The organism is Micromonospora sp. NPDC049275, from assembly GCF_043197115.1.
In the GTDB taxonomy this organism is placed as follows: Bacteria; Actinomycetota; Actinomycetes; order Mycobacteriales; family Micromonosporaceae; genus Micromonospora.
Map to the genome: position 1 here is coordinate 577564 of NZ_JBICSN010000003.1, position 230686 is coordinate 808249.

The following is a 230686-nucleotide window of genomic DNA, read 5'->3' on the forward strand; positions in this document are numbered from 1 at the left end:
TCCAGCACCGACGCCACCTTCAAGTTCGGGCATGGCCCGTCCGGCGACCGCCCGGTTGCCGGTGACTGGGACAACGACGGCAGGGACACCGTGGGTGTGTTCCGGCCGGGCACGTCGACCTGGTACCTGACGAACGGCACCACCAGCACCGACGCCACCTTCAAGTTCGGGCATGGCCCGTCCGGCGACCGCCCGGTTGCCGGTGACTGGGACAACGACGGCAGGGACACCGTGGGTACCTTCCGGCCGGGCAACTCGGCCTGGTACCTGACCAACGGCACCACCAGCACCGACGCCTCCTTCATCTTCGGGCACGGCCCGTCGGGCGACGTGCCGGTGGTGGGCGACTGGGACAACGACGGCGACTCCACAGTGGGCGTCCGCCGACCCACGAACAACACCGTCTACCTCCGCAACACCAACAACGGCGGTCCGGTGGACATCCAGTTCGTCTACGGCATCTGATCTCACCCGTACGCTGGCGGGGCCCGGAACTTCTCCGGGCCCCGCCAGCCGTGCCGTGGGTGCCGGTCAGATCCAGCCGCGCCGTGCGGCCTCCGCACCCGCCTGGAATCGGCTCCGTGCCTGCAACCGCTCCATCAGGTCCGCCGCCATCCGGCGCGCTGTCCGCAGGGACACCCCCAGCTTGCGCGAGGCCATCTCGTCGGTCTGCCCGCCGGCCAGCAGCTCCAACATCTGCCGGTTCTGCGGATCGAGACCGTTGGCGTCGACCGGGGCGGCTTCCCCGAACGGCACCGCCGACGACCAGAGCTGAGCGAAGAGAGCGAGCACGGCGGCCACCACGCCGGGGCTACGCACCTCCAGCGCGCCGCGCCGGCTGTTGCCCGGGTCGAGGGGAAGCAGCGCCACCTCACGGTCGTACACGATGGCGAGCATCGGGACGGTGGAGACGGTCCGCAGGTGGCCGCCGAGGGCGGTGAGCCAATGCGTGTAGCTCACCAGCGCCGGCTCGTTGCGGCAGCTCTCCTGATAGATGCAGCGGACCTGGACGCCCCGGGCCAGCATCTGCTCGTTCAGCCCGGCGCTGGCCGCCTTGGCGTCCGGGGTCTGTGCGTTGCGCGGGTTCAGGGAGACGCACTCCACCCGGGCACCGCGGGTCAGGTCCTCGAGCCGGGCCCGTACCGTGTCGATTCCTTCCAGGCGCACGGACTTCTCACGCTGCGACTGCCGCCCCTGCTCCATGGCGATCGCGGCGATCGCGTCCCGGGCCGCCGCGAGCTGGCGCTGACGCTCCAGCATCTCGGCTTCGGCCTGGGCGAGCAGGGCGCCGAGCCCGACAGCTGGACGGACCACGCGCACCCCGCCACCGGCATCGTCGTCGGTGAGCAGCGCCAGGTCGGCGAGCTGGTCCAAGGCGTGACGAATCTGTTTTTCGGTAACGCCGAGGCGGACCGCCAGTTCTTGCACACCGCCCGTGGGATCGGCGAGCATGGCCCGGTACACGGATTCGGCGAATCCACTTATGCCCAAGGTCGTCAACACTGAACACCCCCGTATTCGGATCCTGCGATTATGGAGAAGTGACGGGGTGTTTACAAGATTCTCAAAAGTCAATGCGAGGCGACACTTCCCGCGGTGGACGGCGGGCCGCGGCCGTCCCCGACCGACGGCAGGGCCGCGGGGGCGTGACCTGACGGTCACGCCCCCGCGGCCCTGGTGGTACCGCTCAGTTGCGCGTGCAGGTCGTCCCGTTCAGCGCGAAGCTGCTCGGGGACGAGTACGACCCGCTCAGCGTCCCCTGGTAGCCGAAGCTGGCCGTGCCCCCGGGTGCGACCGATCCGTTGTGGCTGACGTTGCGGGCGGTCACCGCCGACCCGCTCTGGCTCACCGTGGCGTTCCAGGCGTTGGTGACCTGCTGTCCGCCGGGCAGGCTGTAGGTGAGCGTCCAGCCGTTCAGCGCGCTGGACCCGGTGTTGGTGATCTGCACGTCCGCGGTGAAGCCGTTGTTCCACGCGTTCGCCGTGTACTTCACCGCGCACCGGGCGCCACCGCTCGGCGGCGGGGTGGTCGGATTGGTCGGCGGCTGCCCGCCACCGTTGACGTTCGCCGAGAACGAGGTCACCGCGAGACCCACGCCGCCCTGCCACGGCTCGAAGCCGGCCTGGATGCTGGTCAGGTACCAGGAGTTGCTGATCGCGCCCCGGTTGCGGGTGTCGTTGATGAAGTCCAGCACGCTGAAGTTCAGGCTGGAGGTCGCCGACTGCGCGACGTACGAGATGACGTTGTTGGAGCCGTTGCTGCCCCGCCAGACCTCCCAGGTGCGGCCGGCCAGGTTGGTCGTGCCGACCACCGAGCCGATGGGCTGGATCGGGCCCTGACGGTTGAGCCAGATCATGATCTCCATCTGGTTGACACCGTCCCGCTTGGGCGACGGGTCCAGCCAGATGTCGTACGACGCGTTGTAGGTGGCGCCGCCGACGTACCGGTAGGAGATGCTGCTGGTGGCGCTGCTGATCTGGCTCACCTGGATCGGCAGGTTCGTGCCGGGGGAGCAGTTGGTGTAGTGACAACCGAAGAAGATCGAGGGGTACGCCGTGGGCGCGCCGTTGGTGGGGCTGCTGCCGTTCAGGGTGGTGATCTCGAAGCCGTTGCTGGTGGCGTTGATGCACTGCTGGGCGGTGGTGCCCCAGCGGTTGTTCTGCACCACGTAGCGGCCCCCGACGACAGTCGAGCCGTACTGTTCGCAGATCTGGGTGTCGGCGGAGGCGCTGCCGCCGAGGGCCACGGCGACGAGTGAGCTGGCGACCAGCAGCCCGGCGGCGGCCAGGGCCCGAAGTTGACGTTTCATGACGCTCCTTGACTCGGCGCGTGCCGGGCGCCGGATGTGGTGGGGTGGTGCGGGAGCGCTCCCACGCTCAACGACACATTTACATGCCTGAAACTGGTGCGCAACCGCCAGCGTCAAACTGGTGAATTGTGAGGATTGCCATCCTGCCGCCGAACGGGCGTCGAAAGGCGGCCAGCTAAGCGGCGCGAACGGCCGACGAGCGGATCCGGCGGGCCGATCAGGCCCTGGTGTGCGCCGATAGCTCCGAGTAGCGTGTTGCCTCCGACGCGTGCCGCTCCCCCTCCGGAGGCGTACACCACCATGGCAGGCTCCCCCCTGCGCATCCTCATCGTCGGCGCGGGCATCGCCGGCCTGGCCGTGGCCCGGGCCCTGCGCCTGGCGGGCTTCCGGCCGGACGTCACCGACAAGCTGCCCCCGGGGGAGTCGACCGAGACCGGTCTCTACCTGCCGGGCAACGCCGCCCGCGCGTTGCACCGACTGGACCTGCACGACCCGGTCCGGCCTCTCGGGCAGGTGATCCACCGGCAGCGCTTCTTCGACGCCGCCGGGCTGCCCCTCTGCGAGGTGGACCTCGACACCCTCTGGGCCGGCGTCGGCGAGTGCCGGGCGCTGCCCCGGGCGGACCTGCACCGGGTGCTGCTCAGCGGCGCCGGCGGGGCCGTCCGACACGGCGCCGAGGTCCGCACCCTCGATCTGCTGTCGCGCGCGGTCGGCGTCACCTTCACCGACGGCACCAGCACCGAGTACGACCTGGTCATCGGCGCCGACGGGCCACGTTCGTCGGTCCGGGCCCTGGCGGCGCTCGGCGGGCCGCCCCGCCCGGCCGGGCACGTCGTCTACCGGGCCGTCCTGCGTGACGGCCCGCCCGTCACCGACTGGACCGCCCTGCTCGGGCAGCGCTCCGGCCTGTTGCTGGTGCCGATCGGGGAGGGTCGGCTGCACTGCTACGCCGACGAGGCGGGCACCGAGCCGCCCGCCGACCCTCTGGCTCGGCTGCGCGAACTCTTCGCCGACTATCGGGGCCCCGTGCCCGAGGTGCTGGAGATGCTCGACCGGGTGCACGCCGGGATCACCGACGAGGTCGAGCTGGGCCGCTGGTACCGGGGGCGGGTGCTGCTGGTCGGCGATGCCGCGCACGCCACCGCGCCGACCCTGTCCCAGGGCGCCGCGATGGCCCTGGAGGACGCCGTTGTGCTGGCCGAGTCGCTGCGCGCCGCCGGGAGCGTGGAGGCGGCCCTGGTGGCGTACGAGAGCCGTCGTCGCCCGCGTACGCGGTGGGTGGCCGACCGGACCCGCGACCGCAACCGCACCAGGGACGTGCCGCCGGCGCTGCGCGACCCGCTGCTGCGCGGACGCGGCGGACGCATCTTCGGGGAGCACTACCGGTTGCTGGTCGGCCCGCTGTAGGCCCGTAGTAGATCGTGTCACGCCACCCCACGCGGCGCTGCGACCTGCCGAGGACTATCCTCCTTGCGGATGACGGCCCGCAGATAACCGCGTGTGCCGAGCGGGACAACCGAGAACCGGAGGCCACTCGTGACCACCGTCGCACCCAAGCCGGTCGTGACCCGGCCCTGGCCGGTCCGGGAGCCGGTCAAGGGGTCGGCCATCGCGCGGCTGCTGCGTACCACGGACGCGAAGCAGATCGGGATCATGTACATGGTCACCGCGTTCGCGTTCTTCTTGATCGGCGGCCTGATGGCCCTGGTCATGCGGGCTGAGCTGGCCCGACCCGGGCTGCAGTTCCTGTCGCCCGAGCAGTACAACCAGCTCTTCACGATGCACGGCACGATCATGCTGCTGTTCTTCGCGACGCCTATCGTGTTCGCCTTCGCGAACTACATCGTGCCGATCCAGATCGGCGCGCCCGACGTTTCCTTCCCCCGCCTGAACAGCTTCGCCTACTGGCTGTACCTGTTCGGCGGCACGATTGCGACGGCAGGCTTCCTCACCCCGGGCGGCGCCGCCGACTTCGGCTGGTTCGCGTACGCGCCGCTGAGCAGCGTCGAGCACTCGCCCGGCGTCGGCGCCAACATGTGGATCATGGGTCTGGCCATCTCCGGCCTGGGCACCATCCTCGGCGCGGTGAACATGATCACCACGGTGCTCACCCTGCGTGCGCCCGGCATGACCATGTTCCGGATGCCGATCTTCACGTGGAACATCCTGGTCACCAGCCTGCTGGTGATCCTGGTCTTCCCGCTGCTGGCCGCCGCGCTGTTCGCGCTGGCCGCGGACCGCATCCTCGGCGCCCACGTGTACGACGCGGCGACCGGTGGGCCGATGCTCTGGCAGCACCTGTTCTGGTTCTTCGGGCACCCCGAGGTCTACATCGTGGCGCTGCCGTTCTTCGGCATCATCAGCGAGATCATCCCGGTCTTCTCCCGCAAGCCGATCTTCGGCTACAAGGGTCTGGTCGCCGCGACCGTCGCGATCGCCGCGCTCTCCATGAGCGTCTGGGCGCACCACATGTTCGCCACCGGCCAGGTCCTGCTGCCGTTCTTCAGCTTCCTGAGCTACCTGATCGCCGTGCCGACAGGCATGAAGTTCTTCAACTGGATCGGCACCATGTGGCGGGGCCAGATCAGCTTCGAGACGCCCATGCTGTGGGCGGTCGGCTTCCTGGTCACCTTCCTCTTCGGCGGTCTCACCGGTGTGCTGCTGGCCAGCCCGCCGCTCGACTTCCACGTGTCGGACTCGTACTTCGTGGTGGCGCACTTCCACTACGTGCTCTTCGGCACCATCGTGTTCGCGGTCTTCGCGGGCATCTACTTCTGGTTCCCGAAGATGTTCGGCCGGATGCTCGACGAGCGCCTGGGCAAGGTGCACTTCTGGCTCACCATGATCGGTTTCCACACCACCTTCCTGGTGCAGCACTGGCTCGGCGCCGAGGGCATGCCCCGCCGGTACGCCGACTACCTGCCTGGCGACGGCTTCACCACGCTGAACACGATCTCCACGATCGGCGCGTTCATCACCGGTATCTCCACGCTGCCGTTCATCTACAACTGCTGGAAGTCGTACAAGACCGGCCCCGTGGTCGAGGTGAACGACCCGTGGGGTCACGGCAACTCGCTGGAGTGGGCGACCAGCAGCCCGCCGCCGCTGCGTAACTTCGACCGGATGCCCCGTATCCGCTCCGAGCGGCCGGCGTTCGACATGAAGTTCCCGGAGCTGGCCGCCGGTCAGACCCTGGCCGGCCCGCCGGAGGGTGGCTCCAAGCCGCTCACCAGTGAGTCGGACGGCGGCGCTCGCTACAGCGAGGACACCGCCAGCGACATCGACAGGCACTGACCCGCTCAGTCGTACGACGGGCGCCGCCCCCGGGACCACCCCGGAGCGGCGCCCGTCGCCATGTCCGGCCCCGCCCACTCTCGTCTGGCGGGGTGGCTTCGCCAGGTCCGGGCACCCCGGCGGGTCGGTGGGGCTCCGGACCGTAGTGTGCTGTTGAGTGATATGACTGTGAGTCATATTCAATGACTTACAGTCATAAGTGTTCTCGGCAAGAGTGCCGCCGACCAGAGCCGCTGTGGCGGCTCCACTGATTGCGGTCGCGAGCGAGGCCGCTGCAAGCACGGCCCGGCCCGGTTCGGCCCGCTTCGGACCGGTGCGGCGTGGGCGGTTCGGCGCGGTGCGACGTCGGCCCGGCCGGCGTTTGCGATGTCCTCAGCGAGTGGCGGCGGCGAGCTCGGCCTCGGCGGGCGGCACCGACGCGAGGGCTGCGGCCTGCCGGCGGTGGCGCAACTCGACGGGGAGCACGACCAGGGTGACCAGAGCGCCGAGCGCTCCGGTCACCACGAAGCCCCACAGCGGCGCGCTGCCGTCGATCACCGCGCCGGCGAGCGGTGCGCCGACCGCGATGCCGACGGTGACCGCCGAGCCGTGCAGGCCCATCGCCTCGCCGCGTACCTCGGCGGGGGCCAGACGGCTGACGGCGTCGGAGGATGCCGCGATGGTCGGCGCGCACAGCGCGCCGGCCGGGATCAGCGCCAGGCAGAGCAACCACCAGTGCGCGCCGCCCAACCCGACCGGGATGGTGCAGAGCGCGAGCGCGGCGGTGAGGGCCAGCGGAGAGAGCGAGCGGTGCACCGCCCCGTAGGCGAAGCCGCCGACCAGGGAGGCGATCGCCCAGCCGGCCAGCACGACGCCGGTCCAGCCGACCTCGCCGCTGGCCCGCAGGACGGCCACCACCGCGACGTCGGTGCCGCCGAGCACCAGGGTGGCGGCGGCGCTGAGCGTCAGCACGGCCAGCAGTCGGGGCGTCAGCCACTCCCGGCGAGGCACGTGGCGCCGCGGGCCGGAGGGCTCGGAGGCACTGCGGGTCGGCGGGTTCACCAGCCACAGGGCGATCCCGGCTCCGACGATGCCGGCGCCGACGAGGTACATGGTGGTCTGCGCCGAGATCGCGGTGACGAGGGCCACCGCCAGCGCCGGTCCGATCATGAAGGACAGCTCGACCGACATGGAGTCCAGCGCGTACGCAGGTCGTCGTTGATCTTCCGGTACCAGCGCGGCGATCGACTGGCGAACCACCGAGAAGATGGGCAGGGCCAGCGAGCCGGCCACGAACGCGGCCGGCAGCAGCACCGGGTACGACAACGACGGCGCGGTGGTCCAGAACAGCGCCTCGGCGATGCCGGTGAGCACCAGAACCGGACGAAGGCCACGCCTGTCGACCAGGCGGCCGAGCAGTGGCCCACCGATCGCCGCGCCCACCGTGATGGCGGTGCCCACCAGGCCGGCCGCGCCGTAGCCCCGATCGAGATCGAGCACCACGTGGAAGGTCAGCGTGACCCCGGTCGCCGTGAGCGGGATGCGGGCGAGGACGGCGACCAGTAGCAGCGACCGCAGGCCGGGCAGGGCGAGGGCTGTCCGGTAAGGCTTGATGTTCACGTTGGTCCGTACCTCCGGCGCCATCCTCGACGGGCGGCGGACCGTTGGCCAACCAATTACCGCCTCATGCGGCCCTGATCACAGGCTCGCCCTGCAGGACCACCCCGGCGCCGTCCATCGCCCGCAGCGCGACGTCGGTGGTCTCCGGAGCGACCGCGGCGGTCAGCTCCAGCAGGACGGTGGTGGCGAAGCCCTCCCGGGCGGCGTCGAGCGCGGTGGCGCGGACGCAGTGGTCGGTGGCGATACCGACCACGTCGACCCGGTCCACGTCGTGCCGGCGCAGCCAGTCGGCCAGGCACTCGCCGTCGTCGGCGTGGCCCTCGAACCCGGAGTACGCCGCCGCGTGCTCACCCTTGTGGAAGATCGCCTCGACCCGCCCGGTCTCCAGCTCCGGATGGAACTCCGAGCCGCTGGTGCCGACGACGCAGTGCCGGGGCCACGACTCGACGAAGTCCGGCGGATCGCCGAAGTGCGCGCCCGGGTCGACGTGGTAATCCTTCGTGGCGACCACGTGTCGCCACCGGTCCGGCTCGGCGGCGAGCAGCCGGGAGATCCCGGCGGCCACCCCGGCGCCGCCCGGGACGGCAAGTGAGCCGCCCTCGCAGAAGTCGTTCTGCACGTCCACGATGATCAGCGCGTCGGCCATCGGGATCTGCCTCTCGTGTCGGGTTGGCGGGAGGGCTCAGGCGGCGGGTACGACGGTCACCGGCACGGCCGGGTCGCCCGCGGAGAGCTTCAGCCCCTCCCACGGGATGGAGATGAGGCACTCGCGCAGGTGCTCCCGGGACTCGTCGAGGGTGGGCAGGGCGACGGGCTCGCCGTCGATCACGTACGAGCGCTGGAGCAGCCGGTCGTTGGCCTGCCGGTCGGGCACACCCTGCGGGACGATGATCTCGTCCGTGGCGGTGCCTGTCGGCTTGTGCCGGCGGACCGCCACCTTGCGCCCACCGATGGTGGCCTTGTGCTCGGACCGCTTCACCACCGGCCGGCCCTCGACCTCGACGAGCTTGTAGACCAGCCCCGCCGTGGGTGCCCCGGAGCCGGTCACCACGGCCGTTCCCGCGCCGTACATGTCCACCGGCTCGGCGGCCAGCGAGGCGATCGAGTACTCGTCCAGATCACCCGAAACGATGATCTTCGTCTCGGTGGCGCCCAGCGAGTCCAGCAGTTCCCGGGACTGCTGCGCGATCACCGCCAGGTCACCCGAGTCGATCCGGATCGCCCGCAGCTCCGGCCCGGCCACCGCGATCGCGTTGCGGATGCCCTGGCTGATGTCGTACGTGTCGACAAGCAGCGTGGTGTCCTTGCCCAGCGTGGCCACCTGCGAGGCGAACGCCGTCCGCTCGTCGTCGTGCAGCAGGGTGAACGCGTGTGCCGCCGTGCCCGCCGTGGGAATGCCGTAGCGCTCCCCGGCGGCCAGGTTGGAGGTGAACCGGAAGCCGGCCAGGTACGCGGCTCGCGCCGCCGCCACCGCCGCCTCCTCGTGTGCCCGGCGCGATCCCATCTCGATAAGTGCCCGGCCCCGGGCGGCGGTGACCATCCGTGCCGCGGCCGCCGCCACCGCACAGTCGTGGTTGAGCACGGACAACGCCACCGTCTCCAGCACCACGCACTCGGCGAAGCCGCCGGACACGGTCAGGATCGGCGAGCCGGGGAAGAACAGCTCGCCCTCGGCGTACCCGTCGATGTCGCCCGTGAAGCGGTAGTCGGTGAGCCAGGCCGCGGCGGCTTCGTCGACCACCCCGGTGCGGCGCAGGAAGTCGACCTCCGCCGGGTCGAACCGGAAGTCACGGATCAGCTCGATGAGCCGCGCGGTGCCGGCGACGACGCCGTAGCGCCGGCCGCTGGGCAGCCGACGGCTGAACACCTCGAAGACACAGCGGCGGTCGGCGGTGCCGTCCTTGAGTGCCGCGCTGACCATGGTCAGCTCGTAGTGGTCGGTCAGCAGCGCGGGGCGGAGGGTGCTCACCGCCCCAGCCTAAGGTTCAGCCCGCGCCGCCGCCGTCGTGGCCCGGGATCGAGCGCAGCGCGGCCCACAGCTCGGACCGGCCGGTCACGCCGAGCTTGGTGTAGATCCGCTGCAGGTGGTTCTCCACGGTGCGGGCGGAGAGGTAGAGCCGCTCGGCGATGGCCTTGCTCGTCGCACCGTGCGCGGCGAGGCGAGCCACCTGCCACTCGCGTTCGGTAAGCACAGGCGCCCCGGCCCGCAGCGCCGGCGTGCGGATCAGGTCGCAACGGCCGAGCAGCCCCGCCAGACGCTCCCGCGCGTCGCCTGCCGCCACCGAGTGCTGCTGGCGCAGCCGGTGCAGGGCCTGGGCGGTGGCCTCGGCGGCGTACACGGTCAGCTCCAGCGCCGCGTAGTCGTCGGCGACCGCGAGCAGATCGGTGGCCGAGTCGGTCACCGCGGCCCGGGCGTGCCGGGCCAGCAGCGGCGGGAGTACGCCGTCCACCTGCTCGGACAGCTCCGCGAGGCGCTGCGCCACGGTGCGCCGCCCGCCGTCGGAGCAGGTGGGCCCGACCGGCGCCCCGGCCTGGTCCAACCGGACCAGATCGTGCAGAACGTGCACCTCGTGCCCGGCGAAACCGTCCGCGCGGAGCCGGTCGGTCAGGTCGTTGAGCTGCTTCACCGCGCCCGGCAGGTCACCCGACGCGGCGAGCACGGCACCCCGGGCCTGCTCCAGCCACGGGTAGAGCACCGCCATGCCCGGCGCGTGGGTGCGGTCGGCCTCGGCCATCGCCTCGCTGGCCTGCGCCGCGTCGCCGCGCAGTGCCGCCGCCTGGGCTCGCTCGGCCTGGGCCAGACCGGCGTAGACCCGGCTGGTCGCCAGCACCGCGCAGGCGCCCAACGACGTCCGCATCGCCGAGTCGCTCTGCCCGCGCAGCCGCGCGGCGTACGCCTGGAGGATGGCCAGGTATCCGGTGCCGAGCCGGAAGTCGCCGGCGCCCGCCAGATCGGCGAACTCGTCGGCCACGATCGCGTCGATCCCGACGAGGTCGCCGGTGAGCATGAGCCGGGTGCCGCGGGCCAACTCCAGTGCCAGTTGCAGGTACGGCATGTCGGTGCGCCAGCTGGCCGCGGCGGAGTGCACCTGCGCGATCGCCGCGCCGCTGCGTGTCAACTGACCCTGGACGGCCTGGACGTACGCGATCGTGCTGCGGGCCAGTTCACGGGCGGCGATGCTGGCCGCGGGCCGATCGAGCACGGTCTGACTGAGCCGTACGGCGGTGGTCGTGTCGAGCCGGTGCAGCCGCATGATCGCCTCGAAGGCGTGCACCCGGGCGCGGTCGGCCGAGTCGCCGAGCTGCTCGACCCGGCTCGCGATCTCCTCGACTGTCGACTCTCGGCTGAGGCCCCAGTAGCTGACCATGCCGCGAACGGTCAGCCACCGGCAGAGCCGGCGCTCGTCCCCGGCCTCCAGGGTCACCGCGTCGAGGACGGTGAGCGCCTCGTCGGGTCGGTCGGCGAACATCAGGATCGTGGCCAGCAGCTCTGCCGCGTCCGAGCCGCCGTCCGCGTGCAGCGCGGCCCGGGCGAGCCGGGTCGCCAGCGGTACGTCGTAGCGGGTGAACGCCTGCATCGCGGCGTCGACGAGCAGGGCGGCGTCCTGCGCGGTGCCCGAGTCGAGCCGCCAGACCGCCACCCGCAGCAGGTCGTCGCGGCGGCGCTTGCCAACCTGCTCCAGCAGTTCGGCGAGGTGCGCCTGGAGGCGCCGGGTGCGGCTGACCGGGCACCGCCGACGCATCACCTCGCCGTAGAGCGGGTGGGCCAGGCGTACGTTTGTGCGTCGATCGTGTTGGACGACTGTGATCAGCCCGCGCTCCTCGGCGAACTCCACATCGGACTGCTCGGCGGCCTGGTTGAGCAGGTGCAGGCCGAGCGGCTCGCCGAAGGCGACCAGCTCGACGACCGTGCGAACGCCGTCGGTGAGCTGCCCGACGCGGGTGTCGATCAGCTCGGTGAGGCTGGGGGCCAGCTCCAGTCGCCCGGTCCACTTCCAGATCCCGTAGGTGCGCTTCAACTCCTCGCTGCCGTTGGCGGCGTGCACGAGCTCGCGCAGCAGCAGCGGGTTGCCTGCCGACAGCCGGCCGAGCCGGTCGGCGGAGCCGGCGTCGACCGGGCCGCCCAGGATCGCCGCCAGCAGGCCGGCGGTCTCCGAGGGTGGCATGGGGGTCAGCTCGACGTGCTCGACCAGGTCGTCGGTCCAGAGTGCGCGGATCGGCAGCGGGATCTGTTCCCCGTCGCGCAGGGTGCCCACGACTGTGGCGTTGTCGGCGCGGGCGACCAGATGGACCAGCGCCGCGGAGGGCGGGTCGAGCAGGTGCGCGTCGTCGATGGCGAGCACGATCCGGCGGCCGGCGGCCTGCTGTTGCAGAACGCCCAACGCCCAGCGGAGGATGCCGGCGGGGGAGAGGCCCTGGGGCTGCTCTGCCGGGAGGACCTGCACCAGCCCGCCGAACGGCAGTGCCGCCGTGGTGGCGCTGGCCGCGATGGACCAGATCGCGTACCGGTCGGTGGGCAGGGTGCTGAGACCCTCGCGCAGCAGCCGGCTCTTGCCGATGCCCGCGCTGCCGCTGAAGAAGAGCCCCCGGCCGGCCCTGCCGGTCACCGCCGCCAGCAGGCGGTTGAGCTCATCGGTTCGGCCGACGAACTTCCATCGACTCATCCGCGCAGCATATCCATCGAATCCCGTCCGCGCCCGCACCGTCACGCACTGAAGTTGAGTAGCCACACAATTACCGGTGAGTATCCGAAGTGTTCCGCCTGGTCGGCCGGCCGAACGTACTCTTCCGACATCCGGGTGGTGTCACCGGATTTCCACGCGACCGGCGCGCCGGTCGCCTGCCCCGGGAGGCCACCCGATGCAGCAGGGCCCTCTCCCCTCGCTCGACTCGTCCGGCGACATGGCCAGCTCAGCCGATCTGCCGAGCTGTGGCCCGCTGCCCACCGAGCTCGGCGTGCCCGTTCCCCGGCCGGACGAGCCGCTCGGCGTGGTCGCCGTCGGCCCGGCCGGTGCCGACCGGCGTGCGGTCCTCGCCACCCTGGTCGGGCTCGATCCGGTGATGCTCACCGTGCCGGCGGGCAGTTGGCTGCTGGTCCGGCACGCCCAGGTGCCGACCCGGGCGGCGTTCGTCCCCGGCTACCGCCAGCCGCACTCGTACGGCGCGGATCGGGACGCCGCCGGCCCGGCGCTGGCCCGTCCACCGCGGCGGGTCGAGCTGAGCGTGCCCGAGCCGCTGCTGCGCCACTTCACACTGATCGACACCCCGGACACGGGCGCGCTCGGCGTGGCAGGCGTCCGGGTGCTGCGCGATGCCGTCGGCCGGGCCGGAGCGCTGCTGTTCGTGATCGCGGCGGATCAGGCGTTCACGGCCCAGGAGCTGAATCTGCTCGCCGAGGTGGCCGCGGCCCCGGTCGAGGTCGTGTTCGCGGTGACCCCGGGTGCGGCCGGTTGGGCGCCGGTCGCCGACGGCGTGGCGGTGACGGAGGACGCGGGGGCGTCCGTCTCGCCATCCGGCCGCCGGTCCGGGGAGGTGGATCCGGTCGCGGTGACCGTCGAGGCGCACCGGGCGGCTCTGCTGGCCGCGGTCCCCTCCCTGGCCGGCGCGCGGTGGTTCCCGGTCGACGGCGCCGATTCCGCCGACGACCTGCGCCGGGCGTTGGTGGGCTGGTCGGCGACCGAGGGGTTGCAGCGGGCCAGCGCCGATCCGCCGGTGCTGCCGGGGCAGCACGACCGGGTGGCGGTGGCCGCCGACCCGGGGGACTGGTCCGAGCGGCTCGACCGGCAGACCCGCTCCTGCGCCCAGCGGATCCGCCAGCACCTGGCCCTGGAATTGGCGAACATCCATCTGCGGGCGGTCCAGGAGATCGTCTTCGGGGTCGGCTGCGCCGGCCTGCCGGACCTGCTCGACCGGGAGATGGCGGCGCTGTCGTTGCTGGCCACCGCGCAGTGCGACCACGCGGTGCGGGGCGTCGTGGCCGACACCGCCGCCCAGGTGCTCGGCGCGACACCGGCGGAGGGCGTCCGCCGCCGGATCGCCACCGCCGTCCAGTACGGCCTGGCCGACCACCGCCCGGGGCGCGACCTGGACCGGGTCCTGCTGATCACGAGTACGGCGGGTGTGGCCGGGCTGACCGGCGCGGAGGCGATCGACGCGCTCGCCGGCTATCCGGCGGTGACCCGGGACGAGGTGCTTCCCCCGATCGCGGTGGCGCTCTCCGGCGGGTGCTGGCAGCAGTGGCGTACGCCGGGCAACGACGACCACAACGCCGCGCGGGCCTGGTCCCAGCGGGCGTTGCGGGAGGTCGAGTTGGAGCTTTCCCGGGAGATCTCGCGGCGGTTCGAGGTGATCCGCCTCTCGCTGGACGTGGTGCTCTCCGACGCTGTCGACCACGGCATCCTGCTCGCCTGACGGTTGTGGTCACCTACCGGCTCGGGTCCGCCCCGCACCTCGCGTTCGACGAGGCGCGGGGTGGTGGTGGGGTGCTCATGGCGGGTGATCCTGGTTCGCCCGGCGTTCCGGTTCCTCGGTTCCGGGAAACCGGTGGCACGATGGGGGGCATGGCGGCTCCACAGGTTGCACCGGTCGAGACGCCGGCCACTGACGACGTGCCGGCGCCCGACCGGCAATGGGTGACGATCGTGTGGGACGACCCGGTCAACCTGATGACGTACGTGACCTGGGTCTTCCAGAAGCTGTTCGGCTACAGCCGGGAGAGGGCGGAGCAGCTCATGCTGGACGTGCACCACAAGGGCCGCGCCGTGGTCTCCACGGGGGCCCGGGAGCGGATGGAGCATGACGCGTCGCAGCTGCACGCGTACGGCCTGTGGGCAACGGTGGACCGCTCGTGAGCGCGAGGAGTGAGCCGGGTTTGCGAGCCCCGCAGTCGCGAACAGGACAGGCATCGTGAGCGCGAGGAGTGAGCCGGGTTTGCGAGCCCCGCAGTCGCGAACAGGACAGGCATCGTGAGTATGTTCCGGCGGCAGGCTGGCCGCTATGTCGCCACCTTCGCGGTGGACGAGGTGCGGGTGCTGCGGAAGGTCGCCTCCGAGGTGGTCGGTCTGCTCACCGACGGTTTCGACCACACGGACCCGGTGGTGGGTCGGCTGTTCCCGGCGGTCTACCCGAAGGACGCGAGCGGCACCGCGGAGTTCCGTCGCTACACCGAGGGTGATCTGAAGACCGCCAAGATCGACCAGGCGGGGGCCATCCTGGCCGCGCTGCCCGACGAGGCCGGCGGCGAGGTGCGGTTGGACGCCGAGGCGGCCGAGGCGTGGCTGCGGGCGCTCAACGACGCGCGGCTGGCGATGGGTGTCCGGCTGGAGATCAAGGACGGCACGGATCTGGGCGAGGAGTTGGACGACGCGGTGACCGAGGATCCGGGCTCGAGCCGGGTGTTCCAGCTGTCGGTCTACGCGTATCTCGGATATCTGCAGGAGTCGCTGCTCAACGCCTTGATCGACTAGGCGTGACCGGCACCACTTCAGGGCCTGCCCGGTAGGCGTTAGGCTGGTGCACGTGCTGAGCATCGACCGGTCGATCATCGACGCGATCGTCGCCCACGCGCGGCGGGATCACCCCGACGAGGCGTGCGGCGTCGTCGCCGGCGCCGTCGGCAGCGACACCCCGACCCGGCACATCCCGATGGACAATGTCGCGCGGTCGATGACCTTCTACGAGTTCGACTCGATGGAGCATCTGCGGGTGTGGCGGGAGATGGACGACCGGGACGAGGAGCCCGTCGTCATCTACCACTCGCACACCGCCACCGAGGCGTACCCGTCTCGCACGGATGTCTCCTTCGCCGGCGAGCCGGGCGCGCACTACCTGCTCGTCTCGACCCGCGAGCCCGACTCGGAGGAGATCCGGTCGTTCCGGATCGTCGACGGCGTGGTCACCGAGGAGCCGGTCCAGATCGTGGAGGCCGGGGTCGACCCGCACGCCGTGCAGTCCTACATGTTCGGGCAGAGCCCGGCGACGGTCGACTACGAGTGTTCCGGCCGCTGACCCGTCAGCGTTCGCACCCGTTCTTCCCGTCACCGTTGGCACACCCGTTTGAGGAGCACGACATCATGGCCATCGAGATTCGCATCCCCACCATCCTGCGCAGCTACACCGGCGGCGCCAAGGTCGTCGAGGGCACCGGCGACACGCTGGGCGACCTGCTCACCGACCTGGACTCGCGGCACGCCGGGCTGCGTGGCCGTCTGGTCACCGAGGCCGGCGCGCTGCACCGTTTCGTGAACGTCTACGTCAACGACGAGGACGTCCGCTTCCTCGGCGCGCTCGACGCGAAGCTGTCCGACGGCGACAGCGTCACCATCCTGCCGGCAGTGGCCGGCGGCGCGTTCGGCTTCGCGGCGGCAGCGGCGATCAGCTCGCACAGCGCCGCGGCAGCGGCGATCAGCTCGCACAGCGCCGCGGCAGCCGTGGCCGGCTCCCGCAGCGCCGCCGTCGCGGCTCGCTGAGGGCGGCCGCCATGGCGCGGTACGACAGCCTGCTCGATGCGTGCGGGGGCACGCCGCTCGTCGGTCTGCCCCGGCTCTCTCCGACGGTGCCCGAGGGTGCCCCGCCGGTGCGGCTCTGGGCGAAGCTGGAGGACCGGAACCCGACGGGCAGCATCAAGGACCGCGCGGCGATGTTCATGGTCCGCGCTGCGGAGGAGGCCGGCCGGCTCCGGGCGGGCGACACCATCCTGGAGCCGACCAGCGGCAACACCGGCATCTCGCTGGCCATGGTGGCCAAGCTGCGCGGGTACCGGCTGGTCTGCGTGATGCCCGAGAACGTCTCCACCGAGCGGGTCCAGCTGCTCCGCATGTACGGTGCGGAGATCATCTTCTCGGAGGCGGCGGGCGGCTCCAACCAGGCCGTCGCGACGGCCAAGCAGATCGCCGCCGAGCACCCGGACTGGGTGATGCTCTACCAGTACGGCAACGAGGCCAACGCGCGGGCGCACTACGAGACGACAGGCCCGGAGTTGCTGCACGACCTGCCCACCATCACGCACTTCGTGGCCGGGCTGGGCACCACCGGCACCCTGATGGGCACCGGGCGCTACCTGCGCGAGAAGGTCGAGGGCATCCAGGTCGTGGCGGCAGAGCCGCGCTACGGCGAGCTGGTCTACGGGCTGCGCAACATCGACGAGGGGTACGTGCCGGAGCTGTACGACGCGTCGGTGCTGTCCCGGCGCTTCTCGGTGGGCACCCGGGACGCGGTGCTGCGTACCCGTCAGCTCGTCGAGGTGGAGGGCATCTTCGCCGGGTTCTCCACAGGCGCGATCCTGCACGCCGCCCTCGCGGTGGCGCACGAGGCGGTCCGCGACGGCCGGCGTGCCGACGTGGCTTTCGTGGTCTGCGACGGCGGCTGGAAATATCTGTCCACAGGCGCGTACGGCGGCACTCTCGCGGATGCCGAGGAAGCGCTGGAGGGCCAGCTCTGGGCCTGACCGCAGGGGTCTTCGCGAACGGGCCGTCGGCGTACGCGTCGGCGGCCCGTCTCGTCGCCGCCGCGCTGTGAGCAGGTGTCACGTTCGTGACAACTTCCAACGGATGATTCTTGTCGCCGGGCACCCCAGCGTAGGCTGCGCAGCGTGGCGTACGCGTCGGTAGAGATCATGGCCGGGACGACCGCCGGCATAGATGCTACTGACAGTAGCAGTGAGACAACCCGATGCGACTGACCGTCCTGGGGTGTGCCGGCAGCTTCCCCGGCCCGGAGTCACCGTGCTCCGCCTATCTCGTCGAGGCCGACGGCTTCCGCCTCCTGGTCGACTTCGGCCCGGGGTCGCTGTCCAGCCTCCAGCGCTACGTCGGGCTGCACGCCCCCGACGCGATCCTGCTGACCCACCTGCACTGTGACCACATCCTCGACGCCGCGTCGTACGTGGTGGTCCGCCGGTACGCCCCGGACGGCCCCTACCCGCCGTTGCCCGTGTACGCGCCCTCCGGCGCACCGGACCGGCTCAGCGCCGCCTACGGCGACAACGGCACCGTGGAGGACGTCTACCAGTTCTACGCGTTGCAGCCGGGCACCTTCCCGATCGGGCCGTTCACGGTCACCGTCGACCGGGTCAACCACCCCGTCGAGACGTACGGCGTGCGGTTGGAGCACGGTGGTCGTTCGCTGTGCTACTCGTCGGACACCGCCCCCTGCGACGCGTTGCTGCGCCTGGCGCAGAACGCCGACGTGTTCCTGTGCGAGGCCAGCTACCTCGATGGCGCGGACAATCCTCCGGACCTGCACCTGACCGGCCGGGAGGCCGGCGAGACGGCGACCAAGGCGGTGGTGGGCAAGCTGCTGCTCACCCACCTGGTCGCGGCCTGGGGCAGCGAGGCGCACACGTTGGAGTCGGCCGCCGCCGCGTACACCGGGCCGCTCGAGGTGGTCCGGGCCGGCGCCAGCTACGACATCTGACGCCCGTCGCGACGGTGTTGTGCCGTACTGTTCGCCGGCCGGTCAGCGGCCGGTAGCCTGGCGCACCCGTGGCACCCGCACGGTGTGGGCATGCGGATCGCCATCGTGACCGAGTCGTTCCCGCCGGACGTGAACGGCGTCGCGCACTCCGTGGTGCGTACGGCGGAGCACCTGCTGGCCCGGGGCCACGAGCCGGTCGTCATCGCGCCCGCCCCGACCGGGGCGGCGCGGCGGGACATCGAGGGGCTGCCGTACCCGGTGGTGCGTATCCCGAGCGTGCCGATGCCCCGTTACCAGGGCTTCCGGTTGGGCGTGCCGACCACCACCCGGCTGGCGGGGGCGTTGCTGTCGGCAGCGCCCGACGTGGTGCACCTGGCCAGTCCGTTCGTCCTCGGCGCCCGCGCGGCCACGCTCGCCAGCCGGTACGGGTTGCCGATGGTGGCGGTCTACCAGACCGACGTGGCGGCCTACGCCAGGGCGTACCGGGTGAGTTGGGGTGAGGCGGCCGCGTGGCGGCGGCTTCGGGAGATCCACAATCTGGCGCAGCGGACTCTCGCGCCGTCGACCCGGGCGGCTGCCGACCTGATCGCCAACGGGGTGCAGCGGATCTGGTTGTGGGGCCGGGGGGTGGACGCGGTCCGGTTCGATCCGGCCAAGCGGTGCCCGGAGCTGCGGCGGCGGTTGGCCCCCGACGGGGAGCTGCTGGTCGGCTACGTCGGCCGGCTGGCCCCGGAGAAGCGGGTGGAGCTGCTGGCGGCGACGTCCCGGCTGCCGGGCGTGCGGGTCGTGGTGGCCGGTGACGGTCCGGCCCGCCACCAACTGGCCCGGGCGCTGCCGGCCGTGGACTTCCTGGGCGTGCAGCACGGCGAGGACCTGGCCCGGCTCTACGCCAGCCTGGACGTGTTCGTGCACACCGGTCCGCACGAGACGTTCGGCCAGACTCTGCAGGAGGCGTTGGCTTCGGGGGTGCCGGTGGTCGCACCGGCGCGTGGTGGGCCCGTCGACCTGGTCGACTCGGGAACGACGGGCCTGCTGGTCCCGCCGGACGACGGGGACGCCCTGGCCGCCGCGGTGGCCGCGCTGGCCGGGGACGCGGACCGGCGGCGGGCGTACGGGGTGGCCGCCCGGTCCGCGGTTCGCCGGCGTAGTTGGGCGGCCGTCGGCGACGAGCTGGTCGGGCACTATTCGGCGGTACGTGCCCAGTCCGCCACCGTCGACCTGCGGTCCGCGTCGTGAGTGGCAGAGGCGGTGGGTTCCGCACCGCGCTGCGGCACCTGGCCCGCGGCGGTCCAGGGGTTCCTCCGGGTGCACGACGCGGACGCTGCTCGGGGCACCCCGAGCGACGGAGATCGCCGCACCGCATAGGGTGCAGGGCATGGCGCGACCTGACGGGCGAGGGCCCTCTCAACTTCGACCGGTGACCCTGACCCGGGGCTGGAGCACCCATCCGGAGGGCTCGGTGCTCGTCGAGTTCGGCGGCACCCGGGTGCTCTGCACGGCGAGCGTCACCGAGGGTGTGCCCCGCTGGCGCAAGGGTTCCGGGCTCGGCTGGGTGACCGCCGAGTACGCGATGCTGCCCCGCGCCACCAACACCCGCTCGGACCGGGAGAGCGTGAAGGGCCGCGTCGGTGGCCGTACGCACGAGATCTCCCGCCTGATCGGGCGCAGCCTGCGCGCCAGCATCGACCTCAAGGCGCTCGGCGAGAACTCGATCGTGCTCGACTGCGACGTGCTGCAGGCCGACGGCGGCACGCGTACGGCCGCGATCACCGGCGCGTACGTGGCGCTGCACGACGCGGTGGGCTGGTTGGCCGCCCGCAAGGCCCTCGCCGGCAAGCCGGAGAAGGTCATGCACCGCTCGGTCGCCGCCGTCAGCGTCGGGATCATCGCCGGCGAGGCGCGACTGGACCTCTGCTACGAGGAGGACGTGGCCGCGGAGGTGGACATGAACGTGGTGTGCACCGGCGCGGGTGACTTCGTCGAGGTGCAGGGCACCGGCGAGGCGGGCGTGTTCGCCCGTGACCAGCTCGACAGCCTGCTCGACCTGGCCATGGCCGGGTGCGCCGAGCTGGCCGAAGCCCAGCGGAAGGCACTCGCGTGAGCGCGAGGAGTGAGCTTGCGAGCCCCGCAGTCGCGAACGAAGGTGATTCAGCGTGAACAAGGTCCTGTTGGCGACGCGTAACCGTAAGAAGCTGGTCGAGCTGCAGCGGATCCTGGACGGCGCGCTCGGCGCGCACCGGATCGCCCTGCTCGGGCTTGACGACGTGCCCGAATACCCGGAGCTGCCGGAGACCGGCCTCACCTTCGGCGAGAACGCGCTGATCAAGGCGCGGGAGGGCTGCCGGCGTACCGGGTTGCCGACGATCGCCGACGACTCCGGGCTCGCCGTGGACGCGCTCAACGGGATGCCGGGGGTGTTCAGCGCCCGCTGGTCCGGCAAGCACGGCGACGACGGGGCCAACCTCCAGCTGGTGCTGGACCAGATCGGTGACGTGCCGGACGAGCACCGGGCCGCGTCCTTCGTCTGCACGGTGGCCCTGGTGCTGCCCGGCGGCAAGGAGCACCTGGTCGACGGTCGGCAGTCCGGCCGGGTGCTGCGCGCGCCGCGCGGCGACGGCGGGTTCGGCTACGACCCGATCTTCCTGGGTGACGGGCAGGACCGGACCAACGCCGAGTTGACCCCGCAGGAGAAGGACGCGGTCAGCCACCGGGGCAAGGCGCTGCGGGAGCTGGCCAAGCTGGTCGCGAAGGTGCTGCCGCCCGCCTGAGCACCACCGGGTCTATTGGCGGGGGACGGCTGTCACCAGCGCTTCGTCACGAGGTCGCCGCCCAGCTCGTCGATCGGGACGCGGTCCTCCGTGGCGAGCACCGTGAGCATTCGTTCGGCCTCGGCCACGGTGGCTATCCGGCCGGTCGAGGTGGCGCCCGCCGTGTCCAGCTCTTCGAGCCACAACCCGTCGCTCTCCCAGGTGACCTGCACGCAGCCGCCGGAGCGGCCGAAGGCGGTCAGGAAGTCGCTGCTCAACGGCCGCATCGCGCGGACCAGGAGGCAAGCCTCGGCAGCGTCCAGCGGCACGTCCTTCTGGCTGTCGTCGCGGTACTGGTAGGTCGCCTCGAGGAAATCCGGCGGAGCCGGCGGGACGGCCGCTCGCACCGACTCGCCGGTCAACCAACGGATCAGATCCATGCCGTCGTACCGGCCGACGGTGAGCTCCCGCCCGTCCTGCTCCGGATACGCGCCCACCAGGGCATCCCCCTCCCGCCGTACGACGAGGGCGGCGTCCTGGTGCGCCACCCGGATCCGCACGTCGGCAGGCAACCAGGGCAGGTGCAGACCGGCGAGCTGGGCGGCCGACAACCGTCCGTCGGACGGGGCGTACACGCCCGGCCACTGGTTCAGCAGCTCGACGTCGACGTCGAGGTCATCGTCGACAGTGGCGGGCAGCGCGGCCAGCCGGCCGACCCTGCGCCGCTGCCAGGTCAACGAGACCCTGATCCGGGTGCCGGGGTTGCCGTCCCAGTGCACCGTCAACCCTTCGGCGCGCAGCGCCGCCGCCACTTCCTCGCCGATGTCGGCCGACACCGGCTGCCCGAACAGGCCGTACGTCACGAAGACCCCGGCGCCGTCGACGCCCCGCTCGGCGTCCTGCCGGTGGTAGAAGGCGTACCCCCGGGCGGTGCGTCCCCGGGGCACCTCGTCGCCGATCTCGTCGGCCCCGCAGTTCTGGCAGCAGGTGAAGTTTTCCCGGGCCACCAGCCCAGCGGCCGAGAGCGTCCGGAAGGCCGCGGTGAGCCGATCGCTGTCGGTGACCTTCGGCCACCGCGCCTGAGCGGCGAGGTGCGCGCTCAACTCCTCGGTCACCGCTGGCCAGGCGCGGGCCTCGACCTCTGCCGGATTCGCCTCGCCGTGCAGGTATTCCACCGTCTCGGTGACGATTGCCGCAGCTGGCAACTCGGCCAGCGCCACCTGGCGGCGGACGAAATCCTGGATCTGCTCGCTGAGCCCCGGCTCTTCGACCTCCACGGCGGCGAACCTAGCAGCACCGGCCGACAGGCCGACGACGGCTGAGCGGGGTGCTGCCGCCCGCCGCCTGACCCGCGGCGGGCGACAGCGATCCGTGGAGGTCAGCCCAGCGGGCCGACCTCCCGTTCGATGGCGGCGCGCAGCTCCGGCCCGGCCAGCACCGCGCGGGCGGCCTCCAGCACAGGTGCGAGGAACACGTCCGGGCCGGGTTCACCGGCCGCCGGACCGAGCGCGGCGACGGCGGCCCGGCCGGCCGGCGACGGCACCAGCGGCGCGCGCAGTTGCAGGCCGCGTACGCCGGCCAGCAACTCGACGGCGAGCAGGCTGGTCAGGTTGTCCAGTACGGTACGCAGCTTCTTGGTGGCCGCCCAGCCCATCGAGACGTGGTCCTCCTGCATGCCGCTCGTGGGCAGCGAGTCCACCGAGGCGGGGGCGGCCAGCCGCCGGTTCTCCGCGACGATCCCGGCCGCCGTGTACTGGGCGATCATCAGGCCGGAGTTGACCCCGGCGTCGGGGGAGAGGAACGCGGGTAGTTCCCGGGAACGGGTGACGTCCAGCAGCCGGTCGACCCGCCGCTCGGCGATCGCGCCCACCTCGGCGGCGGCGATGGCGAGAAAGTCGGCGGCGAAGCCCAGCGGCGCGCCGTGGAAGTTTCCGGTGGACTCGACCCGCCCGTCGGGCAGCACCACCGGGTTGTCCACGACGGACACCAGCTCGCGGGCCGCGACCGTGCGGACGAAGTCCAGGGTGTCCCGGGCCGCGCCGGCGACCTGCGGTGCGCAGCGCATCGAGTACGCGTCCTGCACGGCGTGCGCCAGGTCGTCGCGGTGCGAGTCCATGACGCGGGAGTCCTGCAACAGCCGGTGGATGTTCGCCGCCGACGCCGCCTGGCCGGGGTGCGGTCGGATGGCGTGCAGCTCGGGCAGGAACGGCCGCTCCGAGCCGAGCATCGCCTCGATGGCCAGCGCGGCGGTCACGTCGGCCATGGCGAACAGGTGCGCCGCGTCGTGGATGGCCATCAGCAGCATGCCGAGCATGCCGTCGGTGCCGTTGATCAGCGCCAGCCCCTCCTTGGCGGCCAGCTCGATCGGCGTGAGCCCGGCGGCGTGCAGCACCTCGGCCGCGTCGCGCCGCTCGCCGGCCGGGCCGAGCACCCAGCCCTCACCGAGCAGCACGAGCGCGCAGTGCGCCAGCGGCGCCAGGTCGCCGGAGGCGCCCAACGAACCGTGCTCCGGCACCCACGGGGTGATGTCGTGGTTGAGCAGGTCGACGAGCGCCTCGGCGACCAGCGGGCGGACGCCGGAGCGGCCCAGGGCGAGCGAGCGGACCCGCAGCAGCATCATGGCCCGCACCACCTCGCGCGGCATCGGGGCGCCCACCCCGGCGGCGTGCGAGCGGATCAGCGCGTGTTGCAGCTCGGCCCGCCGCTCCGGCGCGACGAAGGTGTTGGCGAGCGCGCCGAACCCGGTCGACACGCCGTAGACGGGCCGCCCGGCGGCCTCGATGCCGTCCACGATCGCGCGGCTGGTCGCCATCGCGTCCCGGGTGGCCGGGGCGAGGGTCACCGTGGCGGTGCCGCGCGCCACCGCGAGGACGTCGTCGGCGGTGATACCGGTGGGCTGGATGGTCACGGTCGTCACTGTGGAACTCCGTTGCGTATTACCTGGTGGATCAGGGGGACACCGGGCCGGTAGGCCAGGTGCAGGTACGAGGGGGCGTCCAGGACGACCAGGTCGGCCCGCGCGCCGGGGGTGAGCACGCCGACGTCGTCGCGGCGCAGCGCCCGCGCGCCACCGGCGGTCGCCGCCCACAGCGCCTCCGCCGGGGTCATCCGCATCTCCCGGACCGCGAGGGCGATGCAGAACGGCATCGACGAGGTGTACGACGAGCCGGGGTTGCAGTCCGTCGCCAGCGCCACCGTGACTCCGGCGTCGAGCAGCCGGCGGGCGTCCGGGTACGGCGAGCGGGTGGAGAACTCGGCGCCGGGCAGCAGGGTGGCGACTGTGGTCGTGTGCGGGCCTTTGTGGCACATGCAGGCCACCGCCGTGGAGGCCAGCGCGTCCACGTCGGCGTCGGACAGGTGGGTGCAGTGGTCGACGCTTGCCGCACCCAGCTCCACCCCGAGCTGCACACCCGGCCCGGGGCCGAGCTGGTTGGCGTGCAGCCGCACACCGAGCCCGACGGCCTGCCCGCAGGCGAGGATGGCCCGGGCGTGGTCGACGTCGAAGGCGCCCCGCTCGCAGAACACGTCGATCCACTTGGCGTGCGGCGCGGCGGCGGCCAGCATCGGCCCGCAGACCAGTCCGACGTAGTCGTCCGGACGGTCGGCGTACTCGGCGGGGACCACGTGCGCGCCGAGGAAGGTGGTGTCCTCGGTGAACTCGGCGGCGATCCGCAGCGAGCGGGCCTCGTCGGCGACGCTCAGCCCGTACCCACTCTTGATCTCGATGGTCGTGGTGCCCTGGCGCAGCGCCTCCCCGCGCAGCCTGCGCACGGTGGCCCGCAGCTCGTCGTCGGTGGCGGCCCGGGTCGCGCCGACGGTGGTCCGGATGCCACCGCCGGTGTAGGGCTCGCCGGCCATCCGGGCGGCGAACTCGGCGGCCCGGTCCCCGGCGAAGACCAGGTGCGCGTGGCTGTCCACGAACCCGGGCAGCACGGCGGCCCCACCGGCGTCGATCCGCCGGTCGGCGGCCGGCGCGTACGCGGCCGGCCCGACCCACGCCACGCGGCCCTCCTCGATCAGCACTGCCGCCCTGCGGCGGATGCCCAGCGGGCCCTCGCCGACGCCGTTGGTGACCAGCTCGCCGATGTTGTCGACAAGCAGGGCGCTCATGAGGGGATCACCGCCTCGATGGACGCCGACAGTTCGGCCGGCACGTCCACGCTCAGGTGCCGGCCCTCGGCCACCACCACGCGGCCGTCCACCACCACCTGTTCGACGTCGGCCGCCCCGGCCGCGAAGAACGCCCCCACCGGCGGCACCCCGGCGGTGCGGGCGCTGTCGAGTCGTACCGTGACCAGGTCGGCGCGAGCGCCGACGGCGATCCGCCCGGCGTCGGCCCAGCCCAGCGCGGCGTGGCCGGCGGCGGTCGCCATGGTCAGCAGACCGGCCGGGGTGAAGTGGCCGCGGCGGCGGGTGCGCAGCCGTTCGTCCAGCTCCACCGCCCGGGCCTCCTCGAACAGGTCGACGACGGCGTGGCTGTCGCTGCCCAGACTCAGCCGGATCCCCGCGTCGGCCATCCGCCGGGCCGGGCCGATGCCGTCGGCGAGGTCGCGTTCGGTGGTGGGGCAGAGGCACACACCGGTCCGGCTGTCGCCGAGCAGCGTCAGGTCACCGCTTGTCGGATGGGTGGCGTGCACGGCTGTGGTGTCCGGCCCGAGCACGCCGTGCTCGGCGAGCAGGGCGGTGGGCGTACGCCCGTGCACGGTCCGGCACTCGTCGTTCTCGGCGGGCTGCTCGGAGAGGTGCACGTGCAGCGGCGCCTGCCGCTCCCGGGCCCAGTCGGCGACCGTGCCGAGTTGGTCGGCCGGGACCGCCCGCACCGAGTGCACTGCCGCGCCCACCCGGACGTGCGAGTCCGCCGGCGCGAACGCCGACACGCGCTGCGCCCAGCGGGCCGCGTCGCCGTCGCCGAAGCGCCGCTGCGGCCCGGTGAGCGGCCGGCCGTCCACCCCGGCGCTCAGGTAACAGGTGTCCAGCAGGGTGAGCCGGATGCCGGCGTGCGCGGCGGCCTCGACAAGCGCCGCCCCCATCGCGTTCGGGTCGTCGTACGCGCCGCCGTCGGGCCTGTGGTGCAGGTAGTGGAACTCGCCGACGCAGGTGATCCCCGCGAGGGCCATCTCGGCGTAGACGGCGCGGGCCAGCGCCAGGTAGGTGTCCGGGTCCAGCCGGTCGGCGACCGCGTACATCCGGTCCCGCCAGCTGAAGAAGTCGCCCCGGCCGCCGTGGGTACGCCCGCGCAGAGCCCTGTGGAAGGCGTGCGAGTGCACGTTCGCGAGGCCGGGCAGGGTCAGGCCGGGCAGCGGCACCGCGTCGGCGTACACGTCCACGCCGGCGCTCGGCCGGCCGGGAGCGGCCAACGCGGTCACACCGGTGATCACCCCACCGTCGGTCTCGATGAGCACGTCGGGCGTGGGCTGGGCGAGATCGGGCAGCCAGGCGTACTCGGCGAGCCAGCGGGTCGGTGTCACAGGCATGTCAGCTCCTCCAGCACCCGGGCCAGCGCCCGTACCCCGGCGGCGCAGTCGTCGTCCGTCGCGGCCTCGGCGGGGGAGTGGGACACCCCTGTCGGGTTGCGCACGAAGAGCATCGCGGTGGGCAGGTGCGCGGCGAGCACCCCGGCGTCGTGCCCGGCACCGGTCGGCAGCACCGGCGCGTCGAGCAGCGTCGCCAGGCGTTCGGCCAGCCCACCGTCGAAGGCGACAAGCGGGGTCACCGACTCCTCGGTGACTGTCACCTCCGTACCGTCGCGGCGGGCCCGCTCGGCGAGCTTGCCCCGGACCGCGTCGACGAGCCCGGTCAGGGTCTCCGGGTCGGCGGCGCGGGCGTCCAACCAGCCGGTCACCCTCGACGGGATGGCGTTTGTGGCGTTGGGCTCGACGGAGACCCGGCCCACTGTGGCGTGCGCCCCGCGCAGCCGGGCCTCCTTGTTGGCCGCCAGCACCGTGAACGCGTAGGTGAGCATCGGGTCGCGGCGGTCGGCCATCCGGGTCGTACCCGCGTGGTTGCCCTCGCCGACCACGTCGAAGCGCCAGCGGCCGTGCGGCCAGATCGCGCTTGCCACGCCTACGGGCGCGTCCACGTCGGCAAGCGCGCGGCCCTGCTCGACGTGCAGCTCCACGAAGGCGCCGAACCGGCCCAGCAGCTCCGGTCGGGCGCCCGCCGGTCGGTCGCCGAGCGCGTCGGCGAAGCTCACCCCGGCCGCGTCGCGCAGGCCGGCCGCGCGGTCGGCCGACAGCGCCCCGGTGAGCAGCCGCGACCCCAGACAGGGTACGCCGAAACGGGCGCCCTCCTCCTCGACGAAAGCGCCCAGCACCAGCGGCCGGACGGGGGTGACCCCGACGGCGCGCAGCTCGTCCACGGCCAGGAACGCGCTGACGATGCCGAGCGGCCCGTCGTACGCCCCGCCGTGCGGCACCGAGTCGAAGTGGCTGCCGGTCAGCACCGCGTCGGCGCCCTCGGGGTCACCCCAGTGGGCGAACAGGTTGCCGTTGCCGTCCTCGGTGACCGGCATGGCGCGGCGCTCGGCCTGCGCCCGGAACCAGGCCCGCAACTCCGTCTCCGGCTCGGTCAACGCGTAGCGCAGGTAGCCGCCGCTGCCGGCGTCCCGCCCGACCGGCGCGATCTCGTCCCACAACGCCCGGAAACGGGAGGAGAGGTCGTCGCTCACGCGGGTCCCCCCTCCGTCATGGGGACCCGGACGCCGGTGCGCTCGGCGACCTCGCGGGCGCTGTCGTAGCCGGCGTCGACGTGCCGGATGACGCCCATCGCCGGGTCGTTGGTGAGCACCCGCTCGATCTTCTGCCCGGCGAGGGCGGTGCCGTCTGCCACGCAGACCTGCCCGGCGTGGATCGACCGGCCGATGCCGACGCCACCGCCGTGGTGGATCGACACCCAGGACGCGCCGCTCGCCGTGTTGACAAGGGCGTTGAGCAGCGGCCAGTCGGCGATGGCGTCGGAGCCGTCGGCCATCCCCTCGGTCTCCCGGTACGGGCTCGCGACGCTGCCGGTGTCCAGGTGGTCCCGACCGATCACCACCGGGGCGGAGAGCTCACCGGAGGCGACCATGTCGTTGAACCGCACACCCGCCCGGTCCCGCTCACCCTGGCCGAGCCAGCAGATCCGGGCCGGCAGACCCTGGAACGCGACCCGCTCGCCGGCCAGCTTGATCCAGCGGGCCAGCGACTCGTTCTCCGGGAACAGATCCAGGATGGCCCGGTCCGTGGCCGCGATGTCGGCCGGGTCTCCGGAGAGCGCCGCCCACCGGAACGGACCCCTGCCCTCGCAGAACAACGGCCGGATGTACGCCGGCACGAAGCCCGGGAAGTCGAAGGCACGCTGGTAGCCGCCGAGCTGCGCCTCGCCCCGGATCGAGTTGCCGTAGTCGAACACCTCGGCGCCGGCGTCGAGGAAGCCCACCATGGCCTCGACGTGCTGCGCCATCGACGCGCGGGCCCGGTCGGTGAACTCGGCCGGCTTGGCCGTGGCGTAGTCGCGGGCGTCGGCCAGCTCGACCCCCACCGGCACGTACGCCAGCGGGTCGTGGGCGCTGGTCTGGTCGGTCACGATGTCGATCTCGACGCCCCGGCGGAGCAGCTCGGGGAAGACCTCGGCGGCGTTGCCGACCACGCCGACGCTCAGCGCCCGCCGGTCCCGCTTCGCGGCGAGAACCCGCTCGACGGCGTCGTCCAGGGAGTCGGCGACCTCGTCGAGGTAGCGGTCGTGCACGCGACGGTCCAGCCGGGTGCGGTCCACGTCCACGATCAGGCAGACGCCGTCGTTCATGGTGACCGCGAGGGGCTGCGCGCCGCCCATTCCGCCGCAGCCGGCGGTCAGGGTCAACGTGCCGGCGAGACTGCCGTCGAACCTCTTCGCGGCCACCGCCGCGAACGTCTCGTAGGTGCCCTGGAGGATGCCCTGGGTGCCGATGTAGATCCACGAACCGGCGGTCATCTGCCCGTACATCGTCAGGCCGAGCTGTTCGAGGCGGCGGAACTCCGGCCAGGTCGCCCAGTCACCGACCAGGTTCGAGTTGGCCAGCAGCACCCGGGGCGCCCACTCGTGGGTGCGCATGACCCCCACCGGGCGGCCCGACTGCACAAGCATCGTCTCGTCCTCGCGCAGGTCGGTAAGCGTACGGACCAACGCGTGGTACGACGGCCAGTCCCGCGCCGCCTTGCCGGTGCCGCCATAGACGACCAGGTCGTCGGGGCGTTCGGCCACCTCCGGGTCGAGGTTGTTCATCAGCATTCGCAGGGCGGCCTCCTGCTGCCACCCGCGGGTGGTGAGCTGGCTGCCCCGTGCGGCACGGATGGGCTGGGTCATCTGCGGTCTCCTCCGGTCAACCGAGGAACAACTGTCGGCGGGCCGCGGAGGCTTCGAACGCCTCCAGACGGCGTTGGGTGTCGGCCGGCGCGGCGTCGCAGATCGCCTGCAGCAGCACCATGGCCAGGGTCATCGGGGCGGTGTGCAGGTCGAAGACGAGCTGTGCGCCGACGGCGGCCGGCAGCACCACGTCGGCGTGTTCGACGGCCGGGCTGACCGGCGAGTCGGTGATCGCCACGACGGTGAGTCCGGCGGCACGCGCGTCGCGCAGCGCGTCCAGGGTCTCCCGGGGATAGCGGGGCAGCACGAAGGCCAGCACGGCGGACGCCCCGGACTCGGCGGCCTGCTCCAGGCGGTCGGTGAGCAGGCTGCCGCCGTCGTCGAGCACCCGCACGTCCGGGTGCACCTTGGCGGCGAAGTAGGCGAAGTACGCGGCCAGCGGCGCGGCGGCGCGCAGCCCGAGCACCGGCAGCGGGCGGCTGGCCGCGAGCAGTCGCCCGGTCTCGGCGATCCGGTCGGTGTCGGCGAGCTGACCGGCCAGCCGGTCCAGGTTGCCCATCTCGGCGCGTACGGCCTGCTGGAGCTCGTTGGCGGCGTCGGTAGGACCGCCCGGTGTCGTGCTGGTGAGGTCGCGCAGCCGGCGGCGCAGCGCGGGGTAGCCGTCGTGGCCGAGCGCGACGGCGAACCGGGTGACCGAGGGCTGGCTGACCCCGGCCAGCTCGGCGACCTCCGCCGCGGAGAGGTACGCCACGGCCGGGGCGTGTTGTACGAGGCAGTGCGCGATCCGACGCTGGGTCGGGGTGAGTCGAATCCCGTCGAACAACTCCAGCAGGTCGGTGGCTCCTGCACCGCTTTCATTCACGGCATGACTCTAAGCATGAGAACTTTCACCGACAAGACCGGGGCGCCGGGCTGTCGTCCGCAGGCGCGACCGGGGCCTCGCCCGGCATCAGTGCAGTCGGTGAACGGCGGCGACGTCGGTGTCCTCGGTTCCGGCCATTCGACAGCTGGACACCGCGCTGTCGCGGAGTCTGTAAGATCGCAAGGCGGCCGAGCTAGGGAGTGGCACGTTCTCTGTAGTATCCGCACGGCGGTTGAGCGGAGGAGTGCGGATGCAGCCGGATGGCCCGTACAGGTTCACCCACGTGCTGGGCGGATGTCAGGTGGGCAAGGCGTGGGCGGCCATCGACGAGCAGGGCCGGCTGGTGACCGTGGCTGTCCTGGACGCCAGCGTGGCCACGCCCGCCTGGCGGGAGGCGTTCTTCGCCACTGCCAAAGCGATGGCGCAGACGCAGGGCGGTCAGCCCTTCGTCCACGCCGACTTCGCCGCCACCGCGCCGTGGGTCGCCTACTCGGCCGAGGCGGGACCGGCTGCGGAGAGGCTCTTCCGTGCGTTGGGCATGGACTACCAACCGGTTCCGGTTGAAGCCACGTCATCCGGCACCGACGTGCCGTCGACCTTCGCCCCCGTGAGCCCGACCGCAGCGGTGCCGCAGCAGGTCTCCGGGCCGCCGCAGTCCGTCTCGGGTGTGCCGCAGCAGGTGTCCGCGCCGCCGCAGCAGGTGTCCGCGCCGCCGCAGCAGGTCTCCGGGCCGCCGCAGCAGGTCTCGGGTGTGCCGCACCAGGTCTCCGCGCCGCCCCACGCGCCCTGGGCGATGCACGGTGGTCCGATTCCCGTACAGCCGATCTCCGCCGCGCCACAACCGGTCTCCGGCGTCGGTGCGGAGGCGTCCACCGTGGACCCGGTGTTCCCGGATGGCGATCGGCCGTCCTCCGGCGACCCGTTCGCCGGCCCGGTCCGGCGGATCAAGCCGTCCGCGCCGCCCCCGCGCCGCACCGGCCTCTGGGTTGGTGTCGCCGCCGCGGCCCTGGCGGTGGCTGTGGGCGCCGGCGCCACCGTCTGGGCGGTCTCCGGCGACGAGAAGCCGACCGAGCCGCAGACCCTGCCCACGGCGTCCGGCAGCGCGGCCTTCCCCAGCGCCCCGGCGATCAACCCTGGGCTGAAGCCCTGGGCCCAGGCCGCGCCGTACAGCGTCGAGGAGCGTTCCCTCGCCATCGCCGGGCCGTCCATGGTGTTCGTCGAGGCAGTCTTCACCGGCACCCTGCGAGAGGCGAAGTCCAACGTTCCGCTGAGTGTGACGCCGGTCACCTTCAAGCGGCGGTGCAGCGGCTTCGTGGTGAACGCGGACGGCCACATCGTCACCAACGGTCAGTGCGTTCGCCCGGCCGTGGAGGCGGCCCGGGAGCGCGCCCTCTACACGCTCGGTCGGATCCTGATCGAGCAGAAGAGGCTGACCGCGCCCCAGCTCGACGGGTACGTCCGGAGCAAGCTGAACAGCAGTGTTTTCACAGGTGCCGAGCCCGGCTCGGAACCCGTCAGCCAGGTCTTCGCCCAGTTCAACGTGGCCCGCGGCGACCTCACCGCCAGCCCCGCCATCCCCGGCCAGATCGTCCGGGTCCTCGAGCCCGATGCCGGCAACCTCGCTCTGGTCAAGCTGACCCAACCCAGCCTCCCGACGGTGGAGTTGGCCGACGGCGGCGTGCCCGGACCGGGCGCCGCGCTGCTCGTGATGGGTTACCGCACCACCGACGCGGACTTCCGGGCCGCGACCTACACCGTGGAGAGCAAGCCGGCCCAGGTCGCCGGCACGGCCAGCCAGGGATCGGTGAGCGTCTCCCGCCTCAACGACGACGTCGGCATCTACTCCGCCGGTGGCGTCGCCCTGGACACCACCGGCAGGGTGGTCGGCGTGCTGGACACCGACCGTGCGGCAAGTGGCACACCCAACCGCGCGCTGGTGCCGGTGTCGGTGGTCACCGGGCTGCTCGAGGCGGGTGGCACCAGCAACGGCCGCGCCGACACCGACCGGGTGTACCGGGACGGGTTGGACGCGTTCTTCGCCGGTCGGAACGCCGATGCCATCGCCAACTTCGACCGCGTCGCCGACGCATCGCCGGTCAACCTCCTGGCACAGGCGTACCGGCAGAACGCCGTGGACCGCGCCCGGCTCGCCGGGGAGTCGGACGGCCCGCCCCGGCTCCTGCTGACGCTGCTCGCCGGGCTCGGTGGTGTGCTGCTGGTCGGGCTGATCGTGCTCGTGGTGGTGTTCCTCCGCCGGCGCCCCCGGTACTGACCGGGCCGCCCCGCACGGCAGCGGTCAGCGGGTGGAGTCGTCCCGCCCCCACCCGTCGCGCGGGTGTCGGCGGGCGCGCAGCGCCGCGGCGACCGTGATCGCCACGTAGACCGTGGCCGCCGGGACGAGCCACGGCCGGGGCAGGACGACGTCGCGCAGCCAGGAGGACGGTACCGACGCCCGGACCCCGTCGTGGCTGGCCCGCAGCATCGTGTTGCCGGCCCGCACCCGCGCCAGGGTGCGGAGCAGATCACGGGTACGGCGGGGCGCCTGCACATAGGACGTCGCATCGCCGACCTCGCGCTTCTCCTCAGACGAGAACTGCGAATCCAGGAAAAGATCGTCAGCGATCTGCTCGGGGAATTGGTCGAAGCGCCGGTGCCCGGCCTCCGAGATGCCGATGGCGCCGCGACCGAACAACGCGTCGGCGAAAATCGGCAGCCTGGTGTTGATGGCGTAGTACGCGTGCACCGCCGCCGGTCGGCCGGTTGTCACCATCTGCCGCCGCGGCATGACCGCCAGGGGCGGAGGGTCGCCCTCGGTGAGCGTCGCGGCCATCCGGCGCAGCGCTCCGGGGCTCAGGACGACGTCCGCGTCGAGGTAGATCCGGGGGAAACCGCGGGCGACGGTGTCTCCCACGTTGAGCGCGTGGGCCTTCCCCGCCTCGGCCACCTCGATGACCCGTACCTCCGGGCGCCGGGCAGCGACGAGCGCAGTGTCGTCCGTGCAGCCGTTGGCCACGACGACGATGTCCAGCTCGTCCGGGCCGGCGTCGGTGAGCAGCGCGTCGAGGCAACCACCGATGACCCGTGCCTCGTTGTGGGCGGCGATCACCACGGAGATCATCGAAGTAGCCACCATCCACAATCGAGGAAACCGGTCGCTTCGTGCTGGCGGCCGGACAGGTCGCAGGTCATGCCGGGCCGACCGGGTACGACGGTCCAGCTTGCCGGAGACGGTCGCGCCTCGCAAGACAGCCGAAAAAGCGGTCGAATTGGTCAATCCGAAATGTCCGTCCAGCCGGCTGAGATCGCAGCTCGGCAAGTGTGTCGGACCATGGCCGGGGGCCCCGGAATATCGGAGAACGCTGGTATCGTCCTCGTGATTCTGGGACCGGGCGGCGGCAGGCCACTGTGGATGTTCCGTAGCGACATTTGGTTCATCCGGTGTCTGTTGCCAGCTGCTCTCGTCCAGGGATCGATGGTCGGACGACATCGGCCGGAGCGACGGCGCGCCCACGATGCCGGCCGGCGCCCACGGCGGACACTGATGAGGAGACACGCCCGCGATGGGAACCTTGACCACTCCGGCCCCAGGACCACGGTCGGAGGTGGGGCACCGGGACGGGCCGACGCCCCGCCACGAGCAGATCGCCGGGTACCTGGCCGTCGGCGCCCTGGCTCTCATCGCGGTGAAGCCACTGCTCGACATCGGTGAGAAGGACGCCGGCGGCGGGATCGACCTCGGCGTGGTGCTCACCGCCGTCGGCGCCGCGCTGATGTTCGCCGCGTACGGGTTCGTCGCCCTCGGCGCCCGTCGGCTGCCGCCCAGGCCGCTGCTGCTGGTGGCGGGTGCGCTGGTGCTGCTCCTGGTCAGCTCGGCGGTCAGCTACCTCCTCGTGGGCGCCCGCGGCGACCTGCTCGATCTATTCGACGTGCGTCGCTATCCGATCTACGGCGCGCACCTGGAGCCCCGCTCGGCCATCCCGGCCGAGGCGTTGCGGCTGGTCGTCGGCTTCGCCCCGATCGCGCTGCTCGGCCTGCTGCTGATGCGGCGGTCCCTCGTCTCCTCGCGGCGACTCGTCCTGGTCACCGGGGTCGTGCTGGCGGGCGCCGTCGTCCACTGTGTACTCGCGTGGCTCCAGGTCGCCGGAGTCATTCCGTACTCGTTCTACTTCGAGCTGGCCAACTGGCAGAAGATCGGGCGTGCCTCGGGGGGTTACTACCACCCGATGTCGCTCGGCCGGCTGCTCATCTTCTCGGTCTTCCTGATCTACGTCCTGGGCGATCGGCTCCGCGTGCCGGCCGCCGTGCGGTACGCGCTGATCGGCCTCTTCGTCGCCACCGGCGCCGTGTCCCTGCACCGCTTCACGATCCTCTGCCTGATCGTCATCGTGGCCGCCTTCGAGGCGCGACGCGTCCGTGGCCTGATCGCGTCCCGGCGCGCCGGTGGCCGGGTCGACCGCAGGTCGGCGCTGCTGGTGGGCGGCGGGGTGGCGGCGGTCGCTGCCACTGCCGGTGGCCTGTGGGGCGGGGCCATCTGGGAGCGGGTCCGGGTCGCCCTCACGGAGGTGGGGTCGCTCGACGTCCGGTCCGACACCTTCATGCACGGCCGCGGCGCGATCTGGAACGACGTGGCGGACATCCTGGGTCGCTCGTCCGCGGACGTGTGGCTGTTCGGCTTCGGCTACGAGCCGTGGGACATGCACAACGACCTGATCCGCGTCATGATCATCTGGGGAGTCACCGGGCTCGTCCTGGTCGGCGCGATCCTCGTCGGGCTCTACCGCCTCGCCCGTGCGCAGCTCGGCCCGTCCGGTCGACTGCCGCTGCTGGTGCTCTTCGCCACGCTCCTCATCTTCGGGCTCACCCAGAAGCCCCTGGCGTACCCGTACTTCCTCTGGCTCTTCTTCCTCGGCATGCTGGCAGTGCTCGCTGTCGACGCGGAGAACGACGACGACACGCGGCCGGGGTCGTCGTTGCGGTCCGACGACAGCGGGTCGGTGGCGTCGGGCGGGCCGACATGACGAACCCCTCGGTCCCCGCATCCCTTCGTGCGGACCACCCCCACCCGCCCCGACAGGCCGACCGGGGCGAGGCGGACGCGGCCACCACACCTGTCGTCCGGCCCACCTTCACGGTCTGCATCGTCGTCCGGGACCGGGCCGCCCTGCTCGTCAACGCGGTCCGCAGCGTGCTGGCCAACACCTACCAGGATTTCGAGCTCGTCATCGTCGACGACGGCTCCGAGGTGCCGGTCGCGCAGGTGATCGCCGAGGCCGGGCTCACCACCGACCGCCGGATCAGGGTGCTGAGCCAACCGCCCACCGGCATCGCCGAGGCCCGCAACCGTGGGCTGCGCGCCGCGGTCGGGCGGTACCTGACCGTGCTCGACTCCGACGACGAGCTCACCAAGGACGCGTTGGCCCGGCTGCACCGGCTGCTCACCACCACCGGGCGGAGCTGGGTGTACGCCGACTACACCGAGATCACCCAGGGTGTGGACCGGCCCATCCGGCTGCCCGAGTACGCCTCGGCCGACCGCATGCTGCTCGGCGTCCTGACCCGTCCGCGCCTGCCGTTCAAGCATTCCGGCACCACCATCGACCGGCAGGTGCTCGACACCATCGGCGGGTACGACGAGACCTTCCGGCTCTTCGAGGACATCGAGCTGGTGCTGCGCGCGCTGCGGTCCGGTGTGCACCCCTGCCACCTGGACCACCCCATCGTGCGGTTCCAGCGCCACGACGGCAACGTCACCCGAGGCCGTCTCGGCGGCCTGGTCTTCTGGTTCCGACTGATCGACATGTACCGGCCGTGGCGGTTTCCCGGGGTGGGCCTGAGCATGAAGGCGCTGCGGGCGCTGAGCGAGACGGGCAAGTGGCTTGTCACCCGCATCCGTTGACCTCGACCCCGGCAGCCCGGTGCGCCCGGCGGCGTCGCGCGGACGGGTGACCCGGGTCCTGGGCCATCTGGGCATGCTGGGCCTGAGTCAGGTAGGCGTCACCGTCGCGGCCTTCGCCACCCAGATCGTGTTGGCCCGCAGCCTGCCCCCGGCCGCGTTCGGGACGTTCACCGCCGCCCTCGCCGTGGTGTCACTGACCGCGCCGCTGGCGGTCTTCGGTGTCTCCGAGCTCTGGTTGCAGCGGTTCGGGCAGGAGGGGGAGCGGGCCTACCGCTGGGTGCGCCCGTCGCTGCGTCTGGTGCTTATCGCCTGCGTGCTGCTCGTCGCGGGCACGCTGGCCTGGAGCGGCGCCGAGATGCACGATCCGGCCGAGGGCGGGGTGCGTGCGCTGCTGGCCAGCGTGGTCGTCGCGCAGGCGGGCCTCGCGCTCGTCGCATCGGTGCAGCAACTGCGCGGCGCGTACGCCGGCCTGTCGGCTCTGCAGGCCGCTCCGCACCTGGGCCGGGTGCTGGTGGTGCTGGCGGTGTGGCTGTTCGGGTTCTCGGTGGTGGTGGCGGCGGCCGGTTACGCCCTGGTCGCCCTGCTGACCGTGGTGGCCTGTGCCGTCGTCATGCGGCCCTTCCTCCGTGGGGACATGCCGTTGGAGGGGCACGCGGCAGCGACAGGGCCACCCGGCCCGGCGGTGCCGGTGACCGCTGTCGCCCGGGCCGCGACCCCGTTCGTGCTGGGCAACGTGTTCTACCTGCTCGGCATCTATCTGGGCACGGTGACCGTCGCCGAGGTGCGCGGTCCCGAGGCGGCCGCGGTGCTGTCCGTGCCGATGTCCGTGCTGACCGCCGTGTACCTCGTGCCCCGAGTGGTCTTCCAGCAGTACTTCCTGGCCAAGCTGCACCGCTGGTCGCAGACCGACCGGGGCGCGATCCTGATGGCGTACCGCTACGGCGGCACCGGGATGTTCGTGCTGGGTGTGGTCATCGCGGCGCTGGTGGCGCTCGGTGGGATGCCGGTGCTGCCGTTCCTGCTCGGTCCGGAGTACGCGGAGTCCGCTGCCGTCCTGGCCGTGCTCGCCCTGGCCATTCCGTTCCGGTTCGCCGGCGCGGCGGTGGCCTCGCTGCTCACCAGCGGCGGCCTGCTGCGTCGCAAGGTGGCCTATCAGGGCGTGGGCGCCCTCGTGTTCCTGGTGGCCCTCGCCGTCGCCACGCCGCTCTGGGGCATCATGGGTGCGGCGGCGGCGACCGTCGCGGCGGAGATCGTCCTCTGTGTGCTGTTCTGGACGGCGGTCCGCCGACGGGTCGTCGGGGACGCCGAGCTGCCGTCGTGGCACGATCTGCGCCAGCGACTTCCGAGGAGGGCCCCGCGTGCGTCCTGAACCGAGTGCCGCGGCTCGGCGACCCCTCGTGGTCGGGTACTACGGCATGGAGAACGTCGGGGACAACGCCTTCTGTGTCGTCCTGGACTGGGCGACCCGCAGCTACTGGGGTGCCACTCACCCGGTCTTCGCCGCTCCGCCGATGGTCGACCTGCCCAGGGCGAGCGTGGGCATGAGCCCTCGGTGGTACGGCGGCCGGGGTGCCAGGGATCGCGCGGGGGCGCTGCTGAGCAAGGCGACCCTGCTGAGCCGCTCCTCGATGCTGATCTTCGGAGGCGGCTCGGTCTTCCGGGACATGGGGCCGCTGAGCGAGAAGAGGCTGTTCAGCCTGTTCAGCCGATTCTCCGGGCATCCGATGGCAGCGGTCGGTGTCTCGATCGGCCCGTTCCTGTCCGCCGCCGCGGAGCGCCGCCTGGTCGAGGTGCTGAAGCGGATCGACGTCATCGGGGTCCGTGACGCCGCCTCCGCGGAGGTCCTGCGCCGCGCGGGCTATCCCGGTCTGCTCATCCAGGCGGGTGACCTCGCCGGCCTCCTGCCCGAGGCGCTGGGCGAGCCGATCCCACTCCGCCGGCCCCGCCCGGCGCCAGGCGCTCGGGCCCGCCTCGGGGTGACCCTGCTCGGCGTGGACTACGAGGCCGCCGCGCCGGACGTGCGACGGCGCGAGACCGCACTGGTCGAGGGCGTGCGGGCACTGGTGCGCAAGGAACCGGTGGACGTCACCGTCTTCGTCTTCAACACCCATGCCGAGCACGGCGACGAGCAGATCAGCGAGCGGCTGCGCGCGGCGGTGGCCGACGACTGCGAGGTGTGCGTGGTGACCGCGCGCGACGGCGTACGAGCCTGCTGGGACGAGATGAAGCGCTGCGACCTGGGGTTGCACATGCGGCTGCACGGCGCGGTCTTCGCGTATCTGGCCGGCGTGCCCTTCGCGTTGGTGCCCTACCAGCAGAAGTGTGACGACTTCCTCGACGACATCGACCAGCCGCCGTCCCTGCGGCTCGGGCGGGTCCCCGAGGATCCGGCCGAGGTGACGCGGGTGCTGGCCGGCATGCTCACCGACGACGCGGTGCCCGGTCTCACACGCGAGGAGTTCACCGAGCGGGCACGGTGGAACTTCACTCGGGCGCCCTGGGCGCTCGCCGCCGTGGCAGATCCGTCCGCAGGGTGACCAGCCGGGTGTCCATGCAGGAGCGCGAGCCGACCACACCAGCGCCGGCCGCGCCCCTTCCGCCTGTCGTGGCACCGGCGACGACCCCGGCCAGCCGACCGCGCCGGGCGGTGCTGGCCGTGGCCCTCGTCCTCGTGGTCGTCGCGCTTCTGGCCACCGGCCTGACGGTGGTGTACGGGATCCAGCGCACGCCCGGGGGGGCCACCGCCCCCGCTGTGCCGACCGTGCCGGCGCCGACGGCGTCCCGACCGCCGGCCCTGCGCGACCTGATGCCGCCGACGGTCCGGGTCGGCTCGGCGGCGGACGGCCGGTGGGTGAGCCTGGACGCCGATTACGTCGAGCTGCTGGGCTCGGAGTTCGACGCGATCACCCCCGAGAACGCCATGAAGTGGGCCAACCTCGAGCCGTCGCCGGACGTGTACACGTGGGCGGGTGCCGATCAGCTGGTCGGCTTCGCCGAGCAGCATGACCAGTCGGTCTACGGCCACACGCTGCTGGGGCGCAGCGACGTACCCCGGTGGGTGGACCCGCAGTGGTCCGCGGAGCAGCTCCGAACTGTCCTGCGGGACCACGTGACCACCGTGGTGTCCCGCTACCGCGGTCGGGTCTGGGCGTGGGACGTGATCAACGAGGCGCTCGACGAGGACGGTTCGCTGCGCGACACGATGTGGCTGCGCAAGCTGGGCCCCGGCTACATTGCCGAGGTGTTCCGGTGGGCGCACGCGGCCGACCCTGGTGCGCGGCTGTTCATCAACGACTACGGCATCGAGGGCCGGACCCGCAAGGCCGATGGACTCCTGGACCTGGTACGGGAGCTGCGTCGCGCCGGTGTGCCGGTGGACGGGGTCGGGTTCCAGAGCCACCTGCGCTGGGACGAGCAGCCCCGCGACATGGTGGGCAACCTGCGGCGCTTCGCGCGGTTGGGCGTCTCGGTGGCGATCACCGAACTCGACGTGCGCATCGCGCTGCCGGAGACCGCCGCGAAGCGGGATCGCCAGGCGGCGCTCTACCGGCAGGTGCTCCAGGCATGCCTCGCCGTGACCGCCTGCGTCTCATTCACCGTCTGGGGCTTCAGCGACGCCCGTAGCTGGATCCCGAGCTACCACCCGGGTTACGGTGCCGCCTGCATCTTCGACGCGGCCCTGGTCCCCAAACCGGCCCACGCCGCTCTCATGGACCAACTCCGCCGGCTCCCGTCACCCACCGGAGCCGGGCCAGGCCCGGGCTGAGCCCACCCCTCGATGGCCGAAGGCGCCGGCCACCGACCCCCGAGCGTTGACGACATGCGTCGGTGAAAGGAAGATCGTGTCCGCGCACACCCAGTTCCTCACTGCTGTCACCCCACAGCAAGCACCGAGTTTCGACCCCGACCTGGGGGTGATCACGCCCCCCTCCAACGGCATGGCCCGATCCGTGTTCGCGCGTCCCGCGCCGCGGGCCAACTGGCGCCGACGGTACGTGGCCTGGCTGGTGCTCCTCGACGTCCTCGCCGCCCTGGCCGCCAGCCGGACGGTGATCGCCCTGCTCGACGAGGCCGATGCCGGCTTCTGGGACCAGCGGGTGCTGGGCAACGTCAGCTCCTTCACCCTGGTGACGAACGTCGGTGTGCCGGTGGGGTGGCTGGTCCTGCTCGTCGCGGCCGGGGCGTACGACAGGCGGGCGCTCGGGCTGGGCACCGAGGAGCTGAAGCGGGTGGCCCGGGCCAACCTCGCGATGGCAGCCACGGTGTCCTTCCTGGCGCTCGGCTTCAAGAAGGACCTGTCCCGGGCGACGGTCGCCGCCATCATCATCTGCCTGCTGCTGTACACGCTTGTGGCGCGGTTCGCCGCCCGGGTGGTGCTGCGCCGCATCAGGCGTACCGGGCGGGCGGCGCAGAAGGTGCTGCTGGTCGGACGGCTCGCTGACGCGCTCGCCCTGCACGAGGTGGTGACCCGCAATTACGGTGCCGGGCTGCACCCGGTCGCCATCCACCTGCCCCGTCACCCGAGCCCGGGTGCGCGGGTGACGGCCCCGGTGCCGGTGTACGTGGGCTGGGACCTGGTCCCGCTGGTTCAGCAGCTGGGAGCCGACACCATCGCGGTGTGCGGCCCCGCCAGCCTGGAGTCGTACGAGCTGCGCAAGCTGGCCTGGCAGTTGGAGGGCACCGGCCTCAACCTCGTGGTGGTCCCGCAGGTCACCGACGTCACCGGTCCGCGCATCCACGTCCGGCCGATCGAGGGTCTGCCGCTGCTCAACGTGGACGAACCGACGATCTCGGGCCTGTCGCTGCTGGCCAAGAACGTGCTCGACCGGGTCACCGCTCTGGTGGGCCTGGTCGTCCTGAGCCCGGTGCTGCTCGCCATCTCGGTGGCCATCAAGGCCAGCGGCCCGGGGCCGGTGATGTTCCGCCAGACCCGGATCGGCCACGAGGGCCGGGCGTTCAAGGTCTGGAAGTTCCGGACCATGTACCTGGACGCCGAGGAGCGGCTGGCGACCCTGCGGGACCGGAACGAGAGCGACGGGCTGCTCTTCAAGATGAAGGACGATCCTCGGGTCACCCCGATCGGCCGACACCTGCGGGCGCTCTCACTGGACGAGCTGCCCCAGCTCATCAACGTGCTGCTGGGTCAGATGTCGCTCGTCGGCCCGCGCCCGCTGCCCACCGAGGACGACGACTACCGCGGTGACGTACGCCGACGGCTGCTGGTGCGACCGGGCATCACCGGCCTCTGGCAGATCTCCGGTCGCTCCGACCTCACCTGGGACGACGCGGTCCGCCTGGATCTGCACTATGTGGACAACTGGTCGCTGCTCTACGACCTGGCCATCCTCTGGAAGACGGTGAGCGTCGTGCTGGCCCGCAGGGGCGCGTACTGACCGGGTGCTCGCACCCGCCTCACGGCGACGGGCGGCGGCCCCGCGGCCACCGCCCGTCCCGTACCCCGATCGGCCGGCCTGTCCCGCGCCGGCCGCCTGTCACTTCTTGGAGCCGAGGCTGACGATCTCACGAACCGAGTCCCGCCGGACCGCGTCGTAGAACGTCTTGACCCGTGCCTTGTCCGCGAACACCACGCTCTCCGAGCCGACCTGACCGGTGCCCTTGGTGGGGCTGGTCAGGAACGTCATGTTGCCGCCCCGGACCCCGCGCAGTTGCGTCGCCATGTCCAGCAGGGACAGCTCCTTGTCCACCGACACCGAGTTCGAGGTGGCCTTCAGGAAGCTGTTGAGTTTGGCGGGGTTGGTGAGGATGCCGCCGGACGACGCCTTGTCGATGATCGCGCGGATCACCTGCTGCTGATGCCGGATCCGGGCGAAGTCGCCCTCCGCGAACTGCTTGCGCTGACGCGAGTAGTCCAGGGCGGCCTCACCGTCCATCCGCTGCACGCCCTGCTTGAACGTGCGAAACGGCGGATGGATCGAGGTGAAGCTCTTCTCCGAGTCGATGTCGACGCCGCCCAACGCGTCGATGATCTCCTTGAAGCCGGCAAAGTCGATCAGGGCCACATGGTCCACCCGGACCCCGGTGAACGACTCCACGGTCTGCACCATGAGCGGTACCCCACCCCAGGCGTAGGCCGCGTTGATCTTCGCGTCCCGTCCGCCGTGGTTGCCGTCCTTCGACTTCGGCACCGGCACCCAGGTGTCCCGGGGGATCGAGATCAGCTGTGCGCTCGACCGGTCCTTCGGCAGGTGGGCCAGGATGATCGTGTCGGTACGTGACCCGCTCGTCCGCTCCGGGTCACGGGAGTCGCTGCCCAGGATCATGATGTTCGTGGCACCCGTGACGGCGGGCTGGGGGCGGGACTCCTCGGGCACGCCGTCGAAGGCGTCGACCCGCTCGATGTCCGACTCGACCGAACGTAGGTAGAGCCCGCCGGCCACCGCGCCACCGGCGCCCAGCACCACAAGCACCAGCAGGCTGATCAGGATGACCCGCCGCCAGCGGCGACGCGGCCGCGGACCGTCCGGCGTGGATCCCTCGGTGGGCTCCGGAGAGCCGGCGGTGCCGGTCGTCGGTTCCGTCCCGGGCTCCGAGGTCTGTTCACGATGTGGCATGGGCGCGATGCTACTGAAGCTGGTTCTCCGCCGCGTACCCTCGCTCACCGGGACAGCCACGCCCACCACCGATGCGCCGGCGCCGGCATCGGCGTGGCATGGTGGCCGGGTGCGGTTGACCTCGATCCACACGTACCCCGTCAAGGGCTGTCACCGGCTCGACCACGACGGCGCTTTCGTGCAGCCGTGGGGCCTGGCCGGCGACCGACGCTGGATGGTGGTCGACGCCGACGGCGTCGGCGTCACCCAGCGGGAAACCACCAGGCTGGTCGGCCTGCGCGCCACCGTGCGCCCGGGCGGCCTGGTGCTGCGCGCCGACGGGCAGCCCGACCTGGACGTGCCGGAGCCGGCCGGCGGCGACCCGGTACCGGTGCGGACCTTCCGCAGCCGGACGATCCGGGTGCCCGCGCTGCCCGCCGGCCCGGCGGCCGACGTCTGGCTCGGCGCGCTCCTCGGCCGGCCGGTCCGACTGGTCTGGCTGGCCAACCCGGCCCGGCACCTGGCCGCCGACGCGCGTGAACACGACACCGGCGACCAGGTCAGCTTCGCCGACGCCTACCCGCTGCTGCTGACGAACGCCGCCTCTCTCGACGCGCTCAACGGCTGGCTCGCCGAGGCGGGGGAGGAGCCGGTGCCGATGACCCGGTTCCGGCCCAACCTGGTCGTCGACGGCGCACCGGCCTGGGCCGAGGACGGCTGGGCCGGCAGGTCACTGCGCATCGGAGACCGGCGGCTGCGCGCCGCCGGGCCGTGCGACCGCTGCGTGGTCACCACTACCGACCAGGAAACCGGGGTACGCGGGAAGGAACCGCTGCGCACCCTCGGACGCCACCGCCACGTGGGCAGGAAACTCCTCTTCGGACTGAACGTGGTGCCCCTCGACAGTGGTCCGTTGCGGGTCGACGACCCGGTCGTCATCGAACCCTGACCGGCCGGCTCAGCGTTCGGGTGAGCACCCGTCACCGTCCGTCGATGCTGTCTTAGCTTTCGCTTATCCGGCTTGTCCACTCACACGGGGTCCGGCAGCATCGCCGACGTGACGGACGGAAGCGCTCCCGGCGGCGTCGACAGCAGCAGCGACGTCAGAGGTGTGGACGTCAGAGGCGTCGACATCGACCTCGACCTGGACCGTGCTCCGGAGGAGCGGCCGGCGTCCCCGTCCGGTCCGCTGCCCTGGCTGGTCGCAACCGGCGTCACGGTGCTCGCGGCGGCGCTCGGGCTGACCCTGGCCCTGCGGTCCGGCTCCGCCCCGGCCTGCGCGGCCGGGCGGACGCTCGCCGCCGCGCCACCCACCGGCACCGCCACCCACAGCGGCAAGGCGACCTTCTACGACTCGAAGGGCGCCGGCGGTAACTGCTCGAACCCCGCGGCGCCGGCCAACCGGCTCTACGTCGCGCTCGGCCCCACCGAGTACGCCGCCGGCGCCGCCTGCGGCGGCTTCCTCGACGTCACCGGCCCGAAGGGCGCCGTCCGGGTCCTGATCATGGATCAGTGCCCGGAGTGCGAGCCGGGGCACCTCGACCTGTCCCGAGAGGCGTTCGCCCGGATCGCCGACCCGGTCCAGGGCCTCGTCCAGGTCACCTACCGCGCGGTGGTCAACCCTCCGCTGCCCGGCCCGCTGACCTTCCGGATCAAGGAGGGCGCGTCGCAGTTCTGGTTCGCCGTGCGGGTCGGCAACCACGGCAACCCGTTGCGCGCCGTCGAGGTGCGCAAGGGCGACGACGGCCCGTGGCGTGCCACCGCCCGAGAGGACTACAACTACTGGCTGCTGGCCTCCGGCGCGGGTCCCGGCCCGTACAGCATTCGGGTCACCGACGTGTACGGACACCGGGTCACCGTCTCCGGCATCCGCATGACGCCCGGCCAGGTCCAGAACAGTGTGGTGCGGATGTACGAGCGGGGCGTCGTGGCGAAGACCCCGCGCCCGTCCGCCACGGCCCGCCCGCCGAAGGCCCGACCCGGCGGTACGCCGACACCGGCGCGCCGCCCGGCCGAGGTGGCGAAGGCCAACGCCCCGGCCACTCCGGTCGCCGAGGGACCCTCCACCCGACCGGCCGGGGCAAGCGCCCGCTGGTGCGGCTGACCTACCTGTTGGTGCGGGCCTGGCGTGGTCGCCCGGCCGTGTTGTCGCCGTCGGCCTGGTGTCGTCGGCGGCGCGGTGTGGCTGGCTGGTCAGTCGGTTGGTGTCAGGTCGAGCCACATGAGGATCTCGTCGCGGTCGTCGCCCGGCGCCACCCGCAGCGCGCCCGGCAGCCGGCCGATCTCCCGGTACCCGAGACGGCGGTAGAACCCGTCCAGCCCCAACCCGTCGCGCACCGTCACGTGCAGCGCCTCGTGGCCCCACGCGCGACCCAGCCGGGCGGCCTCGCGCATGAGCGCCGACCCGTGGCCCGCACCCTGGGTGTCCGGGTGGACCATCACGCGCTTCAGCACACACCAGTGCGCCTTGAGGCCGAACCGGTTGTCACAGAAGACCAGCACCGCCACCGGCCGCCCGTCGTCGTACCCGACCAGCAGCCGGTCGGGCCCGTCGGCGATGCCCGCGAACGTCGGGTCGGCGATCGTACGGACATCGGTGGTGGTGACCGGGGGTACGAATCCGACAGCGCCACCGGCGTTGCTGACGTCCACCCAGAGGGCGACGATCTCGGCGCGCAGCCGTGGGGTCAGCTCGGGATCGAGGACGAAGCGCAGAGTCACGGCGCCATCCTGGCTGCTCGACCAGGCTCATGGCCCGCGACCGTGACGCGTTCGACAGCGGGCCCCGCGTACGAAACCTGTGTTGAATTGTGCGGGAGAGGGGATTCGAACCCCTACGCCCTTTCGGACAATAGGACCTAAACCTATCGCGGCTGCCGTTACGCCACTCCCGCCAACTCGCTGAGTCTAGAGCGTCTGGCTTCGACGGTGTTGAGCCCCGCCTCCCTGAGGATTGTGGAGATCGTGCCGTGGCCCACCGTGCACTGCCCGTCGGGCAGGTTGCGCAGGATCCCGACAGCCGCTTCGGCCCGACATCCGGATTGGCCAGCGCTTGTTCGATCACCGCGTCACGACAAGCCCGCGAACGCCAGCTGCGGTCCGGACGCGGTGTCAACACGCCCTCTCGCTCGAGCATCCGCCGAACCTTGTGCAGGTATGACGGGTGCCAGCCCAGGTGCTGTGCCGCTTCCAGGGCCGTCATCTGCTGCGCGTCGACCCGGCCGAAAAGGCCGACGATCTCCTCCCGCGTCACCGGTCGGCGCTCGGAAGCCGCCGTCTCGTGCGCGCAATCCCCGCCACCGCCCGCCGTGGGCACGGTTGTGGCGAGATCGCGAACCCGGTTCCGCCGGCCGGCGGATGTCTCGGTCTGACTGTGGCAGTTCGGGCAGAGGAGCCGCAGGTTCGGTGGCCGGTTGTCGAGGAAGTCACCGTTGATGTGGTCGACGTGCAGGACCAGTGGTGCGCCTCGCCAGACCGGCCCTGTCCCGCACGCTTCGCACTCCTCCGGCACACCGAGTGTGGCGAGGGCCCGCTTCAATCGCACACCTGGCGTCCGTCGGGACCCCTCGGGCATTTGGACCAGGAGCTGTGCTGATGTCCTCCGCCGTACGCCTCGGTTGTGCGCCTGCCCCGTGAAGTGCGACGTGTCGATGCCGAACCTCTTGAGCTGCCGGCTGATGTGGGCATGGGAGCCGCCACTGACCCGGACGCCGAGCAGGCGCATCACCTCGGTGATGTTGCGCGCAACGGCGGCTGCCTGCGCCAGCGCGTCGGGCGTGTACTTGTATCGAACCATTGACGCACGGTAACGAGACCGTACGACAGGGTCAGTCCAGGCCGAGGTCGCGGCGGAGTTTGGCGACGTGCCCGGTGGCCTTGACGTTGTAGAGCGCGCGTTCGATCTTGCCGTCGGGGTCGATGACGAAGGTCGAGCGGATCACGCCGGTGACGGTCTTGCCGTACAGCTGCTTCTCGCCGTACGCGCCGTACGCGGTAAGCACCGCCCTGTCCGTGTCCGACACGAGCGGGAAGGTGATGGCGTCGCGGTCGCGGAACTTCGCCAGCTTCTCCGGCTTGTCGGGTGAGATGCCGACCACCTCGTAGCCGGCCGCCTGGAGCGAGGCGAGCGAGTCGCGGAAGTCGCACGCCTGCTTGGTGCAGCCGGGGGTCATCGCCGCCGGGTAGGCGTACAGGACCACCTTGCGGCCGCGCAGGTCGGCCAGGGAGAGCTGGTCGCCGGTGTCGGTGGGGAGGGTGAACTCGGGTGCGGGGTCACCGGGGGAGAGGCGGTCGGGCGCGGTCATGGCCCGACCCTACCGCCGGGCGCGCCGGTGTCGGTGTCGGCGGCGCGCCAGCGCGTTGATCAACTCGCCTTCCGTGAAACGGGGGTGTCCCCGAGCCGCGGACACCCCGGTTTCCAGGAAAGCGAGTCGATCAAGCGACCGAGCGGCGACCGAGCGGCGACCGAGCGGGCGCCGCGAAGGTGATCAAGGCCATGCGTTGTTGCCAGAGTCTGGCAACAACAAGTCCTAGGAAATAGGCTGACCCCGCCGGTCCCGGAATGGGTCCGCTGACGCGTGGGAGGTCGCGTGGAGACACTGGCGATGCACATCTCGAACGGGATCATCGACGGTCCCGTCGCGGCGGTCTTCGCGGCCCTGGCGCTCGCCGCGCTCACCGCTTGCGTGCTGCGCGGCCGGCGGGACCTGGACGACCGGCTCGCCCCGATGGCCGGCCTGGTCGCGGCGTTCATCTTCGCCGTCCAGATGCTCAACTTTCCGATCTTCACGGCCGGTGTGAGCGGTCACCTGCTCGGTGGCGCGCTCGCCGCGATGCTTGTCGGGCCGTGGGTCGGCGCGCTCTGCGTGGCCGTGGTGCTCGTCGTGCAGGCGCTGATCTTCGGTGACGGTGGTGTGGCGATGCTCGGCCTGAACATCACCAACATGGCGCTGATCGGCACCGCCGCCGCTTACCTGCTGATCGCCGTGCTGTTGCGGGTGCTGCCGCGCACGCGCGCCGGCCTGGCCGTCACGGCGTTCGTCGCGGCGCTTCTCAGCGTGGTGGTCGCGTCCCAGGGGTTCGTCGTCGAGTACTGGCTGGGCGGCACCACCGACCTGGGCGGCAACCTCGCCGGCCTGGCCGGCACGATGGCCGGCGTGCACCTGCTGATCGGCATCGGGGAGGGCCTGATCACCGCGACCACGGTGCTCACCGTCGCGAAGGTGCGCCCCGACCTGGTGTACGCGCTGCGCGCGCTGCCCACTCCCGCCACCCCTGCCGTCGAGGTCTCCGGAGGTGTCCGATGAAGAACCGAACCTGGGCGTTCCTGGCCGGCGGTCTGCTGGTCGCCCTGCTGCTCGCCGGTGTCGTCAGCAACTACGCCTCGTCGCACCCGGACGGCCTGGACTCGTCCCTGCTCAAGGGCTGCACAGTCGACGCCGACGACAACATCGTCGGTGGCAGTTGCCCGGCGCAGCAGGCCCGCGAGCACGAGCTGGGGGACAGCCCGCTCGCCGACTACGGCGTGCGGGGCATCGAGAACAGCTTCGTCTCGACAGGTCTCTCCGGTGTGCTCGGGGTGCTGGTGACCTTCGCGATCGGCGGCGGCGCCTTCTGGCTGCTGCGCCGCCGGGGCGACGCGTCGACCACTGGCGACGACACGGCCGACGGCGACGCGACGGCCGCCGAGGGCGCGACCGGCGACGCCGTCACCGCCGCGCGCCACACCAGCTGAGCAGGGGGTACGTCGATGGGTGCCGGTCACGGGCACGTGCTGTACCGCGAGTCGACCTCGCCTATGCACCGGCTCCCGCCCGAGGTCAAGATCGTGGCGATGGTGGTCTTCACGATCGCCGTGGTGGCCACCCCGCGCGAGGCGTTCTGGGCCTTCGGGGCGTACGCCCTGCTGGTGGCGGCGGTGGCGGCGCTGGCCCGGGTGGGGCCGCGCTGGCTGCTCAGCCGGGCGTTGATCGAGCTGCCGTTCGTGCTGTTCGCGGTGGCGCTGCCGTTCCTGGGCGCCGGCGACCGGGTCGAGGTGCTGGGACTGCGGCTGTCCGAGGACGGCCTGCACGGCGCGTGGAACATCCTGGCCAAGGGCACCCTCGGTGTGCTCGCCTCGCTGCTGCTCGCGGCGACCACCACCACCCGGGACCTGATCGTGGGGTTGGACCGGCTGCACTGTCCGCAGGTGCTCACCCAGATCGCCACGTTCATGCTGCGCTACCTGGACGTGCTGGTCGGCGAGGCGCGACGGATGCGGGTGGCGCGGATCTCCCGGGGCGACGACCCACGCTTCCTGTGGCAGCTGCGCGGCTTCGCCGCCGGCATCGGGGCGCTGTTCCTGCGCGCCTTCGAGCGCGGCGAGCGGGTGTACCTGGCGATGCTGTCGCGGGGCTACACGGGGCGGATGCCCGCCGTGTGGCAGGGCGACGGCGCGGCGACCGCCGGTCAGTGGTTGGTCGCGGCGACCGTGCCGGTGGTGGCGGCCTCCATCGCCGCGGCCGCTGTCGTGCTGACATGATCGGTGTCGTGCAGACCGCTCTCTCGCTGGACGTTCGTGGCGTCCGGTACGCGTACCCGGACGGGCACGTGGCCCTGCACGGGGTGGACCTGACGGTGCCGCGCGGTGACCGGGTGGCACTGCTGGGGCCCAACGGCGCCGGTAAGACGACGCTTGTGCTGCACCTCAACGGCATCCTCACCCCGACCGAGGGCAGCGTGCACGTCGGCGGGCTGACCGTCACGCCGGACCGGGCCACCCTGGCCGAGGTGCGCCGCCGCGTGGGCATCGTCTTCCAGGATCCGGACGACCAGCTCTTCCTGCCCACGGTGGCGGAGGATGTCGCGTTCGGGCCGGCCAACCTGGGCCTGCGCGGCGCGGAGCTGGCCGCCCGGGTGGACGAGGCGCTGGCCGCCGTCGGGATGAGCGAGCATCGGGCCCGAGCGCCGCAGCACCTCTCGTTCGGGCAGCGACGGCGGGTGGCGGTGGCGACGGTGCTGGCCATGCACCCGGAGATCCTGGTGCTGGACGAGCCGTCGTCGAACCTGGACCCGGCGGCCCGGCGCGAGCTGGCCGAGATCCTGCGCGGCCTGCCGGTGACCCTGCTCATGGTCACCCACGACCTGCCGTACGCGGCGGAGCTGTGCGAACGTTCGGTGATCCTGGACGGCGGCCGGATCGTCGCCGACGCCCCCACCCTCGACCTGCTGGGCGACGAGCCCCTGCTGGCACGCCACCGTCTCGAACTCCCCTACGGCTTCACTCCCCGGCCGTAACGCCCCGATGGTGCTGTGGCGGCGCGGGAGGCGGCGTGCAGGCGGAGGATCCCGGCCGCTGTCGCGCCGACGCCGGTGGTGAGGACCGCGGCCACCATGACGCGGGCGACCCCGGCTGACCACGGCACTCCGACGACCGACCGGGTGAACACCGACGCGTTCGCCACTCCCGCGAAGAGGGCCAGGCAGGCGCCGGCCAGCGCCACCGCGAAGTCGGCGGCCGGGCGGCGGGCCAGCGCGTAACCACCGGCGGCGAGCGCGCCCAGGCCGGTGAGCAGCGCCCAGACCTGACCGCCCAGCAGCCCGGCGAGCACCCCGCCGACGCCCTGGGCGCCGGCGTCCAGTTCCCGCCCCACCGGGTAGAGCACGGCGACCGCGCCGCCGAGGAGCAGCAGCACGCCCACCGCGGACAATGCCCGGGCGCCGGCCGTGGAGGTGGCGGCGAGCAGCCCGAGCGCGCCCACCGCGAGCAGGCCGACGATTGTCACGGTCCACCAGGTGTACGCGTCCGGCGGCGGTACCCAGTCCAGCGTGCCGGTTATCTGTGCGGGGTCTGCGCCGTCGCGCAGCGGGATCGTCCAGTCCCGCACCCGGTGCGTACGCTCCGGCGCGAGGCGTGCCGCGTCGGGTGGCGCCGACTCCTGCCACAGTGCGCGCTGGTCGTGCCAGCGCACGGTGACCCCGTCGTCGACGCGCCGCCAGGACGGCGGGGCGGCCGGGTCCGCGTCGGCCGGCAGCGCGGTGTCCCCGGCGAGGGTGCGGTTGAGGTAGGTGGCGGGGGACCGGCTGTTCTCGTACACGCCGTCCGGGCCGACCCGCAGGTACGGCTCACCGGAGTAGCCGATCACCTCGATCGCCCGGCCGGTGCGGTTGGTCAGCTCCAGCCGGGCGCCCGCCTCGATCGCCCGTACTGTCAGGCCCTGCCGGGCCGGCGTGACGCCTGTGACGCCTGTGCGGTAGTCGGTGCCGTCCGGCGCGTCCGCGCCGTGCGCGGCGGCGGGCGCCGCGGTGAGCAGCGTCGCCGCGCAGGCGGTGGCGGCGATCAGTGTGGCGCGCGCCAGCAGCGTACGGATCACCTGCCGGCCGCCGCCACGGCTGCGATGAGGCCCTGCGGGCTGCGGTCGGCGAGGGGCTGGCCGTTGACCAGGACTGTGGGCGTGCCGGTGACCTCGCTGCGGCCGGCCTCGTCGGTGACGTGCTCGGTCCACGTCTTGTACGTGCCGTCGGAGACGCAGCCTCCGAAGGAGCCCCGGTCCAGTCCCACGCCGACGCCGATGTCGATCAGCTCGTCGTTGCCGAGCCCGGCGCTGCCCTCGGGTGGCTGCTTGGCGAAGAGCGCCTTGGCGTACTCGCGGAACTTGCCGCCGGCCGCCGCGCAGCCGGAGGCGGCGGAGGAGCGCGTCGAGTACTCGGTCGTGGAGAAGCGGTTGAGGAACGCGACGGGGTGGTAGACGACCTTCGCCTTGTTGTCGGACACCAGCTGCTCCAGCGTCGCGCCGGTGCTCTGCTCGAACTGCTTGCAGACCGGGCAGAGGAAGTCCTCGTAGACGTCGACGGTGACCGGCCCGCCCCCGGTGACGATGCCGGTGCCGGGCCCGTTGGCGCCGGGCGGGGTGGTGAAGCTGTCGGAGCGTTGGCTGGACCAGACGCTCCAGCCGATCAGGCCGGCGATGACAAGCACGGCGACGGCGGCGGCGGAGACCCAGAGCGTGCGGCGGCGGCGTCGTTCGCGGGCCAGTTGCTCGCGGACCACGCGGGCCGCGTCCCGTTGCCCCTTGCGACTACTCATCCTCGTCCTCCACGGCGGGTTCGGCGGACAGCCACCCGTCCACCGACACGGGCGTACGCGGCCAGATCACCAGAAATCCGGCCAGCACCAAGAATCCCAGGTCCCGCAGGATCTCCGGGAGGTAACTCGGGGCCTGTCCCTCGGCGAGCTGCCCGCCGCTGCCGAAGCAGCCGCAGTCGATGGCCAGGCCACGCGCCCAGGCTGAGGAGATCCCCGCGATGAAGACCAGCAGCAGCGCCACGGAGACGGCCGCGCTGAGCCGGGTGGCCAGCCCGAGCAGCAGCAGCACGCCCAGGGCCAGCTCGACGAAGGGCAGCGCGGCGCCGACCACTGTCGTCACGTCGTAGGGCAGCACCTGGTAGGCGTTCACGGCCCGGCCGGAGGCGGCCAGGTCGCCGACCTTCGACGCCCCGGCGACCAACCAGACGGCGGCGAGGCCGAGGCGGGCCGCCGTGCTGAGCCAGGGCCGGACGGCCGCCCAACGGCCGGCCCGGTTGGGGGGTGCGGTCACGTTCATTTGTCGTCCCGTCGGTGCCGGAAGTTCCGGCTCAACCGGTCTGGGCGTCGCCGACGGCCTCGACCAGCTCGTCGCGGGCTCGGGCGACCCGGGAGCGGATGGTGCCCACCGGCACCCCCTCGACGGCGGCGGCCTCGGCGTACGACAGGCCGAGCAGTTGGGTGAGCACGAACGCCGCGCGTCGCTCGGGGCTCAGCCGACGCACGAGGTCGGTGGCCCCGAGCTGCCCGGCCGGGTCGGGGTGCGGACGGTCGGTGTACGCGTTCGCGGCCAGCTGCTCGTCGAGGCGACGACGCCGGATCACCGTCCGCAGGTGGTCGGCGCAGGCCCGTCGGGCGATGCCGAGCAGCCACGTGCGGACGCTGGAGCGGCCCTCGAACACCGGCAGGGCCCGAAACGCCCGCAGGTACGTCTCCTGGGTGAGGTCGTCGGCGCTGTCCGGGCCCACCAGGGCGGCGACGAAGCGCCACACCTCGGCCTGCGTCAGGCGGACGAACACGGCCTGGGCTGCGGGGTCGCCGTCGCGCGCGGTCAGGGCAGACTCGGTCGCCGGGTCCCGTGCGACGTCATCTGTCGCACCGGCGGCTGCGGAGTCACGCGGGACGGGGATCACGACAGACCAGGTTACGCGCCGCCGGGGGTGGCGTCAGGATTCTTCGCCGCTTGGATGGTCTGCACCACGTCGGGAACTTTTTCCCGCCGCCGTTCGACTACCTGCTCATGACACGCGACCCCTCGTGCGCGGCGCTGGCGGCTGGCCAGAGGTGAGCCGTTCCTCCGCCTCGGGTCGCCGACTGACAGGTCCGTCGGCGACCATGGCCGGCATGACTGTCGCACCCCGCCGCTGGATCGCCCGGCTGGCTGCCGCCGCCGGCCTCCTGGTCACCGCCGTCGCCCTGTTGATCGCGCCCGCCACCCCGGCCAGCGCCCACGCGGTGCTGTCGAGCACCAGCCCGGCCGCCTCGTCGGTGGTGCCGAGCGGGCCGGGCGAGGTGGTGCTCACGTTCAGCGAGTCGGTCCGCAAGGTCCCCGACAAGGTCCGGGTCATCGGGCCGGACGGCTCCCGGGCCGACCGGGGTGAGCCGTCCTTCGACGGCGCCGTGGTCACCATTCCGGTGGATCCGGCCGGTCAGCGCGGCACGTACCTGGTGACCTTCCGGGTGATCTCCGCCGACAGCCACCCGGTCTCCGGCGCGTTCACCTACTCGGTGGGGGCGCCCTCGACACCGCCTGTCGATTCCGGCAACGACAGCCGCGCCGACCCGGTGGTGGAGAACGCCGTGAAGGTGGCCCGCTTCCTCGGCTACGCCGGTCTGGTGTTGCTGGTCGGGCCGGCGCTGGTGCTCGCCGCACTGTGGCCGCGTCGGCTTCCCCGGCGGGGTCCGGCCCGGCTGGCCTGGACCGGCCTTGGCCTGGTGGCCTTCGCCACCCTCGCCGACCTGTGGTTGCAGGTGCCCTACACCGCCGGTGGTGGCCTCTTCGAGGTGACCGGCGAGGGGTTCGGCAGCGTGTTCGGCAGTGCCTTCGGCGCCGCCCACCTGGTCCGGCTCGGCCTGCTCGCGGCCTCGGCGTTCCTGCTGCGGCCGCTGCTGACCCGGCCGGCCGGTCGCACCGACGCGATCATCCTGGCCGTGCTCGGCGTGGCGGCCCTGCTGACCTGGCCGCTGGCCGGGCACCCCGCGGCCTCCCCGGCGCCGGCGGTCTCCGTGGTCGTCGACGCGGTGCACCTGGGCAGCATGGCGGTCTGGCTGGGCGGGCTGCTGATGCTCGCCGTCTTCCTGCTGCGCCAGGCCGACGAGCGGGAGTTGGGCGCGATCCTGCCGATCTGGTCGCGCTGGGCGGCGCTGGCCGTCTCGGCACTGCTGTTGGCCGGCACCGTCCAGGCGCTGATCGAGGTGGCCACCCCGGACGCCCTGTTCACCACCACGTACGGGCAACTGCTGCTCGCCAAGATCGCGCTGTTCGCGATCGTGATCGGCGTGGCCGCGTACTCCCGGCAGTTGGTCCGTCGGCGCACGGCGGCGCAGCGCCCGACGCGGGTGCGCCGGGCGGTCCTGGTGGAGTTGGCCGTGACCGTGGTGGTGCTGGGGCTGTCGGCGACGCTTGTGCAGACCACGCCCGCCCGTACCGCCGTGGCCGGCCCGTCCGGCACCGAGTCGGGGCTCTTCTCCACCACCCTGACCAGCTCGCTCTTCACCCTCCAGGTCGAGCTGGATCCGGCGCGGCGGGGCAACAACTCGGTGCACCTGTACGCGTACGGCAAGGACAACCAGCCGCTTCCGGTGGCGGAGTGGCGGGCGACCGCCGCGCTGCCCTCGGCCGGGATCGAGCCGATCGAGCTGCCGCTGCTGCCGTTGACCGACAGCCACTCCTACGGCGACGTCAGCCTGCCGGCCGCCGGCGACTGGCAGTTGAAGATCACCGTTCGCACGTCCGACATCGACCAGGCCACGGTGACCGCCACCGTGCCCATCCGTTAGAGAGGTTCCCCACGCTCATGACCCGACTCCGGCGTACCGCATCCGCCGCTGCCGCCCTGGCGTTCACCGCCGTCGCCACCGCCGTGCTCGGGTTCGCCGGGCCGGCGTCCGCCCACGTCACGGTGAACCCGAAGGAGGCGACCCAGGGCGGCTACGCCCGGGTGGCCTTCCGGGTGCCCAACGAGAGCGACTCCGCGTCGACCACCAAACTGGAGGTCGTGCTGCCGGAGAACGCTCCGGTCGGGTCGGTGTCGACCATCCCGGTGCCCGGCTGGACCGTGGCGACGGAGAAGCGCAAGGTGAACCCGCCGATCGAGGTGCACGGCAGCCAGCTCACCGAGGCGATCTCCAAGATCACCTGGACGGCCACCGGGGACGCGGCGGTCAAGCCGGGCCAGTTCCAGGAGTTCGGCGTCTCCATGGGGCCGCTGCCGAAGGTCGAGACCATGGTCTTCAAGACCCTGCAGACGTACTCGGACGGCAACGTGGTGCGCTGGATCGACGAGCCGCAGCCGGGCGGCGAGGAGCCGGAGAAGCCCGCTCCGGTGCTCACCCTTGCCGCCGCCGCGGCGCCGTCGGCGTCGGGCGCCCCGGCCGCCTCGGCCGTCGCCGCGGCCGATGATGACGACGACGAGAGCGTCGGCGCCGCGGTCGGCCTCGGCATCGCAGGCGTCGCCACCGGCCTGGCCGGCCTGGTGTTCGGCGGGTTGGCGTTCGCCCGCACCCGCCGGGGCCCGGTCGTCAAGTCCTGACCGCCTCGCTCACCCGCTGGCCTGCCGGAGTTTCCGGCGGGCCAGCGTGCTTCCCGGAACCAAAGCTGGCCGTGCCGTCGATATCCCCTGATCAACCGGTGTACGTCGGTAAGGTCGGCCGGGTATCTGGCTACGGAGGGGGACGCTGCGAATGCGGTTCGTGCGGGCGATCAGCGGAATGCTGCTGTTGGTCATCGGGATTCTGGCGCTGTCCGTCGGCGGCGGGCTGTGGCTCGTCACCCGGCACGCCGACCCCGGCGGGGCCTTCGCCGCCCGGTTCGAGACGGTCCGCACACCCGGGCACGCGGTAGTGGTCACCGACCTCGACCGTCTGCTGCGGCGGGAGGCGCCCTTCGCGCGCGGCGCGCAGACCCGCCTCCGGCTCGACGCCCGTACGCCCGACGGACCGGCCTTCGTGGGGCTCGCACCCACCGCCGAGGTGCGCAGGTGGCTGGAGCCCGTGCCGTACGCCTCGGTCCGCCGGGTGGCCCTGGCCCGAGGTCCGCTGCCGGTCCGCATTGACCCGGCGGTCCCGGCCGCGGCCCCGACCGCCGGTGCGGCGCTCCCCCCGCTCGGGCTTCCCTTCTGGGTACGCGAGGGGGTCGGCACGCTGGAGTGGAGTGCCGACGAGTTGGACGCCGAGTCGATGAGCCTGGTGGTGATGCGCCCGGACGGTCGCGCCGACCTGAGCCTGGAGCTGCACGCCGAACTGCGCGCGGGTTGGGTCGCGCCGGTCACCTGGGGTCTGCTGGCGACGGGGGTGCTGCTGGTGGCGGGCGCGGTGCTGCTCCTGCTGCGCCCGCCGCGTGCGCGAGAGGTGGTCTTCGTGGTCGAACCGGATCAGGTGCCGGTGCTCGCCGGCCGGCTCGGGGTCACGTCGCTCACCGGCCTGAGCGCCCGGGCTTCCCAGGCGGCCGCACCACCGCCGGCGGTGCGGCAACTCGCTTCGGTCGGCGTTGGCGCGGCCGAGTCGTCCCGGCCGGCGACCGGGGCCGAACCGACCCGGCCGGTCACCCTCGCCGACCTGGACGCGCCGTCGCGACTGCCCCGACCGCCGGAGGTGGCGTTGAGCCTGGCGTGGCCGCCCGCCGGCGCCGAACCCACGACACGGCCGGTGCCCTAGCTGACGGCGGCGAGTGGCCCTCCGCGCTGCCGACGCGGAGGGCCACTCTCACCGGGGATCGGTGCTACCCGAGCGACGCTTGAGGTAGGTGAGTCCAGATTAGCGCTTATCGTCGCTACTGGGGAGTTGTGTCCATTTGGCGCGACTTTTCCGGAGTGCGGATCGGGCGGGCCACGCGGACCGGCAGGGCCACCAGCAGGAGCAGGCTGAGCAGCACATAGGTGTTCTGCAGGACGAAGTCCACCGGATCATGGGTGCGGACCGGCGCCGTGCCCCAGTCCTGGAACGTGACCACGCCGTAGATGATCAGGGCGGCGGTGCCCAGCGCGAGCCCGGCCAACCACCGACGCCGGCGTACCTCGTCCGGGCGGCCGGTGCTCAGGACCGCGTCCGCGAGCAGCACCACCGCCGGCACGAACCAGTAGATGTGGTGGGTCCAGGTGATCGGGCTGACCAGCGCGCCGACCAGCCCGGTCAGCGTCAGGCCCGCCAACAGGTCACCGCCGCGCGCGGCGCGGGCGGCCCGCCGCAGGCCGTAGACGGCGACCACGGCGACCATCAGCAGCCAGAGCAGCCAGAGCAGGTGGGCCGGCTTCTCCGGCGCGGTGAACCGGCTGAGCAGGCCGAACAGCGACTGGTTGCCGACGTAGTCGGTGCGACCCACCCGGTCGTTGTCCCACAGTTCCCGGGTCCAGAACCGCCACGAGTCCCCGGGCGCGATCGCCGCCGCGAGCAGGGTCGCCGCCGCCGCGGTCGCGCTCGCCACCGCGGCGGCCCGCCACCGTCGGGTCGCCAGCAGGTACAGGATGAAGATGCCCGGGAAGAGCTTGAGCGCCGTCGCCAGCCCCACGCCGATCCCGGCCCAGCGCCGCGCCTGCGGTACGGCGAACAGCAGGTCGGCCAGGATCAGCACGACCAGCAGCATGTTGATCTGCCCGAACGTGATCGTCTCGCGGGTGCTCTCCACCGCCAGCACCAGCAGCACGGCGACGATCAGAGTGAACGTGCGTGGCAGGTGGTGCCGGGCGATCACCGGCGTCACCAGCCAGCGGGTGGTCACCACCACGGCGAGGACGGTGAGCACCGTGAAGATCGTCACGGTGGCGCTGAGCTTCAGCAGCCCGAACGGCCAGAGCAGCAGCGCGCTGAACGGTGGGTAGGTGAAGTACAGCTCGCCCTGCACCCGATCGGGTTGCGCGTAGTCGTAGAGCGGGTGCCCGACGCGCCACCAGTCGACCGCCGACATATAGATCTTGAGGTCGAGGAACTTGTGGTTCAGGCCCGGCAGGTAGAGGGCGGGCAGCACGGCGAGGAGGGCCACGACCGCGACCAGGCGACGGACCGTACGGCCGCCGGGATCGTCGTCGCTGACGGCGGGCGGTGCGACGGGTTCTGCTGGCACCCCGAAACCCTAGCGGGCGGGCGGGCCGAGAGCGCGCAGCCGTGGGGTGTGGGCTGCGCGTAGTCTGTCCCGGTGGCTGATCTCCTCGTCTGGATCGATTGTGAGATGACCGGGTTGGACCTTGGCAGCGACAAGCTGATCGAGGTCGCGGCACTGGTCACCGACCCCGACCTCAACGTGCTCGGTGATGGTGTCGACGTGGTGATCCACGCCGACGAGGCCGCGTTGGAGGCGATGCCGGAGATCGTCCAGACGATGCACGCCAAGTCCGGCCTCACCGAGGAGGTTCGCCGCTCGGCGGTCACCCTGGCCGAGGCGGAGGACCGGGTGCTGGAGTACGTCCGCACCTTCGTCAAGGATCCGCGTACCGCGCCGCTGTGCGGTAACTCGATCGCCACCGACCGTGGCTTCATCGCCCGGGACATGCCCCGCCTGGACGCGCACCTGCACTACCGCATGATCGACGTCTCGTCGATCAAGGAACTCTGCCGCCGCTGGTACCCCCGCGTGTACTTCGGCCAGCCGCAGAAGGGCCTGGCGCACCGGGCGCTCGCCGACATCCGGGAGAGCATCCGCGAGCTGGAGTACTACCGGCGCACCATCTTCGTCCCGCTGCCCGGCCCGGACGTGGAAACCGCCAAGGGCATCGCCGCCGACCTCTGACGGCGCCCACTGCCTGCCGGCGAGGAACCCGCTGGACGCCGTGAGCGGTGGTGTGGCTATTATTGGTCCGCACCCCGCCCGGGGCGATCGACCGGGCGACGGCGGCATGGTGGCTGTAGCTCAGTTGGCAGAGCACCGGGTTGTGGTCCCGGTTGTCGTGGGTTCAATTCCCATCAGTCACCCCACCGCGCAGGCCCCCTCCTCGGAGGGGGCCTGCGTCGTTGCGGGGGCTGGCCGGCTGGCGGATGATCCACTCCGTTTGCAGGAATCCGAGTCGATCGTGCCGTGTGGATCAGGCGGTCGGGGTGGGCGTCGGCGTGGCGGCGTCGTCGGGGCCCGCCGTGGCGTCCGGGTCGTACGGCAGGGCGCTGCCCTTGACGTACTCGTCCCAGCTCATGTTCCAGTCGGTCCAGCCGTTGCCGTTCTGGAGCTTGCGCTCGGTGCCCTTGACCGTGATCGGGTCACCGACCTGGGTGTTCCTGAACAGCCAGTCACCGTTGGCCATCGACACGTTCACACAGCCGTGCGAGACGTTGACGCTGCCCTGCTGTCCTTCGGACCAGGGGGCCGCGTGGATGAACTCGCCACCCCAGGTGAGCCGCTGCGCAAAGTCAATCTTGGTGCGGTAGCCCTCATCCGGGCCCAGCTCCTCCATCGTGTCGAAGACGGTCTTGCGGAGCTTCTCGATCACGACCATCGTCCCGCTGGACGAGGGGGTGCTCTTCTTGCCCAGGCTCACCGGGATGGTCTTGATCACCGAGCCGTTGCGGGTCACAGTCATCCGCTTGGTCTTGTTGTCCACAGTCATGATCAGCGACGAGCCGATCTTGATGTCCACGGAGAGATCCGAGCGACCGTAGTAGCCGTCACCCATCGGCAGGCCGCCGGCCTGCACCCGGTAGGAGACCTTGCTGTTCGCCTTCCAGAACACCTTCGGCCGGTAGCGGATCTCGGTGGGGCTGACCCAGTGCCAGATGCCCTCCTGGGCCGGCGTCGAGGTCACCGTCATCCGACGCTGCACGTCGTCGCGGTAGTCCTCCGGAACGGCCCGGTCGAACTTCACGATCAGCGGCATCCCGACACCGACGACCTGGTTGTCGCCGAGGAAGCTGCTCACCCGGATCTGCTTGGCCGGCTTGGCCATCGTGGTGAAGGTGCTCGTCGCCGTCGCCGGCCGGCCGTCGTCGCCGGTGGCGGTGACCGTGGCGGTGTAGCTGGTGCCGTACGCCAACGCCCCCTTCGGCAGCCACGTCTTGCCGTCCTTGGCGAGGGTGCCCTCGACGGCCTTGCCGGCCGCGTCCTTGAGGTCGACGGTGGTCTCCTCGGCGTCCTTCGTGGTGAAGGTGATGCCGGTGGACGCCGGCACGTCCTTGGCGTCCGCCGCCGGCTCGCTGATGGTCGCCGTCGCCTTGGTCGCCGGGCTCTCGGAGCCGCCCTGCCACGAGGACGGCTTGCCGCCCTCGTCAGCGGTGCAGGCGGAGGTGAAGGCCAGCGCCACGGCGAGAAGCCCCGCCGCGAGCACGCGGCGTCGCCCACGGGGCCGGATCAGCTGGTCCTGGCTAGCTCGCATGATGTCCTCACAGTCGTGGTCCCTGACCCATCGTCTCCTAATGACGCGCCAGAACCGGCCTCGGTTGCCGAGGGTGAACCGGAACACGCCGATCAGGATGTCGGAATTTTGGTACTATCCGGCGTTTCGTGATTCCGACTCGTCTTTGTGTCGGGACTGAGGGGTCGCCGCCGCCGTCGTCGCGGCGCGGGCAGTGCAAGGGTACGCGCCGGCCCCTGCCATCGGCAGGGGCCGGCGCGAAGCAACCGAGCCCTCAGAGCGTCGGGCCGGACCCACCCTTGGGCACCGGCAGCGCGCTGCCCTTCACGAACTCCGACCAGCTCAGGCTCCATGCCGTCCAGCCGTTGCCGGCAGCGATCTTGCGCTCGGTGCCCTTGATCGTGATCGGATCACCGATCCGGGTCTTCTCGAACAGCCACCTGGCGTTCGCCGTCGACACGTTCACGCAGCCGTGCGAGACGTTCGACCGCCCCTGTACGCCCTCGGACCAGGGCGCGGCGTGGATGTACTCGCCACCCCAGGTGAGCCGCTGGGCAAAGTCGATCTCGGTGACGTAGCGGTTGGCCGGGTCCGGGTCGTCGCGGGTGTCGAAGACCGTGGACTCCTTCTTCTCCATCACGACCATCGTCCCGCTCGACGACGGGGTGCTCTTCTTGCCCAGGCTCACCGGGATGGTGCGCGAGAGCGCGCCGTTCTCGTACACCAACATCTTTTTCGTGGCGTTGTCGACCTTCATCACGAACGACCGGCCGATCTTGGCGGTGGCCTTGCGGTCGACGTCGCCGTACCTGCCGTTGCTCAGCGGCACGCCGGCCAACGCGATTCGCACCGTGATCGTGGTGCCCGGCTGCCAGTACTCCGGCGCGCGGTAGTAGGCCTGGGTGCCGTTGTCGACCCAGTGCCAGGCGCCCGGCTGCGGCGGGTCGGTCTTGACGAACATCCGCTTCTGCACCGCGGCCCGGTCCTTCTTCGGAATACCCGGGTGGAACTCGGTGACCACCGGCATGGCGACCCCGTAGCTCTTGTCGTCGAAGAGGTACAGGCCGGATCCGATTGTCGACTTCGGCTTGGCCATCGTGGTGAAGGTGCTGGTGCCCTGGCTGGCCGTGCCGTCGGGCCCGGTCGCGGTCACCGTGGCCGTGTATGTGGTGCCGTACTTCAGGGCAGCGGACGGCACCCAGGCGGAGCCGTCGGTGCGGAGCTTGCCCTGCACCGCACCCCCGCCGGCCGCGGCCAGGGTTACCGCGGACACCTTCCCACCCTCCGGGAGCTTGGCGCTGATCTCCGTGCTCACGGGCTTGTTCTTCGTGCCGTTCGCCGGGCTCAGCGTCAGTGCCGGCCCGCTGGGCGCGCTCGATGCGCCCGCTGCCGACGGCGCAGCCGAGTCGGGTCCGGCACTTGCGTCTGCCGACGTCCCGCCGACGAATTCCGGCTTCTTCTGCTCGTCGCCGCACCCGGTCAGTGCCAGCGACGCCGCCAGGGTCAGAGCGCCCACCACCGCCCCGGCTCGCGTGAACCGTGCCATCCCCACCTCTGTTCTCGCGTACCTGGCGGACATCGTGCCGTATCAGCGCCGAGACCCACGCCCCCGTGCCGGCACCAGCGGCGGGTTTGTGGCCGTATGCCCGTTAAGCTCGACCGAAGGGGGGAGCCGGGTAACCGGATTGGAGCCCCGGTTGGCGGGGTGCTAATGTTCTCTCCGTTGCCGACGAGCGCCGCTAGCTCAACTGGCAGAGCAGCGGACTCTTAATCCGCGGGTTCGGGGTTCGAGTCCCTGGCGGCGCACCAACGATCAAGGCCTTGACCTGGTGGTTCACACCGGGTCGGGGCCTTTTTCGTGTCCGGCTGCGGTGGGTGGTGGCTCGGTGGGCGCTCGGGAGCCGATGGACCTGGGTGGCGTCCGTGGGACTGGCGGGGGTGCTTCGGGATGCCCGGTCGGTGGCTGCCGGCGAGGGATGGTTGGGCGGCCGAGCGGGGAACGCGTGGAAAGTTGGCTGCTGCGGCTCGCTGCCGGCGCCGCGCTGCTCATCGTGTGGTGGATAACGCTGCCCGCCGAGGGCCTGACCTGGCGGACCGGCGTCAGCGTGGCGGTGCTCTCCCTCGCATGCGGGCTGCTGGCCGACGGCGTGCGCAAATGCGGGCCAGGTTTGTAACTCGCTGGCCCACGCCGACCGCTGAGCCACGGCCTTGATTCGTGGTCGGTGGCGCCGTTACTTGTCTTCGCCGGCTCCGTAGAGGCTGGAACCCTCTCGCAGGCCGTAGATGAACCCGGCGACGGCCGCTCGTTCGCGGGCGGGCATAGCCATCAGCGCATTGAGGATCCATCCGACCTCTAGAGAGGAGCCTCCCTGAGGCTTCGCCCTCATCAGTTCGGTCGGGAGGGGCCGTGTCACGGGCTCAGGGCATGCGAAGGTGGCCATCGTCTCCAGAGATCCGTCCGAAACCTGTGCCCGCAGCTCGATGTTGACCACTGCGAGGTAGCCGTCGGAGGGCTCACGGAGGCCGATCTCGGCTTTATAGCGAACCTTCCATGATTCGCCAAGCATGCGCGCCAGGATCCCGCAGATCGCGTCGGCGAGGGCGAACAGGGCCGCCGGAGGCGCGTAATAGTCGTCGTTCGGAGTCCACTTCGTCTTGGCGGCGGTTTCGGAGCGGTGAAGGTCGAGTTCGGCGTCCAAACCCGGCCTCAGCTCGCGCCACCACTGCTTGACCACGCGCTCTTCGGCCCTGCTCTCCAGTGCGACCATCCCCTGCATCGCCCACCAGAGATCGAGCAACGCATCCTCGTCGAGTTCCAGGGCCGCGGCGTAGCCCCGGACGATCGCCTCGGTCTTGGGTGGGCGGTTGCCACTCTCGGCCATGGAGACTGCGGCCACAGAGAGCTTGGGGTCGAAGGAGGCGGCGACATCGGCCTGGTTCCTCGACAGGTACTTGCGCACGGCCTGCAGCACGCGGCCGAACGCCACCGCCGAACCCGATCCGGATTTCACGGCAACACGCCTTCCTTGTGAACTGTGTTGGTGATACCTTTTCACCGGTAACACGGAGAAGCTCGAAAACCGTAACACGGGGTGTCGCTCGATCCGTACGTCCGACGCAGCCACCCCGCACAGGAGAGGAAAGTTCCGATGAGCCACCAGGACTGGAACAAGCGCCGAAACGTCCACAAGGTTGAGCAGGCGGGCCAGGACTTCAGGCGATACGTGGACGTGGCTTTGGTGGTCATCGGTGGCGTCAAGGACGTTCATGCGGCCGTGTCTCCGCTCGTCGCGGAGTGGAAGCGGCGTAACCGGCGTTGGGCTAACGCCGGTTAGGTTGGTGGATCACTGTGATGCGCTGGCGGGCCTGTGCCCTTCGGAAGCTCTCGTAGAGGCTCGATCGCCTCGTGGCGTGAGGGTCGAGGCCGGCGGCGTGAACCAGATGGTCGAGTTCGGCGTAGCTGTCCAGCGACTTGGTCACCAGGACGGCTATACCGCCAGGGCGTAGGCAGCGGGCGATCTCCGCTACAGCCAGATCCGGCGTCGGAGAGTGGTACAGGCAGAAGGCGGCAACCGCAGCGTCGGCCAGGCTGTCCGGCAGTGGCAGGTGGTGGAAGTCAGCGCAGACCACTGAGCCCAACGCGCCAGCGGCGCCGAGGCGGTCGCGGGTGGTTCGGAGAAGCGCGGTCGAGGCGTCGACGGCAATGAGCCGGCGGGGCCGGAGCCGGTCGGCCAGGCGCAGGGTTGTGGTGCCGCGCCCGCAACCGATGTCGAGCACGGCCGCCCCGGCCGGGACCCGGGCGGCGAGCAGGTCGGCGATCGTGTCGGCGGCATCGCTTCCGCTGATCTTGGCAAGATGCAGCGCGTGGGTGCGGTCGGCGAGCCGGCCGCCGCCCCGGTAGAGGTCGCCGTGGACCAGCGTGGGATCAAGGAACGGGTTGGCCGACATTCGTCGCCTCCCGCTCCGCGGCGGTCAGGTCACGGGCTGATGCTCGTCGCGGACGCGTTTGATCAGTTGGGCGGCCTGGCGGCGGCTGGTGAGGGTGATCAGGTGGACGTGTGGTCCGTGTTCTCGGATGAGGTTCTGGACTCGCGGGCGCATGGTGCGCCGGTAGCCGAGGATGTAGCGGACAAAGTTCCAGGTGATGCGGTCGTAGACGCCGTCCTTGCGGTGTTGCCCGCCCCGGTAGCGCCAGCGGCGCTGGGCGATGCCCCACAGGCAGGTTCTGGCCGGTAGGTCGAGGAAGATCACGGTGTCCGCGGCGGCGAGTCGGATCGGCAGGGTACCGGCATAGTTGCCCTCGATGATCCATCGTTCGCCAGCGACGAGTTTCTCCTGCTGGGCGGTGAACTCGTCCTGCGGTAAGGGGTTCCAGTGCTCGTCGTAGTAGGTCGCGTCGAGGTGCGTCAACGGCGCGTCGAGGATCCGGGCCAGCTGGCGTGCGACGGTGGACTTGCCGCTGCCGCCGCAGCCGATGATGGCGATCCTGTCCATGGTTCTCCAGGGTAGAGGTGTAGTGCGCTCGTCCGGTGGTGACACGGTGGGTCATGACGGCACCGACTCCGGGTGATGTAGCAGATAGGTGAGCACCTCGAGCTGGGTCGAGAGTCGAAACGGGTCGAGGTGCTGTAGGCACCCCGCGATCAGGTTGGCGTGGTCACCGGTGCGTGCGATCTCGCTGAGCCAGCCAATGCGGTGCCGCACGTCTGTGCCGTCGCGGACGATCAGTGACGAGGGAACAAGGGCGTCGGCGCCGCGGACGTCATGAGGCAGCAGGGGCACGCAGCCGGCGAGGACGGCCTCGAAGATCCGTTGGGTCATCTGTCCTGCTTCGGCGTATCGGGCGGGAAGCAGCAGGACGGTGGCGAGCGCGTCGGCGTAGATCGCGGACACTCTGGGGAACGGAACGCGCCCGATGAAGTTCAGATCCGGCCAGCGCCTGGTGTCGGCCCACTTGCCTGCGATCAGGTGGGGCAGTTGGGCGGCGGCCGGCGCGAAGTAGGCGTCGAACGCGTGGTCGCGGTCGTACTGGTTGCCGACGTAGACGAGCGGAATCCGGCGGGGCAGGGCCGCCAGCGCAGCCGGGTCAGCGGCGTCGATGGCAGTGTCGGCCACAGGAAAGAGCAATGGCACCGCGCCCGGAGTCGGGTGCAGAGCGGGTTCACAGACGGTCACGTTGTGGGCACGGCGAAGGGGGTCTGCTGCGAGCAGCTGACGGTCCTTGTCCCACAAGAGCGTCGGGGTGCCGACCTGATGGGTGTAATGGTCAAGCAGTTCGACCTGTCGATGCAGGTCGCAGGTGTGGCCCGGTCGGCCGCAGACGGTGGTGTTACGACCGGGAATCGGCCAGCGCCATTCGAGGAAGAGAGCGTCGAGGTTGGGCAGGCCGACGTCCCAGCGGTAGTGGCCGGTGAGATCGTCGCCGGCCTCGCACAGGTCCCGGTTGGGTTGAAGGAAGACGATGTCATGGCCGGCTGCACGTAGCCCGTCGACCAAGGTCCGGCGATGGCTGCGACCTCCGTCCGGGGTGTCGGTGATGCCGGGGCCGAGGAATCCCCAGAAGCTGTAGCCGATACTCACTTGGTCACCCACCAGCCTTCGATGAGCAGCGGGTCCAGGCCGGACTCGGTGAGGCAGTCCAGCGCCATCTCCGGCGTGCCGCAGATCGGCTTGCCTTTGATGTTCAGCGAGGTGTTGATCAGCACGGGATGGCCGGTGATCTCACCGAAGTGGGTAAGGACGTCGGCGAGGAAGGGGTGTTGCTCGCGGGTGACGGTCTGGACTCGGGCGGTGCCGTTGACGTGCACGATCGCGGGTAGCTTGTCGCGGGTCAGCTCGGTCACGGAAGCCGCGAGCGACATGTACGGCGACGGTTGGCGTAGCCGGAAGTAGTCGGTGGCCTTGTCAGCGAGTACGACAGGGGCGAAAGGCCGGAACGGTTCGCGGAACTTGACGCTGGCGTTGAGCCGCTCGACCACACCGGCCTCCAGGGGAGAGGCGAGGATCGACCGGTGCCCCAGGGCCCGTGGCCCGGCCTCCAGCGCGCCGGTGAACAGGCCCACGATTGCCCCGTCGGCTAACTGCCGGGCCAGATGGTGGGCGGGTTCGGCGGGGCGGCTGGCGTGCAGTCCCGCTCGCGGTGCGGCCGGTAGTACCAGGTCGGGATAGGCGGGGCCGAGGTAGCAGTGGTGGCGTATGCCGGTGGGTGGGCGGCCGGTCGCCTCGAGCCAGGCATGGGCGGCGGCGCCGATCGCGGTGCCCGCGTCGCCGGGGGCGGGCGGTACGTGTATCTCGTCGACAATGCCGGCCTGAGCGATGAGGCCGGCGGCTACGCAGTTCATCGCGACCCCACCGCCCAGGCAGAGCAGCCCGGAGCCAGTCAGCCGGCGGGCTCGCGCGGCGAGATGCAGCATTACTTGCTCGGTGCGTTCCTGCAGTGCAGCGGCCAGGTCGGCATGCACGGGCTCTACCGGTGCCATCGGCGGGCGGGGCGGGCAGGTCGCCGCGGCGAACGCGGGTGTGACCCGGCCGTAGCGGCTGGCGAGCACCCGCAGGGCGATCAGCGCTGGGTCGAGGGTGAACCCGTCGGTGGTGAGCCGGATCGCTCGGCACATCAGCTCTCGGAACCGGGCGGGGTCGCCGAGGGCGGCCAGCGCCATCACGGTGCCTTCCTCGTCACCGCGGCGCCAGCCGAGGTGTTCGGTGACGGCACCGTAGGCGTAACCGAGGGAGGCCGGGTCGTCGATCGCGTGTGCCAGGTCGAGGCTGAGTCGCGGGTTGCGCCAGCGGGCGTGCCAGGTGGTGGTGGTCTGCAACTCGCCGAGGCTGTCGACGATCAGGACCGCTGCGTCATCCACACCAGCGGCGGCGAAGGCGTACAGGGCATGCGCGCGATGGTGCGGCACTGGCTGGAGGTGGGCGCGTGGGAAACGCTCGGCCAGGTCTCGCATCCGGGCCTGGTAGCGGCGGTGGACCGTGGTGAAGCTGCGGGCCCGTGGTACGGCTCGGGCGCGGCTGGCAGCCTGTCGCAGATGGGTCGGCAGTTGACCCAGCGCACGTAGGTAGCGGCGCCCGTCGAAGTTGTACGCGACCGTGGTCACGTCCGACGACGACAGGCCAGCCCGGGCGAGCAGCCAGGCGACACCGTATGCCGGGTACGCCTTGCTGTGCTTGACCCCATCGAGCCGTTCCTCTTCGACGAAGCCGATCAGATGGCCGTCGACCAGCAGCGCCGCCGCCGAGTCATGCGTGTACGCGCACAGTCCAAGCACCACATCCGCGGTCATGCCAGCTCCGGCGATGCGAGGGCCGGCCGGGTGAGGTGCTGGTACCAGGCGACGAGGGCAGCGCCGAGCGGCCCTGGGCTGTCGTGGGCGATCTTGCTAGCCAGGTCCCGCTCACCGAGCTTCCATGTCCGGTAGCTGGTCAGCACCCGTCCGAACGTGTCCCACAGGGTGCCGTCGGGCAGGTCGCCGTCACCGGAGATGACCTGCGCGAGGACAACGTCCAGGCTGGGCCAGTCCACGTCGACCGGATCCATCTCGGTGACGGTCGGTTTGTGGTGGAGACACTCAGCGGCGGCCGGAGCATGATCGGCGTAGAGGTGCAGTGAGTCGACGTGGTGGTGGTACTCGCCGACCTCGACACCGAGCCAGCCGGCCATCAGTTCCTGCAGGAGCGTGGTCGCGAAGATGTCGTACGGGAAGCCGAGCCAGAGGTCCTGGCTGCGCATGCTGGTGTGCATCTCGAGCCGGCCCTGCCGGATCAGGAACCGGTATCCGAGGGTGCACGGCACGTCCCGGTAGCCGCGGTGGTCGCGTGCCGGGTCGTAGATCTGGACGACGGCTTGTCGGGAGTCTCGGTCGGCCGTCAGTTTCCGGACGACCGCGTCGAGCTGGTCGAGGCTGCCACCCCACCGGCGGATCCGTGGCCCGTACGCGCCCTGCAGGATCCCGTCGTCCGCGTAGCGCCGCAGGTTGTCGTTGAAGTCGAAGATCCACGGGTCATCCGAGCCAGAGAGGATCCACAGCGCCTCAGCGACGGCGAATGCCGGGTTGATGACGCGTACGGGTGGCACGGAGACCAGCCGGCGCCGAGGGTTGGTCAGGCACAGGTGCGCGCCGACGACCTCGGTGGTCATCATGTCGCGCGGGCAGGCTGTACGGCCGTTGAGCAGTACCGCCTGGCAAGCGCCGGTGAACAACTCGCTCGCGGAATCCGCTTTCAAGACGATCATGAGAGATTTCCTTCAAGGTCAGGAGGTAAAGGCCGCGAGCCGATCGCGGGAGAGATTGACCAGCCAGGAGGACTGCCGGGCCATGCCCTCGTGCAGGCTGACGGTGGGCCAGTAGCCGAGCAGCCGGCCGGCAAGGGTCAGGTCCGCGGACGTGGCGGGAACGTCACCGGGCTGTGCGTCGGCTACCTGGACCGGAATGTGCCGTCCCGTAACCGTGGACGCTTCCTGGATGGCGTCGCGCATGGACACGCTTGCGCCGCCGCCGACATTCACGACAGCGCAGCGGGTATCGATGTGAGCGGCAGCGGTCGTCGCGGCGACGACGTCGGTGATGTAGGTGAACTCCCGCCGTTGGCTGCCGTCGCCGAACAGCGTGACCGGCAGACCGGTGTAGGCCGCGAACAGCAGCCGGCCGATGGCCATGTCGGGTCGCTGGCGTGGTCCGTACACGGTGAAGTAGCGCAGCGCCACGACGCTGAGCCGGCTGTCGGGGCGACGGGCGTGGGCCAGGCACAGCTGCTCGGCGGCGAGCTTGCTCACCCCGTGCGGCGACACCGGACAGGTCGGGTCGGTCTCGCGGCTGGGCCGCTCCGCTGGGCCGTAGACGCTGGATGACGAGGCGTAGACCAACCGCCCTACGCCCGAGCGGACACAGGCGTCGAGCAGCCGGTGAGTGCCGAGCACGTTGGACTGGGCGTAGTCGTGGAACTCCATACCCCAGGAGGGCCGCACTCCCGGTCGGGCAGCCAGGTGAAACACGATGTCGCAGCCATCGAGAGTGTCATCAAGCGGGTCGGTGGCGAGATCGCGACAGAGCGGTGTGAACAGCGGATTGCCGGCTGCGGCTGACAGGTTCTCGTCGGCGAGGGCGTCCCGGCCGAGGCGGCGGCGGTCCAAGCCGATCACCTGCACGCCCCGGGCGAGAAGCGCGTCGACGACGTGTGAGCCGATGAAGCCGGCCGCGCCGGTCACCATCACCCGCGCCGTCACCGGCGGCCACCGGCCTGAGCTGGTTGCGACAGCATGCGCTGCCACACGAAGGTGAGCAGCAGGGGCTCGGTCTGGGAGACCTTTGCCTGGCCGGTCGCCGAGATGCGGGGCTGCACCGCCGGATCGGCCCCATCCGCGGCGCCCGTGGAGGCGTGCCGCGAGACGTACACGGTCATGACGTCACCGCCCGACGAGTTGCGGTTGACTCCCGCTGGTTGGTCCAGTCGTGGCGGGCCCGCCGAAACGCCGGCGGGCCCGCCGTGGTGAGGCGGCGGCTGGGAGCACCCCGCCGGTCACCCGCCCACGCAGCCCCGATGGCGGTACGCGGGCGAGGAGTCAACCTCACGACTGCACCTCCGGCTGCCGCCATCACAAGCGGCGCCTGCTTGTTGACCGTCTTGTCTGATCTCTTCACCGTGAATCCCCTGGCGTCGATGACATTGGGTTGGTGAGCTGGAGCCGCCCGGCAGCGTCCGTCGATGCTCGTCAACAGCGAACCGTCCAGCGGACCCGGTCGGTACCGTCCACGACCCGTCCGCTCGCAACCAGGTAGTGACGGCCCGTAGCGGTGATGGCTAACGTGACCGTCGTCGACAGAGGACGTACGGAGGTGCTCGCATGGCCGGACGGCGCTACCCCGCCAATCGGCGGCTAGCGTGGGAAAGGCTCCAGCGGGGCTGGTCCTACGAGGAGGTCGCCGAGCGCATCCGCACGGGAATGAGCCATGCCGGGGAGATCGACACCGGGCTGAACGCCAACACGGTGCGGCGATGGGAAACCGGTGAACGGTGGCCTGACCCGCGCTATCGCAAGCACCTTGTGGCCATCTTCGACAAGCCGGCGAGCCAGCTCGGTCTTCTCACCCCCGACGAGCTGGCGATGCGTCCGCAGGCGGAGACACTGCAGGAGTTCAGGAGGTTGTGGGAGATGATCACTGGAGGCGACGAAACCGGCTGGGACCGGGCAACTGTTCTGCGCGCGTTGTTCGGCGCCAGCATGCTTCCCCTGGTAGCGCCCCTGCTGTCACTCGATCCGCAGGCCGCCTACGCCCAAGCCAAGCCCGTAGATCCAGACGCGTACGGCGAGATCGTGCGGTGCCAGCGCACGCTGTACTGGACCAGCCCCGCCCGACCGCTCTACGAGGCCGCGTACGCCCACACCCAGCTCGGTAGCGGACTCGTCCGTGCGGCCACCGGCACCAGCCGGGCGACCCTCGCCAGCGCCCTCGCCGAATCGGCGCTGCTCACCGCACGGCTGGCGTTCTTCGATCTCAACCAACCCGCCGTCGCCCAACGCTGCTACGACGTCGCCCTTGCCGCTACCCGTGAAGCCGGAGACCACGCCCTGGCCGCCGCCGTCCTCGGCCACATGGCCTTCATCCCCGCCTTCGGACAAGATCCGGCCGCAGCCCGGTCACTGATCGACGCGGCGCTCCAGCACACCTGGCACGGCGTCAGCCCCGCCGTCCGCTCCTGGCTGCACTGCGTGGCCTCGGAAGTCGGAGCCCGCGTGGGTGCCGGAGCGGCGAGCCGCCACCAGATCGACCTTGCTGCCACCGCGCTCGAAGCGCGTCCCGAAGCGCCCGCATGGTTCGACTACTACGACACCGGCCGGCTGCACTCCTTTGCCGGCTACGCGGTCCTCGCCGCTGGCGACCATGCCGAGGCCGCGCGCCACCTGACCGAATCCCTCGCCGGCTTGACCGCGACAGGCGCCAAGCAGCGCAGCGTCGTTCTCGCCGACCTGGCCTCGGCGCACAGCAACGACGGCGACCACGCCGCCGACTACCTCAACCAGGCCCTGGACGCCCTGCACACCGACTGGTACGGCACCGGACTGAAGCGGGTCAGAGCGGTCCGGCAGGCACTCGGCGACAGCCGGGCAGGCGGCCAACTCGACGAACGTATCGCCGCCCTGGCGACCAGCCGGGCCGCTCTTCCGGGGAGCTAAGCTGCCGACTCGTTGTGCCTGCTTACCAGTTCGGGTAACTCCGCCAGCGAGTCGAGCTGGAAGAGGCAGCGCTCGCTGACGGTCTTGTCGTCGAGGATGTGTCCCCACGGCCCACGTCGCACCAGCGCCGTCGCGAGCCCGGCCGCCTGTGCCGGTCGGATGTCGTTGTCCAGCCGGTCTCCGACGTAGAGGACCTGGTCGGCGGGGCAGCGGGCCTCCGTGACGACGCGGTCGAAGAACGCGGCCGATGGTTTCTCGACGTTCCAGCCGTCGGAGGTGCCGATCACGTCGACCGGCAGGTCCAGGGCACGCAGGATGGTCTCGGCTCGGGCGGTCTGGTTGCCGGCCAGGCCAACCTGCACGCCCAACTCCCGCAGGGCCGCCAGGCAGGGCCGGGCGTCCGGGTAAAGGTTCTCCTCGGAGAAGTGTTCCGGCTGCCCGGCATCGGTCCGGCGCTGCCGCTCCTCGGCCAGGTCAAAGCCGGGCCGGAACACCTGGAACGTCTCGCGGTAGTCCAGGCCGCGGGCGATGACGGCGCCGAAGACGGCCGAGAAGGTGTGCCGCGGGACGCCGAGCCAATCCGCCCAGGTGCCGTACTCCCGGGACTCGTCGACGATCGTCTCACCCACGTCGAAGAACACGCTCGAGATCATCCTGGGATTGTGCCTCTCGGGCTCAGGCGGATCAACGCGTGCCGCAGGCGTCGTCGTACGGGTCGTGGCGCCTGCGATGGCAGGCTCAAGGCCAGGCTCGCCGAACTCGGCGAAAAACCCACCGAGCCCACCCGGCAGGTAGATGCCTACTACAACGCCTCGCACCGCGACTTCCTCGCCCCCGAGGTGATCTCCGAATGGCTGCGTCTCTGTACGCAAGACCACGGAGCGTCGATCAACTTCAAGCGCTGGCACCCCGTTGACGCCGTGGTCAAGACCACGCCGACGAGTACGAAACCTCCGTCGGGAACGCCGAGACCATCCGCCTCCTGCTGGAATCCCTCGACTTCCAGCCCCTGGTGACGGTCGACAAGACCCGCCAGGCCTGGACCCTGCCGGACGTCGAGATCGTCCTCGACCACGTCGTGGACGCCGGCGACTTCGTCGAGTTCGAGTTCAAGGGCGACGCCGAGGACGTGAGCGACGCCATCCAACGCCTGGACGCGTTCATCGTCGCCCTCGGCATCGAGCTCGGCGAGCAGATCAACAAGGGTTACCCGCACGTGCTTCTCGGCCGCGACCACTGATCGCTTACTGCTCCGCGACGTCTGGTGACGTCGGTGCCGTGCCGGTAGGTTCAACCCTCCTGAGAGCTCTCGTGGCTAGGTGGAGGGATCCGGCAGCGTGTCGTACGTCGAGAAGATCACTACGGAGCTACGTACGCTCGCCGCCGGGGTCGAACGTGCCCAGGCCCTGGCTGCCGCCGCTGATCAGCAGGCGCAGGAGATCGCGCTGCGCGCGGCGGGTGCCGGGTTCGCCGCGGTTGCTGCCGGTGTGGCGCGGGTGCGCGGAGCCGTCGCCACCATCCGGGGTGGACTGGGTGGTCTGGCCGGGGCTGTCGGTGATGCCACGAAGGTGGCCGCTGGTGTCCCGGAGCAGGCCAGTCCGGGGGAGACGATCACCGGGCTGACTCCGGTGCAGAGTGCGGTCGACGGCATCCGTGACCAGACTGCCGCCACGATCACCCAGGTCGGTGAGGCGCAGCAGCTTGTCGCCGGGGTTCTGCAGGGTGGGCAGCCGGGGCCGCTGCTGCAGGCCCTGGAGAGCATCAAACAGGTGCTTGTCCTGCTGGTTCAGCGCACCGCCACCACCCGCCAGGCCGTTGACGCGGCGATCGCCGAGGCACGACAGTTGGGAAACTGAGCGGGGCTGGCGGTGCCGTACCGACCAGCCCTGCCTCGGTTCCCACACCGTCCCCCGGCAGGGGCGTGACGACGCCGTGGACGCGCAAGCCGACCGGAGAGCGCGGCGGTTCGCCTACCGGCCGGCGTACCCGGATTCCTCCGAAGGAGGACGAACGCGTGCGACGCTCCCTGGAACTGGAGAACCAGTGTGCCGATACCGTCGCTGCGGAGGGATACCGGCTCCATCAGAACCCGACCAGGCAGGAGGTCGCTGATGCCCGGCTCGGTACCGGTGATTCCGGAAAACCGGCCAAGGGTCCCGACTACCTGATCGAGGGACACGTCTTCGACTGCTACTCCCCGACGCCGGCGAAGAGCGTGCGAGGTGTGTGGAGTGGGGTATCCGACAAGATCGCCAGTGGGCAGACCCAACGGGTGGTGGTCAACCTCCACGACTGGCGTGGCGATCTCCCGGCGTTGCAGAAGCAGTTCGACGAATGGCCGATTCCGGGGTTGAAGGAACTGGTGGCGGTGACGCGAAGCGGGGCGATAATCCAGATCCTGCGACGAGACTGAAGGGCTAACCATGGCGACCGAGTACCGCTTGACGCTGGCCGGCGACGTTCCGCTCGATGCGCTGGCCGGCGTCGTCGCCCCAGACGGTGCCGAGGAGTCGGCGGTAGATGGCAGACCCCGGGTGTTGAGTGCGGACCTCAGCGATCGATGTGGTTACACGGTGAGCATCCACGCCGGATCCCACGGCTACTTCGAGGCCGAAGATGGTGACGGCTCGATGTGGGAGTGGGAACCGGAGCGGTACGTCACCATCGGCTTCCGGCTGGGGAAGGACGAATTCTCCGACCGGGCGACGCGGGAGATGCTGGCGTCCGTGGCCCGGGTGCTAGACGAGCGGTCGGAGGACGCCGCGCTGATCCTCGACGCCGACTGGTTGCTACTGACCCGCTTCTCGGGAACGCTGCGCAGGCACGCGCCGAGTTGGTGGAGCGTGCACGGCGGGGACGATCTTGTCGACCGGTGAGTGGTTCGGAGCCGGTCGTCGGCGATGACGCCGCTGGCGTGAGGAGACCTCACCGGCTTCGCGTGCAGGGGGCGAACCCTATGTCCTGGTACCGGGCTTTGGTCGAGGGTCCGTGTTGACGACTATCTGTTCGAGGTCGCGACTCCATCCTCGAGGTAGACACCGCCATGGCCGATAGCGGCGATCGCCGCGGTGACCCGCCGAGCCAGTCGGGGAATCAACATCTCGTCCAGGCGTTCCGGCTCGACGAACTCGAAGCCGTCCAACTCGTCCCGGCACAGTCGCATCGCCGCGATCTGATCCGCCGTCAGCGCCCCGCCGTCGAAGACGAACATGAGTCCGCCGTCCCACGGCGGGCTCGCCGGTACCCAGTCGACGCACAGCAGCGCTCCCGCGGGTATCGACAGACCCAACTCTTCCTGGATCTCGCGGGTGCAGGCGTCTGCCGGGGACTCGTCCGGCTCCACGGTTCCGCCGGGAACTTCCCACACGTCTTTGTAGGCCGGGTGGACCAGCAGCACCCGGCCGGTCTGGTCGCGGAGGATCACGCCGGCCGCCGCGCGGACCCGCGTCACGCTGGCGATGTAGGACAGGTCCGGTTCGGTCCACGTCTCGGCCACGCGACCGACCCTACGGGCTCGCCTCGGCGCATCGTCCGTTCCTGAAGGAAGACGCGGCAACGCTCCCCCGGGCGTGGTCACTTTTAGTAACCACGCATCGGTGCGTGGCGCTGCGTCGTCGAGTCGAGCTGGCTTTGGTCTCGGGCCTCTGGCAGATCGGCGCGCTGTACGGCGCCGATTGTGGAGATCAAGTAACGGCGGTCTGATTTGACCGTATCGCGCTTTCTGTCCTCAACTCTTCGGCTGATTCACTGAACAGTGATCTCCAAAATCGGCCCCAAAACCCCGGTTTGGATATGTGGGTGCTCGCACGGCCCGCCGACGCCTCGTATAACGGCCGAAGGCGAGCGCTGTGTGCGGTCACGGCGGTCCCGGCTTCCGATGTTCCCGTCGGCGCATTGACCACTCTCTGTTACGGCTGTCAGGGACAGGATGTCGGACTGTCGACGCCAGGAGGATCATCGGGGAATGGGCGACCAGGGTGCCACGGGGCGGTTGTCCCCGCGGCGGTGGCGGATCCTGTCGTACCTGGCGCAGCATGGTGCCGCGACGACACTGGACGTGGCGCTTGTCTGCGGAGTGTCGCGGCTGACGGCTCACCGGGACCTGGTGGGGCTGCACGAGGCGGGATTGGTGCGCCGCGACCGCTCGGCGGAGGACCGGACCCACACCTGGTGGTACGAGGTCACTGCCGAGGGAACCGACGTGCTCCGGCGAGCCCTGACAGCGTCGGGGCGGCCGGTTCCGCTGCGGCTGGGGCAGCGTTCCTCCGGTCGGGCGGATGCCTTGCTGTTCCTGCCGTTGGCGGAGGTGTCGCGGCGCAACCCGGGGCGGTGCGAGTTGTTCCAGTGGCTGGCGATGATGGACACCTCGTCGTGGTTGCGTCAGCACGACCTGGCGCAGGTGCGGGCCGACGGCTACGGCGTCTGGCTGCAGGACGGGCGGTGCCTGCGGTTCCTGGTCCACGTCGACCGTGGTCCGAGCGGCGGCGTTGTCGCCGAGCACGAGCGAGCGACGTCAGGTCTGGGTGGATTGTTGGCGGGCTACCGGCGCGCGGACCGGCCGGTACCGGTCGGGGCGGTTCTGCTGATCGCTCAGGACGCCGAGCGGGAGGAACGACTGCGGGCCGACCTGCTCCGCGAGCCGCTGCGGAACGCTGTCGCCACGACCACTCAGCAGTTGTTGTACCGCCACTGGCCGGACGACCAGGTGTGGCAGGTACCGGGCGAGAGTGGCAGGCGTCGCCTCATCGAGGTCGGATCCTGACCGCACCACGTCACGATTCCCGGGCCCCCGCCGACGCCAGCGGGATGGTGCGGGACCTCAAAAGCGACGGCCCCGACTGGCAGACAGCGGTCCAGCGCGGCACCCGCGACGGCTGCTGGCCCTACTGCGCCTGCACCAGCCAGCTTTCGATGGCAGCGAGGTCCTGCTCGGTCAGGCCGCGATGTGGATCGACCCGATGCAGCAGAGCCGGGCCGTGGTGATGAGTCGATACCCACTGTTGATCGGCGTGGGAGATCTCGTCGTCGACCCAGATGAAGGGGCGTTCCTGCGCCCATTCGACGAGCCCACGGGTCTTCCAGTGCAGGGGGCCTATCTCGTCGGCGTCGGGCCAGTCCACGACAGGCAGTGGCGGTAGCCCGAGCAGCGGCGCGAGCACGTCGTTCGCGTCGCTCATCCAGGTCGTCGCCCACACCAGATCACACGGCAGGACCTCCAGTCGGCGGCCGTGTTCCGGATTGACCTTGTGCAGCAGGGGATGGGCGTCGGCCGATGGGACCGGTGTCTCGGGGTGGCCGTGCCGCATCCCCTGCTGACCCGCCGTGGGTGTGCCGAGCGGGATGAGGGTGCCGTCCACGTCGAGGAACAGCAACGGATGGGTGGCAGGGGCGGACATGACCGAGAGGCTAGCCCTCGCCCCGCCAACGGCTACCTCCGCGCGCTTGCCCTAAGGCCATTCGTCGCGCCGTTGCTCCCGGCGGTCGGCACTTACGAGCCGCTGACGGCGACCACGACAGGGCCGGCGCCGGATGCAGCCCACCGGGCCCTTTCCGCTTCGGCGGCGCTGCCGTGCCCGGACCAGGCCACCAGCACCACATCCCACATCCTCAACCAAGGAGTTCACGTGCTTTCGTCGACACCTTCACCCACTGCCGCAGGCATTGGCAGTGACGAGTTCCGGCTTGATCCCCGTTCGGGGGTCGGGCTTGGCGTCAGCGTTGACGTCAGTCTTCAGCCGGACCCCCGAACCGACCCCCTGTTTCCTCTCACACCGCAGGTCAGCGCGTCTGTCAGCGCCGTCGGCTTGTCCTGCGACAGACCCTGCCTGTTCTCGGGTCTCCCCTGGGGCTGGCATTCCGTACCCGGGAAGGAGGTGGTAGCCGGTGGATGATCCGGTCCTTCGGGTCCAGTCCCAGCTGACCGGCCGTGACCGTGTGCTGCTGGGCTGGTTGTACGACCACGGCGTACTGACCTCGTTCCAGCTCGCGACCGCCCTGTTCCCGTCGTTGGACTTCTGTCAGCGGCGGCTGCGGACCCTGTACCGGTTGCGGTTGGTGGCCCGGTTCCGGCCGCAGCGGGCCGACGGCGGCTCGTATCCGTACCACTACGTCATCGACCAGCTCGGCGCCGAGGTCGTCGCCGCGAGTCGGGACGAGCGTCCACCGCGGCGGGACCACGCCCGGGTGGAGCGGCGGCGCTGGACCTCGACCCGCAGCCTCGCCCACCGCCTCGGGGTGAACGGGTTCTTCACCGACCTGGCCGGGCGCGCCCGTACTCATCCGGGCACTGGCTTGGTGGAGTGGTTGCCGGAGGCGGTGTGCCAGCGCGCCGGTACGTTCACCAGCCGCCGGGATCCGGGGCTAATGCGGGCGTATCAGCCGCGGGTGCGCCCGGACGGCTACGGCCGGTGGGCCGAAAACGGGGTCGAGGTGCCGTTCTTCGTCGAGTACGACACCGGCGCCGAGCAGCTGTCAATCCTCGCCGACAAGGTCGACGGCTATCAGGAGCTATTCACCACGCTCGGGCGGGCGTGGCCGGTGCTGTTCTGGCTGCACTCGGCCGCCCGCGAGCGCAACCTGCGCCGCGTCCTCGGTGAAGTGCCGCTGGCGGTGCCGGTCGCTACCGGGGCCCGCGACCACGCCGCGACGGCGGGTCTGAGCCCAGCGGAGGCGGTGTGGGCCGTGGCCGGCGGAGAAGGACTGCGGCTGCGGCTGGCTGACCTGGCCGGGTACGTCGTTGACGTCTCCGAGCGGGCGGGTGAGGCCGCGTGATCAGCGACGGCACGAGGGCGGCGGACGGTACCTCTGCCGTGGAGCGGACAGCAAGGGTCGGCATCTGTCACGGCTCTGTCGTGAGCAGCTCGGCTGGTGCTGACGGATCGGTGAGAGCACCGGACGTCCGCTCCCACAGCGGCCGGACCGCGTCCCGGTCTCGCGTTCGGGGCGGGCGGTCCGCAGTCGGCGTCTGGTTGGCATCCCGACGGTTGTCCGACGCCGGGCCGGTCCGCTATCCGGTGCCGCCTCCTGCGACTGACGGACGGACCGGAACCCGGTCTGGGTCGAGGAGGTGATCGACCACGACAGCACCGACCCGTGACCCGGAGGCAGGGCCGCGCGATAGCCGCGTCGAGGCTGTCGTCCAGGTCGTCATCATGCTGGCGATCGGCGGCGCGGCGGGGGCGGCCAGCTTCACCCACGTGCACAACGTGGCCGCCGCGCACGGTCAGCCCGGTTGGCTGGCCTGGGCCGACGCGATCGTTCTGGAGCTGATGTCCATCGCCTCCGGCGCCTGGAACTGCGCCGCCGCAAACGCGCCCACACCTCCACCGTGTTCCCCGCCACCGTGCTGGCCTGCGCCGTCACCCTGTCCCTAGCCGCGCAGGTCATCGAGGCCGAACCCTCGGTCATCGGCTGGGTCGCCGCCGCCGTACCCGCGCTCGGGTTCCTTGTCATGGTCAAGATTGCCCTCGGTCGGACGGGCGCCGCCACGCCCGCCGCTGCCCGAACGGCTGCGGACTGGCGGCCGGACGAAGCCGGACGGGCCGCTGCGGACAGCGGACCGGACGAGGCGACGCGGTCCGCTGTCAGGGCGGGGGAGCGGCGGTCCATGACCCGGACCGTCCGCTCACCGGAGGCTCGTCGCCGACATGGTGGACGGGACCGGCAGCGGCGAGCGGACCGGGGACCGTCCGCGCAGCCGTCCGGTGACGTGGCCGAGCTGCTGCCGGCAGCGCGAACTGTTCGGGACCGGCTCGCGGCGGACGGGCAGGCACTGACCCGGGCGGCACTCGCCGAAGCCCTCCGCGCAGCCGGTCACACCGTGTCCAACACCCGAGTATCCGAACTCCTTAAGACCCTCAAGGCCGAGTCGTCGGCACCACCCGAGCTGATCGTGGAACCGGTCATGCCGACCAAACCGACGCCACCGCCTCTGTCACGGAACCGGGGCAGCGGTGACCGAGTAGCCACCCCTGCACCAGTCGATTCCGGCGGGGCTACCCCGCTCCTACCGCACAGCCATCCCTCTCATAACCAGGAGAAGCCTGATCATGAACAGCCCAACCAACCACGCTGACCAGACAACCCGCACCACGACCGACAACACCACCGCGCCCAGCGTCCGGGAGGTGTGGACGATCGAGCGCATCCGTGCCCTCGGCGTCACCACCACCCTCGCCACCACCGCCTCCGTGCTCGGAATCAGCCGATCCCAGGCCTACCGGCTCGCCGCCACCAACCAGTTCCCCATACCGCTGATCCGGGCCGGCAGCCGCATCATCGTCCCGGTAGCCGCCCTGCTCCACCTCCTCCAACCCGACCCCGCCGCAACCGGTGGCGGGCGACTTGAAGCCGACGCGAAGGTGAGCGTGGATGCGATGACCCCGCCACCAGCGGATTCCACGCGGCACCGCTGGCGGCACCACAGAGAGCATCCAGGAGACGATGAGTGAAGGGATCCACCTTCAAACGCTGCGGCTGCCGCGACAGCGTCACGGGCCGGCGACTGGGACGCTCCTGTCCCCAGCTTCGCCGGCCCGGCGGCGGCTGGTCCCGCACCCACGGCCACTGGCACTGGCAGATCGAAATCCCCGCCCGCGCCGACGGCACCCGCCGCCCACTGCGCCACGGCCCCTACGCCACCCAAGCCGACGCGGACGCCGTCCTGGACCGCATCCGGGCCGCGCTCGCCGTCCCCGACCACACCGACCCGCACACCACCGTCAAGACCGGCGACCTGATCGAGGCCGCCGTCAAGACCGGCGCTCCCGTCCCCACCCCGGACCAGATTCGGCGCGCGCTGCACCTGGACATCACCCCCACCGAGCTGCCCACCATGCAGGCGTACCTGACCGACTGGCTCGCCGGACGCAAGAACATCAAGACCGGCACCCTGCGCTCCTACGAAGGCCACATCCGGCTGTACCTCATCCCGCATCTCGGCCACCTGCGCATCGACCGGCTCCGGCCCGGACACATCGACGCCATGTACGACGCCATCGCCGAACGCAACACCACCATCGCCACCCTGCGCGCCAGCCGCGACCCCGCAAAGCGCACCCAGGTCAAGAACCAGCGGATCGTCGGCCCCAGAACCCTGCACGTCATCCACGCCACCCTGCGCAAGGCCCTCAACGACGCGATGCGCCGCCACCGCTACATCGACACCAACCCCGCCCTCATGGTCGAACTACCCACCGCCCGAGCACCCAAGCCCACCGTCTGGACCGACCAACGCATCCGCACCTGGCGCGACACCGGCAAGACCCCCAGCCCCGTCATGATCTGGACACCCGAACACACCGGCAGATTCCTCGACCACACCCACGACGCCGACGACCGGCTCTACGCCCTCTACCACCTCATTACCTTCACCGGCCTACGCCGCGGGGAAGCCTGCGGCCTGCACTGGGACGACCTCGACCTCGACGCCCACACCCTCACCGTCCGCTGGCAACTCGTCCAACACGGCTGGGCCACCGCCATCGACACACCCAAAACCACCGACAGCGAAGCCGCGGTCGCCCTCGACACCGAAACCGTCGCAGTGCTGCGCGCCCACCGCACCCGGCAACACCGCGAACGCCTCGCCGCCGGTCCTGCCTGGACCACCACCGGACTCGTGTTCACCACACCCACTGGCGGGCGGCTCCACCCTGCCGACGTCACCGACCACTTCCACCACCTCGCCACCCAAGCCGGACTACCACCCATCCGACTCCACGACCTCCGCCACGGCGCTGCGACCATGGGACTGGCCGCTGGCGTCCAGATGAAGGTCATCTCCAACCGACTCCGCCACTCCAGCCCACACTTCACCGCCACGTTCTACGGCGCTGTCCTCCCCGAACTCTCACACGCCGCAGCCGAAGCAACCGCCGCCATCGTCCCCCGCCGCGGTAGCACCGCAATGCCGGCGTAGTTCGCAGCTTCGCCTCCATCAGTCGCGCAGGGCCGGCCGACGACGCTGTCGGCCGGCCCTACGCTGTCTTCGTCAGCGCGGCGTCTGCCGGCCCGCTCTGGCTGATCCGGTTCCGCAACGTCTTGTGATGCAGACCAAGTTGTCGTACTGACGGATCATCGACTGGCGTCCAGATCCGGCGGTCGGTCTGGGGCGAGGGCGACCTGCAGGTCGCGAGGTGCGATCCTCTCTGGGAAGCCAACCCCTCGAGCGCTTCGTGACCGTGTGCCTGGTCGACGCCCCTGTCAGCTCAGCAGTGTCCGGGCACGTTGACTCGGCTTGAGGGTCGTGACTTTGAATGGACAGTTCTTGTCCGTCAACAGGGCATATGCGTCGATGGCCCGGGTGGCGGCGTCTTGAGCCTGGTCGGCAGGCTTCACGCCGCGTCCACGGTTGCGGAACAGGGCACCGTAGAAGGCGGAGCTGAACACGCCGCTCTCATGCCAGCCGATGATGGAGGAGGTGCCCACGTAGGTGACCTCGCCCTGGAGGCAGTCTCGTACCGCCTTCTGCCACGCGCCGGTGCCGGTCTTGCAGCCGTCCGCGATGATGGCGCCGGTCGAGATGCCTCTGCCCCTGCCTGCCGCGACTTCCCCGAGCTGCTCGAAGGACACGGCGAACTCGCCGTCCGTGCTGGTGAACGACGGCGTGACGCTGTGGTCGCCGTGGGCCATGACGTGTAGGACGTCGCATGACGAAGTGAACGCGGACAGCACGGTGTCGGGATCACGGGAGCGGACGAAGTCGATGTCCACGATCGGAGCTTCACAGCCGGCGTTGATGTTCTGCAGTGTCGACTGGACGAACGTCATCGCAGCATCGAACGACGAGTCCAGTCCGATGTCGAGCAAGGTCACTCTTCTCGGCCTCATTTGCGACCCTCCCTGGCGCTTGCATGGTCGACATGGCCTGGAAAGGGGTATGCGTGAACGACCGTAGTGACCGGAACCCATGCCGCTTCACCGACTCGTTCAGCCTTCCGATCTCCCATATGACATCGGGCGTGGCCTTCTTCCCAGGCCTCCTACTCGGCTGTCAGCTTCGCTGCACCACTATCAGCTGGTCACGCGCCCGGGTCGCCGCGACGTAGGTCAACGACCGGGCCCGGAGCTCCGCGTCCGCGCGCTCGGCAGGATCCAGCAAGGCAAGGCGTTCCATCTCCGCCGGCGATGGTTTGCCTGCGGCCAGCAGGACCTTGGAGAACTCGGTGCCCTTGGCACGGTGCATCGTGAGTACTGGTACCCGGCCTGCCGGGGGGCGGTCACGGTCCACGGCGCGGGCATCGATGCCGGCATCGGTGAGAACGGTGACGACGCGGTCGCGGTGGTACCGGTCGGGGACCAGGACGGCGACGTTCTCGAGCGGATCTCCGGCGTCGAGCCAGGTGCGCACGTGTCGGACGACCACCGCTGCTTCTTCGGCAAGGGAGTCGACGAGTTCGATGATGGGCATCGGGCCGGTGCGGGCCGATCGGTAGCCGGTGCCTTCCGGCTCGTCCTGCAGGTCGACGTACTGGCCGCCGCCGAGGATCGTCATGGCGTAGTGCAGGTTCTGCGCCGTGGTCCGGTAGTTCAGGGTCAGCCGCTGGGAGCGACCGACGATGGCGACGCCGTACCGCCCGAGCACGACGCGGGTGCCGTAGATGCGCTGGTGGGAGTCCTCGGCGATGAACAGGTCGTCGGCGTGCTCCCCGACGACGGCACGGAGCAGGAGCCAGTGGGTGGGCGAGAGGTCCTGCCCTTCATCGACGAGCACGTGATCGGCGGGACGCGGGTCGGTGACCGTCAGGTGCGCTGCGGCGACTGCGGCGGCCTCAGCGAAGTCAAGGCCGCCGTCGGCCCGACAGCGGGCCCGGTATGCCTCGACGAGTGCCCAGACGGCTCGGCGTTTGGCACGGTCCAGCGCGACGCCTCGACCTGGTCGGCGTACCCGTAGATAGCCGACCTCGTCGTGCACCTTGTTGGGTAGGACGACGTGCGCGTACTCCGAGGCGAGGAACGTCTCGTTGGCCAGCTCGTACGGCAGCATGGTGCCGGTCGATTCGATGACCTCCCGCCAACGATTCGGTGCGGTGCGGGCCAGCGGCGTCGACCGCTCCTCGCCGAGGACCTCCCGCATCGCAGGGGCCAGGCCGCGACCAGCGGTCCGTAGCACTGCGGAGGCGAGCGCGTCCACACCCGTCACGTACACGCCGGGCTGGTCGAGGGCCTTGGCCTGTGGCACACGCGGGTCGAGCTGGCCGAGGCTGTCGCCCAAGGCGTCCGCGAGGTTGGTGGTGAAGGTGGTCAGGATGATCCGGGCGTCGGGATTGCGGCGGGCGAGTGCGCGGGCCCGATGGACGAGCACGACGGTCTTGCCGGTGCCGGCTCCGCCCGAGAGCCGGAACGGGCCACTGTACGAGCGGTCGACGTAGCGACGCTGCTCGGGGTGCAGGAAGATCCGCCAAGCACCGAAGTCGCCGCCTTCGATGACCCGCCGCAGTTCCTCCTGGTCGTCGATGAACGCGTACTGCAGCGCGGCGGCCGGATGTTTGAGTGACTGCAACACGTCGGCATCGTCGTCACCGGACGAGGAGGCCTTCTCCAACTGCATCCGTCGGACGATCGCGTCGATGTCGTCCCCTGCGGCCAGGTCGACCAGGATGGTGCCGATCCAGCCCTCGTGTCGCTGTGCGAGGTCGAGGATGCCGTCCTCGTCGGAGGCGGCCACGGCCTGGGTGACGACGTCTTCAGGGAGGCCGAGCCGCTCGACGAGTTCGCTGCGTTCGTGGCCGAGTTGGGCGAACAGCGGCTTCGTAGGCCTCGTCTTGGTCTCGTCGGGAGGCGAAGTCGGGGCTGGGGAAGGCTCGATCTCTTCGATCTGGGGTAGGCCGTTGATGGGGTTCACCCTCAGTCGCACGCGTCGTGCGATGCCGATGGCGTCGTCGTGTGGCCAGATGCCGTGGATGACGTAGTGGGTTTCACCGTCGCCGTCGAGGCGGAACATGACGGCCCGCCAGAAGTCGTCGACCCGCCCGGTGCGAACCCGTGGGTCGACGCTGTGCTGGATGGGTTCGACGTGCAGGCCCGGGGTGGCGTCGTCGACTCCGAGCTTCTGCAGGAAGGTCATCGCCTTTCCACGGACCGAGCCGTCGATCTTGCTGGCGAGCTTTCCCATGATGATGGTCGGCATCAGTGTCCTTCGTCCGTCTCGACGGCAGCGTGGGCCAGGGCAGCGACGACCTCGGCGGGCGTGGGCGCCACCAACCGCCAGCCGTGGCGGGCCAGGTCGGTGCGGTCCTCCGGCGGCATGTGGGGAAAGACCACGGCGACGCGCAGCGTAGGCCAGCAAATGTCGAGCGGGATGCCGTCCGGGCCCTCCGCTCCGACTGTCGGTGGTGTGACGTCGTGGCTGGCCAGGGAGCTGATCAGTTCCTTCTCGTCCTGCGAGAACGCGGCCTCGTACACGTCGGCCCAGGCACCCACCGGCCGCAGCGGCTCGGCCGTGTCCGGACTGCCGGCGATCGGCTCGACGAGGCTGGTCGTCGTCACGGCGGTCGGCCAGTCTCGTGGACCGAGCGCGTTCGCGAGCCGCAGCCAGGCTCGCCACGATTCGGCATGTCTCTCGTCGAGCATCTCGGACCGATCGTCGAGCACGACTGCGACCTCGACGCCGGTGGTGTGCCTCATCTCGACGACAGCTGCGAGGGAACCGCTGCGATGCAGGTGGACTCTCCGCTCGCCGACGGGCGACTCCTCACCGAGCAGAACCGCCCGGCCCACCTGGGCGAGGGTGACGTCCGAGGCAACCTGGAGCGGTTGCGCCCCGGCGGACAGAAACATCGGCACGGCGCGTGCGGCAGCCCGCGCCGCAGCCGGGTTCGGGTCGAGAACCCAGCCGACCAGCCAGTCGACCATCCCTCGACCCAGTGCCTTGTACGCCTCCGGCGGTGCCTGGAACCCCGGTACGTTCATCAGGTTGCCGGCCAGGGCGGCATTCCACCACTGCGGCGCGGTGTGGGTGCCGGTTTCGGCAGCGGCGATGTCGGCGCTGGTGAGGGCGACCACCACCATGCCCAGGTCACGCAGGTGGGCACGCTTGGCGGCATCGTCCGCGAGTCGGTTCACCGTGGCGGTGGCGTGGTAGGCCCGGCCATCGGTGAAGACCGCGACGTCGGGCACGTTCGTGTCGTTGGCCTTGAGCAGGAAGTCCGGCCGCGAGTTGGCGACGTTCACCTGTGGCGTCAGGGTCCAGTGCCGGGGTGTGCCGGGCAGGGTGAACCGGGCGACGTTGCCGACCGGGGAGGGTGTTTCGGCGACCGCCGCGCCGCTACGGCGCAACCGGCCCAGGAACACCCGGTGGAACGCACGCTCCAGATGGGACTCCGGTTCCTCGTTCGGGGCCACCTTGGTCACCGTCCAGGTCGTGTCCTCGGCTGTGTGCACGTCGGGAGCCAACCCGAGCAGGGTGTGCAGGTGTCGTTCGGCAGAGGCCCGCGAAACCCGGCGGACGACTCCCGGCGGAGGGAACGGTAGCAGGCAGCGATGGCAGGCTAACCGCTCCTCGAGGCGGCACTCGCAGTCCCGCACCCGGTTCCAGGCAAGGACCAGCAGCTTCCTGAAGTCGTCCGGATCGGCGATGCCGGCCAGATACCCTGTGCCGCCCGGAACGGTGTCGTGCAGCAGGATCGCGTCGTGGTTGTCGCTTCCGTCGGACAACGTCGGATCGACGACCTGCTCGACCCGGATGTGGTCGGGGTGACCGCCCATCTGCTCCCGCAGGCCCAGCAGCAGCGCTGCGGACAGACTCGGTACGGCGAAGTCGTCGCCGAGGGTGACCGTATGGGGCAACCGGACCAGCAGACCCTGGGTGCGCAGGGTCCGGGACAGCGCGACGGTGCTGGTCACCTCGCTCACCGAAGTCCGGTGCGGGCACCAGGGGCGGTGCTCGTGCGGCCGGTTGCGGCCGGTGTCGGTGTCGCGTTTCCCGCAGCCGGAGCAGACCCGGAACAACGTTCCCTGCCGTTCGGCCCCGGCGATGGTACGGGTCGGACCGTGCCCGGCCGGGCCGAGATTGAGCCAGCGGATGTCGACCGAGCGAAGGAGGCTGCAACCCAGCCCGATGCCCTCGGCGAACCATCGGTCCGCCACGTCGTCCGGGTTCACGTCGACGGTGGTCACGATCTGGAAGGCGACCCGGCCTCGCTCGTCGCGGCGGTCGGAGATGGCCACCTCGTCACGGCGCAGTTCGGCGGAGACGCGGGTGAGTTCGACCACGTCGAGGCGTTGCCCGGTGTCGTGGATTCCCCGGCTGCCGCAGCGCGGGCAGGTGACCGGGACGACTTCCCTCCCGGTCAGCGCCAGATCGGCGGCGTACCCGCAATCCGGGCAGAACGCCCAGGTGCGGACCGACGCCCCGTCCAGGCCGAGATCGACAGCGTCGATCTCGATCTCCCAGCCACGGGCGTAGAAGGTGGCTCCGGGCGCGAACTCACGCAGGGCGTGTGCAGAGCCCCGCTGGAACTGCGCACTGTCGTAGCGGTACTTGGCGTCGTCCGGGTCGATCCACGACAGCCCGACGTCCAGGGTGACGGTGTCGTCGAGCAGTGTGTAGTTGGGCAGTAGCCCGTACTCCTCCAGGACACCGATCCAGTAGCTGCTACGTAGATGAGCCAGCTGACCACTGGTCATCTGTCGGGTCGCCTGCGCGGACCGCAGTGCCTGCCGGTCGTCCTCGGTCACCGCAGGTGACTGCGCCCGCGCCTCGAGTTCCGGAAGTAGTTCGGTGATCTTCGCTCGGCGCTGTTCGAGCACCGCGACCGTCTGCTGCCAGCGCCCGCTCGCCTCCTGCAGGTGCCGGGCGAATCCGCTGCTGCGTGGGCCGGCCTTCGGCACCAGCCAGTCTCGCAGCCCGTCCACCACCTCGCCGGGTAGGTCGGCCAGCGTCGCGACGAATCGGGCCAGATCCTGCTCCCACGACTGCTCGGCCCGCAGGACCAAGTCACCGAGGAAGGTGCCCGGCGCGCAGGACCCGATGGCCCCGGCCGCCCTGCTCGGATGCCGGCGGCCCTGCTCCCGAGCCGACGCGTCGATTAGGTAGGCCGTGTACTGACGGCGCAGGATCTCCGCGGCGGCCAGGTAGGTCGCCGGTGGTCGCACCTCGCCGTCGATCACCGACAGCGGATCTCCGAGCTTCGGCAGGTGCTCGCCGCGACCGGTGACGAACGACAGGTCGAAAGCGTTTCCGGTGAGACGGCCGGCCCGCCCGACCCGCTGCAGATAGGAAGCCACCGTACGGGGCAGCGAGGCGAGGAACACCGCCGACAGGTCGCCGATGTCGATGCCCATCTCCAGGGTGGGCGTCGCGACCAGCACGTTCGGCGCCTGCGGGCTGGTCGCCGCACCACGGAAGCCGTCCTCGTACGCCAGACGCGTCGCGTCGTCGAGCAAGCTGGTGTGCTCCCGAGCGACGACCCGCCGCATGTCCGGCGAGGCGTAGAGGCGGCGGTAGAAGTTCTCGGCCGGCAGCGGCTGAGACTGCAGGTGTCCACGGCACCGTACGTTTAGGCAAGGTGCCCCGGACAGCTGGACGACGGTGGCGACGCCGCCGGGCATGCTGCCCCGGCAGGTGTCGCAGACCAGAAGGTGCCGCCCGGAGGCCAGGTCGGCCTCGCCCGTCGGGGCCACCACCACCCCGGAGGCGGGCAGGGCGTAGACGGTGGCCCCGGACTGGCTGGTCGTCGTGGTCAGCACACCGTCACGGGCGAGCCGCTCGAACAGCATCCGGGCGAGTCGGCCACCGTCGAGGGGCGAGACGTCGAGCACCCGCGACGTCCAGCGGGCGTACCAAGACTGAAGGGCGGTCACCGGGTCCAGGTGGGAGTAGTTGGTCGGCCCCGGCGAGCCACCCACCTTCGGGTACGCCGGTCGCGGCCGGTCGCGGGGAAACGCCGGCATGCCGTCCCCACGGGGCCGGCCACCCCAGATCGACCAGTCGCGGCCGTCCTCGGCGCGATAACGGTCGAACCACGGATGCTCGATCGCGCCCTGTACCCGCATCCGGTCCAGCACACCGCGCACCCACTGCACCAGGATGTCGTCACCGACGCCGGCCGACCCCAGACGCTCCTGCCAGGCGGTGCCGTCGAGGGCGGCCCGAGCCAGGCCGGCGATGCGCGCCGGAAGACCCGCCTCGACCTCGACCGCCACGGACCCGGTCAGCTCCAGCGTCCGGCCGATACGGGAGTTCAGCCCGAACTCCAGGGAGGCATCCAGGGCCAGCCGCTTGCGTACCCGCGAGTGCACCGACGTCTTGACGGCCCGCTGACGCGGCGCCTGCCAGAACGGCGTGAACGACTCCCGGTCGGCGCAGTCCGGTGCCAGGACCCGGTAGCGCCGGACCGGATCGTCACCCGCCTTCGTCAGCACCTCCTCCACCAACCGGTCGAGCGTCAGCGCCCCCTCCGCGACAGCCTCGTGCAACACCGAACGCATGGTCAGCGTGTGCGAACGGGCCTGCACGAAGCCGGCCCGGTGCGCCGCGTCCTGCACCGAGTCGGTGAAGACCAGCGCCTTCTTCTCCTCGGAGGCCAGCTTCGGCGCACCGAAGAGGGTGGACAGCGACACCGACAGCAGGGTGGCGATGGCGCTGCCCAGGAACCGGATGCCGTCCTCCTGCCCACACGACGGGCACGTGTCCTTGCGGCTGAGCTCGTCGGCGGCGTCCCCGACGTTCGTCAGCACCGGCAGGACCCAACCGTCACGCAGATCCGGATCGTCCACGTCGACCGTGCCCAGCAACTCCCGGCTGCGCACCGCGAACCACACCAGTCCCTCGACCGGCGACTCGTCGTCGGACCGAACGGCGGCCTCGGCCGGCGCGTACAGCAAGGGCCGGAACCGGCCCTCTCGGGCGGCATGCTGCCGACGGATGCCCTCGTCGTCCGGGGCCAGGCTGTCGCCCACCGGGGCGAGCCCGACCCCCCACCCGGACCGCCCGCAGTGCCGGCAGAAGATCGCCGGGAACGACGGGCGAGCCTCCTCGGCCTCGTCGCCCGCAACCACCGGCCCGTCGTCACTCCACCGGAACCGCGCCGTGGCGGCCGCAGCCCGATCGATTCGGGTCAGCTCCCGTACCCACAGGTGCACGTCGACCGAGAGCGCACCACCACCGACGACCTTACGCACGTGCCCGAGCATCGCCAGGACCTGCGACAACGACGCCTCGGCCTGCTCCGGTTCGGCCTGCGGACCGAACACCTGCAGGGCGAGGTCGCTGAGCGCGACGGCCTGACCGGCCGACCGTGCCAGCTCGATCACCAACGGGTGTGCCCGGCACAACGCCGACAACGACTCCGGCGCCGCACCGGCGAGCTCGTCGCTGGTCACCCCGTACAGCAGCCCGAGTACGGCGTACGCGGCTTCCGCGCCGGAGGCGTCCAGGCTCACCTCCGGCAGCGGCCGGATTCCGGCGGCGCGCAACTCGTCGAGGCTCTTCGGTGTGAACCCGGCCGTGGCAACCGCCTCGGCCGCGCCGTCGGTCCAGTCCGTCAGGCCCAGTCGCGTCTCGGTGACCACCGACGTGGAGTCGAAGCGTTCCCCGAAGACGGTGTGGGCGAACTCCCGCATCACCGACGGGTCGCCCTTGTCGCCGAGCGTCGCCGAGGTCGCGACCGGCGTCATCAGGCCCAACGGCCGGGACCGGGCGGCGTCGTCTACGAGTGGATCGTCGTCACGCCAATGGCTCTTGAGCGTCAGTCCCAGCCGGCGCAGGAGCATCGCCACGTCGGTACCCTGCGCCCCGTCGTAGGTGTGGAACTCGTCCAACACCAGGTAGCGAAGGCTCGTCGCCGACTGCAGCCACAACTCCTGGTCCTCGGAGCGCAGCAGCAACTGGTCGAGCATCTTGTAGTTGGTCAACAGCAGGTCCGGAGCGGTGTCCCGGATCGCCACCCGGTCCGTGATCAGCCCATCCGGGGTGACCGTGGTGCGGGTGGCTCCCTCCTGCCCGGTGTAGAGCGCAGCCGTCACACCGGCCAACGCCGAGTGCGTGGTGAGCAGGCGGGTCAGACGCGCCGCCTGGTCGTTGGCGAGCGCGTTCATCGGATACAGGATCAGCGCCTTCGTGCCGGTCACCCCGTCGCGACGGGCCCGGATCACGTGGTCGAGGATCGGATGCAGGAACGCCTCGGTCTTGCCCGAACCCGTACCGGTGGTGACCAAAGTCGGCAGCGGTCGACGCGGCTCGCCGCCGACCGCCGATGCCAGCCGAGCGAACGCCGCCGCCTGGTGGCCGTAAGGCGGGAAACCCTCGTACCACTCCAGGCTGTTTCGCCACCCCTCCTCGGCGGGCCGGAACGGCAGCCGCAGTCGCACGTAGGGGCCCTTGAACATGCCCGTGTCCGGGTCGGAAAGGAACCGATCCAAGCCGTCGCGTGCGTCGCCGTCGGTCAGCCCGAACGTCGTCGTCAGGTAGTCGACCAGACCCTGCCGGACCCGGGCTGCCTGGAAGGTGGGCAGCAACTCGGTCACGAACGCTCCCGCAGCCGCTGCTCGAAGACGGCATACGCCTGCCGCATGTCCGCCTCCCGATCGAGGGTGACGAAGGGCAGTTCGTAGGTGTAGGTGTAGCCGGACTGGTTGGTCGCGGTCCGCTCCTCTGCGGTGATCCGGTCGCCCTTCCTGCGCCACACGGTGAGCACCGAATTAGGCACGAGACGCCCGTTGACGTCGTAGAAGTAGACGCTGCGGTCGTAGCCTCGCAGTACCGCGAACTGGGTCCGGTAGATCGAACAGAGCTCGTCGGCTGTCAATTCGAGCATCAGCGCGACCAGGGCATCGATCTCCACGAGCGCCTGACGCCGGTCGGCGGTGATCCGCAAGGGCGTGTCGGCGGTCCACTCCGGGCTGACCTGCTCCAGCGGCTTCCGCCGCCGATGCTCGAAACCGCCTGCCCAGGAATCCTCGACGAATTCTTCCTCGTAACCCTCTAGCCACAGGTCCACATAAGCGTTCGTCACGCAGTTGAGCCTCAGTGCGCGCAGGATCAGTAGATCACGGAATCGAGTGTCGGTGTCGATCCACGGCAACCTTGTAATGCCGGGACCGCGAATATCGCCCTTCGGGGCAGTGCGCGTCATGAAGTCGCAGATCAAGGAGCCGAGAATGGCCTGGATCAAGCCTGTATTGCCAGCCGACCCGTTTGGATCTCCAGCAGAGAAGACTCCGTCAACGTGAGCGGCTCCAGGCGGGATGATGGCCGGGATTAGGGTGCGCTCGCCTTGGTTTGCGGCCATGCGGCGCCAGGCGATGCGGTAGTGGTCGCGGGCGGGGTCAGGATGGTCCTCGTCACCCCAGTCGGTGTAGGCGCAGTCGTATTCGTACCGGTCGCCGATGGGTTGGTATGCGGTGGCCGGGATCTCGTCGGCCGCCAACTGCTCGAAGTCCGTCGCTGTCCAGTCTTGGTGATGGAGCATTGTCGGGTTCGGGGTCTTGTAGAAGGGCGTTGCTACGAACAGGTGCGGCCCTTGCAGGATAGCGTCATCCCAGGATGCCGGTACGGCCCACTCCGACTCGAAGTAGCCTTTGCGTCGATCGGTTGTCTCATTCCATCCCTGCGAGAATCGGAGCCCCAGTTCGCTCATGCGCTTGGCCTGCGACAGCTTGTCCAGAACGGCAGCTGCGGACTGGTTCACCGCGTACACCATTCGAGTCTGTCGCACTGGGACTTCGTCACTTTCCATGGTGGAATGCCAGGAACGCAGTGTCTCGCCGGTAACGCGGGTGATCCTAGAGCCGTGCGGGCGCACATCCCAGTTTCCGTCGTCGTCCTTGAGGCCGGGCTCCGGCCCGGATCCGTCATGGGCGAGCGAACGCAATGCCGTGTCAGGGTGGTAGAGCCAACTCGCCTGGGTAAAAGTAGGCTCCGACTGCCGCGAGCCGTGGATGGTAACCCCGAAGTGCTTCTGGTGCTGAATTTCAAAGAGTTTCAGTACGTTGACAAGATGCCAGTGGCGACGGAGACGCAGGTACAGCTCGGAACGGAGTTGGCCAGCGTTCTCATCGGTGAAGTGCGAGTTCAAGTGGATCATGCCGATAGTGCCGCGCTCCGATGCGTGCCGCCACATCCCCTCCATGAAGCAGCGATAGAGGTCGGGCCGTAGCCCCGCGAGATGCGGGTACTGCGGCGTTGCGCTGACAGAAGATCCGATGCAGACCATGTCCGCGATGCCGTCGATGACGAAGTCCGTCATGCCGGGCAAGGCAAGCGTGTCGGCGCGCTTCACGGCGACCTGTGCCTGGGTTGGCCTGAGCGCGAGCTGCCACCATGGATCCCCCTCGGCCAGCAGGGCTGCGACATCGACATCCGGTCGCACCCACGGAGGGTTACCAACCTGGAGGTCGAAGCCGCCGCGGGCGAAGACCGTCGCGAAGTCGAGGTTCCAGTGGAAGAAAGCCTGTCGCTGGGCGATCCGTTCGCAGACCATCAGCCAGGGGTGCTTTTGAAGCGCCTCGTCGATGGATTCCGCGCTGGCGAGGCCGAGATCCAGGCGTTCGGCTTCGTCTATTTCGTCCCAGCTTATGCCGACGCCAAACCGCAGCTCAACCGGCTTGCGCTTGTGTACGTCCGGATTACGGCCGAGCAGTGCCTGTAGGCCAGCGATCCATTGGGCGGCCGTCGGCGGCTCGATCACGGTGCCGTTCACGGTGGCGAGCGAGTCGGTGAGGGGCCAGAACCACAGCGCCGTCCAGGCGTCCATCGCTCGGCGTAGCCGGCGGTAGGCGCCATTCTGGTCGGCGAGTGCCGTCTCGATCTGCTCGCGGGTCACTGCACCGCCGGCCGGCAGCTCACCCGCTCCCCACACCGGGATCGACCGGCGGATCTGCTCCTCGGCGATGGTCAGCCGCCGGTACGCGATCTGCCACAGGGTTTCGACCCGGTGCGCGAGTTCGGCGTACGCGTCGACCTGGGTCTTGGTGGGTTTGTTCCGTGTGCCGGTCCGCCATCTCTTCAGGTTCTTTGCGGCATCCGGAGCGAGGGCGGCGGCCTCTTTCGCGTCGGCGGCCGAGCCCCAGCCGTCGGCGGGAAGCAGGAAGTGGTGGATACCGTCGGTGGCGACGCGCCCGGCAGCGATGTCCTCGACCAGGGAGGTCAGCGGCACCTCCTGCGGCACGGCTCCCAGCCAGGACTTGTCGGCGACCTGGCTGCGGCGGTAGACGGCACGGCGAGCCCCGATCAGCGAGTTGCCGCGGCGCAGGTGCAGGCCGAACCACGGTGCAGACAGGCCCTCGACCATGGTGTCCAGCCAGAGCGAGATTTCAGCTAGCTCGACGGCGGTCTCGTTGAGGTCGACGCCGTAGACGTTGTGCAGGGCCAGGTACGCCTTGACCTCCTGCAAGCGCTTCGGGTACTCGTCCGGGTCGATACGCTGGTCGAGTTCCTTCTGCCGGCGCTTGAGGTACTGGTCGGCGAGCTGGCGGACCGCTTCGATGGCGAACGCGCCCGAGCCCAGCGCCGGCTCGCAGATTGTCATGCTCAAGATCTGCTCGGCTGGAGTCTCGTCGGTGAGCAGTTCCTCCAGGGCTTGCCCGACGGTGAAGCGGGTCAGCACCTCGGGGGTGTAGTAGGAGGCCGACTGCTGCCGTTCCCGTCCGGCGAGGCGGAACACGAACGAGCCCTGTTTGTGCACCACCGGGCGGGACTCGCCGGTCACCGGGTCGACGGTTTTCACGAAGTGGACGGCGTCGATGCCGTCGGCTCGGTCGACCGGGACGACCCACGATCCCTTCGAGCCGTCGCCGTTCTTGGCCACCTCGTACAGGTCCGTGTCGGCGAAGAAGCCGGTGTAGGACATCAGGCCCTCGTAGACCGCGCCGAGCTGGTTGATGCCAAGCTCGGTGTACGAGATGAAGCCTCGGTCCTTTCCGCGCTGCTCCTTGCTGAGCAGCAGGTGGGCCAGCACCTGCTGGACGGCGACGTTGCCCAAGCCGACCTCGTCGATGTGGGCGATGGCTTCGGGACGGAACAGGTCGGCGCGCAGCGGGTTGAAGGTCAGGCCCGGGATGCTCGTGGCATCATCGTCGTCGTCGGTGGCAGCTGATGGGTGGCCCTTGTCGACGAGGCGGAACAGGACTCCCAGCGACTCGTAGAGGTGCGTGCCTGTACGGGCCCGGGGGGTGGCCAGTTCGACCTGCACGAGTTCGCGGAGCCGGTCGAGGCTGTAACCCTGGTCGTACTCGGGGGCTCCGACCGGCAGCACGCCCAGCTCGGGGGAGGCTTCGGCGTAGAGCAGGAACAGGATCCGGTAGAGGAACCGCAGCGACTGCCTGGCCAGTGGCTGGGCCTCGGATTTCGGCAGCGGAGGTAGACCTCGGGCGCGCCGGCGGGTGACGACCTCGTTGGCGACGATCTCGATGGAGAGGCGTACGCCCTCGCGTAGGTCCTGGGAGACGCCGACGGTGTGTTTGACCGACGCCTCCAGCACGCCGTGCCACCACAGCTTGCCGTCGGCGTCCGGGGCGATCGACTCGGCGCACAGGCAGGCCAGCGCCCGGTCGACCTCGCCGCCCTTCTTGCTGTCGTTGCGTTCGCAGACCAGTTGGATGTCGACGGCGAGGTAGCGGCCTTCGGCCCAGCGTTCGCGTTCGGCGAGCAGCGCCCACCGACCGGCCAGCACCAGCGCCAGTTCGGGGGCATCGTCGGCGACGAAGAGGGCGGACAGCAGCCGGGCGACGCTCTTGACGTCCTCGCCGTCCTCGGTCAGCCGAGTCGGTTCGTCGAGCGTCACCGCGTCGCGGGCGAGCAGTTCCTCGACGGTGGCCACGGGCAGAGCCGTGAGGACGACCAGGGGCGCGGGTCCGGTCACGCCGACCGAGGAAACCCGGGTGACCGGCCCGGTTTCGACGGTGACGAACCCGGGCGCGTCGAGTCCGAGGACGGTGCGCACCGTCGTGGCGACGCGGGCGGGTGCGCCGTGGGCTGTCCGACTGCCGGTTTGCTCGGTGGCGGCGGCCGGGTCGAGCAGCTCGGACAGGGTTGCCAGGTCGCTTTCCAACTCCTTGCGGGCGGCGAGGAACCGGGATCGTGGTGTCGGGCGCTTCTCCGCGTCCTCGGTGTCCCACGCGGTGCGGCGTTCCAGGACCTTGGCGCGGAACGATTCTCTCGTGGCCTCGGTGGTGAAGTAGTGCTCGGAGATCCAGCCTTCGCCGACGAGGATCGCGTCCGACCCGCTCACTCGTTCTCGCTTTCCGTGTCGGGCACGACCACCAGCAGTGGGCGTACCAGTTGTCGGGACGGTGCCATCGATTCGGCCAATTCGCGTTCCTCGTCGATGCGGGCCCGGCTGGCTTGTACGTCGCTGCGCCGGATCAGGACGTCTGCTCCCTCGTCCCACGCGTCGAGCTTGCGGCGCCAAGTCTCGACCCGTTGCTGGGCGTCGCGGCTGGCCGCCTCGAAGACGTTCTTCTCCAGGTAGGCCGCCGCCTGGTGCACCGCAGGCGCGACCAGAGGTTCGATACTGTCGATCGAGGGCACGGGGCCGGGGTTAGCTCGCGGTGTGGTCCAGCCCAGCTCCTGCAACGCGGTACGGACCGACTCGTGCGGCGTCACCAGGACGAACGACGGGTCCTCCGGGGCAGGGAACTGCGCGGTCAGCCACGCCGTGGAGACCACCTGTCCCCGCTTGTTCGTCAGCGTGCCGAGCAGCAGCACCGTCGGGGTCTCCACGGTGCCGCGCACGGCGAACACCTCGTTGCGGCCGAGGGCGGCCAGGGCCCGGTCGGCGGCCCAGTCGAGGACCGGGTGCAGTGGGCTCAGGTAGTGCGCGTCAGGCCAGGTCGTACCACTGCGGTCGCGAAGGGCTGCGGCGAGTCGTTCCCGGCCTCGGGCCATGGTCGTGGCGAGCACCAGGCGTTCGGTGACCTTGCGGTCGGCGAGATAGCTCTGCGGCAGCACGTCGAGGCGTTGCACCAGGTCGGTCGGGGGGACGAGTTCGGCGGTGCCGAACGCCTCGTCGCGGCGCCAGCCGACACCGCCTCGGGCCGGCGGCGCGGTGGGGTCGACGAACGCCTCCCGCAGGGCCTCCTCCAGGTACGAGATCTCGTCGTCGTAGAGGCCCGAGCCGGCGTCGCCAGCCTCCATAGTAGAGTCAGAGGCCACAGTTTCGCTGGTCGTCTGCCCGGCGGACTCGAAGATCTGGGCGAACAGCGCGGCGAGGTCGTTTCCGGCGGCGACCTCGGCGACCGGTCGGATCACGTCGTCGAGCTGCTTGGTGCGGGCGAGCACGGACCGGATCTCGTTCTCTTCGCCCTTGACGTCGTACTGCCCCATCAGCGAGGCGACGTCACCCAGAGCGGTGTGCGCCTCGTTCTCCTTCTCGATCAGCTTGGCGAGCACGCGGACGTCTCCGGCAAACTTCTCGCTGGCAGGGTCGAGCAGCAGGGCGGTGACGCGAGGCGGGTGCTTCTGGCCATAGCGGTCGATGCGGCCGTTGCGCTGCTCGATGCGGATCAGGCTCCACGGGATGTCGTAGTGGACGAGCTGGTGGCACTGGGCGTGCAGGTTGACTCCCTCGGAGGCGACGTCGCCGGTCACCAGCACGCGTACCGCCGCCTGCTCCTGCTTGAAGCGCTCGACGACGTCCTGCTGCTCGGCGTCGGTGAGACCGCCGTGCATCAGTTCGACGGCGCTCGTCGGTAGGCCGAGGTCCTTCGGAAGGCTGCGGTGCAGCCAGCGCAGCGTCTCCAGACGCTCGGCGAAGACCACTGCCCGGGTGGAGGAGCCGGGGCCGACACCGATCTCCTTCAGGTACGCCACCAGCCGGGTGTACTTGGCCGACGGCTCTCGCATGGTCCGCTCATTGAGCTGTCGCAGGTGGCGCAGGGCCCGCAGTTCGACCTCCGCTCGCTGGAACGGCACCTTCTCGTCCTTGCCGACCCGGTCGATTCGGCCGTCGATCGTCTCCTGAAGTGCGGCTGGTGAGGACAGGAACGCCTTCGCGAGCGTCCAAGGGAATAGCGCCGAGCGCGGCCCCGAGTACGGGCTTCCGCCCTCGCCGGGCCACAGCCAGGTGTGCTCGAGTTCGTCGGCGACCGCGTTCTCGGCCGGGGTAGCCGGCACCAGGACGTTGTTCGGCTCCTGCCGCTCCGCCCAGTCGGCGCCGACGGCGTTTGCGACCTCGGGGCTGTGCCGGTGGCGACGGACGACGAGCCGGCGAACCTCCTCCCGGTCGAGGACCCCGCTCGGTGGCACGGCGGACGGGTCGAGCAGACGCACCAGTTCGGCGAAGGACTCCGCGTTGCCGTTGTGCGGGGTGGCCGAAGCCAGGATCAGGGCTTCGGCGTTGCGGGCGAGTAGACGAGCGAGCCGATTGTTCAGAGTCGCGGCGTTCGACAAGTTGTGCGACTCGTCGATGACCACCGCGTCCCACCGCTGTCTACGCAGGCTGGCCACGTATCGGTCGGACTTGAGCGTGTCGATCGAGATGATCGCCCGGCGGTAGTAGGTGAACGGGTTGCGGGTCGCCGGTAGTTTCTGCCGAACCCGCTGGATGCCTGCGGTGTCGAGTCGTACGAACGGCAGGGCGAACCGGGTCCACAGCTCGTGCTGCATCTGTTCGAGCACGTGGCGTGGGGTCACCACGAGGATGCGGTCGCCGCGGCCGCGGCGTACCAGCTCGGAGAGCATCATGCCGATCTCGAGGGTCTTGCCGAGGCCGACGGCGTCGGCGAGCAGGATCCGGGGCCGTAGGTTCGCCGGGTCCAACGCCTTGCGTACCGCCGACTGCTGGTAGCTCAACGCGTCCGCCAGCCCTCTTGTCGCCGCCGTCAGCGAGCGTTCGCCGAGGGGCACGGCTGTCTTCCGGAGCGTCGATTCCAGCCAGAGGCGCGCGGTGCGGTATCGAGGGCTGGCGTCGGCCACCACCCGGGCCCGAGCGGGGTCCGACACGACCACCCGGTCCAGCCGGGTATAGAACGAGGCGGTGGTGTCGCGGACGAGTTCACCGAGCCCCTGGACGTGGACCAGGGTGCCGTCGGCTGTCTCCTCGGCCGCGCGGACGAGCCATTCCTCGTCGCGGACCACCACGACCGATCCTGGTGCGAACGAACCGTGGACGTCAGGCTTGGTTGCCGGCACAGGCGCATGCTCCGTCTTCGAAACCGTACGAAAACGACACCGAACAAGTCTCGGGTCGTTACCCGGCGAAAGCCTAACCGTGCACGATCATTCACGATTCCGCAGAGAGGCCGAGAGTATGGTCCGAAAGTCGACTGTGCCGACACCGCTCGACGCCGCCACGTCGGTCCGCATGCGCCGCCAGCCCCGCACGTCCACCAAGCCCGAACTGGCACTCCGCCGTGAGCTGCACCGGCGGGGGCTGAGGTTCAGGGTCAACCACCCGGACCTGCCCGGGCGGCCTGACGTGGCCTTCAGCCGTGCCAAGATCGCCGTCTTCGTCGACGGTTGCTTCTGGCACCGCTGTCCGCAGCACGGAACCGTTCCCCGCAACAACCGCGAGTGGTGGCAGGCCAAGCTCGACCGCAACGTCGCCCGCGACCGAGCCAAGGACGCCGCTCTCGCCGAGCTTGGCTGGGTCGTGCTGCACGTGTGGGAACACGAAGCCATCGACGCTGCCGCCGACCTGGTCCAGGCCGAGTGGCGACGCCGGGTGACGACTATCGGGCGGTGACCGAGGTACGCAGGAAGCCGTCCCTTCCGAACAGCACGCCGCGATCAAGGAACCGGTTGAAGAATCGGCACGACGGCTCACCGAGGTGTACGCAGGCGGTGCATGCGCCGCTGCCGATGCTGCAGCCCGGGTCCAGCGGGCACCGGTGCTCGGCGTCGACGAACGCGGTCAGCAGATCGTCGAGATTGGACTCGAAGACCGCTTGCATTCCGCCGAGCACGAAGTCGCCCCGGGCGGCCGCGTACACGAAGAAGCCGAGGTGCTCGGGCACCAGGTACTCGCTGACGGCGTCGCGCTCGATGCCAGCAAAGACCGCCGTCTGCCGGATGAACCGGTGTGCGTACGTGTGGATCAGCTTGAGGACGTCGGAGCCGACGGACTCCACCTTGGGATCGTCGCGCTTGGTGGGAATCACTGCCGACTCCAGGATCGCCACCCGCGCCGCGAGCGCGTCGGTCGGCTCGGAGGTCCAGCCGGGCAGTCGGTAACCTCGGCCGGACAACCATGTCGCCACACGTACCGGGTCGAGGCGGATCAGGAAGGCCTCGGTCTCCGCCAGGTTGCCGTAAAGCCGATAGCCGCTGCGCTTGCGCCGAAACGGCACCAGCCGACACTTCGACGGATCGTCGTCACCTCGGGTGTAGCCGTACATGGCGTTGAGCACCGGGAACCTGTCGACCAGGTCGAGCCCGTCGATGCCGGCACGGCGCAGGGCCGGAGGATAGGCCTCCCGGTAGCGCCGCTCGAGTGGGTCGTGCGGCTCGGGCGCGCGCAGGGCTGTCGTCGGTGTCCGGCTCTCCGCCAGGGCCATCGCGATGTCGACGGCCACCCGCTCGGCCACTTCGCGGCGCGCTGTCGACAGCCGGTCGACCGGGTGGTCCCCGGCTACGGCCAGCTGACCGCCCGCCTCGGCCAGGTCCGCCATCTGTTCGGCGATGTCGGGAGCCATGCCGTTGGAGATCAACTGTTCGACAAGGTCCTTGCGGGTCTGCTTCGCCGCCACGTCGGCAGGGCGGCCTGCGGTCAGGCCTTCGACCACCCAGACGAGGGCCTTTCGGGAGCCGCCGGCGAGCTTCAGGCTCTCCCGGTGTTCCGGACGCGGCGGGTTGATCAGCACCATGCCGCGCGGCACGTAGACCATGCGGGCCTTGTGCACGTTCCATCGCACGTTGCCGTCGCCGCACGCACACTTGCGCCCGTGGCCGAGCCCCTGCCCCTGCATAGTTTCCGTGCGGCAGGTCGGGCACACGAACTTGATGTCGGCCGCCTTGGCGCTCTTCGGGATGACCACCTGCACGTCGTCGTGCTGGGGGCAGCGCCTGATCCAGGGCTCGGTGATGGCTCCGCACTCGTGCACGCCGACGAAGTGCAACTGCCCCCAGGCCCGTTTGCCGCACTTGCATCGGGCGTCCTCGGACTTCCCGATGCGCTTGCAGGCGCGGCACAGCCAGACTCGCGGGTATCGCTCGACCGTGACGCCGCGGCGTTCGTCGAGTTCGACCACCTCCACCGGCACCTTGCGCAGCAAGTCGCCGGCCATGCCGCTGTCCTTGTCGTTGGCGCTCCACACGGCAATCTCGTTCAGCAGGCTCCAGCGAACCAGCTCGGAGTCGACGTCGATCGGGCTCGGTGCCGACCACTCGTCGACCCGGTAGATGTCACCGCGCAGGTCGACCGTCTGCGCTGGCAGGAAGGTCCGCAGGATCTGGCTGCCGCTGCGGGATCCCAGGATCGTCATCTCGTCCGCCTTCAGTCGTGGATCGGGGCTTGGGCCTCGACGTCGCGCAGGCTCGTCATCGGGGACGGACTGCCGATCTCGCCGATGAACCTGGCCTTGCTGGCGGGGTCCTCGAGGTCGGCGAACCACTCCCGGACCCATTCGACGATCTGCTGCTGGTGCAGGGAGTCCTCCGGTCCGTCGAACCCGAGGACGGTCGCCACCGACGCCGCTTCGTCGGCCGGAGTGAGTCCGGCGTCGCGGGCGTACTGTCGGAGCTTCGCCGGTGTGCTCAGCCGTTGCTTGCTGGCCGGCTCCTTGAGCATCAGGACCCGCGCCGCCACGACGCCGGGCATCGTGAGGGCCAACACGCGCCGGCTGCGGCGGGTGATCGGAATGGCGTCGACGAACCGGTCGCCCTGGCTCACGTACTTGTCGAAGTGGCGGAACGTCTGGGCGTCGCGCTCACGGCCGATCTTGTGCAGGACGTACACCAGGCCGGGGTAACGACGACCGACGCGGGCCGTGGTCTGGATGAACTCGGCCGTGGTCAGCGGCAGGCCAAGGATGACCATCGTGTTGAGCCGGTTGACGTCGACACCGTGGGAGAGCATCGAGCTGGCGGCGATCACGTGGATGCGGTCCTCGAATGCCTCCTCCGGCTTCTCCAACCGCTCCAAGATGTTCCGGACCTCGTCGAAGTCGGTCTGACCGGTCAGCTGCTCGACGTTGATGCCGTCGACGGTGTTGTTGCTGCCGAGGCTCCGGCCGGCTGCCTCCACGTCGTAGAGAGTCGAGCCGTAGACGACGTCGGTGCCGTAGATGCTCAGCAGCTTCTCCGCGTGCACCGGATCGATCCCGGCTTCCGCACACACGGTCGTCGGATCGTCAAGCAGCTCCCGGACGCATCGCTGCAGGGCGTCCAAGGTCCGGTCGCTGACGTGCTCCATCGTGACACCACGCGGCGCGACAGCGACGAAACGCCGTAGTTTGGCGGCCTCCGGAGCGGTCCAGAAGGACTCGCCGGCGCGGGGCCCCGGCTGCGGAAAGACGCGTCCCTTGCGTCGGTACAGGATCTTGATCTGGTGGTCGTACCCGGTCAGGGTCGCGCTACTGGCAACGATCTTGGCGCGGGTGCCGCACAGTTTGTCCTGCAGGTGGTCCAACAGACTTTCGTAGTGCGAGTCGACTGCGCCCAGGCTGTCGCGTAGCAGGTGCAGCTCGTCCTGCAGACGAAGTGACGGACCGAAGCGCTCCGCCGCCATGGGTAGCGAGTTGAGGGTGCCCTGGCAGTCGGGAACGAGGCAGCCGTTGGGGGACTTCGACCGGGTGGAATAGGTGAAGCCGTGCCACTCTTCGGAGCAGAGCTTCTGCGGCGGACCGATGAGACCCCGCATGGCCTGCTGCAAACCGATCGACGCCGCCTTGTCGAGCGTGCCGACGACCACAGTCGGCAGGAAGCGGAACACCTCCTGGTCGACGACGTAGACCGGCAGCGGCCCCCGCTGCCAGGGGCACGCATGGTTGGTGCAGTGGTGCTCCAGCTTCCATCGCTTGCGGTCGAACTTCATGGTCAACCGTTCGTCACGGCAGAACGGGCAGTGCAGCAGCACCCGGTACTTCTCCGGCATGCCCGGGCTGTCCGGCCCGGTCTCGTCGTTCTCCGGCTTGGGAACGATCTTGTTCGGGGTGCCGGCCTGACCGACGAGGAAGCCGAGGCTGAACGGAGCGCTGCGCCGGAGATCCTCCTGCTGCCGGCGGACCAGTTCCGCACCGGCGAGCGCATCGGCGAAACGCTGTGTCTGCTGCAGGCTCAGCAAACGCAGCGGGAAGCGCGACCACGCGGTCACCCCCGTACGCTTTCCCGTCAGCCGGTCGAAGAACGCCGTGGTCAGCAGCAGGCCCAGATACGTCTCGGTCTTGCCGCCGCCCGTGGCGAACCAGACGGTGTCGACGTGATCGGCTTCCTCCGCCGGCTCGGCGAGGAACCGGATGGCGGAGAGCAGGAACCCCACCTGGAACGCCCGCCACGTCTGGTAGCCACGTCCCTTGGCGCTCAGCCCGATCGCCTCGTTCATGAGCTGGAACGAACGTCGGATCTCCGGACGCGTCCGGACCAGCTCCAGGCCGGCACGCAGCCGAGCGAGCTCGTCGAACACGTCAGCGGCCGACCGGTCTGCTTCGGCACGCATCGCGTCCGTCCAGCCGTCGGCCAGGTGGCGTCCGTCCAGGGCGGCCGTAGACCAGTGCTTCTGGTCGTACTCGTCGAGCGCGTCCACGAGGTCGGTGAGGACCGGGATCGGGTCGGCGGCCAGGCGAGCGAACGAAAGATCAGGCTGGGGACGGGGGCTGTTCCAGTACTCCGGCCGGAAGGTCTGCACACCGACGGTGTCGGTGGTGCGGAACACCCCGGGGGCCACCACCTCGACGCCCACGTTGATGCCGTAGGCCGGCACCCGCCGGTCGTAGCGGAAACTGTCCGGCAGGGCCTCCAGCTCGAACGGCACCGTGCCGAGCCCTGTCACCTCCAACTGCGTCTCGTAGAGGTGGGGGTCGGTCAGGCCTGGGGCCTTCTCCGGGCTGGTGTTCACCAACTGCACCACCAGTTCGGGACGGCGGTGCCAGTCCTCGACCTCGACGCGTACCTCGGCGCTCAATCCGGGTTCCCCCACCGCTGCGAAAGCGTCCTGCAACTGCTTGGCACCGAAGGTCCCGCCGGCCCGGTCGACCACGAGCGGAACCTTCTCCTCGACCAGACCGGTCCGCCACCACCGGCGCTCGGGATCGGGACCGTCCTTCGGATCCTTCACCCACGCCCGAGCCCGTACCGTCACCGTCGCCGACCACGGTGGCGCCTCGTCCGGACGGAACCGGATACCGATCGCGCACGGGTCCAGGCGCTCCGATCGGTCGTCGCCCGCGCCCTTGCGGACCTCGTCCTCGCAGGCCAACCGGCCGAGCCAGAACGTTCCGGAGGGTGCCACCTCCAACCGCTCCAAGCCGTCACCCCGGCCGGCCGCCACCACCCGACCGTCCAGCCAGGTGACGAACCGGTCGCACGCCTCCGTCAACGGCTGGCCCTTGCCGTAGCTCGTCACGCCTTCTCCTCGTCACCGTTCCGCGACATCTCGGTCAGAGGGGCATCGGTCACGTACGCCCGCAGCGCCGCAGCGGCTCTGTGCTCCCGAAGCGTCTTCAACGCCTTCACCTGGATCTGTCGGATCCGTTCGCGGGTGACACCGTAGTCGACTCCGATGTCGTCGAGGGTCTCCTGCTCGTCGGTGCCGAGGCCGAACCGTCGTCGGAGCACGCTCACGGCTCGCTCGGGAAGTACCTTCTGGAGAGTGCGCTCGACGTCCGCGTGGAACATCGCGTGGCAGACGATCTCCGCCGGGTCGGTGCGGCCGTCGCGCTCCTGTTCGGTGACGAGAATGTCCGACCGTCGCAGGTCACCCTCGTCACCGAGTAGATCGTCGAGACTGACCTGTGGACGCCGATGATCCAACACGGCCTGCACCTTGCCGGCATCCAGTCCCGTCTCCTCGGCAAGTTCCGACAGCGTGGGCGCCCGATCGAGCCGAGCCGTGAGTCTGCGGACGGCCTTGTCGACCTTCCGCATCTGCTCGACGAAGTGGACGGGTAGACGGACCGTCCGGCCAAGGTTGGCGATGGCGCGTTCGATGTGCTGCCTTATCCACCACGTCGCATAGGTAGAGAACTTGTACCCCTTCGAGCCGTCAAAGAGATGGGCGGCGTGCATCAGACCCAGGTTGCCCTCCTGGATCCGGTCGGTGAACTCGAGACCTCTGCCGTCGTACTGCTTGGCCTTCGCGATCGACACCACGAGCCGCAGGTTCGCACACACCAGCTCGGCGTGCGCGTCACGGCCTTCTTGGGCCCGCTGGCGCAAGGAGCGCCGTTCCGTGCGCGACAGCTCGTTCCAGTCGGCCTCGAGCGTGCTCTGTGCCGCCTTGCCCTGCTTCATCAGCGACCACAGCTCCACCTCCCGTCCGGCGCCGATCAACCGGTACCGGCCGATAGCCTTCAGGTACTGACGAATCGTGTCCCCGTGATGCTCGTAGCCCTTGTCAGCGGACCGGGCCGGGCCCGTGTCACGGGAGGAGGGCAGCCCGACCCCGGCGCCGTCCAACAGACACAGCAGATCGCCGTGCTGGCTGACGGACAGAGCCCGTCGTGTCACGAGCATGGCGACGTCGGCGTGCGTCAGCTTCCCACCGGTGCGTGACCAGTCACCGAGCAGATCCTCGAAGGCCCTGTCCACCGCCTCGTCCGATGCCGGAGAGGCCGGTAGGTCGGGTGGCTCACCGAACATCCAGTCCGGGCCGTCGTCTGTTGACTCCTCCTCGGGTGACCGAGAGGCGTCTGCCTTGGAGGCAGGCGAGGATCCGTGGGATGCAGCGGGCGCAGCGTAGTCATCGGACACTACCGAACGGTCGGTTTCGGGCGAAGCAGACGCAGGGACTTCACGACGGGTGGGCGATGCGACCGAGGAGTTCGAAGGGCGCTGCCGAGGCAGCATCACCAGCAGGGCGTCGACGTCTCTGTGGGTGAGGCGGTGACGGACGGCGAAGTCCGCCACCAAGGACTGGGCTCGGTCCTTGTCGTGGCGCTCGATGATCCCCCGCAGCTCGTCGACCAGGACTGGAGAGAGCCTGCTGGACGGTGGCGCCGGAGACCGCGTGGCTGCTGCCATGGGCCCTCCCTCCTCCACGAGGATCCGAGCATAAAGTCGGAGTGCGACAGAAGCGGACGAGTCGAACAAATGTTCTAGTCGTCGTGATGCGTCGCCCTACTTCGGTTTCGAGAAGTTACGAACGTCGTCGCGAACGTGTGCCAGCCTTCCTACCAGTCATCCAGTGCTCGGAATGCCTCGATGTCGGGTAGCAGTCCATGATCCAACCGTCCGTCGCCGAACCGGGGCCGAAGGTTCGACCGTCGACGCCGGTCGGCGTTGACGCCAGTCGACCCACTACAGTCCTGGCATGGCCCCGCGCACCGTCCAGATCTCCGCAGTCGACCTCTTCTGCGGAGTGGGGGGCCTCTCGTACGGGTTGAAAGAGGCGGGCATCGGCATCGCCGCAGGCGTCGACATCGATCCGGCGTGCGAGTACCCCTACCAGGCCAACGTGCGTGCGCCCTTCCACAAGAAGGACGTGCGCGACCTCGGAGCCGAAGAGCTGTCGGCCATGTGGCCGAAAGGGGCGATCCGCGTATTGGCTGGCTGCGCTCCCTGTCAGCCGTTCTCCTCGTACCGTCGCGGCACCGACACCTCCCGAGAGGCCCAATGGCCGCTGATCGACGAGGTCAGCCGCCTCGTCGAGGGCACGATGCCCGAGGTCGTCACCATGGAGAACGTTCCTCGCATCGGCAGCACTCCGATCTTCAAGGCGTTCGTTGCCAAGCTCGAGGAACTTGGTTATCGGGTGCAGTACGAATCCTGTCACTGCCCGGCCTACGGAGTTCCTCAACATAGACGGCGCATGGTCCTCGTCGCCTCACTCCTCGGCGAGATCCGTGTACCCAAGGGCAAAGTCGGGACAGACGACTATCTCACCGTCGAACAAGCGATTCGCCAGCTTCCTCCCCTCGCGCACGGTGAGACCGACCAGGGTGACCGCCTCCACAAGAGCCGCACTCTGACGGACGTCAACCTCGAGCGGATCAGAAGCTCGAAGCCGGGTGGCACCTGGGAGGACTGGCGGGAAGAGCTCCGGGCACCCTGTCACCGCAAGTCCTCCGGCTCCACGTTCCGCAACGTCTACGCTCGGATGACGTGGGACGAACCCTCACCCACCATCACGACGTTGTCCTACAACTATGGAGCCGGTCGGTTCGGCCACCCTGAACAGGACCGGGCAATCTCCCTTCGCGAAGCCGCGATCCTCCAGAGTTTCCCGCGTGACTACGAGTTCGTGGCGCCTGAAAAGCCAGTGCACTTCGCTTCGCTGGGAAGACTCATCGGCAACGCCGTACCTCCGAAGCTCGCCCAAGCAGTAGGCGAAGCGATCGTGCAGCATGTGAGGTCCGTGGACGCACCCGTCAAGCGAACTCATCGGCGAGTTGTGGATCCACGTACCTCTGCCAAGTTTCCCGGCCGGGTGCCGTCGCCCTCCGCGACCGTGTGACGAGGTAGGCCAGCCGAAACAGGGAACCCCGTCATCCTCGTCCAGTTGCTTGATGGATCGCCGTCGCGTCGGCTCGAGCGAGTACGAGGCATCGCGTAGTCACGGTGATCAAAAGGGTGGGCAGGGCGAGCGAGTATTTCGGTCACCCGAGTGAGCCTACCAACGAGCGCCGCTGGGCCGGGCCCAGCGGCGCTTGTGTGCGGCTCATCGGCTGCGCATCCAGAGTCTCAGGGCCGGCCCGGCGACGAGGTGAGGAACGCCGCTATCGCCAGCAGGAGGAGCACGGTGCCGGTGAAGCTGGCGGCTCCGGTCAAGATCCCGTCGACCGGATCTTTCGAGCTCATCCCTGTCAACAGCCCGGCGGCCGCGCCCACCATGAGGCTGAAGATGATGATCACCGCGAGCCAGAGGGGGCGCGTCGGAGGAGTCATTGCCGATCCGTCCTTTCGTGGCCTCCGGCTGTTCCCGGGTGCTTGTGGGGCACCGGGGCACGTCAGCGCCTGTCGATGGCGAACGGCGTGCGGCGGAGAGGGGAAGCTGTGAGGGTAGAGTAGCGGAAGTTCTAACACGGTTCAAAAATTCGAGGAGGCGAGTCTCACGTGTCGACCGTGGAGCTATCCACCCCTTTGCGCCGGCTCGTGCGGCTTGTCGAAGAGGACCTACGCGCAACCCGGGTCAGCGAAGCCTCGGACGCGCAGGTCGACCATGCAGCGGTCGCGTGGGCGCTGAGCACCCTGTTTGTGCGGTTCGCGGAGGACAACCGCCTGATCGATGGACCGTTGCCACCTGCGATGCCGGGCCAGCATCTGCCTTGGCTCCTCTCCCGGTTCGAGGCCTTCGCTGCGGTCGATCCGGGAACTGGACTGTTCGAGCGCGGGCAGAACGTGCTCTTCGACCTGCCGATCTCGGAACAGATGGCCAGCCAACTGGTCGCCTTCTGGAACCGCACCGACGCGGCCGGAGGCAAGGCGCACGACCTAGCCGTCGCTGACCTGAATACCCGCTTCCTCGGCGACCTCTACCAAGTCATCGATGAGAGTGCCAGCAAGCAGTACGCCCTGCTGCAGACGCCTGCCTTCATCACCGAGTTCATCTTGGATCTCACGCTTGAACCTGCCATCCAGGAGCGTGGGCATGAGGCCCTCCGCCTGATGGATCCGGTCTGCGGGTCGGGGCATTTTGTCCTGGAGGCATTCACGCGGCTGTTTTCCGCCTGGCGACGGGCCGCCCCCACGGTTGCTGTCGAGGATCTGGTCGGTCGTGCGCTGCGGTCCGTGCACGGGGTGGACCTTAACCCTTTCGCTGTGGCTATCACCCGCTTCCGCCTGCTCATGGCTGCGGTGCGCGCGTGTGGCGCCACGAGGCTCAGCGAGGTTGCCGGGTTCGACTGGCGGTTCTCGGTAGCCGTCGCCGATTCGCTGGTCGAGGACCCCTTCGGCGGCGACTACGACGTGGTGGTGGCCAATCCGCCCTACACCACCGTCCGGGACAAGATCATCGACGAGGTCTACCGCGCCCGGTACGACGCCTGCGTCGGCAGGTACGCCCTCACGATCCCCTTCTCGCAGAGGCTCTTCCAGTTGGCGCGGCCCGGTGGACATATCGGTCAGCTGACGTCCAACTCGTTCATGAAGCGCGAGTTCGGTCGAAGGCTCGTCGAGGAGTTCTTCGGGCACCGGGTCGCGCTCACGCACATCATCGACACTTCGGGCGCGTTCATTCCAGGCCACGGCACACCCACTGTCATATTGATCGGACGCAACGAGCCGCCTCGTGACACGGCGCTGGTGCTCACCGTGTCCGGTCTGCGTGGCGAGCCGGCCGTCCCCTCCGAGCCCGCTCAGGCGCCGGTCTGGCGATCGTTGCTGCGACAGACGGCCCATCCTGGTCACGCCGACACGTGGTCGGCGTCTCGCTACGTCAGCCGAGAACAACTCCGTTCGTTTCCGCTGAGGATTGCTACAAGCGAGGCGGACGAGGTCCTTGCGCAGATCGCCGGTGCGCCACGTCGGCTGAACGACTATGTGGTGCGGATCGGATACTTCGCCAACACGGGATCGGATGACATCTTCACCGCGGCACGTCACACCTTCGCGACGCTGGGAATTCCTGCTGATGACGCCCTCGTGGGCGTGATCTCCGGCTCCGAGGTCCGGGACTGGAACGCCCGGGCCGACCGCTACGCCTTCTGCCCGTACGATTCATCGGGCAACATCATCTCGATCGAGCAACATCCCGCGCATTTACGACGGCTGTGGCCGTACAGTCTGGTGCTGCAGAACCGCCCGTCCGGTTTCGAGGGATCTCCCGAAAACAGCGGAAGACCCTGGTACGGCTGGCATCAATTCGTTGGTCGGAGGGGCACGCACGACCGGCTGATCACGTATTCCTGGATCGCCACCCACAATCATTTCGCCTCCCTGCACAGGGATGAGGTGCCACTGCAATCCGCGCCGATCATCGAGCTTCCCCCCGACGCGCCGGCACAGCGTCGCACCGACCTGACCGCGTGGCTCAACAGTTCTTCGGTCTGCTTCTGGTTGAAGCAGGGCAGCAACAGCAAGGGAAAGCCGGGCCTCGACCAGACCGGCACCGGCGAACACTGGGACGCCTTCTACGAGATCGCCGCCACCCGGCTGCGTGAGCTCCCATTGCCCGAGAAGCTGCACACGACGTATGCCGATGAGTTGGACCGGCTCGCCCGGGAGCTGTCTGAGGCCGCCCCCGCGGCAGTCCTCAGCCACCGGTCTCCGAGCCGCGAAGGCTTCTCCACGGCTCGCTCCCGTTGGGAAGCTATCCGCGCCCGTATGGTGGCCCTGCAGGAGGAGCTGGACTGGGAGGTCTACCTCCGGTATGGCGTATCCGAGGACGAGGGCCTGCTAGCCGCTGTCTCCGCCGTTCCGCCACTGAGCTTCGGCCAGCGAGCCTTCGAGATCGCCATGGCCCGACAGTTGGGCGCCGGCGAGCTGGACACTGCTTGGTTTGCGCGGCACGGCGGCCTTCCAACCACCGATCTGCCCGCGCACTGGCCGGCGCCCTACCGTGAGGTGGTCAAGCGGCGCATCAATGCGATAAAGCAGGACAGGCGGTTACGGACTCTGGAACAGCCGGAGTTCAAACGCCGGTGGGCCTCCCCGGGCTGGGACGTCATGGTGGCTGACGCCCTGCGAACCTGGTTGCTCGACAGGTGCGAGACGGCCGAGTTCTGGTACGACGACGCAGACGGCGCAAGGTGGGCGCGACCGCTAACGATCACGAAGCTCGCCGAGCTGCTGGGCGAGGACCCAGCGGTCATCGAGGCCGCTGAGCTGTACGCACCGGGCCAACCGCTGGTCGACGTCGTGAGGGGTCTGTTCGCAGACGAGGTCGTTCCGTATCTCTCCGCCCTACGTTATCGAGATTCAGGCATCGCGAAGCGCGCTGAGTGGGAGGAGACGTGGCGGCTGCAGCGGGAACAGGACCTGGATCCTCCCGCGCCGGTCTCGCTGCCTCCGAAATACAGCAGCGCAGATTTCCTTAAGGCGAGCTATTGGCGACACCGCGGCAAGTACGACGTGCCTGGCGAAAGGTTCGTGTCCTATGCGCGCTCGGGAGGCGCGATCAAGGGCGCCATGGTGGGGTGGGCCGGCTGGCCCGTCGAGGACCAGGCGATGGTGTTGTCCGACCTCGCGTCAGCCGCGCTGACTCGCGATGACGCTGTTCCGCTGCTCGCCGGTCTGCTCGAGTTACTGCCGTGGGTGAAGCAATGGTGTAGCGACCAGCAGTACCGGAGCCACCGCACGCTGCTTGACGACTTGATGGTCCGGTGGGTTGCCACGGAGGAGGAGCTACGCGGTTGGCGTCCCCCGAAGTCGAAGCGCGGGCGTCCCCGCAAGCACGGCTAAGCGATGTGGTGGGGGCCGGGTCGCGTTCGGCGTCGCGGGCGTTTGCTATGACTCGTGCATCCTCAGCCGGACGGCTCTCCAGTTAGGACTGGGCTTGGGTATTCTGCGCGGGTGTCCGAGATCACAGGCTTCGAACAGGTCCCCTCTCACCTGTGGCAATACGCGCAGCACCAGGATTTCCTGGCCGACGCGGCCCGGGAGACAAAGCGCTTCCTCACGGAGCTGGCGCTGGACGCCAGTATTGACGTCCACCTCGTGGAGGCACGTCCTAAGACTCTGGCCTCATACATGGTGAAGTCGGAGAAGGCGAAGGACGACGGCACACCGAAGTACACCGACCCCGCCGCGCAGATTCATGACTGCGTAGCTGCCCGCGTGATCGTCTACACCACCCGGGCGCGCAACGATCTGGCAGACCTCATCGTGAGCCGCTGCGAGTTCCGGGAACGGCAGAATCCTGGCGACACTAAGCATAACGGTTACGACAGCGAGCACATCGTCATCTCCGGCATCAAGGATCCCGACGTGCACTGGCGCTTCGGGGCCCTCGTGAAGTTCCTCGGCAAGTACCAGGGCCTGGAGATCCAAGTGCGCAGCGTGGCGGGTCACGCGTGGGCGGAGTACGAGCACGACATTCGCTACAAGTCCGGCGCATACCAGGAGCTGACGCCCGAGGACAAGGGGCGGGTGGACCAGTACTTCGTAGAGGCTGGTGGCATGCGCCGGTACATGGACGAGATCTTTGACAGGATCGAGGAGCTGCTCCGGCCGCAAGACGTCGGCGACGCAGCCCCGGTAGACGAGCCCGTGATCGGGGTGGAGCCGTCGCCGGAACCGCTCGACCCGACTCCCCTGGACGTAGATACTTTGAGCGAGCTGATCGCCGAACGCTTCCCGAGGGACGAGCCGGGAGACCTGCCGTCGCTCGTTGTGCTCGTCGAGCAGCTAGCCGCGCTGGGCGTCACCACGATCGGCCAGCTGGAAGCGGCGCTTTCTAATCTCGATGAGGGCCAGGTTGCCCGGCTGATGGACTACCCGACCGATACCACCCGGGTCCGGCGGTTGGACGATGAGCTGCTTGCCGTCTTCCTCGACCGCTACGTCGAGGCCGCCGAGGAGACCGACCGGCGGCAACTCCTGCGCCTGCGGCTCCGCCGGGTGCGTGGCCGATTCGCAATCTACTCTTTGGAAGCGCCAGACGGAACGCAGCGGCCCGTTGCCGCCGCGCGAGCCGTGCGTGACCTAGTGAAGCTCGTCGCGGAGCGCGAGGGCACCGCGGCGACGACGATTAGGGGCGCCGTCGGCACGAACCAAAGCGACGTGACCCCGGGATGGTTTCCCAAGAAGGTCGAGACCTCCGCTGGCCCCGTGTACGTCGCAACGAACCTGTCCCGCTCCTACGCTGAGACCCTGATGTGCGAGTTGGTATCGCGGATTCCCGGCTCAGGCGTGCGGGTCAAGCGGGCCGGCGACCTCCTCTTTGAGGCGCCTCCAGAGAATTCGGTGGCGGACTCAGCTTGAGTCCCTCCGCCTCATTACCGCCCCCGATCCGCTCGAGTCCGACGATAGTCCCGCGGGCGCTCAATCGCAGCTGCCGTTGGCGCGCAACGGGCGCATCGGTGGGTGCTCGGCCTCCGTGGACCAGCCGCTACCCGGATGGACGAGTGGGATAGGGTTACGGCGGAGCTTGGCCGCAATCGCGAGTAGACGGACTACTGCGACGCCATTGGACGCAACGACTCGACCAAGATTATGCTCTTAATCCGCGGGTTCGGGGTTCGAGTCCCTGGCGGCGCACCAGCGATATCCAGGGGGCATGGCTAATCAGCCATGCCCCCTGGATCATGTCTGGGCTCCTCCGCGTCGCCTCGCCACCCCAGCGACCTCGATCGATGGCGCAGAATCGACGGCGTGGATCTCTCTGCGGACTGGGTCTCGTTGCTGGGCCACCTCGACCGGAACGTGACGTCCGGGCTGCTCTCGCCGGACACGGCGACGGTGACCGACCTGATGAGCAGTTATCGGGTGCCGGGGGTCAGCATCGCCGTCGGGCACGTGAGCGGGCAGGTGTGGGCGACGGGGTGCGGCGTGACGGGTGGCGAGACGTCGGCGCCGGTGACGGCCGGCACCGCGTTCGCGGCCTGTTCGATCAGTAAGCACGTCGCCGCGTTCGGCGCGTTGCTGCTGGTCCAGGAGGGTGTCGTCGATCTGGACACCGACGTCGACGCGTACCTCACCTCGTGGCAGCTGCTCGACCGCGCGGGTCGGCAGTCCCGCGTCACGGTCCGGCAACTGCTGGCGCACACGGCGGGTCTGTCCGACACCTGGTATCGCGGCTACGCCGCAGATCGCGCCCCGTCGCTGGTCCAGGTCCTGGAGGGCAGCGGCCTCACGACGACCCCACCGGTTCGGGCGACCCTCTTGCCCGGCAGTCGTTTCCGGTATTCGGGCAGCCACTACTCGGTGCTCCAGCAGTTGGTGGCGGACGCGACCGGAACTCCGTTCGAGGACCTCATGCGAACCCTGGTGCTGCGACCGTTGGCGATGGCCGACAGCAGCTTCGACAAGCGGTTTCCGCACCAGCGACCGCAGTTGGTGGCTCGTGGTCACCACGTGGGCGGCACCCGCGTTCCCGGCGGTTGGCGCGTACAGCCGGAGGCGGCCGCGGCCGGACTGTGGAGCACCCCGAGTGACCTGCTCCGGCTCGACCTGGAGATCGCCCGGGCGGCTGCGGGGGACTCGACGTTGCTCGGCCGCGACCTGGCCACCGAGATGTGGACACCGCAGATCGCCGGCGGTGGCTACGGGCTCGGCACCGAGATCGATGACCGCGCCGGGCACCGACGTTTCGGGCACACCGGGTTGAACGTCGGCTACACCTGTTTCTCCTACGTGTGGCCGGACAGCGGCACCGCGGTCGCCGCGATGACCAACTCCGAGGACGGCTGGGAGCTGCTGACCAGCATCCGCGCCGCCGCCGACCGCCGGTACGCCACAGGCGTCCCCGCCGCGCCGCTGGGTGGCGTGACGGGCCGCTACCTCCTGCGCGACGACTGTCCGATCGACATCGCGGTGACCGACGGCCACCTGACCTTCGCCGCCGCCGGCCAGCCACCGGTGGCCCTGCTGGCCGAACCCGACGGTCGCCACCTGCACCCGGGCCTCGACCTGGAGGTCCGGTTCCGGGAGAGCGACGACGGTTACCTTCTGGAGCTGCGGCAGGAAGGGGTCACGCAGACCGCGCGAAGCCAGTGAAGGAGGCGCGCTGCGTCCGTCTACCTGACCCGTGACTCTTTCAATGGTCCAGGCTGGTGAGGCGTCCGTCGCGCATCTGGACGGCCCGGTCGCAGCGCGCGGCGATGCCGTTGTCATGGGTGGCCATCACGACTGTCGTACCCTGCTCGTCGCGCAGTCTCAGCAACAGGTCGACGATCGCGGTGCCGGTCTGACTGTCCAGGTTGCCGGTGGGTTCGTCGGCCAGGAGCAGGGCGGGTTGGTTGATCAACGCGCGGGCGATGGCGACCCGTTGTTGCTGTCCGCCGGAGAGCCGCGACGGCAGGGCGGCGGCCCGGTCGGCGAGCCCGACCATCGCCAGCAGTTCGCGTGCCCGCGCGGCCTTGTCGAAGTCGGTGCGGAACGGAATCAGCGGCGCCATCACGTTGTCCAGGGCGGTGAGAGTGGGCAACAGGTGAAACCGCTGGAACACGAATCCCACCCGTCGTCGGTACGCCGCCAACGCCCGGCCGGACATGCCGGTCACCTCCTGGCCGCCGACGTCGATGCTGCCACCGTCACCCCGTTCGATGGCGCCGATCAGGTGCAGCAGTGTCGACTTGCCGGAGCCGCTCGGCCCGGTCAACGCGATCGCGGTGCCGGCGTCGATCGAGAGGCTCACGTCGTTGACCGCGATCAGCGGTGGGCCGTCGGGCAGCGGGAAGGACTTCCGCACATCGGTGAGACGAACCAGCGACGTGGTGGCCAGGGCCTCGACTGACGTCCGTTCCAAGGGACCTACTCCTTTGCCGCTCACCCGTCGGCGAGCAGTTGGGCCGTGGGTAGTCGGCGGAGCATTGCGATCGGCACCACGACCGAGACGGCGGAGACGACGACGCCGAACGCCAGCGCGACCACGGAGCACCAGATGAGCGGGGCGGTGACCCCACCTGCGAAGACCGCCGCGGCGCCCAGACCGGCGGCGGCGCCGAGCGTACCGCCGATGACGCCCATGCCGGTGGCCTCGACGATGACCAGCCGGTTCAGCATGGCGTCGGTCCAGCCGACGGCGCCGAACAGCGCGAACTCGGCCGCGCGCTCGGAGATGTTGAGATAGAGCACGTCGGCGACGGACACGATGCCCAGCACGATGGTGACCGCCACGGCTATGTGATCGACCGCGCGGGCCTGGAGGGTGACGGCAGCACCGAGCAACGTGCCGGTGAGCGCCCCGCGGAACGCGAACGTGATCGCCAGCAACATGGTCAGCGCGGCCACCCCGATCATCAGGCTCAGTGCGCCGAGCGCGGTCCGACCCGGTGTGCGGGCAAGGTTCGCCAGGGCGAGGGTCGTCAGTCGGCGCGGGGCCTGCCGGCGTACGGCGAGGCCCAGGACCGCAGGGCGGATGATCTCGCCGGGATCGGGTCGGGCGGCTCGCCAGGCGGGCCAGCCACCGGCGAGCAGCGCGAGGGCCACCGCCGCGGGTGCGGCGAGCAGGGTGTGACTCCAGGCGATGTTCAGCCCGAGGCCTAGTGCGATCCCGAGTGCGAGCCCGGTGCCCGCGACGCCCGCGGCGAGGCCGATGCCGACGATCTCGATGAACATCAGCTGGAGCAGATGTCGCCGGCCCCAGCCGAGGCAGGTGAGGATGCCGAACTCGGTGCGTCTGGCGCGGATGGCCGCGGTGTTGGCGTTGAGTACCGCCAGCGCGCACACGGTGAGCACCAGGACGGACAGCAGCACGCTCTTGCGGTCGGCCGCGCGGACGAGCACCGACGCGACACCCTTCCGCACCCACGGCTCGGCGACGGCGAGGTCTGGCCGACCGTAGTTTCCCGCCGGGTAGTGCACAGTCATCGCGGTGGGTGACGATCCCAGCGTGATGTCGACCTGCAGGCCGGTGCGTTGCGCGATCTCCTCGGCGATCACCCGGACCCGCTCCCGGGAGAGCGAGTCGATGCCCACATCCCCGGCCAGCCGCACCCGTACCACGCTGATCGGCGCGGCCGTGTTGAGCTGGTACTCGGGGTAGCTGGGTTCGGTGCTGTAGGCGCCGGGGTCGAAGACGGCCGGCAGGGCCTCCATCGTGGTGAGCATCAACGGCGGTTGGCTGAGCAGGCCCGTGACGTTCGAGTTGGGGGCCAGGCGGCGGCCGCCCAACGCCTGCCGGGACGCCTCGTCGGCGCCGTTCGCGCCCGGGTTGAAGTAGGTGTCCATGGGCACCGCCGACAACGCGCTGCCCAGCGAGATCCTGGCGGGGTCGAACGTGCCCACCGCGCCCAGCGCGGCATCCGGCATCTGCACGTCACCGGGTTGCGCCTCGTATCCGTGCGACAGGTTCTGATGGACCGCGACGCCGCTGCGCACGCTCGTGTCGGCGAACTCCATCGGCACCCGCCGCGACGACCCGCCGTCGTCGGCCCCCTGACCCCAGATCTTCAGGTCGTACGGGTCCGGCTGGGCGCGCAGGCCGTCCCCGGACTGCACCCTCTTCGGTGGTCCCACGGTCCAGAACTGGTCGAGCCACATCGTGTTCGCCGTCGCCAGGTCGTCCTCGACGCCCAGATCGTCGGGCCGGAGCATCCGGTTGACCATGTCCTGGTAGGGCTTCTGCACCGGCGTCGAGCTCTGCGCGACCGGGATGCCGACCTGGGTGCCCAGGGCTGCGCGTAGCCGCTGGTCGTCGGCGGTTGTCCGGACCAGGTCGGCCGCGTCCGGGTTCAGGCGCTGCACGGCCACGTCGAGTGTCGAGTCGACCTGGGGCTGGTCGGCGACCAGTACCGGTAGCACCGAGTACGGATACGGCATTCCGTCCAGTCGCCGTGACGTCGGCGCCTCCGCCGGTGTGAAGTAGCGGCCCGACGTCACGGCGTCATCCAGCCCCGCCAGCGCCGCCTCCGAGTCGGGGTCCACCGCTGCCATCAGGAACGGCACCGTCCACACCAGCGTGACGACGGGTCGCATCGCCTTGCCCTCGCGATCCGTCGATCCGGGACCGCCGACGCACGTCAGCGACGACCGGGCTCGCGGATCCGTCGGCGACAGCCAGTCCTGCTCGTTGACGGCGGCCGCCGCGGGGCAGATCTTCACCCGCCGGCCGTCGGCGTCGATCTCCTCGGGCGGCGGTAGGCCCCCGCCGCTCCTCAACTCGTCGTTGCGCACCACCTCCAGTCGGTTCCGCGTCACGTAGAGAAACGCCGGTCCGTCCGGGATGTGACTCAGCCCCGCGTCGGTCAGCCACGTCGGCTGAACCCGCAGCACCTGGCGCTCGGCGTTCGGGTCGAGGTGTTGCGACAGGTCGACCGTCACGGGCACGGTACGCATCACGTACCCGATCATCGCGACCGGCGCCGCCACCGACACCCCCTGCACCGCCTGGATCTCGTGCCACTGGGCAGGAGTGATTCCGCCATGTATGCCCGCCAACTGACCCGACTGGACGAGATTGCGCTCCTGCTCCAACGGCAGCACCGCATCCTTCGGCCGCACCAGAAGGTCGTAGACGGGGCGGTAATTGGCGCTCACGGTGCCGACCGCTTCCAGACGCGAGGTCACCGCGGCCCCGGTGAGCAGGGTGAACCCCGCTACGGCTATGGCGATCATCGACAGCAGGGCCACCGACCGACGCAGTCGTACTCGCCATTGCGACGCGGCTTTCGCCAGCATTGACGCACCATGCCCCGCATCATTGGTCCTCCAACGTGCGGCCACCGGCCGCATGGCGATCTCCGACCCTTGTTGTTGTAGCAGAAGGGCACGCGCCACGCGGATGCCGTGACCGTCGGTGAGACCGAGGGCCGGTGGGCGGCATGGTGTTGCGGTATTGCCAGCCCATTGGCATACATCTATAGTTGCGCGGATCACCACATTCATGGCCGTGGTCAACGCGGCCGAATCGTCGAAGCGCTTCGACGATTCGTCGTTCAGGCCCGTCAGCCGGGTGTCGAGCCTGGCCACGCCGGTCTCGACGCCCGCCGGGTGTCTGTCGTACGACATGAGGAGAACCGCATGCGGAACAGGCGCCTCCGGCGCGGAATCACCGCGCTCGCGCTCGCACTGCTCGCCCTGCCAGTCGTCCCCGGCACGGCGCACGCCGAACCCACCTACCCGTTCCGAGATCCACACCTGCCCGTGCAGGCAAGGGTCGACGACCTGCTCGGCCGGCTCACCCTGGACGAGAAGATCTCGTGGCTGCACCAGTACCAGCCGGCCGTTCCCCGGCTGGGCATCGGCCTGTTCAAGACCGGCACCGAGGCGCTGCACGGGGTCGCCTGGTCCACCGACATCGACAACAACGGTGCGGTCGTGAAGGCTCGCGGCACGTCCTTCCCGCAGCCGGTGGGCATGGCGAGCACCTGGGACACCGACCTGATCAAGCGGGTCGGCTCCGCCGTGGGCGACGAGGCGCGCGGCTACCACGCGCAGAACCCTCGGGTCTGGGGTCTCAACCTCTGGGCGCCGGTGGTCAATCTGCTGCGCGATCCCCGCTGGGGTCGCAACGAGGAGGGTTACTCCGAGGACCCGCTGCTCACCGCGAAGATCTCCACCGCGTACGGCACGGGCATGACAGGCGGGGACCCGGACCACCTGAAGAGCGCACCGACCCTCAAGCACTACCTGGCCTACAACAACGAGGTACGGCGTGACGTGACCTCGTCGAACGTACCGCCGAGGGTCTTGAACGAGTACGACCGCGCCGCCTTCGAGCCGGCCATCGCCGCCGACGCGGCCACCGGGGTGATGGCGTCGTACAACCTGGTGAACGGTCGTCCCGCCACTGTGGACCCGGACCTGGCCACTGTCGTGCGCGGCTGGACCGACCAGCCGCTGATGAACGTCACCGACGCCTGGGCGCCGAACAACCTCGTCGCCTCGCAGGGCTACTACGCCACCCAGCCCGAGGCGAATGCCGCGATCGTCAAGGCCGGTATCAACAGCTTCATCACCGACGACACCAACGCGCAGCCGACAGTCGCCGCCATCAAGCAGGCGCTGTCCTCCGGCCTGCTCACCGAGGGCGACATCGACGCCCGGATCTCCGAGACGCTCAACGTCCGGTTCCGCCTGGGTGAGTTCGACCCGGGCGGCGGTCGCTACGGCGGCATCACCCCGGAGGTCATCAACAGCCCGGAGCACCAGCGGCTGGCGCGTCAGGCCGCCGGCGAGGCGATGGTGCTGCTGAAGAACTCCCGGCAGGCGCTTCCGCTCAACGCGACCCGGACCCGCAAGGTGGCGGTGCTCGGCCCGCTGGCCGACACCCTCTACTCCGACTGGTACGGCGCTGACCTGCCGTACGAGGTGACCGCCCTGGACGGCATCCGCGAGCGGCTGGGCGGCTCCGCAAGCGTCAGCGGGCTCGACGGGGCGGACCGGATCGCCCTGAAGGACCCGGCGACCGGCCGGTACGTCACGGCCACCGGCACCACCGACGCCGACCCGGTCGCGGCGACCGGTGCCACCGCCTCGCTCGCCGCCCAGTTCGACGCGGTGGACTGGGGCCAGGGTGTGGTGACGCTGCGCAACGCCGCCAACGGCCGTTACCTCGGCTACAACTGGGGGCCCTTCATCACCCGTGACGAGCAGCCGAACGGCTGGTACGTCCAGCAGCAGTTCACGCTGGAGCCGCAGGCCGACGGCACCGTCGCGCTGCGCTATACCGGCTACGAGACGCAGGAGAGCTGGTTCGGCGTCAACACCTATGTCACTGTCGGCGGCGACGGCGCTCTCACGCTCGGCGCGTCCACCGCGGCGGACGCGACGCACTTCGCTCGCGAGGTGATCAGCAGCGGCGTCGACCGGGCCGTCGCGGCGGCCAAGGCCGCCGACACCGCCGTCCTGGTCGTCGGCAGCAACCCGTTCATCAACGGGCGCGAGGCGCACGACCGGACCTCGACGGCGTTGAGCGCCGGCCAGGAGGCGCTGGTCAAGGCCGTGACCAAGGCCAACCCGCACACAGTGCTGGTGCTGCAGACCAGCTACCCGGTCACCATCGGGTGGGAGCAGGAGCACGTCCCGGCGATCGTCTGGACCACCCACGCGGGCGCCGAGACCGGGCACGCCGTCGCCGACGTCCTGTTCGGCGACCGCAACCCGTCGGGCAGGCTCACCCAGACCTGGTACCGCTCGGACCGGCAACTACCGCCGGACCTGCTGGAGTACGACATCATCTCGTCCGGGCAGACCTACCTCTACAGCACCGCGAAGCCGCTCTACCCGTTCGGCCACGGGCTGTCGTACACCCGGTTCCGGTACGGCCAGCCCCGCGCCGACGCCCGGTCGGTCGCGGCCGACGGCACCGTCACGGTCACTGTCGACGTGACAAACACCGGCAGCCGGGCCGGGTCCGAGGTCGTCCAGCTCTACACCCACCAGCGCGCCTCGCGGGTGAAGACCCCGATCCGGGCGCTGAAGGCGTTCCAGCGGGTGGAGCTCGCACCCGGGCAGACCCGGGCCGTGACGCTCCGGCTGCCAGTCGCCGACCTGGCGAACTGGGACGTCACCCGGAGCCGGTGGGTGGTCGAGTCATCCACGTACGACCTGCTTGTCGGCGCGAACGCCGAGGACATCCGGGCCCGGACGGCTGTCGCGGTGCGCGGCGAGACGATCCCGGCCCGGGACCTCTCCCGGACCACCAGGGCCGAGAACTTCGATCGGTACGCGGGGGTCCGGCTCGTCGACGAGTCGAAGGCGCGGGGTACGGCCGTCGGCGCCACCGCCGCCGGCCAGTGGATCTCCTTCACCGGTTCCGCCCTGCGCCCCGGCGCCCACACGTTCACGGCGAGGGTCGCCAGGGCCACGGTGGGTACCGGCACGATCCAGGTCCGGCTGGGCTCACCCACCGGCCGGCTGCTCGGTACGGCAACCGTGCCCAGCACCGGCGACGACTACCGGTACGTGAGCGTCAGCGCCGAGGTGGCCCGGGCCGCCGGCACGCAGGACGTGTACCTGGTGTTCGACTCCGCGCTGCGGCTGGCGGACTTCTCCCTCAGCTGACGAGGTGGCTCGGGTCGGGGTGCCGTTCGGCCCCGGCCCGAGCCGGTCGAGACCGCGCTTCGTCACCGGAAAGCACGGCTGAAATTCATCGGATGATCTGGCGGAGGCCAGTAGTCGCGGTGGTTGTTTTGCCCCACCTTGAAGCTGTTTACGCATAGACAGGTTACGATCTCGTATTGCAGTCGTCACACGTGTGACTTACGCTCCGGGAGACAGTTCGTAGCGATTGGCAAAAGAGTGCGGCCGGGCGGCAGGTGCCCCCGCCGGTCCTTAAGTGGCGTCGCTGTTTCCTGCTCGTCGCTCGATACACGCCTCAGGCACCACATCGACGACCAGGAAAGGAACAGCACGTGAGATCAGCCGCATCCACCACCCGTACGGCACTGATCGCGGCGGCGATGCTCGTCGCCGCCACGCTGCCGGCCGTGATGACACAGCAACGGCCGGCCATGGCCGCTGCCCAGGCCACCTACTACGTCGCCCCGGACGGAAACGACGCCAATCCCGGGACGCTCGAAGCGCCGTTCAAGAGTCTGCAACGTGCGCGGGACGTTGTCCGTACGGTGAACACGAACATGACCGGCGACATCAACGTGTATCTGCGCGGTGGCACCTATCCGGTGAGCAGCACCGTCGAGTTCGGGTCGAGTGACTCCGGCACCAACGGCTTCCGGGTCGTCTACGCCGCCTACAACAACGAGACCCCGGTCCTCGACGGTGGTGTTCCGGTGACCGGCTGGACCCAGCACAGCGGCAACATCTGGAAGGCCCCGCTGGACCGCAGCACCAAGCTGCGGGCGCTCTACGTCAACGACAAGCGGGCGCAGATGGCGTCGAAGACGATCAGCTCGGGAGGGTGCTACGGCACCTACACCGTCACGGCCGGCCAGGCCGCCTGGGCGTGGGAGTCGGGGTCGCAGTGCGACGGCGCCAAATACAGCCTGAACGACTTCCCCGCCATCGCCCGCAACCAGGACGACCTGGAGATCGAGACGGGGACGACCTGGACCACGGCCATCGTGGGCGTCCGCCAGGTGACCACGAGCTCCGACGGCGCGAACCGGGTCGCCCTGTTCCAGCAGCCGGGCGCGGCCATCGCGCAGGGCTCGTTCAACGGCAACGCCCAGGTCGGCGGCACCCACAAGCTCATGAACGCGTACGAGTTCCTGGACGCGCCCGGCGAGTTCTACTTCGACAAGAGCAGCAAGACCGTCTACTACTACAAGGCCAGCACCGAGGACATGTCGACCGCGTCGGCCTTCGCGCCGAACAACGTCACCACAGTGCTGCGGGTCGCCGGCACCTCCACGAGCAGCCACGCGCGCAACATCACCTTCTCCGGCCTGACCGTGCAGCACTCCGACTGGAACCTGTTCAACGTCGCGGGCTCGTCCTTCAAGCAGGCGCAGCAGGGCAACCTCGGCGCCCAGGTGTACGCCAAGGGCAACTTCCACGTCTACTACTACCGCAACGTGGACGTCACGCCCGGCATCGTCCAGGTGCAGAACGCCGACGGGATCCTCCTGCAACGCAATCGGATCCAGCACACCGGCGCCGACGGGATCAGCATGGTCAACGACGTGCAGAACACGCAGTTGATCGGGAACTACACCAACGACGTCGCCGGATCCGCCATCGACGTCGGCCATCCCCAGCACGTCTACATCGGAGACGGCACGTCGACCAACCGGGAGAAGTACTCCCCGCAGGTCGAGGGGCTGCCGAAGAACATCGACATCAAGAACAACTACCTGTACGACAGCGCGGTCCTGTTCAACGGACACAGCCCCATCTCGGCGTACTTCGTCGACACCCTGACGATCCAGCACAACCGGATCGAGAAGGCCCCCTGGTCCGGCATCACGATGGGCTGGGGCTGGTGGAACTTCGACGGGTCATCGGGCTCGATCGTGCCCAACCGGCCGACCACGACCGCGCGGAACAACACCATCAGCTACAACCACATCGTCGACACGGTCCAGCGCCTCAGCGACACGGCGCCCATCTACACGCTGGGCAGCCAACCCGGGACGACGATCACCAACAACTACTTCCAGGGCGTGCCCTCGGGCCACAAGTACGGACTCCACCCGGACGAGGGATCGGCGTTCATCACCTTCCGGGACAACGTCCTGAACATCGACAAGAACGTCACCTGGATGATCAACTCCGACGACTTCGGCCGGAAGCACGATCTGAGCATCACGCAGATCTACGGCCCGATCAACAAGGTCTCGAACAAGAACCTGCCGAACAGCACTGTCGCCGACATCCTCGTCTCGTCCGACTACGTCTGGCCGGCGGCGGCCTACAGCATCGCGGCTAACTCCGGCCTGGAGGACGCCTACCGGGACATCATCCCGGCGAGCAGGTTCTCCGCACCGAACTACGTGCTGCCGGCCAGCACGTTCGTCACCAGCGCCACGGCGACGATCCCGATCCGCAGCACCGGCGACGCCACCAAGTCGGTCTGGCTGGCGCCGTCCGGCACGACCACCTTCACCGCCGGGGCGACGATGACCAGGGCGGCCGGCACCGCCACGTCCATCGCCGTGCCGGCAACCCAGGGCGAGTACCGGCTCTTCGTCGTCGACGCACAGGGCAACCGGTCGGCCGAGTCGACGTCGATCGTCCGGCAGCAGAGCGGCGGCGGCACTCCGCAGGGCGGGCAGCTCGTGGGCGGTCAGTCCGGCCGGTGCGTGGAGGTCCCCAACTCCTCCACCACCAACGGCACCCAGGTGCAGCTCTGGGACTGCGGCAGCGGCACGAACCAGCGGTGGACCTCCACCGCCAGCAAGCAACTGACGGTGTACGGCAACAAGTGCCTCGACGCGTCCGGGGCGGGCACTGCCAACGGCACCCAGGTCATCATCTGGGACTGCCACGGCGGCCTCAACCAGCAGTGGAACGTCAACACCAACGGCACCATCACCAACGGCCAGTCCGGGCTCTGCCTCGACGCCAACGGCGCGGCCAGCGCCAACGGCACGAAGATCATCCTCTGGTCGTGCAACGGTGGCGCGAACCAGCGGTGGAGCCTGCGGAGCTGACCGACCGACCACACCGGGGCCGGGCCGATCACGGCCCGGCCCCGGGCCGTTCCCGCTGCCGCCCACACCTCGTCGGTGCCGCATGTGCTACCGGACAACAAGTGGGTAATGGTGGGTGATGAAGACAACCTGGAAGCCTCACGAGAAGCACGGCGGCCTGTCGGAGAAGGACAAGCGCGAATTGCCGGAGAGCGTTTTCGCGTTCCCCGACGAGCGCAAGGAACCGATGACCGACGCGAGCCACGTCCGTAACGCCATCGCCCGCTTCGACCAGGTGCAGGGCGTCACCGACAAGGACCGCGACCTGGCCTTTCAGAACATCCTCGCCGCCGCCAAGCACTACGGCGTCGACGTCGCGGAGACGAACTGGCGGCAACTCGGCAAGCTGCCGCACACGCCCAACCCCGCGCACTGAACCCCGGTGCGGGACGGGTCCGAAAGCAGAATCGGGGACGTGTTAACGTCTCTTCCCGTTGCCGGCGAGCGCCGCTAGCTCAACTGGCAGAGCAGCGGACTCTTAATCCGCGGGTTCGGGGTTCGAGTCCCTGGCGGCGCACCAAACAAAGGCCCTGACCTGGTGGTTCACACTGGGTCGGGGCCTTTTTCGCGTACGCCGGTGGTGGGTGGTCGCTCGGTGGGTGCTCGGGAGCCGATGGACCGGGGTGGCGTCGGTGGGACGCGGCGCCGCGGGGTGCTCCGGGACCCGGTCGGCGGCTGCCGGCGCGGGATGGTCGGGCGGCGGCCGGGAATTGCGGCTGTCGATGATTCCGGATCGGTTCCGGTTGGCGGTTCCCGAATGGGCTCGGAGCCGAGGTCCGGCGATCTCGGCGGAACGCGGTATGCCGGTTCTGCGGCTTCTGCCGTCAACTCTTCGACTGATTCGGTGAACAGTGATCATGGAAAACGTCTCACAAAACCCGTTTTGAGGGGTGCGGGAGTTCTTCTGGGGCGTCACCGCGGCGCCGGATCGCCGGGATGGCGGGACGTCGACGGGGTGGGGGATCATCGATGGGTGGCCGGTGGTCGTGAGCTGTCGCTCGGCGGATCCTGTCGTTTCTGGCATCGCAGGGTGGGCCACCACGAGCGACATCGCGGTGGTGGTGGTGGAGGTGCCGCGGTTGACCGCCCACCGGGATCTCACCTGGTGCACAACTTGGGCCTGGTGGGCCGGGAGCGGTCGGCGGAGGAACCGTCGGTGCGGGGCAACGGTAGGCAGCACACTCTTTTGCCGCAGATCGCGCGGCTCGGTACGGCCGTCCGCGAGGCCGGCGAGATGGCGTTGTGGGTTCAGGTACGCGAGCTGGCGCCGACGGAGGGAGCGGTGCCGATGGCGCTGATGGTGTCGGCCCTGCTTGAATGTCCCGCGGTAGACAGAGGAGCTGTAGCTGATCGGGATCGGCCCCGGCCTGCCCTACGCTGACGCCATGAGGGAACGGGGCGTGAACCAAACTCGAGCGCTGGCCCTACCCGGCGGATGCTGATGGACCGGCAGGCGGCGGTGCCGACTCGCGTGCTCCCGGACGAGGTCCGGGCTGACGTCGAGACATTGTGGCGCTACCACGACATGCGCCACGAGTTGCGCCCTTGCGACGTGGGCATCGGGTTGGGAAGCCATGACCTCGGCGTTGCGGTAATCGCAACGCGGCTGTTTCAAGCGGGCCTGTTTCCATGGATCGTTTTTACCGGTGCGAACGCCCCGACCACTGTCGAACGGTTCCCGCGTGGAGAGGCGGTCCACTACCGCGAGTACGCCGTTGGGCAGGGTGTGCCCCCGGAAGCGATTCTTGTGGAGCCGCGTGCCACGAACACCGCCCAGAACCTGGAGTACTCGCGCCAGCTCCTGACCGAACACCGGATCCCGGTGAAGTCGGTGCTGATCATGTCGCGGCCCTACCAGCAGCGTCGGGCCTACGCCACCTGCAGGCTGATGTGGCCGGAGGTCGATGTGGTGTGCGCGTCGAACCCACTCGAACTGGACGACTACGTGCGCAGCATCGGCGATCCCCGGCGGGTAGTGGACATGCTGGTGGGCGACACGCAGCGGATCGAGGTGTACGCGGAGCGCGGGTTCGCGATCCCGCAGGAGACGCCGGACGAGGTACGGGCGGCCTTCGAGCGCCTGGTAGCGGCTGGCTACACGAGCCGGCTGATTTGAGCCCGGCTACCAGCGCGGTCCTCCCGATCGAACGCCCATCCGGTCGCTGAGTTCGACGGCCAGTCGAGGCGGCCGAGGGCGGGTGAGGATGTCCCGGACAAGGTCGCGGGAGAGCTGGTGGTAGCGCACCTGGTCGGGGCCCATGACCTCGGCGTCCAGAAGCGCCGCGAGCGCGTCGTCGATGCGGTTCCACCGGGCAAGTGCCCGGGCGGTTTCGATGGCGTGCCGAACCTGCCGCTCGACGGGCACCGTGCTGGTGTCGAGTGGGGCGCCGATGGCGATGGCGCGCTGCACGTCGCCGAGTTCCATCGCCACTGTCGTCTTGTGGATCGACACGTTGGTCGGCCCGAAGGCGGTCCAGACGTGGTTGCCATCGGCGCCGAGCCGCCGTGCGGCGGCATCGGCCTCGGCGATGTGGGTGTCGGCGGAGGCGCGGTCGTCGTCTCGGGCGGCGGCCAGCGCGCAGACGAGGTGCAGGCTGCCGTAGACCGACAGCAGCTGCGGAGTGGGTTTGGCGAGCCGTGGTTCCAGGAATTGCGCCGCCGTGGCGGCGAGGCCACGAGCCTGCGCATATTCGCCGATGGACGCCAGCGAGTGCGCGGCGGAACGGCTGAGCGAGCCGATGACGACGTGGTCGTGGCTGGCGTTGGCGGCGGCCAGTCCACGGCTGGCGGCGGTCCACGCGAGGTCACCTTCGCCGAGCTTGGTGAGGAACAACGCGGCGAGCTGATGGGCGTAGGCGGTCATCGCGTGCGCTCGCTGGCCATCGCCTCCGTCGTACGCCTCCGTGGCGGTGAGGCAGTCATGGATGAGGTAGGGCAGCCGACGGGCAAGGGTGCCGTATCGCGAGTGCTGGTAGGCGGTCCAGATCTCGGCGACGTCGATCTCGATCTCGCGCAGGGCGGGGGCCGCGATGTCCCCCGTGCTGGCCAGCGTCGGGGCGAGGTGACGATAGTCGTGAAGCGCGGCCCGCAAGGCCGGGATGGTCTCGCGCCCTGAGTCGTCCGACCACTCGAACAGGCTCGGTGCACCGATCAGGTCGCCGAGGGACACGTCGAGGGCTTTGGCGATCGCGCGTATGACTGACAGCCGGTCGAGGTCGGCCCGGTTCGTCTCGACCTTGCGTAACCACTCCTGGGTCTTGCCGACCAGACCGGCCAGCACCTCCTGGGAGAGCCCTCGTCGACGCCGGTAGAAGGCGACGCGCTGGCCGATCGTCATGTCGTCCGTCATCCCTCGCACACCATCACCCTGCCCGCTGGAGGCCGCCAGACCCGGTAAGGATTTTCCCGGTCCTCCGTATGAACCGCCCCTACGTTCAGTTCACCCCAGATCACCGGCGCGTGTCGATGCCGGTGTCGGGGATGACTAACAGGGAGCTGCAGATGGAGGGATCGATGGGCGGCGCACCACACCACGGCTTGGGCCGCTGGCTCGGCCCGTCCTGGAACGAACTGTCTCGGTGTTCTCCCCGTCTGCGTACCGCCATGAGGGCTGCGTGGGTGGGTGATCGGCGGCCTACTCCCAGCCGCCGTGATGCGGCGGCGGGCTCGCCATTCCCCCGGCGAGCCCGCCGCTCATCGTTCCTGGCGGGGGTGGAGGCATGACGGTGTACGTCTCGCGTAACGCGATGGCCAGCCAGTCCCGGCGCCCCGAGCCCAGGTGGACGTCCTTACAGGGGCAGGTGCGGCGCGCTGATCCTCCGCTGCTCACCTTCGTTCGGCGTCGGCTGTTCGAGCAGCAGGCCCGCGAGGGCGGTCGCCGGTGACCGGGCAACAGCGCCGTCTCGCGGCGAACCGGGTCGCGCCAGCCGAGGTGGAACATCTGCCGATGTGCCCGCTGTGGCTGTGCCGCCGGTGCGGGCAGCCATGGCCCTGCGGCGCGGCGAAGCTCGCGCTCCTCGCCGAGTACCGGGAAGAGCCGGTGAGCCTGTTCCTCTACCTGGCCGGCTGCCTGCACGACGCGATCGACGACCTGCATCGGCTCAACCCGAGCGTCACGGGCAGCGCCGCCGACATGTTCGACCGGTTCCTCGGCTGGCCCGCCCGCCACACCCGTGCCTACCGCGTCAGTACCACGACGGCCGCCAACATCGAAGAGGCCTCCTCGTGAATGGCATCGGCCTCATCAACGCGACCGGCCAGCCGGCGGTCGCCGGCAGCTTCCACACCCTGGTCGTGCAGCCGACGAGCTTCTGCAACCTCGACTGCACCTACTGCTACCTGCCCGACCGGAGATCCCTCCGCCTGATGAGCGGCGCGGTCGCGCAGGCTTGCGCCGGGTCGATCGCCCAGCAGAACAGCGAGCATCCGGTGAGCGTCGTGTGGCACGGGGGCGAACCCACCGCCACACCCACCGGGTTGTTCCGGGATCTACTAGACCCATTCGAGGAGCTCCGCCGCGCGGGGATGGTGCGTCACGAGATCCAAACGAACGCGACGTTGATCAACCGACAATGGTGCGAGCTCTTCACCACCTACGGCTTCGAGATCGGGGTCAGCATCGACGGACCGGGCGCGCTGAACCGGAACCGCCTCGACCGGGCCGGCACGTCAACAGACGCCCGCACTCTGCGCGGCATACAGACCCTGGCCGACGCAGGGCTGAGGTACTCGGTGATCTGTGTAGTCACCCCGGAAACCATCGATCACGCGGAAGCCCTCATCGATTTCTTCACCGGCCTGCCCGGCTGCGAGTCGGTGGGCTTCAACATCGAAGAGCAGGAGGGCGCCGACCGGGCACCGGTGTCGGAGGACGCCGCGTACCGGTTCTGGCAGCGCCTTGTCGAACGTCGCGCCGGCGGCAGCCCTCTGCGGATCCGCGACGTGGACCGGCTGGCCGACTATCTCGCCGCCACCCGCGCCGGCCGCGTCGACCACGAGCCGTACGAGCCGATCCCGACCGTCTCTTGGGATGGGCAGGTGGTGCTGCTGTCACCGGAACTGCTCGGCATCACCGAGCCGCGATACGGCGACTTCATCGCCGGCAACGTCCTTCATCAGCCCATCACCGCCATGCTCGCCGGCGCCGGCGACCTGGGCTACGTCGCCGAGTTCGTCACGGCCCTCAACGACTGCGCCGACCACTGCGCCTTCTACGACTTCTGCCGCGGCGCCCAGGCCGGCAACCGCTACTTCGAGCACGCGACGTTCACCGCCCGAGAGACGACCTACTGCCGGACCACTCGACAGGCCCTCGTTCGTGCCGCCGCGGACCACCTCACCCCTCAAGGAGGAGCACCATGACCAATGCTCTCGCGACTCTCGTCAACGCCGCACCCGAGCAACTCGCTCGCCTCGGCGTCGACCCGCAGCGGTCGGTAGCGTCGATCGACGCGGCGAAGTTCGACAACCGCCCCGCCTGGGCTAACAAGGGTAAGTTCGACAGCCGACCCGGCTGGGACAACTGGAACAAGAAAAAGTAGCCCCACCACGGGACCCGCGGGGTGGCGTGCCTACCCCGCGCGCACACAGGTTGAGGACACATGCGCACCACCACGATCGGCGACGTGAAGGTCCTGCTGCCGGACCTCGAACCGGACGACCTCGACACCACGACGGACCTGGCCGGCACCCTCACCGAGGCCCTCGTCGAGGGCGCCGCCTGGCGCAGTGCCCACCTTGAGGACGCCCGTATCCGCAGCAGTCTGATCACCGGCGTGGACCTGAGCGAGAGCACCTGGGAAGCCGGCCGCCTCTACGGCTGCGAGATCACCCGCACCGACTTCTCCGGCGCGACCCTGACCAGCATCACCATCGAGCGCTGCGCCATTACCGGCTCCCGATTCACCGGCACCAGACTCACCGACGTACGCCTCAAGGACGTCCTGTTCGACGGCTGTCGCTTCGACTACGCCACCTTCCAACGCGTCACCGCCGCCGGCTCGGTCGCGTTTACCGACTGCACTTTCGCCAACGGCGCGTGGTCTTCCTGCCGACTACCGCGCATCGCGCTGCGGTCATGTGACCTCGCCGGACTGGAATTGGACTCTTGCCACCTCGACGGCACCGACCTGCGGGGCAACCGGCTCCAGGGCCTCAAGACGCCGCTGGACAACCTGCGCGGCGTCACCCTCGGCGAGGACCAACTTCCTGACCTCACCCAGTTGGCCGTCGCCGCCCTCGAACTCACCGTGCGCAACGACTGAAGCCGAGGAGGCGTCGTGCTCGCTGAACCCACTGGCAGCCCGGACACGATCCTCGTCTGCGTCCGGGGCAACTCCGGCTCCGGCAAGAGCAGCATCGCCCGCGAGCTACGACGCCGGAACGGCCGGGGCTGCGCCCTGGTTGAGCAGGACTACCTGCGCCGCATCCTGCTGCGCGAACGGGACAAGCCCGGCGGCATCGCGCCTGCGCTGATCGCGCAGACCGTTCGGTTCGCGCTTGACCACGGCTATCACGTGGTGCTGGAGGGCATCATGCACAGCAGCCGCTACCGAAGCGTGCTGGCCGCCCTGCGGGACGGCCACCGCGGGCGGTCCCTGTTCTGCTACCTCGACGTGTCCCTGGCCGAGACCCTGCGCCGGCACCTCACACGCCCGCAGGTCAGTGAGTTCACCGCCGAGCACATGAGCGGCTGGTACGCCGCCCACGACGTCCTGGGCTGGCCCGACGAACTCGTCCTACCCGAGACCACTGGACTGAACGAGGCCGTCAACGCCATCGCCACTGTGGCCGGGCTACCCCAGACCGGACGCGACGACGACCTGCTACCGGACGTTCCGTCCCCGTAGAGCAGCCAAGCGGCCTACTGATATCGCCCCATCAGGCCACAGCGAGCCGACGCTCTCGTACCCGTGCCACCAGGTGATCGATCAACTCGGGGCTGAGGCCGTCGCGGCCAGCCGGAGCGAACGCCACGGTCGATGCTGCCACCCCTGTGGCAGCATCGACATTGCTGAGCAAGACTGGACCGTTCTACAGGGAGTGCGTATGGCGCTGGGTCCCGTACTGGTGATCGGTCTTGATCCGGCACGGATCCCGGGGTGGGACCCGGAGCCTGTGGTGGCGGCGATAGCGCGCGGTCAGGCCCGTTTCGCGGAGCATGACGTCGAGGCCGATCTGTGCCTGGTCGCGCCCGACGACGACGCCGAAGCCGCTGTTGTCGAGGCCCTGACCCGCAGGGGCTACGCCTGCGTGGTGGTCGGTGGAGGCATCCGCAAGCACGAGCCGCTGCTCCCGCTCTTCGAGAAGGTGGTCAATCTCGTCCGGCAGTACGCTCCCGGCGCGGCGATCGCCTTCAACAGCACCCCGGAGGACACTGCCGACGCCGCGCTGCGGTGGCTGCCCGGTGACACGGGAGAACGCCGCACCCCTTGACGGCAGCCTGGTCAGCTCTTGGCGGCGGTCGCTGACGCGTACCGGATCAACGAGCGGGGTGGGCCGCGGGGCCGGCGAGCCACGGTTGCGACCACTGCCCGACAGTGCGCGGGAACAAGGGCGGACCGGCCCTACAGTCAGCCTCCATGAGGTTGATGGCGCGACTCGCGGCCGGTGTCGCCGTACTGCTTGCCGCGCTGGTGGTCGGGCAGGGCACGGCGGCCGCGGACGATGGCCTGGGGTTGGGGCTGCGCGCGGAGCGACAGTCCTACCGGGTCGGTGAGCCGGTCCGCTTGGATCTCACCGTCACCAACTCGACGGGCGCGGCCTGCGCGCTGGCGACCGAGGCCACCGGGACCGTCCAGGTGACCGGAGTACGCCGGGACGGGCACGACGTGGCGCCGGTGCTCGGCCGCAGCTTCTACGCCGACGGGGTGGCCGCGGTCGCCACCGCCGGCCTCACCACTGTCGAGCAGGGCACGAGCATGACCGTGCCGTTGACAGCCGTCCGGGTGCACGACGGTGACGACGCCGGTGACGTGGTGCTGCGTTCGGTGGCCGCGACGCCGGACGGCGGTGGGCTGGACACGCTCTGGCCGATCGGGGCGGCCGGCCGGTACGAGGTGACCGCCGGTTACGTAACGTTGCCGGTGAGCGGTGCCGCCAACTCGTGTGTGGGGGTCAGCGCGCTGCGGACCGCCACCTTCGTCGTCGGTGACGGCGGTTCGGGCGTACCCCGATGGGCCTGGCTGCTCGGCGGCACCGCGCTCGTGCTGCTGCTCGTCGTCGCGACAGTGGTCCTGCGGGTCCGCCGCCGGTCCCCGGCGGGCGCCGCCGCCCTGCTGCTGGTCGTCGTCGGTGGGCTCGTGGTCACGGCGGCGCCGCCGGCCCGAGCGGCGTACACGGTCGACCCGAACTCCGGCGTGCCCGTCGCCGGCGTCGACTTCCAGGCGGCGGTCGACGGCTGCCTGCAGGGGTTCGCGGCGGCCGGCGGTGATCCGACCGGGATTCTGGCCCGGCTCAAGGATCCGAAGTCGCCGAAGGTGCGGATCATCCCCACCCCGGGTGGCTCGGGTGCCTTCGAGACCCCGGACAGCGCGGATGGCAGGGGCTCCTCCACGGTCACCTGGAACCCGACCTCCACCGACCCGTACGGCGACGGGGTGGTCCGCGACCCGTGCGCCGCGCTGTACCACGAGCTGAACCACGCCGACGACATCTCCCGCAGCGCCGTGCCGGCGGGCGAGTGCGGCGCCACCGGGATCAAGACCGCCGAGGTGAAGGCGACGCTCGCGGAGAACCGCTACCGCGCGGCGAAGGGACTGCCGCCACGCACCGAGTACGACGGCAAGCCGTTGCCGAAGAACCTCGACGAGTGCAAGAAGCCGGCGAAGAAGAAGCCGCCGGCGAAGGGGCCCACGAAGCTCTGCGAGGAGGGTGCCGCCTGCGCGAGCACCAACGGCGATCCGCACCTGGTCACCTTCGACCGGGCCTACTACGACTTCCAGGCGGTCGGCGAGTTCGTGCTCGTCACCGCGACCGGCGGCGATCCGCTGGAGGTGCAGGTCCGGCAGGCCCCGATGGCCGGCACCCGGACCGCCTCGGTCAACACCGCCGTCGCCTTCCGGGTCGGCGAGCGCCGGGTCAGCCTCACCCTCAGCGGCGGCGGAACCCGGGTGTACGTCGACGGCGCGCAGGTCGCCGTACCGCCAGAGCGCACCGACCTCGGCGGTGGCGGCGCCCTGGTCCGCCGGCCCTCCGACACCGGTCCGGCGGACGGTTACGACCTGCGCTGGCCGGACGGTTCGGCGGCGGCCGTGGACCAGATCGGCCACTACGGCTACCGGCTGCTGGTGAAGCTGGACAAGAGCCGGGCCGGAAAGGTGCGCGGCCTGCTCGGCGACTTCGACGGCGACCCGGGCGACGACATCGCCCCCGCCTCCGGGCCGGCGCTTGCGCAACCGGTGCCCTTCGAGAAGCTCTACCCGGCGTACGCGGACGGTTGGCGCATCGCGCAGGAGCGCTCGCTGCTGCACTACGAGGACGACCAGGACACCGGGACCTTCACCGACCGCTCCTTTCCCGAGCGGCCGATGACGACTGCCGACCTCGATCCGGGTCGCCGGGCGGCGGCGGAGGAACTGTGCCGCTGGGCCGGCGTCACCGCCCCGGCCGCGCTCGCCGACTGCGTCTTCGACGTCGGAGTCAGCGGCCGACCCGAGTTCGCCGTCGGCGGCGCGGCCACCGAGCGGATCGCACCACCGCCGGCCGTGCCGATCGCCGCCACGCCTGTCGCCACCGCCGCCCTCACCCCGGGTGGTGATCGGCTCACCTTCCCGGCCCGCGCCGGGGACGCCGTCTTCGTCGACGTCGTCGCCAGTGGGATCGCCAATCGCTGCTCCGCGTACCGGCTTCTCGACCCGGAGGGCCGGGAGGTGGGCAGTGGCTGCAACATCAACGGCTCCGGCTTCATCGACCGCGTCGACCTGACCGCTGCCGGCAGCTACGCGGTCGAGGTCACCGCCGCGACGGGCGACACCGGCCGGGCCACCGTACGGGTCTACGCCGCCTCGGACACGGTGGGCACTGTCGAGTCGAACGGGCCGGCGGTCTCCGCGACTATCGGGCAGCCGGGCGCGCAGGCCCGGTACCGGTTCACCGGCCGGGCCGGCGAGCGGGTCTTCGTGGAGGTGCCGACGAGCACCCTGAGCGACCAGTGCTCGCCGCTGCGGATCGAGGACGCCGACGAGCAACTGCTGAGCACCGGCTGTGTCGTCAACGGCGTCGGCGAGGTCGACGGCACGCTGCTGCCCGCCGACGGCGCGTACACGGTGGTGGTCGATCCGGTGGACCGCACCACAGGTGAGGTCGCGCTGCGGCTCTTCGCCGGTCGGGACGGCAGCGCCACGATCACCCTGGACGGGCCGGCGGTGGTGGCTGTCGTGGACCGGCCGGGTGCGCTGATCGGTTACCGGTTCACCGGCTCGGCGGGAACCTCCGTGGCCCTGACGGCGAGCGCCGCCACCCTGCCCGACCAGTGCGGCGTACTGGAGCCGCGTGGCCCCGACGGCATCCTGCTGGCCAGCGGCTGCGTCATCAACGGCGCCGGCACTGTCGACGCGACGAGGCTGCCGGCCACCGGCACGTACACGGTGGTGGTGAACCCGTCGGGCACCGCGACCGGGCGGGTCACCGTCACCCTGCACCGCTGAGCCGGAGGATCGGCTCTGTGCCGGCGATGGATGAGCCTCACGTTGCTTCCGGCTGCCACGCGGGTCGACAGGTGCTGACGAGCCGTGGCCAACGAATGCTCCCTCCGGGGGTGGAGACGGCTCGCGCGGCCGGGGGATGGCATGGCTCGCGCGAGCCGGCAACGTGGATCCCGACAGCGACGACAGTCGCTACGAGGGAGGACCGATGAGGAACACGTTTCGGGGGCTGGGCACGGCGGCGATCATGGTCGGCGTGACGCTTGTCGCCGTGCCGGGCGCCAACGCCACACCGCACCGGCCGAGGGTCGCCAGCGTCGTCGGGTCGGGCGAGGTCAGGTTGACGTATTCGCCGGACAACGACGTACGCAGCTTCACCTTCGACGCGCGAGCGACCCCGTACACCCGGGCACTGCCGGGCGCGCCGCACGGCCTGCCCACCGACGCGACAGGCACGGTTCGCGTCGCCCACCGGGTCGCCGCGAACGGTCTCACCGTCCGCTTCGCGGCCCGCGTCGACTGCCTGGTCACGGCCGAGCGGACCGCGAGCCTCACCGCCGTGGTCACCGAGGCCGACACGCCGGCGGCAGACCTGGTCGGTAGGCGTCTGGGCTTCAGCGTGTACGACGGGCCGGGCGGCGATCGGGTCGGTTTCTCCTGGTCGGTGGTCAACGCCGACCAGGGGCCGGACGGTCAGTGGCGCGAGGGGACGGTCGGCACCTGCCTGGCGCCGGCGGCGTTCGCCCCGGTGACCAGGGGCGACTGGACCGTCCGACACGCCGAACTGCTGCCGCCGCCAGCGGACAAGTAAGCCACCGGCGGCGGTGACCCCGGCGGATAGGCGCGCGCGTCGTGGGTAAGCGGCGCGCGTGCCCGCCGACCAGGAGCCGGAGACCGAAGGCGGCGCCTCACCGCACGGATGGCTCAGGGTGCGCCGGATGGTCGCTGGTCTGCGGGAGCGAGCACGCGAGGGGCTGCGCTCCCGCGCCTGGCGGCTGCGCCTGTACGGCCTGCTCGCGGTGCAGGCCGGCTTCGCGGCTGCGATCGCCTGGTACGTGGCGTACCAGTTCCTGCACAACCCGTCCCCGATTCTCGCGCCCACCACCGCGGTCGGCATCGTGGCCGCCTCGATGGGGTCACGCCTGCGGCGCACCGTCGAGCTGCTGGTCGGGGTGATCCTCGGGCTGGCCGTCGGCGACGCGCTCATGCCGTTCTTCGGCATCGGGGCCTGGCAGACCGGCGTGGTAGTCGTGCTGGCGATCGTCCTCGCCGTCCTGTTCAAGGGCGGTGGTTCGCTGCTCACCCAGGCCGGTGGCACCGCGGTGCTCATCGCCACCCTGGAGCCACCCGTACGCGAGCTGTCCGTCCCCCGCTTCGTCGACGCGGCGGTCGGCGGACTGGTCGGGCTGGCTGTCGGCCTGCTCCTGGTGCCCATCCACCCGCAACGGACGCTGCTGCGGCTGGCCGAGCCCGTCGTCGGACCGGCGGCCGCCGCCATCCACGAGCTGGCCGCGGCGCTGCGGATCCGCGATCTCGCCGGCGCCGAACGGAGCCTGCGTCGGTTGCGGGAGCTCGGCCCCCAGTTGACCGCCCTGAAGGAGGGGCTCGGCGCCGCCCAGGAGGTGGGGCGGCTCGCGCCCCTGCGCTGGCGGGAGCGCGACTCCCTGACCTTCCACACGGCGTCGATCCAGCATCTGGACCGTAGCCTGCACAGCTGCCGCTCCCTGTCCCGACGGCTCACGACAGCGCTCAAGGACGAGGAACCCATCCCCGAGGAGTTTCCCGCGGCCATCGACCTGCTGGCCTGCGCCCTGCTGACCCTGCGCTGGACGATCCAGGCCGGTGCGGAGCCGCGGGAGGCCCGCGAGCAGATCCTGGTGGGCGTCGAAATGATCGGACGGGCGCAGGGGGAGGCCGTGGGGGACCCCACCCGCCCGCACGTCCACCGTCTGGGTTATTCCGGGCTGATCGCCGCGGGCGAGTTTCGCATGGCCGCCCACGACCTGCTCATCGCCAGCGGACTGGACGCCGAGAGGGGGGCCGTGCTCGTGCGGAGGGCGGTGGACGGGCACCGGCGGAACTGAAGGGAAGACTCACGCCAGGTCAGGTCGCCGTACGTGCGGCGAGCACGTCGAGGTAGTGCGGGTTGGTCATGACGCCCAGCACGTTGCCGAACGGGTCGACCACCGCCGCGCTGACGAACCCCTCGTCCCCGTGCGGCGTGATCGGCTGGTACTCCGTGGCGCCCAGGGCCAGGAGTCGCGCCACGGTGGCGTCGAGGTCGTCGACGTGCCAGTGCATGACGGCGCCGCCGGGCCCGGTCGCCGCGCCGGGTGGCGCGTACCGGCGGTCGATGATGCCCAGCTCCGCCTGGTAGTCGCCCACCCGGAACTCCGTGTAGGCCGGACGTCCGTCGGGGCCGGGCCGCGAGAAGTACGCGTCCTGGCCCAGGAACTGGGCGTACCACTCGGTGGCCGCCGCCACGTCGTCCGCCCAGATGTTCAGCGTGGCGAATCCGCGCAGACTCATCAGGTGTCCTCTCGTCGTTGGCCTCCGGTGTCACGCTATCGGTGGGCACCGACACGTTCGTCCCACACGGAGATGACGGGCCGTGTAGGGCGCGGTATCCCGGGTAGTCGCCGCCGTCAGCCCGACGAGCGGCGGGAGCCAGCGTGGAGACGTACCCCGCAGTGGAGGAGCACGGCCTGATCGGCGATCTGCAGACCGCCGCGCTGATCAGCAAGGACGGCACGATCGACTGGTTCTGTGCGCCCCGCTTCGACTCGCCGAGCGTCTTCGGCGCCCTGCTGGACCGCCGCAGGGGCGGGCACTTCCAGCTCTCGCCGGACGGCATCGACTACACGAGCAAACAGCTCTACCTGCCCGGTACGCCGATCCTGATCACCCGCTTCCACAGCGCCGACGGCGTGGGGGAGCTGGTGGACTTCATGCCCGTCACGGGCGAGCGGGCCACCGACCAGCACCGGTTGATCCGGCTGGTCCGGATGGTTCGGGGGAGCATGCGGTTCCGCTTCGACTGCCGGCCACGGTTCAACTACGGGCGGGATCCGTACGAGCTCGAGGTCCACCCGGAGGGCGACGTCTTCCGCAGCTCGACCCTCTCCCTCACCCTGACCCCCTTCAAGAACGCGGAGCGGTTGGTCGACACCGGGACCATCCACCGGGACGCGGAGGGCGTCTGTGTCCGCTACGAGCTGCACGCCGGCGACATCGGCGGCGTCGTTCTGGAGACGGCCTGCCCGCACGCTCCCCGGGCGCTCAGCATCGAGCAGGCCTGTGAACTGCTCGCCGAGACCCGCGACCACTGGCGTCGGTGGATCGGCCGCTCCACCTACACCGGCCGCTGGCGGGAGATGGTCGAACGGTCGGCGATGACGCTCAAGCTCATGACGTACGCCCCGACGGGGGCTCTGGTCGCCGCGCCGACGGCCGGGTTGCCCGAGCAGATCGGCGGGCCGCGGAACTGGGACTACCGCTACACGTGGATCCGGGACGCCTCGTTCTCGGTGCACGCGCTTCTCCGCCTCGGCTTCACCGACGAGGCGGAGAAGTACCTTCTCTGGCTCGACGCGCGCATCCGTGACGCCCGCGACGGCGACGTTCCCCTCCAGGTGATGTACCGGATCGACGGCTCACCGGACCTCCCCGAGGAGGTGTTGGGCAACCTGGAGGGGTACCGCGGGTCGGCGCCGGTGCGGATCGGCAACGGCGCGTCGGGTCAACTGCAGCTCGACATCTACGGCGAGGCGCTCCTGGCGCTGGATCTCGCCAGCCGGAACGGGCTCTTCGTCTCGTACGAGGCGTGGCGGAAGACGGCGGGGCTGATGGACTGGCTCTGCGACCACTGGGACCAGCCCGAGGACGGCATCTGGGAAACCCGGTCCGGCAGGCAGGACTTCACCTACGGGCGGCTGATGGCCTGGGTGGCGTTGGACCGTGCCATCCGTCTCGCGAAGCGCCATGGACGCCCCGGCGACACGGCCCGCTGGACCGTCGAGCGCAACGCCGTCTACGAGCAGGTCATGGCGCGTGGATTCCATCCCGGACGGGGCGCGTTCGTGCAGCACTACGGCAGCGACATCCTGGACGCCTCACTTCTCGCGATGCCCGGGCTCGGCTTCATCTCGCCGACCGATCCGATGTGGGTGTCGACGTTGCGGGCCATGGACGGCGACCTCGTCTCGGACAGCCTCGTCTACCGCTACGACCCGAAGGCCTCGCCGGACGGGCTCGCCGGCTCCGAGGGCACCTTCAGCATGTGCACCTTCTGGTACGTCCAGGCCCTCGCCCAGTCCGGCCGGCTCGACGACGCTCGGCTGACCTTCGAGAAGATGTTCACGTACAGCACGCCGCTGGGGCTGTACTCGGAGGAGATCTCTCCCAACGGTGAGCAGATCGGCAACTTCCCGCAGGCGTTCAGCCACCTCTCGCTGATCAGTACGGCCGATCACCTCAACGACCTCCTCGACCGCGAGCGGTGACCGGGGGCGTACCTGCTCAGAACAGGGTGAGGGGTTCGACAGGTATCGGTTCGGGCAGTGCGGCGAGGCCGGGGACGCGTGCGCGTACCTCGTCATGGAAGCGGCGGGCGAGCCTCGGCGCGTCGGCGTTGTCAGGCGTGTGGACGAACACGGTGGGGGAGCGTCCCTCGCGCAACCAGTCGGCGGCGACCTCGACCCAGCGCTGCCAGCCCTCGACCGTCCGGGCGCTGTCGTCGCGGCCCAGGTAGCGGACGATCGGACGGTCGGTCAGCGCGACCGACCGCAGTGGCAACCGTGGTTTCTTGGTCCAGGCGTCGCGCTCCGCGTCGCTGGTTGGCGGGCTGGCGAAGAACGCAGTGGTGTCGAAGGGAATCCATTCGGCCGCGGCCGCCGTCAGGGTCTCCTCGAGCAGCCGGACCGCGCGGGGCTCGGTGAAGAACGCGGGATGGCGGACCTCCACGGCGTACCGGTGGGAGCGCGGAAGTCGTCCGAGGAACCGGCCGAGGGTGGGCACGTCGGACGGCGAGAACGACCCCGGGAGCTGGATCCACAGAGCGTGGGCGCGTGGGCCGAGGGGCTCGATCGCGTCGAGGAAGGCGCGCAGCGGGTCGTCGACGTCGGTGAGCCGGCGTTCGTGCGTGACGACCTTGGGGAGTTTGACGACGAAACGGAAGCCCGGGTCGGTCTGCGCCGCCCAGGACGCGACGGTGTCCCGGGCGGGCGTCGCGTAGAACGTCGTGTTCCCCTCGACGGCATCGCACCAGCTCGCGTAGTGGTGTAGGCGTTCCTGGGGCGTACGCGGCTGTGGCCAGGACCTGTGGGTCCACATCGCGCACCCGACGTGCAGCCGCATGACCGCCCCTCCTCCGCCGACAACGGCGCCCACGGTATACGCGCTGGCGGTCGCGACCAGAATCCCGCCCGCGGGCAACCGTCAACTCGGGGTTGACGAGAGGAGTTCGTCAACCTATGGTTGACGCATGACCGAGCCTTTCCAGATGAAGAACCACGTCAAGCTCGACGACCTGATCCAGGCGATCAAGAAGGCGCACACCGACGCGCTCGACCAGCTCACCGACGCGGTGATCGCCGCCGACCACCTCGGTGAGGTCGCCGACCACCTGATCGGGCACTTCGTCGATCAGGCCCGGCGCTCGGGCGCCTCGTGGACCGACATCGGTCGCAGCATGGGGGTCACCAAGCAGGCGGCGCAGAAGCGCTTCGTGGCGAAGGGCTCCACCGAGGCCGCGGCGCTCGACCCCAACGCCGGCTTCGCCCGGTTCACCCCCCGGGCCCGCAACGTGGTGATGGCCTCGCAGGAGGAGGCCCGCGCCGCCCGCAACGCCGAGATCGGCCCGGAGCACCTCGTGCTGGGGCTGCTCGCCGAGCCGGACGGACTGGCCGCCAGGGTGATGGCCGGCCGGGGGGCGACAGCCGAGGCGGTCCGCGAGGCCGTCGGCGCCGTCCTTCCGCCCGGAGTCGACGAGGTTCCGGACCTCATCCCCTACAACGGACGTGGCAAGAAGGCGTTGGAGCTGACCTTCCGGGAGGCGCTGCGTCTCGGGCACAACTACGTCGGCACCGAGCATCTCCTGCTCGCCCTGCTGGAGTTGGAGGACGGCGCGGGTGTGCTCACCGATCTCGGCCTGACCAAGGAAGCGGTCGAGGCCGACCTGGCCGTCGCCCTCGCCGCCATCGTCAAGGCGTCCGCCCCCGAGGGCGACGCTCGATAGCGCCGGTACGACGGCCGTCGGCTCGTCTCAGGAGACGTCGGGGAAGCCGTAGCGCAGGGCGTGCTCCGGATCGGCCGGGTCGATCTGGCGTACGCCCGCGTCGGCGAGGCGCTTGTTGACCTCGTCGAGCTGCTCGCGGACGAGTCGGGCCTCCTCCTCGGTGACCCGGCCCCGGTGCGGCTTCCCGGCGTGCTCCAGCGTGCCGTAGTCGATCTTCTCGGGGCTCTTGCGGGCCTTCGGCGGGCGGACCCGCTCGGCGGTCCTCAGCAGTTGCGCCATCGGAACGTCGGTGGCCATCGCGTCGAACTCGCTGGCGGTGAGGACCACCCGTCGGGGCTCGCCGCCGCCGTGCCGGTCGTGGATCTCCACCACCGCCACGTCCAGCGCGGCGTCGTCGATGCTCTCCACCTCACCCGGGGTGGCGTCGAGCTGCACGGGCCCGGCGACCAGGTCCGGGTGCTCCAGGACGACGACACGAACCACCTCGTCGTCCTGCTGCAGAACGGTGCCGGTGAAGTCGGAGACGTGGATCGTCTTCTTGCCCATGCGCGGAGCTTCTCCTGTCGTAGGCCGGATGCCGGACCACAAGAAATTACCCGACAGGTGTGCGAAAGCCGCCGCTGGTCCTCCTGCGGTGTGTCGTCCCCGACCACCGTCAGCGCGTGTTGAGGCCGTGCCGGCTGGAGCTTCCGGCCGGCAGCTTGTTCAGCTTCGCCCAGGACAGCTCGCCCGTCGTGCGGGTCACCCGGTAGCGCGGCTGGGCCGGAAGGGGTCCGGTGGCCTCCGCTGCACGCCAGAGGCGCGTGGGGTTCTGGTGGAAGGGGGCGTTCGGCTGAATGGGCATGACCAATACCGTCCCAGAGAAAGGTGTCCAGATATGGAAATACCTATGACGATCGATATCGCCACCCGGTTCCCGGATTTTGGGCAGCATGTCGGCGCTTTGGCGGGGCGCTCCTGACCCCGTACCACCCGGCCTCGGTGGGAAGGCCCGCCCGCGCGGGCCGCCCGGCGTACGGTGATCCACGACGTGTGGGTGACGGAGGTACGCATGCTCGACCGGCGGCTGCAGCTGCACCTGGCCTCCTGGCTCGGCCAGTGGCCGGCCGGCCCGGGGCTGCACGTGGTCGCCTCCCAGCGCCGGGCCAGGCCAGCCTGGGACGGCCGGTTGCGCCCGGCCCTCGCCGTCGACACCGGTCGGAGCGCGGTGCTCTCCGTCGCGCCGGACCGGGTGGCGGCGATCCGAGCGCTGGTCGGGCGAGCGCCGGACCGGCTGCTCGCGGCACTGCCGCAGGCCGTCGGCCTACCTACCTTCTCCGTGCACGACGGCCCGTTCCGCTGGAGCAGTTCTCCCGCACCACTGCCCGACGTGGGGGAGTGGACCGAGTCGACGGCCCCCGGCCTGCCGACCTGGCTGCGGTTGTTCGACCGCCCGGTGCTCGTGGTCCGGGACGCGGACGGCACCTATCTGGCCGGAGCCGGAATCAAACGCCACGACGCGTACGGCCACGAACTGGCCGTTGGCACCGCCCCGGCGGCCCGGGGTCGGGGCCTCGCGCGTCGGCTGGTGGCACAGGCGGCACGGCGGGTCCTGGACGAGGGAGCGGTGCCGACGTACCTGCACGAGAAGGACAACCACGCCTCGGCCCGGGTCGCGGAGGCGGCGGGTTTCCCGGATCGGGGTTGGCGGGCGTACGGGGTCTATCCGCGGTGAGACGGGCAGCCGTCGGGCGCCGATCTCAGTGCGCGGACCGTGGATCCCGGGCCGGATCCACGGTCCGCAACCTGCCCCCAGGTCCCGGTTCTCGGGCGATCGGCCGCGTCGCTGATGGGCCGGTTCGATGGCGATCACGCTACGTATCGAATCTGCTCGGTGCAAGGTGCGAGCTGTCGGGTCGGAGTGTCGAATAACGGACTTGACCTGCGACGAAGCGGAGCGGCGACGGTGCTGCGGTTAGTGACGCAGCGTACGGATGAGGTCGAACACCTGTCGGGTCACCGGGCGGAGCACCCGCAGCCGCGACAACGCGACCAGCCGGTCGATCAACGGCACCACACCGTCGATCAACTGTCGGGTCTTGACCTGACCAGCCGACCGGTCGTGCACCCAGTAGAGGACGACGCCCATGTACGCGAGCCAGAGCAGCTCGGGCAGCTGAGGTCGCAGCTCGGCGTCGACCTTGGCGGTCGAGCCGGTCAACACCTCGGCGAACAGGTCGATCGCCGCCTGCCGGGGGGCGGACGACTCGGCGGAGAAGGGACTGAGCGGGGAGGTCGGCTCGGCCGCGGTCTTGAAGAAGGTCGCCGCGAAGTCGTGCGACGGGGTCAGCACGTCGATGCCTGCGTGCAGCACCCCGGCCAGCCGCGCGCCGAACGCCTCCTCCCGGTCGAGCACCGGTTGGGCCGCTGCTCTGATCTCGACCTGGGACTGGGCGTAGAACTCCTGGATGAGGTGGTCCTTCGAGCCGAAGTAGTAGTAGGCGTTGCCCACCGCCACGCCTGCTTCCTGCGCGATCGCCCGCATCGTGGTCTGGGCGTAGCCGCGCTCGCGGAACAGCCGCAGCGCGGTGTCTCGGATCAGCTGCCGGGTCTGCTCGCCACGGGCGGTCGCGGGCTCACCCGCAGTGGTCGTCGGCGCAGGTTGTTCGGTCATCGAGGTCACGGTATCCCGCCGGTTCGTCGATCGGCTCGGCCCACGGATCGCGAACCCGTTCCCGGATCGCCGAGGCGGCCGTCACCACCTGCCGGGCCAGCGGCAGCAGATGCGGTCGGGACAACCGCTCGGCCGCCGACCGGTGGTCCGCCAACGCCCAGAGGCAGGCGAACCACGCGCCGTCGCCCGCGTACACCTCGCCGGTGTCGGCCACGACGGTCAGGTCACGCAGCGTCGCGTCGTGGTCCAGGCCGGGGAAGCGCCACCGGGCCTCGGTCGAACCCGCCGGCACGAACTCCAGGGGTACGAGTTGGGCGCGGGACGAGAGCCACCGGCGGGCGGCCCGGCAGAGCGGGCAGTTCGCGTCGAACAGGACGGTGAACCCACGGACCCCACCGCCCCCGAACGCGGTGGGATCCGAGGGCTCGGTGGGCCCGCCAGTCGGTGCGCCGGTCATCGGGTCGCGGGGTTGGGTCCCGGCCCGTCGGCGCCGGGCTGTGCCGCGCGGGGCTGTGCGGTGCCCGGCTGTGGCCCCACCGACTGGGGCCCGGTCGGGTAAGGCCCGGCCGGCTGTGCTCCGACCGGCTGTGCTCCGACCGGGTAGGGCCCGCTCGGGTATCCACCGTGCGGTGCGGCTTGCATGGGGAGTCGGCTGATCGGAGCGATCGGGGGGTGGGGAGCGAGTTGGCGAAGTCGGTTTCGGCGGTAGCGGCCCAGTGCGAAGACGTTGAAGAAGTGCAGCGCGCCGAGTACGAGGAGCACGAGGCCGATCTTGAGGGACAGCTCCTCCATGGCCTGGCTGGTGGAGCGCACCGGGTCGGGATGCTTCATGGCCACCGTGACGTAACCGAGGTTGAGCAGGTAGAAGCCGACCACCAGGAGGCTGTTGACCGCTCGGGCGAGTCGTTCGTCGGCGAACACCTCTTCCAGGAAGACCTGCCCGTTGCGGGACAGGGCCCGAGCCACCCAGATGGTCAGGCCGACGCTGACCGCGAGGTAGATCACGTACATCCAGACCTTGATGTCCATGTGGACGCCTTTCTTGAACGTGTTCAACTACCGACGACGTCAGCCTAGAGCGCCTGTTGAACATGTTCAATAAGGAATGACGAGTGACTGTGGACACTCTGGTGCGGCGCCGAGCGCGCCATCCGGTCGAGCCCTGGCGTCGGACCGGACGGCGCCGGGGCTCAGTGGGCCAGGCCGAGTGCCTCGGCCGCCGCGCGGCCGTTGGCGTGGCTCGCGCCGTAGGTGGTGACGAAGGCGCGTACGCCAGCCGGGCGCCACTGTGCCGGCCAGCCCATCTCCACCACCGTCACCGGGTGCTGGGCCGCCAGGTCGGCGATCAGTTCCGGGCCGCCGGGCAGCCGGTGCAGGTGCCGCCCGACCAGCACGATCTGCCGGCCGCCGGCCAACTCACGCAGCGTGGCCGGATCGGTCTCGGTGGCGATCACCCGGATCTCCCGTACGCCGTCGAGGTGCGGGCCGAGGCCCCACGGCACCCGTCCCTCGGCGATTGTCGACTCGGTGTGCAACTGCACCACGAGCGGCTGGTCCAGGCCGGTGAGCGGGCCCTCCACCCGGACCGCGCGACGCGCCGCGGCGTACCCCAGATCGGGGTCCTCGGTGGTCGGTGGCCCGCCCGCGGCCCGGGTCCAGGCGGCGAGCGCGGCGGCGCGGCCGGCCGCCTCCTCGACCCGCGCGATCGGCAACCGGCCGTCGGTCATCGCCTCGACGATCTCGGCGGCCACCCGCTCGACAAGCGTCGCGTCGACAGTCGCGCCGATGCAGAGCAGGTCCGCGCCGGCCGAGAGGGCCCGGACCGCGGCCGGCCCGACACCCCCGGCGGCCACCGCGGCACCCTTCATCTCCAGCGCGTCGGTGATCACCGTCCCGGTAAAGCCGTACTCGGTGCGCAGTAGGTCGACCAGGACGGCCCGGCTGAAGGTGGCCGGGTCGTCGCCGGTGAGCGCCGGCACCCGGATGTGCGCGGTCATCACGGCCTGCGCTCCGGCGGTGACGATCGCGGCGAACGGCGGCAGGTCCCGCCGGCGCAGCAGCTCCAGCGGGACGTCCACAGTGGGCAGTTCGTGGTGGGAGTCGGTGACTGTGGCGCCGTGGCCGGGGAAGTGCTTGGCGCAGGCCGCGACGCCGGCGGCCTGGAGGCCGCTCACGGCGGCGGCCGAGTGGGCGGCGACCCGCATCGGGTCGGCGCCGAACGAGCGGGTGCCGATCACGGGGTTGTCGTCGGCGGTGTTCACGTCGACCGTGGGAGCGAGGTTGACGGTGATGCCGAGCGCGGCCAGCTCGGCGCCGATCGACCGGTAGACCCGGCGGGTGAGCGCCACGTCGTCGACCGCGCCGAGGGCCGCGTTACCGGGGTACGGGCTGCCGGTGGCGTGCGCCAACCGGGTCACGTCGCCGCCCTCCTCGTCGATGGCGATCAGCACGTCCGCCCGGCCGGCGCGCAGCGCGGCAGTGCTCGCCGCCACCTGGGCGGGGTCGTGCACGTTCGTGCCGAACAGCGTGTGCCCGGCCAGCCCGTCGGCCACCAGGTCGACCGCCCAGTCCGGTGGGACCGGTCCCGGGTGCGCGGCGAGCAACGTGCCCAGCGCGAGCCGGCGCAGTCCTGGATCGAGCCCCACGTGATCTCCCCTTCGGTCCTCCCGGGCACGCACGTCGTACCCGCGGTGGTCATCGCCCTGCCGGGTCGGCCGAGCACTCTGCCTCCGGGCGGCCGTTACGCTACGGCTACCCGTTCGCAGGTAGGTTTACAGTTAGCAAAGTTTACTAAAACTAGAGGACGTGGCATGAGTGCGACCCGGCTGCCCGGCACCCCCCGCCTGTTGCGGGCGCTCAACGACCGTGCGGCACTGGAACTGCTCCTCGAGCGCGGGCCGCTCACCCGGGCCCGGCTCGGTGAGCTGACCGGGCTGTCCAAGGTCACCGCCTCGCAACTGGTCGAGCGGCTGGAGGAGCGCGGCCTGGTCAGCCGGGTCGGCGAGCAGGCCGGCGGGCGGGGGCCGAACGCCCAGCTCTACGCGGTGCGCCCGAGCAGCGCCCACGTCGTCGGAGTCGACGTCGGGCCGGACCGGGTGGTGGCCGCCTGCGCCGACATCACCGGCGCCGTCATCGGTCGGGTGGAGCAGTCGACGCGGGACACCGACGACCCGGTGGGCGTGGTGCACAACGCCGTGGTCCAGGCCGCCAGCAGCGCCCAGGCGCAGCTCAGCAGCGTCCGGCGGATCGTGCTCGGCACGCCGGGCCTGGTCGATCCGCACACCGGCGACATCACCTTCGCCTTCAACCTGCCGCGCTGGCACAGCGGTCTGCTCGCCGCGCTGCGCGACGATCTGCACACGCCTGTGGTCTTCGAGAACGACGTCAACCTGGCCGCGGTGGCCGAGGCGCAGTCCGGGGCCGCGCAGGGAGTGGCCGACTTCGTCCTGGTCTGGGTGGGCGCCGGCGTCGGCCTGGCGATCATGCTGGGTGGCCGTCTGCACCACGGGAGCAGCGGCGCGGCAGGCGAGATCGGCTACCTGCCGGTGCCCGGAGCACCCATCCCGCGCGACGTCTCGCGTCGCGCCAAGCCGGCCTTCCAGCAGGTGATCGGCGGCGACTCGGTACGCGCGGTGGCCCGCGAGCACGGCTATCCGGACACCGACGCCGCCGAGGCCGTCCGCGCGGCCGTCGCCGATGGCGCTGCCGGCGGCGCGATGCTCGACGAGTTGGCTCGTCGGCTCGCGCTCGGCGTGGCCAGCACCTGCGTGGTGCTCGACCCGCCGTTGGTCGTGCTGGCCGGCGAGGTGGGTCAGGCCGGCGGGGCGGCGCTCGCCGACCGGGTGCAGCGGGAGGTCGCGGCGATCACCCTGGTCCGGCCAAGGGTGGTGCCCACCGGCCTCACCGAGGAGCCGATCCTGCGGGGCGCGCTGCGCACCGCGCTGGACGCCGTCCGCGACGAGGTGTTCGGCTCCACCGTCGGCTGAGCCCGCTGGGGCGGTCATGTGAAGGAATATTTCACCGCAGACCATCAGGCTGCAAGCTCTTGCCGGCGCTCGCCGGGCCGCCGCGCTGAGCGGTCGGCACGCGCCGAGGCCGTCGCGCGACGAGCGGCCGGGCCGCCCGGCTCTCGGCGGGCGGCCCGGTCCGGCCCCTCAGACCAGGTCGCGGCGACGGAACACGGCGAACGCCCCCACGGTCAACCCGCCGGTGATCGCGAGCAGCACCACCAGCGACGGCCCCCAGGTCAGGCTGTAGAAGCCCGAGCAGGGGCCGGTGCCGGGACTGCTCACGCAGAGCTGGTTGTCCCAGAAACGCACCTCGCCGTTGAGCCATGCCGCGATGTGGCTGGAGAGCATCAACCGGTCCGGCCGCCGGGCGTCGACGATCTCCAACACCAGCCGCGCGCCCAGCTCCCACACCACCGCGTACGCGGCCGCCGCGCCGAGCGCCGCCGAGGTGTGCCGGCCCAGCGTCGCGATGGCGAAGCCAAGCGCGGTGGCCAACAGCACCAGCACCAGCCCCCGGCCGTGCACGGCACCCAACGACCGCCAGAAGTCGGTACTGAGCCGACCACCCAGTCCGGCGGTCTGCCCGATCACCCAGAAGGTGGCCAGATAGACAAGGGAGGCCACCACGGCGACGGCCAACACCGTGCCCAGCAGGGTGCCCAGCTTGGTGCCGAGCACCGTCAGCCGGCGCGGCCGCCACAGCAGCAGGTTCACCACCCCACCGGAGTTCAGATCCGCCCCGATGTACGAGGCGCCCACCAGGAACCCGAACAGCACCAGGAACGCGATGAGGAAGTACAGCAGCGGGCGGGCCTGCTGCTCGAAGCTGAACACCCCGGGCAGGTAGTCGGCCGCGATCGGCAACCGGTCCTGCCGGATCGGGTCCACCTCCGAACAGTCGGCCGGGAGGTACTCGTCCGGGTCGATTGGGAGCGTGCCGTCCTTCCGGGCCAGGCACCCCTGGTGGACGGCCTCCATGTTCTGCAGCGCCTCGGCGGCCTGCGTCCGCGCCGCGCTGAGCTCGGCGGCACTCGGCCGGTGCGAGCCGGCCAGGGTGGTGGCCGCGGTGACGGCGAACGCCAGCGCCAGCAGGACGACCATGAGCTGCACGAAGCGGCGCGCGGACAGCCGCTCCAACTCGGCCCGGACCAGGTTCACGCGTCCACTCCCCGTACGTCGAGATCGATCACCGCTGCGCCGTCGCCGTCCGTCGGCAACGCCGAGTCGTCGACCTGGCGGGGCACCGACGGATGCTCGCCCGCGCCGGTCAGCTCCAGGAAGACGCTCTCCAGATCGGGCCGGAGCGGCGTCAGCTCGCCCACCCACAGCCCCTGCTCGCCCAGCACCCGGCTGATGACCGTCGGATCGGTCACCCCGCTCACCACCAGTGCCGTGCCCTCGACGGCGGCCGTCAGCTCCGCGTCGAGCAGCAGATCGGCCGCGCGTTCCGGCTCGGCCACCCGGACCAGGAACTCGTGCCGGTCGTGGCCCGCCAGCACCTCGTCCACCCGGCCCGCCGCGACCCGCCGCCCCCGCGAGATGATCGTGACGTGGTCGCAGATCAGTTGGATCTCGCCGAGGATGTGGCTGGACACCAGCACGGTCACCCCTGCCGCCGCGAGCGAGCGCATGAGGTCACGCATCTCGCGGATGCCCGCCGGGTCGAGACCGTTCGCCGGCTCGTCCAGGATGAGCAGCCGCGGATCCTTCAACAGCGCGGACGCCACCGCGAGGCGCTGCTTCATGCCCAGCGAGTAACCCTTCACCCGATCGTCGCCCCGGTCGCGCAGGCCCACCAGCTCCAGCGCCTCGTCCACCCGGGAGGTCGACACCCCGCCGGCGCGGGCCAGCAGCCGCAGTGTGCGACGCCCGGTGAAGTTGCCGAAGAACTGCGGACTCTCCACGATCGCGCCGACGCGACCGGCCACCCGGGGCAGCAACTCCGGCGACGGCTCGCCGAGCACAGTCATCCGCCCGCCGTCGGCCCGGACCAGCCCGAGCAGGGCGCGCAGCGTGGTGGTCTTGCCGGAGCCGTTGGGCCCGAGGAAGCCGTGGATCTGCCCGGCCTCGACCAGCAGGTCGAACCCGTCGACCGCCACCCTCTTGCCCTGGCGCACGCTGCGGAAGGTCTTGCGCAGCCCTTCGATCTCGATGACCGCGCTCATCTACGCGACTCCGTACGCCGATCGGGCATCTGTCGTCCTCCGGTTGTGGTGATCAAGGACACGGTGCCCCACCCTATGGCCGGGGCGCCGCCCGTGGGGGGCGCCCCGGCGCTGCGTGGTTGGATGGTCAGGTGACTGGTGACCTGATCCCCGGCGCTGCCGGCGCCGCGCCTGCCGCCGCACCCGTGGACCCGGATCTGGTGGTCAGCCTCGACAGCGTCGGCGTACGCCGCTCCGGCACCGCCCTGCTGCAGGACCTGACCTGGCGGGTCGAGCTGGACGAGCGCTGGGTGGTGCTCGGCCCCAACGGCGCGGGCAAGACCACCCTGCTCAACATGGCCGCCGGCCGGCTGCACCCCACCTCCGGCGTCGCGCACGTGCTCGGTGAGCGGATCGGCCGCACCGACGTCAACGAGCTGCGGACCCGCATCGGGCTCTCCACCGCCGCGCTCGCCGAGCGGGTGCCCGCGGACGAGCAGGTCAGCGACGTGGTGATGACCGCCGCCTGGTCGGTGGTCGGGCGCTGGCGGGAGAGCTACGAGCACGGCGACTTGGCGCGGGCGCGGGCGCTGCTCAGCCAACTCGGCGTGGGCAACCTCGCAGAACGCCGCTACGGCACCCTCTCCGAGGGTGAACGCAAGCGCGTCCAGATCGCCCGGGCACTCATGACCGACCCGGAGCTGCTGCTGCTCGACGAGCCCAGCGCCGGGCTCGACCTGGGTGGCCGCGAAGACCTGGTCACCCGGCTGGCCGAGCTGGCGTACGACCCGGACGCCCCCGCCATGGTGCTCGTCACCCACCACGTGGAGGAGATCCCGCCCGGGTTCACCCACGCGCTGCTGTTGCGCGAGGGCGCCGTCGTCGCCCAGGGGCTGCTCGCCGAGACGTTGACCGGCGACAACCTCTCCAAGACCTTCGGTCTGCCGCTGGTCGTCGAGCGGTCCGGCGACCGCTACACCGCACGCGCCGCCTGAGCGGGTGACCGTGTCGCAGACCCGGGTAGTGGTGGTGGGCAGCGCCAACATGGACCTGGTCGCGATGGCGCCGTCGCTGCCCAGGCCGGGCGAGACCATGCTCGGCACCGACTTCGTGATGGTGCCCGGGGGCAAGGGCGCCAACCAGGCCATCGCCGCGGTTCGAGCCGGCGCCTCCTGCGCCTTCCTCGGCGCGATCGGCTCCGACGCGTTCGGCGTCACGCTCCGGGCCCGGATCACGGCGGCCGGCGTGGACACCGGCCACCTGCGGGTCGTCTACGGCACCTCCGGTGTGGCGCTCGTCATGGTCAACGCCCAGGGGGAGAACGCCATCCTGGTCACCCCCGGCGCGAACGACGCGCTGGTCGGCCTCACCGACGAGGAGCTGGCCACGGTACGCGGGGCGGACGTCCTGGTCGCCCAGCTGGAGATCCCGGTACCGACGGTGACCGCCGCCGCGCTGGCCGCCCGTGCCGCCGGCACCCGGGTCATCCTCAACGCCGCACCGGCCCGGGACCTCCCCCCGGAGCTGCTCGGGGCGGTGGATCTGCTGATCGTGAACGAGGGCGAGGCGCAGGCGTTCACCGGTCGAGGCCGGGAGGAGCCGCGGGCGCTGCTCGACCTGGTGCCCCGCGCCGTCCTCACGCTCGGTGACGCGGGTGCCTGGTACGTCGACCGGGACGGCGTCGAGGCGCACGTGCCCGCGGTCCGGGTCGACGTGGTCGACTCCACGGCGGCCGGCGACGCGTTCACCGCCGCCCTGGCGGTCGGCTGGGGCGAGGGGCGGGACGTCGTCGACGCGGTGCGCTGGGCGGCGGCGGCCGGCGCGGCCTGCGTCCGCAAGCTCGGCGCGTCGGTGGCGCTGCCGCGCCGCGCCGAGATCGACGAGTTGTACGCGCAGGGCTGACTGCTCGGGCTACGCCGCCCGCCCGCCCGTCGTCGTGCCGGTGCGGAAGGCGCGACGGTACGCCGACGGCGAGGTCAGCATGACCCGTCCGAAATGATGGCGGTAGGTGACCGGGCTGTCGAAGCCCACCGAGCCGGCGATCTGTTCGACCGGGGCGTCGGTCTCCTCCAGCAGCGCCAGGCTGGCCCGGATCCGCTGGTCGATCAGCCATCGGATCGGACTGCTCCCGGTGGCTCGGGCAAAGTGCCGCAGGTAGGTGCGGGGTGACATGTGCGCCTGCCCGGCGAGCTGAGCCACGGTCAGCGGGTCGGCGAGGTGCGCGAGCGCCCAGTCGATGCTGCTGGCGAGCCGGTCGTCGTCCGGCTCGGTGGTCACCGGCGCCTCGACGAACTGGGCCTGCCCACCGTCGCGGTGCGGGGGGATGACCAACCGTCGGGCGACCGCGTTGGCGATCGCCGCGCCGTGGTCGCGCCGTACCACGTGCACGCACAGGTCGAGCCCGGCGGCGCTGCCGGCGCTGGTGAGCAGGTCTCCGTCATCGAGGTAGAGCACGTCCGGGTCCACCTCGACCCGCGGATACCGCTGTGCCAACAGTTCGGCGTACTGCCAGTGAGTGGTGGCCCGCCTCCCGTCCAGCAGCCCGGCGCCGGCCAGCGCGAAGGCGCCAGAGCAGATCGACATGATCCGTGCGCCGCGCTGGTGCGCCCGGAGCAGGGCGCTCACCACCTCGGGTGCGGGGTCGGCGGTCACGTCGGGTACGCCGGGGACGATGACCGTCTGCGCCGCGGCCAGCTCTACCAGGCCGTACGGGGTGTGCAGGCTGGCCCCGCCGACGACCGGGACCGACCCGGGCCGCTCGGCACAGACGACCAGGTCGTACCAGTCGACGTCGAACTCGGGTCGGGGCAGCCCGAACACCTCGGTGACGATGCCGGACTCGAACATCGACATCCCCGGGTACGCGAGCAGGGCGACGCGATGTCCGGCGGCCGGTCGCCGGGCCGTCGGCAGCGAGAGTGGAGTGGCGGCCATCTGGCGGCTCGGCATGGCGGTATGTTAGCGCAGGACGTCGTTCCCGCCACTCGTCCGGAGGTGGGAGGGCAGCCAGGATCGGTGCATGACCTTCACCTTCGCCGTCCCGGCAGCCGACCCGGCCACCGCCTCCGCCCACCTCCTCGCCCGCCTCAGCATCCAGACCGATGTCAGCGACGTGCACGCCGACCTGGCCGCCCGTACTCCCGGGCTGGTGGTCGTCGACTCCCGGGGCGAGGCCGCCTGGGCGCAGGGTCACCTGCCGGCGGCGGTGCACCTACCCAGCGCCGATATCGCCGCCCGGGCTGCGGAGCTGATCCCGGAGGGTTCGGCGGTGGTCACCTACTGCTGGGGGCCGGGCTGCAACGGCGCAACCCGGGCCGCTCTGGAGTTCGCCCGGCTCGGCTACCCGGTCAAGGAGATGCTTGGCGGGTTCGAGTACTGGGTGCGGGAAGGCCTGTCGGTGGTGACCGGGGCGGGGGTGACCCGCCGGCCGGTGGACGACCTGACCGCGCCACTGTCATCGATCACGTGCGAGTGCTGAGGAAGCGGTGAACGGCCCGGCGCGGGCTCAGCCGGCGGGTTCGTCGCTGAGCTTCTCGCCGCGCCGCCGCAGCATGCCGAGGCCGGGAATGCCCGCCACGGCGAGCTTGAGATCACGGGTCACGTCCAACAGGTCGTGCAGGTCGGGGCCGACCCGGTCCAGCGTCGCCAGGATCGGCAGGATGTCCGCCGTCAGGTGCTCCTTGAGCTTGGGCAGCTCGTCGATCAGGTGGATCGCGGCGGTGATCTCCTCATGGCTCAGCTCCTCGACGAACCGCCCGGTCATCGGCGCGGCCCGGCGCAGCGCCGGCTCGTACGCCGCCAGCAGCTCCGCCGCGGTGGACGCCGCCTGCGCGGCGGTTCCCACGGTGACCGCGGCGCTGCCGGCCACCGCCTCGGCCTCGGTGACCACCGTGCCAGCGACCTGCGCGACCTTCTCGGCCTCGGTGACCACCACGGCGGCGGCCGTCGCGACCTCGGTGGCCGTGTCGATGGCGGTGGTCGCGGAGGCGCTGATCACCGCCACCTCGCGGACCGCCGCCTCGGCGTCGGTGAGCACCCGGTCGGTGCGGTCCAGAGTCGTCTCGATCCGATCCACCACGCCGTTGATCCTGGCCAGCAGCGCTTCCACCCCGTCCAGCACCGCGAACGCGCGGGTGGGCACGGCGGCGAACGAGGCGGCCGAGCCGAGCGCCTGGTCGAGGGCAGAGCGGGTCAGGCCGACCACCGCGCTTGGGGTGGGGAGGGGAATCGCCATGAAACCAAGTGTGCGTCGGCCCGGCCACAACCGCTCGCGGGCGACCGCCGATGCGGTCTGCGGCGGGGCGTCCGGCGGTAGGGTGCCGGCATGCCGGCCGCCTCGCCGCACCACCCGCCGAGCACCCGCGTGGCAGTCCTGCTCGCCGTGCTCGCGGCGCTGGCCGCCGCGCTCGGCACGGCGGTGCTGGTCCGCGCGGACGCCGGCCTCTCCGTGCGGCAGGTCACCGTCGACGGCGTACCGATGACCGAGGTACGCGCCGGCCCGCCGGCACCTGACGTCCGGCGGCCCGGCGTGGTGATCGCCCACGGCTTCGCCGGCTCGGCACGACTGATGCGCCCGCTGGCCGACACCGTGGCCCGCCGGGGAGCGGTCGCGCTGCTGTTCGACTTCGCCGGGCACGGTGCCAACCCGGCCCGACTCGGCCCGGACATGTCGCCCGCGACGCTCGCCGCCGACCTGGACGCCGCAGTCCGATACCTGCGCTCCCGACCCGACGTGGACCCGGCCCAGATCATGCTTGTCGGACACTCGATGGGCGCAGGGGCCGTCACCCGGTACGCGGCCGGGCACCCGGAGATCGCCCGGACCGTGGCGATCTCGTTGCCCGACGCCGGCGAACTGCCTCCGGGTCGCCCGGCGGAGCTGCTACTCATCGTGGGCGGCGCGGAGTTCCCCGCGTTCCGGCGTGCGGCCGACGACGCCGTGGGGCGCGGTGCGGCGGTGGGCCGCCGACCAGCAGTGGTGGTGCCCGGTGTGGAGCACATCTCGGTGTTGTTCGCCCCGCGTACGCACGAGGAGATCGCCGACTGGCTGCCCAGCGTCGACGGGACCGCGTCGCCTCGACCGCTCGTCCGGCTCGCCGGGGCGGCGCTGCTGGTGCTGGCGTTCGCCGTCGGCGTCGTCCCCGTGGCGGCGCTGCTGCTGGGCCGGCGGGGCACCGCAGGATCGGAAGCCGGGGCCCCGCTGCGTGGTCTCACCCTGCTCGGGCTTGTCGTCCTCGCGAGCGGTCTCGCGGCGGCCGTCGCGACCGTCCTGCCGGCCAACCGTCTCCCGCTGGCGGTAGGCGGTTACGTCAGCGGCTTTCTGCTGGTCAGCGGGGTGCTGCTGAGCGGCGGCCAGCACTGGCTTACCGCCGCGACGCGAGTGCCCGGCGTGATCTCGGCGCCCGGTGCGACCCTCGGCGGGACCGGACGTCGTACGCCGGCACGGACCGCCGTCGCGGCGGTGGCGCTGACGGCGTACGCGGTCCTCGCCGTGGGCCTGCCGATCCACCTCGGACTGACCTCGGCGCTGCCGGTCGGCGCCCGTTGGTGGCTGCTCCCGCTGGTGGTGGGCGCGTGCCTGCTCTTCCTGCTCGGCGTCGAGCAGGTCGCGGCCGGCCTGACCCGGCGTCGCCTGCTGGTCGTCGCGGTCACCGTTCTGGTGTTGAGCACGTCGGCGGTTCTCGGCCTGGCACCCGGGTTCGTGCTGCTGGTGGTGCCGTTGTTCGCCGTGCTGCTCGGCTGGCACGTGCTGTGGGCGGCCGTGCTGCGGCGGTACGCGACTCCGCGCTGGCTGCCGGCCCTCGTGGGCGCGGCCCTGCTGGGCTGGCCGATCGTCACCACCCTGCCGTTGCGCTGACCGACTCAGCCGCGACGGGTGGTCATCAACGGTCCCCCTGCTGCTCGACGGCCCGCTGCACGGCCCGGTAGATCTGCCCGAACCGGAGCGCGTCCGGCGTACGCAGCAGCATGTGCTCCTGGCCGTGGTGCTGCACCCAGAGCTCGTGCACGTGGCTGCCGCGCTCGTAGGAGCGGTCCAGCCAGCCGAGGGGAATCTCCAGGAACGGGGCCAACCCCAGCGCCCCCACCGCGCAGGCGGCGAGGATGATCAGCGCCAACTGCCAGTTGCCCCGATCCTGTGCGGACCAGGCCAGCGAGACCACGCAGACCAGCCCGACGAGGGGTGGCAGCGACAGCAGGAGAACCAGCACACCGCGACCCAGCACCCGGCCGCGGACGGCGAGGGTCTTCGCCCCCCGTTCGTGCCAGACGAACGTCACGTCGGGCAGGGCGATCACCTGACCACCCGCCCGGATCGACTCGGAGGTCACCTGCACCGCGTCGTCCCGGTAATAGAGGGTCATCACTAAGCCTAACCACCGGCAGGCAAACCCGCAGCGCTCGCGGCGTGCGGCGCAGCACGACGAGACCTTGGACAGTTTCCGTCAGCGGCTGACGGAAACTGTCCAAGATCTGCGCAGGTCGGGAAGGCCTGGCGGCGGCCCTAGCGGCGGGCGGCGGGGCGGGTGGGCTGGGTGTGCTCCATCGCGCGCTGCACCGCCCGGTAGATCTGACCGAAGCGCAGCGCGTCGCCGGTCTGTAGCAACCGCACCGGCTGCCCCCGCCAGCGGGCCCAGATCTCCAGGTGCCGGCTGCCCTTGGCGTACGAGCGGTCCAGGTGTTCGAAGAGGAAGTCGGCGACCGGACCGACGGCCAGGCCGACAAGCACCGATGCGCCGACGATCGCGATCGTCACGGTGGGGGAGCGGTGCAGCCAGACGGCCAGGCCGATCCCGAGCACGGCCGCGACCAGCGGGCCGGCCAGCGCGGCGCCGAGTGCGCCCCGCCCGACCAGCACCCGCCAGGAGCGGCTGCCCCGGCGGTGCCAGACCATCGTGATCTCGGCCAGCGAGTAGCTGCGGCCGTCGACTCGGACGGCGCTGGAGGTGACCTGCACCGACCTGTCGTCGTAATACGTGATCATGGCTGGACTCCCGCCCGCGGGGCTGACACCACACTACTTACCCCAACGAGCCGGGTCGTAAGGTTGGCACGCGACTTCGACGAGGAAGTGAGGGCAGCGTGGGCGAGTTCGTTCGGCTGGAGACCACTGACGGCATCGGCACCATCCGGCTGGAGCGGCCGCCGATGAACGCGCTCAACACCCAGGTGCAGGAGGAGTTGCGCGCCGCCGCGACGGCCGCCACCGCCGACCCCGAGGTCCGTGCCGTCATCGTGTACGGCGGGGAGAAGGTCTTCGCCGCCGGGGCGGACATCAAGCAGATGGCCGAGATGTCCTACGTGGACATGGCCGAGCGGGCCGCGAACCTGTCCAGCGCGCTCGGGGCGATCGCGCGGATCCCCAAGCCGGTGGTGGCGGCGATCACCGGGTACGCCCTCGGCGGTGGCTGCGAGCTGGCGTTGGCCTGCGACTGGCGGGTGGTCGCGGAGGACGCCAAGCTCGGCCAGCCGGAGATCAAGCTGGGCGTCATCCCCGGTGCGGGTGGCACCCAGCGACTGGCCCGCCTGGTCGGGCCGGCGCGGGCGAAGGACCTGATCATGTCCGGGCGGATGGTGGACGCGCAGGAGGCGCTGCGGATCGGCCTGGCCGACCGGGTCGCCCCGGCCGACGAGGTGTACGACATGGCCGTCGCGCTCGTCACGCCGTACCTCCGAGGGCCTGTGCAGGCGTTGCGCGCGGCGAAGCTGGCGGTGGACGGCGGCCTGGACATGGATCTGAACTCCGGCCTGGCCTGGGAGAGTCAGCTCTTCGCGGCGCTGTTCGCGACCGACGACAGGCGTGAGGGCATGGCGGCGTTCGTCGAGAAGCGCAAGCCGAACTTCACCGGCCGCTGACGCCCGCACCGGCAGTGAACCGAGAACGGTTCACATTATCCCTACCGGCCAGTAGCGTGGGGCTTCGATCATGAGCGACGAAGGGGAGCGGCGAATGACGGAGCGGATCGAGGGTCACGGCGGAGAGCTGGCCCTCGCGGCACTACGCGCGCACGGCGTACGGGAGATGTTCACGCTGTCCGGCGGGCACGTCTTCCCGCTGTACGACGCCGCGCACAAGGCCGACTTCCCGATCTACGACGTCCGGCACGAGCAGTCCGCGGTCTTCGCCGCCGAGGCGGTGGCCAAGCTCCAGCGCCGACCCGGCCTCGCCGTGCTCACCGCCGGCCCCGGCGTCACCAACGGCATCTCGGGCATGACCAGCGCGTTCTTCAACGCGTCCCCGGTGCTGGTGCTCGGTGGCCGGGCGCCCGCCTTCCGCTGGGGGTCGGGCAGCCTCCAGGAGATGGACCACCTGCCGCTCGTCGCCCCGGTCACCAAGCACGCCGAGACGGTGTTCAGCACCGACGACATCCCGCGTGCCGTGGACGCCGCCCTCACCGCCGCGCTCACCCCGCACCGGGGCCCGGTCTTCCTGGACTTCCCGCTGGAGACGGTCTTCTCGGTCGCCGAGGCCGACAGGCCCGCGGCGTCCGGCGTCGACGCCATCGAACCGGACCCGGACGAGGTCAGCCGGGCCGCGACGCTCATCGCCGGCGCGCAGCGGCCGGTCATCATCGCCGGCTCGGACGTGTACGCGGGCGACGCGGTCGCCGCGCTGCGCGAGGCCGCCGAGGCCCTTCAGGTGCCGGTCTTCGCCAACGGGATGGGCCGCGGCTCGCTGCCCCCGGAGCACCCGCTCGCCTTCGCCAAGGCCCGTCGCGCCGCGCTCTCCGGTGCCGACGTCGTCGTCGTGGTCGGCACGCCGCTGGACTTCCGGCTCAGCTTCGGCGACTTCGGCGACGCCAAGGTCGTGCACATCGTCGACGCGCCCAGTCAGCGCGCCACGCACGTGCAGCCGGCCGTCGCCCCCGCCGGTGACCTGCGCCTGATCCTCTCCGCGCTTGCCGACCACGCCGGTGACCGGGCCGACCACAGCGACTGGATCGCCGACCTGCGCAGCGCCGAGGACGCGGCCCGCGCTCGCGACGCGGCCGAGATGGCCGCCGAGACCGACCCGATCCGGCCGGCCCGTGTCTACGGCGAGCTGCGTCGGGCGCTCGCCCCCGACGCGATCACCATCGGCGACGGCGGCGACTTCGTCTCGTACGCCGGTCGGTACCTGGAGCCCGCGCAGCCGGGCACCTGGCTGGACCCGGGCCCGTACGGCTGCCTGGGCACCGGCATGGGCTACGCGATGGGCGCCCGGGTCAGCCACCCGGACCGGCAGATCTGCGTGCTGATGGGCGACGGCGCGGCCGGGTTCTCGCTGATGGACGTCGAGTCACTGGTCCGGCAGAAGCTGCCTGTGGTGATCGTCGTCGGCAACAACGGCATCTGGGGGTTGGAGAAGCACCCGATGCGGGCCATGTACGGCTACGACGTCGCCGCCGACCTCCAGCCCGAGCTGCGCTACGACACGGTGGTCAGCGCGCTGGGCGGCGCGGGGGAGACCGTCGCGAAGGCCGCCGATCTTCAGCCGGCCCTGCAGCGGGCCTTCGACTCCGGAGTGCCGTACCTGGTGAACGTGCTCACCGACCCGACCGACGCGTACCCCCGCTCGTCGAACCTGGCCTGAGTCGCACCCGCCGCCGCCGTCGCCCCTCGCGGGCGGCGGCGGCGCGGCGTCTTCCCGCAGCTAAATACGCCGAATGTCAGCGTCGGTCGACGTAACGTCAGCGCGGGAACGGCGGGATGTCAGCCCTGTCGCCCATGGTGGTGTCATCACCCGCAGACGACAGGAGTTGCGATGGACCACGCGATCCGCGCCGAGGGTCTGGTGCGGCGTTTCGGCGCCACCACCGCCCTCGCCGGAGTTGATCTGGCGGTCCCCACGGGGACGGTCTTCGGTCTGCTCGGGCCGAACGGCGCCGGCAAGACCACTGCGGTACGGGTGCTCGCCACCCTGCTGCGCGCCGACGAGGGACATGCCACTGTGGGCGGGTTCGACGTGGTCCGCGACGCCCACCGCGTGCGTCAGCTCATCGGCCTCACCGGCCAGTACGCCTCGGTCGACGAGACCCTGACCGGCGCGGAGAACCTGCTGCTCATCGGGCGCCTGCTCGGGCTCAATCGGGCCGACGCCAAGCGGCGGGGCCGGCAACTGCTCGACGACTTCGGGCTCAGTGACGCGGCCGACCGGGCCGTGAAGACGTTCTCCGGCGGGATGCGGCGGCGACTGGACCTCGCCGCCAGTCTGGTCGGTCGGCCGCAGGTGCTGTTCCTCGACGAGCCGACCACGGGCCTGGACCCACGCAGCCGCAACGACCTGTGGGACATCGTCCGCACGCTAGTGGCGGACGGGGTGACGGTGCTGCTCACCACGCAGTACCTGGAGGAGGCCGACCAGCTCGCCGGTCAGATCGCCGTCGTCGACCACGGGCGGGTGATCGCCCAGGGCACGCCGGAGGAGCTGAAGGCCAGGACCGGCGGGCAGACCCTCACCGTGCGTCCGACCGACATCGCCGATCTCGCCACCGTGGTCGCCATTGCCGGCGAGGTGGCCGGCGTGACCCCCGACGTCGCGCAGACCGCCGTCACCGTCGCGGTGAACGACGCTCGCGTGCTGCCCGTCATGGTGGGTCGCCTCGACGCGGCCGAGATCCCGGTCGCCGAGCTGGCGCTGCGCGGCGCCAGCCTGGACGAGGTCTTCCTCTCCCTCACCGGCCACCGGGCCGAGGACGCCCCTGCCGACACCGACCTGGAAAGGACACCGGCATGACCGCCGTCACGCTCGCTCCCGCTCTCGCGCCGACGCGCCGGCTCGGCCCGGTCGCGGGGCTGCGGCACACCTTCACGCTGGCCTGGCGCAGCCTGGTGCAGATCAAGCACAACCCGATGGAGCTGCTCGACCTGAGCATCCAGCCGGTGATGTTCGTGCTGCTGTTCACCTACGTCTTCGGCACCGCCATCGCCGGCTCGTCGGGCGAGTACCTCACCTTCATGCTGCCCGGCATCATGGTGCAAAACGCGCTCTTCGCCACCATGACGACGGGGTTCGGGCTGAACAACGACCTCACCAAGGGCGTCTTCGACAGGCTGCGGGCGCTGCCCATCGCACGGTGGGCGCCGCTGGCCGGCCGGATCCTCGCCGACACCGTCAAGCAGGCGTGGTCGATCGCGCTGCTGCTCGGCGTCGGATCGATCCTCGGCTTCCGGGTCGGCAACGGCGTGCTCGGCGTCGTGGGGGCGTTCGCGCTGCTGCTGGCGTTCACGCTTGCCGCGTCCTGGATCTCCGTGCTGGTCGGGGTGCTGGTGAGCGAACCGGACAAGGTGCAGATCTTCGGCTTCATGGTGATCTTCCCGCTGACCTTCACCAGCAACATCTTCGTCCCGACCGACCGGATGCCGGGCTGGTTGCAGAACTGGGTGGAGGTCAACCCGGTGACAGTGGTGGCCGACGCGCTGCGCGGGCTGCTGGTCGGCGGGCCGGTGGCCGGGCCGGTGGTCCAGACGCTGCTGTGGGGCGCCGGCATCGCGGTGATCTTCGCGCCGCTGGCCGTCCGCGGTCTCAGGCGTCGAGTGTGACCCGCAGCAACTCCGGCACCCCGTCCGACCGGATGCCCCGGCCGCCCGCGTACGCCTCGGCGAACTCCGACTCGCCGAGCGCCGCGCGGGCGGCCAGCGCCACCCGGATCGCGTCCAGCGCGCCCTGGTCGTCGCCGCCGCGTACCCCGTCGGCCGCGCCGAGCACCGTGGCCGCCACGGCCGGCCGGCCGCCGCGCAGGGCGAGGTCCGCGTAGCCGACGAGCGCGATGGCGACCACCGGCGCGTCGCCGGAGGCGAGCGCCAGCTCCAGGGCCTGGTCCAGGTGGGTACGGGCGACAGCCAGCTCCCCCTGGGCGGCGGCGACGTGCCCGAGCGAGGTGGCCAGCATGGCGCTCCACTGCGGAGCGATGCTCCGCCGCCGGACCAGCTCCGCCGCCCGATCCGCCCAGCGGGCCGCCTGTTCCCAGTCGCCGCAGTCGCGCAGCAGCTCCGCCCAGACGGCGGCGACGCCGGCCCGTGGTTCGTCGGCGCCCAGCCGTTCGGCCTCCTCCTGCGCCTCGGTGAGCAGCGTGCGGGCCACCTCGTGCTCGCCCACCTGCCAGTACAGCTGAGCCAGCCGGGACCGCATCTGCGGCACGTCCTCGGCGGCGCCCAGCTCCTCGACGTCGCGCAGGGCGGCGCGAAGCTGGTCGATGGCGAAGTCCCGGTCGCCGGTCCGACCGGCCAGCTCGCCCAGGGAGAAGCGCGTGGTGGAGAGGCCCCACCGGTCCCCGACGCCGCTGAACAGCTCCAACGCGGCACGGAAGTCGTCGGCCGCGCTCTCGGCCGGCACGCCCAGGTTGAGCTGGGTGTGCCCGTGCATCATGCGGGCCGCCCCGGCCACCCACGGGTCCTCGTCGGTGAAGAGTCGCCGCAGGGCGGCCAGCCCCTGCACCTGCGTCGCCGGATCGAACATGAGGGTCATCGCTCCGGCCATCCGCAGCAGGGGCGAGTCGACGCCGCCGTCGGCCAGGGTCACCACCCGGTGCATCCAGACCTGGGCCGTCTCGAAGTCGGCGTGGGCACTGAGGGTGTTCAACGCCCCGGCGAGGTACGCGCTCGCCAGCGCGGTCGCGGTCGGTTTGTCGTCGTCCCCGTCCGGCCGGCCGACGGACCGTTCGGCCAGGGCGAGTACCTCCCGGGCGAGGTCCGCGCCCTCCAGTCGGTTGCCGCGCGACCACCAGTACCACCCGAGCGCGCCTGTCAACCGGACCGCCCGGGTGACCTCGTCGGCCCCGATCGCCCAGCGCAGCGCGCCGTGCAGATTGTCGTGCTCCGCGCGCAGGCGCCGGACCCAGCGCAACTGGTCCCGACCGCGCAGCTCCCGATCGGCCCGCTCGGCCAGCTGGAGGAACTCGTCGGCGTGTGCCCGCCGGACCCGCTGCTCCTCACCCGCCTCGCCCAGCCGGTCGAGCCCGTACTCCCGGATCGTCTCCAGCATCTGGTAGCGCGGTTCGCCGGCATCGCTGGCGATCACCAGCGACTTCTCCACAAGCGCGAAGAGCCGGTCGAGCACCTCGGGCGCGGCCAGTTCGCCACCGCCGCAGACCCGCTCCACGGCGGCCGCCGTCGCGCCGCCGGTGAAGACGGCGAGTCGCCGCCACAGCGCCCGGTCGGCATCGTCGAGCAGATCCCAGCTCCAGTCCACCACCGCCCGCAGCGTCTGGTGGCGGGGCAACGCCGTCCGGCTGCCGCCGGTGAGCAGCCGGAACCGGTCGTCCAGCCGGGTCGCGACCTGCTCGGCCGTCATGGCGCGCAACCGTGCCGCGGCCAGCTCGATGGCGAGCGGCATGCCGTCCAGCGACCGGCAGATGCCCACCACCGGCCCGACCGTGCGGTCGTCCACCTGGAAGTCCTGTCGCACCGCGGCGGCCCGGTCGGCGAAGAGCCGCACCGACGGGTACGCCAGCGCGGTGACCGGGTCGGCGCCCACGGGCGGCTGCTCCAGTGACTCGACGGGGTGCAGCGCCTCGCCTGTGATGCCCAGCGGCTCCCGGCTGGTGACCAGCACCCGTACGTCCGGGCAGGCGGCGAGCAGGCGGTCGGCCAACTCGGCGGCGGCGTCCAGCAGGTGTTCGCAGTTGTCCAGGACCAGCAGCGCTCGCCGGCTGGCCAACGCGTCGATGGCCCGTACGGTGGGCTCGGTGGCCTCCCCGGGTGGGATCCGGGACCGGCTGCCGGCGAAGAACGCCTGCTCCCGAAGGCCGAGCGGGCCCAGCAGCGCCTGCGGCACCTCGGCCGGGTCGGTCACCGGGGCCAGCTCGACGAGCCACACCCCGTCCGGGAACCGTGCCGCCACCTCGCGGGCCGACTCGATCGCCAGCCGGGTCTTGCCGGCGCCCCCGGGCCCGGTGAGGGTGACCAGCCGAGCCCTGTCGAGCAGGGCGCCGACCCGGTCGACTGCCGCTTCCCTGCCGACGAAGCTTGTCAACGCCGTCGGCAGGGCGCCCCGGGCGCGGGCCGCCGCCGACGGCGCAGGGCGGGGCGCCGCGTCGACGTCGAACGGTGTGGGGTCGGCCCGCTGACCGCGCAGCACCGCCAGGTGCAGAGCTGCCAGTTCCGGCCCGGGGTCGGCGCCGAGCGTCTCGGCCAGGTCGGTGCGGAGCCGCTCGTACGCGGCGAGCGCCTCGGAGGGGCGGCCGGCCCGGTGCAGGGTGCGGATGAGCTGGCCGGCGAGCCGCTCCCGCAGCGGGTACGCGGTGACCAACTCCCGCAGCCAGGGCACCAGGTGTGCGGGTTCCTCCAGCGCCGAACGGGCCTCGATCAGCTCCTCGGTGGCGGTGAGCCGCAGCTCGTCCAGCCGGGCCAGCGGCGCGCGGGTGAACGGGGCGCCTGCCACGTCGGCCAGCGCCGACCCGCGCCACAGCGCGAGAGCCTCCTCGAGCACCTTGCGGGCTGCTCCCGGGTCGGCGGGCAGCAGCGCCCGGCCGGCGAGTACGGCGGCCTCGAACCGGTGCAGGTCGACGGCCTCCGGGCCGAGGGTGAGCTGGTAACCGCCGGGACGCGCGTCGACTCCGAGGCCGGGTACGGCCCGGCGGAGCCGGGAGATCAGTGCCTGGAGCGCGTTGGCCGCGGCGGCCGGCGGCTCGTCCTCCCAGAGGGCGTCGACCAGGTGCGCGACGCTGACCACCCGGCCGGGCGCCAGGGCCAGCAGGATCAGGAGCCGGCGCAGCCGTGCCCCGTGGATCTCGACAGTGGTCGTCGGATCGACCCGGACCTGCAACGGGCCGAGCAGGCTGATCTGCACTCCGCCGATTGTGCCGCCCGCCGGGTCGGACGTCGGCACCGGCGCGGCCGGGCTGGTGCTCACACCTCCGGCCGGTCACCCTCACGGGGCGGCTCACCGTCGCGACGGCGCAGGTCGTCCTCACGCCGGCGCAGGTCCTCCTCCCAGCGGCGGAAGAGTTCCTGGTCCTGCTGGCGGGAGCGGTCCTGCACGGAGCGGAGGAACTCCGGGTCGTCGTCGGGGGCGAGCGGGCGGCGTGGCTGCCGTTCGGTGGAGCCGCCGCCGGCCGGCCATGCTCCGCGGGCGGCGGGGTCGGGCTCCCGTCCGGCGACGAACCAGGCGATCGACCCGACCAGGGGGAAGAACAGGATGATCAGCACCCAGGCGATCCGGGGCAGGGCACGGATCTGGCCCTCCTCGGCGGAGAGGCAACTGATCAGCGCGCAGACGGCGAGGACAATCTGCACCAGGAAGAGGAGAACGTACAGCCGGGCCATGCACCCATCATGGCGCACCGCGTCGCGTCACCACAGTCCGCGAACGGTCACCAGCACGCCGAGCAGCGCGAGCCCGACGGTTCCCAGCGCGACAAGCGGCAACGTCCGGCCGCCGGTGCGGGCCGCCCCGGTGCCGGTGCTCCGGGGCCAGCAGAGCACGAGCGCGCCGCCCCACACCAGGACGGCCGCACCGGCGACAAGCGCTCCGAACGGGCCGCCGCCCGATGCCAGCCGGACGGCGAGCGCGGTCACCACGGTCAGCGTCAGCAGGGTGCGCCGCCAGGCCAGGCGGGTCCGCTCCGGTTGCAGCCCGGGATCGCGTCCGGCGCTCACCGTCCGCCGACCGCCCGCACCAGCACCGCGATGACCAGCAGCACCGCGCCGGCGCCCACGGCGAGGGCGAGGACGGCGGGGAAGCGGGAGGCGGGCAGCTCCTGACCGAGCCGGATGGCCCGTTCGGTACGCGCCCAGTGGTCCACCGCGCGGATCGCGACAGCGCCGCCGAGCAGCAGCAGCGCGACCGCGATGACCTCCCGCAGGTGACTCATCGGCAGCTGCGGAAGGAACTGCGCGGCGGCCAGCCCGCCACCGACAAGCGCCAGGCTGGTGCGCAGCCAGGCCAGGAAGGTGCGCTCGTTGGCCAGGGAGAACCGGTAGTCCGGCGTCTCACCGACGGCGCGCGCCTCGGCCGGGTCGAACCACCGCTTGATCGCCTCCCACATGGTGGGAGATTATCCGCTTCCCTCGGGCCTTAGCCTGATGTGGTGACGGATCTTGATGTGACCACGCTGCGCACCGCCTACGACAACCAGCTCCGCCCGGAGATCCCCGACCCGGTCCCGGCCGGGGTGACCGTGGAGCGGGACGGGCCGCTGGTCCGCATCATCGGGCTCGACGCCGGCGGGTTCCTCACCTACCGCGACCTGGGCGGCTTGACCGGCGACGCGCTGGACGAGCTGATCGCCCGGCAGGTGGCGCTGTTCCGCGAGCGCGGCCAGTCGGTCGAGTGGAAGCTCAACGAGCACGACCAACCGGCCGACCTGGCGGACCGGCTGCGCGCCGCCGGCTTCGTGCCGGAGGACCGGGAGACCGTCGTGGTCGGGCCGGTCGCGCCGCTGGCCGCCGCGCTGCCCGTCGTCCCCGAGGGTGTACGCCTGCGTGAGGTGACCTCCCGCGCCGACCTGGAGCGGATCGCCGCCATGGAGGAGGAGGTCTGGCAGGAGGACCGCTCGCACCTCGTCACGGGTCTGGCCAAGGAGATCGACGCCGACCCGAACTCGATCACTGTCGTGGTGGCCGAGGCGGACGACACGGTGGTGAGCGCCGGCTGGGTGCGGTTCCCGGCGAACACCGGCTTCGCCACCCTCTGGGGCGGCTCGACCCTGCCGCAGTGGCGGCACCGGGGCATCTACCGGGCGTTGGTCAACTACCGGGCCCGGTTGGCGGAGCAGCGGGGCCGCACGCTGATGCAGGTCGACTGCTCCGAGGACAGCAGGCCGATCCTGCAGCGACTCGGCCTCGTCCCGGTCACCACCACCACCCCGTACGTCTACACTCCGTGATCATGGAGCAGCGGTTGACCGACGAGGAGCGCCTGACCCTCAAGACGGGCGCTTTCGGCGCGGTCTTCCTGGTCTCGAACGCCGACCCGGGACTGCTGGGCGTGATCCGGGAGAGCGTCGCCGCCTCCGGTGCGTTGGCCGATGCCAGTGGGGTGGTCAAGGAGGCGCTGACCACCGGGCCGCTGCCCCGGCTGCCGCGCGACTCCCAGCTGGAGATCGAGTCGGTGGTGTTGCCGGCGCTCGGCCGGGCGGTGCGGATCCTGCGGGAGAAGTCGCCGGCCGACGTCGAGGCGTACCGGTCGGTGGTGCTGAACGCTGCGGACCGGGTGGCCCGCGCGCACGACGGGGTGGCCCCGGCGGAGGCCGCCGCCATCGACTCGATCCGGGATGCGCTGGCCGAGCCTGCCTGACGGGTGAGCTGTGTCACTCTCCGTGCCCGGGAGCCGCAACCTACTGGCAGGTAACATTGCGCTCGTGGGCAACTGCACAACAGCTCACGGTTGACCTGACGTCGACCGACGCGCGAGGCTGCGGCCCAACCGGGCGAGCCAGTCGCAACACCACACAGGAGGGTCGTCGAAGCGCGATGAACATCGTCGTACTCGTCAAGCAGGTGCCTGATTCGGGCGCGGACCGCAACCTGCGCAATGACGACAACACCGTCGACCGCGGTTCGGCGAACAACGTGATCAACGAGATGGACGAGTACGCCATCGAGGAGGCGCTGAAGATCAAGGAAGCGCACGGTGGCGAGGTCACCATCCTGACCATGGGTCCGGACCGGGCGACCGAGTCGATCCGCAAGGCGCTCTCCATGGGCCCGGACAAGGCCGTCCACGTGCTGGACGACGCCCTGCACGGCTCCTGCGCGGTGGCCACCTCGAAGGTGCTCGCCGCCGCCCTCGGTCAACTCAACGCCGACCTGGTGATCTGTGGCGCCGAGTCCACCGACGGCCGAGTCCAGGTCATGCCGCACATGATCGCTGAGCGGCTCGGCGTCGCGGCGCTCACCGGCGCCCGCAAGCTCACCGTCGACGGCGCCACGCTCACCGTCGAGCGGCAGACCGAGGAGGGCTACGAGGTCGTCACCGCCTCCACCCCGGCCGTGGTCTCCGTGTGGGACACCATCAACGAGCCGCGCTACCCCTCGTTCAAGGGCATCATGGCCGCCAAGAAGAAGCCGGTGCAGACGTTCTCCCTGGCCGACCTCGGCGTCGCACCGACCGAGGTGGGCTTCGACGGCGCCACGAGCGCCGTCGTCGAGCACACCAAGCGCCCGCCGCGCTCCGGCGGTGCCAAGATCACCGATGAGGGCGAGGGCGGCGTCAAGCTGGTCGAGTTCCTCGCCACCGAAAAGTTCGTGTGAGAGCGGGTCTGGACATGTCTGAGGTTCTCGTCGTCGTCGAAGCCACCAAGGAATTCGGCGTCAAGAAGGTCACCCTGGAGATGCTCACCCTCGCCCGCGAGCTGGGCACCCCGAGCGCGGTCGTGCTCGGTGGCGCCGGGGCCGCGGAGGCGCTGAGCGGCAAGCTCGGCGAGTACGGCGCGGAGAAGATCTACGCCGCCGAGGGTGACGAGATCGACGGTTACCTGGTGGCGCCCAAGGCCACCGTGCTGGCCGAGTTGGTCAAGCGGGTGCAGCCGGCCGCCGTGCTGCTGGCGTCGGCCCAGGAGGGCAAGGAGATCGCCGCCCGGCTCGCCGTCAAGCTCGACAACGGCATCCTGACCGACGTGGTCGGCCTGGCCGCCGACGGCACCGCGACCCAGGTCGCCTTCGCCGGCTCCACAATCGTCAAGTCCAAGGTCACCAAGGGCCTGCCGCTGGTCACCGTCCGGCCCAACTCGGTCACCCCGGCCCCGGCCGCCGCGAGCCCGGCGATCGAGCAGCTCACCGTGTCGGTCACCGACACCGACAAGCTGGCGACTGTCGTCGAGCGGGTCGCCGAGCAGAAGGGCTCCCGCCCCGAGCTGACCGAGGCCGGCGTGGTCGTCTCCGGCGGTCGTGGCGTCGGCAACGCCGACAACTTCAAGCTGGTCGAGGAGCTTGCCGACCTGCTCGGCGGCGCCGTCGGCGCGTCCCGCGCGGCTGTCGACTCCGGCTTCTACCCGCACCAGTTCCAGGTGGGCCAGACCGGCAAGACGGTCTCCCCGCAGCTCTACGTCGCACTCGGCATCTCCGGCGCCATCCAGCACCGGGCCGGCATGCAGACCTCGAAGACGATCGTCGCCGTCAACAAGGACGGCGAGGCACCGATCTTCGAGCTGGCCGACTTCGGCGTGGTGGGCGACCTGTTCAAGATCGTCCCGCAGGCCGCCGAGGAGATCCGCAAGCGCAAGTGATCGTGTGACAGAGAAAGTGGCCGCCCGTCTTCACGGGCGGCCACTTTTCCTCGTGGGGAGCTGATCGGCGGGCCGGGGAGCTGAGCCGGCCCGCCGATCAGCCCGTCAGGGTGCCCCTCAACAGGCTGTCGCCGGAGTGGCGGGTGTTGTTGTCGTACTGCTCGGCGGACACGTCGACCACCGTGTAGCTCTTGAGGTCGACGTTCGGGGGTAGGGGCAGCAGAGCGTCCGAGTCGCCACCGAGGGTGCCGATCGAGAACATCTTCATGTTTGTCGGATTGATGAGCCAGACCTCGTAGTACCCCGGCACGCGCGGGAGATTCGCCACGTGCAGATGCAATTGGCCGCTCCGCAGAACCCGCGCGTCACCCTGGGCCGACTTCGGCGTCGAGCCGAACGCGGCCAGCGGCGCGCTGGCCAGCACCGCGGGCGTCGGAGCGGGCGCCGGCTCGTCCGTTCGCAGCACCGAGACCGTGCCCACCACGCCGATCGCCGCCGCCGCGACGGCGGTCACCGCGGTGGCCGCCCAACGCGACCAGCCGGCACGCCGACGGGCCCGTGACCTGCCGCCCGCTCCGGGGCCTCCCGCCACACCCGGACCCGAAAGGCCGGCCTCGGTCAGCGACGGCACGGCCTCGGCAGCCCTGATCTCGGCGGCAATGCCCTGCCAGATGTGCTCCGGCGGGTCGGGCAGGTCACCCAGGCCCTGCGTCTCCACGCCGAGCCCGGCCACCTGTCGCAGGGACGTCAGCTCCGTACGGCAGTGCGCGCAGGTGTCGAGGTGGGTGCTCTCCCCGTCGTCCGCATCGCTCTCACCGAGCGCCAGAAAAACCAGCCGCTCGTGCTCCAGGTGCTGCACCGTCCACCTCCCATCTGCGTTTCAAGCTCGCCATGCCGCGTCGGATGTGACTCTTCACGGTGCCCAGCGGCACCCCCGTCACAGTGGCTATCTGCTGGTGTGTCAGGTCGTCGTAGAAGGCCAGCTCCAGCATGCGTCGCTGGTCGTCGGGCAGGCGTGCCAGCTCGTCCGCGATCACCAGCCGGTCCACCACCCGGTCCGGGTCCGGCACCGTCTGCGCCGGCTCGGGCAACTGCCGGACCGTCTCCACCACCCGGGTCTCCCGCGCGCTGGCCCGCATCCGGTCGATCACCTTGCGCCGGCCGATGCCGAGCAGCCAGCCGATCAACGAACCCTTGGCCGGATCGAAGGTGTCCCTGCCCAGCCAGGCGGCCACGAACGTCGCCTGGGTCACGTCCTCGGCGTCGGCGCGGTTGGCAAGCATGGAGGTGGCCAGGTGGAGCACGGCGCGGCCGTAGCGGTCGTACGCCTCGCGCAGCGCCACCTCGTCGCCGGACCGGAACCGGGGCGCGAGGTCGTCCACCGGGGGGTCCGGTTGCTGCGGTAACGCCGTCATCGGGCGGCCAGCCTTCGATGGGGCATGCCCGACTGTAGCTGCCACAGCCTCCGCCCCACTCTCCCGGTCGATGTCATCTCACCAGCTCTTCGTCCGCCGGGCCCGATCCGGATGCGGTCGGAGCCGGAAAAAGAAATCGCGTCGCGGGCGCATCCACCCGTCGCGGAGCCGGCGTAACCCGTTCTGCAAGCCAGGCCTGACGAATCAGCACCAATCACCAGGAGGCAGACATGCAGCTCTCGTACTTCCGTCGGGTCGCCGCGGGCGGCGCCGTCGCCGCGTTGGCCTTCGCCGGCGTCGCCGCGTTCACCGCCACCCCCGCGTACGCCGCCACCTCGAAGGTGTCGGTCGTGCACGGCATCCCGGACACCCCGGTCGACGTCTACGTCAACGGCAAGAAGACGCTCGACAACTTCAAGCCCGGTGACGTGGCCGGCCCGCTGAACCTGGCCGAGGGCGAGTACGACATCGCCCTCACCAAGCCGGGTGAGCCGGTCGGCAGCGCGATCCTCAAGGTTGACAACGCCGAGGTGCCGGGCGGGGCGAACATCAGCCTCGCCGCCCACCTCGACGCCGCAGGCAAGCCGAAGATCACGCCGTTCGTGAACGACGTCTCGAAGGTCGACGCCGGCAAGGCTCGGCTGATCGTCCGGCACACCGCCGCCGCCCCGGCGGTCGACGTGCGCGCCGGTGGCACCCCGGTCTTCAAGGGCCTGACCAACCCGAAGGAGGCGAAGGCCGACGTCGACGCCGGCACGGTGAAGGCGGACGTGGTTCTTGCCGGCACCGACACCGTGGCCATCGGCCCGGCGGACCTCAACCTCAAGGAGGGCACCGCGACGATCGTCTACGCCATCGGCTCCGCCGAGGGCAAGAGCCTCGACGTGGTTGCCCAGACGATCACCGGCCTGCACTCCGCCCCGGGCGGCGTGCCCAGCGGTGACGGCGGTCAGGCGGGCACCGGCGTGCAGACCTGGTGGTACGCGCTCACCGGTGCCGGCGTACTCCTGCTGCTCGGTGGTGGGGTGCGGATGGCGACCGCGCGGACCGGTCGCAAGTGACGGTGCGCAACCGCGGCGCGCTGGCGGCCCTGGCCGCCGGCGTTGCCGCGCTCACCGTCGCCACCCTGGTGGCGTGCAACTCCCAGCCGACGGGGAACGTCGGCGCCGAGGAGGCGAGCACGCTGGCCGCCAGCGCGACCCCCTCGGCCGTCGGCAGCGACCCGTCGGTGCCGGTGACCTCGGGCGAGCTGCCCGCCGGCGCCCGGATCGTCCCGCCCGTCCGACTGGTGATCCCCGAGATCGACGTCACCGCCACTGTCAACGCCGTAGGCATCAACGAGCGGACCAACGAGTTCGAGGTGCCGCCGAGCGTCGACGAGATCGGCTGGTACCGCTACGGCCCCGGCCTGGAGGCGGGCGCCGGATCGGTGGTCATCGCCGGTCACGTGGACAGCGCCAAGCAGGGCAGGGGTGCGTTCTTCCGGCTGCGCGAACTGGACCAGGGCGACACTCTGACCGCGACCGGCAGCGACGGCAGGGCACGCAAGTACCGGGTCGTCGCCCGCGAGGAGTACGCCAAGACCAGGATCCCGCTGGAGCGGTACTTCGCCCGCGACGGCAAGCCCCGACTGACTCTGATCACCTGCGGCGGGCCGTTCGACGCCAAGGCCCGCAAGTACCGCGACAACATCGTCGTCACGGCGGTGCCCGCCTGACCGGCGCGCCGGGGCGGGCGGAGTGCTCCGCCCGCCCCGGGGTCCCCTCCGGCATTCGGCCCCCGACCCCTCGGCCGTACGCTGAACGGTGATGGCTTACCTGGATCACGCGGCGACGACTCCGATGCTCGACGAGGCACTGGAGGCGTACGTCGCTACCGCCCGCGAGGTCGGCAACGCGTCCTCCCTGCACGCGGCGGGTCGTCGTGCCCGTCGCCGGGTCGAGGAGTCGCGCGAGCGGGTGGCCGCCGTGCTCGGCGCCCGACCGTCCGAAGTGATCTTCACCGGTGGGGGCACGGAGAGCGACAACCTCGCGGTCAAGGGCATCTTCTGGGCCCGCCGGGCCGCCGGCCCCGACCGCCGCCGGGTGATCTCCAGCGCCGTCGAGCACCACGCCGTGCTGGACTCGGTCGACTGGCTGGTCGAGCACGAGAGCGCCGAGGTCGGCTGGCTGCCGGTGGACCCCACGGGCCGCCTCGACCCGGAGGACCTGCGTGCCGAGTTGACCGCGCACGCCGATCAGGTGGCAGTGGTCACCGCGATGTGGGCCAACAACGAGGTCGGCACCGTGCAGCCGGTGGCCGAGTTGGCGGCCGTCGCCGCCGAGCACGGTGTGCCCTTCCACACCGACGCCATCCAGGCCGTCGGGCAGGTGCCCGTCGACTTCGCCGCCAGCGGGGCCGCCGCGCTTACCGTCACCGGGCACAAGCTGGGCGGTCCGACCGGGGTGGGCGCGCTGCTGCTCGGCCGGGACGTGGCGGCCGTACCGCTGCTGCACGGCGGTGGCCAGGAACGCGACGTCCGTTCCGGCACGCTGGACACCGCCGGCATCGTCGCCTTCGCGGTCGCCGTCGAGACGGCGGTGAAGGGCCAGCAGGAGTACGCGGCCCGGGTGGCCGCGCTCCGCGACGACCTGATCGAGCGGGTCCGCCGGGCGGTGCCCGAGGTGGTCTACAACGGTGATCCGACCGACCGGCTGCCCGGCAACGCGCACTTCTCCTTTCCGGGCTGCGAGGGCGACGCCCTGCTGCTCCTGCTGGACGCCCAGGGCATCGCCTGCTCGACGGGTTCGGCCTGCTCGGCCGGGGTGGCCCAGCCCTCGCACGTACTGCTGGCGATGGGTGCCGACGACGACCGCGCCCGTTCCTCGCTGCGTTTCACCCTCGGCCACACCAGCACCCAGGCCGACGTGGACGCCCTCGTAGCGGCCCTGCCGGCAGCCGTGGAACGCGCCCGCCGAGCAGCAGCCCCCCGCACCCCCCGCTAACACCAACCCGCCCGCCCCGGCCCGGCCGGCCCGGCCGGCCCCGCCCGGCCCGGCCCGGGCCCGGCCCGCCCCGTCGATCATGGAGTTATTGCCCCGCGGATCGGCGTGTCGTGGCGATAACTTCATGATCGACGCGGTTTGCCGGGAGGGCGTGCGCGGTTGGAGGGGGCGCGGGCATGACTGGGGATGGGGGTTGGGGTGGCGTGGTGGATAGGGTTGGGGTTGGCCTGTGGGCAGGGGGGTTAGCTGGTGAGGGTTCTGGCGGCGATGTCGGGCGGGGTGGACTCGGCCGTGGCGGCGGCGCGGGCGGTGGCGGCCGGGCATGACGTGACAGGCGTGCACCTGGCGCTGGCCCGCAACCCGCAGACGTACCGGACCGGTGCACGCGGCTGCTGCACCCTGGAGGATTCCCGGGACGCCCGCCGGGCCGCTGACGTGATCGGCATCCCCTTCTACGTGTGGGACATGGCCGACCGCTTCCACGAGGACGTCGTCGACGACTTCGTGGCCGAGTACGCCGCTGGTCGTACGCCGAATCCGTGCCTGCGCTGCAACGAGAAGATCAAGTTTGCGGCGGTGCTGGACCGGGCGGTGGCCCTGGGCTTCGACGCGGTGGTCACCGGCCACCACGCCCGCCTCGGCCCGGACGGGCTGCTGCGCCGCAGCGTCGACATCGCCAAGGACCAGTCGTACGTGCTGGCGGTCCTCACCCGCGAGCAGCTGGACCGGTCGATGTTCCCGCTCGGCGACTCGACCAAGGCGCAGGTCCGCGCGGAGGCCGCCGAGCGTGGCCTGGCGGTGGCCGACAAGCCGGACTCGCACGACATCTGCTTCATCGCCGACGGCGACACCCGCGGCTTCCTGGCCGGCCGGCTCGGTGAGGCGCCCGGCGACGTCGTCGACGCGAGCACCGGCGCGGTGGTCGGCAGCCACACCGGCGCGTACGCCTATACGGTGGGTCAGCGGCGCGGTCTGCACCTGGACCGACCCGCCCCCGACGGTCGGCCACGCTACGTGCTCTCGATCACGCCCAAGACCAACACGGTGACTGTCGGCCCGGCCGAGGCGCTGGAGGTGACCAGGGTTCGGGCCACCCGGCCGGTGTGGACCGGTGGTCCCCGCCCGGGCACGCCTGTCGAGTGCGAGGTGCAGTTGCGCGCGCACGGTGACGTGGTGCCGGCGACCGTCGACCTCGACGGCGACACGCTGCACGCCGAGCTGCGTCGGCCGGTCCGCGGTGTCGCCGCCGGTCAGGCCGTGGTGGCGTACCGCCCGGACCCGGCCGGCGACATCGTCCTCGGCTCCGCGACCATCACCGGCTGACCGAGCGACCGCCGGTTGGCCGGGTCGTGGGCGTCGCGGCGCTGGTGCGCGGGCGTCGCGGGGCCGGCGGTGCGCGGTCGCCGAGCGGTCGGCGCGTCCAGCGGGATAGCCTTCGGCCGTGACAGATCAGGCGTGGCCCTGGCCGGCCGGCGCGGCGACAGGTATCGGCTCGCTGCCCGGCACCGACATCGCCGAGGCCCAGCGGGTGGTCCTCGGTGAGCTTCCCGAGCTGCCGCACCTGCCCGAGCTGCCCGCGCGCGGCCCCGGAGCCGACCTGATCGGTCGCAGCGCCGGGCTGCTGGTCGAGCTGCCCGTCGAGCTCTACACCGGGCGGTGGCGGGTCGCCCCCCGCCCCGGCCGTGACCTGCGCCGCGCCCGCGATCTGATGGAACGCGACCTGGACCAGCTCGCCGAGCAGGCCGAGGGGTACGCCGGCCCGATCAAGGTGCAGGCCGGGGGCCCACTCACCCTGGCCGCCTCCCTGGAGCTGCCGATCGGCGGCCGGCTGCTGCGTGACCCCGGCGCCGTCCGCGACCTCACCGGTTCCCTCGCCGAGGGGCTGCGCGGGCACGTCGCGGCGGTCGCCCGGCGGCTGCCCGGGGCATCGGTGCTGCTGCAACTGGACGAGCCGTCGCTGCCGACCGTGCTGGCCGGGCGGGTGCCCACCGAGAGCGGCCTGGGCGCGTACCGGGCCGTGGACTCGGTGGACGCGGCCGCCCTGCTGCGCACGGTCGTCGACGCGGTGGGCGTACCCACGATCGTGCACTGCTGCGCCCCGCAGGTGCCGCTGGAGCTGATCCGCTCCACCGGCGCCGTCGCTGTCGCCCTCGACCTCGACCTGGTCACCGACCTGGACCCGCTGGGTGAGGCCATCGACGCGGGTCTCGGACTGCTGGCCGGCGCCGCGCCGACCCGGCCGCCGTCGGCCGGTGGCGCACCGACCTCCGCGCAGATCGCCGACCGGGTACGCCAGATCTGGGACCGCCTCGGCTTCCCCCGCCGACAGCTCGCCGAGCAGGTGGTCGTCACCCCGGCCTGCGGCCTCGCCGGCGCCACCCCGCAGTACGCCCGGGCGGTGCTCGCAGCCTGTCGGGACGCCGGCCGCCGGTTCTCCGAGGAGTGACGTTTTCCTGTCGTACCGGCGGGGCAGGATGACGGTCATGATTGGACAGCTTCGTTCAGTGGTGATCGACTGCCCCGATCCGCGGGCGTTGGCGGCTTTCTACTCCGAGCTGCTCGGCGTGCCCTTCGCCGAGGGCGACTCCGATGACGACTGGGTGGTGCTGGGCGGCCCACCCGGCCACCAGCCGCGTCTCGCCTTCCAGCAGGCGCTCAACCTGCGGCCGCCGGCCTGGCCCGACCCGGAGCGCCCGCAGCAGTTCCACCTGGACGTGACGGTGGCCGACATCGAGAGCGCCGAGAAGGCGGCGCTCGCACTCGGCGCTCGGCGGCTGCCCGGCGAGGGCGAGGGCTTCCGGGTCTACGCCGATCCGGCCGGTCACCCGTTCTGTCTCTGCTGGGACTGACCGTGGCGTGGGTTGCGGCGGCCCGGCATCATGGCCGCCGTGATCGACTCCATCCCGCTGGCCTGGGACTGACCGGCCGTCCCTCGACGCGGCGGCCGGTCAGTGATCCACTCGGATTCCTGGAAGTCGCGGTGTTGCTGGTGAGCGGATGCCCCGGATTCCTGGAAGCCGAGTGGATCACGGCCCGGCCCGGCCCGGCCCGGCCCGCTGTCAGCTGGCGGGTAGGTGGCGCAGGTTGCGGACCTTCCGCCACAGATCGGCGTCACAGCGGCCGGCCCGGTCGGCGAAGTCGGCCGAGCTGATCCGGATCGGCTCGGTCAGGCTCAGGTAGCTGTCGTGCTCGGCATCGGGATCCCAGTCCCGGGTGGGAATCCGGACGTGGTCGTCCCGGTCGCTCTTGTCCTGGCTGGTGATCTTCAGGACGTCGGCGCCCCGGGAGTCGGCGCGCAGCACCAGACAGGGGCGGACCTTCGAGCCGCTGCCGTCGGCGTACGGCACGTCGGCCCACCAGATCTCGCCGGCCGTCGGCGTGCCGGTCGCCCCCCGAGTGTCGCGGGAGCGTTGCGTGGTGGCCTGTCGATCGGTGCCGCGTGGCCTCGGCGGCGCGGGACGGCGACCACCCGTTCGGGTCGGGGTGCCGCGCCCAGGTCGGTCGGCCGAACGCCGGCTGGTCACCCGATGCCGCCAGCTGTTCCACGCCCAGCCGGCGGCCACCGCCAGCAGGATCGCCGCCGCCCAGAGCAACGCCTCGGTCATCGCCACCCCCCGCGTCAGTGCGGCACGTGCGCCGCGTGGTGCGGCACGTGCGCCGCGTGGTGCGGCACGTGCGCCGCGTGGTGCGGCACGTGCGCCGCGTGGTGCGGCACGTGCGCCGCCTCACTGCGGCGATCGTCGCACGCCACCGCCCACGCCGCCCGAGGACCACACCGCGAGCGTCGATGCCTTCGTGATGATCGACTCTGGGTCGGCGACGTCGCGGCATCCGGGCCGTCCGGACGCGCCCATATCGCCGCCTGAAGTCGATCAGGTGCACGGCCGACCGGTTCGGACGTCGCTGCGGACGCAGGTGGGCGTCGGATTGTCACCCCGGACCGATACCGTGCCTTAGGTAGCGTGATTCAGGGGGGTCGCAGGCGTGTCCGAAGGTGGCGGGGTGTCCGAGGAGCAGATCGGTCAACAGGTCAGCCCGGCTCAGGAGGCGGCGGCCGGCGCGGAGCCGACGCCGCAGGCGCGGGAGCGGCACGCCACCCTCAGCCGCGAGCTGACCGAGCATCAGTACCGCTACTACGTGCTGGACTCGCCGATCATCACCGACGCCGAGTTCGACAAGCAGTTGCGCCAGTTGGAGGCGTTGGAGGAGGAGTTCCCGGCGCTGCGCACGCCGGATTCGCCGACCCAGCGGGTGGGTGGCACGTTCTCCACCGACTTCACCCCGGTCACGCACGCCGAGCGGATGCTCTCGCTCGACAACGCCTTCGCCGACGAGGAGCTGGCGGCCTGGGCCGAGCGTGTCGAGCGGGACGCGGGCGGGCCGGTGCCCTACCTCTGCGAGCTGAAGGTCGACGGTCTGGCGATCAACCTCACCTACGAGGCCGGCCGGCTGGTCCGGGCTGCCACCCGGGGTGACGGCCGCACCGGCGAGGACGTCACCGCCAACGTGCGCAGCATTCGGGGCGTGCCCGGCCAGCTCGCGCCGTCCGCCGAGTTCCCGACGCTGCCCGAGCTGCTGGAGGTCCGGGGCGAGATCTACTTCCCGGTGGCCGCGTTCGCCGACCTCAACGCGAGCCTGGTCGAGCAGGGGCGGGCGCCGTTCGCCAACCCGCGCAACGCCGCCGCCGGCAGCCTGCGGCAGAAGGACCCCCGGGTCACCGCCTCCCGACCGCTGCGTCTCGTCGTGCACGGTATCGGCGCCCGCCGGGGCTTCCAGCCCACCGCGCAGTCCGAGTCGTACGCGGCGCTGAAGGCGTGGGGCCTGCCGACGAGCGACAGGTGGCGGGTCGTCCCGGACCTGTCCGGCGTGGCGGAATACATCGCCTACTACGCCGAGCACCGGCACGACGTCGAGCACGAGATCGACGGTGTGGTGGTCAAGGTCGACCCGGTCTCCATCCAGGGTCGCCTGGGCTCGACCAGCCGTGCCCCACGCTGGGCGATCGCCTTCAAGTACCCGCCGGAGGAGGTCACCACCAAGCTGCTCGACATCGACGTCAACGTGGGGCGTACGGGTCGGGTCACCCCGTTCGCCGTCCTCGAACCGGTGCGGGTGGCCGGCTCCACAGTCGCGCTCGCCACCCTGCACAACGCCCGCGAGGTCGAGCGCAAGGGCGTGCTGATCGGCGACACGGTCGTGCTGCGCAAGGCCGGCGACGTGATCCCCGAGGTGCTCGGCCCGGTGGTCGACCTGCGACCCGCCGACGCCCGCCCGTTCGTCATGCCTACCACCTGCCCGGCCTGCGGCACCCCGCTCGCGCCGTCGAAGGAGGGCGATGTCGACATCCGGTGCCCCAACACCCGCAGTTGCCCGGCACAGCTCCGCGAGCGGGTGTTCCACCTCGCCGGTCGTGGCGCGTTCGACATCGAGGTCCTGGGCTACAAGGGCGCGGCGGCACTGCTGGACGCGGAGATCATCGCCGACGAGGGTGACCTCTTCCAGCTCGACGCCGACCAGCTCTCCCGGTCGCCGTTCTTCGTCAACAAGGACGGCAGCCTCGGCAGCAACGCGGTCAAGCTGCTCGACAATCTGGCCGTCGCCCGGGAACGGGACCTGTGGCGGGTGCTGGTGGCGCTCTCCATCCGGCATGTCGGCCCCACCGCCGCCCAGGCGCTGGCCCGACACTTCCGCTCGATGGAGGCCATCGACGCCGCCAGCGAGGAGGAGCTGTCCTCGGTCGACGGGGTCGGGCCGACCATCGCGGCCAGCATCCGGGAGTGGTTCGCCGTGGACTGGCACCGCGAGGTGGTCCGCAAGTGGGCCGAGGCGGGCGTACGGATGGCCGAGGAGGCCGTCGACGAGGGTCCACGCCCGTTGGAGGGGTTGACAGTCGTGGTGACCGGCACCCTCGCCGGCTTCTCCCGGGACCAGGCCGCCGAGGCCGTGCAGACCAGGGGCGGCAAGGTCAGCGGGTCGGTCTCCAAGAAGACGAGCTTTGTCGTCGTGGGCGACAACCCGGGGTCCAAGGCCGACAAGGCGGCCAGCCTCAAGGTGCCGGTGCTCGACGAGGACGGTTTCCGGGTGCTGCTGGACGCGGGCCCGGAGGCCGCGCGGGAAATCGCCCGGGTGGAGGGCTGACCGCGGCGGCGAAGCCGCGCGGTGGCCGTCGCGTATACCAACTTAATTACGACTACGACCGATTCGTGACTGTCATACCGGGAAACTTGGGGCTGAGGGCGTTTCATTGGGTCACGGCGTGCTCATCGGCACGTCGACCGTCGGTCGGGAGGTGTGATGGAGGTCGCCGACCCGCGCAACTCCGTCCCACCGGGGCGGGTGACGCCGTTCGCCGCCTTCGTCGTCGGCATCCTGGTGGTCGCGGCGCTGACCGCCACGGGTCCACTCACGACGCTCCCCGAGGAACTGCCCCGCCTGCCGGTGGCGTTCTGGACGATGGCCGCCCTCGCGGTGATCTGCGACGCGCGCCCCTTCGTTCCGCCCGGGCGGCGGCAGACCTCGGCGGTCTTCCCGTCCACCTGCTTCACCTTCGCGATCCTGCTCGGTTGGGGGCTCGGTCCGGCGGTGGCGGTGCAGGCGGTGGGGGTGATCGTCTCTGGTTGGCGGATGCGTCACGCCGCCTGGCGGACCGCGTTCAACGTCGGCCAGTACGCTTGCGCGCTCGCCGCCGCGTACGCCGTCATCCAGCTCGGGCCGAGCACCGTTTTCTCCGGCGGCCGCCTGCACCCGACGGACGTGGTCGCCGTCGGCGGGGCGACGCTGGCCTGGTTCGTGGTGAACTACGGCCTGGTGAGCTGGGCGGTGCGGCTGCGCTTCGGTGACCGCTGGTGGCCCACCGTCCGCCAGGGCGTCGGTTTCGAACTGCTCTCCACCGGCTCGCTGCTGCTGCTCGCGCCGGTGCTGGTCGCCGCCGCCCGTCTCAGCGCGGCGCTGATCCCGTTGGTGCTGGTGCCGCTCTTCGCCGTGTACCGGATGGCCCGGCTGACCGTCGAGCAGCAGCACCTGGCCGCCGCCGACCCGCTGACCGGGTTGCCCAACCGCAAGGCGCTGCTGGCCGAGGTGGCGGAGCAGGTGCACCTGCACGCCGAGCGGACCGCCCGCGGTGAGCCCGGCAGGCACCTGGCGCTGCTGCTCATCGACCTCGACCGCTTCAAGAACGTCAACGACGCTCTCGGGCACGCGGTGGGTGACCGGCTGCTGGTCGAGGTCAGCGCCCGGCTCACCGACGTGGAACCCCGACCGCAGATGATCGCCCGGCTGGGTGGCGACGAGTTCGCCATCGTGATGACCGGCCTGACCGACGTCGGCCAGGCGCGTGAGCTGGCCGACCGGGTCGTCGGGGCGTTGGCCGAGCCGGTGCCGCTGGACGGGCTGCCGTTGGACGTGGGCGGCTCCATCGGGATCGCCCTCTTCCCGGAGCACGGCGAGGACTTCGCCACCCTGATGCGGCACGCCGACGTGGCGATGTACGACGCCAAGCACCGCAACGACACGGTCGCCGTGTACGCCCCCGAATCCGACCACAACTCGGCCGAGCGTCTCGGTCTCCTCGCCGACCTCCGCCGGGTGCTGGAATCCGGCCCGTCGGCCGCCGGCCCGCTCGACGCCGCGCCGCAGCAGATCCACGCCGAGCACGCCGGCCGGGCCGAGCACGCCGAGCACGCCGGCCGGGCCAACCGTGCCAACGCCGGTCACGTCGACGAAGCCAACCGATTCAACGCCAACCACGCCGACGAAGCGGGGCGGGCCAACGCCGGCCACGCCGACGAAGCCGGGCCGGCCAACGCCGGTCACGCCGACGAAGCCCACCGTGCCAACGCCGGCCGGGTAAACGCCGGCCGCGGCGAGCCGGGTGAGGCCGAGCGGACGGCAGACGTACCCCTGGCTGTGGAGGCCGAGGTGCGCGGTGGTGACGGTGCGGCGCTGCCCGCCGGGGCGGCGGCCGAGGTTGCGCCGCAGCCGGATGGCACGCCGGTGATGGCCGCGGCGCCCCCGACGGGCGGGCGGTGGTGGGGTCGTCGGCGGCGGGCCGGCGGCGAGTTGGCGCACGCCGATGAGCTCATCAACCGGATCGCCACCGGCGCCGACCCGATCCGGGGCCGCAACAACCGCGCGACGATCCCCGGCACCCGCCCCGGCCCGTCGCGGGACCGGCGTGCCGGCGGCCAGGGTCGGCGATCGCCGAACGGTGGGGCGGTGCCCCCGCCGAGCATCGGCCGTCCGGGGCGCGCAGGCCTGTCGGTTCCCGAGGGCCACGCGATCGAGCCGACCGGGTGGGTACGCGACGATGGCGAGCCGGTCGACGACGCCGGTGAGATCACCATGTACTACCAGCCGCAGATCGCCATCGCGACCGGCGAGGTCGTGGGCGTCGAGGCCCTGTTGCGGTGGCGGCACCCGCGCCGGGGGATGGTCGACCCGGAGGAGTTGATCCGTGTCGCCGAGCAGAGCGCGGTGATGCGGCTGCTCACCCGGCGGGTGGTGGACGACGTGGTGGAGCAGCTCGCCAAGTGGTCGGCGGCCGGCATCGGGCTGCGCGCGGCGCTCAACGTCAGCGTGCGGGACCTGCACACCGGCGAGATCGCCGACCAGATCGCCGACCGGCTGACCCGCTACGGGGTGCCGGCCGAGCGACTGCAACTGGAGATCACCGAGGGCGCCCTGATGGCCGATCCGCGTCGGGTGCTGGCCACCATCTCCCGGCTGCACCGCATCGGGGTGGCCATCGCGCTTGACGATTTCGGCACCGGGTACTCGTCGCTGCAACATCTGCGTCGGCTTCCGCTGTCCGAGGTGAAGGTGGACCGGTCGTTCGTGCTCGGCATGGCCGAGGACGCCGACGACGCGGCGATCGTCCGATCGATGATCGAGTTGGCGGGCGCGCTGGGGCTGCGGGTGGTCGCCGAGGGCGTGGAGGACGAGCGGACCTGGCGGATGTTGTACGCCGCCGGCTGCGACGCCGCCCAGGGCTGGTTCTACGCCCGCCCGATGCCCGCCGAGCAGCTCGTCACCTGGCTCGCCCGCTACCGGCCGGTCCGACCGACGGGTGGTCCGGAGCCCGAGGCCGGCCGCCGTTCGACCCGCTGACCCACGGCACGAGCCTCCGGAGGGGGAGTCGGGGACGCGGCACGGGAGCGGAACAATAGACTCGCTCCGGTCACCGCGCGTCACACTGCAACCGTCGCGCGGCCGGCACACCGCCCGACCAGCAGGACATCAGAAGGGGGCACGGATGGCCGCCATCTCCCGCGAGGAGGTCGCGCACCTGGCGCGCCTGTCGCGGCTCGCCGTCACCGAGGAGGAGCTGGACACCTTCGCCGGTCAGCTCGACGTGATCCTCCAGGCGGTCGCCCAGGTCGGCGAGGTCGCCGCCGCGGACATCCCGCCGACCTCGCACTCGGTGCCGCTGACCAACATCTTCCGCGAGGACGTCGTCACGCCGTGCCTGACGCCGCAGGAGGCGCTGTCGGGCGCGCCGGACGCCGAGGACCAGCGGTTCCGCGTACCGCGGATCCTGACCGAGGATGTGGCCTCATGACCGATTTAACCAGAATGACCGCGACGGAGATCGCCGCGCTGGTCGCCGGCGGCGAGACCTCCGCCGTCGAGGTGACCCGGGCGCACCTGGACCGGATCGCCGCGGTCGACGAGCAGGTGCACGCCTTCCTGCACGTCGACACCGACGGCGCGCTCGCCGCGGCCCGCTCGGTGGACGAGCGCCGGGCCGCCGGCGAGGAGCTGGGCCCCCTGGCCGGTGTGCCGGTAGCGGTGAAGGACGTGCTCGCCACCCGTGGTGTGCCGACCACCGTCGGCTCGAAGATCCTCGAAGGCTGGCGCCCGCCGTACGACGCGACGATCGTGCAGCGGTTGCGCGAGGCCGGCACGGTGATGCTCGGCAAGACGAACATGGACGAGTTCGCCATGGGCTCCTCCACCGAATACTCGGCGTACGGTCCGACGCACAACCCGTGGGACCTCAGCCGGATCCCGGGTGGCTCCGGTGGTGGCAGCGCCGCGGCGCTGGCCGCGTACGAGGCGCCGCTGGCGATCGGCTCGGACACCGGCGGCTCGATCCGTCAGCCCGGAGCGGTGACCGGCACCGTGGGCGCGAAGCCCACCTACGGTGGCACCTCCCGGTACGGGCTGGTCGCCTTCTCGTCGTCGCTGGACACCCCCGGTCCGTGTGCCCGTACGGTGCTCGACGCGGCCCTGCTGCACCAGGTGATCGCCGGGCACGACCCGCGGGACTCCACCTCGATTCCGCAGCCGGTGCCGGACGTGGTGGCGGCGGCGAAGCTCGGCGCGACAGGTGACCTGACCGGCGTGCGGCTCGGCATCGTCAGCGAGTTCGTCGGCGAGGGCGCCGAGCCGGGCGTGATGGCCGCGTTCCGCGAGTCGGTGGACGCGCTGACCAAGATGGGCGCCGAGGTCGTGGAGATCTCCTGCCCGACGTTCGCGTACGCGCTGCCGGCGTACTACCTGATCGCCCCGAGCGAGTGCTCCTCCAATCTGGCCCGGTTCGACGGTGTCCGGTTCGGCCTGCGGGTCGGCGACGACGGCAACCGGTCGCTGGAGGAGGTCATGTCGCTGACCCGCGAGGCCGGCTTCGGCCCGGAGGTCAAGCGCCGGATCATGATCGGGACGTACGCGCTGTCGTCGGGTTACTACGACGCGTACTACGGGCAGGCGCAGAAGGTCCGGACCCTCATCACCCGGGACTTCACCGCCGCGTTCGAGCGGGTCGACGCGCTGATCTCGCCGACCACCCCGTTCACGGCCTTCCCGATCGGCGCCCGCACCGCCGACCCGTACCAGATGTACCTGGCCGACCTGTTCACCATTCCGACCAACCTGTACGGCGGGCCGGGCATCTCGGTGCCCTGCGGTCTCTCCGAGGGGCTGCCCGTCGGCCTGCAGGTGATGGCACCGACGTTGGCCGACGACCGGATGTACCGGGTCGCCGCCGCGCTGGAGTCCGCAGTCGGCACGTTCACCCCGCCGGCGCTGTAGCGCCGTCGCGACCGGCCCCGACGGATCCGTCCGTCGGGGCCGGTGGTCTGTCCGGGGGCTCTCAGGTGGTGCGGTGGTTGGCGAGGTAGCGGTCGGCTTCCCGCAGGTCACGCCAGCGCATCCAGCCCTGGACCGCCCAGAAGACGCCGAGCACCACCGCGAACACCCGGGTGGAGGGGCGGGACGCGCCGACGACCAGCAGCGCCTCGGCCAGCACGGCGGCGCCGAGGATCCACAGCACCCAGCGTCTGCCCCTGCGGCGTTCGGCCTCCTCGCGGGCGAGGGCGTCGACGCGCGGGTCGTCGGTGTGCCCGGCGCGCAGGGCCTGGCGGGCCGCCGGGCTGGTGGTCCGGGGTGCGGGTAGCCGGTGGCTGGCCAGGAGGGCCACTGCCGCGCCGAGCGCTCCGAAGACGAGCGCGATCAGGAAAATCTTGAGGAGGCCGCCCGGCGAGGTGTCCCGCCCGTCCAGGGCGATCGCCGCCACCGCCACCGCCGGGAGCCCCACCGCCAGACCCGCGGCGACCAGCACGGCGCGGCGGCCGATCGGCTGTCGCCGCGGGGACGGCGGCGAGGTCACGACTCCGCCCGGGCGCGCTCGCGCGAGGCCGTCAACCTGCCCGTCCCCCAGGCGACGGCCAGCCCGATCAGGCCAGGAATGGCGAGCAGGACCACCAGCAGCAGAAGGTCGTCCGGCTGCCGCTCGCCGCCGGCGACGGTCCAGCCGATCAGGGCTACCACGGCCCCCACCGCCCATGCGGCCAGCACCACCAGCAGGACCTGCTTCGTGTTGTACCGGTGCCCCGGCCCGGCCGGGTTGACGGATCGATCATTCCCCGTATTCGTCATGGTCGACAGGTACCCCGGTGTCGTCGCGAACACACCCGGTCACGACGATTGCCGGTGCGTCGGGAAACCCGGGAGAAGCGTGGCCGGACAACCCCACTAGGCTGGACGGGTTCTGTCCGGATCGCGCCTGGAGCGTCTCATGACCACGACACTGCCCGCGTACGACGAGGTCGTCGCGCGCTTCGAACCGGTGATCGGCCTGGAGACCCACGTCGAGCTGGGCACGAACACCAAGATGTTCTGCGGCTGCCCGACGGACTTCGGTGGCGAGCCGAACACCCGGGTCTGCCCGGTGTGCCTGGGCCTGCCCGGCTCGTTGCCGGTTGCCAACAAGGCCGCCATCGAGGCGATCATCCGGATCGGCCTGGCGCTGAACTGCTCGATCGCCGAGTGGTGCCGCTTCGCCCGGAAGAACTACTTCTACCCGGACATGCCGAAGAACTTCCAGATCAGCCAGTACGACGAGCCGATCTGCGTCGACGGCTACCTGGACGTCGAGGTGGGCGGCGAGACGGTGCGGATCGAGATCGAGCGGGTGCACCTGGAGGAGGACACCGGCAAGACGCTGCACGTCGGCGGCGCCACCGGCCGCATCCACGGTGCGACCGAGTCGCTCGTCGACTACAACCGGGCCGGCATTCCGCTTGTCGAGATCGTGACCAAGCCGATCACGGGCACCGGTGCGCTCGCCCCCGAGGTGGCGAAGGCGTACGTCGCCGAGCTGCGCGACGTGATCCGCACCCTCGGCGTCTCCGACGTGCGGATGGAGGAGGGTTCGCTGCGTTGTGACGTGAACACCTCGCTCAACCTGCCGGGTCAGGAGTGGGGCACGCGTACCGAGACGAAGAACGTCAACTCGCTACGCTCGGTGGAGCGGGCCGTCCGTTCGGAGATGCTGCGGCAGGCGTCGGTGCTGGACGCGGGCGGTCGGATCACCCAGGAGACCCGGCACTTCCACGAGGACACCGGTGACACGACGCCGGGGCGCTCGAAGGAGACGGCCACCGACTACAGGTACTTCCCCGAGCCGGACCTGGTGCCCATCGCACCGGACCCGGCCTGGGTCGCCGAGCTGAAGGCCGCCCTGCCGGAGCTGCCCCGGGTGCACAGGCGTCGCCTTCAGGAGCAGTGGGGCCTGTCCGACCTGGACATGCAGTCGGTGCTCAACGCCGGCGCGGTCGAGCTGATCGAGGCCACCGTGGCCGCCGGCACCACCCCGGCGGCGGCCCGCAAGTGGTGGCTTGGTGAGCTGTCCCGTCGGGCCAACGAGAGCGGCGTGGAGCTGGCCGACATCGGTGCCACCCCCGCGCAGGTCGCCGAGCTGCAGGGCCTTGTCGACGCGGGCAAGCTCAACGACAAGATGGCCCGTACGGTGCTGGAGGGCGTGGTCGACGGTGAGGGTTCGCCCACCGAGATCATGACCAGCCGGGGCCTGGAGGTCGTGTCGGACACCGGCGCGCTCACCGCCGCCGTGGACGAGGCGATCGCCGCCAACCCCGGCATCGCCGACAAGATCCGTAGCGGCAAGGTCGCGGCCGTCGGCGCCCTCGTCGGCGCGGTCATGAAGACCACCCGTGGTCAGGCCGACGCGAAGACCCTGCGCGAGCTGATCCTGGAGCGCCTCGGCGTCCAGGGCTGATCCGCCCGATCGAACACCGCTGGCGCGTGCCGCGCCAGCGGTGTTCGCCGTGCACACCGCAACCCCCTCGCGAGGGCGTCAACGGCGACGCCCGGATGGAGCCACCGTGAACCAGCACGACCTCGATGTCCTCGACGAGATCCAGCGGCGGGTGCTCTGGCTCGCCACCCGGATCGTGGACGCCGCCAACCACGACCGGGCCACCGGTGACGGGGTGAAGGTCGGCGGCCACCAGGCGTCCAGCGCCTCCCTCGTCACGGCGATGACCGCCCTGTGGTTCGCGCACCTGGACGCCGAGGACCGGGTCGCCGTCAAGCCGCACGCCTCGCCGGTGTTCCACGCCATCCAGTACCTGCTGGGCAACCTGGACCGCTCGTACCTGCCCCGGCTGCGGGCCCGGGGCGGTCTGCAGTCGTACCCGTCGCGCACCAAGGACCCCGACGAGGTGGACTTCTCCACCGGCTCGGTGGGTCTGGGCGCGGCGGCGCCGCTCTTCGCCGCCGCCACCCGACGCTACGTCGACGCGCACTTCGGGGCCCGCCCGCACTCCCGGTTCGTGGCGCTGATCGGCGACGCCGAGCTGGACGAGGGCAACATCTGGGAGGCGGTCGCCGACCCGACCACCACAGGCCTGGGCAACGTCATGTGGCTTGTCGACTTCAACAGGCAGTCGCTGGACCGGGTGGTCCCGGGCATCCGGATCAAGCAGTGGCGCGGTCAGTTCGAGGCGGCCGGCTGGCACGTCGTGGAGGTCAAGTACGGTCGCCGGCTCGCCGAGGCGTACGCCCGGCCGGGTGGTGAGGCGCTGCGCGACTGGATCGACCTGATGCCCAACGAGCAGTATCAGTCGCTGTTCGGGTTGGCCGGGCCGGCGCTGCGCAAGCAGTTCCTGGACGGCGCGCCGGCCGGCATCGACGAACTGATCGCCCACGTGAGCGACGAGGACCTCGGCCCCCTCGTCACCGACCTGGGCGGGCACGACCTTCAGGCGATGCTCGACGCGTACGCCCAGTGCGACGCGGTCACCGACCGGCCCAGCGTCGTCTTCGCATACACCGTGAAGGGTTGGGGTCTGCCCATCGCCGGCAATCCGCGCAACCACTCGGCGCTGCTCAGCACCGAGCAGGTCGACGCGCTGCGGGCCGCGCAGGGCCTGACGGCCGAGACCGAGTGGGACCGCCTCGACCCGGCGTCACCCGCCGGCATCCAGGCCGGCGCCCGCCGGGAGGCGCTGTCCCGCGCGCCGCGCGAGCGCGCGCTCGGGGTCACCGTTCCGGAGAGCACGGGAGTACGCGCCAACAAGCCGATCTCCACGCAGGAGGTCTTCGGTCGGGTGCTTGTGGACCTGGCTCGCGACCGGGAGGTGGGCCGCTACCTGGTGACCACCGCCCCGGACGTGGCCACCTCCACCAACCTGGCCGGGTTCATCAACAAGACCGGGGTGTTCGCCCCCACCGAGCAGCGTTCCTGGAACGAGGACCGGATGCTGCGCTGGACCGAGAGCCCCTCCGGGCAGCACATCGAGCTGGGCATCTCGGAGATGAACCTGTTCCTGCTGCTGGGCCAGCTCGGCCTGTCCTGGGATCTGTCCGGGCAGCCGCTGCTGCCGGTGGGCACCGTCTACGACCCGTTCGTGCTGCGTGGCCTGGACGCGTTCCTGTACGGCACGTACTCCGGCTCCCGGTTCGTGGTGGCCGGCACCCCGTCGGGCATCACCCTCGCCCCCGAGGGCGGCGCCCACCAGTCCACCATCACCGCGTCGGTAGGCCTGGAGCTGCCCGGGGTGACGTTCCTCGAACCGGCGTACGCGGGCAGCCTCGACTGGCTGCTGTGTGACGCGCTCGGGCAGATCGCGGGCGGGGCGGCGCCGGCCGCGACGGCCGCCCCGACCGAGGACGGCGCGTACTACTTCCGACTGAGCACCCGACCGCTGGACCAGGCGCCGTTCGAGGCGGCGCGGGCCCGGCTCGGCGACGCGGTGCTGCGCCGGCAGGTGGTCGCCGGGGCGTACCGACTCGTCGACGCGCACCAGGCGTACCCGCACCTGGCCGACGCCCCGGTGGTGCAGCTGGCCGCCTCCGGCGCGGTGCTGCCCGAGACGTTGGCCGCCGCCGCGGAGTTGGCCGAGGAGGGCATCGCCGCGCACGTGGTGGACGTGACCTCGCTGGACCGGCTCTACCGGGCGTGGCAGCGCACCCTGCGCCAGGGCGTACGCACGGCGACCGTGCCCAGCGTGCCGGGCGCGCTGCGGTCCGCGTTCGCCGACCGGGTGCCGGTGGTGACCGTGCACGACGCGGCGTCGCACGCGATGGCCTGGCTCGGGTCGGCGCTCGGCGCTCCGGCGGTGCCGCTCGGGGTGGACGAGTTCGGCCAGTCCGGCAGTGTGGCCGACCTGTACGAGCTGCACGACCTGCTGCCCGGCAGCATCGTCAACGCCGCCCTGGCCGCGCTCGCCCTGCGCTGACCGCCCCGCACGCCCCGGCCGGCGCTCAGCGGGTCGGGGTGGGGGTGACCGAGGCGGACGCGCCGGCGCTCGGGTCCTGCACGATGTGGCGTTCCAGGTTGACCTGCGCCTGGCCGGTGCCGCCGACGGTGATGTCGTCGTACGCCTGGAGCATCTTCTGCTGGTCGAAGTAGAGCACCGTCATCGACAGCGGGGTCGGCTTCTCGCCCTCCAGGCCGCGCAGCCCGGCCCCGCCTGTCGAGCCCTCCACGAAGAGGGCGGTGGGCTGCTGGCCGGGCGCCTGCGGCAGCTTGGAGACCTGCCGGGCGTGGGTGTGCCCGGCCAGCACCAGCGGGCAGGTGCCGGCGAGCGGCCCGGCCGACGCCGGGTCGTGCACCAGCGCGATGTTTACCGGCCGGGGCGAGCTGCGCACGGTCGCGGCGAGCTGCTCGCCGACGCCGATCACCTGGTCGGCCACCTCCTGGGTCAGGCCGCTGCCGGCCGGCGAGGTGTTCTTGTCCGGGGTGAAGCGCGGATCGCCGATGCCGGCGATGGTCAGCCCGGCGACAGTGGCGGTCGAATTGTTCAGCACTATCGCGTTCGGCTGGCGGGCCACCGCGGCGCCGGTCTTGCCCGAGTCGTGGTTGCCACGGATGAACACGTACGGCTTCTTGAGCAGGCTGATCGAGCCGACGAAGGACGCCTCCGGCTCGCTGCCCCAGTCGGTGATGTCCCCGGTGTCGATGACGACGTCGATGCCGAACTGCTCGACCACCGTGCGGATCAGCTGCCAGCCGGTCGGATTGAGGTGCATGTCGGAGACGTGCAGGACCCGGGTGGTGCCGGGCGCCGGCTCCAGCACCGGCAGCGCCGACACCGTCGTGTAGAGCTGGCTGACGTTGCCGACGATGCGTTGCAGCTGCTCGGCGTACTTGGTGTAGTCGTTGGCGATGCGGCGGGCGTCACCGACGATGGCGGGCGCGTTGACCAACAGACCCTCGTACCGCGGCTCCTCGATCGCCTGTGGGCGCAGGGTCGCCGCGGCCGTGCCGAGGCTGCCGGCGGTGACCAGCAACGCCAACCCGCCCGCCCAGGCGGTACGCCGCACGTTGCGGAAGATCAACCCGGCCAGGATGAGGGTGACAAGCACCGCCGAGGCGAGGGTGCGCAGGCCCAGTCGCATCACCCCGGAGCGGACGTCCTCCACGGCGCTCTGGCTGGCGCGGCTGATGCTCGCCGGATCGTCGAGCAGCGCCTCGGTGCGCCCCTGGTCCAACGCGCCCAGCCGCACGGTGAGGTGGGTCGGCCCGCTGTGGCTGTCGAGCAGCAGCGCGCCGAGTGGCGGCACGTCGATCGTCGTCCCGCCCTCGGTGGCCGGAGAGAGGGTGAGGCTGGCCCGGAACGGCCCGATGTCGGTGTTCACCCGACCACCGGCAAGCACCCCGAGCACCGCCCCGGCCAGAGCCACCACGAGCACGGCGAGGACGACACCCGTGCGGCGCACCGGTCCACCGGGCCTGCCGATCCGCCGGCCCGCCGGGCGCGACGGCTCGCCGCCGGTCACCGGGTCGCCCCGGCCCTCGGCGTCGTCGTGCTGCTCGTCGCGTTGCCCGTCCATGCTGAGATTCTGACCTGCCCGTCGGAGGATCTTGGCAAACCCGCGCGGAAGGTGGCGCCTGTCAGCTGCGACCGCCGTCGCCGCCGGCGAAGACCACCCGCAGGAGGCGGTCGTCGTCGGCCGCCGGTTCACCCCGCCCGTCGTGGTTGGAGGTGCTCACCCAGAGCGACCCGTCCGGCGCGGCGGCCACCGCACGCAGCCGGCCGTAGCGGTTGGTGAGCAGCTCGCTGGGCTGCCCGAGCAGCGTGCCGGTGTCGGTCAGCTCCATCACCCAGAGCCGCTTGCCGCGCAGGCACCCGGTCACCAGCAGCCGATCCGTCGCGGCCAGCCCGGAGCAGGACGCGTCCGAGGTCGCCCACTGCGTGATCGGGTCGGTGTACCGCTTGTCGCCGGCCCGCCCCTCGACCTCCGGCCAGCCGTAGTTGCCGCCCTTGGTGATCTGGTTGATCTCGTCCCAGGTGTTCTGGCCGAACTCCACGGCGTACATCCGCTTGGCGCCGTCCCAGGCGAAGCCCTGCACGTTGCGGTGACCCAGCGACCAGACCGGGGAGCCCGGGTACGGGTTGCCCGGGGCGGGCTTTCCGTCGGCGGTGATCCGCAGGATCTTGCCGCCGAGGCTCTTCACGTTCTGCGCGTTGGGACGCTGGCCCGCGTCGCCGGTGCTGACGTAGAGCTGCCCGTCCGGGCCGAAGCCCAACCCGCCGCCGTTGTGCACGTTCGCCTTCGGGATGCCGGTGAGGATCGCTGTGGGTTGCCCGCCGAGTTGCAGGCGGGCAACCCGGTTGTCCTGCTCGGCCGTGTAGTAGACGAAGACCGTCCGGTCCCGGGCGTAGCCGGGGGAGACGGCGATGCCGAGCAGCCCGCCCTCGCCCGCCGCCGCCACGTCGCTGATCGTCTGTACCACCCGGACGCGCAGCCCGTCCGGGCCGGACTCCGGGCCGACCTGGAGTATCCGGCCGCTGTCCCGTTCGGTGACCAGCGCGCCGCCGTCGGGCAGGAACGCGATGGCCCACGGCACCCGCAGCCCCTTGGCCAGGACTGTCGCCACCGCCTGCTGGCCGGCACCGCCGGGGCTCGCCGACGCCGACGGGGTCGGCAGGTTCGGCGGCTCACCCGCCGGGTCCGGCTCCGGCTCGCCGAAACTGCAACCCGAGGCGAGCAGCAGCGCCGCGCAGGACGCCGCGAGGACCACCCGGAGGCGGCGGACGCGAGGGTACGGGAGACGGGCTCTCACCCGGCCCAGGGTAGCCCGCCGGACGGCCCGGTCGGGCCCGACAGATGGGCCACGGCTCGCGCCCGAACCGTTCAGCGGACCCGGACGGCCAGCAGCGCCGTGTCGTCCTCGCGGTGTTGGATCGAGGCGAGCAGCAGGTCACACAGGTCGTCGAGGGGCACCGTGTCGGTGCCGGTCAACCGGTGCACCAACTCGGCGAGCCCGTCGTCGATGGACCGGTCCCGGCGCTCGATCAGCCCGTCGGTGTAGAGCAGCAGCGTGTCGCCGGTGGCCAGGCTTGTCGACCGGCTGGTGCGTACCGACGGTCGGGCAAGGCCGAGCAGCGGCTCCGGCGTCGCCTCGAGGACCTCCACCGCACCGCCCGCGCGGACCACCAGGGCCGGCGGGTGCCCGGCGTTGCACCAGGTCACCTCGCGGACGCCGGAGCGTTCGCCGCAGATGCGCACGAGCGTCGCGGTGGCCGCGATGGGCAGTCGCAGGCCACGGATGGCGTTGTCCAGGTGGCTCATCAGCGCTCCGACCGCGTCCGGCCGGCCGAACGCGTTGCCGCGTACCAGGTTGCGTAGCTGGCCCATGGTCGCCGCCGCCTCGATGTCGTGCCCGGCCACGTCCCCGATCGCCGCGATCACGTCCCCGTCGGGCTGCACGAAGGCGTCGTACCAGTCGCCGCCCACCTCCACCCGGTCGGCCGCCGGCTGGTAGCGGGCGGTCAGCTCCAGTTCCGGCACCAGCGGCAGCCGCGGCAGCATGCTGTGTTGCAGGACCTCGGCGACGTGCCGCTGCTCCCCGTACATCGAGCTGTTGCCGACGGCCTGGCCGGCCCGGCGGCCGATGTCCACGGCGGTGAGCAGGTCACGGTCGTCGAACTGCTGACGGTCGGGGGCGTTGACCAGGGTGATCGCGCCCAGCACGGTGCCCCCGACGGCCCGGACCGGAACGCTGAGGTAGGAGGCGATGCCCAGCCGCTCGGCGATCGCCGCCATCTCCGGATCGGTGGTGCCCCGGGCCACGTCGGCCAGCGACGCCACGCCCCCGAGGCGCGGCTGGCCGGTGCGCAGCACCGCCCGGATGATCGACTCTTGACTCAGCCCGGTACGCAGCAGTTCGGCGAAGCGGTCGACGTCCGGCGTGCGGGCCGGGTCGCGGTGCACCGCGACCACCTCCCGGGGCTGCCCGGACGGCCCGACCAGGGTGAGCAGGCACCAGTCGGCGAGCAGCGGCACCATGGTGGCGGCGAGCCGGCGCAGCGACGTGCCGACGTCAAGCGTGCCGGCGAGCGTCTCGCTCACACCGGCCAGCAGCTCCAGTCGCTGGTGCGCCCGGACGATCCGACGACGCGCCTCCTGCGCTCCGTCCAGCGCGATCCGCAGTCGCAGCTCCGACGAGCAGGCGGCGGCGAGGTCGGCAAGCGTCCGTAGCTGGCCGGCGGTCCACGCCCGGGGTTTGTTGTCGATGGCGCACAGCGAGCCGAGCACCCGGCCCGAGAGGTCGGTCAACGGCATCCCGGCGTACGCGACGACGCCGAGGTCGTCGATGGCCAGGTTGTCGCGGACCCGGGGGTAGAGCCGGGCGTCCGGCAGCACCATCGGCACCTCGATGTCCACCACGTGCTGGCAGAACGAGTGGCTCAGCGGGGTCTGCCGCCGCTGCGACCACGGCTCCGGCAGACCGACCGCCCCCGGAAAGAACTGTCGGTCGGCGGAGACCAGGGAGACCAGCGCGACAGGCACCTCCAGCAGGTCGCTGACCAGTCGGGCGAAGCGGTCGAACGCCTCGTCCGGTACGGCGTCCAGACCCGTGTCGGCGAGCGCACGCAGCCGCGCCGCGTCACCGAGCGCCGGAGGTGGGGCGATCGAACGTCGCGCGCTGGCGGGGGAGCCGTCGGTCATCGAGCACCTGTCTGCCGGGGCGGAGGCCCGACCGGCCCCCCGACCCTTGGTTATACCTCGTCGTGGTCGGGACCGAACATCGGTGTGCCGAGTCTCGCCCGCCCCGCCGCCGCGCGCCATCCCCCGTGACGCCGGTTCGCCGCCGTGCCCGCACCGGCCGTCGCGCCGACGGCTATCGTCGGCGGACGTGAAGGTATGGATTCCGCATCAGGCCGGCCTGAACCTCGTCGGCGAGCTGCCTCCGGGCGTGACGGTGGAGGTCGCCGAACACGCCGGCCGGTTGCCGTCCGCCCCGGCTGACGTCCGTTTCTGGGTACCGCCGTTCCTGAGCGGGTCGGACGCGACCGCGTTGCTGGGCGAGCTGCCCGATCTGGAGGTGGTGCAGCTACTCTCCGCCGGGGCCGACGCCTGGGTCGGCCGGATGCCGGACGGGGTCACGCTCTGCGACGCCCGGGGCGTGCACGACCCGTCCACCGCCGAGTGGGTGGTCACCGCGATCCTGGCCCAGCTGCGCGCCTTCGGAGCCTTCGCCCGCGCGCAGGCCGAGCGGCGGTGGGCGTACGACGGCCACGCGCCCACCGACGAGCTGACCGGCAAGCGGGTGCTGATCGTCGGGGCCGGCTCGATCGGCACGGCGGTACGGGACCGGCTCGCCCCGTTCGAGGTGAGCTTCACCCTGGTCGCCCGGACGGCCCGACCGGAGCAGGGGGTGCACGGGGTGGCGGAGCTGCCCCGGCTGCTGCCCGACGCCGACGTGGTGGTGGTGCTGGTGCCGCTCACCGAACAGACCCGTGGCCTGATCGACGAGGACTTCCTGGCCGCGATGCCCGACGGGGCGCTGCTCGTCAACGCGTCCCGTGGTCCGGTGGCCCGCACCGAGGCGCTCGTCGCCGAACTGGCCACCGGCCGGATCTCGGCCGCGTTGGACGTCACCGACCCGGAGCCGCTTCCCGCCGAATCCCCGCTGTGGACGATGCCGAACGTGCTGCTCACCCCGCACGTGGCCGGGTCGGTGCGCGGGCTGCTGCCGCGGGCGTACCGGCTGGTCGGCGACCAGGTCAGGCGGTTCGCCGCCGGTCAGCCGCTGATCAACACGGTGGTCGACGGCTACTGACCGGGTGTTTCGGCGGCGTCGTCGGGCAGTGTCTGGCCGGTGGCCGAGACCAGTCGGGGCAGGTCGGTGCCGCGTACCGCCGGAAGACCGACCTGCTGGCCGTCGTCGAGGCGGGCCACCGCCCGCCCGCGCGCGTCGGTGGCCAGCTCGGCGACCCGGTCCCAGCCGATCCGACGTTGTCCGAACAGCGCCCGCAGGCGCAGCTCGCGGGAGTCGGCGTCGGTGCCGGCCCGCCAGGCCCACACCCCGACGGCGAGGGGGACGAGCAGCACCGGCAGTAGGTACGCCCGGGCGTTGGCAAGCGGCAGGGCGCCGATGAAGGCGATGACGGCGGCGGCCAGGATCGCTTGGTTGTACCGGAAGCGGACGGTGTCGGGCGTACTCACCAGGCGATGATCCCACTCCTGGTCGGCGAGGGTCGCGGCGGGCGGCGCCGCGGCACCCGGACGCCGTACAGTGATACGGGTCACTGTTCCGTTTCGATGACCGACGCGTAACCAATCTGGTCGCCGGTCGTTTTTTCCGGTTGGGCAGTGGACCAGCAACGTCCGCCGCCCCGCACCGCCGCACCGCCCCGTGCCCCCTCACGAAGGCGACCGCCGTGCTCCTCGCGTACCCGTTCCGTGTTCTCATTCCCCGCCGGGCGGCCCCGGAGGTCGCCGTGTCCACGGCCGTGGCGCTGCTCGTCGTCGCCGGGGCCGCCGATCTGGTCCCGCCCCCGGTGGTGATCGCGTTGTCCGGCGGCGCGGGCGCCACCCTCGCCGGCGTACGACTCTCCCGGCTGACCAGCCGTCGACCCAGCGACCCGGCGTCGGACGACCCGTCATGGCGGACGGCGGCCGTGCTGCTCGACGCGGCGGTGGTGACGGCCGGCTGCGTCGCCGCCGCTCTGCCGCTCGTCGACGCCGGGCACCGCGCCGCCGCGCTGCTCGGTTCGTTGACAGTGGCCGTCCTGTCCGTGGCCGGGCTGCGTCGAGGCCCGATTCGGCCGCCCCGAACGGCGCGACTGCGGGGGCTGGTCGAGGCGGCCGGGCCGACTGTCGGTCTGACCCTCGCCGGCTGGTTGCTGCTCCCGCCCGACACCCTGCCTCCGCCGGCCCGGCTGGTCGCGGCGCTGGCACTCGCAGGGCTGGGCATGGCCGCGCTCAGCGCGTTCACCGGGTCCGGGCGGCGCTCGGGCGACGCGATCTGCCGGGGGGGCGTCCTTCTCACAGTGATCGGGCTGGCGCTGCTGACGATCCTGCCGCCCGCGCCGACGGGCCGGGCGGCGCTGCTGGCGGTGCCGCCGCTGGTGCTCGGGATGCTGTTGACCGCACGGGGGGCGACGACCGCGGTGACGACGGCCGGTGCGCAACCGGCTGCCGGCCCGCCCGCCGTGACCTGGCCACAGGTGGTGCTCCCGGCGTCGGTGCTGCTGCTCGCGGCGGGTCTGCACCTGGGAGCGGGCCGCACTCCGGACCGGACGAGCGTGCTGCTCGCCCTGGCGGCGGTGCCACCGCTGGTCCTGCGGGAGTTGCTGCGCGGCGGTGACGCGGGCGTCCCCGAGCGGCACGCCGCGCACCGCCGCCGCGCCGACCGCGCGGTCCGGCGTCGGCGCGCGGCGCAACCACCGCGGTCCGACGCTGCCTCCGTGTCGCCCCGATCGGACCAGAGCCCAGTCGCCGCGGCGTGGCCCTCCGACGCTGGCGGAACCGCCGCCCGCGGCGTCGACGGTCTCTGGCCTCCGACCGGTGGCATCGGCGCCACGACCGCTGCCGACACGGCCTGGCCCGACGCGGGCGTCGCCTGGTCGGCGGTCGACCACCGGTCCGGTTCGGTAGGGGACCGGGCGGCGCTGCTGGACGCTCTCGCCGCCATCGGCGACGTCCCGGCGCCGGCCGGTTCGCTGCTGCTGGTGGAGCTGCACGGCGCGGACGGGCTGGGCCCGGTGGCGCGGGAGGATGTGCTGGCCGAGGCGGTCCTGCGGGTCCGCGCGGCGGTCGGGCCCGGCGACCTGGTGACCGGCTGCACCGGCACCGGCTTCGCGGTGGTCACCGGCGCCGGGCCGGTGGTGGCGTACGCGTTGGGCACCCGGCTGCTGGCCGCGCTCACCCCGCCGTACCAGCTGGCCGGGTCGGTGCTGCGCGTGCAGGTGAGCATCGGGCTCGCCGAGGTGGGTGGCGCTGGGCCCGCCGACGTGCTCCGTCAGGCCGAGCTGGCCCGGCGGCGGGCGGTGCAACTGGGCCGGGACCGGGTCGAGTGGTACGACGCGTTCCTTGAGGAGCAGTTGGTACGCCGCCTCGACCTGGAGCGTGAGTTGCCCGGTGCGGTGGCACGGGGTGAGCTGGACCTGGTCTACCAGCCGGTGCTCGACCTGACCGACCGGCAGCCGGTGGGCGCCGAGGCGCTGCTGCGCTGGCGCAGCCCGGTGCTCGGCACGGTGCTTCCGGCCGAGCTGCTGCCGGTCGCCGAGGATCTGGATCTGGTCGGCGAGTTGGAGTGGTGGGTGCTGGACCGGGCCTGCCGGCAGTTGGCCGGCTGGTCGGCGGGCCCCCGTGAGCTGTGGATGGCGGTGAACGTCACCACCCGGGAGCTGACCACCCCCGACTTCGTGCACCGCACCGCGGCGGTGCTGGCCGCGTACGGGGTGTCGCCGGAGCGGCTGGTGGTGGAGGTTGCCGAGCCGAGGATCGCCGCCGACCTGTCGACAGTGGTGGCCCGGCTGGCGGGGCTCCGGTCGCTGGGCGTCCGCACCGCGCTTGACGACTTCCGGGCCGAGCACGCTTCGCTGGCCCAGCTCCGCCGCCTGCCGATCGACCTGCTGAAGGTGGGCCCCGAGCTGGTGGGGGCGCAGTCGGCGGGGCAGCCGCCGCTTATCGACGTGGTGGTCAACGTGGGCGAGCGGCTGGGTGTGGAGATCGTCGCCGAGGAGTTGGAGTCAGCGACCCAGGTCGAGGGGGCGCGTCGGGCCGGCTGCCGCTACGGGCAGGGCTTCGCGCTGGCCCGTCCGGCCACCGCCGAGCGGGTCGAGGCGTACTTCGAGGAGTTCCCCTCGACGTCCCGCTGAACCGGTTCACTTCCCGCGCGGCGGTGCCGTGCTGCCGCGCGGGGTCAGCTGCGGGCTCTCGTCCTGCACCCGCGTCGCCGGCTGCCCGGCGATGACGGCGAGCAGGTGGCGGGCGGCGTGCGCGCCGTACGCGGGGATGTCGCGGCCCAGCGCCGTCAGGGGCGGGTGCACCAGCCGGCACAGCGGGGAGTCGTCCCAGGCCACGATGGACAGATCGTCCGGCACATTGAGGCCCATTTCCTGGGCGACCGAGAGCCCGGCGACTGCCATCACGTCGTTGTCGTAGATGACGGCGGTGGGCCTCGTGGCGGAGCTGAGCAGGCGGCGGGTGGCCCGCCCACCCTCCTCGCCGCTGTAGTCGGAGAAGACGGTGACCGCGTCGGCCAGGCCGAGTCGCCGGCACACCCCCGCGAAGGCGTCGGTACGGATCTCGGTGTGCAGCAGGTCGGGCAGGCCGCCGACCCGGGCGATGCGGCGGTGGCCCAGCGCCACCAGGTACTCCACCGCCTCGGTCAGCGCCGCCGCGTCGTCCGACCAGAGGCTTGCCAGCTCGCCGGTGCCGCCCGGCCCGCCGATCACCACGGCCGGCAGTTGAAGCTGGTGCAGGGCGGGGATGCGGCTGTCGTCGGTGCGCAGGTCGCAGACGAGCACCCCGTCGACCCGGCGCTCGCCCCACCAGCGCCGGTACACCGCGATCTCGGCGTCGTGGTCGGCCACCACCTGGAGGGTCAGCGCGTACGAGCGGGCCGAGAGTTCGGCCTCCACGCCGCTGATCAGCGCCATGAAGAACGGCTCGACGCCAAGTGTCCGGGCGGGCCGGCACAGGGCCAGGCCGACCGCGCCGGCCGTGGCGGCGGAGAGCGCCCGCGCGGCGCTGCTCGGGCTGAACCCGATCTCGGTGGCGATGGCGAGGATGCGTTCCCGGGTGGCCGCCGAGACGCCGGGCTGCCCGTTCAGCGCGTACGACACGGCGCCCTTGGACACGCCGGCGCGACGCGCGACGTCCGCGATGGTCGGCCGCTTCACCGGCGTGCTCCTTGGTCTCTGGTGCCGTTGACAGTCCCGAAATCCGAACCGTACGGTTGCTCAGCTTATCCGGTTCAGTAGGCATCTTTCGATGCAGAAGGTGCGGTGACATCGTGAGCCGACAGGGACTCTACGACGGCTGGACCGTGCGGGCGATGCCCGCAGCGCAGGTGCCGGCGGAGGTCGTCGGTCGGTCCGTGCCGGCGACCGTGCCCGGTTGTGTGCACACCGACCTGCTCGACGCCGGGCTGATCCCCGATCCGTACCTCGACGACAACGAGCTTTCCCTGGCCTGGATCGGGCGCACCGACTGGCAATACCGGACGACCTTCTCCGCCCCGGCCGGCGACCACGACCGGGTCGACCTGGTCTGCGCCGGCCTGGACACCGTCGCCACCATCCGCGTCAACGGGGTCGAGGTCGGCCGTACCGAGAACATGCACCGCTCCTACCGGTTCGACGTCGGTGCGCTGCTGCGCGACGGCGACAACGACCTGGCAGTCGGGTTCGACTCCGCTTACCGCTACGCCGAGGCGCAGCAGGAGCGGCTGGGCGACCGGCCGAACGCCTACCCGGAGCCGTTCCACTTCATCCGCAAGATGGCCTGCAACTTCGGCTGGGACTGGGGGCCCACCCTGGTCACCGCCGGCATCTGGCAGGACATCGCCCTGCACGCCTGGTCCGCCGCGCGGCTGGCAGGCGTCCGCCCGCTGGTCAGCGTGGACGGTCGCGACGGCCGGGTCGAGGTGCACGTCGAGGTCGAGCGGGTCGCGCACGTCCCGCTGACCGTCCGTGCCACAGTCGCCGACGCCCACGCCGAGGTCGTCGTTCCGGCCGGGCAGCGCACGGCCGTACTGACAGTCACCGTCCGCGAGCCCGCGCTGTGGTGGCCCCGGGGGTACGGCGAGCAGGCGCTCCACCCGCTGGACGTGACCCTGCACGCCCCGGACGGCGACACCCTGGACACCTGGTCGCGGCGGGTCGGCTTCCGCTCGGTGCGGCTGGACACCACACCCGACGAGCACGGCACCCCGTTCGTGCTGTCGGTGAACGACGTTCCGGTCTTCGTACGCGGCGTCAACTGGATCCCCGACGACGTGTTCCCCACCCGGATCACCAGGGACCGGCTCGCCGGCCGGTTCGACCAGGCGATCGGGGCCAACGTCAACCTGTTGCGCGTCTGGGGCGGCGGCCGGTACGAGTCGGAGGACTTCTACGACCTCGCCGACGAACGAGGGCTGCTCGTCCAGCAGGACTTCCTCTTCGCCTGCGCCGCGTACCCGGAGGAGGAGCCGTTCGCCAGCGAGGTCGCCGCCGAGGCCGCCGAGCAGGTGACCCGGCTGACGCCCCACCCGTCGCTGGTGCTGTGGACCGGCAACAACGAGAACATCTGGGGCTGGCACGACTGGGACTGGCAGGAACCCCTCGCGGGGCGCACCTGGGGGCGCGGCTACTACCTCGACATGCTGCCCCGCATCGTCGGCGAGCTGGACCCGACCCGCCCGTACTGGCCGGGCAGCCCCTGGTCGGGCACCGAGACGATCCACCCCAACGACCCGGCGCACGGCACCACCCACATCTGGGACGTGTGGAACACCGACGACTACACGAAGTACCGGGAGTACGTGCCGCGCTTCGTCGCCGAGTTCGGCTACCAGGCACCACCGACGTACGCCACCCTGCGGCGGTCGATCTCCGACGAGCCGCTCGCGCATGACTCACCCGGGATGGCGCACCACCAGAAGGCCGCCGGCGGTGACGCCAAACTCCAGCGCGGCCTGGACGCGCACCTGCCCGCCCCGGCCGACTTCGACGACTGGCACTACCTCACACAACTCAACCAGGCGCGGGCCATCCAACTCGGCGTCGAGCACTTCCGCTCGCACCGGGACGTCTGCGCCGGCACCATCGTGTGGCAGCTCAACGACTGCTGGCCGGTGACCTCCTGGTCGGCAGTCGACGGCGACGGCCGCCGCAAACCCCTGTGGTACGCGCTGCGCCACGCGTACGCCGACAGGCTGTTGACAGTGCAGCCGCGCGACGGCGGCCTGGCCCTCGTCGCGGTGAACGAGACCGGCGAGCCGTGGCAGGCGTCGGCCTCGGTGAGCCGGCTGACCCTCGGCGGGGAGCCCCGGGCGAAGAACTCCCTCGACCTCGACGTCCCGGCGTGCTCCGCGGTGCCGTTGGCCCTGCCGGCGGACCTGGCCCGGCCAGACGACGCCCGGCGGGAGCTGCTGGTCGCCGAGGCGGGGGTCGAGCGCGCGCTGTGGTTCTTCGCCGAGGACCGGGACGTCGACTGGCCGGCGGCGGCCTGGGACGCGACTGTCGAACCTTGTGACGGCGGTCAGCGGGTCCGGGTCACGGCCCGGACGGTGCTGCGCGATCTGACTCTCTTCCCGGACCGACTGGACGACTCCGCCACAGTGGACAGAGCCCTGGTCACCCTGCTGCCCGGCGAGTCGACAACGTTCACGGTGCACGCGGCCGGGCCGCTGGACGAGGCCGCGTTGATCACCCGCCCGGTGCTGCGCTGCGTCAACGACCTACCAACGGCTTGATCCACACGACTTCACCAATATCGCGGTCTCCGAGCCGACCGGATACCGCGATATCACTGAACTTGTGTTGATCGAGCAGCGATGGCATGCCGACGCGCTGGCCGAGGAGCTCACCCGCGAGGAGCCGGGACGTCACCACGACCGCCGGCCGCGAGGCCGCGACCACGCCGGCACCGTCGGCGATATTGATGAGATCTTGGACAGTTTCCGTTCCGAACGGAAACTGTCCAAGATCCGCGAATACGCAGGGCTGGTAAGAGGTGGGCTGGAGTTCGGGGACCTCATGATGCTTGATACACCTCGTCGAGGTGCCACTCCAGGAACTCGCGATGCGGGCGGTCGCGAGCGGCGGTCGGGACGGTGATCGCCTGCACCAAACCCTGCTGGTCACCGTCACCGACCTGCGGCACCGGGCGATGCACCTGACCTGGCGGGCCGGTACACCCGAGGTCGCGCCGCTGGTCGCCACCCAGCCGACGGCCGGCCCGTCGTGCAGCTACCCGACCGCTACCGACTGGGCTCCTGGTCCGCCGTCGTCGGCGCGCGGCCCGAGGACCTCCGCGACGCGGACGGCGGGCTCGACGTCGACCGGGACCTGCGCGACGGGTACGTCACCCTGCCCTGGGCCGGAGCCGATCCGGTCGGAGAGCACGTGCGCGGTGCCGGGCGCGGCACTGCCGCCGCCGCCTGATCGTGGTGGCGGCACCTCCCGACGCACCGCCGCTGGCCGAGCTGCTGCGGCTCGCACTCGGCCTCGACCTGCGTGATCTCCGCTTGGCGTGAGGCCTGATCGACACGAGATCGCCGATATCGCGGTGTCCGAGTGGACTTGATGCCGCGATATCGGCGAAGTCGTGTTGATCATGGGGCGCGGCGGCCCCGGTGGTTACTCCGGGACGCGGCGGTAGGCGCCGTCGCTGGCCGAGGTGGCCATCGAGGCGTACGCGCGCAGCGCCGCCGACACCGGCCGCTGCCGGTCGGTAGGGGTGTACGGCTTGTCGCGCTTCTCCTCGGCGACGCGTCGCGCCTCCAGCTCGTCCTCCGCGACGTTCAGGGAGATCGACCGGCCCGGGATGTCGACGACGACCTCGTCGCCCTCGCGGACCAGGGCGATCAGACCGCCGGAGGCGGCCTCGGGGGAGACGTGCCCGATGGACAGGCCGGACGTGCCGCCGGAGAAGCGGCCGTCGGTGAGCAGCGCGCAGGAGCGGCCCAGCCCGCGACCCTTGAGGAACGAGGTGGGGTAGAGCATCTCCTGCATGCCGGGGCCACCCTTCGGCCCCTCGTAGCGGATCACCACGACGTCGCCGGCGACGACCTGCTTGGCGAGGATCGCGGTGACCGCGTCGTCCTGCGACTCGTACACCTTCGCCGGGCCGCGGAAGGTCAGGCAGTCGTCCGGCACGCCCGCCGTCTTCACGACGCAGCCCTCGGGGGCCAGGTTGCCGTGCAGGATGGCGAGACCGCCGTCGGCGGAGTATGCGTGCTCGCGGTCGCGGATGCAGCCCTCGGCGGCGTCGGTGTCCAGCGACGACCAGCGGTTGGTGGTGGAGAACGGTTCGACGGTACGCACCCCGCCGGGTGCGGCGTGGAACAGCTCGACAGCCGTCGGCGTCGGTGAGCCGCCCCGCACGTCCCAGTCGGTGAGCCACTGGGCCAGCGAGGGGGAGTGCACGGCGTGCACGTCGCGGTTGAGCTGCCCGGCGCGGTCCAGCTCGCCGAGGATCGCCGGGATGCCACCGGCGCGGTGCACGTCCTCCATGTGGTACTTCGGGGAGTTCGGGGCGACCTTGGCGAGGCACGGGACCCGCCGGGAGATGGCGTCGATCTCGGCGACGCCGAAGTCCAGTTCCGCCTCGCGGGCGGCGGCGAGCAGGTGCAGCACCGTGTTGGTGGAGCCGCCCATCGCCACGTCCAGGGCGACCGCGTTCTCGAAGGCGGCCTTGGAGGCGACGGTACGGGGGAGCACCGAGTCGTCGTCACCGTCGTACCACCGCTTGGAGATCTCCACGACGGTGCGGCCGGCCTCGACGAAGAGCGACCGGCGCGCGGCGTGGGTGGCAAGCGTCGAACCGTTGCCGGGCAGCGCGAGCCCGATCGCCTCGGTGAGGCAGTTCATCGAGTTGGCGGTGAACATCCCCGAGCAGGAGCCGCAGGTGGGGCAGGCGGAGCGTTCGATCTCGCCGAGCTGGTCGTCGGTGACCGCCTCGTTCGAGGAGGCGATCATCGCGTCGATCAGGTCGATCTTGCTGTGGACGACGCCCTCGATCGCCGCCGTCTTGCCGGCCTCCATGGGGCCGCCGGAGACGAAGACGGTAGGGATGTTGAGGCGCAGCGCGGCCAGCAGCATGCCCGGGGTGATCTTGTCGCAGTTCGAGATGCAGACCAGGGCGTCGGCGCAGTGTGCGTTGACCATGTACTCCACCGCGTCGGCGATCAACTCCCGACTGGGCAGGGAGTAGAGCATGCCGCCGTGGCCCATGGCGATGCCGTCGTCGACAGCGATCGTGTTGAACTCCCGGCCGACGCCACCGGCCTCGGCCACCGCGTCGGCGACCAGACCGCCCATGTCCTTCAGGTGGACGTGACCCGGCACGAACTGGGTGAAACTGTTGGCGATGGCGACGATCGGCTTGCCGAAATCGTCGTCGGTCATCCCGGTGGCCCGCCAGAGGGCCCGGGCGCCGGCCATCGTCCGACCGTGTGTGGACGTCCTCGATCGCAGCTCAGGCATGCGTACCAGCATGACACCGCCACCGCGTCAGGCATCCGGAGTATCCGCCGTGTCCCAACAGATGCACATCCGGTCTCCCACGGCGTGCGCTCATCCGGCACTCTTGATGGCGTGCATCTCCCCCCGGGCATGGTCGCCGTCGCGGCGCTGAGCGGCGTGGTCGCCGCCGCGGCGACCGTGCTGCTGACCATTGTCGCCCGGCGACGCAGCGGGCCGCGCCGCCCGGCGCACCTGCTGCTCGCGGCGGCCGCCGGGACGTCCCTGGCCAGTCTGTTGGTCGGGCTGGTGGCCGTGCTCTCGACGAGCGACCACTGGGTCCACGAGCAGGGGCAGCGCACCGGCTGGGCCACCGTGGCGGCGATCGGCACGGCGGTGAGCGGGTTGGCCTTCGCGGCCGGGCTGCTCCGACTGCCGGGGGTCGCCGCCACCGCCGCGGGGACCGCCCGGCTCGCCCTGGACGGTCTGACCATGGCGGCGGCGCTCTGGTTCGTCGGCTGGGTGTTCTTCTCGGAGCCGACCCGGCTGCTCGGCGACGCCACCCCGATGGCCTGTCCGGCGATCCTGGTGGCGACTGTGAGCGCGGCGCTCGGCGCCGGCCTCGCCGTGATCGTCGTCTTCCGGGCCGCCGCCCCGCGTCAGCGGCTGGCCGTGCTCGCGGCCGGGATCAGCGCGGTGAGCTGCGGCGGGCTGGGCCTCAGCGCGGGGCTCTGCCAGGCGGGGCCGACCTTGGCGCTCGCCGGCGCCGCGGTGCTGGCCGCCGGCCTGCTGACCGTCGCGCTCGCCGTCTACCAGGCCGACCGGCCCGGGCACGTCGAGCTGGACCTGATCGGTCGCGACGGCGAGTACGCCATCGCCCCGATGCTGGCCATGGCGGCCTCGGCGATGTACCACCTGCTCCAGGACGGGCGGTTCACTGCGCCGGCCATCGTCGCCGGCAGCGTGGAGGGCTTCGCCCTGGTGGCCCGGCAGTACCTCACCCTCAAGGACGTCCGGGACTACGCCGGCCGGCTGGCCGAGCGGGAGGCGCACTTCCGCGAGCTGGCGCACACCGACCCGCTGACGTCGCTGGCCAACCGGCGGGGGCTGCTGCGGGCGCTGCACGACGGCGCCGAGGCCGGCACCCCGTGCGTCCTGCTCGGTCTGGACCTGGACGGCTTCAAGAACGTCAACGACATGCGGGGCCACGACGTGGGCGACGCCGTGCTGGCCGAGGTGGGCCGCCGGCTGCGCGGCAACCTGCGCCCGGGCGACGTGGCGGCGCGGCTCGGCGGCGACGAGTTCGCCGTGCTCATGCCGGCCCGGCCGGCCGAGGCGGACCGGGTGGCCGAGCGGCTGCTCGGCGTGCTCAACCGGCCGTACGACCAGCCGGAGGGCCCGGTCTTCCTGTCCGTGAGCATCGGCGTGGCCGGGTGGGCCGGCGAACCGGACGTGGAGCTGCTGCTCCGCCACGCAGACCTGGCGCTGCGCTACGCCAAGCAACGCGGCAAGAACCGGATCGAGCGCTACGACGCCGCGTACGACCAGTTGCTGCGCCGCCGCACCACGCTGGAGCACGAGCTGCGGGGTGCGATCGAGCGCGACGAGCTGCGGCTGGCCTTCCAGCCGGTGGCGTCGCTGCCGTCGGTGCGGCCGGTCGGCGCCGAGGCGCTGCTGCGCTGGCGCCACCCCGAGCTGGGCAACATCCGCCCGGACGAGTTCATCCCGCTCGCCGAGGAGTGCGGGATGATCGCCACCCTCGGGGCGTGGGTGCTGCACCAGGCCTGCTACCAGCTCTCCCGGTGGCTTGCCGACGGGCACGACGTCTGGGTCTCGGTGAACGTCTCGCCGCGCGAGCTGCACGCCCCGGAGTACGTGGTCCAGGTCGCCGAGGCTCTGCGCGCCCACCACGTGCCGCCGCAGCGGCTGGTGCTGGAGGTCACCGAGCACGCGGTCGCCACCGACCTGGACGAGCTGATCCGGCGACTGACCGCGTTGCGGCTGACCGGCGTACGGATCGCGCTCGACGACTTCGGCGCCGGTTACTCGTCGCTGGGGCAGCTGCGCCGACTGCCGATCGACATCCTGAAGATCGACCACAGCCTGGTCGCCGAGCACGAGCCGGTGCGTCCGGTGGGCCAGGACGGCCCGGCGTTCGCGCCCATGGTCGACATCGTCATGCGGTTGGGCCACCAGTTGGGCCTGGAGGTCATCGCCGAGGGGGTGACCACCCCTACCGAGTTGGCCGCTGTGGTCGCCGCGGGCTGCCGGTTCGGGCAGGGCGCGCTGTTCGGCTGGGGAGTGCCGGCCGAGCACCTGGAGGCGATGCTGGAGGCGGCCACCTCACCGGGCGCGCGGCCCGCCCCACTGCCCGCTCCGCGCCGGGTTTCCGGCGGGTCCGGGCAGGTCATGCCGCCCGGTGACGGCGCGGCGTCGGCCGACTCGCCGCCCTCCGTCAACCAACATGTGGGATCAGTTGACTCATCGCGTGAGATGCGTCAGGCTTAGCCGCATGTCGTCGTACCGGTCGCTGCGAGTACTTACCTGAGCGCACTCTCCCTCATCGAGAGTGCGCTGGCCCCGTGCATCTGCACGAGGGCCGTTTTTATTGCCGTCGGAACCTGTCGCGACGGGCCCACGCCCGCCTCGCATCGCTGAACAAGCCCCAGCCACTCCAGCCGAAGGCCAGAACCGCCATGACGAGACCCACGCCCGAGACCCTCGCCCACACCGCCCGGCGGGCCCGCGCGACCGCCGACCCGGCCGGCGCCGTCGACCCCGCCGCCACGCGCCCCGCGGCCACCCCGGCCGTCCCGGCCGTACGGACAGCCGCCCCGGCCCAGGTCTCCGGCGCCGGTTCGCTTGTGCGGTCCCTTGAGGCGCTCGGCGTCGACGTCGTCTTCGGCATCCCGGGCGGCGCGATCCTGCCGGCGTACGACCCGCTCTACGACTCCACCGTCCGGCACATCCTGGTCCGCCACGAGCAGGGCGCCGGGCACGCGGCGACCGGGTACGCGCAGGCCACTGGCAAGGTCGGCGTCTGCATGGCCACCTCCGGCCCGGGTGCGACGAACCTTGTCACGCCGATCGCCGACGCCTACATGGACTCGGTGGCGATGGTGGCGATCACCGGCCAGGTGGCCCGCCCGTCGATCGGCACCGACGCCTTCCAGGAGGCGGACATCCAGGGCATCACGCTGCCGATCACCAAGCACAACTTCCTCGTGCAGACCCCCGAGGAGATCCCGCAGGTGCTGGCCGAGGCGTTCCACCTGGCCAGCACCGGCCGGCCGGGCCCGGTGCTCGTCGACATCCCCAAGGACGTGCTCCAGGCGTCGACCACCTTCGCCTGGCCGCCCACGCTGGACCTGCCGGGGTACCGGCCCACCCTGCACCCGCACGGCAAGCAGATCCGCGAGGCGGCCCGACTGATGGCCGGCGCCCGCCGGCCGGTGCTCTACGTGGGTGGTGGGGTGCTCAAGGCCGGCGCCACCGAGGGGCTGCGCAAGCTCGCCGAGCTGACCGGCATCCCGGTGACCACCACGCTGATGGCGCTCGGGGCGTTCCCCGACTCGCACCAGCAGCACCTGGGGATGCCCGGCATGCACGGCACCGTCGCGGCAAACTACGCCCTGCAGAAGGCCGATCTGATCGTCGCGTTGGGCGCCCGGTTCGACGACCGGGTCACCGGCAAGCTCGACTCGTTCGCCCCGGACGCGGCGGTGGTCCACGCCGACATCGACCCCGCCGAGATCGGCAAGAACCGGCACGCGGACGTCCCGATCGTCGGTGACGCCCGGCACGTCATCGACGAGCTGATCGCCGCGGTGGGCGTCGAGCGGTCGGCGGGACGCGGCATCGACCTGGGCGACTGGTGGACCCAGCTGGACGACCTGCGCACCCGCTACCCGCTGGGCTACGAGGAGCCGTCCGACGGCACACTCTCCCCGCACTTTGTGATCAAGCGGCTGGGCGAGATCGTCGGCTCGGACGCGATCTTCGTGGCGGGGGTGGGGCAGCACCAGATGTGGGCGTCCCAGTTCATCTCCTACGAGAAGCCGTACACCTGGTTGAACTCGGGCGGTCTCGGCACGATGGGCTACGCGGTGCCGGCGGCGATGGGCGCGAAGGTCGGCAAGCCGGACACGGTGGTCTGGGCGATCGACGGCGACGGCTGCTTCCAGATGACCAATCAGGAGTTGGCGACCTGCGCGCTGGAGGGCGTCCCGGTCAAGATCGCCGTGATCAACAACGGCAACCTCGGCATGGTCCGGCAGTGGCAGACGCTGTTCTACAACGAGCGCTACTCCAACACCGAGCTGGGCACCCACAAGCACCGCATCCCGGACTTCGTCAAGCTCGCCGAGGCGCTGGGCTGCGTCGGGCTGCGCTGCGAGACCGCCGACGACGTGGACAAGACCATCGCGGCCGCCATGGAGATCAACGACGCCCCCGTGGTGATCGACTTCGTGGTCGGCAAGGACGCCATGGTCTGGCCGATGGTCCCCGCCGGCACCAGCAACGACGAGATCATGTTCGCCCGCGGCGTCCGCCCGGTCTTCGACGAGGATGACATCTAGTCATGACCGAACTTTCCGAGCACAGCGAGCGTCATGAGGGCATGACCGAGGAGACGCAGTGACGATGCACACCCTGTCCGTGCTGGTGGAGAACAAGCCCGGCGTGCTCGCCCGGGTCTCCGGCCTGTTCTCCCGGCGCGGGTTCAACATCGACAGCCTCGCCGTGGGCGAGACCGAGAACCCGGACGTCTCCCGCATCACCATCGTGGTCAACGCGGAGTCGTCCCCGCTGGAGCAGGTCACCAAGCAGCTCAACAAGCTGGTCAACGTGCTCAAGATCGTTGAACTGGATCCGCAGGTCTCGGTCGCCCGGGAGTTGCTGCTGGTGAAGGTCCGCGCCGACCGGGCCGCCCGGTCCCAGGTGCTGGAGACCGTCAACCTGTTCCGCGCCCGGGTGGTCGACGTCGCACCGGACACGCTGACCATCGAGGCCACCGGCACACCCGACAAGCTCGACGCGCTGCTGCGCGACCTCGAGCCGTTCGGCATCAAGGAAATGGTCCAGTCCGGGTTGGTGGCGATCGGGCGCGGCTCGCGTTCGATCACCGCCGGTCCCGCGCTGCGGGCCGCCTGACCCATCCGCACAGACCACGACGGGCCACCGAGGCCGTCGTACGAAAGGGAAGTCTCATGAGCGTTGAGGTGTACTACGACGACGATGCCGACCTCGGCCTGATCCAGGCCAAGAAGGTCGCGGTGATCGGCTACGGCAGCCAGGGCCACGCCCACGCGCTGTCGCTGCGCGACTCCGGCGTCGACGTGGTGATCGGCCTGCCGGAGGGCTCGAAGAGCCGCCCCAAGGCCGAGGAGCAGGGCCTGCGGGTCGTCACGCCGGCGCAGGCCGCCGCCGAGGCCGACGTGATCATGGTGCTCGCGCCGGACACCGCCCAGCGCAGCCTGTACGCCGAGTCGATCGCCCCGCACCTCGCCCCGGGCAAGGCGATCTTCTTCGGCCACGGCTTCAACATCCGCTACGGGCTCATCAAGCCGCCGGCCGAGGTGGACGTGGCGATGGTCGCGCCGAAGGGCCCCGGCCACCTGGTTCGCCGCCAGTACGTCGACGGCAAGGGCGTGCCCTGCCTGGTCGCCGTCGAGCAGGACGCCAGCGGCAACGCGCTCGCGCTGGCCCTCGCGTACGCCAAGGGGATCGGCGGCACCCGTGCCGGCGCGATCCGGACCACCTTCACCGAGGAGACCGAGACCGACCTCTTCGGCGAGCAGGCGGTGCTCTGCGGCGGCGCGGCGGCCCTGGTGCAGACCGGCTTCGAGGTGCTCACCGAGGCGGGTTACGCCCCCGAGGTGGCCTACTTCGAGTGCCTGCACGAGCTGAAGCTCATCGTCGACCTCATGTACGAGGGCGGCATCGCGAAGATGCGGTACAGCATCTCCGACACCGCCGAGTACGGCGACCTGTCCCGTGGTCCGCGCATCATCGACTCCCGCGTCAAGGACGAGATGCGCAAGATCCTCGGTGAGATCCAGTCCGGCGAGTTCGCCCGCGAGTGGGTCGCCGAGGACGAGGCGGGCCGGCCCAACTTCACCAAGTGGCAGGCCGAGGGTGCGGCGCACCCGATCGAGGAGACCGGCAAGAAGCTGCGCGGCATGATGAGCTGGGTCGACCGCCCGATCACCGAGACCGCCTGACCGTCCGCACCAGAACGGTCCACCGACGGCCCCGGGCCGGCGCTCTCCCCAGCGCCGCGCCCGGGGCCGTCCGGCATCTGTGACATCGATGCGCCAGGCCCACGTACTGGGAGCGAGTGACGAACGCCTCGGGCGAGTTCGCGGCGCGCAAACCGTTTCGGCGCGGTGAACGGCTGATGTCCGTCGCTCGACCGGGCGTGTGAGGGCCCTCACCCCGCAGACCAGAACACGCCAGCCAGCGCGGCCCCTACGATCGCGTGTAGGTGCGCTGAGCCGGCACCTGACGGCCACGGCACGGATCAGCGCGGGGCGCAGTGCGGCGCCCCGCCGCCCGGGCCGATCGCAAACACGACCTCTACGAGGACCGATGAATCCTGTCGTACTGATCGCCGAAGAACTCGCCCCCGCCGCCATCGAGGTGCTCGCTCACGACTTCGACGTTCGTCACGTCGACGGCACCGACCGTCCGGCCCTGCTCTCGGCGCTCTCCGAGGCCGATGCCGTCATCGTGCGCAGCGCGACCCAGATCGACGCCGAGGCGGTCGCCGCCGCGCCGCGACTCAAGGTGGTCGCCCGCGCGGGCGTCGGACTCGACAACGTCGAGGTGCCGGCGGCCACCGCGCGGGGCGTGATGGTCGTCAACGCGCCCACCTCGAACATCGTCTCCGCCGCCGAGCAGGCCGTCGCACTGCTGCTCGCCGTGGCCCGCAACACCGCGAGCGCCAGCGCCGCGCTCAAGGCGGGGGAGTGGAAGCGGTCCAAGTACACGGGCGTCGAGGTGCAGGGCAAGACCGTCGGCGTGGTCGGTCTCGGCCGCATCGGGGTGCTCTTCGCGCAACGCATCGCCGCGTTCGGCACCCGACTGATCGCGTACGACCCGTACATCCAGCCGGCCCGTGCGGCGCAGCTCGGCGTACGCCTGGTGGGGCTGGAGGAGTTGCTGCGCGAGAGCGACTTCATCTCCATCCACCTGCCGAAGACCCCGGAGACGGTGGGCCTGATCGGTGAGAAGGAGCTGGCGATCGTCAAGCCCGGCGTCCGCATCGTGAACGCCGCCCGCGGTGGTCTGGTGGACGAGCAGGCGCTCGCGAACGCCATCGCCGAGGGCCGGGTCGCCGGCGCCGGCGTCGACGTCTACTCGAAGGAGCCCTGCACCTCCTCGCCGTTGTTCGCCTTCGACAACGTGGTGGCCACCCCGCACCTGGGCGCCTCCACCCACGAGGCGCAGGACAAGGCCGGCCTGGCCGTGGCCAAGAGCGTGAAGCTGGCGTTGCAGGGCGAGTTCGTCCCGGACGCGGTGAACGTCCAGGCCGGCGGCGTGGTCGCCGAGGACGTCCGGCCGCTGCTGCCGCTCGCCGAGAAGTTGGGCCGGGCGTTCACCGCCGTCGCCGGTGGGGTAGCCGCCAGCGTCGCCGTCGAGGTGCGTGGCGAGATCGTGGGCCACGACGTGTCGGTGCTCAAGCTCGCCGCGACGAAGGGCCTGTTCAGCTCGGTCGTGGAAGACCAGGTCACCTACGTCAACGCTCCGCACCTGGCCGCCGAGCGCGGCGTGGAGGTCACGCTGGACAGCCTGGCCGAGACGGCCGACCAGCCCACCCTGGTCACGGTGCGCGGCGCTCTGCCCGACGGCCGGACGGTGAGCGTCTCCGGGACGGTCACCCACTCCGGCGCCCGCGACGTCCCCCGCCTGACCGAGGTGGACGGCTTCGACGTGGAGATCGCCGCGGAGGGCATCCTGCTCTTCCTGCGCTACGCCGACCGGCCGGGCGTCGTCGGCACCGTCGGCACCCTGCTGGGCGAGTCGGGCATCAACATCGCCGCGATGCAGGTGGCCCGGCGTGAGGCGGGCGGCGAGACCTTGATGACGCTCACCGTCGACCAGGCGCTCGGCGCCGACCTGCTCACTTCGGCGGCCGACTCGATCGGCGCGACCGCCGCCAGCGCGGCGGACCTGCGCGACGAGTAGGCAGTCGCGACGCCGTCGACCGTAGCGGCGCGTACGGCAGCACCACGGGGGGCCCGGCGACACGCCGGGCCCCTCTGCCGTACACCGCCAGGGCCGGGGATGCCTGCCCGCCCGCCTGGGGTCAGTGGGGCAGCCGGGCGGGGGGCGGGTAGACCGAGCCGTCCTGCGGGTCGAAGAGCATCAGCCCGTGCTCCCCGGCCAGTCGCTCGATGTCCAGCAGCACCTGGTCCGCGCAGGTCGGGTGCAGGTTCAGCTCGACGTGGTCGTGCGCGGCGTGCAGCGGCGCCACGGCCCACGGGCTGTCCGGGCCGGGGCGTCGGTCCGGATAGGACGCGGTGATCGCCCGGTAGAAGCCGACAACGCGCGGGTCCGGGTAACGGTCCACGTGCCGCCCCTGCCGGCAACCGTCGACCGCTGCCCGCACGTCCTCGGGCGTCGCCCTGTCCTCCAGGGCCCACACACTCAGATCGAAACTCACGGCGGACAGCGTGCCATCCGTCGTTCACCATGTCGAAACTGCCTCGCCGCAGGCCAATCGCCGACCTACCACTCTCCGGCCGGAAGGGTCCGCTGTGGAGACTCTTGCGTCGAGTTGCGTCGATTCGATAGCGTACGAGTGCGGTTACTGGCCGCGGGTCGTGACGCCGGCCCGTCTTCGGGTGACGCGGCCGACGTCCGGCCCGACCGGTCCGCACCCCTCGATTGTGCGAGCCACGCGCACTCGTCGCTGACCGGCCCCCACGGCCGTTGCCGAGGCCGTGGGGGCCGATCGCAATCCGGGTGGTGCGACGCGTTGGGCCTGTCTCGCGTGCGACCACGTGGCCGGCCGTCCGGCTATGATCTGCGGCCGTGACGAGCGCTCGGTTCTCGGACGGCGATACCCGTCAGGGCGGCCGATGGGTTGCCGAACTGCGGCGACAGGCGTTGCCTCGACGGTCGGTGGGGCCGACGAGGCTCCTCGCGGCCGTGGTGGCGGTGTTCGTGTTGGCGGGCTGTTCGACTGCTCCAACCGGTTCGCCTGCCTCGCGGGACTCGTCGGTGTCCACGGGAAGCGCCGAGCCGCGATCCACGAGCGGGCTGGGTCCGGCTGGCGGCCGGCAGCCCGGTACGCCGGGTCCGGTCAGCGCCGACGAGGCGCAACGCCGACGCCTCGCGGCGACGGCAGCCCTCCTCAAGAGCAAACCGGGAGTCCTCGGAATCCTGGTACGGGACCGGCGTACCGGCGAGCTCTGGAGGGCGGGAACCACCGACCATCCGGTCTGGACGGCCTCCACCATCAAGCTCGCGATGGCCGTCGGGCTGCTGGAGCGCTCCCGTGCGGGTGAGATCACGCTCGACGCCACCGCGCGTCGACAGATCGCCGACATGCTGAACGTCTCCTCCGACGACGCGGCTACCGCTCTGTGGAACCGCTACGGCCGTGACAAACAGCTCGAACGCTTCCAGCGGCGCTACGGGATGACGGGGCTGCGCACCGTCGCCGGGTACACGCGCTTCTGGGGTCACCTCAAGTGCACGGCAGCTGATCTGCAGCGGCTGATGTCGTACGTGCTGGATGACCTCGACCCGACCGACCGTGCCTATCTCGTCGGCGCGATGCGCTCGGTCGGCTCGATCCAACATTGGGGTGTCTGGGCGGCCGGCGCCGACCAGCGACCCGGCACCAAGGACGGCTGGTCGATCGAGCCGGATCCGGGTGGCGAGCACTGGGTCACCAACACGGTGGGCTTCGCCGGTGACGACCAACGCTACGTCGTCGCCGTGATGTACCAACTTCCACCCGGCAAGGGGATCGACGTGGGGGTACACGCGGTGAGCGATCTGGTCGCCACCGTCTTCGGGGCGCGGACCCCGGCGCGGGTCACCGTGCCGGACCCCAGCACCGGGCGGTAGCGGGACAGCGTTCAGCGCCGGTGGGCGAAGAGCGCGCGATAGTCGGAGCCACCACGGAACCAGGCCAGGCCCGTGGGTCCGGCGGCGTAGAGCGCGGTGGCGTACGCGTCGGCGACCGTCAGGTCCGGGCCGACGACCGTCGCGGCGACGAGCTGGTCGGCCGGCTCGCCGGTGTGCGGGTCGACCACGTGCCCCTGCCGCCCGGTCACCCCGGAGGTGCCGACGGCCCCGGCGGTCATCTCCAGCACCAGTGGCGCGCGCTCGGGCGCCGTCGGGTGGTGCACCGCAACCCGCCACGGCCCGCCGTGCGGGGCGCGGCCGCGGACCACCAGGTCGGCGCCGGCGAGTACGGCGTAGTCGTGGATGCCCGCGGCGCGCAGCCGGGCGGCGGCACGTTCCACGGCCCAGCCGCCCAGCAGGCCACCCGGGTCGAAGCCGCCGGGCACCGCCCAGGCGTCGAACCAGCCGTCGGTGGCGGCGCGCATGGCCGTGCAGCGGTCCACCAGGTCGGCCAGCGGCGGGTACGACTCCGGGCTGATCTCTCCCCGCCGCAGCATGGAGACCAGGCTCTCCGGGCGGTTCGGGCCATAGGTCAGGTCGACGGCGCGCAGCTCGGCGACGCTGTCCCGCAGGGCCTCGCCGACGCCTCGGCGGCCGAGCCGATCGGGGGCGTTGAGCAGCAGGGTGTACTCGGCGGTCGCGGTGCGTACGGTGTGCTGCACGGCGATCCGGCCGTCGGTGGCGGCGGTCGGGTCGATCCGGTGCCGTCGGCTGCCGAGTCGCAGGTCGGGCCGGCGGCTCCGGAATGCCGAAGGGTCTGGCCAGCGGGTCCGCGGCTGCTCGTCGATGCGCATGGCACCTGCCCCCTCGCAGTTGACGTCGCGTCCTCACGACCACGGTTCGCGGGCCCCCTGACCCGCTGACCCCCACCGTAGGCAGCGCAGATGATCGCCCCATGAATCCCAGCTGAGAGGGTGCTGTGGATTCTGATATCCCAAATAATGGAAGCATCGTACCGGGTTGCGGGACGCCGACGTACCGTGGGCGGGACGGGGCAGTCGAGCGTGGGGAGTGCGAGCGTGGCGCGGATCGCGGTGGTGGCCGGGGACGGCATCGGGCCCGAGGTGGTCGCGCAGGCTCGCAAGGTCCTCGACGCGGTGCTCCCCGGCGTGCAGGCCACCGAGTACGACCTCGGCGCCGCCCGCTGGCATCGTACCGGCGAGGTGCTTCCGGACTCGGTGCTGACCGAGCTGGCCGGGCACGACGCGATCCTGCTCGGCGCGGTGGGCGACCCCACGGTGCCGCCGGGTGTCCTGGAGCGCGGCCTGCTGCTCAAGCTCCGCTTCGCCTTCGACCAGTACGTCAACCTGCGCCCCTCGCGGCTCTGGCCCGGCGTCGCCGGTCCGTTGGGCAACGTGAAGCCCGGCGAGGTCGACCTGGTGGTGGTGCGCGAGGGCACCGAGGGTCTCTACGCCGGCGCCGGCGGCTCCCTGCACCGGGACACCCCCGCCGAGGTCGCCACCGAGGAGAGCCTCAACACCCGCCACGGCGTGGAGCGGGTCATCCGCGACGCGTTCGCCCGCGCGGACCGCCGGGAGCGGCGCAAGGTCACCCTGGTGCACAAGACCAACGTGCTGACCCACGCCGGGTCGCTGTGGGCGCGCGCCTTCGCGGCGGTCGCCGCCGAGCACCCGGACGTCACGACGGAATACCAGCACGTCGACGCGGCCGCGATGTTCCTGGTGACCCAGCCGCAGCGCTACGACGTGGTGGTCACCGACAACCTGTTCGGCGACATCCTCACCGACATCGCCGCCGCGGTCACCGGCGGGATCGGGCTGGCCGCCAGCGGGTGCATCAACCCCGAGGGCGCGTACCCCTCGATGTTCGAGCCGGTGCACGGCTCGGCGCCGGACATCGCCGGGCAGGGCGTCGCCGACCCGGTGGCCGCGGTGCTCTCCGTCGCGCTGCTGCTGGAGCAGCTCGGGCACGCCGACGCGGCGGCCCGGGTCAACGCCGCGGTCGCCGCCGAGCTGGCCGGCCGCACCCCGGGCGCGGCGCTGCGCACCGACGAGGTCGGCGACCGGCTCGCCGCCCACTCCGTAGCCTGACCGCTCTCGACCCTCCAGGGGCCGGAGCGGCATCCGCCTGTCCGGGCAGTCCACCCGGTCCCGAGCGGCGCTACCTTCTGAACGACCGTTCGGGGTAAGTTTCTGGCACAACCACGTCGGTGTGCGATCCCGCATGCCGTTGTCCCCCAGGGAGGTCAGCGCGATGAGCGGTGGTGACAAGCTCGACTTCGAGATCCGTCCGAATCCCGCGCCGGTATCCGTCGCCGACCGGGCTGCCCTGCTGGCCAACCCGGGTTTCGGCCGCGTCTTCACCGACCACATGGTCACCATCCGGTACGCCGACGGCAAGGGCTGGTACGACGCCCGGGTGGAGGCGCGTGCGCCGATCCCGATGGACCCGGCCAGCGCGGTGCTGCACTACGCCCAGGAGATCTTCGAGGGGTTGAAGGCGTACCGGACCGCCGACGGCGGCGTGACGATGTTCCGGCCGGACGCCAACGCAGCCCGGTTCGTCGACTCGGCGCAGCGGATGGCGATGCCGGCGCTGCCGCCCGAGGTGTTCGTCGACTCGCTGCACAAGCTGATCGAGATCGACCGGGAGTGGATCCCGGCCGGCGAGGACGGCAGCCTCTACCTGCGGCCGTTCATGTTCGCCAGCGAGGTCTTCCTCGGCGTCCGCCCGGCCAGCGAATACCTCTACATGGTGATCGCCTCGCCGGTCGGCGCGTACTTCAGCGGCGGGGTCAAGCCGGTCACGGTCTGGGTCTCTCCGGACTACACGCGGGCGGCGCCCGGTGGCACCGGCGCGGCCAAGTGCGGCGGCAACTACGCGACGTCGCTGGCGGCCCAGGCGGAGGCCATCGACGCCGGCTGCGACCAGGTGGTCTTCCTCGACGCGGTGGAGCGCCGCTTCGTCGACGAGCTGGGCGGCATGAACGTCTTCTTCGTGTACGACGACGACTCGGTGGTCACCCCGCCGCTGACCGGCACGATCCTGCCGGGCATCACCCGGGACGCGATCATCACGCTGGCCGGCAAGGCCGGGCTCCGGGTCGAGGAGCGACCGGTCAGCTTCGCCGACTGGCAGGCCGACGCGGCCAGCGGCAGGCTGCGCGAGGTCTTCGCCTGCGGCACCGCCGCGGTGATCACCCCGATCGGTGGCGTGCGCTTCCCCGACGACGAGTTCCTGGTCGGCGGCGGCGAGCCCGGCCGGGTCACCATGTCGCTGCGCCAGCAGCTCGTCGACATCCAGCGGGGCAAGGCCGCCGACCCGCACGGTTGGGTGCACCAGGTTCTGTGAGGTCCGCGTGCTGACCGGCCCGTTCGCACGGGCCGGTCAGCACGGCTCAGCCTTCGTCGAGCAGGTGGTCGCGCAGGGCCGCGAGCTGCTCGTCGGTCACCCCGGCGTGGCGCAGGTACGCCTCGATCGAGCCATGCCCCGCGCGCAGCTCGTCGAGGAAGATCTGCATGGCCTCGACGGGTGACGCCAGGAACGGCGCGGGCACCTCGGCCGCGTCCGGCATGGTGGTGGCCAGCCAGGCGCTGAACTTGGCCGACGCCTCGGTGCTGAGCGCGTAGTCGGCGGTGATGTCGGTGTCGTCGACGCCCAGGACGGCGAGGGTGAGGGCGCAGACGATGCCGGTGCGGTCCTTGCCGGCCACGCAGTGCACCACGACCGGGGCGTTCGCGGAGTCCGCGATCAGCCCGATCGCCTCGGCCAGCCCCGCGGTGCCGGTCTGGGCCAGGTCGGCGTACCTGTCGGCGAGGTAGCGGGCCAGGTCGGTGCCCTCCTCGTGCGGCGTACCCGACCAGTCCTCGTGCTCCGGGTGGATGTGCCGGTAGGTAAGCCCCTGGTACGCCGGCACCCGACCGTCGCGCTCGACCTCGGTGGGGCGGCGCAGGTCGATGACTGTGCGAATGCCGATCGCCGCGAACGCGTCCCGGTCCTGCTCGTCCAGGCGGTGCAGGGAGTCGGAGCGGAAGAGGCGGCCCCGGCGCACGGTGCGGCCGTCGTGGCCGAGGTAGCCACCGACGTCGCGGAAGTTGAAGGTCGCGGGCAGCGGGATGTGTCGGTTCTCGTCGATGGCGTCCACGTTGACACCGTAACGGCCGGTGCGGCGTTGCCCCACCGGCCGTCGGTGTGCGATCGGTTACCGCGCCGTCCCGGGCGGAAGCGCGCCGTACGTCTCGTCGTAGTAACCGCCCAGCTGGTCCCGGTACGCCGGGTCGCTGTGGCTGGTCTCGTCGTACTCCGGGGCGGCCTTGATCTGGTCCCGGGTGCGGTCGACGGAGACGGTGCGCTTGTCGTGGTCGACCTGGTTGACCGTGCCGGCGGGCAGCATCACCTTCTTGCCGAAGATCCACGGCCCGGTGTCCACGACCAGGTAGCTGCCGCCGACCTCGTGGCTGGCGCTGTCGATCTTGCCGACTCCACCGTCGGTGGCCTCGACCTTGTAACCGACCAGGTCGGCGTCTGCCACTCCGGCCGCGTCGCGGTAGCGCCACGGGTCGAAGGTGCCGGTCGGCGCGCCGCCCGCAACGGCGCCCTGGTCACCGCCGTGCAGCGGGTCGGGCCCGGCGTGGGCGGCGTGCGGGTCGATCCTGTCCATGCCGTTCACTCCTGACTGTCGCCGATCGTCTCGGCGGCGCTGGGTGCGTCTCCGCAGGAGCTACCCGGCGGCCGGGGGCCGGAAACGAGACGGGCCGACGCCGTGGCACCGCGTCGGGGCGTACCTGGCTCAGGCCAGTGCCGCCTCGGCGTCCAGGGTGACCGCCGCGGCGTGCACCACGGCGGAGATGCGCAGGGCCTCGTGTATCTGCTCCCGGGTGAAGCCTCTGCCGCGCAACGTCTTCTCGTGCGTCTCCAGGCAGATCCCGCAGCCATTGATGGCGGAGACGGCGAGGCACCACAGCTTGAAGTCGCCCTTGTCGACACCCGGCCGGGCGACCATCTGCATCCGCAGCCGGGCCGGCATCGAGGCGTACTGCTCGTCGCCGATCAGGTGCTTGGCCCGGTAGTAGATGTTGTTCATCGCCATGATGGCCGCGGCGCCCTTGGCCGCCTCGACGCCCTCGGCCCCGAGGTGCTCGACCGCCTCGGCGGCGATCTCCCGCAGCACCAGCGGGTTGCGGGCGGCGACGGCGCAGGCCAGCGCCGTGCCCCACGCCTGTGTCGAGGTCAGCGTCGACGTGCCGACTGTGGTGCCCAGGTTGAGCTTGATGTCCCTGGCGTACTCGGGCAGGGCCGCCTTGATCGCATCCAGGCCCACGGTGTCCTCCTTGAGAGCGGCACGAGAGCCGTCAACGGGAGCGGCGCGGGCCGCCGTCGCTATCTCGCGATGTGGATAGTTTCTCCCAAACCGGGGGAGCGGTGGCAGAGTGAACGCCGTGACCAGCACCACCCTGATTATTGCGACCTAGCGCGCCGGCTCTCCCTCCGCCGAGCGCGCAGACCTCCCGCATCCGCGGGAGGTCTTTTTGTTGCTCCGAGAAAGGATCCTGATGACGTTCCAGGTCTTCGACACGACACTGCGCGACGGCGCCCAACGCGAGGGGCTCACCTACTCGGTGGTCGACAAGCTCGCGGTGGCCCGGCTGCTCGACGAGTTCGGTGTCGGCTTCATCGAGGGGGGCTGGCCGGGCGCGGTGCCCAAGGACACCGAGTTCTTCCGCCGGGCGCGCGCCGAGCTGACCCTGCGGCACGCGGTGCTCGTCGCGTTCGGCGCCACCCGCAAGGCCGGCGTCGCGGTCGCCGAGGACCCTCAGGTGCGCGCTCTGCTGGACGCGCAGACCCCGGCCGTCGCGCTTGTCGCCAAGGCCGACATCCGCCACGTCGAGCGCGCGTTGCGCACCACGGGCGCGGAGAACCTGGCGATGATCCACGACACCGTCAGCCACCTGGTCGCCGAGGGGCGGCGGGTGTTCGTCGACGGCGAGCACTTCTTCGACGGCTACCGCCACGACCCGGCGTACGGCGCGGCCGTGGTGCAGACCGCGCTCGCCGCGGGCGCCGAGCGGATGGTCCTCTGCGACACCAACGGCGGCATGCTGCCGTCGCAGGTGACCGCGGCGATCGTCGACCTGACCAACCGGCTCGGCGTCGACCCCGCGCTGTTCGGCATGCACGCCCAGAACGACACCGCGTGCGCGGTGGCCAACACGATCGCCGCCGTCGAGGCGGGCGTCCGCCACGTGCAGGGCACCGCCAACGGGTACGGCGAACGTCCCGGCAACGCCGACATCTTCGCCGTCGTCGCCAACCTCCAGCTCAAGCTCGGCATGCCCGTCCTACCGGAGGGCTGCCTGGCGCAGATGGTGCGGGTCTCGCACGCCATCGCCGAGATCGCCAACATCGCCCCCGACACCCACCAGGCGTACGCCGGGGCTGCCGCCTTCGCCCACAAGGCCGGGCTGCACGCGAGCGCGATCAAGGTCGACCCGTTGCTCTACAACCACGTGGACCCGTCGGTGGTGGGCAACGACATGCGGATCCTGATCACCGAGATGGCCGGCCGGGCCAGCGTCGAGCTCAAGAGCCGTGAACTCGGCCTGGACCTGGCCGACAGCCCGGAGGCGCTGACCCGGGTCACCAATCGGGTCAAGGAGTTGGAGGCCGGCGGCTGGTCCTTCGAGGCGGCGGACGCCTCCTTCGAGCTGCTGGTCCGCTCCGAGCTGCCCGAGGGCGGTCCGGCTCGGCCGTTCAGCCTGGAGTCGTACCGGGTGCAGGTCGAGCACCGGGAGGACGGCGCGGTCGTCTCCGAGGCGACCGTGAAGATCCGGGTACGCGGCGAGCGGGTGATCGCCACCGCGGAGGGCAACGGCCCGGTCAACGCGCTGGACGAGGCGCTGCGGGTGGGGCTGGCCCGGCACTATCCGCAGCTGCGTGAGTTCGAGCTGGCCGACTACAAGGTGCGGATCCTGGAGGGCAGCCACGGCACCGGCGCCGTCACCCGGGTCCTGCTGGAGACCTCCGACGGCGCCGGCCGCGACTGGACCACTGTGGGCGTCCACCCGAACGTCGTCGAGGCCAGCTGGCACGCCCTGGTCGACGCCCTCACCTACGGCCTGGCCCCCGCCCCGGTCTCGACACCAACCCCCTGACCTCTGCCAACTCGCACCGGGCCGGCAGGCGCACGACCGCGAGGGGTCAGGCCGCGGGTAGGCGCAGGGTGGCCAGGACGGGGCGGTGGTCGCTGCCGGGCAGGTCGAACACCGCCACGTCGTCGGCGGCGATACGGCGGTCGACAAGCACGTGGTCGATCGTGACCGGGGGGATGAGGTCGCCGTCGTACGGGCCCCACGTGCCGGTCAGCCCCGTGCCGGTGGCGTCGGCGGCGTCGACGTAGCCGGTGCGCAGCAGCGCCCGCAGCGGCCCGTGGTCCAGGGTGGAGTTGAAGTCCCCGGCGAGGATCCGCAGGCCACCGCCCGGGGTGGCCGGTGGCTGGGCGACCAGGTCGGCGCGCCACGCGCCGACCTGGTCCAGCGCGTACGGCGCCGAGGGGTGGGCTGATTCGACCCGGACCGGGGGCCCACCGGGGACGGCAAGCGTGCCGTACGCCTGGCTGAAGCCCCAGCCGCCCCGGTTGTCGCGGACGCCGACATCGCCGATCGGCCAGCGCGAGTAGAGCCCGGAGCCGGGCGTGCCGTCCTGCGCGTTGAGCTGCCGGTAGGGCAGCAGCCGGTCCAGGCCGGCCCGGTCCAGGGCGGCCTGCGCGTCCGGCGTGAACTCCTGCACGGTGAGCACGTCGACCCGGTGCTCGCGGACCAGCTCGACGAGCGTCGACGCGTCGGCGGCGCCGGCGAGCAGGTTGGCCGTGAGCAGACGGATCGTCGGGCCGGTCACCGTCGGCTGTGGCTGGGCCAGCGCCCGGGGCACGACCACACCGAGCAGCGCCACCGCGGCCACTGCCGCGACCGCCGCCGGCCACCAGCGCCGCAGGGCGAGCGTCAGGGCGAGGGCCAGCACGCTCCATCCGGCGACGTACGGGGTGAAGGCGAGCGCCTGCACCAGCGGCCCCCGGTCCAGTCCGACCAGCCGCACGATGGCCCAGGCGGCGGTCGGCCCCACGGCCACCCAGCAGAGCGTCGTGCCGACAGGCACTCTGCGGCGGGCCGGCGCGGGCGGGGCGTCGACGATCATGGCGTCAGCCTAGCCGGAACCGGCGCAGCCTATTTTTGTGAATGGAAAGGCGCTCAGCTTTCACAATTACCTGACACCTGTGCGACAGGCCGATAATGCGAGATCAACTATTGACCTGCGGCTTTTTGCGGTGCTACGTTCCACGTGTTAAAGCGACGCAACACTGAGTAGTAACAGCAGCTCAAGCCGGATGTAGATCAACGAGAAATCAACTTTCCCGACTGCGGGTGAGCGACCTTCTACCGGTTCTCGTGTCGTCGTCGATCCCATTATTGGCAGTCATCCGTCCCGCCCCGCGGGTCGGCCGAATTCGCACGGTCACACAAGGGGGACCTGTCATGAGTACATCCTTCCGACGTAAGGCGACAGCGGTCACGTTCGCTGTCCTGGCGCTCACCCTGGCCGGTGGGGGGATCGCCATCGCCCAGCCGTCGGCGAAGGCGCCGCAGGCGGCCGTCAAGCCGACGGAGCGCGGCACGAACGCCCAACCGCCGGTCACGGCCGAGTCGGCCCGTTCGGCGCGGGCCCTTCTGAAGGCCAATTCGACGCTCGTCGCCAGCACCACCATCGTCGTCGTCAACCCCAACGGCACCAAGGCCCGAGGCACCGGCACTGTGATCAAGTACGGCACCGGCCAGTACGAGGTCCAGTTCGGGTTCAACGTCGCGAACGGCGTCTACGTGGCCACGATCGGCCGGCCTGACGCCTGCTGCATCCCGCCGGGCGGCGAGGTCTCGGTGGCACCCCGGCTCAGCACGCCCAACGGAGTCTTCGTGGAGACCCGCAACTCGGCCGGAGTGCCGGCCGACCGGGGCTTCCACCTGGTGGTCCACACCCCCTGAGCAAGTCGAGGTCCAGCCCCCGCGCAATCGCTGCGTGGGGGCTGGACCGTGTTTCGGAGCGCCGACCGCCGGGGCGGCTCGTGTCGGCTCGCGACTGTCGTACCGACTCGTGCCCATCGTCACCCTTCCGGGCGACTCATCCCCGTCCGGTGCACCCCGGGCCCGTCCGGCGCTCACAATCCGACGTTTGCCGAGGCCCCGGCCCGGGAAGCAAGCACCGTGACGGACATCTCGGACACCCTGGCCAGCCTGCCCACCTCGGTCGATCCCGAGCCGAGCGGCGTCGAGCTGGAACAGACCCTCTTCGAGGTCAAACGCGTGATCGTCGGGCAGGATCGGCTCGTCGAACGTCTGCTCACCGCACTGATCGCCAACGGGCACTGTCTGTTGGAGGGCGTGCCCGGCGTGGCCAAGACCCTGGCGGCGCAGACCCTCGCCACAGTCGTCGGCGGCACCTTCTCCCGGATCCAGTTCACCCCGGACCTGGTCCCCAGCGACATCGTCGGCACCCGGATCTACCGGGCCTCCAAGGAGACCTTCGACATCGAGTTGGGCCCGATCATGGCCAACCTCGTGCTCGCCGACGAGATCAACCGGGCGCCGGCAAAGGTCCAGTCGGCGCTGCTGGAGGCGATGGCCGAACGGCAGGTCTCCATCGGCGGACGCAGCTGGCCGGTGCCGACGCCGTTCCTGGTGCTCGCCACCCAGAACCCCATCGAATCCGAGGGGGTCTACCAGCTGCCCGAGGCGCAGCGCGACCGGTTCCTCATGAAGGTGGTCGTCGACTATCCCAGCGACGCCGACGAGCTGGCCATCCTCTACCGGATGAGCACCGACCGGCCCAGCGCGCGCCAGGTGCTCGACCCGCAGCGGCTGCGACACCTGCAGGTGCACGCCGAGCGGATCTTCGTCCACCACGCCCTGGCCGAGTACGTGGTGCGGCTCATCCTCGCCACCCGCGACCCGGGCCGGTTCGGGCTGGCCGAGATCGCGCCGCTGCTGGCGTACGGCGCGAGCCCGCGGGCGACCCTCGGCCTGGTCGCCGCCGCCCGCGCGCAGGCACTGCTGCGGGGTCGGGAGTACGTGCTGCCCGAAGACGTCCGGGAGCTGGCGGTGGACGTCCTCTCCCACCGGCTGGTGCTCTCCTTCGACGCCGTTGCCGACGGGATCTCGGCCGAGAGCCTGGTCCGGCGGCTCGTGGAGGCGGTGCCGCCACCCCGGGTGGCCACCGGGCACCTTCAGCACACCCCCGACCTGGCGGCGGCGTGAGACGCGCCGGCCGTACGTCGGTGGCTACGCCGCCCGACCCGGGCCTGGCCGAGCTGACAGCCGACCAGCGGTTGCGCCGACTGGAACTGACAGTCACCCGGCGACTCAACGGTCTGCTGCACGGCCAGTACCGTGGCCTGCTGCCCGGGCCGGGCAGCGAACCCGCCGGCAGCCGCGAGTACCGGCCGGGGGAGGACGAGGTCCGCCGGATGGACTGGGCGGTGACCGCCCGGACCGCCGTGCCGCACGTCCGACAGGTCGACGCCGACCGGGAACTGACCACCTGGGTGCTCGTCGACTCCAGCGCCAGCATGGACTTCGGCACCGCGGAGCTGGACAAGCGGGAGTTGGCGGTGGCCGCGGTGGCGGCGGTGGGCTTCCTGACCGCCGGCATCGGCAACCGGTTGGGCGCCCAGGTGCTGCGCGCCGACGGGGTACGACGCTTCCCCGCCCGCAGCGGGCGTACCCACCTGCTCGGTCTGCTCCGCGCGCTGCTGACCGCGCCGCGCGCGACCGAGCCCGACGACAGGTCCCGGTCGCGGCCGGCGACCGCGCAGCCGGTCGCGGCGGCCGAGTTGGCGGACGGGCTCGACGCGGTGCACCGGGTCGCCAACCAGCGCGGACTGGTCGTGGTGGTCTCCGACTTCCTCGACGGCCTGCCCGACGACCCCGACGAGCCGCCGCCGTGGGAGCGGACCCTGCGCCGGCTGTCCGCCCGCCACCAGGTGCTGGCGATCGAGGTGACCGACCCGCGTGAGCTGGAACTGCCCGACGTCGGTCTGATCACGCTCGTCGACCCGGAGACCGGCCGCCGCCGCGAGGTGTGCACATCGGACCGCCGCCTGCGGGAGCGCTACGCCGCGGCCGCCGCCGTCCAGCGTGACCAGGTCCGTCAGGCGTTGCGCCGGAGCGCGGCGACACACCTGGCACTGCGCACCGACCGCGACTTCAGCGCCGACATCGTCCGGCACGTGCACGCCCAGCGACGGCTGGCCGCCGCGCCGGCCGGAGCCGTCCGGGGAGGTGCCGCGTGACCTGGGAGTCCCCGTTGCGGCTCTGGCTGCTGATCGGCGTGCTCGCGCTGGTCGGCGCATACCTGGTGCTCCAGCGCCGCCGCAGCCGGTACGCCGTCCGCTTCACGAACCTGCGGCTGCTGGACCGGGTCGCACCCGTTCGCCCGGCCTGGCGCCGGCACGTCCCGGCCGGGCTGTTCCTGGCCATGCTGGCGCTGCTCGTGGTCGGCTTCGCCCGGCCCTCCGCCGAGGTCCGGGTTCCCCGGGAACGCGCCACAGTGATGGTGGCCGTCGACGTGTCCACCTCCATGCTCGCCACCGACGTGGAGCCGGACCGGCTGGCGGCTGCCAAGCAGGCGGCCCGACGTTTCGTCGAGGGCCTACCGGACGAGTTCAACGTGGGGCTCGTCGCGTTCGCCGGCAGTGCCGCCGTCCTGGTGCCGCCCGGCACCGACCGGGACGCTCTGGACGAGGGCATCGGTCGCCTCGCCGAGGGGGTGACCGGGGTGCAGGGCACCGCGATCGGTGAGGCCATCAACACCTCGCTCGGCGCGGTCAAGAGCCTGGACAGCGCGGCCGCGAAGGAGCCACCGCCGGCCCGGATCATCCTGCTCTCCGACGGGGCCAACACGTCGGGAATGGACCCGATGGAGGCCGCGGCGGAGGCGGTCGCGGTGAAGGTGCCGGTGCACGCGATCTCCTTCGGTACGCCGTCGGGGTTCGTGGACCGGGGCGGACGGCCGATCCAGGTGCCCGTCGACGGGCAGACCCTCAGGGCCGTCGCCGACGAGACCGGCGGAATGTTCCACGAGGCCAGCACCACCGACGAGTTGCGCGCCGTCTACGACGACATCGGCAGCTCGGTCGGCTACCGCACCGAACGGCAGGACGTCTCGGCCCGGTTCATCGGCCTCGGACTGGTGTTCGCGATGGGCGCCGCCGCCGGCTCGATGCGCTGGTTCTCCCGACTGCCCTGACCCAGAGCGCCGACGTCGACAGTGAGGAGTACGTATGGCAGTGCAGACCGGACTGGGCGAACCGCGCGGTCCCTGGTTCATCTCGCCGGAACTCGATCCGGACGGGCGCGGGTGGTGGGACGCGCCCGGCTCGGGTCGGGAGCCCGGAGGGCGACGCCCCGGGCGACTGCTCGCCGCCCTGGCGGTCGTGGCGGTCTCGGCCGTCTCGGGCGCTCTGGCGGGCGGCGTGGTGGCCAGCAGGGACGGCGGGGCCGGCCCGGCCGCGGCGTCGGCCGCGCCGGTGCCTGCGGAGCTGGTCACCGCCGCCGAACGGACCGTGCCCGGCGTGGTGTCGGTGCTCGCCGGCGGCGCGAACGGCGCGTCCGCGACCGGCTCCGGGTTCGCCATCGACGACCAGCAGCACCTGGTCACCAACGACCACATCCTCGCCAAGGGCGGCGGCGGGCCGGTCACGGTGGAGCTGCCCGACGGCCGCCGGTACGAGGCCGAGGTGGTCGGCCGGGAGCCACGTAGCGACCTCGCCGTGCTGAAGGTGCCACCGTCGGCCGGCCTCGCCCCGTTGCCGCTTGCCAAGCCGGATGCCACCCGGGTCGGTGAGCCGGTGCTGGCGGTGGGCTCACCGCTGGGGTTGTCCGGGACGGTCACGGCGGGCATCGTCAGCGCACTGGACCGCCAGGTGCGGTTGGGCAACAACAGGCACCGGGCGGTGCAGACCGATGCGTCGATCAACCCCGGCAACTCGGGTGGGCCGCTTGTCAACGCCCGAGGTGAGGTGGTCGGGGTGAACACCGCGATCGCCACCATCGACGGCAACGGGTCGATCGGCATCGGCTTCGCCATTCCCATCGACCAGGTGCAGCAGACCGCCGACACCATCATCGGAAAGGGTGGCTGAGCTGCCCGGACGGGCCTTCGGGCCCCCTGCACTGTCGGATATCCGGCCACACGCCATCGGACCATGGAAATATTACGCTCGGTATGAATACTGGCGGAGGTGGAGCGTCCTCTTCTCACGGTCCTCCTGCTGGTGGGCCTGATCATCGGATGTGCGGTGGGGTCGGCGTACGCCCGGGCGCGACGCGGGTGGACCGACTACCAGACTGTGAAGAAGTCGGTGCCCGGCGCTCGCCGCGGCGCGTGGTTGCTGATCCGCGGGGTCGCGTTGAAGGCTGCGGTGATCGGGTTGCTGCTGTTCGGCGCCGTGGCGTACGCCGCCGTGGGCGCGGACGACGAGACCGCCGGGCCGACGCCCACCCCATCGGTGACCGAGAGTGAGCCTCCGCGCCGGTGACCCCGGACGGGTCGTCGCGGGCTAGCCTCGGGACGTGGACGAGGGACTGCGGGTGACCGATCGGTGGGTCGTCCCCGCCGGGGAGCTGCGGGAGCGTTTCTCCCGCTCGTCCGGCCCCGGTGGGCAGGGCGTGAACACCGCCGACTCCCGGGTCGAGCTGAGCTACGACCTGGCCCACTCTCCGAGCGTGCCCGAGTCGCTGCGGGCACGGGCGCTGGCACGCCTCGCCAACCGCCTGGTGGACGGTGTGCTGACGATCGCCGCCAGCGAGCACCGGGCGCAGCTCGCCAACCGGGAGGCGGCCCGTGAGCGGATGGCCGCGCTGTTGCGCGAGGCCGCCGCCCCGCCCCCGCCGCCGCGGCGAGCGACCAGGCCATCTCGGGGCGCGAAGGAGCGCCGGCTGGCCGAGAAGAAGCGCCAGTCGCAGCGCAAGCGCGACCGCCGCGTCGACGGCGAGTAGTAGGCCTTCCCCGAGCAGTGTGCGTGATCTCTGCGACTGGCCAGTGACAGAATCTGGAATCTGTCAGCCGATCGGTGTACGGTCGACGGAAACCCAGGTGAGAGGAAGACCCCATGAACACCCGCACCCTCGGCACCACCGGCCCCACCGTCTCCGCGCTCGGGCTCGGCCTGATGGGCATGTCGGACCTCTACGGCCCCGCCGACGAGGCCGAGAGCATCGCCACCATCCACGCCGCGCTGGACGCCGGCATCACCCTGCTCGACACGGGTGACTTCTACGGGATGGGCCACAACGAGATGCTGCTGCGCGACGCGCTGCGCGGCCGCAACCGGGACAACGCAGTGATCAGCGTGAAGTTCGGCGCGCTGCGCGACGTCGACGGCGGCTGGAACGGCAACGACGTCCGACCCGTCGCGATCAAGAACTTCCTGGCGTACACGCTGCGCCGGCTCGGCACCGACCACGTCGACGTCTACCGCCCCGCCCGGCTCGCGCCGGACGTGCCGGTGGAGGAGGTCGTCGGCACCCTGGCCGAGCTGGTCAAGGCGGGCCACGTCCGGCACATCGGCCTCTCCGAGGTGAGCGCCGAGACGCTGCGCCGGGCACACGCCGTGCACCCCATCAGCGACCTCCAGATCGAGTACTCGCTGATCTCCCGCGCCCCCGAGGCCGAGATCCTGCCGACGGCCCGTGAGCTGGGCGTCGGGATCACCGCGTACGGGGTGCTCTCCCGAGGGCTGATCAGCGGCCACTGGACGGCCGGGCGGGAGACCACCGGCACCGACTTCCGCAGCCACCTGCCGCGCTTCGCCGGTGCGAACCTGGACCGCAACCTCGCCCTGGTCGACGCGCTGCGCGCCATCGCCGAGGCCCGCGGCGTCACCGTGGCGCAGATCGCCATCGCCTGGGTGCTCGCCCGGGGCGAGACCGTCGTACCCCTGATCGGCGCCCGTCGCCGGGACCGGCTCACCGAGGCCCTCGGCGCCGCCGAGGTCACCCTGACCGAGACGGACCTGGCCGCCATCGAGGCCGCGGTCCCGGCCGACGCGGTGGCCGGCAGCCGGTACGACGAGGCGCAGATGGCGTTCCTGGACAGCGAGCGGTCATGACGACCCGGTCGTGGCGCGACAGTCGACCGGGGGTCGCGCCACGACCGGCGGCGCGGTCAGGGAGGCTGGGACGATGAGCGACGCCACCGCCCTGACCGCCGACCGCATCCTCGACAGCGCCGAGGAGGTGCTGCGCCGGTACGGCCCGGCGAAGGCCACAGTGCTGGACGTCGCCCGCGCGTTGGGCGTCAGCCACGGCAGCGTCTACCGGCACTTCGCCAGCAAGGCCGCCCTGCGCGAGGCGGTCGCCGAACGCTGGCTGGCCCGCGTCTCCACCCCGCTCATCGACGTCGCCAACGGCACCGACCCCGCCCCGCAGCGGTTGCGCCGATGGCTGGCCGAGTTGAGCGGCACCAAGCGGCGGATGGCCCGGGAGGACCCGGAGCTGTTCGACAACTTCCACCAGCTCGCCACGCTCTCCGAGGGTGCGGTCGCCAACCACCTGGAGGTCCTCGCCGGTCAGCTCAGCCTGATCGTCGCGGACGGGGTGGCCGCCGGCGAGTTCACCGTGCCCGACCCTGCGGTCGCCGGCCGCGCGCTGTTGCAGGCCACCGCGCGGTTCCACCACCCGTCGCACCGGACGGAGTGGAGCGAGCCCGGCCTCGACGACGACCTGGCGGCGGTGGTCGCGCTGCTCCTCGACGGCCTGCGCGCCCGCCCGCGTTGACGTCGATCCGGGCGAGCCGCTCGGCGACGCAGGGGCCGTCGACGGTCAGGCTCGAAACAGTCCGCGACCAGCTCGGGTGGTACCGGCGGCGAGAATTTGTACGCCCACCTGTAGAAATTGATGCGTATCCTCATCCCAGGCAACGTCGAGGGAGGGAACGCAGGGATGGACGTCGTCATCTACGCACGACTCAGCCTGGACAAGCTGGGTAATGAGCTGGGCGTTGATCGGCAACTCGAAGCCTGCCGGGAGTTGGCAGCCCGTCAAGGCTGGCGGGTGACGCGGGAGCTGATCGACAACAGCATCAGCGCCACGACCGGCCGTGTCCGGCCGGCGTTTGAGAAGCTGCTCACCCTGAGCCCGAAGCCGGACGCCATCATCGTCTGGCATCTCGACCGGCTCGTCCGCCTCACCCGTGAGCTGGACCGGGTGATCAGCTACGGCGTACCCGTCCACGCCGTGACCGCAGGGATGCTGGATCTGAGCAACCCGACAGG

The 230686-nt window shown here is 71.2% G+C and carries 192 protein-coding genes, 4 tRNA genes and 2 pseudogenes (1 of these 198 cut by a window edge); 114 read left to right on the forward strand and 84 right to left on the reverse strand.

Annotation, left to right across the window (positions count from 1 at the left end; genetic code table 11):
* A partial coding sequence (locus ACGFIE_RS13185; RefSeq protein WP_393294144.1) for an FG-GAP repeat domain-containing protein occupies positions 1–465 on the forward strand: 465 nt, incomplete at its 5' end.
* A 66-nt stretch (positions 466–531) separates the two neighbouring features.
* Here the strand turns inward: ACGFIE_RS13185 and ACGFIE_RS13190 are convergent.
* Both ACGFIE_RS13190 and ACGFIE_RS13195 read right to left on the reverse strand, forming a co-directional pair.
* Positions 532–1374, reverse strand: a complete 843-nt coding sequence (locus tag ACGFIE_RS13190) for a helix-turn-helix transcriptional regulator (RefSeq protein ID WP_363679016.1) — start codon at positions 1372–1374, stop codon at positions 532–534.
* 313 nt (positions 1375–1687) lie between these two features.
* Positions 1688–2809, reverse strand: coding sequence for a cellulose binding domain-containing protein (locus ACGFIE_RS13195; protein WP_393294146.1), 1122 nt, complete (start codon positions 2807–2809; stop codon positions 1688–1690).
* A gap of 300 nt (positions 2810–3109) precedes the next feature.
* Between ACGFIE_RS13195 and ACGFIE_RS13200 the strand changes: the two genes are divergently transcribed.
* Both ACGFIE_RS13200 and ctaD read left to right on the forward strand, forming a co-directional pair.
* Positions 3110–4216, forward strand: a complete 1107-nt coding sequence (locus ACGFIE_RS13200; RefSeq protein ID WP_393294148.1) for an FAD-dependent monooxygenase — start codon at positions 3110–3112, stop codon at positions 4214–4216.
* A gap of 129 nt (positions 4217–4345) precedes the next feature.
* On the forward strand, positions 4346–6103 hold the full coding sequence (gene ctaD, locus ACGFIE_RS13205) for a cytochrome c oxidase subunit I (protein ID WP_363679022.1): 1758 nt from the start codon (positions 4346–4348) through the stop codon (positions 6101–6103).
* A 372-nt stretch (positions 6104–6475) separates the two neighbouring features.
* Here the strand turns inward: ctaD and ACGFIE_RS13210 are convergent, their stop codons facing one another.
* From ACGFIE_RS13210 to ACGFIE_RS13225, 4 genes are read right to left on the reverse strand one after another with little or no spacing between them, the layout of a single operon-like run.
* Entirely contained in the window at positions 6476–7726 is a 1251-nt protein-coding gene (locus ACGFIE_RS13210) for an MFS transporter (protein ID WP_393294150.1), read from the reverse strand.
* A gap of 40 nt (positions 7727–7766) precedes the next feature.
* Entirely contained in the window at positions 7767–8348 is a 582-nt protein-coding gene (locus ACGFIE_RS13215; protein WP_393294152.1) for an isochorismatase family protein, read from the reverse strand.
* Positions 8349–8384: 36 nt separating this feature from the next.
* Complete coding sequence (locus ACGFIE_RS13220; RefSeq protein WP_393294154.1) at positions 8385–9671, reverse strand: nicotinate phosphoribosyltransferase; 1287 nt, start codon at positions 9669–9671, stop codon at positions 8385–8387.
* A gap of 16 nt (positions 9672–9687) precedes the next feature.
* Positions 9688–12366: a LuxR C-terminal-related transcriptional regulator gene (locus tag ACGFIE_RS13225; RefSeq protein WP_393294156.1), complete on the reverse strand. Its 2679-nt coding sequence runs from the start codon at positions 12364–12366 to the stop codon at positions 9688–9690.
* Between the two features lie 196 nt (positions 12367–12562).
* On the opposite strand from ACGFIE_RS13225, the gene ACGFIE_RS13230 reads away from it, so the two are divergent.
* From ACGFIE_RS13230 to rdgB, 10 genes are all read left to right on the forward strand, one after another.
* On the forward strand, positions 12563–14113 hold the full coding sequence (locus tag ACGFIE_RS13230; RefSeq protein ID WP_393294158.1) for a hypothetical protein: 1551 nt from the start codon (positions 12563–12565) through the stop codon (positions 14111–14113).
* A gap of 149 nt (positions 14114–14262) precedes the next feature.
* On the forward strand, positions 14263–14553 hold the full coding sequence (gene clpS / locus ACGFIE_RS13235; protein WP_039905549.1) for an ATP-dependent Clp protease adapter ClpS: 291 nt from the start codon (positions 14263–14265) through the stop codon (positions 14551–14553).
* A gap of 120 nt (positions 14554–14673) precedes the next feature.
* Positions 14674–15168 (forward strand): DUF2017 domain-containing protein, encoded by a 495-nt coding sequence (locus ACGFIE_RS13240; RefSeq protein WP_007456109.1) that lies wholly within the window; start codon positions 14674–14676, stop codon positions 15166–15168.
* A 52-nt stretch (positions 15169–15220) separates the two neighbouring features.
* Positions 15221–15709, forward strand: coding sequence for a M67 family metallopeptidase (locus tag ACGFIE_RS13245; protein WP_363679034.1), 489 nt, complete (start codon positions 15221–15223; stop codon positions 15707–15709).
* Between the two features lie 65 nt (positions 15710–15774).
* Complete coding sequence (locus ACGFIE_RS13250) at positions 15775–16170, forward strand: MoaD/ThiS family protein (RefSeq protein WP_363679036.1); 396 nt, start codon at positions 15775–15777, stop codon at positions 16168–16170.
* 11 nt (positions 16171–16181) lie between these two features.
* Positions 16182–17147: a cysteine synthase gene (locus tag ACGFIE_RS13255; protein ID WP_363679038.1), complete on the forward strand. Its 966-nt coding sequence runs from the start codon at positions 16182–16184 to the stop codon at positions 17145–17147.
* Between the two features lie 224 nt (positions 17148–17371).
* Complete coding sequence (locus ACGFIE_RS13260; RefSeq protein WP_363679040.1) at positions 17372–18115, forward strand: MBL fold metallo-hydrolase; 744 nt, start codon at positions 17372–17374, stop codon at positions 18113–18115.
* Between the two features lie 90 nt (positions 18116–18205).
* A complete protein-coding gene (locus ACGFIE_RS13265; protein ID WP_393294161.1) occupies positions 18206–19351 on the forward strand; it encodes a glycosyltransferase family 4 protein in 1146 nt (381 codons plus the stop codon).
* Between the two features lie 139 nt (positions 19352–19490).
* Entirely contained in the window at positions 19491–20216 is a 726-nt protein-coding gene (gene rph, locus ACGFIE_RS13270) for a ribonuclease PH (RefSeq protein ID WP_363679044.1), read from the forward strand.
* Between the two features lie 52 nt (positions 20217–20268).
* Positions 20269–20883: an RdgB/HAM1 family non-canonical purine NTP pyrophosphatase gene (rdgB, locus tag ACGFIE_RS13275; protein WP_363679046.1), complete on the forward strand. Its 615-nt coding sequence runs from the start codon at positions 20269–20271 to the stop codon at positions 20881–20883.
* A 32-nt stretch (positions 20884–20915) separates the two neighbouring features.
* Here rdgB and ACGFIE_RS13280 read toward each other — a convergent pair whose 3' ends face one another.
* From ACGFIE_RS13280 to ACGFIE_RS13310, 7 genes are all read right to left on the reverse strand, one after another.
* Positions 20916–22139 carry a DUF6891 domain-containing protein gene (locus ACGFIE_RS13280; protein ID WP_393294163.1) on the reverse strand — a complete coding sequence of 408 codons (1224 nt, stop codon included), beginning with the start codon at positions 22137–22139 and terminating at the stop codon, positions 20916–20918.
* A 101-nt stretch (positions 22140–22240) separates the two neighbouring features.
* Positions 22241–23779, reverse strand: a complete 1539-nt coding sequence (hutH, locus tag ACGFIE_RS13285; RefSeq protein ID WP_363679050.1) for a histidine ammonia-lyase — start codon at positions 23777–23779, stop codon at positions 22241–22243.
* A complete protein-coding gene (hutI, locus tag ACGFIE_RS13290; protein WP_363679052.1) occupies positions 23776–24972 on the reverse strand; it encodes an imidazolonepropionase in 1197 nt (398 codons plus the stop codon). Before hutI ends, hutH begins: the two co-directional genes overlap by 4 nt.
* Positions 24969–26336: a formimidoylglutamate deiminase gene (locus ACGFIE_RS13295; protein ID WP_393294166.1), complete on the reverse strand. Its 1368-nt coding sequence runs from the start codon at positions 26334–26336 to the stop codon at positions 24969–24971. The genes hutI and ACGFIE_RS13295 overlap by 4 nt, the downstream gene beginning before the upstream one ends.
* Complete coding sequence (locus ACGFIE_RS13300) at positions 26327–27529, reverse strand: allantoate amidohydrolase (protein WP_393294168.1); 1203 nt, start codon at positions 27527–27529, stop codon at positions 26327–26329. The genes ACGFIE_RS13295 and ACGFIE_RS13300 overlap by 10 nt, the downstream gene beginning before the upstream one ends.
* Positions 27526–29184, reverse strand: a complete 1659-nt coding sequence (hutU, locus tag ACGFIE_RS13305; protein WP_393294170.1) for a urocanate hydratase — start codon at positions 29182–29184, stop codon at positions 27526–27528. Before hutU ends, ACGFIE_RS13300 begins: the two co-directional genes overlap by 4 nt.
* 16 nt (positions 29185–29200) lie before the next feature.
* On the reverse strand, positions 29201–30046 hold the full coding sequence (locus tag ACGFIE_RS13310; protein WP_363679060.1) for a MurR/RpiR family transcriptional regulator: 846 nt from the start codon (positions 30044–30046) through the stop codon (positions 29201–29203).
* Positions 30047–30296: 250 nt separating this feature from the next.
* Here ACGFIE_RS13310 and ACGFIE_RS13315 point away from each other — a divergent pair, with 250 nt between their 5' ends.
* On the forward strand, positions 30297–32318 hold the full coding sequence (locus ACGFIE_RS13315) for a trypsin-like peptidase domain-containing protein (protein ID WP_393294172.1): 2022 nt from the start codon (positions 30297–30299) through the stop codon (positions 32316–32318).
* Between the two features lie 24 nt (positions 32319–32342).
* Here the strand turns inward: ACGFIE_RS13315 and ACGFIE_RS13320 are convergent, their stop codons facing one another.
* Positions 32343–33164, reverse strand: coding sequence for a glycosyltransferase family 2 protein (locus tag ACGFIE_RS13320; protein WP_393294174.1), 822 nt, complete (start codon positions 33162–33164; stop codon positions 32343–32345).
* A gap of 442 nt (positions 33165–33606) precedes the next feature.
* Here ACGFIE_RS13320 and ACGFIE_RS13325 point away from each other — a divergent pair, with 442 nt between their 5' ends.
* The 6 genes from ACGFIE_RS13325 to ACGFIE_RS13350 all read left to right on the forward strand — a co-directional run bounded on the left by ACGFIE_RS13325 (position 33607) and on the right by ACGFIE_RS13350 (position 41335).
* Complete coding sequence (locus tag ACGFIE_RS13325; protein WP_393294176.1) at positions 33607–35064, forward strand: hypothetical protein; 1458 nt, start codon at positions 33607–33609, stop codon at positions 35062–35064.
* Positions 35061–35942: a glycosyltransferase gene (locus ACGFIE_RS13330; RefSeq protein WP_363679072.1), complete on the forward strand. Its 882-nt coding sequence runs from the start codon at positions 35061–35063 to the stop codon at positions 35940–35942. Before ACGFIE_RS13325 ends, ACGFIE_RS13330 begins: the two co-directional genes overlap by 4 nt.
* Positions 35943–35988: 46 nt before the next feature.
* Entirely contained in the window at positions 35989–37311 is a 1323-nt protein-coding gene (locus ACGFIE_RS13335; protein WP_393294178.1) for a lipopolysaccharide biosynthesis protein, read from the forward strand.
* Positions 37301–38479, forward strand: coding sequence for a polysaccharide pyruvyl transferase family protein (locus tag ACGFIE_RS13340; protein WP_393294180.1), 1179 nt, complete (start codon positions 37301–37303; stop codon positions 38477–38479). Before ACGFIE_RS13335 ends, ACGFIE_RS13340 begins: the two co-directional genes overlap by 11 nt.
* A 14-nt stretch (positions 38480–38493) precedes the next feature.
* Positions 38494–39708, forward strand: a complete 1215-nt coding sequence (locus ACGFIE_RS13345; RefSeq protein WP_363679562.1) for an endo-1,4-beta-xylanase — start codon at positions 38494–38496, stop codon at positions 39706–39708.
* 172 nt (positions 39709–39880) lie between these two features.
* Positions 39881–41335, forward strand: coding sequence for a sugar transferase (locus ACGFIE_RS13350; protein WP_393294647.1), 1455 nt, complete (start codon positions 39881–39883; stop codon positions 41333–41335).
* A gap of 99 nt (positions 41336–41434) precedes the next feature.
* Here ACGFIE_RS13350 and ACGFIE_RS13355 read toward each other — a convergent pair whose 3' ends face one another.
* On the reverse strand, positions 41435–42514 hold the full coding sequence (locus ACGFIE_RS13355) for an LCP family protein (RefSeq protein ID WP_393294182.1): 1080 nt from the start codon (positions 42512–42514) through the stop codon (positions 41435–41437).
* Positions 42515–42623: 109 nt separating this feature from the next.
* Between ACGFIE_RS13355 and ACGFIE_RS13360 the strand changes: the two genes are divergently transcribed.
* Both ACGFIE_RS13360 and ACGFIE_RS13365 read left to right on the forward strand, forming a co-directional pair.
* Entirely contained in the window at positions 42624–43442 is an 819-nt protein-coding gene (locus ACGFIE_RS13360) for an MOSC domain-containing protein (protein WP_393294184.1), read from the forward strand.
* 108 nt (positions 43443–43550) lie between these two features.
* Positions 43551–44597, forward strand: a complete 1047-nt coding sequence (locus tag ACGFIE_RS13365; RefSeq protein ID WP_393294186.1) for an expansin EXLX1 family cellulose-binding protein — start codon at positions 43551–43553, stop codon at positions 44595–44597.
* 89 nt (positions 44598–44686) lie between these two features.
* Here the strand turns inward: ACGFIE_RS13365 and ACGFIE_RS13370 are convergent, their stop codons facing one another.
* The 3 genes from ACGFIE_RS13370 to bcp form a co-directional block, all read right to left on the reverse strand.
* Positions 44687–45214, reverse strand: a complete 528-nt coding sequence (locus tag ACGFIE_RS13370) for a GNAT family N-acetyltransferase (RefSeq protein WP_393294188.1) — start codon at positions 45212–45214, stop codon at positions 44687–44689.
* A gap of 90 nt (positions 45215–45304) precedes the next feature.
* Positions 45305–45387 (reverse strand) — tRNA-Leu (locus ACGFIE_RS13375).
* Positions 45388–46320: 933 nt separating this feature from the next.
* Positions 46321–46797: a thioredoxin-dependent thiol peroxidase gene (gene bcp, locus ACGFIE_RS13380; RefSeq protein WP_393294190.1), complete on the reverse strand. Its 477-nt coding sequence runs from the start codon at positions 46795–46797 to the stop codon at positions 46321–46323.
* Between the two features lie 285 nt (positions 46798–47082).
* Here bcp and ACGFIE_RS13385 point away from each other — a divergent pair, with 285 nt between their 5' ends.
* From ACGFIE_RS13385 to ACGFIE_RS13400, 4 genes are read left to right on the forward strand one after another with little or no spacing between them, the layout of a single operon-like run.
* Positions 47083–47799 (forward strand): energy-coupling factor ABC transporter permease, encoded by a 717-nt coding sequence (locus ACGFIE_RS13385; protein ID WP_363679090.1) that lies wholly within the window; start codon positions 47083–47085, stop codon positions 47797–47799.
* A complete protein-coding gene (locus tag ACGFIE_RS13390; RefSeq protein WP_393294192.1) occupies positions 47796–48227 on the forward strand; it encodes a PDGLE domain-containing protein in 432 nt (143 codons plus the stop codon). The genes ACGFIE_RS13385 and ACGFIE_RS13390 overlap by 4 nt, the downstream gene beginning before the upstream one ends.
* A gap of 15 nt (positions 48228–48242) precedes the next feature.
* Complete coding sequence (cbiQ, locus tag ACGFIE_RS13395; protein WP_393294194.1) at positions 48243–49013, forward strand: cobalt ECF transporter T component CbiQ; 771 nt, start codon at positions 48243–48245, stop codon at positions 49011–49013.
* Positions 49010–49768: an ABC transporter ATP-binding protein gene (locus tag ACGFIE_RS13400; RefSeq protein WP_363679096.1), complete on the forward strand. Its 759-nt coding sequence runs from the start codon at positions 49010–49012 to the stop codon at positions 49766–49768. Before cbiQ ends, ACGFIE_RS13400 begins: the two co-directional genes overlap by 4 nt.
* On the opposite strand, the gene ACGFIE_RS13405 is transcribed toward ACGFIE_RS13400, so the two are convergent.
* The 4 genes from ACGFIE_RS13405 to ACGFIE_RS13420 are packed head-to-tail and all read right to left on the reverse strand — an operon-like array spanning position 49744 to position 52687.
* Positions 49744–50844 (reverse strand): hypothetical protein, encoded by a 1101-nt coding sequence (locus tag ACGFIE_RS13405; RefSeq protein ID WP_393294196.1) that lies wholly within the window; start codon positions 50842–50844, stop codon positions 49744–49746. The two genes, ACGFIE_RS13400 and ACGFIE_RS13405, sit on opposite strands and share 25 nt — an antisense overlap.
* Positions 50841–51557 (reverse strand): DsbA family protein, encoded by a 717-nt coding sequence (locus tag ACGFIE_RS13410; protein WP_393294198.1) that lies wholly within the window; start codon positions 51555–51557, stop codon positions 50841–50843. The genes ACGFIE_RS13405 and ACGFIE_RS13410 overlap by 4 nt, the downstream gene beginning before the upstream one ends.
* Positions 51550–52074: a MauE/DoxX family redox-associated membrane protein gene (locus ACGFIE_RS13415; RefSeq protein ID WP_393294200.1), complete on the reverse strand. Its 525-nt coding sequence runs from the start codon at positions 52072–52074 to the stop codon at positions 51550–51552. Before ACGFIE_RS13415 ends, ACGFIE_RS13410 begins: the two co-directional genes overlap by 8 nt.
* 31 nt (positions 52075–52105) lie before the next feature.
* On the reverse strand, positions 52106–52687 hold the full coding sequence (locus ACGFIE_RS13420) for a sigma-70 family RNA polymerase sigma factor (protein WP_393294202.1): 582 nt from the start codon (positions 52685–52687) through the stop codon (positions 52106–52108).
* 202 nt (positions 52688–52889) lie between these two features.
* Between ACGFIE_RS13420 and ACGFIE_RS13425 the strand changes: the two genes are divergently transcribed.
* From ACGFIE_RS13425 to ACGFIE_RS13435, 3 genes are all read left to right on the forward strand, one after another.
* Positions 52890–54554, forward strand: coding sequence for a copper resistance CopC/CopD family protein (locus tag ACGFIE_RS13425; RefSeq protein WP_393294649.1), 1665 nt, complete (start codon positions 52890–52892; stop codon positions 54552–54554).
* A 17-nt stretch (positions 54555–54571) separates the two neighbouring features.
* Positions 54572–55306 (forward strand): YcnI family protein, encoded by a 735-nt coding sequence (locus ACGFIE_RS13430; RefSeq protein ID WP_393294204.1) that lies wholly within the window; start codon positions 54572–54574, stop codon positions 55304–55306.
* Between the two features lie 151 nt (positions 55307–55457).
* Positions 55458–56429, forward strand: coding sequence for a hypothetical protein (locus tag ACGFIE_RS13435; protein ID WP_393294206.1), 972 nt, complete (start codon positions 55458–55460; stop codon positions 56427–56429).
* Positions 56430–56544: 115 nt separating this feature from the next.
* Here ACGFIE_RS13435 and ACGFIE_RS13440 read toward each other — a convergent pair whose 3' ends face one another.
* On the reverse strand, positions 56545–57831 hold the full coding sequence (locus tag ACGFIE_RS13440; protein ID WP_393294208.1) for a glycosyltransferase family 87 protein: 1287 nt from the start codon (positions 57829–57831) through the stop codon (positions 56545–56547).
* Between the two features lie 72 nt (positions 57832–57903).
* Between ACGFIE_RS13440 and orn the strand changes: the two genes are divergently transcribed.
* Both orn and ACGFIE_RS13450 read left to right on the forward strand, forming a co-directional pair.
* Positions 57904–58494, forward strand: coding sequence for an oligoribonuclease (orn, locus tag ACGFIE_RS13445; RefSeq protein WP_363679110.1), 591 nt, complete (start codon positions 57904–57906; stop codon positions 58492–58494).
* 109 nt (positions 58495–58603) lie between these two features.
* Positions 58604–58679: transfer RNA gene (locus tag ACGFIE_RS13450), tRNA-His, on the forward strand.
* 107 nt (positions 58680–58786) lie between these two features.
* Here the strand turns inward: ACGFIE_RS13450 and ACGFIE_RS13455 are convergent.
* Positions 58787–60064, reverse strand: coding sequence for an Ig-like domain-containing protein (locus tag ACGFIE_RS13455; protein ID WP_393294210.1), 1278 nt, complete (start codon positions 60062–60064; stop codon positions 58787–58789).
* A gap of 253 nt (positions 60065–60317) precedes the next feature.
* A complete protein-coding gene (locus ACGFIE_RS13460) occupies positions 60318–61589 on the reverse strand; it encodes an Ig-like domain-containing protein (protein ID WP_363679114.1) in 1272 nt (423 codons plus the stop codon).
* 187 nt (positions 61590–61776) lie between these two features.
* Here ACGFIE_RS13460 and ACGFIE_RS13465 point away from each other — a divergent pair.
* Both ACGFIE_RS13465 and ACGFIE_RS13470 read left to right on the forward strand, forming a co-directional pair.
* Positions 61777–61852 (forward strand) — tRNA-Lys (locus tag ACGFIE_RS13465).
* A gap of 194 nt (positions 61853–62046) precedes the next feature.
* Positions 62047–62217, forward strand: a complete 171-nt coding sequence (locus tag ACGFIE_RS13470; RefSeq protein WP_393294212.1) for a hypothetical protein — start codon at positions 62047–62049, stop codon at positions 62215–62217.
* A gap of 57 nt (positions 62218–62274) precedes the next feature.
* On the opposite strand, the gene ACGFIE_RS13475 is transcribed toward ACGFIE_RS13470, so the two are convergent.
* The 8 genes from ACGFIE_RS13475 to amcA (ACGFIE_RS13510) are packed head-to-tail and all read right to left on the reverse strand — an operon-like array spanning position 62275 to position 69445.
* Positions 62275–63312, reverse strand: coding sequence for a helix-turn-helix domain-containing protein (locus tag ACGFIE_RS13475; RefSeq protein ID WP_393294214.1), 1038 nt, complete (start codon positions 63310–63312; stop codon positions 62275–62277).
* Between the two features lie 52 nt (positions 63313–63364).
* Positions 63365–63991 (reverse strand): class I SAM-dependent methyltransferase, encoded by a 627-nt coding sequence (locus ACGFIE_RS13480; protein ID WP_393294216.1) that lies wholly within the window; start codon positions 63989–63991, stop codon positions 63365–63367.
* A 24-nt stretch (positions 63992–64015) separates the two neighbouring features.
* The gene (locus ACGFIE_RS13485) at positions 64016–64537 is read right to left on the reverse strand and encodes a topology modulation protein (protein ID WP_393294218.1); all 522 of its coding nucleotides are present in this window, start codon (positions 64535–64537) and stop codon (positions 64016–64018) included.
* A 51-nt stretch (positions 64538–64588) separates the two neighbouring features.
* Positions 64589–65623 carry a hypothetical protein gene (locus ACGFIE_RS13490; RefSeq protein WP_393294220.1) on the reverse strand — a complete coding sequence of 345 codons (1035 nt, stop codon included), beginning with the start codon at positions 65621–65623 and terminating at the stop codon, positions 64589–64591.
* Positions 65620–67329 carry a carbamoyltransferase gene (locus ACGFIE_RS13495; protein WP_393294222.1) on the reverse strand — a complete coding sequence of 570 codons (1710 nt, stop codon included), beginning with the start codon at positions 67327–67329 and terminating at the stop codon, positions 65620–65622. Before ACGFIE_RS13495 ends, ACGFIE_RS13490 begins: the two co-directional genes overlap by 4 nt.
* Positions 67326–68279 (reverse strand): thymidylate synthase, encoded by a 954-nt coding sequence (locus ACGFIE_RS13500; protein WP_393294224.1) that lies wholly within the window; start codon positions 68277–68279, stop codon positions 67326–67328. The genes ACGFIE_RS13495 and ACGFIE_RS13500 overlap by 4 nt, the downstream gene beginning before the upstream one ends.
* Before the next feature lie 18 nt (positions 68280–68297).
* Positions 68298–69269, reverse strand: coding sequence for an NAD-dependent epimerase/dehydratase family protein (locus ACGFIE_RS13505; RefSeq protein WP_393294226.1), 972 nt, complete (start codon positions 69267–69269; stop codon positions 68298–68300).
* Entirely contained in the window at positions 69266–69445 is a 180-nt protein-coding gene (gene amcA, locus ACGFIE_RS13510; RefSeq protein WP_393294228.1) for a multiple cyclophane-containing RiPP AmcA, read from the reverse strand. Before amcA (ACGFIE_RS13510) ends, ACGFIE_RS13505 begins: the two co-directional genes overlap by 4 nt.
* Positions 69446–69887: 442 nt before the next feature.
* Between amcA (ACGFIE_RS13510) and ACGFIE_RS13515 the strand changes: the two genes are divergently transcribed.
* Positions 69888–71219, forward strand: coding sequence for a multiprotein-bridging factor 1 family protein (locus tag ACGFIE_RS13515; RefSeq protein WP_393294230.1), 1332 nt, complete (start codon positions 69888–69890; stop codon positions 71217–71219).
* Here the strand turns inward: ACGFIE_RS13515 and ACGFIE_RS13520 are convergent.
* Positions 71216–71872: an HAD family hydrolase gene (locus ACGFIE_RS13520; protein ID WP_393294232.1), complete on the reverse strand. Its 657-nt coding sequence runs from the start codon at positions 71870–71872 to the stop codon at positions 71216–71218. The two genes, ACGFIE_RS13515 and ACGFIE_RS13520, sit on opposite strands and share 4 nt — an antisense overlap.
* 296 nt (positions 71873–72168) lie before the next feature.
* On the opposite strand from ACGFIE_RS13520, the pseudogene ACGFIE_RS13525 reads away from it, so the two are divergent.
* From ACGFIE_RS13525 to ACGFIE_RS13540, 4 genes and pseudogenes are all read left to right on the forward strand, one after another.
* Positions 72169–72459: pseudogene (locus tag ACGFIE_RS13525) on the forward strand (CYTH domain-containing protein); the annotation flags it as partial.
* Positions 72460–72556: 97 nt separating this feature from the next.
* Positions 72557–73075, forward strand: a complete 519-nt coding sequence (locus ACGFIE_RS13530) for a DUF6244 family protein (RefSeq protein ID WP_393294234.1) — start codon at positions 72557–72559, stop codon at positions 73073–73075.
* 158 nt (positions 73076–73233) lie between these two features.
* Positions 73234–73632, forward strand: coding sequence for a hypothetical protein (locus ACGFIE_RS13535; protein WP_393294236.1), 399 nt, complete (start codon positions 73234–73236; stop codon positions 73630–73632).
* A gap of 10 nt (positions 73633–73642) precedes the next feature.
* The gene (locus ACGFIE_RS13540; protein WP_393294238.1) at positions 73643–74095 is read left to right on the forward strand and encodes a SitI3 family protein; all 453 of its coding nucleotides are present in this window, start codon (positions 73643–73645) and stop codon (positions 74093–74095) included.
* Between the two features lie 122 nt (positions 74096–74217).
* On the opposite strand, the gene ACGFIE_RS13545 is transcribed toward ACGFIE_RS13540, so the two are convergent.
* Entirely contained in the window at positions 74218–74715 is a 498-nt protein-coding gene (locus tag ACGFIE_RS13545; RefSeq protein ID WP_393294239.1) for an NUDIX domain-containing protein, read from the reverse strand.
* 468 nt (positions 74716–75183) lie between these two features.
* On the opposite strand from ACGFIE_RS13545, the gene ACGFIE_RS13550 reads away from it, so the two are divergent.
* On the forward strand, positions 75184–75981 hold the full coding sequence (locus ACGFIE_RS13550; RefSeq protein WP_393294241.1) for a DeoR family transcriptional regulator: 798 nt from the start codon (positions 75184–75186) through the stop codon (positions 75979–75981).
* Between the two features lie 121 nt (positions 75982–76102).
* On the opposite strand, the gene ACGFIE_RS13555 is transcribed toward ACGFIE_RS13550, so the two are convergent.
* Positions 76103–76615, reverse strand: a complete 513-nt coding sequence (locus ACGFIE_RS13555) for an HAD domain-containing protein (RefSeq protein ID WP_393294243.1) — start codon at positions 76613–76615, stop codon at positions 76103–76105.
* Positions 76616–77102: 487 nt separating this feature from the next.
* Here ACGFIE_RS13555 and ACGFIE_RS13560 point away from each other — a divergent pair, with 487 nt between their 5' ends.
* The 4 genes and pseudogenes from ACGFIE_RS13560 (at position 77103) to ACGFIE_RS13575 (ending at position 81138) form a co-directional block, all read left to right on the forward strand.
* Entirely contained in the window at positions 77103–77990 is an 888-nt protein-coding gene (locus ACGFIE_RS13560) for a replication-relaxation family protein (RefSeq protein WP_393294245.1), read from the forward strand.
* A gap of 380 nt (positions 77991–78370) precedes the next feature.
* Positions 78371–79293: pseudogene (locus tag ACGFIE_RS13565) on the forward strand (DUF2637 domain-containing protein).
* Positions 79268–79669: a helix-turn-helix transcriptional regulator gene (locus ACGFIE_RS13570; protein WP_393294247.1), complete on the forward strand. Its 402-nt coding sequence runs from the start codon at positions 79268–79270 to the stop codon at positions 79667–79669. Before ACGFIE_RS13565 ends, ACGFIE_RS13570 begins: the two are co-directional and overlap by 26 nt.
* Positions 79666–81138 (forward strand): tyrosine-type recombinase/integrase, encoded by a 1473-nt coding sequence (locus tag ACGFIE_RS13575; RefSeq protein WP_393294249.1) that lies wholly within the window; start codon positions 79666–79668, stop codon positions 81136–81138. The genes ACGFIE_RS13570 and ACGFIE_RS13575 overlap by 4 nt, the downstream gene beginning before the upstream one ends.
* A gap of 284 nt (positions 81139–81422) precedes the next feature.
* Here ACGFIE_RS13575 and ACGFIE_RS13580 read toward each other — a convergent pair whose 3' ends face one another.
* From ACGFIE_RS13580 to ACGFIE_RS13600, 5 genes are all read right to left on the reverse strand, one after another.
* Positions 81423–82034 (reverse strand): hypothetical protein, encoded by a 612-nt coding sequence (locus ACGFIE_RS13580; RefSeq protein ID WP_393294251.1) that lies wholly within the window; start codon positions 82032–82034, stop codon positions 81423–81425.
* 178 nt (positions 82035–82212) lie between these two features.
* A complete protein-coding gene (locus tag ACGFIE_RS13585) occupies positions 82213–84348 on the reverse strand; it encodes a UvrD-helicase domain-containing protein (RefSeq protein WP_393294253.1) in 2136 nt (711 codons plus the stop codon).
* Positions 84348–90686, reverse strand: a complete 6339-nt coding sequence (locus tag ACGFIE_RS13590; protein ID WP_393294255.1) for a DEAD/DEAH box helicase — start codon at positions 90684–90686, stop codon at positions 84348–84350. Before ACGFIE_RS13590 ends, ACGFIE_RS13585 begins: the two co-directional genes overlap by 1 nt.
* Positions 90683–95389 (reverse strand): Eco57I restriction-modification methylase domain-containing protein, encoded by a 4707-nt coding sequence (locus tag ACGFIE_RS13595; protein ID WP_393294257.1) that lies wholly within the window; start codon positions 95387–95389, stop codon positions 90683–90685. Before ACGFIE_RS13595 ends, ACGFIE_RS13590 begins: the two co-directional genes overlap by 4 nt.
* Positions 95386–98289: a helicase-related protein gene (locus ACGFIE_RS13600; protein ID WP_393294259.1), complete on the reverse strand. Its 2904-nt coding sequence runs from the start codon at positions 98287–98289 to the stop codon at positions 95386–95388. The genes ACGFIE_RS13595 and ACGFIE_RS13600 overlap by 4 nt, the downstream gene beginning before the upstream one ends.
* A 136-nt stretch (positions 98290–98425) precedes the next feature.
* On the opposite strand from ACGFIE_RS13600, the gene ACGFIE_RS13605 reads away from it, so the two are divergent.
* On the forward strand, positions 98426–98842 hold the full coding sequence (locus ACGFIE_RS13605) for a very short patch repair endonuclease (RefSeq protein WP_393294261.1): 417 nt from the start codon (positions 98426–98428) through the stop codon (positions 98840–98842).
* Here ACGFIE_RS13605 and ACGFIE_RS13610 read toward each other — a convergent pair.
* Genes ACGFIE_RS13610 through ACGFIE_RS13620 form a run of 3 tightly spaced genes read right to left on the reverse strand, consistent with a single transcriptional unit; the run spans position 98829 to position 105273 of the window.
* Positions 98829–100580, reverse strand: a complete 1752-nt coding sequence (locus ACGFIE_RS13610; RefSeq protein ID WP_393294263.1) for a hypothetical protein — start codon at positions 100578–100580, stop codon at positions 98829–98831. The genes ACGFIE_RS13605 and ACGFIE_RS13610 overlap by 14 nt on opposite strands.
* 11 nt (positions 100581–100591) lie before the next feature.
* Positions 100592–103657 carry a helicase-related protein gene (locus ACGFIE_RS13615; protein WP_393294265.1) on the reverse strand — a complete coding sequence of 1022 codons (3066 nt, stop codon included), beginning with the start codon at positions 103655–103657 and terminating at the stop codon, positions 100592–100594.
* Positions 103654–105273, reverse strand: coding sequence for an RNA polymerase sigma factor RpoD/SigA (locus ACGFIE_RS13620; protein WP_393294267.1), 1620 nt, complete (start codon positions 105271–105273; stop codon positions 103654–103656). The genes ACGFIE_RS13615 and ACGFIE_RS13620 overlap by 4 nt, the downstream gene beginning before the upstream one ends.
* A gap of 289 nt (positions 105274–105562) precedes the next feature.
* Between ACGFIE_RS13620 and ACGFIE_RS13625 the strand changes: the two genes are divergently transcribed.
* The gene (locus ACGFIE_RS13625; RefSeq protein WP_393294268.1) at positions 105563–106705 is read left to right on the forward strand and encodes a DNA cytosine methyltransferase; all 1143 of its coding nucleotides are present in this window, start codon (positions 105563–105565) and stop codon (positions 106703–106705) included.
* 227 nt (positions 106706–106932) lie between these two features.
* Here the strand turns inward: ACGFIE_RS13625 and ACGFIE_RS13630 are convergent, their stop codons facing one another.
* Positions 106933–107136, reverse strand: coding sequence for a hypothetical protein (locus ACGFIE_RS13630; RefSeq protein WP_281601966.1), 204 nt, complete (start codon positions 107134–107136; stop codon positions 106933–106935).
* A 168-nt stretch (positions 107137–107304) separates the two neighbouring features.
* Between ACGFIE_RS13630 and pglX the strand changes: the two genes are divergently transcribed.
* From pglX to ACGFIE_RS13645, 3 genes are all read left to right on the forward strand, one after another.
* Positions 107305–110589, forward strand: coding sequence for a BREX-2 system adenine-specific DNA-methyltransferase PglX (gene pglX, locus ACGFIE_RS13635; protein WP_393294270.1), 3285 nt, complete (start codon positions 107305–107307; stop codon positions 110587–110589).
* A gap of 111 nt (positions 110590–110700) precedes the next feature.
* Entirely contained in the window at positions 110701–112110 is a 1410-nt protein-coding gene (locus ACGFIE_RS13640) for a hypothetical protein (protein ID WP_393294272.1), read from the forward strand.
* A gap of 390 nt (positions 112111–112500) precedes the next feature.
* Complete coding sequence (locus ACGFIE_RS13645; protein ID WP_393294274.1) at positions 112501–113844, forward strand: serine hydrolase domain-containing protein; 1344 nt, start codon at positions 112501–112503, stop codon at positions 113842–113844.
* A 40-nt stretch (positions 113845–113884) separates the two neighbouring features.
* On the opposite strand, the gene ACGFIE_RS13650 is transcribed toward ACGFIE_RS13645, so the two are convergent.
* Positions 113885–114595: an ABC transporter ATP-binding protein gene (locus tag ACGFIE_RS13650; RefSeq protein ID WP_393294276.1), complete on the reverse strand. Its 711-nt coding sequence runs from the start codon at positions 114593–114595 to the stop codon at positions 113885–113887.
* A gap of 20 nt (positions 114596–114615) precedes the next feature.
* A complete protein-coding gene (locus tag ACGFIE_RS13655; RefSeq protein WP_393294278.1) occupies positions 114616–117798 on the reverse strand; it encodes an FtsX-like permease family protein in 3183 nt (1060 codons plus the stop codon).
* A 12-nt stretch (positions 117799–117810) separates the two neighbouring features.
* Between ACGFIE_RS13655 and ACGFIE_RS13660 the strand changes: the two genes are divergently transcribed.
* From ACGFIE_RS13660 to ACGFIE_RS13680, 5 genes are all read left to right on the forward strand, one after another.
* Positions 117811–120795, forward strand: a complete 2985-nt coding sequence (locus ACGFIE_RS13660) for a glycoside hydrolase family 3 C-terminal domain-containing protein (RefSeq protein ID WP_393294280.1) — start codon at positions 117811–117813, stop codon at positions 120793–120795.
* Between the two features lie 350 nt (positions 120796–121145).
* Entirely contained in the window at positions 121146–123845 is a 2700-nt protein-coding gene (locus ACGFIE_RS13665; RefSeq protein ID WP_393294282.1) for an RICIN domain-containing protein, read from the forward strand.
* Positions 123846–123963: 118 nt separating this feature from the next.
* Entirely contained in the window at positions 123964–124260 is a 297-nt protein-coding gene (locus tag ACGFIE_RS13670; RefSeq protein WP_007456213.1) for a DUF6582 domain-containing protein, read from the forward strand.
* A 68-nt stretch (positions 124261–124328) separates the two neighbouring features.
* Positions 124329–124404, forward strand: a tRNA-Lys gene (locus ACGFIE_RS13675).
* Between the two features lie 915 nt (positions 124405–125319).
* Entirely contained in the window at positions 125320–126000 is a 681-nt protein-coding gene (locus ACGFIE_RS13680) for a YdcF family protein (protein ID WP_393294284.1), read from the forward strand.
* Between the two features lie 6 nt (positions 126001–126006).
* On the opposite strand, the gene ACGFIE_RS13685 is transcribed toward ACGFIE_RS13680, so the two are convergent.
* Complete coding sequence (locus ACGFIE_RS13685; RefSeq protein WP_393294286.1) at positions 126007–127233, reverse strand: helix-turn-helix domain-containing protein; 1227 nt, start codon at positions 127231–127233, stop codon at positions 126007–126009.
* Between the two features lie 370 nt (positions 127234–127603).
* Here ACGFIE_RS13685 and amcA (ACGFIE_RS13690) point away from each other — a divergent pair, with 370 nt between their 5' ends.
* The 10 genes from amcA (ACGFIE_RS13690) to ACGFIE_RS13735 all read left to right on the forward strand — a co-directional run bounded on the left by amcA (ACGFIE_RS13690) (position 127604) and on the right by ACGFIE_RS13735 (position 136611).
* Complete coding sequence (gene amcA / locus ACGFIE_RS13690) at positions 127604–127768, forward strand: multiple cyclophane-containing RiPP AmcA (RefSeq protein ID WP_363679132.1); 165 nt, start codon at positions 127604–127606, stop codon at positions 127766–127768.
* Positions 127765–128112 (forward strand): hypothetical protein, encoded by a 348-nt coding sequence (locus ACGFIE_RS13695; protein ID WP_393294288.1) that lies wholly within the window; start codon positions 127765–127767, stop codon positions 128110–128112. The genes amcA (ACGFIE_RS13690) and ACGFIE_RS13695 overlap by 4 nt, the downstream gene beginning before the upstream one ends.
* Positions 128109–129245 (forward strand): cyclophane-forming radical SAM peptide maturase AmcB, encoded by a 1137-nt coding sequence (gene amcB, locus ACGFIE_RS13700; RefSeq protein WP_393294290.1) that lies wholly within the window; start codon positions 128109–128111, stop codon positions 129243–129245. The genes ACGFIE_RS13695 and amcB overlap by 4 nt, the downstream gene beginning before the upstream one ends.
* Positions 129242–129424, forward strand: a complete 183-nt coding sequence (amcA, locus tag ACGFIE_RS13705) for a multiple cyclophane-containing RiPP AmcA (protein ID WP_363679138.1) — start codon at positions 129242–129244, stop codon at positions 129422–129424. The genes amcB and amcA (ACGFIE_RS13705) overlap by 4 nt, the downstream gene beginning before the upstream one ends.
* A 60-nt stretch (positions 129425–129484) precedes the next feature.
* Positions 129485–130147: a pentapeptide repeat-containing protein gene (locus tag ACGFIE_RS13710; RefSeq protein WP_363679140.1), complete on the forward strand. Its 663-nt coding sequence runs from the start codon at positions 129485–129487 to the stop codon at positions 130145–130147.
* A gap of 15 nt (positions 130148–130162) precedes the next feature.
* On the forward strand, positions 130163–130732 hold the full coding sequence (locus tag ACGFIE_RS13715) for a kinase (RefSeq protein ID WP_363679142.1): 570 nt from the start codon (positions 130163–130165) through the stop codon (positions 130730–130732).
* A gap of 199 nt (positions 130733–130931) precedes the next feature.
* Positions 130932–131318, forward strand: coding sequence for a hypothetical protein (locus ACGFIE_RS13720; protein ID WP_393294293.1), 387 nt, complete (start codon positions 130932–130934; stop codon positions 131316–131318).
* A gap of 146 nt (positions 131319–131464) precedes the next feature.
* On the forward strand, positions 131465–134530 hold the full coding sequence (locus tag ACGFIE_RS13725; RefSeq protein ID WP_393294295.1) for a VWD domain-containing protein: 3066 nt from the start codon (positions 131465–131467) through the stop codon (positions 134528–134530).
* A gap of 205 nt (positions 134531–134735) precedes the next feature.
* Entirely contained in the window at positions 134736–135338 is a 603-nt protein-coding gene (locus ACGFIE_RS13730; RefSeq protein WP_393294297.1) for a hypothetical protein, read from the forward strand.
* Positions 135339–135465: 127 nt separating this feature from the next.
* On the forward strand, positions 135466–136611 hold the full coding sequence (locus tag ACGFIE_RS13735; RefSeq protein ID WP_393294299.1) for an aromatic acid exporter family protein: 1146 nt from the start codon (positions 135466–135468) through the stop codon (positions 136609–136611).
* Positions 136612–136630: 19 nt separating this feature from the next.
* Here the strand turns inward: ACGFIE_RS13735 and ACGFIE_RS13740 are convergent, their stop codons facing one another.
* Positions 136631–137056: a VOC family protein gene (locus tag ACGFIE_RS13740; RefSeq protein WP_393294301.1), complete on the reverse strand. Its 426-nt coding sequence runs from the start codon at positions 137054–137056 to the stop codon at positions 136631–136633.
* 143 nt (positions 137057–137199) lie between these two features.
* On the opposite strand from ACGFIE_RS13740, the gene ACGFIE_RS13745 reads away from it, so the two are divergent.
* Complete coding sequence (locus tag ACGFIE_RS13745; RefSeq protein ID WP_393294303.1) at positions 137200–139029, forward strand: glycoside hydrolase family 15 protein; 1830 nt, start codon at positions 137200–137202, stop codon at positions 139027–139029.
* Between the two features lie 16 nt (positions 139030–139045).
* On the opposite strand, the gene ACGFIE_RS13750 is transcribed toward ACGFIE_RS13745, so the two are convergent.
* Complete coding sequence (locus tag ACGFIE_RS13750) at positions 139046–139858, reverse strand: DUF72 domain-containing protein (protein ID WP_393294651.1); 813 nt, start codon at positions 139856–139858, stop codon at positions 139046–139048.
* Between the two features lie 151 nt (positions 139859–140009).
* On the opposite strand from ACGFIE_RS13750, the gene ACGFIE_RS13755 reads away from it, so the two are divergent.
* The gene (locus ACGFIE_RS13755; RefSeq protein WP_393294305.1) at positions 140010–140762 is read left to right on the forward strand and encodes a Clp protease N-terminal domain-containing protein; all 753 of its coding nucleotides are present in this window, start codon (positions 140010–140012) and stop codon (positions 140760–140762) included.
* A 27-nt stretch (positions 140763–140789) separates the two neighbouring features.
* Here the strand turns inward: ACGFIE_RS13755 and ACGFIE_RS13760 are convergent, their stop codons facing one another.
* A complete protein-coding gene (locus ACGFIE_RS13760; RefSeq protein ID WP_393294307.1) occupies positions 140790–141308 on the reverse strand; it encodes a hypothetical protein in 519 nt (172 codons plus the stop codon).
* 109 nt (positions 141309–141417) lie between these two features.
* A complete protein-coding gene (locus tag ACGFIE_RS13765) occupies positions 141418–141696 on the reverse strand; it encodes a hypothetical protein (protein WP_363679162.1) in 279 nt (92 codons plus the stop codon).
* Positions 141697–141813: 117 nt separating this feature from the next.
* Here ACGFIE_RS13765 and ACGFIE_RS13770 point away from each other — a divergent pair, with 117 nt between their 5' ends.
* The gene (locus tag ACGFIE_RS13770; protein ID WP_393294653.1) at positions 141814–142476 is read left to right on the forward strand and encodes a GNAT family N-acetyltransferase; all 663 of its coding nucleotides are present in this window, start codon (positions 141814–141816) and stop codon (positions 142474–142476) included.
* 240 nt (positions 142477–142716) lie between these two features.
* Here the strand turns inward: ACGFIE_RS13770 and ACGFIE_RS13775 are convergent, their stop codons facing one another.
* The 4 genes from ACGFIE_RS13775 to ACGFIE_RS13790 all read right to left on the reverse strand — a co-directional run bounded on the left by ACGFIE_RS13775 (position 142717) and on the right by ACGFIE_RS13790 (position 146060).
* Entirely contained in the window at positions 142717–143415 is a 699-nt protein-coding gene (locus ACGFIE_RS13775) for a TetR family transcriptional regulator (protein ID WP_393294309.1), read from the reverse strand.
* A complete protein-coding gene (locus ACGFIE_RS13780) occupies positions 143378–143872 on the reverse strand; it encodes a thiol-disulfide oxidoreductase DCC family protein (RefSeq protein WP_393294311.1) in 495 nt (164 codons plus the stop codon). Before ACGFIE_RS13780 ends, ACGFIE_RS13775 begins: the two co-directional genes overlap by 38 nt.
* The gene (locus tag ACGFIE_RS13785) at positions 143869–144444 is read right to left on the reverse strand and encodes a hypothetical protein (RefSeq protein WP_393294313.1); all 576 of its coding nucleotides are present in this window, start codon (positions 144442–144444) and stop codon (positions 143869–143871) included. The genes ACGFIE_RS13780 and ACGFIE_RS13785 overlap by 4 nt, the downstream gene beginning before the upstream one ends.
* Positions 144445–144605: 161 nt before the next feature.
* Positions 144606–146060: a glycoside hydrolase family 3 protein gene (locus tag ACGFIE_RS13790; RefSeq protein WP_393294315.1), complete on the reverse strand. Its 1455-nt coding sequence runs from the start codon at positions 146058–146060 to the stop codon at positions 144606–144608.
* A gap of 165 nt (positions 146061–146225) precedes the next feature.
* On the opposite strand from ACGFIE_RS13790, the gene ACGFIE_RS13795 reads away from it, so the two are divergent.
* Entirely contained in the window at positions 146226–147401 is a 1176-nt protein-coding gene (locus tag ACGFIE_RS13795; protein WP_363679172.1) for an ROK family transcriptional regulator, read from the forward strand.
* A gap of 168 nt (positions 147402–147569) precedes the next feature.
* On the opposite strand, the gene ACGFIE_RS13800 is transcribed toward ACGFIE_RS13795, so the two are convergent.
* Positions 147570–148583: an ABC transporter permease subunit gene (locus ACGFIE_RS13800; protein WP_393294317.1), complete on the reverse strand. Its 1014-nt coding sequence runs from the start codon at positions 148581–148583 to the stop codon at positions 147570–147572.
* Positions 148580–149590 carry an ABC transporter ATP-binding protein gene (locus tag ACGFIE_RS13805; RefSeq protein WP_393294319.1) on the reverse strand — a complete coding sequence of 337 codons (1011 nt, stop codon included), beginning with the start codon at positions 149588–149590 and terminating at the stop codon, positions 148580–148582. Before ACGFIE_RS13805 ends, ACGFIE_RS13800 begins: the two co-directional genes overlap by 4 nt.
* Before the next feature lie 131 nt (positions 149591–149721).
* Here ACGFIE_RS13805 and ACGFIE_RS13810 point away from each other — a divergent pair, with 131 nt between their 5' ends.
* On the forward strand, positions 149722–150564 hold the full coding sequence (locus ACGFIE_RS13810) for an ABC transporter ATP-binding protein (protein ID WP_393294321.1): 843 nt from the start codon (positions 149722–149724) through the stop codon (positions 150562–150564).
* A gap of 10 nt (positions 150565–150574) precedes the next feature.
* The gene (locus tag ACGFIE_RS13815) at positions 150575–151471 is read left to right on the forward strand and encodes a ribokinase (protein WP_393294654.1); all 897 of its coding nucleotides are present in this window, start codon (positions 150575–150577) and stop codon (positions 151469–151471) included.
* A gap of 9 nt (positions 151472–151480) precedes the next feature.
* Here the strand turns inward: ACGFIE_RS13815 and ftrA are convergent, their stop codons facing one another.
* Positions 151481–152503: a transcriptional regulator FtrA gene (gene ftrA, locus ACGFIE_RS13820; protein WP_393294656.1), complete on the reverse strand. Its 1023-nt coding sequence runs from the start codon at positions 152501–152503 to the stop codon at positions 151481–151483.
* Between the two features lie 85 nt (positions 152504–152588).
* On the opposite strand from ftrA, the gene ACGFIE_RS13825 reads away from it, so the two are divergent.
* Positions 152589–153047, forward strand: a complete 459-nt coding sequence (locus ACGFIE_RS13825; RefSeq protein WP_363679181.1) for a rhodanese-like domain-containing protein — start codon at positions 152589–152591, stop codon at positions 153045–153047.
* Positions 153048–153074: 27 nt separating this feature from the next.
* Here the strand turns inward: ACGFIE_RS13825 and ACGFIE_RS13830 are convergent, their stop codons facing one another.
* On the reverse strand, positions 153075–153803 hold the full coding sequence (locus ACGFIE_RS13830) for a hypothetical protein (protein ID WP_363679183.1): 729 nt from the start codon (positions 153801–153803) through the stop codon (positions 153075–153077).
* A gap of 90 nt (positions 153804–153893) precedes the next feature.
* On the opposite strand from ACGFIE_RS13830, the gene ACGFIE_RS13835 reads away from it, so the two are divergent.
* Entirely contained in the window at positions 153894–155426 is a 1533-nt protein-coding gene (locus tag ACGFIE_RS13835; RefSeq protein WP_393294324.1) for a dienelactone hydrolase family protein, read from the forward strand.
* A 25-nt stretch (positions 155427–155451) separates the two neighbouring features.
* Here the strand turns inward: ACGFIE_RS13835 and ACGFIE_RS13840 are convergent, their stop codons facing one another.
* Together ACGFIE_RS13840 and ACGFIE_RS13845 are read right to left on the reverse strand one after the other, a co-directional pair.
* Entirely contained in the window at positions 155452–155931 is a 480-nt protein-coding gene (locus ACGFIE_RS13840) for a DUF6232 family protein (protein ID WP_363679187.1), read from the reverse strand.
* A gap of 140 nt (positions 155932–156071) precedes the next feature.
* Positions 156072–156551, reverse strand: a complete 480-nt coding sequence (locus ACGFIE_RS13845; RefSeq protein WP_363679189.1) for a DUF6232 family protein — start codon at positions 156549–156551, stop codon at positions 156072–156074.
* A 98-nt stretch (positions 156552–156649) separates the two neighbouring features.
* On the opposite strand from ACGFIE_RS13845, the gene ACGFIE_RS13850 reads away from it, so the two are divergent.
* The 4 genes from ACGFIE_RS13850 (at position 156650) to ACGFIE_RS13865 (ending at position 161089) form a co-directional block, all read left to right on the forward strand.
* A complete protein-coding gene (locus tag ACGFIE_RS13850; protein ID WP_393294326.1) occupies positions 156650–157423 on the forward strand; it encodes an enoyl-CoA hydratase-related protein in 774 nt (257 codons plus the stop codon).
* Positions 157424–157517: 94 nt separating this feature from the next.
* Positions 157518–159140, forward strand: coding sequence for an acetolactate synthase (locus ACGFIE_RS13855; RefSeq protein WP_393294328.1), 1623 nt, complete (start codon positions 157518–157520; stop codon positions 159138–159140).
* Positions 159141–159311: 171 nt separating this feature from the next.
* Positions 159312–160283 carry an ATP-binding cassette domain-containing protein gene (locus ACGFIE_RS13860; RefSeq protein WP_393294330.1) on the forward strand — a complete coding sequence of 324 codons (972 nt, stop codon included), beginning with the start codon at positions 159312–159314 and terminating at the stop codon, positions 160281–160283.
* Positions 160280–161089, forward strand: a complete 810-nt coding sequence (locus ACGFIE_RS13865; RefSeq protein ID WP_393294332.1) for an ABC transporter permease — start codon at positions 160280–160282, stop codon at positions 161087–161089. The genes ACGFIE_RS13860 and ACGFIE_RS13865 overlap by 4 nt, the downstream gene beginning before the upstream one ends.
* On the opposite strand, the gene ACGFIE_RS13870 is transcribed toward ACGFIE_RS13865, so the two are convergent.
* From ACGFIE_RS13870 to ACGFIE_RS13885, 4 genes are read right to left on the reverse strand one after another with little or no spacing between them, the layout of a single operon-like run.
* Positions 161073–164399 carry an ATP-binding protein gene (locus ACGFIE_RS13870; protein WP_393294334.1) on the reverse strand — a complete coding sequence of 1109 codons (3327 nt, stop codon included), beginning with the start codon at positions 164397–164399 and terminating at the stop codon, positions 161073–161075. The genes ACGFIE_RS13865 and ACGFIE_RS13870 overlap by 17 nt on opposite strands.
* A complete protein-coding gene (locus ACGFIE_RS13875) occupies positions 164396–164812 on the reverse strand; it encodes a PLD nuclease N-terminal domain-containing protein (RefSeq protein ID WP_363679201.1) in 417 nt (138 codons plus the stop codon). The genes ACGFIE_RS13870 and ACGFIE_RS13875 overlap by 4 nt, the downstream gene beginning before the upstream one ends.
* 27 nt (positions 164813–164839) lie before the next feature.
* The gene (locus tag ACGFIE_RS13880; RefSeq protein WP_393294336.1) at positions 164840–165145 is read right to left on the reverse strand and encodes a DUF202 domain-containing protein; all 306 of its coding nucleotides are present in this window, start codon (positions 165143–165145) and stop codon (positions 164840–164842) included.
* A complete protein-coding gene (locus ACGFIE_RS13885; RefSeq protein WP_393294338.1) occupies positions 165142–165534 on the reverse strand; it encodes a YidH family protein in 393 nt (130 codons plus the stop codon). Before ACGFIE_RS13885 ends, ACGFIE_RS13880 begins: the two co-directional genes overlap by 4 nt.
* A gap of 42 nt (positions 165535–165576) precedes the next feature.
* On the opposite strand from ACGFIE_RS13885, the gene ACGFIE_RS13890 reads away from it, so the two are divergent.
* From ACGFIE_RS13890 to ACGFIE_RS13905, 4 genes are all read left to right on the forward strand, one after another.
* Positions 165577–166374 carry a GNAT family N-acetyltransferase gene (locus ACGFIE_RS13890; RefSeq protein WP_393294340.1) on the forward strand — a complete coding sequence of 266 codons (798 nt, stop codon included), beginning with the start codon at positions 165577–165579 and terminating at the stop codon, positions 166372–166374.
* On the forward strand, positions 166371–166784 hold the full coding sequence (locus ACGFIE_RS13895) for a hypothetical protein (RefSeq protein ID WP_393294342.1): 414 nt from the start codon (positions 166371–166373) through the stop codon (positions 166782–166784). The genes ACGFIE_RS13890 and ACGFIE_RS13895 overlap by 4 nt, the downstream gene beginning before the upstream one ends.
* 176 nt (positions 166785–166960) lie before the next feature.
* The gene (locus ACGFIE_RS13900) at positions 166961–167740 is read left to right on the forward strand and encodes an electron transfer flavoprotein subunit beta/FixA family protein (RefSeq protein WP_007456284.1); all 780 of its coding nucleotides are present in this window, start codon (positions 166961–166963) and stop codon (positions 167738–167740) included.
* Positions 167741–167754: 14 nt separating this feature from the next.
* On the forward strand, positions 167755–168714 hold the full coding sequence (locus tag ACGFIE_RS13905; RefSeq protein ID WP_393294344.1) for an electron transfer flavoprotein subunit alpha/FixB family protein: 960 nt from the start codon (positions 167755–167757) through the stop codon (positions 168712–168714).
* 97 nt (positions 168715–168811) lie between these two features.
* Here ACGFIE_RS13905 and ACGFIE_RS13910 read toward each other — a convergent pair whose 3' ends face one another.
* Both ACGFIE_RS13910 and ACGFIE_RS13915 read right to left on the reverse strand, forming a co-directional pair.
* Positions 168812–169573 (reverse strand): anti-sigma factor, encoded by a 762-nt coding sequence (locus ACGFIE_RS13910; protein WP_393294346.1) that lies wholly within the window; start codon positions 169571–169573, stop codon positions 168812–168814.
* The gene (locus tag ACGFIE_RS13915) at positions 169527–170129 is read right to left on the reverse strand and encodes a sigma-70 family RNA polymerase sigma factor (RefSeq protein WP_363679217.1); all 603 of its coding nucleotides are present in this window, start codon (positions 170127–170129) and stop codon (positions 169527–169529) included. The genes ACGFIE_RS13910 and ACGFIE_RS13915 overlap by 47 nt, the downstream gene beginning before the upstream one ends.
* Positions 170130–170359: 230 nt before the next feature.
* Between ACGFIE_RS13915 and ACGFIE_RS13920 the strand changes: the two genes are divergently transcribed.
* The 6 genes from ACGFIE_RS13920 to ACGFIE_RS13945 all read left to right on the forward strand — a co-directional run bounded on the left by ACGFIE_RS13920 (position 170360) and on the right by ACGFIE_RS13945 (position 175962).
* The gene (locus tag ACGFIE_RS13920) at positions 170360–171190 is read left to right on the forward strand and encodes a DUF4397 domain-containing protein (protein ID WP_393294348.1); all 831 of its coding nucleotides are present in this window, start codon (positions 170360–170362) and stop codon (positions 171188–171190) included.
* Entirely contained in the window at positions 171187–171846 is a 660-nt protein-coding gene (locus ACGFIE_RS13925) for a class F sortase (protein WP_393294351.1), read from the forward strand. The genes ACGFIE_RS13920 and ACGFIE_RS13925 overlap by 4 nt, the downstream gene beginning before the upstream one ends.
* Before the next feature lie 91 nt (positions 171847–171937).
* Positions 171938–173113 (forward strand): cysteine desulfurase family protein, encoded by a 1176-nt coding sequence (locus tag ACGFIE_RS13930; RefSeq protein ID WP_393294353.1) that lies wholly within the window; start codon positions 171938–171940, stop codon positions 173111–173113.
* Between the two features lie 249 nt (positions 173114–173362).
* Complete coding sequence (gene mnmA, locus ACGFIE_RS13935) at positions 173363–174436, forward strand: tRNA 2-thiouridine(34) synthase MnmA (protein WP_393294355.1); 1074 nt, start codon at positions 173363–173365, stop codon at positions 174434–174436.
* 118 nt (positions 174437–174554) lie between these two features.
* Positions 174555–175559 carry a methionine synthase gene (locus tag ACGFIE_RS13940; RefSeq protein ID WP_393294357.1) on the forward strand — a complete coding sequence of 335 codons (1005 nt, stop codon included), beginning with the start codon at positions 174555–174557 and terminating at the stop codon, positions 175557–175559.
* Positions 175560–175596: 37 nt separating this feature from the next.
* Entirely contained in the window at positions 175597–175962 is a 366-nt protein-coding gene (locus ACGFIE_RS13945) for a VOC family protein (RefSeq protein ID WP_363679229.1), read from the forward strand.
* 210 nt (positions 175963–176172) lie between these two features.
* On the opposite strand, the gene ACGFIE_RS13950 is transcribed toward ACGFIE_RS13945, so the two are convergent.
* Positions 176173–176718, reverse strand: a complete 546-nt coding sequence (locus tag ACGFIE_RS13950) for a type II toxin-antitoxin system PemK/MazF family toxin (RefSeq protein WP_393294359.1) — start codon at positions 176716–176718, stop codon at positions 176173–176175.
* A 397-nt stretch (positions 176719–177115) separates the two neighbouring features.
* On the opposite strand from ACGFIE_RS13950, the gene ligA reads away from it, so the two are divergent.
* From ligA to gatA, 4 genes are all read left to right on the forward strand, one after another.
* Positions 177116–179251: an NAD-dependent DNA ligase LigA gene (gene ligA, locus ACGFIE_RS13955; protein ID WP_393294361.1), complete on the forward strand. Its 2136-nt coding sequence runs from the start codon at positions 177116–177118 to the stop codon at positions 179249–179251.
* Between the two features lie 156 nt (positions 179252–179407).
* Positions 179408–182218 (forward strand): EAL domain-containing protein, encoded by a 2811-nt coding sequence (locus ACGFIE_RS13960; RefSeq protein ID WP_393294363.1) that lies wholly within the window; start codon positions 179408–179410, stop codon positions 182216–182218.
* A 145-nt stretch (positions 182219–182363) separates the two neighbouring features.
* Positions 182364–182669 carry an Asp-tRNA(Asn)/Glu-tRNA(Gln) amidotransferase subunit GatC gene (gene gatC / locus ACGFIE_RS13965; protein ID WP_007456314.1) on the forward strand — a complete coding sequence of 102 codons (306 nt, stop codon included), beginning with the start codon at positions 182364–182366 and terminating at the stop codon, positions 182667–182669.
* On the forward strand, positions 182666–184141 hold the full coding sequence (gatA, locus tag ACGFIE_RS13970) for an Asp-tRNA(Asn)/Glu-tRNA(Gln) amidotransferase subunit GatA (protein WP_393294365.1): 1476 nt from the start codon (positions 182666–182668) through the stop codon (positions 184139–184141). The genes gatC and gatA overlap by 4 nt, the downstream gene beginning before the upstream one ends.
* Before the next feature lie 61 nt (positions 184142–184202).
* Here the strand turns inward: gatA and ACGFIE_RS13975 are convergent, their stop codons facing one another.
* Both ACGFIE_RS13975 and ACGFIE_RS13980 read right to left on the reverse strand, forming a co-directional pair.
* Positions 184203–184718: a hypothetical protein gene (locus tag ACGFIE_RS13975; RefSeq protein WP_393294367.1), complete on the reverse strand. Its 516-nt coding sequence runs from the start codon at positions 184716–184718 to the stop codon at positions 184203–184205.
* Complete coding sequence (locus ACGFIE_RS13980) at positions 184715–184987, reverse strand: hypothetical protein (RefSeq protein ID WP_393294369.1); 273 nt, start codon at positions 184985–184987, stop codon at positions 184715–184717. The genes ACGFIE_RS13975 and ACGFIE_RS13980 overlap by 4 nt, the downstream gene beginning before the upstream one ends.
* Positions 184988–185126: 139 nt before the next feature.
* Here ACGFIE_RS13980 and gatB point away from each other — a divergent pair, with 139 nt between their 5' ends.
* Together gatB and ACGFIE_RS13990 are read left to right on the forward strand one after the other, a co-directional pair.
* Positions 185127–186626, forward strand: coding sequence for an Asp-tRNA(Asn)/Glu-tRNA(Gln) amidotransferase subunit GatB (gatB, locus tag ACGFIE_RS13985; protein ID WP_393294371.1), 1500 nt, complete (start codon positions 185127–185129; stop codon positions 186624–186626).
* Positions 186627–186732: 106 nt separating this feature from the next.
* Positions 186733–189090 (forward strand): pyruvate dehydrogenase, encoded by a 2358-nt coding sequence (locus tag ACGFIE_RS13990; protein WP_393294373.1) that lies wholly within the window; start codon positions 186733–186735, stop codon positions 189088–189090.
* A gap of 25 nt (positions 189091–189115) precedes the next feature.
* Here the strand turns inward: ACGFIE_RS13990 and ACGFIE_RS13995 are convergent, their stop codons facing one another.
* From ACGFIE_RS13995 to ACGFIE_RS14005, 3 genes are all read right to left on the reverse strand, one after another.
* Positions 189116–190687, reverse strand: coding sequence for a metallophosphoesterase (locus tag ACGFIE_RS13995; RefSeq protein ID WP_393294375.1), 1572 nt, complete (start codon positions 190685–190687; stop codon positions 189116–189118).
* Between the two features lie 61 nt (positions 190688–190748).
* Positions 190749–191921: a PQQ-dependent sugar dehydrogenase gene (locus tag ACGFIE_RS14000; RefSeq protein WP_393294377.1), complete on the reverse strand. Its 1173-nt coding sequence runs from the start codon at positions 191919–191921 to the stop codon at positions 190749–190751.
* 71 nt (positions 191922–191992) lie between these two features.
* Entirely contained in the window at positions 191993–193810 is a 1818-nt protein-coding gene (locus ACGFIE_RS14005) for a SpoIIE family protein phosphatase (RefSeq protein ID WP_393294379.1), read from the reverse strand.
* 187 nt (positions 193811–193997) lie between these two features.
* Between ACGFIE_RS14005 and ACGFIE_RS14010 the strand changes: the two genes are divergently transcribed.
* Positions 193998–194924, forward strand: coding sequence for a 2-hydroxyacid dehydrogenase (locus tag ACGFIE_RS14010; RefSeq protein WP_393294381.1), 927 nt, complete (start codon positions 193998–194000; stop codon positions 194922–194924).
* On the opposite strand, the gene ACGFIE_RS14015 is transcribed toward ACGFIE_RS14010, so the two are convergent.
* Positions 194918–195310, reverse strand: a complete 393-nt coding sequence (locus ACGFIE_RS14015; RefSeq protein ID WP_393294383.1) for a PH domain-containing protein — start codon at positions 195308–195310, stop codon at positions 194918–194920. The genes ACGFIE_RS14010 and ACGFIE_RS14015 overlap by 7 nt on opposite strands.
* Positions 195311–195525: 215 nt before the next feature.
* Here ACGFIE_RS14015 and ACGFIE_RS14020 point away from each other — a divergent pair, with 215 nt between their 5' ends.
* A complete protein-coding gene (locus ACGFIE_RS14020) occupies positions 195526–197970 on the forward strand; it encodes an EAL domain-containing protein (RefSeq protein ID WP_393294385.1) in 2445 nt (814 codons plus the stop codon).
* A 6-nt stretch (positions 197971–197976) separates the two neighbouring features.
* Here the strand turns inward: ACGFIE_RS14020 and ACGFIE_RS14025 are convergent, their stop codons facing one another.
* Positions 197977–198996, reverse strand: coding sequence for a LacI family DNA-binding transcriptional regulator (locus tag ACGFIE_RS14025; RefSeq protein ID WP_393294387.1), 1020 nt, complete (start codon positions 198994–198996; stop codon positions 197977–197979).
* A gap of 155 nt (positions 198997–199151) precedes the next feature.
* Between ACGFIE_RS14025 and ACGFIE_RS14030 the strand changes: the two genes are divergently transcribed.
* On the forward strand, positions 199152–201554 hold the full coding sequence (locus ACGFIE_RS14030) for a glycoside hydrolase family 2 protein (RefSeq protein ID WP_393294658.1): 2403 nt from the start codon (positions 199152–199154) through the stop codon (positions 201552–201554).
* Here ACGFIE_RS14030 and ACGFIE_RS14035 read toward each other — a convergent pair.
* Positions 201532–201945 (reverse strand): hypothetical protein, encoded by a 414-nt coding sequence (locus ACGFIE_RS14035; RefSeq protein WP_393294389.1) that lies wholly within the window; start codon positions 201943–201945, stop codon positions 201532–201534. The genes ACGFIE_RS14030 and ACGFIE_RS14035 overlap by 23 nt on opposite strands.
* A 99-nt stretch (positions 201946–202044) precedes the next feature.
* Between ACGFIE_RS14035 and ACGFIE_RS14040 the strand changes: the two genes are divergently transcribed.
* Positions 202045–202245: a hypothetical protein gene (locus tag ACGFIE_RS14040; protein ID WP_393294391.1), complete on the forward strand. Its 201-nt coding sequence runs from the start codon at positions 202045–202047 to the stop codon at positions 202243–202245.
* A 195-nt stretch (positions 202246–202440) separates the two neighbouring features.
* Here ACGFIE_RS14040 and ilvD read toward each other — a convergent pair whose 3' ends face one another.
* Entirely contained in the window at positions 202441–204288 is a 1848-nt protein-coding gene (gene ilvD, locus ACGFIE_RS14045; protein ID WP_393294394.1) for a dihydroxy-acid dehydratase, read from the reverse strand.
* A gap of 129 nt (positions 204289–204417) precedes the next feature.
* On the opposite strand from ilvD, the gene ACGFIE_RS14050 reads away from it, so the two are divergent.
* The 5 genes from ACGFIE_RS14050 to serA all read left to right on the forward strand — a co-directional run bounded on the left by ACGFIE_RS14050 (position 204418) and on the right by serA (position 212454).
* Complete coding sequence (locus ACGFIE_RS14050; protein ID WP_393294660.1) at positions 204418–206772, forward strand: putative bifunctional diguanylate cyclase/phosphodiesterase; 2355 nt, start codon at positions 204418–204420, stop codon at positions 206770–206772.
* Between the two features lie 188 nt (positions 206773–206960).
* A complete protein-coding gene (locus tag ACGFIE_RS14055) occupies positions 206961–208844 on the forward strand; it encodes an acetolactate synthase large subunit (protein ID WP_393294396.1) in 1884 nt (627 codons plus the stop codon).
* Positions 208845–208902: 58 nt separating this feature from the next.
* A complete protein-coding gene (gene ilvN, locus ACGFIE_RS14060; protein ID WP_007456364.1) occupies positions 208903–209418 on the forward strand; it encodes an acetolactate synthase small subunit in 516 nt (171 codons plus the stop codon).
* Positions 209419–209474: 56 nt separating this feature from the next.
* A complete protein-coding gene (ilvC, locus tag ACGFIE_RS14065; protein ID WP_393294398.1) occupies positions 209475–210488 on the forward strand; it encodes a ketol-acid reductoisomerase in 1014 nt (337 codons plus the stop codon).
* Positions 210489–210855: 367 nt separating this feature from the next.
* Positions 210856–212454 carry a phosphoglycerate dehydrogenase gene (serA, locus tag ACGFIE_RS14070; RefSeq protein WP_363679301.1) on the forward strand — a complete coding sequence of 533 codons (1599 nt, stop codon included), beginning with the start codon at positions 210856–210858 and terminating at the stop codon, positions 212452–212454.
* Positions 212455–212575: 121 nt separating this feature from the next.
* On the opposite strand, the gene ACGFIE_RS14075 is transcribed toward serA, so the two are convergent.
* Positions 212576–212932, reverse strand: coding sequence for a hypothetical protein (locus ACGFIE_RS14075; protein WP_393294400.1), 357 nt, complete (start codon positions 212930–212932; stop codon positions 212576–212578).
* A 560-nt stretch (positions 212933–213492) separates the two neighbouring features.
* On the opposite strand from ACGFIE_RS14075, the gene ACGFIE_RS14080 reads away from it, so the two are divergent.
* The gene (locus ACGFIE_RS14080; protein WP_393294402.1) at positions 213493–214347 is read left to right on the forward strand and encodes a hypothetical protein; all 855 of its coding nucleotides are present in this window, start codon (positions 213493–213495) and stop codon (positions 214345–214347) included.
* An 11-nt stretch (positions 214348–214358) separates the two neighbouring features.
* On the opposite strand, the gene ACGFIE_RS14085 is transcribed toward ACGFIE_RS14080, so the two are convergent.
* Positions 214359–215201: an FAD:protein FMN transferase gene (locus ACGFIE_RS14085; RefSeq protein WP_393294404.1), complete on the reverse strand. Its 843-nt coding sequence runs from the start codon at positions 215199–215201 to the stop codon at positions 214359–214361.
* A gap of 225 nt (positions 215202–215426) precedes the next feature.
* On the opposite strand from ACGFIE_RS14085, the gene ACGFIE_RS14090 reads away from it, so the two are divergent.
* Positions 215427–216458: a 3-isopropylmalate dehydrogenase gene (locus ACGFIE_RS14090; RefSeq protein WP_363679309.1), complete on the forward strand. Its 1032-nt coding sequence runs from the start codon at positions 215427–215429 to the stop codon at positions 216456–216458.
* Positions 216459–216621: 163 nt separating this feature from the next.
* The gene (locus ACGFIE_RS14095) at positions 216622–217719 is read left to right on the forward strand and encodes a branched-chain amino acid aminotransferase (RefSeq protein ID WP_393294406.1); all 1098 of its coding nucleotides are present in this window, start codon (positions 216622–216624) and stop codon (positions 217717–217719) included.
* Between the two features lie 46 nt (positions 217720–217765).
* Here the strand turns inward: ACGFIE_RS14095 and ACGFIE_RS14100 are convergent, their stop codons facing one another.
* The 3 genes from ACGFIE_RS14100 to ACGFIE_RS14110 all read right to left on the reverse strand — a co-directional run bounded on the left by ACGFIE_RS14100 (position 217766) and on the right by ACGFIE_RS14110 (position 219688).
* Positions 217766–218548 (reverse strand): tyrosine-protein phosphatase, encoded by a 783-nt coding sequence (locus ACGFIE_RS14100; RefSeq protein ID WP_393294408.1) that lies wholly within the window; start codon positions 218546–218548, stop codon positions 217766–217768.
* Between the two features lie 21 nt (positions 218549–218569).
* Complete coding sequence (locus ACGFIE_RS14105; RefSeq protein ID WP_363679315.1) at positions 218570–219028, reverse strand: PRC-barrel domain containing protein; 459 nt, start codon at positions 219026–219028, stop codon at positions 218570–218572.
* 129 nt (positions 219029–219157) lie between these two features.
* A complete protein-coding gene (locus ACGFIE_RS14110) occupies positions 219158–219688 on the reverse strand; it encodes a carboxymuconolactone decarboxylase family protein (protein WP_393294410.1) in 531 nt (176 codons plus the stop codon).
* Between the two features lie 232 nt (positions 219689–219920).
* Here ACGFIE_RS14110 and cimA point away from each other — a divergent pair, with 232 nt between their 5' ends.
* Positions 219921–221519 carry a citramalate synthase gene (gene cimA / locus ACGFIE_RS14115; protein WP_393294412.1) on the forward strand — a complete coding sequence of 533 codons (1599 nt, stop codon included), beginning with the start codon at positions 219921–219923 and terminating at the stop codon, positions 221517–221519.
* A 46-nt stretch (positions 221520–221565) separates the two neighbouring features.
* On the opposite strand, the gene ACGFIE_RS14120 is transcribed toward cimA, so the two are convergent.
* Positions 221566–222558, reverse strand: a complete 993-nt coding sequence (locus ACGFIE_RS14120) for an endonuclease/exonuclease/phosphatase family protein (RefSeq protein WP_393294414.1) — start codon at positions 222556–222558, stop codon at positions 221566–221568.
* Positions 222559–222896: 338 nt separating this feature from the next.
* On the opposite strand from ACGFIE_RS14120, the gene ACGFIE_RS14125 reads away from it, so the two are divergent.
* From ACGFIE_RS14125 to ACGFIE_RS14170, 10 genes are all read left to right on the forward strand, one after another.
* Positions 222897–223400 carry a hypothetical protein gene (locus tag ACGFIE_RS14125; protein ID WP_393294416.1) on the forward strand — a complete coding sequence of 168 codons (504 nt, stop codon included), beginning with the start codon at positions 222897–222899 and terminating at the stop codon, positions 223398–223400.
* A 219-nt stretch (positions 223401–223619) separates the two neighbouring features.
* On the forward strand, positions 223620–224669 hold the full coding sequence (locus ACGFIE_RS14130) for an AAA family ATPase (protein WP_393294418.1): 1050 nt from the start codon (positions 223620–223622) through the stop codon (positions 224667–224669).
* Positions 224666–225703, forward strand: coding sequence for a DUF58 domain-containing protein (locus tag ACGFIE_RS14135; protein ID WP_393294420.1), 1038 nt, complete (start codon positions 224666–224668; stop codon positions 225701–225703). Before ACGFIE_RS14130 ends, ACGFIE_RS14135 begins: the two co-directional genes overlap by 4 nt.
* Complete coding sequence (locus ACGFIE_RS14140) at positions 225700–226659, forward strand: VWA domain-containing protein (protein ID WP_393294422.1); 960 nt, start codon at positions 225700–225702, stop codon at positions 226657–226659. Before ACGFIE_RS14135 ends, ACGFIE_RS14140 begins: the two co-directional genes overlap by 4 nt.
* Before the next feature lie 34 nt (positions 226660–226693).
* The gene (locus ACGFIE_RS14145) at positions 226694–227554 is read left to right on the forward strand and encodes a S1C family serine protease (RefSeq protein WP_393294424.1); all 861 of its coding nucleotides are present in this window, start codon (positions 226694–226696) and stop codon (positions 227552–227554) included.
* 99 nt (positions 227555–227653) lie between these two features.
* Complete coding sequence (locus ACGFIE_RS14150) at positions 227654–227950, forward strand: hypothetical protein (RefSeq protein ID WP_363679333.1); 297 nt, start codon at positions 227654–227656, stop codon at positions 227948–227950.
* Positions 227951–227984: 34 nt separating this feature from the next.
* Positions 227985–228410, forward strand: coding sequence for an alternative ribosome rescue aminoacyl-tRNA hydrolase ArfB (gene arfB / locus ACGFIE_RS14155; RefSeq protein WP_393294426.1), 426 nt, complete (start codon positions 227985–227987; stop codon positions 228408–228410).
* 113 nt (positions 228411–228523) lie between these two features.
* Positions 228524–229522, forward strand: a complete 999-nt coding sequence (locus ACGFIE_RS14160) for an aldo/keto reductase (RefSeq protein WP_393294428.1) — start codon at positions 228524–228526, stop codon at positions 229520–229522.
* A gap of 73 nt (positions 229523–229595) precedes the next feature.
* A complete protein-coding gene (locus ACGFIE_RS14165) occupies positions 229596–230189 on the forward strand; it encodes a TetR family transcriptional regulator (RefSeq protein WP_393294430.1) in 594 nt (197 codons plus the stop codon).
* A 165-nt stretch (positions 230190–230354) separates the two neighbouring features.
* Positions 230355–230686: the 5' end (the start) of a recombinase family protein gene (locus ACGFIE_RS14170; protein WP_393294432.1), read on the forward strand. The gene runs 1063 nt beyond the window's last position; 332 of the gene's 1395 nt are visible here — the first part of the coding sequence; the start codon lies at positions 230355–230357; its stop codon lies beyond the right edge, outside the window.

Bases quoted from the DNA above. Each gene is read 5' to 3' on its own strand.
- ACGFIE_RS13195 (WP_393294146.1), bottom strand. From the start codon at position 2,809: ATGAAACGTCAACTTCGGGCCCTGGCCGCCGCCGGGCTGCTGGTCGCC.
- ACGFIE_RS13200 (WP_393294148.1), top strand. From the start codon at position 3,110: ATGGCAGGCTCCCCCCTGCGCATCCTCATCGTCGGCGCGGGCATCGCC.
- ACGFIE_RS13210 (WP_393294150.1), bottom strand. From the start codon at position 7,726: ATGGCGCCGGAGGTACGGACCAACGTGAACATCAAGCCTTACCGGACA.
- ACGFIE_RS13215 (WP_393294152.1), bottom strand. From the start codon at position 8,348: ATGGCCGACGCGCTGATCATCGTGGACGTGCAGAACGACTTCTGCGAG.
- ACGFIE_RS13225 (WP_393294156.1), bottom strand. From the start codon at position 12,366: ATGAGTCGATGGAAGTTCGTCGGCCGAACCGATGAGCTCAACCGCCTG.
- ACGFIE_RS13230 (WP_393294158.1), top strand. From the start codon at position 12,563: ATGCAGCAGGGCCCTCTCCCCTCGCTCGACTCGTCCGGCGACATGGCC.
- clpS (WP_039905549.1), top strand. From the start codon at position 14,263: ATGGCGGCTCCACAGGTTGCACCGGTCGAGACGCCGGCCACTGACGAC.
- ACGFIE_RS13240 (WP_007456109.1), top strand. From the start codon at position 14,674: ATGTTCCGGCGGCAGGCTGGCCGCTATGTCGCCACCTTCGCGGTGGAC.
- ACGFIE_RS13250 (WP_363679036.1), top strand. From the start codon at position 15,775: ATGGCCATCGAGATTCGCATCCCCACCATCCTGCGCAGCTACACCGGC.
- ACGFIE_RS13255 (WP_363679038.1), top strand. From the start codon at position 16,182: ATGGCGCGGTACGACAGCCTGCTCGATGCGTGCGGGGGCACGCCGCTC.
- ACGFIE_RS13260 (WP_363679040.1), top strand. From the start codon at position 17,372: ATGCGACTGACCGTCCTGGGGTGTGCCGGCAGCTTCCCCGGCCCGGAG.
- ACGFIE_RS13265 (WP_393294161.1), top strand. From the start codon at position 18,206: ATGCGGATCGCCATCGTGACCGAGTCGTTCCCGCCGGACGTGAACGGC.
- rph (WP_363679044.1), top strand. From the start codon at position 19,491: ATGGCGCGACCTGACGGGCGAGGGCCCTCTCAACTTCGACCGGTGACC.
- hutI (WP_363679052.1), bottom strand. From the start codon at position 24,972: ATGAGCGCCCTGCTTGTCGACAACATCGGCGAGCTGGTCACCAACGGC.
- ACGFIE_RS13295 (WP_393294166.1), bottom strand. From the start codon at position 26,336: ATGCCTGTGACACCGACCCGCTGGCTCGCCGAGTACGCCTGGCTGCCC.
- hutU (WP_393294170.1), bottom strand. From the start codon at position 29,184: ATGACCCAGCCCATCCGTGCCGCACGGGGCAGCCAGCTCACCACCCGC.
- ACGFIE_RS13315 (WP_393294172.1), top strand. From the start codon at position 30,297: ATGCAGCCGGATGGCCCGTACAGGTTCACCCACGTGCTGGGCGGATGT.
- ACGFIE_RS13320 (WP_393294174.1), bottom strand. From the start codon at position 33,164: ATGATCTCCGTGGTGATCGCCGCCCACAACGAGGCACGGGTCATCGGT.
- ACGFIE_RS13325 (WP_393294176.1), top strand. From the start codon at position 33,607: ATGGGAACCTTGACCACTCCGGCCCCAGGACCACGGTCGGAGGTGGGG.
- ACGFIE_RS13330 (WP_363679072.1), top strand. From the start codon at position 35,061: ATGACGAACCCCTCGGTCCCCGCATCCCTTCGTGCGGACCACCCCCAC.
- ACGFIE_RS13345 (WP_363679562.1), top strand. From the start codon at position 38,494: ATGCAGGAGCGCGAGCCGACCACACCAGCGCCGGCCGCGCCCCTTCCG.
- ACGFIE_RS13350 (WP_393294647.1), top strand. From the start codon at position 39,881: ATGGCCCGATCCGTGTTCGCGCGTCCCGCGCCGCGGGCCAACTGGCGC.
- ACGFIE_RS13355 (WP_393294182.1), bottom strand. From the start codon at position 42,514: ATGCCACATCGTGAACAGACCTCGGAGCCCGGGACGGAACCGACGACC.
- bcp (WP_393294190.1), bottom strand. From the start codon at position 46,797: ATGACCGCGCCCGACCGCCTCTCCCCCGGTGACCCCGCACCCGAGTTC.
- ACGFIE_RS13390 (WP_393294192.1), top strand. From the start codon at position 47,796: ATGAAGAACCGAACCTGGGCGTTCCTGGCCGGCGGTCTGCTGGTCGCC.
- cbiQ (WP_393294194.1), top strand. From the start codon at position 48,243: ATGGGTGCCGGTCACGGGCACGTGCTGTACCGCGAGTCGACCTCGCCT.
- ACGFIE_RS13400 (WP_363679096.1), top strand. From the start codon at position 49,010: ATGATCGGTGTCGTGCAGACCGCTCTCTCGCTGGACGTTCGTGGCGTC.
- ACGFIE_RS13410 (WP_393294198.1), bottom strand. From the start codon at position 51,557: ATGAGTAGTCGCAAGGGGCAACGGGACGCGGCCCGCGTGGTCCGCGAG.
- ACGFIE_RS13415 (WP_393294200.1), bottom strand. From the start codon at position 52,074: ATGAACGTGACCGCACCCCCCAACCGGGCCGGCCGTTGGGCGGCCGTC.
- ACGFIE_RS13425 (WP_393294649.1), top strand. From the start codon at position 52,890: ATGGCCGGCATGACTGTCGCACCCCGCCGCTGGATCGCCCGGCTGGCT.
- ACGFIE_RS13430 (WP_393294204.1), top strand. From the start codon at position 54,572: ATGACCCGACTCCGGCGTACCGCATCCGCCGCTGCCGCCCTGGCGTTC.
- ACGFIE_RS13435 (WP_393294206.1), top strand. From the start codon at position 55,458: ATGCGGTTCGTGCGGGCGATCAGCGGAATGCTGCTGTTGGTCATCGGG.
- ACGFIE_RS13455 (WP_393294210.1), bottom strand. From the start codon at position 60,064: ATGCGAGCTAGCCAGGACCAGCTGATCCGGCCCCGTGGGCGACGCCGC.
- ACGFIE_RS13460 (WP_363679114.1), bottom strand. From the start codon at position 61,589: ATGGCACGGTTCACGCGAGCCGGGGCGGTGGTGGGCGCTCTGACCCTG.
- ACGFIE_RS13475 (WP_393294214.1), bottom strand. From the start codon at position 63,312: ATGAACGTCCTTGACGCCACCGATGACCACCAAAGCCACGTCCACGTA.
- ACGFIE_RS13480 (WP_393294216.1), bottom strand. From the start codon at position 63,991: ATGTCGGCCAACCCGTTCCTTGATCCCACGCTGGTCCACGGCGACCTC.
- ACGFIE_RS13485 (WP_393294218.1), bottom strand. From the start codon at position 64,537: ATGGACAGGATCGCCATCATCGGCTGCGGCGGCAGCGGCAAGTCCACC.
- ACGFIE_RS13495 (WP_393294222.1), bottom strand. From the start codon at position 67,329: ATGACCGCGGATGTGGTGCTTGGACTGTGCGCGTACACGCATGACTCG.
- ACGFIE_RS13500 (WP_393294224.1), bottom strand. From the start codon at position 68,279: ATGATCGTCTTGAAAGCGGATTCCGCGAGCGAGTTGTTCACCGGCGCT.
- amcA (WP_393294228.1), bottom strand. From the start codon at position 69,445: ATGACCGTGTACGTCTCGCGGCACGCCTCCACGGGCGCCGCGGATGGG.
- ACGFIE_RS13515 (WP_393294230.1), top strand. From the start codon at position 69,888: ATGGCCGGACGGCGCTACCCCGCCAATCGGCGGCTAGCGTGGGAAAGG.
- ACGFIE_RS13520 (WP_393294232.1), bottom strand. From the start codon at position 71,872: ATGATCTCGAGCGTGTTCTTCGACGTGGGTGAGACGATCGTCGACGAG.
- ACGFIE_RS13540 (WP_393294238.1), top strand. From the start codon at position 73,643: ATGGCGACCGAGTACCGCTTGACGCTGGCCGGCGACGTTCCGCTCGAT.
- ACGFIE_RS13550 (WP_393294241.1), top strand. From the start codon at position 75,184: ATGGGCGACCAGGGTGCCACGGGGCGGTTGTCCCCGCGGCGGTGGCGG.
- ACGFIE_RS13555 (WP_393294243.1), bottom strand. From the start codon at position 76,615: ATGTCCGCCCCTGCCACCCATCCGTTGCTGTTCCTCGACGTGGACGGC.
- ACGFIE_RS13570 (WP_393294247.1), top strand. From the start codon at position 79,268: ATGAACAGCCCAACCAACCACGCTGACCAGACAACCCGCACCACGACC.
- ACGFIE_RS13585 (WP_393294253.1), bottom strand. From the start codon at position 84,348: ATGCCGACCATCATCATGGGAAAGCTCGCCAGCAAGATCGACGGCTCG.
- ACGFIE_RS13610 (WP_393294263.1), bottom strand. From the start codon at position 100,580: ATGACGATCCTGGGATCCCGCAGCGGCAGCCAGATCCTGCGGACCTTC.
- ACGFIE_RS13620 (WP_393294267.1), bottom strand. From the start codon at position 105,273: ATGGCAGCAGCCACGCGGTCTCCGGCGCCACCGTCCAGCAGGCTCTCT.
- ACGFIE_RS13625 (WP_393294268.1), top strand. From the start codon at position 105,563: ATGGCCCCGCGCACCGTCCAGATCTCCGCAGTCGACCTCTTCTGCGGA.
- ACGFIE_RS13630 (WP_281601966.1), bottom strand. From the start codon at position 107,136: ATGACTCCTCCGACGCGCCCCCTCTGGCTCGCGGTGATCATCATCTTC.
- ACGFIE_RS13655 (WP_393294278.1), bottom strand. From the start codon at position 117,798: ATGTCGTACGACAGACACCCGGCGGGCGTCGAGACCGGCGTGGCCAGG.
- ACGFIE_RS13660 (WP_393294280.1), top strand. From the start codon at position 117,811: ATGCGGAACAGGCGCCTCCGGCGCGGAATCACCGCGCTCGCGCTCGCA.
- ACGFIE_RS13670 (WP_007456213.1), top strand. From the start codon at position 123,964: ATGAAGACAACCTGGAAGCCTCACGAGAAGCACGGCGGCCTGTCGGAG.
- ACGFIE_RS13680 (WP_393294284.1), top strand. From the start codon at position 125,320: ATGCTGATGGACCGGCAGGCGGCGGTGCCGACTCGCGTGCTCCCGGAC.
- ACGFIE_RS13685 (WP_393294286.1), bottom strand. From the start codon at position 127,233: ATGACGGACGACATGACGATCGGCCAGCGCGTCGCCTTCTACCGGCGT.
- amcA (WP_363679132.1), top strand. From the start codon at position 127,604: ATGACGGTGTACGTCTCGCGTAACGCGATGGCCAGCCAGTCCCGGCGC.
- amcA (WP_363679138.1), top strand. From the start codon at position 129,242: ATGACCAATGCTCTCGCGACTCTCGTCAACGCCGCACCCGAGCAACTC.
- ACGFIE_RS13710 (WP_363679140.1), top strand. From the start codon at position 129,485: ATGCGCACCACCACGATCGGCGACGTGAAGGTCCTGCTGCCGGACCTC.
- ACGFIE_RS13720 (WP_393294293.1), top strand. From the start codon at position 130,932: ATGGCGCTGGGTCCCGTACTGGTGATCGGTCTTGATCCGGCACGGATC.
- ACGFIE_RS13725 (WP_393294295.1), top strand. From the start codon at position 131,465: ATGAGGTTGATGGCGCGACTCGCGGCCGGTGTCGCCGTACTGCTTGCC.
- ACGFIE_RS13730 (WP_393294297.1), top strand. From the start codon at position 134,736: ATGAGGAACACGTTTCGGGGGCTGGGCACGGCGGCGATCATGGTCGGC.
- ACGFIE_RS13735 (WP_393294299.1), top strand. From the start codon at position 135,466: ATGGTCGCTGGTCTGCGGGAGCGAGCACGCGAGGGGCTGCGCTCCCGC.
- ACGFIE_RS13740 (WP_393294301.1), bottom strand. From the start codon at position 137,056: ATGAGTCTGCGCGGATTCGCCACGCTGAACATCTGGGCGGACGACGTG.
- ACGFIE_RS13750 (WP_393294651.1), bottom strand. From the start codon at position 139,858: ATGTGGACCCACAGGTCCTGGCCACAGCCGCGTACGCCCCAGGAACGC.
- ACGFIE_RS13755 (WP_393294305.1), top strand. From the start codon at position 140,010: ATGACCGAGCCTTTCCAGATGAAGAACCACGTCAAGCTCGACGACCTG.
- ACGFIE_RS13760 (WP_393294307.1), bottom strand. From the start codon at position 141,308: ATGGGCAAGAAGACGATCCACGTCTCCGACTTCACCGGCACCGTTCTG.
- ACGFIE_RS13765 (WP_363679162.1), bottom strand. From the start codon at position 141,696: ATGCTGCCCAAAATCCGGGAACCGGGTGGCGATATCGATCGTCATAGG.
- ACGFIE_RS13770 (WP_393294653.1), top strand. From the start codon at position 141,814: ATGCTCGACCGGCGGCTGCAGCTGCACCTGGCCTCCTGGCTCGGCCAG.
- ACGFIE_RS13775 (WP_393294309.1), bottom strand. From the start codon at position 143,415: ATGACCGAACAACCTGCGCCGACGACCACTGCGGGTGAGCCCGCGACC.
- ACGFIE_RS13780 (WP_393294311.1), bottom strand. From the start codon at position 143,872: ATGACCGGCGCACCGACTGGCGGGCCCACCGAGCCCTCGGATCCCACC.
- ACGFIE_RS13785 (WP_393294313.1), bottom strand. From the start codon at position 144,444: ATGGACATCAAGGTCTGGATGTACGTGATCTACCTCGCGGTCAGCGTC.
- ACGFIE_RS13795 (WP_363679172.1), top strand. From the start codon at position 146,226: ATGAGTGCGACCCGGCTGCCCGGCACCCCCCGCCTGTTGCGGGCGCTC.
- ACGFIE_RS13805 (WP_393294319.1), bottom strand. From the start codon at position 149,590: ATGAGCGCGGTCATCGAGATCGAAGGGCTGCGCAAGACCTTCCGCAGC.
- ftrA (WP_393294656.1), bottom strand. From the start codon at position 152,503: ATGGCCGCCACTCCACTCTCGCTGCCGACGGCCCGGCGACCGGCCGCC.
- ACGFIE_RS13825 (WP_363679181.1), top strand. From the start codon at position 152,589: ATGACCTTCACCTTCGCCGTCCCGGCAGCCGACCCGGCCACCGCCTCC.
- ACGFIE_RS13830 (WP_363679183.1), bottom strand. From the start codon at position 153,803: ATGGCGATTCCCCTCCCCACCCCAAGCGCGGTGGTCGGCCTGACCCGC.
- ACGFIE_RS13835 (WP_393294324.1), top strand. From the start codon at position 153,894: ATGCCGGCCGCCTCGCCGCACCACCCGCCGAGCACCCGCGTGGCAGTC.
- ACGFIE_RS13840 (WP_363679187.1), bottom strand. From the start codon at position 155,931: ATGACCCTCTATTACCGGGACGACGCGGTGCAGGTGACCTCCGAGTCG.
- ACGFIE_RS13845 (WP_363679189.1), bottom strand. From the start codon at position 156,551: ATGATCACGTATTACGACGACAGGTCGGTGCAGGTCACCTCCAGCGCC.
- ACGFIE_RS13855 (WP_393294328.1), top strand. From the start codon at position 157,518: ATGACGGAGCGGATCGAGGGTCACGGCGGAGAGCTGGCCCTCGCGGCA.
- ACGFIE_RS13860 (WP_393294330.1), top strand. From the start codon at position 159,312: ATGGACCACGCGATCCGCGCCGAGGGTCTGGTGCGGCGTTTCGGCGCC.
- ACGFIE_RS13865 (WP_393294332.1), top strand. From the start codon at position 160,280: ATGACCGCCGTCACGCTCGCTCCCGCTCTCGCGCCGACGCGCCGGCTC.
- ACGFIE_RS13875 (WP_363679201.1), bottom strand. From the start codon at position 164,812: ATGGCCCGGCTGTACGTTCTCCTCTTCCTGGTGCAGATTGTCCTCGCC.
- ACGFIE_RS13885 (WP_393294338.1), bottom strand. From the start codon at position 165,534: ATGTGGGAGGCGATCAAGCGGTGGTTCGACCCGGCCGAGGCGCGCGCC.
- ACGFIE_RS13900 (WP_007456284.1), top strand. From the start codon at position 166,961: ATGAACATCGTCGTACTCGTCAAGCAGGTGCCTGATTCGGGCGCGGAC.
- ACGFIE_RS13905 (WP_393294344.1), top strand. From the start codon at position 167,755: ATGTCTGAGGTTCTCGTCGTCGTCGAAGCCACCAAGGAATTCGGCGTC.
- ACGFIE_RS13915 (WP_363679217.1), bottom strand. From the start codon at position 170,129: ATGACGGCGTTACCGCAGCAACCGGACCCCCCGGTGGACGACCTCGCG.
- ACGFIE_RS13920 (WP_393294348.1), top strand. From the start codon at position 170,360: ATGCAGCTCTCGTACTTCCGTCGGGTCGCCGCGGGCGGCGCCGTCGCC.
- ACGFIE_RS13930 (WP_393294353.1), top strand. From the start codon at position 171,938: ATGGCTTACCTGGATCACGCGGCGACGACTCCGATGCTCGACGAGGCA.
- ACGFIE_RS13945 (WP_363679229.1), top strand. From the start codon at position 175,597: ATGATTGGACAGCTTCGTTCAGTGGTGATCGACTGCCCCGATCCGCGG.
- ACGFIE_RS13950 (WP_393294359.1), bottom strand. From the start codon at position 176,718: ATGACCGAGGCGTTGCTCTGGGCGGCGGCGATCCTGCTGGCGGTGGCC.
- ACGFIE_RS13960 (WP_393294363.1), top strand. From the start codon at position 179,408: ATGGAGGTCGCCGACCCGCGCAACTCCGTCCCACCGGGGCGGGTGACG.
- gatC (WP_007456314.1), top strand. From the start codon at position 182,364: ATGGCCGCCATCTCCCGCGAGGAGGTCGCGCACCTGGCGCGCCTGTCG.
- gatA (WP_393294365.1), top strand. From the start codon at position 182,666: ATGACCGATTTAACCAGAATGACCGCGACGGAGATCGCCGCGCTGGTC.
- ACGFIE_RS13980 (WP_393294369.1), bottom strand. From the start codon at position 184,987: ATGACGAATACGGGGAATGATCGATCCGTCAACCCGGCCGGGCCGGGG.
- gatB (WP_393294371.1), top strand. From the start codon at position 185,127: ATGACCACGACACTGCCCGCGTACGACGAGGTCGTCGCGCGCTTCGAA.
- ACGFIE_RS13995 (WP_393294375.1), bottom strand. From the start codon at position 190,687: ATGGACGGGCAACGCGACGAGCAGCACGACGACGCCGAGGGCCGGGGC.
- ACGFIE_RS14005 (WP_393294379.1), bottom strand. From the start codon at position 193,810: ATGACCGACGGCTCCCCCGCCAGCGCGCGACGTTCGATCGCCCCACCT.
- ACGFIE_RS14030 (WP_393294658.1), top strand. From the start codon at position 199,152: ATGCCCGCAGCGCAGGTGCCGGCGGAGGTCGTCGGTCGGTCCGTGCCG.
- ilvD (WP_393294394.1), bottom strand. From the start codon at position 204,288: ATGCCTGAGCTGCGATCGAGGACGTCCACACACGGTCGGACGATGGCC.
- ACGFIE_RS14050 (WP_393294660.1), top strand. From the start codon at position 204,418: ATGGTCGCCGTCGCGGCGCTGAGCGGCGTGGTCGCCGCCGCGGCGACC.
- ACGFIE_RS14055 (WP_393294396.1), top strand. From the start codon at position 206,961: ATGACGAGACCCACGCCCGAGACCCTCGCCCACACCGCCCGGCGGGCC.
- ilvC (WP_393294398.1), top strand. From the start codon at position 209,475: ATGAGCGTTGAGGTGTACTACGACGACGATGCCGACCTCGGCCTGATC.
- serA (WP_363679301.1), top strand. From the start codon at position 210,856: ATGAATCCTGTCGTACTGATCGCCGAAGAACTCGCCCCCGCCGCCATC.
- ACGFIE_RS14085 (WP_393294404.1), bottom strand. From the start codon at position 215,201: ATGCGCATCGACGAGCAGCCGCGGACCCGCTGGCCAGACCCTTCGGCA.
- ACGFIE_RS14095 (WP_393294406.1), top strand. From the start codon at position 216,622: ATGAGCGGTGGTGACAAGCTCGACTTCGAGATCCGTCCGAATCCCGCG.
- ACGFIE_RS14105 (WP_363679315.1), bottom strand. From the start codon at position 219,028: ATGGACAGGATCGACCCGCACGCCGCCCACGCCGGGCCCGACCCGCTG.
- cimA (WP_393294412.1), top strand. From the start codon at position 219,921: ATGACGTTCCAGGTCTTCGACACGACACTGCGCGACGGCGCCCAACGC.
- ACGFIE_RS14120 (WP_393294414.1), bottom strand. From the start codon at position 222,558: ATGATCGTCGACGCCCCGCCCGCGCCGGCCCGCCGCAGAGTGCCTGTC.
- ACGFIE_RS14125 (WP_393294416.1), top strand. From the start codon at position 222,897: ATGAGTACATCCTTCCGACGTAAGGCGACAGCGGTCACGTTCGCTGTC.
- ACGFIE_RS14145 (WP_393294424.1), top strand. From the start codon at position 226,694: ATGGCAGTGCAGACCGGACTGGGCGAACCGCGCGGTCCCTGGTTCATC.
- ACGFIE_RS14160 (WP_393294428.1), top strand. From the start codon at position 228,524: ATGAACACCCGCACCCTCGGCACCACCGGCCCCACCGTCTCCGCGCTC.
- ACGFIE_RS14165 (WP_393294430.1), top strand. From the start codon at position 229,596: ATGAGCGACGCCACCGCCCTGACCGCCGACCGCATCCTCGACAGCGCC.